At 42.7% G+C, this 230686-nt stretch carries 161 protein-coding genes and 1 riboswitch (1 of these 162 cut by a window edge); of the genes, 47 read left to right on the forward strand and 114 right to left on the reverse strand.

Annotation, left to right across the window (positions count from 1 at the left end; all coding sequences use genetic code 11):
* From H580_RS26495 to metA, 50 genes are all read right to left on the reverse strand, one after another.
* A partial coding sequence (locus tag H580_RS26495) for an HTH domain-containing protein (protein WP_028592978.1) occupies window positions 1–232 on the reverse strand: 232 nt, incomplete at its 3' end.
* Window positions 233–401: 169 nt separating this feature from the next.
* Window positions 402–788 (reverse strand): hypothetical protein, encoded by a 387-nt coding sequence (locus H580_RS0100010; RefSeq protein ID WP_028592979.1) that lies wholly within the window; start codon window positions 786–788, stop codon window positions 402–404.
* 14 nt (window positions 789–802) lie between these two features.
* Window positions 803–5932, reverse strand: a complete 5130-nt coding sequence (locus H580_RS0100015) for an RHS repeat-associated core domain-containing protein (RefSeq protein WP_028592980.1) — start codon at window positions 5930–5932, stop codon at window positions 803–805.
* Window positions 5933–5969: 37 nt separating this feature from the next.
* On the reverse strand, window positions 5970–6938 hold the full coding sequence (locus tag H580_RS0100020) for a hypothetical protein (protein WP_028592981.1): 969 nt from the start codon (window positions 6936–6938) through the stop codon (window positions 5970–5972).
* A gap of 19 nt (window positions 6939–6957) precedes the next feature.
* Complete coding sequence (locus H580_RS0100025) at window positions 6958–7215, reverse strand: hypothetical protein (RefSeq protein WP_028592982.1); 258 nt, start codon at window positions 7213–7215, stop codon at window positions 6958–6960.
* Window positions 7216–7299: 84 nt separating this feature from the next.
* The gene (locus H580_RS0100030) at window positions 7300–8880 is read right to left on the reverse strand and encodes a hypothetical protein (protein ID WP_028592983.1); all 1581 of its coding nucleotides are present in this window, start codon (window positions 8878–8880) and stop codon (window positions 7300–7302) included.
* 81 nt (window positions 8881–8961) lie between these two features.
* Window positions 8962–10521, reverse strand: a complete 1560-nt coding sequence (locus H580_RS0100035) for a hypothetical protein (protein WP_028592984.1) — start codon at window positions 10519–10521, stop codon at window positions 8962–8964.
* Between the two features lie 399 nt (window positions 10522–10920).
* Window positions 10921–12099 (reverse strand): RHS repeat domain-containing protein, encoded by a 1179-nt coding sequence (locus H580_RS0100040; protein WP_157282603.1) that lies wholly within the window; start codon window positions 12097–12099, stop codon window positions 10921–10923.
* A gap of 119 nt (window positions 12100–12218) precedes the next feature.
* The gene (locus tag H580_RS0100045) at window positions 12219–13022 is read right to left on the reverse strand and encodes a hypothetical protein (RefSeq protein ID WP_028592986.1); all 804 of its coding nucleotides are present in this window, start codon (window positions 13020–13022) and stop codon (window positions 12219–12221) included.
* 134 nt (window positions 13023–13156) lie between these two features.
* Entirely contained in the window at window positions 13157–13333 is a 177-nt protein-coding gene (locus H580_RS26060) for a hypothetical protein (RefSeq protein ID WP_157282605.1), read from the reverse strand.
* A gap of 358 nt (window positions 13334–13691) precedes the next feature.
* On the reverse strand, window positions 13692–14318 hold the full coding sequence (locus tag H580_RS0100055; RefSeq protein WP_028592987.1) for a hypothetical protein: 627 nt from the start codon (window positions 14316–14318) through the stop codon (window positions 13692–13694).
* Window positions 14319–14349: 31 nt separating this feature from the next.
* On the reverse strand, window positions 14350–19485 hold the full coding sequence (locus H580_RS0100060; RefSeq protein ID WP_028592988.1) for an RHS repeat-associated core domain-containing protein: 5136 nt from the start codon (window positions 19483–19485) through the stop codon (window positions 14350–14352).
* A gap of 48 nt (window positions 19486–19533) precedes the next feature.
* Window positions 19534–21198, reverse strand: coding sequence for a carbohydrate binding domain-containing protein (locus H580_RS0100065; RefSeq protein WP_028592989.1), 1665 nt, complete (start codon window positions 21196–21198; stop codon window positions 19534–19536).
* Between the two features lie 343 nt (window positions 21199–21541).
* Window positions 21542–22630 (reverse strand): GBS Bsp-like repeat-containing protein, encoded by a 1089-nt coding sequence (locus H580_RS22735; RefSeq protein WP_051217099.1) that lies wholly within the window; start codon window positions 22628–22630, stop codon window positions 21542–21544.
* 47 nt (window positions 22631–22677) lie between these two features.
* Complete coding sequence (locus tag H580_RS25255) at window positions 22678–23592, reverse strand: GBS Bsp-like repeat-containing protein (RefSeq protein WP_028592990.1); 915 nt, start codon at window positions 23590–23592, stop codon at window positions 22678–22680.
* 143 nt (window positions 23593–23735) lie between these two features.
* Window positions 23736–25400: an RHS repeat domain-containing protein gene (locus H580_RS0100080; RefSeq protein WP_169449336.1), complete on the reverse strand. Its 1665-nt coding sequence runs from the start codon at window positions 25398–25400 to the stop codon at window positions 23736–23738.
* Between the two features lie 194 nt (window positions 25401–25594).
* On the reverse strand, window positions 25595–26116 hold the full coding sequence (locus tag H580_RS0100085) for a hypothetical protein (protein ID WP_245583445.1): 522 nt from the start codon (window positions 26114–26116) through the stop codon (window positions 25595–25597).
* A gap of 5 nt (window positions 26117–26121) precedes the next feature.
* Entirely contained in the window at window positions 26122–31623 is a 5502-nt protein-coding gene (locus tag H580_RS0100090) for a polymorphic toxin-type HINT domain-containing protein (protein ID WP_028592993.1), read from the reverse strand.
* A gap of 135 nt (window positions 31624–31758) precedes the next feature.
* Window positions 31759–33747: a PA14 domain-containing protein gene (locus H580_RS25260; RefSeq protein ID WP_051217101.1), complete on the reverse strand. Its 1989-nt coding sequence runs from the start codon at window positions 33745–33747 to the stop codon at window positions 31759–31761.
* A 261-nt stretch (window positions 33748–34008) separates the two neighbouring features.
* On the reverse strand, window positions 34009–35733 hold the full coding sequence (locus tag H580_RS25265) for a GBS Bsp-like repeat-containing protein (protein ID WP_051217104.1): 1725 nt from the start codon (window positions 35731–35733) through the stop codon (window positions 34009–34011).
* On the reverse strand, window positions 35705–37348 hold the full coding sequence (locus H580_RS0100105; RefSeq protein ID WP_028592994.1) for a hypothetical protein: 1644 nt from the start codon (window positions 37346–37348) through the stop codon (window positions 35705–35707). The genes H580_RS25265 and H580_RS0100105 overlap by 29 nt, the downstream gene beginning before the upstream one ends.
* Before the next feature lie 229 nt (window positions 37349–37577).
* Complete coding sequence (gene fabD, locus H580_RS0100110) at window positions 37578–38843, reverse strand: ACP S-malonyltransferase (protein ID WP_028592995.1); 1266 nt, start codon at window positions 38841–38843, stop codon at window positions 37578–37580.
* Between the two features lie 346 nt (window positions 38844–39189).
* Window positions 39190–40476: an MFS transporter gene (locus H580_RS0100115; RefSeq protein ID WP_028592996.1), complete on the reverse strand. Its 1287-nt coding sequence runs from the start codon at window positions 40474–40476 to the stop codon at window positions 39190–39192.
* 85 nt (window positions 40477–40561) lie between these two features.
* Window positions 40562–51280 carry a non-ribosomal peptide synthetase gene (locus H580_RS22755; RefSeq protein ID WP_051217105.1) on the reverse strand — a complete coding sequence of 3573 codons (10719 nt, stop codon included), beginning with the start codon at window positions 51278–51280 and terminating at the stop codon, window positions 40562–40564.
* Between the two features lie 23 nt (window positions 51281–51303).
* On the reverse strand, window positions 51304–59043 hold the full coding sequence (locus H580_RS0100125; RefSeq protein ID WP_036604236.1) for a non-ribosomal peptide synthetase: 7740 nt from the start codon (window positions 59041–59043) through the stop codon (window positions 51304–51306).
* 60 nt (window positions 59044–59103) lie between these two features.
* On the reverse strand, window positions 59104–74973 hold the full coding sequence (locus H580_RS0100130) for a non-ribosomal peptide synthetase (RefSeq protein WP_028592998.1): 15870 nt from the start codon (window positions 74971–74973) through the stop codon (window positions 59104–59106).
* Window positions 74974–75728: 755 nt separating this feature from the next.
* Entirely contained in the window at window positions 75729–78128 is a 2400-nt protein-coding gene (locus H580_RS0100135) for an ABC transporter permease (protein WP_028592999.1), read from the reverse strand.
* Window positions 78129–78134: 6 nt separating this feature from the next.
* Window positions 78135–78917, reverse strand: a complete 783-nt coding sequence (locus H580_RS0100140) for an ABC transporter ATP-binding protein (protein ID WP_036604237.1) — start codon at window positions 78915–78917, stop codon at window positions 78135–78137.
* Between the two features lie 101 nt (window positions 78918–79018).
* Window positions 79019–79771, reverse strand: a complete 753-nt coding sequence (locus tag H580_RS0100145; protein ID WP_028593001.1) for a DUF4097 family beta strand repeat-containing protein — start codon at window positions 79769–79771, stop codon at window positions 79019–79021.
* Window positions 79768–80313 carry a DUF1700 domain-containing protein gene (locus H580_RS0100150; RefSeq protein ID WP_028593002.1) on the reverse strand — a complete coding sequence of 182 codons (546 nt, stop codon included), beginning with the start codon at window positions 80311–80313 and terminating at the stop codon, window positions 79768–79770. The genes H580_RS0100145 and H580_RS0100150 overlap by 4 nt, the downstream gene beginning before the upstream one ends.
* Window positions 80306–80629, reverse strand: a complete 324-nt coding sequence (locus H580_RS0100155) for a PadR family transcriptional regulator (RefSeq protein ID WP_028593003.1) — start codon at window positions 80627–80629, stop codon at window positions 80306–80308. The genes H580_RS0100150 and H580_RS0100155 overlap by 8 nt, the downstream gene beginning before the upstream one ends.
* 368 nt (window positions 80630–80997) lie before the next feature.
* Complete coding sequence (locus H580_RS0100160; RefSeq protein ID WP_028593004.1) at window positions 80998–83463, reverse strand: S-layer homology domain-containing protein; 2466 nt, start codon at window positions 83461–83463, stop codon at window positions 80998–81000.
* A 342-nt stretch (window positions 83464–83805) separates the two neighbouring features.
* Window positions 83806–84900: a 3-phosphoserine/phosphohydroxythreonine transaminase gene (gene serC, locus H580_RS0100165; protein ID WP_028593005.1), complete on the reverse strand. Its 1095-nt coding sequence runs from the start codon at window positions 84898–84900 to the stop codon at window positions 83806–83808.
* A gap of 330 nt (window positions 84901–85230) precedes the next feature.
* Window positions 85231–86655: a type I glutamate--ammonia ligase gene (gene glnA, locus H580_RS0100170; protein WP_028593006.1), complete on the reverse strand. Its 1425-nt coding sequence runs from the start codon at window positions 86653–86655 to the stop codon at window positions 85231–85233.
* Window positions 86656–86988: 333 nt separating this feature from the next.
* Window positions 86989–88038 (reverse strand): 3-deoxy-7-phosphoheptulonate synthase, encoded by a 1050-nt coding sequence (gene aroF, locus H580_RS0100175; RefSeq protein ID WP_028593007.1) that lies wholly within the window; start codon window positions 88036–88038, stop codon window positions 86989–86991.
* Window positions 88039–88249: 211 nt separating this feature from the next.
* Window positions 88250–89218 carry a 4-hydroxy-3-methylbut-2-enyl diphosphate reductase gene (locus H580_RS0100180; protein ID WP_028593008.1) on the reverse strand — a complete coding sequence of 323 codons (969 nt, stop codon included), beginning with the start codon at window positions 89216–89218 and terminating at the stop codon, window positions 88250–88252.
* A 69-nt stretch (window positions 89219–89287) separates the two neighbouring features.
* The gene (locus H580_RS0100185; RefSeq protein ID WP_028593009.1) at window positions 89288–90793 is read right to left on the reverse strand and encodes a sensor histidine kinase; all 1506 of its coding nucleotides are present in this window, start codon (window positions 90791–90793) and stop codon (window positions 89288–89290) included.
* Window positions 90794–90796: 3 nt separating this feature from the next.
* Window positions 90797–91480: a response regulator transcription factor gene (locus H580_RS0100190; protein ID WP_028593010.1), complete on the reverse strand. Its 684-nt coding sequence runs from the start codon at window positions 91478–91480 to the stop codon at window positions 90797–90799.
* Between the two features lie 235 nt (window positions 91481–91715).
* Window positions 91716–93341: a S1C family serine protease gene (locus tag H580_RS0100195; protein ID WP_028593011.1), complete on the reverse strand. Its 1626-nt coding sequence runs from the start codon at window positions 93339–93341 to the stop codon at window positions 91716–91718.
* A 247-nt stretch (window positions 93342–93588) separates the two neighbouring features.
* Entirely contained in the window at window positions 93589–94233 is a 645-nt protein-coding gene (locus H580_RS0100200) for a response regulator (protein ID WP_028593012.1), read from the reverse strand.
* A complete protein-coding gene (locus tag H580_RS22760) occupies window positions 94230–95282 on the reverse strand; it encodes a HAMP domain-containing sensor histidine kinase (protein ID WP_036604238.1) in 1053 nt (350 codons plus the stop codon). Before H580_RS22760 ends, H580_RS0100200 begins: the two co-directional genes overlap by 4 nt.
* A gap of 3 nt (window positions 95283–95285) precedes the next feature.
* A complete protein-coding gene (liaF, locus tag H580_RS0100210; RefSeq protein ID WP_028593013.1) occupies window positions 95286–96401 on the reverse strand; it encodes a cell wall-active antibiotics response protein LiaF in 1116 nt (371 codons plus the stop codon).
* A 232-nt stretch (window positions 96402–96633) separates the two neighbouring features.
* Window positions 96634–96804 (reverse strand): hypothetical protein, encoded by a 171-nt coding sequence (locus H580_RS26065; RefSeq protein ID WP_157282609.1) that lies wholly within the window; start codon window positions 96802–96804, stop codon window positions 96634–96636.
* Between the two features lie 137 nt (window positions 96805–96941).
* Complete coding sequence (locus H580_RS22765) at window positions 96942–97613, reverse strand: 3D domain-containing protein (RefSeq protein WP_425414100.1); 672 nt, start codon at window positions 97611–97613, stop codon at window positions 96942–96944.
* Window positions 97614–97906: 293 nt separating this feature from the next.
* The gene (gene thrS / locus H580_RS0100225) at window positions 97907–99871 is read right to left on the reverse strand and encodes a threonine--tRNA ligase (protein ID WP_028593014.1); all 1965 of its coding nucleotides are present in this window, start codon (window positions 99869–99871) and stop codon (window positions 97907–97909) included.
* A 453-nt stretch (window positions 99872–100324) separates the two neighbouring features.
* The gene (ytxC, locus tag H580_RS0100230; protein WP_028593015.1) at window positions 100325–101251 is read right to left on the reverse strand and encodes a putative sporulation protein YtxC; all 927 of its coding nucleotides are present in this window, start codon (window positions 101249–101251) and stop codon (window positions 100325–100327) included.
* Window positions 101252–101396: 145 nt separating this feature from the next.
* Window positions 101397–102539: a cyclic dehypoxanthinyl futalosine synthase gene (gene mqnC, locus H580_RS0100235; protein ID WP_036604239.1), complete on the reverse strand. Its 1143-nt coding sequence runs from the start codon at window positions 102537–102539 to the stop codon at window positions 101397–101399.
* Between the two features lie 257 nt (window positions 102540–102796).
* Window positions 102797–103954 carry a trans-sulfuration enzyme family protein gene (locus H580_RS0100240; RefSeq protein WP_028593017.1) on the reverse strand — a complete coding sequence of 386 codons (1158 nt, stop codon included), beginning with the start codon at window positions 103952–103954 and terminating at the stop codon, window positions 102797–102799.
* A gap of 2 nt (window positions 103955–103956) precedes the next feature.
* A complete protein-coding gene (locus H580_RS22770; RefSeq protein WP_051217107.1) occupies window positions 103957–105192 on the reverse strand; it encodes an aminotransferase class I/II-fold pyridoxal phosphate-dependent enzyme in 1236 nt (411 codons plus the stop codon).
* The gene (gene metA / locus H580_RS0100250; protein ID WP_028593018.1) at window positions 105189–106133 is read right to left on the reverse strand and encodes a homoserine O-acetyltransferase MetA; all 945 of its coding nucleotides are present in this window, start codon (window positions 106131–106133) and stop codon (window positions 105189–105191) included. The genes H580_RS22770 and metA overlap by 4 nt, the downstream gene beginning before the upstream one ends.
* A gap of 148 nt (window positions 106134–106281) precedes the next feature.
* Window positions 106282–106415, reverse strand: a riboswitch (SAM riboswitch).
* A gap of 557 nt (window positions 106416–106972) precedes the next feature.
* Between metA and corA the strand changes: the two genes are divergently transcribed.
* Complete coding sequence (gene corA / locus H580_RS0100255; protein WP_028593019.1) at window positions 106973–107908, forward strand: magnesium/cobalt transporter CorA; 936 nt, start codon at window positions 106973–106975, stop codon at window positions 107906–107908.
* A gap of 65 nt (window positions 107909–107973) precedes the next feature.
* Here the strand turns inward: corA and H580_RS22775 are convergent, their stop codons facing one another.
* Window positions 107974–109044 (reverse strand): HRDC domain-containing protein, encoded by a 1071-nt coding sequence (locus H580_RS22775; RefSeq protein WP_051217109.1) that lies wholly within the window; start codon window positions 109042–109044, stop codon window positions 107974–107976.
* A 255-nt stretch (window positions 109045–109299) separates the two neighbouring features.
* On the opposite strand from H580_RS22775, the gene H580_RS0100270 reads away from it, so the two are divergent.
* The gene (locus H580_RS0100270; RefSeq protein ID WP_028593020.1) at window positions 109300–109596 is read left to right on the forward strand and encodes a DUF3055 domain-containing protein; all 297 of its coding nucleotides are present in this window, start codon (window positions 109300–109302) and stop codon (window positions 109594–109596) included.
* Between the two features lie 126 nt (window positions 109597–109722).
* Here H580_RS0100270 and H580_RS22780 read toward each other — a convergent pair whose 3' ends face one another.
* From H580_RS22780 to H580_RS0100330, 12 genes are all read right to left on the reverse strand, one after another.
* Entirely contained in the window at window positions 109723–110916 is a 1194-nt protein-coding gene (locus H580_RS22780; protein ID WP_245583447.1) for a phosphodiester glycosidase family protein, read from the reverse strand.
* 86 nt (window positions 110917–111002) lie between these two features.
* Entirely contained in the window at window positions 111003–111899 is an 897-nt protein-coding gene (locus tag H580_RS0100280; protein ID WP_028593021.1) for a 5'-3' exonuclease, read from the reverse strand.
* Window positions 111900–112023: 124 nt separating this feature from the next.
* Window positions 112024–112380 carry an arsenate reductase family protein gene (locus H580_RS0100285; RefSeq protein WP_028593022.1) on the reverse strand — a complete coding sequence of 119 codons (357 nt, stop codon included), beginning with the start codon at window positions 112378–112380 and terminating at the stop codon, window positions 112024–112026.
* Between the two features lie 88 nt (window positions 112381–112468).
* Window positions 112469–113458 (reverse strand): RluA family pseudouridine synthase, encoded by a 990-nt coding sequence (locus H580_RS0100290; protein ID WP_028593023.1) that lies wholly within the window; start codon window positions 113456–113458, stop codon window positions 112469–112471.
* The gene (locus tag H580_RS0100295) at window positions 113451–114044 is read right to left on the reverse strand and encodes a cob(I)yrinic acid a,c-diamide adenosyltransferase (RefSeq protein WP_028593024.1); all 594 of its coding nucleotides are present in this window, start codon (window positions 114042–114044) and stop codon (window positions 113451–113453) included. Before H580_RS0100295 ends, H580_RS0100290 begins: the two co-directional genes overlap by 8 nt.
* Before the next feature lie 80 nt (window positions 114045–114124).
* Complete coding sequence (locus H580_RS0100300; protein ID WP_028593025.1) at window positions 114125–114691, reverse strand: bifunctional adenosylcobinamide kinase/adenosylcobinamide-phosphate guanylyltransferase; 567 nt, start codon at window positions 114689–114691, stop codon at window positions 114125–114127.
* Window positions 114692–114784: 93 nt separating this feature from the next.
* Window positions 114785–115345, reverse strand: a complete 561-nt coding sequence (locus tag H580_RS0100305) for a hypothetical protein (RefSeq protein ID WP_036604240.1) — start codon at window positions 115343–115345, stop codon at window positions 114785–114787.
* A gap of 96 nt (window positions 115346–115441) precedes the next feature.
* On the reverse strand, window positions 115442–115711 hold the full coding sequence (locus H580_RS26555) for an aspartyl-phosphate phosphatase Spo0E family protein (RefSeq protein ID WP_028593027.1): 270 nt from the start codon (window positions 115709–115711) through the stop codon (window positions 115442–115444).
* A gap of 142 nt (window positions 115712–115853) precedes the next feature.
* Complete coding sequence (locus H580_RS0100315; RefSeq protein ID WP_028593028.1) at window positions 115854–117062, reverse strand: aminotransferase class I/II-fold pyridoxal phosphate-dependent enzyme; 1209 nt, start codon at window positions 117060–117062, stop codon at window positions 115854–115856.
* 11 nt (window positions 117063–117073) lie between these two features.
* Window positions 117074–117574: an Lrp/AsnC family transcriptional regulator gene (locus H580_RS0100320; protein ID WP_028593029.1), complete on the reverse strand. Its 501-nt coding sequence runs from the start codon at window positions 117572–117574 to the stop codon at window positions 117074–117076.
* A 221-nt stretch (window positions 117575–117795) separates the two neighbouring features.
* The gene (locus H580_RS22785) at window positions 117796–118221 is read right to left on the reverse strand and encodes a spore coat protein (RefSeq protein WP_084508771.1); all 426 of its coding nucleotides are present in this window, start codon (window positions 118219–118221) and stop codon (window positions 117796–117798) included.
* A gap of 78 nt (window positions 118222–118299) precedes the next feature.
* Window positions 118300–118542, reverse strand: a complete 243-nt coding sequence (locus tag H580_RS0100330) for a hypothetical protein (protein WP_028593030.1) — start codon at window positions 118540–118542, stop codon at window positions 118300–118302.
* Between the two features lie 84 nt (window positions 118543–118626).
* Between H580_RS0100330 and H580_RS0100335 the strand changes: the two genes are divergently transcribed.
* Complete coding sequence (locus H580_RS0100335) at window positions 118627–119865, forward strand: NAD(P)/FAD-dependent oxidoreductase (protein WP_028593031.1); 1239 nt, start codon at window positions 118627–118629, stop codon at window positions 119863–119865.
* Between the two features lie 63 nt (window positions 119866–119928).
* On the opposite strand, the gene H580_RS0100340 is transcribed toward H580_RS0100335, so the two are convergent.
* The 4 genes from H580_RS0100340 to H580_RS0100360 form a co-directional block, all read right to left on the reverse strand.
* Window positions 119929–121125, reverse strand: coding sequence for an MFS transporter (locus tag H580_RS0100340; RefSeq protein ID WP_028593032.1), 1197 nt, complete (start codon window positions 121123–121125; stop codon window positions 119929–119931).
* A gap of 92 nt (window positions 121126–121217) precedes the next feature.
* Window positions 121218–121775, reverse strand: coding sequence for a hypothetical protein (locus H580_RS0100345; RefSeq protein ID WP_028593033.1), 558 nt, complete (start codon window positions 121773–121775; stop codon window positions 121218–121220).
* 207 nt (window positions 121776–121982) lie between these two features.
* On the reverse strand, window positions 121983–122405 hold the full coding sequence (locus H580_RS0100355) for a DUF350 domain-containing protein (RefSeq protein ID WP_028593034.1): 423 nt from the start codon (window positions 122403–122405) through the stop codon (window positions 121983–121985).
* A gap of 37 nt (window positions 122406–122442) precedes the next feature.
* A complete protein-coding gene (locus tag H580_RS0100360; RefSeq protein WP_028593035.1) occupies window positions 122443–124803 on the reverse strand; it encodes an endonuclease MutS2 in 2361 nt (786 codons plus the stop codon).
* A gap of 153 nt (window positions 124804–124956) precedes the next feature.
* Here H580_RS0100360 and H580_RS0100365 point away from each other — a divergent pair, with 153 nt between their 5' ends.
* Together H580_RS0100365 and H580_RS0100370 are read left to right on the forward strand one after the other, a co-directional pair.
* Entirely contained in the window at window positions 124957–125319 is a 363-nt protein-coding gene (locus H580_RS0100365; RefSeq protein ID WP_028593036.1) for a phage holin family protein, read from the forward strand.
* Between the two features lie 217 nt (window positions 125320–125536).
* Complete coding sequence (locus H580_RS0100370) at window positions 125537–125896, forward strand: cupredoxin domain-containing protein (RefSeq protein ID WP_028593037.1); 360 nt, start codon at window positions 125537–125539, stop codon at window positions 125894–125896.
* A gap of 102 nt (window positions 125897–125998) precedes the next feature.
* On the opposite strand, the gene H580_RS0100375 is transcribed toward H580_RS0100370, so the two are convergent.
* The 4 genes from H580_RS0100375 to pheS all read right to left on the reverse strand — a co-directional run bounded on the left by H580_RS0100375 (window position 125999) and on the right by pheS (window position 133751).
* Window positions 125999–126616: a CvpA family protein gene (locus tag H580_RS0100375; RefSeq protein WP_028593038.1), complete on the reverse strand. Its 618-nt coding sequence runs from the start codon at window positions 126614–126616 to the stop codon at window positions 125999–126001.
* A gap of 25 nt (window positions 126617–126641) precedes the next feature.
* Window positions 126642–129914 carry a cell division protein ZapA gene (zapA, locus tag H580_RS0100380; protein ID WP_157282611.1) on the reverse strand — a complete coding sequence of 1091 codons (3273 nt, stop codon included), beginning with the start codon at window positions 129912–129914 and terminating at the stop codon, window positions 126642–126644.
* A 334-nt stretch (window positions 129915–130248) separates the two neighbouring features.
* Window positions 130249–132687: a phenylalanine--tRNA ligase subunit beta gene (gene pheT, locus H580_RS0100385; RefSeq protein ID WP_028593040.1), complete on the reverse strand. Its 2439-nt coding sequence runs from the start codon at window positions 132685–132687 to the stop codon at window positions 130249–130251.
* 32 nt (window positions 132688–132719) lie between these two features.
* Entirely contained in the window at window positions 132720–133751 is a 1032-nt protein-coding gene (pheS, locus tag H580_RS0100390; RefSeq protein WP_028593041.1) for a phenylalanine--tRNA ligase subunit alpha, read from the reverse strand.
* A 672-nt stretch (window positions 133752–134423) separates the two neighbouring features.
* Here pheS and H580_RS0100395 point away from each other — a divergent pair.
* The 5 genes from H580_RS0100395 (at window position 134424) to H580_RS0100415 (ending at window position 141908) form a co-directional block, all read left to right on the forward strand.
* Entirely contained in the window at window positions 134424–135722 is a 1299-nt protein-coding gene (locus H580_RS0100395) for an NCS2 family permease (protein ID WP_028593042.1), read from the forward strand.
* Between the two features lie 189 nt (window positions 135723–135911).
* On the forward strand, window positions 135912–136961 hold the full coding sequence (locus H580_RS22790; RefSeq protein ID WP_051217113.1) for a mannose-1-phosphate guanylyltransferase: 1050 nt from the start codon (window positions 135912–135914) through the stop codon (window positions 136959–136961).
* The gene (locus tag H580_RS0100405; RefSeq protein ID WP_028593043.1) at window positions 136958–137908 is read left to right on the forward strand and encodes a GDP-mannose 4,6-dehydratase; all 951 of its coding nucleotides are present in this window, start codon (window positions 136958–136960) and stop codon (window positions 137906–137908) included. Before H580_RS22790 ends, H580_RS0100405 begins: the two co-directional genes overlap by 4 nt.
* Before the next feature lie 17 nt (window positions 137909–137925).
* Window positions 137926–140355 carry a glycosyltransferase gene (locus H580_RS22795; RefSeq protein WP_245583448.1) on the forward strand — a complete coding sequence of 810 codons (2430 nt, stop codon included), beginning with the start codon at window positions 137926–137928 and terminating at the stop codon, window positions 140353–140355.
* A 29-nt stretch (window positions 140356–140384) separates the two neighbouring features.
* A complete protein-coding gene (locus H580_RS0100415) occupies window positions 140385–141908 on the forward strand; it encodes a glycosyltransferase family 4 protein (protein ID WP_051217114.1) in 1524 nt (507 codons plus the stop codon).
* Window positions 141909–142008: 100 nt separating this feature from the next.
* Here the strand turns inward: H580_RS0100415 and H580_RS22800 are convergent, their stop codons facing one another.
* Window positions 142009–142785, reverse strand: coding sequence for an FkbM family methyltransferase (locus H580_RS22800; protein ID WP_051217115.1), 777 nt, complete (start codon window positions 142783–142785; stop codon window positions 142009–142011).
* Window positions 142786–143017: 232 nt separating this feature from the next.
* On the opposite strand from H580_RS22800, the gene H580_RS0100425 reads away from it, so the two are divergent.
* Entirely contained in the window at window positions 143018–143665 is a 648-nt protein-coding gene (locus tag H580_RS0100425) for a DUF1796 family putative cysteine peptidase (RefSeq protein WP_036604244.1), read from the forward strand.
* 5 nt (window positions 143666–143670) lie between these two features.
* On the opposite strand, the gene H580_RS0100430 is transcribed toward H580_RS0100425, so the two are convergent.
* The 5 genes from H580_RS0100430 to H580_RS0100450 form a co-directional block, all read right to left on the reverse strand.
* Window positions 143671–144060 carry a hypothetical protein gene (locus H580_RS0100430; RefSeq protein ID WP_028593046.1) on the reverse strand — a complete coding sequence of 130 codons (390 nt, stop codon included), beginning with the start codon at window positions 144058–144060 and terminating at the stop codon, window positions 143671–143673.
* Between the two features lie 181 nt (window positions 144061–144241).
* Window positions 144242–145243, reverse strand: coding sequence for a LacI family DNA-binding transcriptional regulator (locus H580_RS0100435; RefSeq protein WP_028593047.1), 1002 nt, complete (start codon window positions 145241–145243; stop codon window positions 144242–144244).
* Between the two features lie 311 nt (window positions 145244–145554).
* Window positions 145555–146505, reverse strand: coding sequence for an aldolase catalytic domain-containing protein (locus H580_RS0100440; protein ID WP_028593048.1), 951 nt, complete (start codon window positions 146503–146505; stop codon window positions 145555–145557).
* 112 nt (window positions 146506–146617) lie between these two features.
* The gene (locus H580_RS22805; protein WP_051217116.1) at window positions 146618–147715 is read right to left on the reverse strand and encodes a serine hydrolase domain-containing protein; all 1098 of its coding nucleotides are present in this window, start codon (window positions 147713–147715) and stop codon (window positions 146618–146620) included.
* Between the two features lie 38 nt (window positions 147716–147753).
* Window positions 147754–148650, reverse strand: coding sequence for a LysR family transcriptional regulator (locus tag H580_RS0100450; RefSeq protein WP_028593049.1), 897 nt, complete (start codon window positions 148648–148650; stop codon window positions 147754–147756).
* 155 nt (window positions 148651–148805) lie between these two features.
* Here H580_RS0100450 and H580_RS22810 point away from each other — a divergent pair, with 155 nt between their 5' ends.
* Window positions 148806–149795, forward strand: a complete 990-nt coding sequence (locus H580_RS22810; RefSeq protein WP_084508779.1) for a DMT family transporter — start codon at window positions 148806–148808, stop codon at window positions 149793–149795.
* A 69-nt stretch (window positions 149796–149864) separates the two neighbouring features.
* Here H580_RS22810 and H580_RS0100460 read toward each other — a convergent pair whose 3' ends face one another.
* From H580_RS0100460 to H580_RS0100470, 3 genes are all read right to left on the reverse strand, one after another.
* Complete coding sequence (locus tag H580_RS0100460; RefSeq protein ID WP_036604246.1) at window positions 149865–151385, reverse strand: leucyl aminopeptidase; 1521 nt, start codon at window positions 151383–151385, stop codon at window positions 149865–149867.
* A gap of 51 nt (window positions 151386–151436) precedes the next feature.
* Entirely contained in the window at window positions 151437–152897 is a 1461-nt protein-coding gene (locus H580_RS22815; RefSeq protein ID WP_051217117.1) for an ATP-binding protein, read from the reverse strand.
* 293 nt (window positions 152898–153190) lie between these two features.
* Window positions 153191–153601 carry a hypothetical protein gene (locus H580_RS0100470; RefSeq protein WP_028593052.1) on the reverse strand — a complete coding sequence of 137 codons (411 nt, stop codon included), beginning with the start codon at window positions 153599–153601 and terminating at the stop codon, window positions 153191–153193.
* A gap of 244 nt (window positions 153602–153845) precedes the next feature.
* On the opposite strand from H580_RS0100470, the gene H580_RS0100475 reads away from it, so the two are divergent.
* The 6 genes from H580_RS0100475 (at window position 153846) to katA (ending at window position 164269) form a co-directional block, all read left to right on the forward strand.
* Entirely contained in the window at window positions 153846–154061 is a 216-nt protein-coding gene (locus H580_RS0100475) for a hypothetical protein (RefSeq protein ID WP_028593053.1), read from the forward strand.
* 225 nt (window positions 154062–154286) lie between these two features.
* Complete coding sequence (locus H580_RS25690; RefSeq protein WP_084508781.1) at window positions 154287–154805, forward strand: DUF4912 domain-containing protein; 519 nt, start codon at window positions 154287–154289, stop codon at window positions 154803–154805.
* A 26-nt stretch (window positions 154806–154831) separates the two neighbouring features.
* Window positions 154832–157927 carry a 1,4-alpha-glucan branching protein domain-containing protein gene (locus H580_RS0100485; RefSeq protein ID WP_084508783.1) on the forward strand — a complete coding sequence of 1032 codons (3096 nt, stop codon included), beginning with the start codon at window positions 154832–154834 and terminating at the stop codon, window positions 157925–157927.
* Complete coding sequence (locus H580_RS0100490; protein ID WP_028593056.1) at window positions 157924–160353, forward strand: sugar phosphate nucleotidyltransferase; 2430 nt, start codon at window positions 157924–157926, stop codon at window positions 160351–160353. The genes H580_RS0100485 and H580_RS0100490 overlap by 4 nt, the downstream gene beginning before the upstream one ends.
* Before the next feature lie 4 nt (window positions 160354–160357).
* The gene (locus H580_RS0100495) at window positions 160358–162403 is read left to right on the forward strand and encodes a glycoside hydrolase family 15 protein (protein ID WP_028593057.1); all 2046 of its coding nucleotides are present in this window, start codon (window positions 160358–160360) and stop codon (window positions 162401–162403) included.
* A 405-nt stretch (window positions 162404–162808) separates the two neighbouring features.
* Window positions 162809–164269 carry a catalase KatA gene (katA, locus tag H580_RS0100500; protein WP_028593058.1) on the forward strand — a complete coding sequence of 487 codons (1461 nt, stop codon included), beginning with the start codon at window positions 162809–162811 and terminating at the stop codon, window positions 164267–164269.
* 192 nt (window positions 164270–164461) lie between these two features.
* On the opposite strand, the gene H580_RS25270 is transcribed toward katA, so the two are convergent.
* Both H580_RS25270 and leuB read right to left on the reverse strand, forming a co-directional pair.
* Entirely contained in the window at window positions 164462–165430 is a 969-nt protein-coding gene (locus H580_RS25270; protein ID WP_051217118.1) for a hypothetical protein, read from the reverse strand.
* Window positions 165431–165654: 224 nt separating this feature from the next.
* Window positions 165655–166749 (reverse strand): 3-isopropylmalate dehydrogenase, encoded by a 1095-nt coding sequence (gene leuB, locus H580_RS0100510; protein WP_028593059.1) that lies wholly within the window; start codon window positions 166747–166749, stop codon window positions 165655–165657.
* Window positions 166750–167092: 343 nt separating this feature from the next.
* Between leuB and H580_RS0100515 the strand changes: the two genes are divergently transcribed.
* The gene (locus H580_RS0100515) at window positions 167093–167626 is read left to right on the forward strand and encodes an RNA polymerase sigma factor (RefSeq protein ID WP_028593060.1); all 534 of its coding nucleotides are present in this window, start codon (window positions 167093–167095) and stop codon (window positions 167624–167626) included.
* On the forward strand, window positions 167613–168761 hold the full coding sequence (locus H580_RS0100520; protein WP_028593061.1) for a DUF4179 domain-containing protein: 1149 nt from the start codon (window positions 167613–167615) through the stop codon (window positions 168759–168761). Before H580_RS0100515 ends, H580_RS0100520 begins: the two co-directional genes overlap by 14 nt.
* Before the next feature lie 68 nt (window positions 168762–168829).
* On the opposite strand, the gene H580_RS0100525 is transcribed toward H580_RS0100520, so the two are convergent.
* From H580_RS0100525 to ilvB, 4 genes are all read right to left on the reverse strand, one after another.
* Entirely contained in the window at window positions 168830–170380 is a 1551-nt protein-coding gene (locus H580_RS0100525; protein ID WP_028593062.1) for a 2-isopropylmalate synthase, read from the reverse strand.
* A gap of 147 nt (window positions 170381–170527) precedes the next feature.
* Window positions 170528–171520 carry a ketol-acid reductoisomerase gene (ilvC, locus tag H580_RS0100530; protein WP_028593063.1) on the reverse strand — a complete coding sequence of 331 codons (993 nt, stop codon included), beginning with the start codon at window positions 171518–171520 and terminating at the stop codon, window positions 170528–170530.
* Between the two features lie 230 nt (window positions 171521–171750).
* The gene (ilvN, locus tag H580_RS0100535) at window positions 171751–172251 is read right to left on the reverse strand and encodes an acetolactate synthase small subunit (protein ID WP_028593064.1); all 501 of its coding nucleotides are present in this window, start codon (window positions 172249–172251) and stop codon (window positions 171751–171753) included.
* A gap of 11 nt (window positions 172252–172262) precedes the next feature.
* The gene (ilvB, locus tag H580_RS0100540; RefSeq protein ID WP_028593065.1) at window positions 172263–174008 is read right to left on the reverse strand and encodes a biosynthetic-type acetolactate synthase large subunit; all 1746 of its coding nucleotides are present in this window, start codon (window positions 174006–174008) and stop codon (window positions 172263–172265) included.
* Window positions 174009–174600: 592 nt separating this feature from the next.
* On the opposite strand from ilvB, the gene H580_RS0100545 reads away from it, so the two are divergent.
* Entirely contained in the window at window positions 174601–175062 is a 462-nt protein-coding gene (locus H580_RS0100545; protein WP_028593066.1) for a GNAT family N-acetyltransferase, read from the forward strand.
* A gap of 79 nt (window positions 175063–175141) precedes the next feature.
* Here the strand turns inward: H580_RS0100545 and H580_RS0100550 are convergent, their stop codons facing one another.
* Window positions 175142–175438 (reverse strand): hypothetical protein, encoded by a 297-nt coding sequence (locus tag H580_RS0100550; protein WP_028593067.1) that lies wholly within the window; start codon window positions 175436–175438, stop codon window positions 175142–175144.
* A 378-nt stretch (window positions 175439–175816) separates the two neighbouring features.
* On the opposite strand from H580_RS0100550, the gene H580_RS0100555 reads away from it, so the two are divergent.
* The 4 genes from H580_RS0100555 to H580_RS0100570 all read left to right on the forward strand — a co-directional run bounded on the left by H580_RS0100555 (window position 175817) and on the right by H580_RS0100570 (window position 178128).
* Window positions 175817–176593, forward strand: a complete 777-nt coding sequence (locus tag H580_RS0100555; RefSeq protein ID WP_028593068.1) for a Cof-type HAD-IIB family hydrolase — start codon at window positions 175817–175819, stop codon at window positions 176591–176593.
* Window positions 176594–176671: 78 nt separating this feature from the next.
* Entirely contained in the window at window positions 176672–176986 is a 315-nt protein-coding gene (locus H580_RS0100560) for a DUF3817 domain-containing protein (protein WP_028593069.1), read from the forward strand.
* A gap of 113 nt (window positions 176987–177099) precedes the next feature.
* The gene (locus H580_RS0100565) at window positions 177100–177414 is read left to right on the forward strand and encodes a metalloregulator ArsR/SmtB family transcription factor (RefSeq protein WP_028593070.1); all 315 of its coding nucleotides are present in this window, start codon (window positions 177100–177102) and stop codon (window positions 177412–177414) included.
* A gap of 3 nt (window positions 177415–177417) precedes the next feature.
* Window positions 177418–178128, forward strand: a complete 711-nt coding sequence (locus tag H580_RS0100570; protein WP_028593071.1) for an SRPBCC domain-containing protein — start codon at window positions 177418–177420, stop codon at window positions 178126–178128.
* Between the two features lie 103 nt (window positions 178129–178231).
* Here the strand turns inward: H580_RS0100570 and H580_RS22825 are convergent, their stop codons facing one another.
* Together H580_RS22825 and H580_RS0100580 are read right to left on the reverse strand one after the other, a co-directional pair.
* Window positions 178232–178768: a YfiT family bacillithiol transferase gene (locus tag H580_RS22825; protein ID WP_036604250.1), complete on the reverse strand. Its 537-nt coding sequence runs from the start codon at window positions 178766–178768 to the stop codon at window positions 178232–178234.
* Between the two features lie 81 nt (window positions 178769–178849).
* Window positions 178850–179437 (reverse strand): HD domain-containing protein, encoded by a 588-nt coding sequence (locus H580_RS0100580; protein WP_028593072.1) that lies wholly within the window; start codon window positions 179435–179437, stop codon window positions 178850–178852.
* Between the two features lie 336 nt (window positions 179438–179773).
* Between H580_RS0100580 and H580_RS22830 the strand changes: the two genes are divergently transcribed.
* From H580_RS22830 to H580_RS25275, 3 genes are all read left to right on the forward strand, one after another.
* Window positions 179774–182149: a S9 family peptidase gene (locus H580_RS22830; protein ID WP_051217120.1), complete on the forward strand. Its 2376-nt coding sequence runs from the start codon at window positions 179774–179776 to the stop codon at window positions 182147–182149.
* 39 nt (window positions 182150–182188) lie between these two features.
* Window positions 182189–183532 carry an alpha/beta hydrolase family protein gene (locus H580_RS0100590; protein ID WP_169449337.1) on the forward strand — a complete coding sequence of 448 codons (1344 nt, stop codon included), beginning with the start codon at window positions 182189–182191 and terminating at the stop codon, window positions 183530–183532.
* A gap of 205 nt (window positions 183533–183737) precedes the next feature.
* Complete coding sequence (locus H580_RS25275; RefSeq protein ID WP_051217121.1) at window positions 183738–185126, forward strand: alpha/beta hydrolase family protein; 1389 nt, start codon at window positions 183738–183740, stop codon at window positions 185124–185126.
* Window positions 185127–185477: 351 nt separating this feature from the next.
* On the opposite strand, the gene H580_RS0100600 is transcribed toward H580_RS25275, so the two are convergent.
* From H580_RS0100600 to H580_RS0100620, 5 genes are all read right to left on the reverse strand, one after another.
* Complete coding sequence (locus H580_RS0100600; protein ID WP_028593074.1) at window positions 185478–185936, reverse strand: hypothetical protein; 459 nt, start codon at window positions 185934–185936, stop codon at window positions 185478–185480.
* 129 nt (window positions 185937–186065) lie between these two features.
* Window positions 186066–186560 carry an 8-oxo-dGTP diphosphatase gene (locus H580_RS0100605; RefSeq protein ID WP_028593075.1) on the reverse strand — a complete coding sequence of 165 codons (495 nt, stop codon included), beginning with the start codon at window positions 186558–186560 and terminating at the stop codon, window positions 186066–186068.
* On the reverse strand, window positions 186557–186856 hold the full coding sequence (locus H580_RS22840) for an NUDIX hydrolase (protein ID WP_051217122.1): 300 nt from the start codon (window positions 186854–186856) through the stop codon (window positions 186557–186559). The genes H580_RS0100605 and H580_RS22840 overlap by 4 nt, the downstream gene beginning before the upstream one ends.
* Window positions 186857–187291: 435 nt before the next feature.
* Complete coding sequence (locus H580_RS0100615) at window positions 187292–187987, reverse strand: Type 1 glutamine amidotransferase-like domain-containing protein (protein WP_028593076.1); 696 nt, start codon at window positions 187985–187987, stop codon at window positions 187292–187294.
* A gap of 69 nt (window positions 187988–188056) precedes the next feature.
* A complete protein-coding gene (locus tag H580_RS0100620; RefSeq protein WP_028593077.1) occupies window positions 188057–188932 on the reverse strand; it encodes a phosphotransferase family protein in 876 nt (291 codons plus the stop codon).
* A gap of 304 nt (window positions 188933–189236) precedes the next feature.
* Between H580_RS0100620 and H580_RS0100625 the strand changes: the two genes are divergently transcribed.
* Entirely contained in the window at window positions 189237–190526 is a 1290-nt protein-coding gene (locus tag H580_RS0100625; RefSeq protein ID WP_028593078.1) for an amidohydrolase, read from the forward strand.
* Between the two features lie 165 nt (window positions 190527–190691).
* Window positions 190692–191189, forward strand: a complete 498-nt coding sequence (locus H580_RS0100630) for a VanZ family protein (protein ID WP_028593079.1) — start codon at window positions 190692–190694, stop codon at window positions 191187–191189.
* Between the two features lie 112 nt (window positions 191190–191301).
* On the opposite strand, the gene H580_RS0100635 is transcribed toward H580_RS0100630, so the two are convergent.
* On the reverse strand, window positions 191302–192531 hold the full coding sequence (locus H580_RS0100635; RefSeq protein ID WP_036604252.1) for an MFS transporter: 1230 nt from the start codon (window positions 192529–192531) through the stop codon (window positions 191302–191304).
* Window positions 192532–192721: 190 nt separating this feature from the next.
* Here H580_RS0100635 and H580_RS26930 point away from each other — a divergent pair, with 190 nt between their 5' ends.
* The 4 genes from H580_RS26930 to H580_RS0100655 all read left to right on the forward strand — a co-directional run bounded on the left by H580_RS26930 (window position 192722) and on the right by H580_RS0100655 (window position 195362).
* Complete coding sequence (locus H580_RS26930; protein ID WP_028593081.1) at window positions 192722–192970, forward strand: Hsp70 family protein; 249 nt, start codon at window positions 192722–192724, stop codon at window positions 192968–192970.
* Between the two features lie 216 nt (window positions 192971–193186).
* Window positions 193187–193933, forward strand: coding sequence for a hypothetical protein (locus H580_RS0100645; protein ID WP_157282613.1), 747 nt, complete (start codon window positions 193187–193189; stop codon window positions 193931–193933).
* Window positions 193934–194012: 79 nt separating this feature from the next.
* Window positions 194013–194381 carry a hypothetical protein gene (locus H580_RS0100650; RefSeq protein ID WP_028593083.1) on the forward strand — a complete coding sequence of 123 codons (369 nt, stop codon included), beginning with the start codon at window positions 194013–194015 and terminating at the stop codon, window positions 194379–194381.
* A gap of 111 nt (window positions 194382–194492) precedes the next feature.
* Window positions 194493–195362, forward strand: a complete 870-nt coding sequence (locus H580_RS0100655) for an AraC family transcriptional regulator (RefSeq protein WP_028593084.1) — start codon at window positions 194493–194495, stop codon at window positions 195360–195362.
* Between the two features lie 106 nt (window positions 195363–195468).
* Here H580_RS0100655 and H580_RS0100660 read toward each other — a convergent pair whose 3' ends face one another.
* From H580_RS0100660 to H580_RS22850, 10 genes are all read right to left on the reverse strand, one after another.
* Complete coding sequence (locus H580_RS0100660) at window positions 195469–198213, reverse strand: S-layer homology domain-containing protein (protein WP_028593085.1); 2745 nt, start codon at window positions 198211–198213, stop codon at window positions 195469–195471.
* Between the two features lie 342 nt (window positions 198214–198555).
* Window positions 198556–199758, reverse strand: a complete 1203-nt coding sequence (gene cntE / locus H580_RS0100665; RefSeq protein ID WP_028593086.1) for a staphylopine family metallophore export MFS transporter CntE — start codon at window positions 199756–199758, stop codon at window positions 198556–198558.
* The gene (locus tag H580_RS0100670; RefSeq protein ID WP_028593087.1) at window positions 199755–200858 is read right to left on the reverse strand and encodes a cysteine synthase family protein; all 1104 of its coding nucleotides are present in this window, start codon (window positions 200856–200858) and stop codon (window positions 199755–199757) included. The genes cntE and H580_RS0100670 overlap by 4 nt, the downstream gene beginning before the upstream one ends.
* Window positions 200859–201436: 578 nt before the next feature.
* The gene (locus H580_RS0100675) at window positions 201437–201889 is read right to left on the reverse strand and encodes a flavodoxin (protein ID WP_028593088.1); all 453 of its coding nucleotides are present in this window, start codon (window positions 201887–201889) and stop codon (window positions 201437–201439) included.
* Between the two features lie 239 nt (window positions 201890–202128).
* Entirely contained in the window at window positions 202129–202695 is a 567-nt protein-coding gene (locus H580_RS25280) for a histidine phosphatase family protein (protein ID WP_051217123.1), read from the reverse strand.
* 56 nt (window positions 202696–202751) lie between these two features.
* A complete protein-coding gene (locus H580_RS0100685) occupies window positions 202752–203189 on the reverse strand; it encodes an SRPBCC family protein (protein ID WP_028593089.1) in 438 nt (145 codons plus the stop codon).
* A gap of 123 nt (window positions 203190–203312) precedes the next feature.
* Window positions 203313–203765, reverse strand: coding sequence for an effector binding domain-containing protein (locus tag H580_RS0100690; RefSeq protein WP_028593090.1), 453 nt, complete (start codon window positions 203763–203765; stop codon window positions 203313–203315).
* A gap of 241 nt (window positions 203766–204006) precedes the next feature.
* The gene (locus tag H580_RS0100695; protein WP_028593091.1) at window positions 204007–205143 is read right to left on the reverse strand and encodes a Ger(x)C family spore germination protein; all 1137 of its coding nucleotides are present in this window, start codon (window positions 205141–205143) and stop codon (window positions 204007–204009) included.
* Window positions 205140–206267, reverse strand: coding sequence for a GerAB/ArcD/ProY family transporter (locus H580_RS0100700; RefSeq protein WP_036604255.1), 1128 nt, complete (start codon window positions 206265–206267; stop codon window positions 205140–205142). Before H580_RS0100700 ends, H580_RS0100695 begins: the two co-directional genes overlap by 4 nt.
* 55 nt (window positions 206268–206322) lie before the next feature.
* Window positions 206323–207819 (reverse strand): spore germination protein, encoded by a 1497-nt coding sequence (locus H580_RS22850; protein WP_051217124.1) that lies wholly within the window; start codon window positions 207817–207819, stop codon window positions 206323–206325.
* 188 nt (window positions 207820–208007) lie between these two features.
* Between H580_RS22850 and H580_RS0100710 the strand changes: the two genes are divergently transcribed.
* A complete protein-coding gene (locus H580_RS0100710) occupies window positions 208008–211316 on the forward strand; it encodes a DEAD/DEAH box helicase (RefSeq protein ID WP_028593093.1) in 3309 nt (1102 codons plus the stop codon).
* Window positions 211317–211844: 528 nt separating this feature from the next.
* Here the strand turns inward: H580_RS0100710 and H580_RS0100715 are convergent.
* Window positions 211845–212930 carry a nucleoid-associated protein gene (locus H580_RS0100715; protein WP_245583449.1) on the reverse strand — a complete coding sequence of 362 codons (1086 nt, stop codon included), beginning with the start codon at window positions 212928–212930 and terminating at the stop codon, window positions 211845–211847.
* A gap of 181 nt (window positions 212931–213111) precedes the next feature.
* Here H580_RS0100715 and H580_RS0100725 point away from each other — a divergent pair, with 181 nt between their 5' ends.
* The 4 genes from H580_RS0100725 to gerPC all read left to right on the forward strand — a co-directional run bounded on the left by H580_RS0100725 (window position 213112) and on the right by gerPC (window position 214693).
* Window positions 213112–213603, forward strand: coding sequence for a CS domain-containing protein (locus H580_RS0100725; protein WP_028593095.1), 492 nt, complete (start codon window positions 213112–213114; stop codon window positions 213601–213603).
* A 116-nt stretch (window positions 213604–213719) separates the two neighbouring features.
* Entirely contained in the window at window positions 213720–213935 is a 216-nt protein-coding gene (locus H580_RS0100730; protein WP_028593096.1) for a spore germination protein, read from the forward strand.
* 8 nt (window positions 213936–213943) lie between these two features.
* Window positions 213944–214204, forward strand: coding sequence for a hypothetical protein (locus H580_RS0100735; protein WP_157282617.1), 261 nt, complete (start codon window positions 213944–213946; stop codon window positions 214202–214204).
* A 96-nt stretch (window positions 214205–214300) separates the two neighbouring features.
* Entirely contained in the window at window positions 214301–214693 is a 393-nt protein-coding gene (gerPC, locus tag H580_RS0100740; RefSeq protein WP_169449338.1) for a spore germination protein GerPC, read from the forward strand.
* A gap of 37 nt (window positions 214694–214730) precedes the next feature.
* On the opposite strand, the gene rplT is transcribed toward gerPC, so the two are convergent.
* The 4 genes from rplT to H580_RS0100760 all read right to left on the reverse strand — a co-directional run bounded on the left by rplT (window position 214731) and on the right by H580_RS0100760 (window position 217503).
* Complete coding sequence (gene rplT / locus H580_RS0100745; protein ID WP_028593099.1) at window positions 214731–215090, reverse strand: 50S ribosomal protein L20; 360 nt, start codon at window positions 215088–215090, stop codon at window positions 214731–214733.
* A 76-nt stretch (window positions 215091–215166) separates the two neighbouring features.
* Window positions 215167–215367, reverse strand: coding sequence for a 50S ribosomal protein L35 (rpmI, locus tag H580_RS0100750; RefSeq protein ID WP_028593100.1), 201 nt, complete (start codon window positions 215365–215367; stop codon window positions 215167–215169).
* Window positions 215368–215430: 63 nt separating this feature from the next.
* Window positions 215431–215928, reverse strand: a complete 498-nt coding sequence (gene infC / locus H580_RS0100755; protein WP_028593101.1) for a translation initiation factor IF-3 — start codon at window positions 215926–215928, stop codon at window positions 215431–215433.
* Between the two features lie 336 nt (window positions 215929–216264).
* Window positions 216265–217503 (reverse strand): glycosyltransferase family 2 protein, encoded by a 1239-nt coding sequence (locus tag H580_RS0100760; RefSeq protein ID WP_028593102.1) that lies wholly within the window; start codon window positions 217501–217503, stop codon window positions 216265–216267.
* A 741-nt stretch (window positions 217504–218244) separates the two neighbouring features.
* Here H580_RS0100760 and H580_RS0100765 point away from each other — a divergent pair.
* Window positions 218245–218799, forward strand: a complete 555-nt coding sequence (locus tag H580_RS0100765; protein WP_028593103.1) for a phosphatase PAP2 family protein — start codon at window positions 218245–218247, stop codon at window positions 218797–218799.
* Between the two features lie 107 nt (window positions 218800–218906).
* A complete protein-coding gene (locus tag H580_RS0100770) occupies window positions 218907–220100 on the forward strand; it encodes an MGDG synthase family glycosyltransferase (RefSeq protein WP_028593104.1) in 1194 nt (397 codons plus the stop codon).
* 238 nt (window positions 220101–220338) lie between these two features.
* Here H580_RS0100770 and trmB read toward each other — a convergent pair whose 3' ends face one another.
* Together trmB and H580_RS26325 are read right to left on the reverse strand one after the other, a co-directional pair.
* Window positions 220339–221094, reverse strand: a complete 756-nt coding sequence (trmB, locus tag H580_RS0100775; protein ID WP_028593105.1) for a tRNA (guanosine(46)-N7)-methyltransferase TrmB — start codon at window positions 221092–221094, stop codon at window positions 220339–220341.
* A 308-nt stretch (window positions 221095–221402) separates the two neighbouring features.
* Complete coding sequence (locus tag H580_RS26325) at window positions 221403–221579, reverse strand: hypothetical protein (protein ID WP_169449339.1); 177 nt, start codon at window positions 221577–221579, stop codon at window positions 221403–221405.
* Window positions 221580–221811: 232 nt separating this feature from the next.
* On the opposite strand from H580_RS26325, the gene mnmL reads away from it, so the two are divergent.
* The 5 genes from mnmL (at window position 221812) to H580_RS0100805 (ending at window position 225990) form a co-directional block, all read left to right on the forward strand.
* Window positions 221812–222792, forward strand: coding sequence for a tRNA modification radical SAM protein MnmL/YtqA (gene mnmL / locus H580_RS0100785; protein WP_051217125.1), 981 nt, complete (start codon window positions 221812–221814; stop codon window positions 222790–222792).
* Window position 222793: 1 nt separating this feature from the next.
* The gene (mnmM, locus tag H580_RS0100790) at window positions 222794–223384 is read left to right on the forward strand and encodes a tRNA 5-(aminomethyl)-2-thiouridylate-methyltransferase MnmM (protein WP_028593107.1); all 591 of its coding nucleotides are present in this window, start codon (window positions 222794–222796) and stop codon (window positions 223382–223384) included.
* Window positions 223385–223564: 180 nt separating this feature from the next.
* Entirely contained in the window at window positions 223565–223954 is a 390-nt protein-coding gene (locus H580_RS0100795; protein WP_028593108.1) for a VOC family protein, read from the forward strand.
* A 28-nt stretch (window positions 223955–223982) separates the two neighbouring features.
* Window positions 223983–224951 carry a type I phosphomannose isomerase catalytic subunit gene (locus H580_RS0100800; RefSeq protein ID WP_028593109.1) on the forward strand — a complete coding sequence of 323 codons (969 nt, stop codon included), beginning with the start codon at window positions 223983–223985 and terminating at the stop codon, window positions 224949–224951.
* Between the two features lie 475 nt (window positions 224952–225426).
* Window positions 225427–225990, forward strand: a complete 564-nt coding sequence (locus tag H580_RS0100805) for a hypothetical protein (RefSeq protein WP_028593110.1) — start codon at window positions 225427–225429, stop codon at window positions 225988–225990.
* Window positions 225991–226204: 214 nt separating this feature from the next.
* Here H580_RS0100805 and H580_RS0100810 read toward each other — a convergent pair whose 3' ends face one another.
* Window positions 226205–228082 carry a B12-binding domain-containing radical SAM protein gene (locus H580_RS0100810; protein WP_028593111.1) on the reverse strand — a complete coding sequence of 626 codons (1878 nt, stop codon included), beginning with the start codon at window positions 228080–228082 and terminating at the stop codon, window positions 226205–226207.
* A gap of 235 nt (window positions 228083–228317) precedes the next feature.
* A complete protein-coding gene (gene recQ, locus H580_RS0100815; protein ID WP_028593112.1) occupies window positions 228318–230168 on the reverse strand; it encodes a DNA helicase RecQ in 1851 nt (616 codons plus the stop codon).
* 252 nt (window positions 230169–230420) lie between these two features.
* Between recQ and H580_RS22855 the strand changes: the two genes are divergently transcribed.
* Window positions 230421–230686: the 5' portion of an RluA family pseudouridine synthase gene (locus H580_RS22855; protein ID WP_084508795.1), read on the forward strand. Its footprint extends 802 nt past the window's final position; only the first 266 of its 1068 coding nucleotides appear in the window; its start codon is at window positions 230421–230423; its stop codon lies off the right edge, out of view.

Genomic DNA, 230686 nt, shown 5'->3' on the forward strand with positions numbered 1-230686 from the left:
TCCAACGATGCAAACATTTCTTCGGTGTGTTTCGTCCGATGATCTCTGTAGAAAATCCTGCATCTAAGAATATATCTAAAGGTGTTTTTCCTTGTTGATAGGCTTGGATACTAGCTACCTTAAACGTTGGTGAATAAGTGATGTTTTTTTCCGACACATGTAATACATTTGAATTTTTACTCAATAACTCTATCTCATGTTTAGTGAAGCTCTTTCTGATTCTTTTATTCATAATCCGCATCCTCATCTACTTCTCAATACTATGATTAAAACATAAAAAACCGTAAGAGGGCACTTTTTTTAAAAGTGTCCATCTTACGGGTTACAGTTCATATATAAAACTAAGTCCTCTTTATATCTACATATGATCATTAATAAAAACCAAAATATTAAACTCGGATTTATTCTTCCTCGTTACACTCTCTGAGCTCTTCATTCGACTTTTCAATTTCTTCAAGTAACTTATCGATATATTCGATATCCATTGAAGTTGCTCCTCCTCCTGTTATATATAACAACTTTAACCAAAATGCATTCTCTTCAGCGTAAGTTTCAACTGCATTATAAATATTTTCTTCCGTCAAACTTTTAACGATTATTTTAGGAAAAGATGCAGGAATATATTCAATTTCTTCTGCATCCATTTTCTCCATTATATTTAATGGTGTAGTAACTACTACACTGTAACTAATACCATCTTCTAACTTCACAAAAACGTCTATGTCATCATTAAAAATATCTTCAAGTTCACTCAATGGTACTGGATAACTTAAACTAACTATTTTCATCTCGTCCCCCTAAATCACTTGTAAAGTTTCGTTAAAATCTCAATAACTTTTTGCTCATTATGTTTATTTGATTTTGCTAGAATCACCATTTCTCCATTAACCATTCTAAAGAAAACCCTTGCTCCCGCATCACCTCGGAGATAGCTAATATCTTTAAACAAATTCTTTGTACCCGTTCTTTTTCCTGGATTTTTAATTCCAGCTACATATTTTTCTACAAGCTTATCTGCTTCTTTCCTTACTTTAGGGTCCTTGGCCATTTTTTCCGCTGCCTTCGTAAGAGCGGCATTTCCATTTATCACACTTCTTACACCCTTTATAGGACCGCCAACAGAACCCATCATATTAGGTAAATTTTCAAGAGAAGCATCCAATACAAACATCTTCTGTAATTGCTTTTCTGCCCACTGAGCATTACCTAAAGTATTTTCACTCTTTTTACTGTGTGTACCTGTCGCTAAACTAAAAAGATATTTAAATTGATTATTTTTGTCCATATAATTCGAAAGTAGACTATCAACTTCACCACCCAATATACTCCTTATTTTCCAATACACTTCGGAATTTTTCCCTTCTGACGTGGCTATTTGAAGATAAGTATTTAATTGAGCATTATCTATTGCATGACCAGTTGGATCAATGTATATTAACGGGTTATTATGTACATACGTATAAAGGTTTAAACTAAGTGGACTATTCAGTTCCCCTTCATATGTATCCTCACTAATAAAGCGTCCCATACTTGGGTCGTACCATCTTGCTCGAAGATATTGAAGCCCTGTCGTCTTATCCCAATACTCGCCGGAGTATTTCAAGATATTCGGAACTGTCTCTTTCTCTCCTAATGGCAATCCCCAAATGTCATAACGATATTCATTCAGCTTCTTACCCGCTTCATCAACAATGGCTACGACATCACCATGACCGTTAAGCTGGTAGTATTGCAATTGACTTGTTGCAGCATCTTGACGACCGATAAGCTTGCCATTTAGATCATACAAATAGACATATTTAATCTTGGCTTTGCCATCTGCTCCGACGACTGCTTCTGCTAGTAACAACTTGTTAGCATCGTAATAGTAGCGGTTCTTAACGTTATTCTCTATACGCTCATACAACAATCCTTCTCCTGTGTATGAATACGTTACTGGATTATGATCTCCTGTGACCTTCGTCAATCGATTCTTTTTATCGTACTCGTACTGTGCATCTTTATCTGGTAGTTCTCTAGAGCTATCCAAAGTCTCCCTATTATATCGCTCATCATACGAATACGTCTCGTTGAACTCACTTGAGGTTTGAATCTGATTCAATGGTGTGTATGAGAAATTCGTGATATAACTATTTTCATTGCGCTGCGTGATGTTTCCAACCAAGTCATAGCTGTATTGGAAAGTGTTCTGCGCTGCTCCATCTTTCGCATGGTTCAGCTTCTTCAGCTTCATGTCTTCGTATTGATAGTCCGTGACAAACGCATTGCCATACGCCTGCTTTGCCAATTGTCCATTTGCCAAGTGATCGTAGGAAATCGTCTTCGCTGGCTGATTGCCACCACTCATAATATTCAACTGCTTCAACTGATTAACATTATTGTAGGTACCATCTACCTTCACATTTACGCCTGGAGCCGCGAACTCATACCCCGTCTTCTTGTTTAAATCATAGTTATTTGTTAGCTTCACACCATCTGGATATTTAATGCTCGTTAAGAATCCAGAACGTGCCTGATACTCATAGCTCGTCGTTCCTCGATGATCCGTCATCGTGACCGGTCTACCTTCAGTATCATAGCTGTATTGAACCGTTTCATTGCCAAGCGTATTTTGAATTAGCTGATTCATCACATTATAAGAATTCTCAGTAATGTTTCCACTACGATCGATGTACTTCTCTAAGTTGCTATTCGCGTCATAGTAGTATTTTTGTACTTGACCTGTTCCATTAATCTTCTTCGTAACGCGACCAAGCTCATCATATTCCTTCTTCATTTTCTGCGAATTTGCATACGTTGTTTCGAGCAAATTGCCCAAGCGATCATATTGATAACTTGTCGTTTGCTTTTCAGCATCAGTAACCGCACTCAGCTGACCACCAGCATCATACTGATATGCTGTATGGTTACCCTTCGCATCCGTCGTAGAAGTAACTCCACCTGCAAAATTGTACTCTGTACGCTGTAGAGGAACATAATTCTGTTTGTTTTGGTACGACTCTACTAAAATTGTTCTACCTAACACATCGCTTGTTGATCTTGTACGATTCTGCTCTGCATCAATGGCTGTTACTGTTAGTTTTGCATCATCGTATTCAACCCGATCCGATGTACCATTTGCATACGTCGTCTGAAGTGGACGTCCAAATCCGTCATAGACATACGTTGTGCGATTGCCATACGGATCTTCTGTCCAAATCATTTGACTTGTACGTTCATCATAGCCGTATTTCACTTGGCCTAAGCCTTGTGTCTCTCTAATCTTACGACCCAATGGATCGAACCATGCTTCAGTCACTTCACCGAGCGTGTTCTTCAGTTGCACATGATTTTGAGTATCATTATATAGATAGCTAATCTGGCTTTGATTCGGCATCGTAACCAGTGTCATGCGTCCCAATGGATCATACGCATACGATGTCGTTTGCTGTTTACCATCTGTATAGGATAACAGTCGTCCCGTCGCCGGATCATACTTCGCTTTTTCAACAATTGTAGTGACTTGTCCATCTACATTCGTAACATCTACTTCTTGCTGTGTAAGGAATGCATGTTGATACTCAGCGCCATAGTGATATCGGAATACGGATGGCTTGCCTTTATCATTATGTGCCGTTACTTTGGTCGCATTTCCGAACCCATCATACTCATAATTGATGTGACTCAGAAGCTGACCGCCTTCTGCGTTGGCATACGTTTTAGATTCAATAACTGAACCCTTGTCATTTCGAATCAAACGAGTAAAAGTCAGCTGATTTGCATCCAGCTTAGATGCTATCGTCTCTGGTAGATTCCATTTTGCATCATAAGTAGTTGTTGAACTGGCTCCAAGATTATTTGTTTCACTCGTCACACTGCCATTCTCATTATATTGACGATTTACGATGAGAGATGGACTTTCTGCTCCGTTACTTCTCTTCTTCGACGTAATCTGTGTTGGATAAGGATTAAAGACGTTCGATGTATATGCTTGATTCGTAACTTGCTGTGTCTGACCTGCTTGTTGTACGGTTTCTACATTTCGGAATACGAAATCTTGCCCTGAATACACTTTATCGTAAATAAAAGTACTCGTTGCATCTCCGCTTTTAATAATCGTCTTATGTTGTAAGTTACTTCCAGAGGAAGCATACGGGTCAGACTCATATTGAATGTTCGATTTATTACTCTCGATTACTGAACCGTCCACATATTGTGCAACATCTTTACGCTCGATGACCCGATACTGTTCTTGCTTAGAATCATGACCTAAGTGACGAAGCACTTTGTCATACTTGTACTCGGTTCGAGCGCCTGTTGGATGGTGAACAGCTTTCAATAAGGAATAATCATTTCTCTGGTTAACAGGATCCGAAGTTACCGAGAACTTAGATTCCGCAGTTTCATAAACATATCTCGTTGTTCTTCCCATCGAATCCGTGACCGATTCTAAATACTCGGTATACGGACTATAGGAAGCATTGAATTGATATTTTATTGTTTCTTTGCCATTCGTAGCTGTAATCGCTCTATAAGTATAGGTAATTTGAATATAATTCCCTATAGAGTCAGTTACCTTCCCCAGCTTACCTCCATCATACTTAAAGTTCAAAAAGTTTGTGTAATTGTCCTCTATACGAATCAGATAACCTTCTTTTGAAAAATAATAAGATAGTCCCTGATCCATTTTTAGTACATATTCTGAAGATAATCCTTCCACCGTTCTGCTCGTATCTTTTAACAAAAGAGCATCTTGCCATGGATAGCGCTTCAAGTTAAGATTGCTATCTACTTGATATACTCCACCTGCCGGCATCCGGATATACGTCTCTTTATCTTCGAACTTCATATATGGAATATCCCATGACCAACCAATACCAACACCTAAACGTCCATCCATAGGATCAGTTTTTACATCATTATCAGGTAAATAACGCCAATGGGGGTAACTGCTTCTTATGGCATATTTTTCATTCCCCCTGATATGTATCTCGTAATCATTCCCTCCCCAACTAAAGGATTTGTAGACATAATAATTCTCCGGAGAGAAAAAATGTTTAGCTGTTGCATCTACACGTTCATATCTATTATAAATATGTTCGACTGGTAAATGAACCAAATCCCATCTAAAGGAACCATATGCAACTACGGGAGCTCCACTATCCCGATCCTCTCGTAATACTCTTTCTCCATTGGGGTAAACTTGATAAACTTTATAGTTCACATAAGGATAGATGGTAGAGGTCACAGTATACGTAGACCTCATACTTTTCTGATAAAACTCTGCATCGTTGCTGTTGTAGCTTCTACTCAATGTAAATGAAAGTCCGTTTCTACCTGGAATGGATAGGTCCGATGAAGATAAGCTCAAAGAGCCATCCATACTAGAAATCGTTTCATTCCCTGTACTAACCGCGTAAGGAGCTTGATCCAACTTCGTATTTTGCTTTACAAGACTCAAAGCATCATGGTTTATTTCCAATGGCCTCGATGATAAGCTTCTTTTCTTCCTCGATCCATACACGGACTCCGTTACATTTCCGTATGTAGCCCCTGTTACATCTCCCAGATTAGGAAATGGCACATCAAATCCTGGCAGCTGCAACCCATATGTCGCATCTGTTACTGCAGGAGGTTCATACTTCTTCCCTACGCCTGGAAATAGCTCCTCCAGTGTAGCTGGCAAAGCCGCAATATCTGAATTCTTTGCTAACGCATCATGAACATGCTTCAAAGAGTACCCTTCATTCAATCGCAAAAGAATGTCCGAAGGAGTTACATTGTATTTCTTAGCGATATAGTCAATTGTCAGCAACGCCTTATTGTCAGCAGTTTGAGTTGTCACTGACTTAGGCGCTGCCGCTGCTACTGCAACCTGGAAGAATAACGGTGCAGCTAATTCTAAAAACATAACTAATGCTAGTAATGCTGATAGCTTTCTCATTTTTTTCATTTGTTCACATTCCCCTGTTATGTATTTCGGATATGTACTACTTTTCAAGCTTAATCGTTATATCATCTATGGATTGCTCACCCCCTTTGTGGATTCCCCAGATTAGATAATATTTTGATGAAGATCCCGTTGTAAACGTTATCGTCTTGCTCCCTATTTCCCCTGACTTGCCTTTCCAAATCGTATGTCCTCTATCATTCTCCTTATAGCTTCCATCTGGCGTTCTGGCTATAAAGTAATAATAGCTCTCAGGACCAAGTTCTTGATTACCCTTATAGCTAAATGTAACCTTATACGTCGTATTAGGTTCAAATTGAATCTTACTTATATCCGTATGCAAAAATTCAAACCATTCTTGACCTCTTGCAGACTCTCCTACTACCGAATGGCTACCATTGATGACTTGTGATGGGTTATTTGTTATTTTTCCTTCGGTTGTATAATGTCCCTTCGTATACGATGGAAGTACATATCCTCCACTTTCAAACGACTCTATTTCTTTTGTAATTTGGATATCATCGATAGATAACGACCCACCTTTGTGGATTCCCCAAATTAGGTAATACTTCGCTGAAGATCCTGTTGTGAACGTTATCGTCTTACTTCCTACTTCCCCTGACTTTCCTTTCCACCATGTATCTCCCTTGTCATTTCCTACACCAGCGTCGGGCGTTCTAGCTAAGAAATAATAAGAGCTATTTGGCCCTGTTTCCTGATTTACTTTGTAACGAAAAGTAACTTTGTACGTGCTATTAGGTTCAAATTGAATCTTACTTATATCCGTATGCAAAAATTCGAACCACTCTTGACCACTGATGGATTCTCCTACTACCGAATAACTACCATTGATGACTTGTGATCGCTCATTCGTTAGTTTTCCTTTAGCTTCATAATATCCCTCTGTAAATCGAGTTTGAGCAAATGTACCTTGCTCAAATGTATCTTTATACCAATCGTATTCTTGTTTTACTACATTCCCGTTCAGGTCGTAGCGATAGTTTGTCATGAGCATCTTACCGAATCGGTTAAATGTAGTATGGGCCGTAATTCAAGAACCCTTCTTTGTCAACAGCTTGATCCGCATGCCATACAGCCCCTTTTTGACGGCCAGCCGTATGCCCAAGCCCAGGATCGTTCGCTTCCCATACAGCAGAGAAAGCAGTAGGCTGATTGTTGAACTCACTTGAAGTTGCCGTGTTGCTAGTACCTGCAGCAAACGCATTACTTGGAAGTTGTAAAAATAAAATTGTGATAAGAAGTAAAAATAGTAATCGAAATCTCATAGGTCACCTCAAGAAAATAGTAACATTTCAAGTCTCAATCTTCGTTCTTGTCATACGTAAAACTAGGCAATAGTTCACTGATTTTTATTTAGTTATTTTCGTTATCTGAATGTCATCAATTGAAATGGCTCCTCCATAATTCGTTCCCCAGTACAGTTGATAATCAACAGAAGGTCCCGTTGTAAAGGTCACGACTTTACTTCCTACACTCCCCACTTTATCTTTCCATTCGGTCCACCCCTTATCTTGCGCTGTATTTCCGGTGCTAGTTCTACTAAAGAAATAGTGACTTCCCTTCTCACTAGGAGACTTGATTACCTTATACTTGAATGATACCGAATAGCTGGTATTAGGCTCTAGCTGCACTTTTCTAGGATCTGTCGTTAGGAACGTGTTCCATTCCCAGGTGACATCACTTTCCCCATACACCGAATACGCACCTGTGACAACTTTTTCGGGAGCCTTTGTCACTTTGCCTGAGTATCCAGGATTGCCTGACATATAGTCCGTTGTCCCAAATCTCCCCTTTTCAAATGACTCTGATTGTTTCGTTACTTGAATGTCATCGATTGATATAGCTCCCCCATAATTCGTTCCCCAATTGAGTTGGTAATCCCCATAGGGACCAGTCGTAAAGGTTACTACTTTACTTCCGACACTTCCCGCCGGATCATTCCATTCGGTCCAACCCTTATCTTGTGCTGTATTTCCGATGCTTGTTCTACTAAAGAAATAGTGCTTCCCCTTCTCACTTGGGGACTTGATAACCTTGTACTTGAACGATACTGTGTAGCTTGTATTCGGCTCTAGTTGCAATTTTCTAGGATTGGATGCTAGGAAGGTGTTCCATTCCCAGGTAGCTTTGCTTTCCCCATAGACTGAGTACGAACCTGTCACTACCTTCTCAGCTTCATTGGTCACTACACCCGAATAGCCGGGGTTACCCGATATATAATGAGTCGACTCGAACTTTCCTCTTTCAAATGATTCCGATTGTTTCGTTACTTGAATGTCATCGATTGAAATAGCTCCTCCATGATTCGTTCCCCAATTGAGTTGATAATCCCCATAAGGACCAGATGTAAAGGTTACTATTTTACTGCCTTTACTTCCCGCTTTATCATTCCATGTCATCCAACCCTTATCTTGCGCTGTATTTCCGGTGCTACTTCTACTAAAGAAATAGTGGCTCCCCTTCTCACTAGGAGACTTTATCACTTTATATTTGAATGACACTGTGTAGCTTGTATTCGGCTCCAACTGTAATTTTCTTGAATCCGATGCTAGGAAGGTGTTCCATTCCCATGTGGTATCACTTGCTCCATAGACTGAATACGCTCCTGTTACTAACTTATCAGGGGTATTTGTAACTTCACCTGAGTATCCCGGATTGCCCGACATATAGTCTGTTGTTTCAAAATTTCCTCTTTCAAATGTCTCACGATATCTAGGAACTTTCTTCACCAGATTCCCATTATCGTCATAGAAGTAATCTAAATAAGTTCCATCTGAAAATTTAGAGAATAGCAACTGCCCATCACTTGAGTAAGAGTAAGTAACCCCACTATCCATCGCTCCTGCCGAAGATGAAATCGTGAAAGAGAATAGAATAGCCAAACTTACTACGAATATCCGACATCTTTGAATGATTTTATTATTAACCATAACTTCCCCCATCTTTCTATATGCCTGCTAAGTAAACAAACATTAAACTGTATACTCGTTACGATTCAAAGCATATAAAAACTACTTATAACTTAGCACAGCTGAATCCCAATATACCGTGCCTGCTCCTCCATCTACCTTGCTGATGATATACATCTGCATTACACCATATGCTGTTCCAACTGGCGTCTTTCCACTAGTATTCAAAGTCATATAACCGTTCGTCTTATTCGTAATATCGCTTGTTCCAATAGTAGATAAATACTTTCCTGATGCATCATGAAAATCTATCGTCATTAATACCCGTGCATCCTTCAAACTTTCTACTTCTGCTCGCACAGTTGCTTGGATCGATTTCTCTGGCTGCATTAATACCTTTTGGTATAACGATAACAAATTCCCCTTCGGGAGTTGGTTTGCGCTTACTTTCTGTGCGTATCGTCCAGAATCTACTGGATGCTGCACAAGTTGTGATGACGTTGGCAGTTCAGCACTATTTTTCCATGTCGCCCAACTGCTCGCAACTGACTGTTCATTCTCGACTTTCTCCATGCTGCTGTTACTTAATAGGTTCGGTTCACTATATCTTAGTGCTGCGGAATCCCAGTATACCGTGCCCGATCCTCCATCTACCTTGCTGATGATATACATCTGCATCACTCCATATGCTGTTCCAACAGGAGTCTTTCCACTAGCGTTCAAAGTCATATAGCCGTTCGTCTTATTCGTAATATCGCTTGTTCCAATAGTAGATAAATACTTTCCTGATGCATCATGAAAATCTATCGTCATTAATACTCGTGCATCCTTCAGACTCTCTACTTCTGCTTGCACAGTTGCTTGGATCGATTTCTCTGGCTGCATTAATACCTTTTGGTATAACGATAACAAATTCCCCTTCGGGAGTTGGTTTGCGCTTACTTTCTGTGCGTATCGTCCAGAATCTACTGGATGCTGCACAAGTTGTGATGAAGTTGGCAGTTCAGCACTATTTTTCCATGTCGCCCAACTGCTCGCAACTGACTGTTCATTCTCGACTTTCTCCATGCTGCTGTTACTTAATAGGTTCGGTTCACTATATCTTAGTGCTGCGGAATCCCAGTATACCGTGCCCGATCCTCCATCTACCTTGCTGATGATATACATCTGCATGACACCATATGCTGTTCCAACTGGCGTCTTTCCACTAGTATTCAAAGTCATATAACCGTTTGTCTTATACGCAACGTCAGTTGTTCCTATAGTAGATAAATACTTTCCTGCTGCATCATGAAAATCTATCGTCATTAATACTCGTGCATCCTTCAAACTTTCTACTTCTGCTCGCACAGTTGCTTGGATCGATTTCTCTGGTTGAAGTGATACCTTTTGGTATAGAGATAACAAATTTCCTTTCGGAAGTTGACTTGCGCTTACTTTCTGTGCATATCGTCCAGAATCTACTGGATGCTGCACAAGTTGTGATGACGTTGGTAATTCAGCACTGTTTTTCCATGTCGCCCAGTTGCTTGCAACTTCAGTAGTTTGATTTTTCAACACCTCAAAGCTAGAGTTAATAAGAAGATTTCGATCTTTCAAACGATCTATTACGTTGCCGTTTAAATCGTATCTATAATCGATAGTTCCATCACTCTGACTCATCTCAATCAACTTCCCATCTCGATCATACAAATAATGGTTTTTGTTTAGAGCAAATGAATGATTGGACAAGAAAACGACGGTGACCAGCAAAAATATTAGGAATGAGTTTATCATTTTGCAAAAAGGTTTAAAGGTGTTTTTAGTCATACTATAGCTCCATTCTCCATTGTTCTTTTACTACGATTAACACCAGCATTTGATTACTTCATACTTTTCTCTTAAATATAATGAACGATTGAACATATAATAGATTACCTGTAACCTCATCATCTGTCCTTGATATTATTGTCATTTCTTACACCAATGTTTTTCATACTTCGTTATTATGAGGTAATAATCACGTCGCAGCAGACTACGCAAAAAATAGACCCCAGAAATAATTCTTCTGAGGTCTTGAGACTAGCCTTTCCTTCTCTGAATCAAGTTACCATTTGTATCGTAATAATAATGGATGACTTGCCCAGATGGCAGCGTGATCGTTTCCAATCGATTTGAACCATCATAGGAGTAATCGGATATATTTGATGTGGTTGTATATTCGATCTGCGCATCCCAGAACGTACTATCACAATCAATATTTTCACCAGCATCCACGACGAAATACAACGCTTGTCCTTGCGAGACAGGTGTGGTCATATTATAAGCAATCCCTTTGTCATCATTAGCAGCTAGCTTAGTCCCCCATAATTTCGTCTTACCTTTATAAATCATGGCCTCCACACCATTTCCACAACTAATGTGACCTTTAACAGGATTTCCTGTCATTCGGACTTTTCCTGATTTGGGAGCAACCCATTTGCGTACTGCCGCTGATGGATCGGGATGATACATGTTAAAGGTAAGCGTAGAAAATTCACGAACACCCTTCCACTCTTGCTTTTTCGCATCAAAAGTCATGTCCACATAATCTTGACCAATCAATTCTTGGTAGTACCAATTGGACTGCCCTTGAGCAGAGCCAAAGTTAACTCTTGAAGAGTAGGACAGGGGCTGCTTCGGATCTAAATACGTGATCGTTGGATTAAAAGTCGTCCCATCGCAGGAATTTTCTCCATTTTGAGAAGTAACAAAACGTATCCGATCATCCGCACGCACGGACAAATCATGTTGAATGGTATAGCCTACTTTATCATCAAATAAGACAGGAGTTGTCCACACTACTTTATCGTTCTTATATATCTTCGCTATAACTCCATTACCACAAGCAACATTATCTTTTACAAGCGGTCCGCTAATTCGGACTACACCTGAGGTCGGCGCTAACCACGTACGAACAGAATTTCTTACTTCTGGATGCTGCCAATGATGTCCGATCATAGAGTACTCAGCATTCCCTCTCCATAGGGTTTCTGCCTTGATCCATGTCATTGGGTAGAACTTGTCCTTGTCCCGCTCTTCGTAATACCAGTTATTCTGACCTTGGATGGGACTATAGCCTTCCGAAGCTGTATACTTTATTGGATTAGCATCATAGGTAATCGTTGGATTGAAAATTGTTCCGTCACAGGAGTTTTCTCCGCTTTGAGAAATAACAAACCGTAAGCGATCGTCAGTACGAACCGTTATATGCTGTTTCATTTGAAAGCCTACTTTATCATCGAAAACTACGTGAGTTGACCAAATAGCGTTATCATTTTTATAAATGGTAGCTATAATGCCATCACCACAATTAATATTATCTTTGGCAAGCTTTCCTGTTATTTGCACAACACCTGAAGTCGGCCTGCCCAAGTGCGGATAGAGTCTCTTGCCTCCGGATGCTGCCAATCAGCTGTGATCATAGAGAACTCCGTACTTCCCCTCCATAGATTCTCTTTCTTTATCCATGTCATTGGGTAGAACTTGTCTTTGTCCTGTTCCTCGTAATACCAGTTATTCTGACCTTGGATAGAGCTAAATCCTTCTGAAGCTGTATACTTCAATAGCTTTTTATCATCATATGTAATGGTTGGGTCCCAGAAAGTGCCGTCGCAGCTGTTCTCTTGCTGCTGATTCACGATAAAATAAAGGGCCTCTCCCGTTGATACATTTGTCGTATAGTTCGCAGACACCCCAACAGTATCATCAAATCCGATAGTTGAAGACCAAACGAGATTATTATTTTTACGAATGATCGCTTTGACACCATCACCGCATGTCGGATTACTCTTCGCCACTTGTCCACTAATATGGACAATGCCCGGCTTCGGTGCAACCCATTTTCGTACGATATCGACCTTATCTGGATGATGAACATTAGCAGCGATCGTAGGGTGCTTGTTTTTACCTTGCCATAATTTTTTGGAGTTATCCCATTTTAAATTCGTATACGTAGAGCCATCCCATTCTTGGTAGTACCAATGGTTATCGCCTTGAATGGTGCTGTAATCTGTACTTGCACGGTATACATTTTTCTCTGCACTAGCGGCTGACCAAGTTACACGGTCTGTTACTATAGTTACCGATATCATTGCTATGAATAGTACAATTGCAAACAGATATTTTTTTACGTGTTTAGTCATTGTTTACCCCTTTTTGTAGTTTTGTGGATTCTCTTAGTTAGTATAAATAAAAACAGAGGAAAAAACTGCTTTTCCTCTGTTTTTATAATTTCTTATTCTCTTAAAGTATTACTCCTTAGGATAGGGTCGTGGTTTCATTTCAGATTCACTTTTATTCCACCATTGATCATTATTTCCATAGTAAATAATAAACGCCCAACTATTTTGCTTTCATAATTTAAAAAATCTTCATCTTTATCAATAGGGCCTCTTTCAGGATTATGCCATAGTTCATTCATTCGACCTACCGCTTCTTCTTCACTTGAACTCATTAATCATTTCTTCTACAATTAACTCACAAATCTCAATTGATTCTTCTCTTGAAATAAATTTAAATTTACCCATCTCGAGCTCCCGTCCACTACATATTAATGCGGCCCTTTTCCAAGCAGATCAAACATAAACTGCCCTCTCCCCAATTCGATATATTTCGAAAATTTAAAAGAAAAAAAATCAGTAAGTTATACACCCATTAAAATAACCCATATGGAGGTAACTCACGTATGGGTTTCATACTCTTCAATACTCTCTTACATTCACAGCCTTACGCCATGTTCAAATATCTCCTTATTACTTCGTCAAAACTCAAATAATTCTCAAAAGCTACATTCTCGCTTTCAATTATCGATACTATTCTATCCTTTTAGAAATTCCTTCAATAGTAAAGATTTCAAACTTTTCCTCTGGTATGCCGAGTTCTTTTGTTGTGGACAGGAAGTAACGAGTTGGTTTATCGGTCGGTTCTAACACTATCCAATGATTAACATCTCTCACCCCAAGTACTACAATCTCGCGTGTCTGAATGCTAACAGGGATATACTTTTCCTCACCCGAGCCTACATCCCTTAAATAAAGCCTGGAATTACTGTTTCTTTGAAATAAATTTATAAATTCAATTCGATATTCATATTTACCATCTACAGTGTTCTTTAGTGAATCACTTCGTATCACTTCTTTTGTCCAACCATGGGAGTTAACACTATAAATTAGGACGGCAGAGAGTAATATTGATATTACTAGCCTTACACATATTCCAATGTAATCCACTCCACTTGTCGGAGTCCATCTCTTAATGAGAAGTCTAGTAAGGAGTATAGCAAACAATAGCACTGGAATACCTACGAACAATAAATAAACGGATCCAATAATATCCATACCCCTTTGGAGATATGCTGTTGAACCTATCAGAAACCATAAAAATGATGAAGCACTAAATACTATTATTACTTTAATTGAAAGCCTTAACCACAATGGCATACTCGACCTCCTACTTGTATTATAGACGTCTTCACTTTTTCTTTTTCAAAATTGGCTCAATGTACTTCTTCCAGATGTTTATATTACTATGCATACTTGAATGTGAATCAATAGGTCCACCCTTTGGACTAAAAACACCTGGTTGTTCAGCATCCTTGGCTCTCACATTTTCAGCACCTTTAAATTTACGTGAAAGAGTAGCACCTAGAAGCCACACACTTCCTCCATTTGACTGTACCTGATCCGTATTATTATATAGATGAATATGTTGACCAACAGACGTATTTTTATCTAACGTATATTCCCTAACGGGGGTAGCAATTGTAATCAAAGTTTCGACTTCCAATCCTTTTTCAGCTAGAAGATTGGATAACATTATAGCTACATTCCCTCCATGACTATGACCAATCAATCTAATAGGATCATTCGGATGTTTTTTGTGCCAATCATAAATTTGTGTTACAAACCCCTCGGCAGCTTCTGAACGTGCATCTATATTATTATCACCACTCCAAATCAATTTTTCACTTTTCTCATTAAATAGTTTTTCAACATACTTTACAAAATTAGAAGTCCAAGTGTCTCCATCGGAAAATGTACCATGGATTAACCATGCTTTATGTCCGCTTGGATCAATAAACTTCAGTGGATTATTCTCCACATACGTATAAAGATTCAAACTAAGTGGACTATTCAATTCCCCTTCATACGTATCCTCACTAATAAACCGCCCCATGCTTGGGTCGTACCATCTTGCTCGAAGATATTGAAGCCCTGTTGTCTTATCCCAATACTCGCCGGAGTATTTCAGGATATTCGGAACAGTTTCTTTTTCCTCTAGCGGTAATCCCCAGATATCATATCGATATTCATTTAGCTTCTTACCCGCTTCATCGACGATGGCTACGACATCCCCATGACCGTTAAGTTGGTAATATTGCAATTGACTTGTTGCAACATCTTGGCGACCGATAAGCTTGCCGTTTAGATCATACAAGTACACATATTTGATCTTCGCTTTTCCATCTGCAACGACGACTGCCTCTGCTAATAAAAGCTTGTTCGCATCGTAGTAATAACGGCTCTTAACGTTATTCTCCACACGCTCATACAACAATCCTTCTCCTGTGTAAGAATATGTTACGGGATTATGATCACCAGTTACCTTCGTTAAGCGATTTTTCTTATCGTATTCGTACTGTGCTGATTTTATTGATCGTGTTCTAGTACTATCAAGCGTCTGCCTATTGTACCTTTCATCATACGAATACGTCTCATTGAACTCACTGGATGTTTGAATCTGATTCAACGGCGAGTAAGTAAAGTTGGTCGTGTAACTATTTTCATTACGATGCGTGATGTTTCCAACCAAATCATATCCATACTGGAAGATGTTCTGCACAGCTCCATCTTTTGTAGACTTAAGCTGCTTCAACCTTTTATCTTCATATTGATAGTCCGTTACAGATGCGTTGCCATATGTCTGCTTCGCCAATTGTCCATTTGCCAAGTGATCATATGAGATTGTCTTTGCAGGTTGATTGCCACCACTCAAAATGTTCAATTGCTTCAACTGATTAACGTTGTTGTAAGTTCCATCGACCCTTACATTAACGCCTGGTGCTGCAAACTCATACCCCGTCTTCTTGTTCAAATCATAGTTGTTTATCAGCCTCACACCATCTGGATATTGAATGCTCGTCAAGAAACCAGAACGTGCCTGATATTCATAGCTCGTTGTTCCTCTATGATCTGTCATCGTGATCGGTCTACCTTCAGTATCATAGCTGTATTGAACTGTTTCATCTCCAAGCGTATTCTGTAGAGGTCGGTTCATTGCATCATAACGATTTTCTGTAACTGTACCACTACGATCAATATATTTCTCTAAATTGCTATTTGCATCGTAGTAATACTTCTGAACTTGAGCTGTTCCGTTAATTTTTTTCGTAACGCGACCAAGTTCATCATATTCCTTCTTCATCTTCTGTTGATTCGCATAAATTGTCTCAAGAAGATTGCCCAAGCGATCATAGAGGTAGCTTGTCGTCTGCTTCTGAGCATCGATAACCGCAGTCAGTTGGCCCCCAGCATTATACTGGTACTCCGTTCGATTGCCATTTGCATCTATTGCAGAAGTGACCGCACCCGCAAGATTATACTCCGAACGCTGAACTGGCACGTAGTTCTGCTTGTTCTGGTACGACTCAACCAAAATCATTCTGCCTAGCACATCACTTGTCGTTCTTGAACGATTTTGCTCTGCATCTATAACAGTTACTGTCAGCTTCGCATCGTCGTATTCCATACGATCAGATGTATTATTCGCATACGTAGTCTGAAGCGGACGTCCAAATCCGTCATAGCTGTACGTTATACGATTACCATATGCATCCTCTGTCCACTGCAGCTGACTTGTGCGTTCATCGTAACCATATTTCACTTCACCTAAACCTTTTGTCTCTCTTACCTTTCGTCCAAGTGGATCGAACCATGCCTCCGTTACTTCTCCAAGCGTGTTTTTCAGCTGCACATGGTTTTGAGCATCGTTGTACACATAGTTAATCTGGCTATTGTTCGGCATTGTGATTAACGTTGTACGGCCCAACGGATCATACACATACGATGTTGTTTGCTGTTTTCCATCTGTGTAAGATAATACTTGTCCCGTTACAGGATTATAGGTGGCTTTCTCCACAAGGGTAGAGACTTGTCCATCTGCATTCGTGACATCTACTTCCTGCTGCGTAAGGTATCCATGCTGATATTCAGCACCATAATGATATCTAAATACAGTCGGTTTACCTCTATCATTATGAGCCGTTACTTTCGTAACATTACCGAATCCATCGTACTCATAATTGATATGACCAAGAAGTTGTCCGCCTTCTGAGTTGGCGTACGTTTTAGATTCAATTACAGAACCTTTATCGTTACGATACATTCTTGTAACAGACTGCTGATTCACATCCAACTTAGACGTAATCGTTTCTGGTAGCCCCCATTTTGCATCATACGTAGTCGTCGTACTGGCCCCAAGGCTGTTTGTTTCACTCGTTACATTCCCATTCTCATCATAATTCCGATTCACGATGAGAGATGGACTCTCAACCCCGTTACTTATTTTCTTCGACGTAATCTGTGCAGGATAAGGATTTAATATATTTGACGTGTATGATTGATTCGTCACATGCTGAACATGCCCTGCTTGTTGGATCGACTCTACATTTTGGAATACAGGGTCATCACCCGAGCGTACTTTATCATAAGTAGATGTGCTCGTGGCATCTCCACTCTTAAATATCGTTTTATGTCTACCATTCGAGGCAGAAGCATACGGATCTGATTCATATTGAATGCTCGTTTGATTACTATCGACTACTGCACCATTCACATACTGCGCTACATCTTTTCGCTCCACTACCCTGTACTGTTCTTGCTTGGAATCATGTCCAAAATGTCGGAGCACTTTGTCGTAACGGTATTCGGTACGTGATCCTGTTGGATGATGGACTGCTTTTAATAAGGCATAGTCATTTCGTTGATTAATTGTATCCGAGGTCATCGAAAATTTCGATTGGGCAGGATCGTATCCATAGTGAGTCGTTCGGCCCATCGTATTCGTAACAGACTCTAAATATGGTATGTCTGTTCCATTAAACTTTTTAAATGCATACTTAACCGATTCATTCGCATTAGTCGTAGCTGTTATAATGCTGTTGTGCCAGTCATAGCTGAATTGAATGTAATTTCCTAAGGAATCTGTCACTTTTCCTAATCCGTAACCTAAATGTTGAAAATCTATAAAGTTTGAGTAGTTATCTTCTACTCGTATCAGGTCACCTCTTGCATCAAAGTAATACGTTGTGCCTTGCTTCATTTTCAATGCGTATGCTGAAGTAACGTACCCTACCTTTCTGCTGCTGTCTTTCGTTAACACAGCATCTTTCCAAGGATAACTCTTAAGATTGAGATCCTTGTCTACCTGATAGACGCCTCCTGCCGGCATGCGAATAAAAGCCTCTTCATGTTCAAACTTCATATACGGGATATCCCATGACCAGCCTCTACCCAAAATCGAATCCTTACTATCACTCTCTACCTTATTATCAGGATATTTACCGGGATACAAATAGCTTTCATTTGGTACAACCTGATAATCTTCACCATCACTACATCTAATTTTTTCAAAATCAATATCATAATGCATCGATATCTGAATTGATTTATTTATTTCACTTGCTGGAAATTCAACTTCGGCAACCGGCCTCATTGTCTCCTTTTCTTTTCCATAAAAGTACTCTACTTTTCTTTGTTCAAATTGATAGCTATACCGCCCTTCTACACCGGAATAAACAAAATAACCCCTATCATCTGTCTTATTCTCAGCCCATACTACCCTTTGTCCTCCACCCAACTTCTTATAAGTAGTCCCTTTGACACACGGAGTAATAAGGGATGAGGAATAAAGCTCAGGCTCTACAGTTTTCTTATAAAATTCGGCATCATTGCTGTTATAAACTCTCCGAAGCGAGAATGACAGTCCATTTCTTCCTGGCAAAAAGAGATCCGTTGAGGACAAACTCAAGGAACCATCTACACTCGAAATGGTTTCGTTACCTGTTTGAACAGAGTATGGCGCTTGGTCTAGTTTTTTATGCTGATTTACAAGACTCAGCTTATCATGATTAATTCTAGGTATATCGTAAATACTTCGTTTCTTCCTTGAACCATAGACAGATTCTGTAACATTTCCATAAGTGGCCCCCGTTACATCTCCTAGACTAGGAAAGGGTAAGTTGAAACCTGGCATTTGCAATCCATAGGTCGCATCTGTTACCGCAGGAGGTTCATATTTCTTCCCTACACCGGGAAATAGCTCCTCAAGCGTAGCTGGCAACACCGTAATATCTGGATTTTTCGCTAAAACATTATGAACATGCTTCAAAGAGTATCCTTCATTCAATCGCAATAGAATATCAGAAGGCGTTACATTGTATTTCTTCGCGATAGAATCAATCGTCAACAATGCCTTATTGTCAGCAGTCTGAGTCGACACTGACTTAGGCGCTGCCACTGCTTCTGCAACTTGCATAAACAATGGTGCTGCTAATTCTAAAAACATGACCAAAGCAAGTACAGCGGATAACTTCCTCATTTTTTTCATTTGTTCACATTCCCCTGTTGTTTATATTAATGTAATGAAAAACCTCAACTAAGATATCGATAAATCATCGACATACACAGTACCTTGTCCATTATTACTAGAACTGCTTAAGTGAACATGTATTCTTACTTTATGCGTATTGGCTGGTGGCTTGAAGCTCTCGGAAATCGATAGCCAATCACCGTTCTTTGCATAAGATGCAACATTCCATGAACCGATGGCGTTATTGTTGCGATCATAGTAGTACATTATAAACTGCAAGTTAGCGTCTTTCATATTTTCCAACTTAAGAGCACCTGTTAACAGATAGCTTGCTTGGGGAGGGACTAAAAAGTCTTGCCATATGTTGATGCCATCCCCAGCTCTAGGCATACTGCTAGCTACTATTTTCTGAGCCCGTTTACCACTCTTAACGATATTTCTACTTATCTCATGTGAGCCCTTAATGCCTTCTCCTACATAACGGAACCAACCGTCTGCTGCGCCATCTGAGCCGCTCGCCGATTCAAAGTTACCATTGAATAGAAGCTTTTGCTTGTCTCCCGGCTGAATCGACATGGCATCCACATATACTGTTCCCTGCCCGTTTGCCTTCGTTGCGCTTACGTGAATATGCAATCTCGCTTTTATCGCCTGAGCAGGTGGGGTAAATCGTGCGGATACTGTAAGCCAATCGTTATTGTTCACTAACTCTAATGGGCTTTCTGAGCCAATTTGCTTATTGTTCTTGTCATAGTAATAGAGAATGAATCCGAGTTTGGAATCTTTCATCTGTTCCAACCGAACCCTTCCATGCATGACGTGAGGCTTCTGTTCACTAACAAAGAAGTCCTGCCAAATGTTAATACCGTCGAGTACATTCAGAATGTTATCGGCAGCTATTTTCTGCGCTCGCAAGCCCTCTGATGTGACCACTTGGCTAATTTCATGCTTTCCTTCAACTGCTCCTACATAACGACTCCAGCCATCCGCTGTTCCATCTGTACGAGAAACAATTTCAAAGTCGCCATTCGTAAGCAAGTTAATAGGCTTGTTTCTCTTTACGGAGAGCATATCTAAATGGACAGTTCCTTTGCCCCCAGCTACAGTAGAACTTAAATGCGCATGAATCCTTGCTCTCGTCGCATTAGCAGGCGTTACAAATTGCTTAGAGAATGTTACCCAATCTGTAGTACTGTCATAACCGAGTACCATTTCTCCGCCAAACTGATTGTTATCCTTATCATAGTAATAAATAAGATACTCCAGCTTGGTGTTCTGAACATTTGCCATTCTCATTTTTCCAGACAGCGTGTATGTAGTGTTGCCCGTTACGGAAAAGTCCTGCCATACATTCATACCATCATTGGTACGAGGAATGGACGTAGCTTCCAGCTTCATTGCACGTGTGCCTTCAAGCAAACTCGTATCGACTTCTTGCTTTCCCTGAATGCCCGCTCCCATATAATAATTCCAAGCCTTTAAAGTACCCTGTGAATTAACCAATTCAAATCCGCCATCTATCAGATGCTCATCGGTAAACTTACGATTTACGTTTCCATTCTGATCATACTGATATTTCGTTACTTGATTTTTGTACTTGGCATATCGCAGTTTACCGGCATCATCATAAAAATATTGTTTGGTGGCTGTCGCTGCTGCAAAGACTTCCATACTTGTACAAGAAACAAGCAGAACAACCGCTATTAACGATACAATGATCCTATTTTTCATATTAGGCTCCCCCTTTACTACTTTTTTAAATTAGGATTACATTACACTAGGTAGCATTAAAAGTTATCGATACCTTAATACGTAATACGATTGATCGGCCAAGCAGCTAAATTAAACTAATACAGTTTACTTACCTTCCAATTGTTAGACGCCTTACTCATCTTATAAATAAAGAAAATATATGTCTATATGAATATTTGTAAATTTATTTGATTTTAAAATTAAAATAGGACATATACGAAAAGACCTTGAAGGAATTGCCCCCAAGGTCTTTAACTCATAAATATCAATCAGTTTATACAATTCTATTGCAATGCCAAGTTGTATATTTTCAATGAAAATACTAACGATCTTCAACCTTCGTAACCGCGCCGCCAAAGTATTTTCCATCTACCCATACGTCGTTATAGTACACGCCTTTTTCCATGTTGTGTTTTGAAAGTAATACGGTCGCTTTCCAGATACCTGGCGCAACCTTCTCTCCCTCTACATATGGATGTGCTAAGTCGTCCTGTCCATTCAAATCCGTCCATGTTGGAAACTGAACACTTTTCGCCGTTGGGCTTACTCCGTAGGCAATTACTTCATAGGATCCACTGGAATAGCTCAATGTAGGTGGCGCTTTCACTTCAGATTTGACTTTTGTTTCTCCTCCATATAGCGGCATTTGATTCCCATGCTTATCATGAGCGTATATATGTGTGATGTAAGTCCCCGTTTCGTCATTGTGATCACTGAATTTTATTTTTGCTTTCCAAGTACCATCTTCTATTTTTTGCGCTTCAACATGTTTGATGTCATCTTGTTCATGCTGCGCTGTCCACACTGGCATAACTATTTTGGCTACGTCTTTACCAACGCCTGTGACCACAACTTCATATCCCCCTGCTGAATACCCAATCTCTTGCGGGAGGCTAACTCTAACATTATCTTCAACCTTCGTAACGGCCCCACCAAAAAACTTTCCATCTACCCATACGTCGTTATAGTACACGCCTTTTTCCATATTGTGTTTTGAAAGTAATACGGTCGCTTTCCAGATTCCTGGCGCAACTTTCTCTCCCTCTACATAAGGATGTACTAAGTCGTCCTGTCCGTTTAATTCCGTCCATGTTGGAAACTGGACACTTTTCGCCGTTGGGCTTACTCCATAGGCAATTACTTCATAGGAAACATCTGAGATGCTCACTTTTGAGGGAACTACTACGCTAGGTGTTTTGACTTTTTCGATTTTAACTATATTCCCGTTTTGATCATATTTATAAACAAACAATTGGTTAGATGATGGCAATTGAATATACTTTAATTTGGAATCTTCATATATATAACGACTGTTCTGATGAGCATATACAGACGTACATGTTAATCCCATAGTGAAGACGAAAAGAAACACAATAAAAATACTTTTTGAAACTGTGCTAGATCGATACAATACCATTCCTCCATTCCAAAACTTGTTTAGCGGCCTAGTAAAGACCTCTATCTTTTCACCTCTACTACATGCCCTTGGAAAAAGACATCGTCTATATAAATATGCGTCACATAACTTCCTGTCATGTTACGATAATCGCTAAGCTTCACTCTACCTCGCCATACACCATCACTAATCTTAACGCCTTCGATCCACTTTATATCATCTTGATCCTGGAATGCGGTCCATGTAGGCAATTGGACTTTTTTAGCCGCTCGATCAACACCATACACGTAAATGTCATACCATTGTTCATCCAGACGAACCGAATTCTTAAGCTTCACACTTTGCTCTGCAATTACTTCTGTAGAACTGATCATCTCCATATTTTCATTTTTGTCTACCGCGTACACATGCGTAATATACCGTCCCGCTTCATTACTATGATTCCTAAAATTAACCGTGTAGACCCAATCGCCATTACTCTCGTGTATACCCTTCTCCCAGTAGTTTGCAACAACCCACTGGCCCTGTTTATTATAAAAATCCACATACAACTGTACGTGTGCCCCTGCTAGTTTCTGTATATCTAATGAAGCATAGTAAACATAGGGCTGTTTCGGCTGCACAGAAATGGATTGACCTACACCACAGTAATAGTTCACTTTCATCTCAGAACATTGGATCGTGAGCCCTTTGTCTTCTCCTTGTCTAAAAGGCTGAATCTCTATTGCAGTGGCACCCCAATGATGTGGAGTCCATCCTTTTGAGTTTTTTAAGTACTGTTCAAAGTTCCCATCCACCAAACGATTGTTAGTCGGCACCACTGCATTTTGTTTTACTATTTGATTGACTAGACTTCCATTATCATTGCGCTTATACTCTACTTTTGTGTTGGACTTGTAATTATACTGGTAATCCAGCTGTCCATCTGCGTTGTATACGTACTCTGTAAGTGCACTTACGCTTGTAGCGGTAAACATAAGGTTATATATGTCTATATGAGCATTATTTATTTGAAGAAAGTAATAACTATTTATTCTGTATTTAATAATGTAGTAAAAGAAAAGCCTTAAGGAGTTAAATCTTCAAAGTAAACTATTTTTTAAAAATTTTAATTATACACTCACTTAACAGCAGCTCTTTGAAAAATAGCGGAGTCCACCGTTAACGTAACGTGACCACCAGCTTCAGTTGCATAAGTATTAAAGTGAATTCTAGCTCGAACAGCATCTGAAGGCGTTTTTACTTGACCATTTATGTTACGCCAATTTGTATTTTCACCATACTCAAATGGTATTTCGTAACCTAAATATCTATTATTTATGTCAAAGTAATGGATAGTGATCTGCATTTTCGCTTTTTGTAGATTTGCTATTGCTATTTGCCCACTTACGGTATACGTTGTACCTCCTATTACAGATACATCTTGAAAGACGTTATTTGAGCCGTTCTTAGGCATATTTGAAGCTGCAAGTTGTTGGGCTTTTTTAGACTCCGTTCTAGAAACAAGTTGATACTTCCCTACTACATCTGCTGAATGCCAATTTGCCCAGCTTTCTGCTACACCGTCTGATCTAGCTCCCTTTTCAAAATCTGCGTTAATCAAAAGGTTAGGTCGCGCTCCTTTTTTTAACGCTACCGAGTCTAGCGTTACTGTCACGTGCCCTCCATTTTCTGTTGCAAAGGTATTAAAATGGATTCTTGCTCTAACCGCACCTACAGGTGTTTTTATTTGACCATTTATGCTAAGCCAATCCGTATTTCCACCAAATTCAAATGGTATTTCATTACCTATAAATTGATTATTTATATCAAAGTAATGCACAGCGACCTGTATTTTGGCGTTTTTCAAATCTGCAATTGCTAGCTGGCCGCTTACGGTATAAGGTGCTTCGCCTTTTACAGCAACATCTTGATATACATTGTTTGTTCCATCTTTAGGCATATTAGAAGCTGCAAGTTGTTGGGCTTTTTTAGACTCAGTCCGGGCGACTACTTGATACAAACCTTTAACATCTCCTGAATGCCAATTCCTCCAACCTTCTGCTACACCATTTGTTTGGGAATCCGTTTCAAAATCTGCGTTAGTCAGCAAATTCGTATGTACTCCTTTTTGAAATACGACAGAATCTACCGTTATCGTCGCATGAGCTCCTGCTTCTGTAGCTAAAACATTAAAGTGAACTCTAGCCCAAACTGCTCCAGCTGGCGTTGTCGCTTGACCATTTATACTAAGCCAATCGGTATTTCCACCATATTCAAATGGCGTCTCACTCCCGATAATATTATCTTTTGCATCAAAATAATGGATGACAACCTGTACTTTGGCATTTCGCAGATCCGCTATTGCTAGTTGACCACTTACGGTATACGGCGTTTCTCCCGTTACAACAATATCTTGATAAATATTACTCGTTCCATCTTTGGGCAGATTGGAACTCGCAAATTGCTGCGCTTTTTTAGATTCAGTCCGAGGCACTACTTGGTACTGAGTTGTTACAGCTGCTGAATGCCAATTCCCCCATCCATCTGCTATACCATTCGTTCCTTTGTAAACCTCAAAATCTGCGTTAATGAATTTATTATGATTTGCTTTTCGAATTACATTCCCGTTCAAATCATACTGATATTCCAATACTTCTCCATTGGATAGCTTCGTATTTATTAATCTCCCCGACTCGTCGTACAAGTTGTACGATTTTATCGAAGCAGCATATCCAGTAGTTAAAGAAGAATAAAATAAGATACTACATAACAACAAAACACAGGCTGCTTTCATACTTTTCATAGATATCATGACCACTGCTCCCTCTAGAATGAATAATTATCTTCTTTAGATAATAAGAATAATTATGTTAAAACCAATCGATACACTGTTATAAATACTTAATCTCATCGTAGTCCCATTCATTCTTGCAATGGGTGGTAAAAAGAAGACCTTGAGAATGATCTCTCAAGGTCTAGACTGTGAACTCTATTTTACTATCCCACAAATGTTACCTTGAATTTCTTACTAATCTTATCCAAGCAATTATTTAAAAAGAAATCCTTGTTTGTAAATCCTAAATAGTATTCAAAGTCCTCTTCGTCAACAGTAGCATAATATTCTTGATGGAATAGAACATTTGAATAATCTTTAAACTCTCCCCCCCGCTTAACTACAACACACCTAAATAAGTTGTCAATTTCAATTGCTTTAATAATATCCTCATTTTGCATCGCAGAAAACCATATTATGTTCGGTGGTGTTCCATTGGGTTCATCCCAGTGCGGAATAGACTCCCCCCAAGGCAAAACCCACTCGGAGTTCACAAATTCGCATCTATCAGAAATGAACTTTTGTGTGCTCTCATCAAATAATCGCATATTTCTCTCATAGAAGGAGAATAGCAATATTGCATCCTCTTCAATTAATAAACTTAATAGTTCAGCAATATTTTCAGCTGACATGTTATGCTTGATTATACCGTATGATGTCTTAAAACTAATCTCCAAATTAATCACCTATTTTATTTAAAATAATAATGTTGTGACGTAGTTTTACCTGTCTTAGGGTCAATGAATTGAAAATGCGTTGGAACATATTTATCAGGGTCATTAAAGTCCTTTTGGAAATAATGAATCTCACCAATCTTTTTACCATTTCTATCAGATACATCAGTCTTCAAAATATCGGTTCGATATTGTTTTCCTTCTTTATATCCCTTTTCTTTTAACCAGTCTTTTTGTGACCCGACATTTGTCCATCTCTTATACTTACTAACATCAACGATCTCACAATCCGTATTATGCACCCAAATGCCCAAATCCGTCACATAATACGTATGGTAGTCAGCAACCGTAAAGTTATAAACTGTAACAGGTTCATCTAGCATAATAAACTCAAGCTTATTAATCGTTAGATTGCTTCCGTCAGACTTTTGAAGTTTATCGCCCACTTCTAGTTCATCTGCAAAGACCCAGCCTTTTCCTTCCACCCAGAATGGATGATTGTCCGTCGTCTCGATAACCTGATCATCAACATACAGTTTAATTATATCATCACGTTGGTTACGATAAAGATTCGTTACTTCCTTGTATGCTAATTCACCATCAGGGTTATTCTCATCTTTGGCGAGAACCATATCTCCGACCTTAATGTCTTCAATATTTTTCTCCCCTTCGTCTGTTAGAACTTTCGTCCCTGCAGTGAAACAGTTACAACCTTTTATTGTCGATTCTACAACTTTAGTATTACCTTTTTTATCGGCCCACTTAATAAGTGTTTTTCCGCCTTTTACAACTTTGCCCACTGGTATGAAACCGGCTCCAGCCATTACACGATCAAAGAATGAGGACTTAGGATCTATTAAGACTTTTAAATCATCCATGACAAAATAATCAAACGTCTTCTTAGCTCCTGTTTTGACCAACTTCCAACCGTTCTCAACCCACTTCCATACGTTTCCGCTTGGATCGATGTAGATTAATGGATTATTGGCTACATACGTATACAAATTCAAGCTAAGTGGATCTGTAATATCCCCTTCATACGTATCTTCACTGATAAACCGTCCCATACCCGGGTCATACCATCTTGCACGTAGATATTGAAGCCCTGTTGTCTTGTCCCAATACTCGCCGGAGTATTTTAAGATATTAGGAACCGTCTCTTTCTCTTCAAGTGGCATACCCCAAATATCGTAGCGGTATTCATTTAGCTTTTTACCCGTCTCATCAACAATGGCTACAACATCACCATGTCCATTCAACTGATAATACTGCACTTGACCGGATGCCGCATCTTGTCGTCCGATTAGTTGACCAGCTAGATCGTACAAGTACACATATTTAACTTTAGCTTTACCGTCCGCTCCTACTACGGCTTCAGCTATGATTTTTTTATCAGCGTCATAGTAGAAACGGTTCTTTACGTTGTTTTCTATCCGCTCATACAACAACCCTTCACCTGTATAGGAGTAGGTAACTGGGTTATGATCACCTACTACCTTTGTGAGTCGGTTCTTTTTATCGTACTCATATTGTGCAGACTTTAGCGGCAATTCTCTATTACTATCCAGCGTCTCACGATTGTAGCGCTCATCGTACGAGTATGTTTCATTAAACTCGCTCGATGTCTGAATTTGATTCAACGGCGTATACGTAAAGTTCGTAATATTGTTATTCTCAGTCCGTTGAACAATGTTACGATTCAGATCGTATCCATATTTAAACGTATTTTGTGCTACTCCATCTTTCTTATGGCTCAATTGCTGAAGCTTGATATCTTCATATTGATACTCACTTACAAAGGAGCTACCATAAGACTGCTTTGCAACCTGTCCATTTGCAATATAATCGTAAGTAATCGATTTCGCAGCTTGGTTACCACTTACTATGTCCAACTGTTTCAACTGATTTACATTGTTGTAAGAGCCGTTCACTTTTACATTTACACCAGGAGCCTCAAACACATAACCTGTTTTCTTATTTAGGTCATAGTTGTTTATCAATTTCACGCCGTCCGGGTATTGAATTTCGGTCAAGAAGCCAGAGCGCGCTTGATACTTGTAATTCGTCGTACCTCTATGATCCGTCATGCTCAGACGTTTGCCTTCGGTATCATAACCGAATTGCACCGTTTCATTTGCAACCGTATTTGTAATCAATCGATCTAGTACATCAAACTGATTATCCATAACAGTCCCGCTGCGATCGACAGACTTCACTACATTACCATTCGCATCATAGTAATACTTCTGAACCTGACCTGTCTCATTGATCTTTTTCGTAACACGACCAAGCTCATCATATTCTTTCTTCATCTTTTGCTGATTCGCATAGGTTGTTTCGGTTAGGTTTCCTAGGCGATCATACGAATAGCTAGTCGTCTGATTCTCAGCATCAGTGACAGCAGTCAGCTGACCTTCAGCATCGTATTGATAAGCCGTACGATTACCTTTAGCATCTGTTACAGATGTAACTGCATTAGCGAAGTTGTATTCCGTGCGTTTACTCGGCACATAGTTTTGCTTGTTCTGCAAAGTTTCAACTAATACTTCTCTTCCAAGCACATCTGTTGTTGTTCTCGTACGATTTTGCTCTGCATCTATTGTAGTTATCGTTTGCTTAGCATCATCATACTCTATTAGATCAGATGTATTGTTCGCATACGTAGTCTTAGTAGGACGTCCAAATCCGTCATAACTATAGGTCGTGCGATTGCCGTACGCGTCCTCTTGCCACTGTAATAGGCTTGTTCGCTCATCATAGCCGTATTTCGTTTCACCTAAGCCTTCTGTTTCTTTCACCTTACGACCAAGTGGATCAAACCACACATCAAATACTTCACCAAGCGTGTTCTTTACTTGAATGTGATTGGTAGCATCATTATAGATATAAGTCATCTTATTTTGATCTGGTTTTGTAATTAAGGTGACTCTTCCTAATGAATCATACGCATAAGACGTTGTTTGCTGCTTACCATCTGTATAAGACAAGACACGCCCCGTGATAGGATCATAGGTGGATTTTTCTACAATTGTAGATACTTGCCCATCTACATTCGTGACATCTACTTCTTGCTGTGTAAGGAATCCATGCTGATACTCCTGACCATAGTGGTATCTATATACAGTTGGTTTACCTTTATCATTATGAGCAGTTACTTTCGTCATGTTCCCGAAGCCATCGTACTCGTAATTAATATGGCCGAGAAGCTGCCCGCCTTCTGCGTTTGCATAAGTTTTGGAATCAATGATTGAACCTTTACCATTTCGAACAATACGAGTAAATGTTTGTTGATTCGCTTCTAACTTAGTCGTTATCGTTTCTGGTAATCCACGTCCAGATTCATAAGTAGTCTTAGTACTAGCTCCTAGGCTATTCGTTTCACTTGTTACATTACCATCTCGATTATATTCATAATTGACAGTAAAGGATGGACTTTCAGCTCCGCCACTACGACTCGTTGTAATGACTTGTTTCGGATACTTGTCAGAAACCGTATTGTAAATTTGTTGTGTTATATGTTGTACAGGACCTGATCCCTGAACTACCTCTATTTGCTGCGTATTGTTATCACTTTTTTTATAGGTAAAAGACGATGTTGAAACTCCATTAGATACATGGGATTTATACTGATGCTCGTATGCTGATGCATAGGGATCTGTATCAAAATGAATCGTTTGTTGGTTACTTTCAACGATGCCCCTATCCGCGTACTCAGTAACATCTTTACTATTTGTTATACGATACTGAATTTGTTTTCCCAAAGTACCCAATCGACGCTCAATTGGTATATACGTAAATACTGTCTTAGAACCTGTAGGATGATGAATACCATTTATTAGTGCATAGTCATTCCGTTTGAGTAATCTTCCACCCGTTAGCGTAAACTTTGACTCTGCAAATTGATAATTATAGTAGGTTGTTCTCCCTGCTACATCTGTTACAGATTGTAAATATTGATGAGAAGTATCTGGTACTGTAGCTTTTTGATATACGACTCTATCTTTACCATTTGAAGCAATGATTTGATTACCCACATACTCTAATTTAAGTATATTTCCTAATGGATCCGATACTTCAGTAAGTAAATGTCCACCTCCAATTCTCTGATATTTAAAGTTTAGAAAATTACCATACGCGTCTTCTTGTCGGATGAGATATCCTTCTTTTGCAAAATAGTAGGTCATCCCATTTTTATATTTCAGTATGTATCCTGTCTGAATGTTATTTATGACATCTACATTATGTTCACCAAATATAAGATCGTCATATGGATATCCACTAAGACTAGTGCTACCATTCGATGCATAAGTAGCCCCACCAGGTAAAGTCACATAATTAGGTGTGTAATACGTTCCAGGACGCACAGAAGGAATGTCCCATGTCCATCCTTTTCCTAGGCTAGTACGCTCTTCTAACTGATTATCTACTGTGAAATTCTGATAGCCGGAATAACTCGCAACTGTCGGCAAGAAATTTTCGAAATGAAAAAATGAACCATCTCCATGCGGATAAGCTTTTAGAATGAAATGCTGACGTTCATTGAATGGAACTACCTTTTCCCACATCAATTTATCAGCAGGATAATCAATAGCTATATCAGCAGCGAGCTCTTCATAATCAGGGCCCGCAGAATAATAAATATGTTCTTTAGAGAACACATTAAAAGTCTGCCCTAAAAAATGAACATTCCCATATTCATTTACATATGTACCATTTAAACGCTCATATACAAGATTTCCATTACTATCCTTTGTAACTTGTGTAACCTCCACATTCATTTGAGGCATTACATATAATCTATACGTATATCTCGATTTAACATCTTTCTCGTAGAACTCAGCAGAATTACTGTTGTAGTTTCTTGTTAATTGAAAGGACATTCCATTACGTCCAGGTAGACCTATATCCGTACTTGATATATTTAATGAACCATCCAGTGTCGAGATGTCGCCACTCCCATTACCAACTGAGTATGGCGCTTGATCGAGCTTAGTATGCTGTTTTTGCAACGCTAGTTTATCGAATTCATCTTTATAACTACTTCTCAAAGCTCTTCGTTGACGAGAATATACCGATTCCGTTACGGAAGTGGGCTCCAGTTGATTCCCTGTAAACGTGGACATCATATCTGGCCATAAGTAGGTTGCATCCGTAACAGATGGTAATTCCAAACCATATGTCGCATCCGTCACCGTAGCTGGGATATATTTCTTCCCTGCACCCGGAAAAAGCTGTTCAAGCGTAGCTGGCAAAGCCATTACATCTGCATTTTTCGCCATAGCATCATCAATATGCTTCAATGAATATCCTTCATTTAATCGCTCAAGAATATCGGAAGGAGATACATTGTATTTCTTCGCGATATAGTCAATCGTCAGCAATGCCTTACTATCAGCAGTTTGAGTGGAAACTGACTTAGGCGCTGCTACTGCTTCTGCAACTTGCATAAACAATGGTGCCGCTAATTCCAAAAACATTACCAAAGCAAGTAAAGCGGATAACTTCCTCATTTTTTTCATTTGTTCACATTCCCCTGTTGTTTATATTAATGTAATGAAAACCTCAACTAAGATATCGATAAATCAATTCTCAATACCATAAATGCGTATATGAATATATATTTATAATTTTGACATACTAAAACATTCCCCTCGTTACCTCTTCCTAGATATCAAGTTACCATTTGCATCATAGCTATAATGAATATCTTCGCCCGAAGGGAGAGTTACCGAAATAAGCTTCCCTTGCTCATCATAGGCATACCTACGCTTATTATCATTTGCGACAGAACCCGTGGCAGCCTTAATCGGATAGAGTTGTGATTGCTTAATAACCTCTTTAGCCAATTGAGGACTAGACCATTGCAAGATTGCGGTAGCATGTCCTACATTCTCAAAGTACTCTACGCGTATCTCATATCGTTGTCCGGCATATAAATAGATGGGTATACTATCAAATTCACCTGATTGGTCAGCCCACTTATCCAGAATCAATTGATTGTTCACCCATATCCTCACACCATCATCTGAATGGATATGGAAGGTATATGTCTCCTCTACAGGAGGCTCAATGTAACCACGCCAGCGAACAGAGAACTGATCCACGTTAATACCAGAAGCAGGTGATTCAGCAGCCCAAGCGTAATTGATCACAGGCTCAGTACGTGTCATCACGACATCCTTTAGTTCCATGTTATTAAAATACTCAGCCGTTAACCCTACTCCTCTAACTTCCTCTGGTGGATACAAGTTCATTTGTGGAACAATTTCCTTCGAAATTGTTGGTGTAGACCACAGCAGCTTAGAAGTTGCATGCCCTGCATTTTCATAGTATTCAATGCGAATTTCATATCTCTGTCCTTTCACTAAAGGCACGGAGGAACTAACGAACTCACCCGATTGATCTGCCCATCTATCTAGTACAAGCTGATTATTTATCCACACTCTTGCCCCATCATCTGCGAGCATGTAGAAATTATATAGCTCCGTAGATTTGGGCACTACGTAGCCCGTCCAACGGACAGAGAAGGCATCATTCGTGATCCCATCATTTGGAGAAGCAGCTTCCCAATAATAGTCGATTTTTGAATCTACCCTAGTCATCCTTAATTCTTCAAAGTTCTTACCACTATAATACTCGCCCTTTAAGCCAACACCGCTCGTTGAACTAGGCGGATACAATGCGGATTGAGGAACTACTTCTTTAGCTTGACTTGAACTAGACCATTGCAAAATAGCAGTAGAAGCTCCTCCATTTTCATAGTATTTAATCCTTATGTTATACGCGTATCCTGCTTTTAATGAGATGGGCTTACTGGAGAATTCTCCAGCTTGATTATGCCACTTATCTAACACTAATTGGTCATTAACCCACACTCTGACGCCATCATCTGAGATCATATCGAAGGTGTAACTTTCTGTGTATTTCGGTACAATTTGACCTGTCCATCTTATCGAGAACGTATCTACACCCATACTTGGTTCAGGCGCAGCCAAACCTATGCTATGATTTACGTTTTTATCTACACGCGTCATTTTCAGATTGGTAAGATCCATATTATTAAAATATTCACCGCGCAGGCCTGTTCCAGCTGCTGCTTCTGGTACAAATAAAGATTCGTTAGATACGATTGCCTTGGGCTGACTAGGGCTCGACCATTGCAAATCTGTCCTTGCATTGCCGTCATTTTCTAAGTACTCTACCCTAATCTTATGCTTTTTGCTGGCCTCTAATTGGATGGGCTTACTTACGAAATCTCCCGCTAGGTCCTTCCATTCATCAATGAGCAATTGATCGTTCACCCAAAGCCGTACACCATCATCCGATACCATATAAAAGGTATACGCTTCGCTAAATTTCGGTTGTATATACCCTGTCCAGCGTACAGAGAACGTATCACCGTTTATTTCAGGCGAGGGAGATCCCAAATCCCACTTGAAATCAATGTTCGCATCTGTGCGCAATAATTTAAGATTCGTTAGATTTTTGTTATCGTAATATTCTCCCTTTAATCCATTCACTGGTGTACCAGCAGCCTTAACCGTCTTCTTAGCTTGGTTAGCACTAACGTAATTAGGAAACAATCCTCCGATGAATGTAAATATCAATAGTACGCCTACCCAACCTAACATGCGTGAATTCATTCCACAGCCTCCCTACTAATCTATCAACGGCTAGTAGCCTTATTCATCTTATAACAACGAAAATATATGTCCATATGAATATTTGTAAATTTATTTGATTTAAAATATAAATTATCCTTTCTTATTCAAATTTGCGTAATGCTCAATCGGACAAAAAGCGTATTAAAAAAAACCTTGAAGGAATCTCTCTCCTTCAAGGTTTAAAGTCGCATACATTTTAGTGGTAATGCCCTGTTCATCCACCCCAGTGAATGGACGATATCACTTCACTTGAACATCATGAGCTTGGAACATGACTTGGTCAATGTAAATATGATTATGATAGATTCCTTTTTCATTGTTATGATCGCTGAGCTTCACTCTACCTCGCCATACGCCCTCGCTGATTTTCTCACCTTGAATCCACTTTATATCATCTTGTCCTTGAAAAGCGGTCCATGTTGGGAACTCCACTTTCTTAGCTGCACGATCTACCCCATATACATAAAGGTCATACCACTGCTCATCTAAACGGACTGTATTTTTAAATTTCACACTCGGCTCTGCATGTACTTCTGTTATACTTATTATTCTCGTATTTCCATACTTATCTTCGGAATAGCCATGAGTGTGATACTTACCAGATTCATAATTATGATTTCTGAAATCTACCGTGTAGACCCAGTCACCATTTTGCTCCCGGATTCCTTTCGCCCAAGGATGTATGAGATCGTCCTGTCCGTTTTTATCCGTCCATGTTGGAAAATATACATTTTTTATATCTTTAGATAAGCCGGATATTCTTACTTGATAGTTTCCGTCTTTAAGTTCTACCCTCTGAGGTGCTGTAACTTTGATATTCTCATCCACAGCTACTTTTACTGAACCATCAATCCCCTTCGAATCCCCATAAACATGTGTAACATAAGTCCCAATCTCATCTTTATGCTTTTTGTAAACAACGGTTCCCTTCCAAACTCCCGGCGCTACCTTCTCACCTTGAATCCATTCAATATCATCTTGTTCATTTTGTAACGTCCATGTTGGGAACTCTACCTGCTTAACATTGGGATCTACACCATATACATAGACATCATGAGAAAGATTCTGTAGCTTCGATTGTGCTGGATATTTCACACCACCAACCGCATCGTATTCCATTCCTGCAATAAATCTTGTATTACTGTTATTATCATGGGCATATATATGGGTCACGTATCTACCCAGTTCATAGTTATGACCTGAAAATGGAATAACAGCTTCCCATGTATCAACATCTGCTTTTTTCCCTTGTATCCATTTTAAATCATCTTGTCCATTCGCAATCGTCCACGTCGGGAACTCGACTTTTGATACTGTCTGCGAAACACCTGATACTCGAATTTCAATAACCTCATCGCTCAAAGAAACGACAGACTTATAATCAGCTGTTACTGTCTCTTTAACTTGAAATTCAACTTGTTTGACAGTAGATCCATTGATAATTACCGTAGATTCAAATTGTAGGTCACCAGCCGGCCATTTATCCAAAGGCATTACAGCCTTCCACACACCGTTCCCAACTTTTGTAGCTACTGTTTCAACACCGTCCGGACTTGTCTTATCTTTACGCGTATGTACTTTTACTTCATGAGTAGTTGTTGGGTTGGCCTTGATATAGAACGATATCGAAACATTACTTGTCGAAAATACAAGTTTATCAGCCTGAACATATCGCTTAATCAAATTCCCCTTAAGATCATATTGCTTAATAATCGTTTTGCCATTTTGAAACGTCGTATGGAGCTTCTGATCTCGGTCATAAATATACACGGAGCCTTTCGTGTTATCCGTGTTCACCATTATAGAGTTTGTTGCATCCACCTGTACAGCTGGCGCAGCAGCAGATACAGGATGCATGGATACTTGGAAAGTAATCGATATAATTAACAACATCGTACAGATGAACACTACACTTGTATTCTGACTGCGTTTATTTTTATTTATATGTAAATTGAACGTTTTCAACCGTTATCGCCCCTCCAGCATCGTTGTTGTTACCACGAATAAGAATATACACGGATGCATGTGTAGCTCCATCTGGAACTTCTCCACTTGCACTTACCTTTACACTCTGTGCTCCTGTAACAGCATTCAGCTCTTTCGCATTCGTTTGCATGTATTTTCCTTCTGCATTAAAGAAGTCAATATAGAGCTGAACTTTAGCATCCTTCAATTCATGAATCTTTAGATTTGCATCAGCTTCAAAATGACGCTGCGGGTTCACCTTAAATGTCTGAAGAATACCTACATATCCACCACTCTGAATACGATTGCCTTTCACAAACTGTGAAACTCCTCCCTTGCCATCGTTGACAAGCTGATACCGTTTATCTTGAGCTACCGATAAAGCAGATTTCCAGTGAGCAGCAATATGATCATCGATATAGTAAGCGTTGAAATCTCCGTTTACTGTGGTATCGTTCTCATCATAACTAAAGGTAATATTATCGACTTGTATCGTACCCGCACTATTGTCTTTATCCCCTCGAACCAAAGCATAGACTCTAGCCGATACCGCATTTGCAGGAACAGTACCATGATTCACAAGATTAATCCAATGACCAACCGTTGTTGAATGGTATGGGGTTACATTAGCACCGACAAATACTCCATTCTTATCAAGGAAATCTACGTACAATTGCACATGTGCGCCATTTAATTCACTGATCAGAAAGTTTCCTGCCACTTTAAACTTCTTATTTGGCTCTACCTCTATAAGCTGTGCAATACCTCCCATAGCGCCACCGCTAAGCTGACTAACTTTTATTTCTTGTATATCATTATGCTGATCTTTTTTTCTTTCATATACCGTATTTTGAGGCCCCCCTGTATGCCTAGTCCAAGCCTCTGACAGATTGTATCCATTACTAATTTGCAAATGACCATTATAAATAAGGTTATTATTCTTACCATATTGGAAGCTGGCACTAGTTACATCGAGGCTTCCCGATCCATTTGCAGAATCACTTCGGATCAGAAGGTATGCAGTTGCCTTTTCGGCAGCTACTGGAACAAGGCCAGAAGTACTGTAAGTCGTATACATAGGGATTCCATTATCTTCATGAATGTCTTTTATATGAGCTCCAACCCATTTCCCCTGCTTGTCATAGAAATCGACATACATTTGCGCATGCACTCCTACGAGCTGGTGGATATCCAATACAGCCTGATAGACAAACGGCTGGTTCGGCTGCACCGTGATCGTTTGACTAACACCACAGAAACTGTGCAGCGCTAGCTCTGAACATTGAATGGAAAGCCCACCGTCTTCCCATTTGGTAAATGGTTTTACATCTGCTTTGCTATTTTGAATAACCCAGCCTTTATTACCCTTTTGAAAATGTTCAAATTGTCCATCTACAAGCCTATTTTGGACAGGCACCACCGCATTATCCTTTACTACTTTATTGATTAGACTACCATTATCATTGCGCTTGTAGTCTACTTTTGTGTTGGACTTATAATTATACTGGTAGTCCAACTGCCCATCTGCATTGTACACATACTCTGTAAGAGCACTTACGCTTGTAGCCGTGAACATAAGGACACATGCCAGCATGACACTACAAATTCGTTTCATAGAAACCACCCTTTTAAGTTTGAACATTTGTTTTTAGTTAAGAAACATTCGTAACACGTGTATCCCAGTAAATTAGACACCTTAATTATCTTATAAATTAATACTATATATGTCTATATGAGCACTATTTATTTTAAATGTTATAACTATTTATTCTACGCTCACTTAACAGCAGCTCTTTGAAAAACTGCGGAGTCCACTGTTAACGTCATGTGACCACCAGCTTCATTTACTTTACAATTGATAGATGCCCATACTCAGGTAGCAATATGTCCGTATTGGATTTGTGTAGTAACATTCGTATTCGCTTATGACATTCCTCTTGAGAGACTCCTTTTGTCACTAAAATTCGTTGCAGCAACGTTAATGCCTTACTTATTTCTTCCTCGTTCGAATGACGTTGTTCTTTCATAATCAATTCATAGAGAATCTGGATATTTTTATATGGTTCTACAACGCCTTTTTGGTACGCTTCTTCATCCCAATTCGTATTACGCGTACTCACCGCAGCCCCTAAGCAAAGAGCTACTAAATCGGGTACTGTTTTGTCACTACGCACGGATAGCCTGAGTTCTTTTTTAATTGCTTCTCTATCAATCTCATTATCATAGGCGTAAACTAAAACATTCGATAATGTTTGTAAAGTAAGCTTCTTAAGAACATCCTTAGGCCCCATTTCGACCCAATGGGTCACCCCATTACTGTACAAATGAGTAAGAACCTTTGTCCAACGAACTGCTCCCGTCAGTTGAGCTGCCAACACAGATCGGATGTCATCATCTTTTGTATACAAACGTCCCTCATGACAATTCATAACGGGTATGTTCATGCCCCCTAGATTCATTTCTGATAAAGCTGTAATCATAGGATTTACAGCCCCCATCATATAAGGACTATGAAATGGACCACTAACGTTTAGAGGAATTACATTCGCTCCTAGTCTTCGAAGGTGCTCTTCTACGAAAGAGATTCCTTCCGTACTGCCTGAAAGTATCGTCTGAGTCGGAGTATTATAGTTTGCAATTTTAACATCGCAGCCTTTCTTTTCTAACTCTTTCAATACAATCTCGATCGTGGATGGTTCCATATTCGTGACTGCTATCATCCCACCCTTATTGTCATGTGAGCAAGAGGCCATAGCCTCTCCCCTAATTCGTGCTAGCCTCACTGCGTCAGTAAACGGAAATACTCCAGCTGCGGTTAATGCGGATAATTCACCAAGACTATGTCCAGCTAAATAAGAAGGCCGGAGACCTTCGTTTACAGCAACTTCAAACATAGCCACACTAAGTATTAAAATAGCTGGTTGTGTATTTTCGGTCTTTGTTAAAACCTCTGATGTACCATTAAAACATAAGTCAGATATATTAAACCCCAATACCTCAGACGCTTCTGAAAACCGTCGACGTACAGATTCATATCGTTCAAAAAATGTTTTTCCCATACGAACATATTGAGATCCTTGACCCGAGAACAAAAACGCCACTTTATTCATATCGTACGCCCCCTTCATTGACTGCTTACAACACAGTGCAGTACAGTGCACAAAAAGTCGCCAACCGGTCAATGATTGTAAGAATCAAACACAACCGATGTTGGCGACTCCAACATGTCCTATAAAAGTCTTTCGTACAAAATAACAGCTCCCTAATAATTGCTTATTCCATTTTGCAATTTAATTCTAGGAGGAAGCTACCTCCATTTGAGCTTGTTGAATCTCATTAAAAACATGGCCATTCAAGTAATAGCAAATCGACTCACGTATAATATCGCATCCCTTTCCCAACATATCCATTTCAATGGTTAGTGGGGCAATATTGATTTACATACTTGAATTACGACTACACCTCTTTACTAGAAGCAGCTTCTGAGGAAGCTAACTTACTCTCTTCATGAGTTGCCTTAAAGAAATCACGTAATGATTTATTACGATGAGCCATATAACCAACCACAAACAAAATAAGGCTGGAGCCAATCATAAAGTATGAGAAGTCTACTTGTTCTAACAGCAATCCATATATCCACATCCCGATTGGGACGGAGATCGTTGTAACGGTACTTACAACTCCGAAAATACTAGCTCTTATGTGATCTGGCACATACAGTTGAACATAGGAGACCATTGGAATATTCCCCATAGACATCAACATTCCAGTAGATGCAAGTATGATGATGTAACCGAACGTAATCCAACCGGTAGCTTGAATATCAACAAATGGTAACTTCGGAAAAGCCCATAGCACTAGTGCAACTGCCTGTAATTGAAATAATACAAATATTTTATTGGAGATAAATGTACTCAACTTCCTCAGCGATATTAATATCGCTCCGATAATCAGACCTGCCGAGGCTGCTGCTTCAATAAATGCTAGCTGATGAGCTGACATCTTTAATTCTTGGTAAATAATAAACGGCAGTACTAATCCCATAGCAGGTGCAATAATGAAGTTTGTGACGATAAATACACCTAACAAATATTTAATAGCAGAACGTTGATAGATATATTGATAAACTTCTTTTAGACTGTCCCAATACGGTTTCTTATGTTCTTCAGCTGCCTGACTCTTTTTAAATACTAAGAATATATTAACGATCCCAGATGCGATAAAAGCGATACCATTAACGAGAAGAATCGTACCTAAGTCCATGATACTGTAAGCGACAGCACCAACGATTGGCCCCGCTATGTTGAGAAGTGCATTGATGCTTTGGTTACTAGAGTTTACTGCAGAAACTCTATCAGCAGAGACCAGAAGGGGAACAGATGCACTCACTCCTAAGCTGAATAGAGCTTGCAACGTACTAAGAACAAGCGCATAGCCAATGAATAACCCTATATGTGTAGGATAAAATTGAAATGCGACCAGAAAGAGAAGGATGGCTACCCCGCTTAAAAGATCACACATGACAAGTACCTTTTTCTTGTCCGAACGGTCGATATACACACCCGCAAAAATATCCACAATCACACTAGGGATATACATACATGCTAAAACAATTGAGAACATGCTGGCCGAACCTGTTATATCTAAGATGTAAAGACTCAATGCAAACTTGAACATGGACGTCATTAATTCTGAAAGCAGCCTACTGATACTGAACAACACTATATTTCGAGTATTATTCATATCCCCCTACCTTTCTATCCATTAATTTGTAAACAATTCCTTTGCTTTTCATCGATACAACACAGCTAGTAACCCGTATAAGACATTACGTCAGAATGACTTCATGCGATTGCACTAAGCATTGAATCAGTCTATCTGCATTTTCTGTGAACGGGAGTGCTACATTCACATAGAGATGTCCTTTATCATGCCAACTTGTGAATAAAATGCGCTGTCTACCTTCTGTATTAACTTTATTTATCTCGGTATCTTTAAAATAATCGTGGGATGTATCCTGTTCACCCAAATAATTAAAATTAATAGGCATGCAAGCAAACGCCTCACGAATATGCTGTGCGGATCGACTCCACAATTCTGTGGCAGCAGGATTATACATCAAATTAGCCATATTAAGAGATGTATCATTCGCTAGCGCCACAAGTTTATGAATATTGTTGAACTGCTCAATAATATTTGACTCCGCATCAAGCACAACTGGGATGTAATCAATACACTCGCCAACTACATGATAATAATTCGATTTATTATATTGTCGCCCGTAATGCGTAAGCCACATAGGTATACGACGAAGTCCAAAGTTGACATTAAAGAAGGTAATAAACATTTCTAGTGCCTGTCTCCAGTTGCCTTCTACTCCTTCATAGACACACTCTGTCTTGAAGGTAATAGAAGTACTGTCTGTTGCAGCGAAACGATTGAATAGCTGCAAAGAATCGATTGCAGCAGAATGAAACTTTTCAAGGGAAAATCGTTGCAAAATCTCTTCGTCGTCCGTTTCTATTGGACCCAAACGAATTTGATTAACGAAATTCCGGTACGTGCTCCCTGTATCTGCAGGTAGATCCCAACCTTTTCCTAAACAATTGCAATATTCGATTAACGAGGATTTAATTACTTCACTGCTCATGTAGTCAAAAATAGCGTGCGAGCAAGGCAAAATGATAGTATGTCGATGACTATCCATCTTCAAAACTAGTAACCTGTACATCAACGTGTCCGATGCAGTGTACGAACGAAGGAACCAATCATGCAGCAATTTCTGCATAATCAAATCTTGAGATGAAAGGTCATAATTTGATAAGTCTACATATGGGATACGAAGTTGATCCGGCATTGTGAGTAGTTTCCAACCCTCATCATTGCGCTTATCAAGTACACTGCGCAGCACATCTTGTCTAGAAATAAGATGGGTGATAGCGTGCTCGAGTACACTGCGGTCTACAGGCTGTTCCAATGTAAATATTGTCCCCGATACATCATGAACATCTAGATGATAGAACTGTGTTGGAGAAATGGGATATACTTCCTCCACTTCGCCTGCAAGTAATTCAGATACAAACTCCTCCTGCATAACTTCAATGCTTGCCATTAAATCAGTCATTTCTTGACTGCTAATTGTACGGTATTCGATAGGCTCGAACCTCATATCCAACGAATATGAAGTTGAAGTTTCATTATGATTTGTCATCCATTCCGCCAATGACGCTGGTGTAGGGTTTGAAAATAATTGTTGAATCGAGAGATTCCACCCTTGCTTCGATAGTCTTGCAATAACTTCGATCGCGTTTAACGAATGTCCACCGATTGAAAAAAAGTTATTGTAAACACTGATCGGCTTAACGTTGAGTACATCCTGCCATAGTTCTACGATCTGTTTCTCGATATCATTGCGTGGCTTAATGATTTCCTCTGTAGGGCTTATTTTTTGTTCAGGAGCTGGAAGAGACTTACGATCCACTTTACCGTTTGTTGTTAATGGAAGTCGATCCAGTAGGACGATATAGGACGGAATCATATACTCTGGTAGATGCTCCTTCAAATATGCCCTAAGCTCCTCCTCACTCATCTCAGCTACCACATATGCACACAATGATTTGCTTTCATCATCCTCTGTTACGATCGTAACAACAACTTCACTCACTCCGTTGTGTTGGATGATTTGGCCTTCAATCTCTCCTGTTTCTACACGGAAGCCTCGTATTTTCACTTGGTAGTCGAGTCGACCCAGAAATTGTACGTTACCATCTGGCAGCCATTTCGCCCTATCTCCCGTCTTGTAAATCCGCTCGCCTTGCACCCATGGATTCGGCACAAACTTCTCTGCCGTCAAGTCGACATTATTCCAATAGCCTCTGCCTACTCCATCACCGCCAACCCACAACTCACCTGGTATACCAATCGGCAGGAGCTGCCCATATGCATCTACAATATAAACTGTTGAATTGCTAATTGGTTTCCCGATTGGAATATTGGTTTCGATGTTGTCTTCAATGACATACGTTAGAGAAAACGTTGTATTTTCTGTCGGCCCATATCCATTAATCATAACGAGATTCGGGCAACGATCACGTACTGCTTGTACTTGTTTAGTAGGCAATGCATCGCCACCAATTAGTAAATAGGTAAGCGGCTCAAACAGGTCCGTTCGTTCTTGGGCAAGCTGGCTGAACAACGCGGCTGTTAGCCACATCGTCGTAATGCTGTAGTTTTGAATCACCTCTCCCAGCTTGTGAGGATTTAGAATGGTATATTTGTCTACCACATATAATTCCAAACCATTCAGCAAAGCTCCCCATATTTCAAATGTTGTCGCATCAAACACAGGCGCTCCTGTTTGCAGAATACGCTCACCTTCTGCAAACGGCATATATTGATTGTTTTTTACTAATCGCACTATATTCCGGTGCTCGATCATCACTCCTTTTGGACGACCCGTCGAGCCTGATGTGTACATAACATAAGCCAGATCCGTAACCTTATCTTCTCTAGCTACCATTTCATTTGCTTGCTCCGTGCTCGCCTTACTCCAGCTTGTCTCGTCTTCCAGTACGAGTATGGCAACATCTCCTGGCACCTTATCAGCATACGCAGCTTGCACCAGTACAAGTTGGCATTGACTGTCATGAAGCACATACTCAATCCGATCCGGTGGATAATCGGGATCAATTGGTACATACGCGCTTCCTGCTTTTAGCACGGCAAGCATACCTACAATGATAGCGATCGATCGATCGCCGATTATTGCCACAGCTTGATCTCGTTTTACGCCTTGCGCTCGTAAAGCATGTGCCAAGCAATCTGCCCGCTCATTCAGCCCCTTATATGTAAGACGCTCTTGCTCAAATGTAAGCGCAATCCGATCCGGTGTACTTGCCACCTGCTCCTCGAATAGAGCGTGAATCGTCCTCTCACGTGGATACGCTGTCCATGTATCATTAAACGATTCTAAAATTTGTTTACGCTCCACTTTAGTTAATACGCTTATTTGAGAAAGTAAAATATTCGGCTGTTCCATTACGGTCTCTAAAATTTGGACAAAACGATTAGCCATTTGTTCGATCGTTGCGCGGTTGAATAAGGCTGTAGCATATTCAATATCTAATTCGATTCCCTGACTATTTTCAGTTATCGTGAAAGTCAGATCAAACTTCGCAATCGTTCGCGGCGTCGTATATGGCTCCAATATCAACCCTTCCGCTTGCAGCTCCCCAAGCGACATATTTTCCACTGCAAACATCGTGTCGAATAATGGATTCCGGCTAAAGTCTCGTTGGATATTCAGCTTATCTACCAACTGTTCATATGGATATTCTTGATGTTCGAATGCCTCCAGCACGCACTCCTTTGTAGCCTGCACATAGTCCAAAAATGTAAGCGTTCCTTTCGGACAATTGCGTACCGCGAGCGTGTTAACGAACATCCCTACCATTTGTTCAAGATCAGCATGCGGCCGACCAGCAGTCGGTGTTCCTACGACTATATCCTCCTGCCCACTGTATTTCGCTAACAAAACGGTATAGGCAGCCAGCATCACCATATACAAAGTAGTTCCTGTATCTGCAGCTAGCTTATGTATACGCTCGCGTAGATCCGTATCAAGATAGAGCACCAGGGTATCGCCTTCAAAACTTTGCATCTGAGGTCGCGGATGATCAAGCGGCAGCGTGAGCACTGGAAGCTCACCTCCGAACTGACTGAGCCAATACTGCTCCTGCTTATCTAACCGACCATTCTGTGCCTGCTCCTGCTGCCATACTGCATAATCTTGATACTGAATCCGAAGATCCGGTAACGTTTCTTCACCATACAATCGGCTAAACTCTTCGACCAGCACACCAATGGAAGTACCATCTGCAATGATATGATGCATATCCACGAGCATGAGATGCTCTTCATTTGAGATATGAAGTAGTCGCGCCCTGAATAGGGGACCATTATACAGATCAAATGGCTGCATAAAATCTTCCACTTCTTGTTCGAGCGTAGACTCTCCTCCTAGCAGTTCCTTTACATCTACAGCTTCTTGCCTAACTTGCCCCACCTGCTGCATCGGTTCTCCGTTCACCCAAGCAAAGGTGGTGCGCAGGGAATCATGCCGTTGAACTAAATCCAGAATGGTTTTTACCCAACGTTCCTTATCCAGATTTCCCCGCAAACGAACAATGACAGGCATATGATAAGCGTGTCCTACCCCTTCTAACTGTTCGATGATAAATATGCGCCGCTGTGCATATGATACCGGATAATACACTGCAGGTGATGCAGGATTAATTTCATAATAATTGCTATCATATCTACTTATCAGCTGTGCCATATCCGATAAGATCGGTGACTTGAATATTTCCTTTAACGGAAAATCAGCATGTAACTCCTTACTAATTCGAGCAAGAAGTATAGCCGCTTTTAGGGAATGTCCACCAAGCTGAAAGAAATGATCGTTGCGTCCTACCTCATCCACTTTTAATATGTCTTTCCATATGTTAGACAGTCTGATCTCAATATCAGTCAGCGGTGGTATGTACACGTTACCTCGACCTCGAATAGGCTGAGACTCTGGTTGCGGTAATGATCTACGATCTACTTTTCCATTTGGCGTTAATGGGAGCCGATCCATCATAATGATATAGGAAGGAATCATATACTCTGGTATATGTTCCTTTAAGTAGGCTCTAAGCTCCTCCGCGCCCATCTCCGTGACTACATAGGCGCACAATGACTTGCTCTCATCTTCTTCTATTACGACTGTGACCACTACTTCACTTACTGCTTTGTGCTGTGCAATTTGGGCCTCAATCTCACCCGTTTCTACACGGAAGCCTCGTATTTTCACTTGGTAATCTAATCGACCAAGAAATTGTACGTTACCATCCGGCAGCCACTTCGCCCTATCCCCTGTCTTATATATCCGTTCGCCTTGCACCCATGGACTCGGCACAAATTTCCCTGCCGTCAGATCATCATTGTTCCAATAACCCCTTCCTACACCATCACCGCCAACCCACAGCTCTCCTGGTACACCAATTGGCAGAAGCTCGCCGTATTTATCTACGATATAAGCAGTGGAATTGCTAATTGGTCTGCCTATTGGTATATTGCTTTCGACGTTGTTTTTAATAACGTACGTATGGGAGAACGTTGTATTTTCTGTCGGCCCATATCCATTGATGATGACGAGATTTGGACAACGATCACGTACAGCTTGAATTTGCTTCGCAGGCAATGCATCACCACCTACTAGTAAATAGGTAAGCGGCTCAAACAGGTCCGTGCGTTCCTGAGCAAGCTGTCCAAATAATGCTGCTGTTAGCCACATCGTCGTGATGTCATAGTTGCGAATCGCTTCTCCCAGCTTCTGTGGATTTAAAATGGTATATTTGTCTACCACATACAATTCCAGACCGTTCAGCAAAGCTCCCCATATTTCAAAAGTAGTTGCATCAAAGACAGGCGCTCCTGTTTGTAAAATGCGCTCACCTTCTGCAAATGACATATACTGATTGTTTTTTACCAATCGCACTACATTTCGGTGCTCGATCATCACTCCTTTTGGACGACCGGTAGACCCTGATGTGTACATAACATAAGCTAGATCCGTTGCATTAACTTCTCTAGCTACCATTTTGTTTATTTGCTCCGCGCTAGCCTTACTCCAGCTTGACTCATCTTCCAGTACGAGCATAGCAGCATCTCCTGGCACCCTATCAGCATAAGCTCCTTGCACCAGTACAAGCTGGCATTGACTGTCATGAAGCACATACTCAATCCGATCTAGTGGATAATCGGGATCAATTGGTACATATGCGCCACCAGCTTTCAGCACAGCCAACATACCGATAATAATGGCAAGTGAACGATCACCGATTATCGCCACTGCTTGATCTCGCATAATTCCTCTTGCCTGCAATGCATTTGCCAGTCGATCTGCACGCTCATTCAGTTCCCTATAAGTGAGCCGCTCGTCCTCAAATGTAATCGCAAACCGATCCGGCGTGCTTGCTACCTGCTCCTCGAATAGAGCGTGGATCGTCTTCTCACGCGGATACGCGGTCCATGTATCATTAAACAATTGTAGAATCTGTGTACGCTCTTCTTCGACTAGTAAGTTAACTTGTGAAAGCAAAGTACTTGGATGTTCCATCACGATCTCTAATACTCGGACATAATGCTTAGCCATTCGTTCAATCGTTGCACGGTTAAATAAGGCTGTAGCATATTCAATATCTAATTCGATTCCCTGACTATTTTCAGTTATCGTAAATGTCAGATCAAACTTCGCAATCGTACGTGGTGTCGTATATGGCTCCAACGTCAGCCCTTCCGCTTGCAGTTCCCCAAGCGACATATTCTCCACAGCGAACATCGTGTCAAACAATGGATTTCGGCTAAAATCACGTTGGATATTCAGTTTATCCACCAACTGCTCATACGGATATTCTTGATGCTCAAATGCTTCCAGAACACGTTGCTTGGTCGCTTGTATATAATCCAAAAATGTTAAAGTTCCTATTGGGTAGCTGCGTAACGCAAGCGTGTTGACAAACATCCCTACCATTTGTTCAAGATCAGCATGTGGACGACCTGCTGTCGGTGTTCCTACAACAATATCCTCCTGCCCACTGTATTTCGATAACAAAACGGTATAGGCAGCCAGCATCACCATATACAAAGTAGTTCCTGTATCTGCAGCCAGCTTATGTATACGCTCGCGCAATTCGGTATCAAGATAGAGTACTAGGATATCGCCTTCAAAACTTTGCATCTGAGGTCGCGGTTGATCAAGCGGCAACGTCAGTACTGGAATTTCTTTTTCGAACTGACTAAGCCAATACTGTTCCTGCTTGTCAAACTGACCATTCTGAGCTTGCTCTTGCTGCCACACTGCATAATCTTGATACTGAATCCGAAGGTTAGGTAACACTTCTTCCCGGTACAGCTGGCTGAACTCCTCGACCAACACACCAATGGAAGTGCCATCTGCAATGATATGATGCATATCCACAAGCATAAGATGCTCTTCAGCAGAGATATGAAGCAATCGAGCACGGAATAGCGGGCCATGGTACAAATCAAACGGCTGCATAAAGTCTTCCACCGCTGTCTCTAGATCTGCTTCACCTCCAAGCAGTTCCCTAACATCTACAGCTTCTTGCCTAACTTGCCCCACCTGCTGCATCGGTTCTCCGTTCACCCAAGCAAAGGTGGTGCGCAGGGAATCATGCCGTTGAACTAAATGCAGAATGGCTTTTCTCCAACGCTCCTTATCCAGATTTCCTCGTAAACGAACGATGACAGGCATATGATAGGCATACCCTACCCCTTCTAGTTGTTCGATAATAAATATACGTCGCTGTGCAGGTGATACCGGATAATACGCTGCAGGTGCTGCTGGTTCAATAGCGGCATACCGATTATCGGTTCCCGTTATCATTCGAGCCATGTCAGATAACAATGGCTGCTGGAAAATATCTTGTAACGGCAATCCAAATTGGAGCTCTTTTTTTATGGCTGAAACAAGCCTAATCGCACTTAGTGAATTTCCGCCCAAAGCAAAAAAATGACTATTAACTCCAACATGCTCTACACCCAATATATTTTTCCAAATGCTAATCATTTTTGCTTCTATCTCATTAGTAGGATTTGCATATTCCCCACTTTCGATATTAGCCTCTTTCGGATACGGAAGAGATTGGCGATCGATCTTTCCATTAGAGGTAAGCGGCATCTTATCTAGAAATATCAAATAAGTAGGAACCATATAATCTGGCAATATTTTAGCAAGGCGACGTTTCATTTCAGTACTGGTTACGGCTGCTTCTGCAACCATATAGCCTACTAGTATCTTCTCACCATTCACTCGCTCTAAAATGGTAACGGCTGCTTCTTTAATCTCAGGCTGTTGAAACAAATGCCATTCAATTTCTCCTAATTCAACCCGATAGCCTCTAATCTTGACTTGATTGTCTATTCGGCCTAGAAATTCGATATTGCCATCAGGCAGCCAACGGCACAAATCTCCCGTTCGGTACATCCTTTCTCCTGGCACATACGGATCTGGTATAAAGCTCGATTCTGTTAGATCCGGTCTATTCCAATATCCTCTAGCCAAGCCTGTACCAGCAACGTATAATTCTCCCGGCACTCCCACTGGTAGCAAGCATCCATCGTCATCAGCAATGTATACTCTTCCGTTGGAGATTGGCTTTCCAATCGGGATATTGTGTAAAAGGCTGCTTACCGGAAATACGGTTGAGGTAATGGTGTTTTCGGTTGGGCCATAATTATTGTAAATTTGGAAACTGCAACTTTCAAAATGTTTGAGCTTATCCCCACCGGTGATCAGTCTTGTTAAAGTACGATTGCCCAGTTTGATGAATTGCTCGGTTATGGCAGCAGGAAATGCAGCAATTGTAACACCTTTTTCTTCCATAAATTGATTGAGTGCATCAAGTTCCAATCGGATTTCTTCAGGTATGATAACGATAGAACTTCCTGCAAGGAGCGGTGGTACCATTTCACTAACGGAAGGGTCGAAGCCAAATCCTATGTATTTAGCACATTTATCATGCTTCGAGAATTTGTAATATTCGACATACCATAGTGCGAAGTTCAACAGTGATCGATGCTCAATCATGACTCCTTTGGGCTTTCCTGTAGAACCAGATGTATAGATAAGATAAGCTAAATCCGTCGGTTGGACATGATGATTGAGATTGGAATGTTCAAAAAGATCTAACTGAATATCCTCAATTGCAGCATACCTAACTCCCCATGCTGCCCATGGTCCTTTTCGCAAACAACTCTGATTCGACAATAACAAAGCAGCAGCACTATCTTCGAGCATATATTGAATACGCTCGATCGGATAACTATGATCAATGGGTAGAAATACGCCCCCCACTTTTGCAATAGCAAGCATACCAACGACCATTTCAGTGCAAGGATCTAGCATCAAACCAATCACTTGTTGATGAGTTATTCCCTGTTCCTTCAACCAATTTGCCAATTGATTGGCACGTTCATTTAATTGTTTATAGCTTAGTTCTTGATCACGATAGACTACTGCAATATCATCAGGACACTCTCGAACTTGAGCCTCGAATCTTTTTAGAAAGGTCCCATCTAAATCGTAAGACACCGTTGTTTCATTAAATTGTTCTAATAGGAGCGTGCGTTCGATGTCAGTTATAAGGCAGATAGCTCCGATACAAATTCCAGGCTGTTGACTAATCTGATGTAGGATATGTTTGAAGTGATGTTCTATGTTTTGCACCATGAATGCATCAAAACAAGCAGCATTATATTTAAAATTAACTTCCAGCCCTTCGCTAGCGCTCACAATAACGTTAAAATCATAATTGGACTGCTCAAAATCTTGTTCTTCTTCGATTGTAAATGTATACGGCTCAGGCTCATCTTGAGGATTATGTTTAAACGGATAATTTTGAAATCCATATAAATGGTGAAGCAGCGTTTGTTTCAACTCAGAGTTAGATTGTATATCTGCTAAAGGGTAATAATCATAGTTTTGCGCTTCTACGCCAGAACGTTGAACCTGTTGAAGCATTTCATCAAAGCGATCATGATTATCCCACTTTATTCGAACAGGAATGGTATTAATAAATAACCCTATCATTTCTTCCACACCGTCAACTGCCGCAGGCCTTCCTGATGTAACTGTGCCAATTACTACATCATCGGTACGATTGTATTTTCCTAACATGATGGCCCACGCAGATTGCAATACGGTGTTTAAGGTCACCTGCTGCTTCTTGGCAATGCTTTCTAGTCTGAATCTTACATCTTCGTCAATTCGAAAAAAATGATCGACTTGAACATATTCCTGTTTGTTCTCCCGCACATGTTCTCCCATAGATAAAGATGGCAGTATGGCTTGCGTTGAATAACCTTCAAGGTATTTCAACCAAAACTGCTTGGCTTCATCACGATCTTGTTGCTCCAACCAGCGAATATAATCTGCGTAAGGCCGTACTTTACTTATATGAAGTGGTTGGCTATTCAACAGTACGTTATAGTACTCAAGCCACTGCTGAAGCAGCAGCTTGAGACACCATCCATCCATTAAAATATGATGATAGCTCCATACAATTTTAAATCGATCCTCACCCACTCGGAATACAGCGAGACGAATCAACATATCTTTTGCTAGATCAAAACCGTTACGTTTATCTTCTACTGCATACTGTTCGATAAATGCCTCGGCTTCCGTTATATCCATCCCATTATTGGATAGATCCTCATACTTAATCGTAAGCTTTCGTTTCTCAAATACGATTTGCTTTGGACTTTTCAAGTTCAAATGCATAAAGTTAGTTCTTAAAATCTCGTATTTTTCTATTAAAATATTAAAACTTTGCTCCAATAAGCGCACATTAAGTTCACCAAGAAGCGTACACTGAAATTGTTCGAAATATGCCGGCGATGTTGGATTCAGTAAAGTGTGAAATAGCATTCCTTCTTGCATCGGCGATAAAGAGTAGACGCTTTTAACTTCCAATTTCTCCAACCAAATCCCTCCCCGCAGCAAATCTAATTACTATAGAACAGTAGAATTTCGTCTAATTCCTCTGAGGATAAATCCTCCGCACCAACATCTGATGCTGTCAACTCTTTTTCCTCTTTCGAGATACAATGTTCTAGAATTCTCAGGAGTGCCGACTGGAACGCATCAGCCAACTTGGCAATATGGCTATTGCTAAATTCATTTGCGTTATAATCGATCATGATCCTCAACTTGCCATTCTCAATTAGTCCGCCAATATTTAAAGCTACTTCTCTATCGCCGTCCATACTTTCATTTTGCCCACAATCTAGTGGAGAGACTTGGAATACACCTGAATTGATATCTGTATCGAACTGACCAAGATAATTAAATTTGATCTCGGGCTCTAGCTCAAACTGCATGCCTTGTTTATACTCCACCGCAGTCAGATATTTTAAGATCCCGTATCCGATTCCTTTATTCGGTACACGTCTAAGTGATTCTTTCACGTTTTTAATCGTGTACGAGAGATCGTTTGGAGCGCCCATATCGAGCCCGATTGGGAATACCGATGTAAACCATCCCACAGTTCGACTTATGTTGACTTTATCTAGTAACTCTTCTCTCCCATGACCTTCTAGAGAGATTGCCACTTGTTCATGTCCTGCCCATTGTTGAAGGGCAATACCAAGTGCTGATAAAAGCAAGTCATTAATTTCTGTACCGTACGCTACATGCGCAGGTCCAAGGAGCAATCCAGTCTCGTCCTGCTGAAGTTCAAAAGAGTACTTTCGGTTGTGTTTTACTCTTATATCATTACTATTACTCAAGCTTTCCTTAGGCAAAGGAGCCATGTTCATTGCATTTACTTGAGCCCAATAAGACATTTCCTTCGTTAACGTCTTACTATTTGCATATTTCAACAACTGTTCTGCCCAATATTTATAAGAATCCGTTTTTGATGGGAACACAATCTGCTCATTGCGTGTTAGCTGCATATACCCTGCTGCGAAATCCTCAAACAAAATGCGCCATGACACACCATCAACAACTAAATGATGGATTACAATAAACAAATGATCTCCATTCTCTGTGTGATACAATGCAAGCTTTACTAATGGGCCATCAGCTAAATGGATCGAAGATTGAACCGATTCAGCATGTTGTAGAATGGCTGATGAAGTATCTAAAAGATGGGAAACATCAACATATTCTAGCTGAGGTACTGAAGCACTTAACTCTTGATTAATTTGAATGACAGAACCCTTTTCATCTTTATACACCATTCGCAAAGCGTCATGATGCTTAACGATATCTCCCCATACCTGCTCCACTATTTTCGCATCATAACCTTCTGGGTTGTACAACATGACCGATTGATTCCAATGGTGGGCATTAACGAATGATTGTTGGAAGAACCAATGCTGAATAGGAGTAAATGGCACCTCCCCTTCAACTGCACTCTGGTCGATTTCTCTATTCTCTGAAGTTACCCAAGGGCTCAACTGAGCAATTTGCGGATACTGGAACAAATCTTTTATTTTCATACGGTAACCTAATGCGCTAAGTCTAGAAGAGATTTGAATCGCTTTAATCGAATCTCCACCAAGTTCGAAGAAATTATAATTGGTTCCAATTTGCTGGTGGCCAAGTACTTCTGCCCATATTTCTACCATATGTGACTCAAGTTTACTTGTAGGATCAACAGCGACTTTCGTTGTACCTACATTTAAATTTGGTTCAGGCAGCGCATTACGATTAATCTTTCCGTTATCCAATAACGGCATAGCTTCCAAATTTACAAAATACGTAGGAACCATATAATAGGGAAGTGCTATTGAAAGTTCAGACTTCAAACTCTCTAAATCTAGTTTTTCATTTGAATTTGAGGTCAGATAAGCACATAAATAAGGATCTTCCCCCTCATTCGTTAGCACTTTGACCACTGCTTCTTTTACAACAGATTGTTGAAGAAGCACTGCCTCAATTTCCTCTAGCTCAATGCGAAAGCCTCTTATTTTCACCTGAAAATCTTGACGACCGAAGTATTCGACTGTGCCGTCTGCTAGCCATCTGCCCATATCCCCTGTCCGATATATCGTTTGTCCCGGTACATCCGAAAACGGATCAAGTATAAAGGAGCCCTTCGTTCGTTCAGAATCTCTGATGTACCCTCTACCTACACCAAGTCCACCTATACATATTTCTCCAACAACTCCAAGAGGACATAATCGTATTGCTTCATCCACGACATATACATTTACGTTAGGTATAGGTATTCCAATAGGAATGAGCTGCATATCCTCAGGAGCTTGCTTCATTAGATATTGAATACTATCATCCGATGCCTCAGCAGGCCCGTACGCATTAACCATTGGAATATGAGAGCATAAACGGAACCAACGCTTCACTGTCTCTGGCTTGACAGCTTCACCCGTGATCATAAGCATGCGTAAATTTGATGGTACAAGATGACCTTTTTCAAGCACGTCCATCATGATAGATAAATAGGTCGGGACAACTTCCAATAAGGTTATGCCATCATCATCCATGCGGTTAAGAAACGTCTCCACATCTAGAATCAGGGCATTTGAGTAAATGACAGTAGTTCCACCAATAGCTAGCGGTCCAAAAAACTGCCACACCGAAATATCGAAACATACGTTGGCATTTTGGGCAAACACTAAGCTCTCATCTAAATGTAGTTCATCCGCTTCTGCTAGAATATGATTTAACATGCCAATATGCTCAATCATAACTCCCTTCGGCTTACCTGTTGATCCAGAAGTAAACAAAACATACGCCAAATCATGTATATCCGATTCGACCTTAGGATTTGATACAGACTCTGACAGCAATTGCTGTTCAATTTCATCAATAAACAGAATCGTTCCTTCAAATGCTACCTGTTGAACCGTTTCCTTGTACTCCGATAACGTAATCCACAATGACGCCCCAGAATCTTGTACAATATTTCGCTGACGTTCCATCCCATAAGCTGGATCAATAGGAACATAAGCCGCTCCTGCTTTCCATACTGCCAGAACACTCTTTATAAAATGCGGTGTCCGATCTAACATGACAGCCACAACTTCTTCACGAGCTATTTGCTGCCGTAACAAGTAATGTGCCAAGCGATTGGCATGCTCATTTAATTCACGATAGCTAATTCGTTCATGCTCATAAATAACTGCGACGTGATCTGGAGTGCTTATAGCATATTGCTCAAAACGCTGAGCTGCATTTTTACTAAAATCGTAATCCTTTTGTACTCCACTAAATTGTTGAATAAGATGTCTACTTTCCGTATCCGACAATACATTTATAACTCCAATAGCTACACTAGGATCAGACGCAACTTGGTCTAGAATATATAAGTAATGTGATGAGAGTTGCTTAGCTGTAGATTCCTTAAATAAATCAGTGCAGTATTGTAAATCAAAATAAATATTATCTGTCTCTGTAAGTGCATCTAACATGAGGTCAAATTTCGCTGATTGGTGATTTAATTCTTGTGGGGTAATATGCAAGTTGTCTAATTGGATTTCATGTTCTTCAGCATCAAAAAGATTAAACATGGTATCAAATAATGGATTGCGACTCGTATCTCGCTTCACATCAAGTTCGTCAAGCAATTGCTCGAATGGATATTCCTGATGCTCCATCGCTTCGAGTGACAATTCTTTAATCGTATCTACTATCTGTTCAAATGTTTGTTCAGGTTGCGACTTGATTCGTAATGCTAGCGTGTTAACAAACATCCCCAGCATATTGTGTAAATCCGGATGATTACGGCCTGCAACGGGCGTGCCGATTATAATATCATGCTGAGCGGAATACTTGTTCAACAGCAAATAATAAGCAGCAAGTAGAACATGATATAATGTTGCTCCATTCCGTGATGCAAACTGATTCAATTGTGCGGTTAGTTCAGCGCCTGCTGTAAATCTCAGCGTATTACCTGCAAAACTTTGTTGGACTGGCCTCCTGTAATCTAAAGGCAAATTCAGCAGCGGTAATGACCCACTAAACTGCTGCAACCAATAGCCTTTATGATCCACCATTCTTGAGTCAGACAAACGTTGCTGCTGCCATACTGCATAATCCTTATACTGTAGAGCTAGTTCAGGCAGCTGCTGTTGTGTATATAGAGCAATGGTTTCGTTAACAATGATCTGTCCTGATATGCCATCTGAAATAATGTGATGCATATCAACAAGTAAGATATGGTCCTGCTCGTTTATCTTCAACACTTCCATCCGAAGCAACGGAGCTTCTTCTAGATAGAACGGTCGAACAAATGCACGCATAGCAGAGTCAATTGTTACTTCTGACCCCTCACTTCGTTCAATAGCAAATGAAACATTCGTACATTCCCTTTGTACAATAACTCCATCAATCGTTTCAAATACCGTTCGTAATAGATCATGCCGTCTTATTAAAGCTTGCACAGCCTGTTCTAACCTTGCAACATCCAGCTCTCCTTGAATTCGATACGCACTTGGCATGTTGTAGGCTACGCTTCTCTTATCCTCCAACTCATGTAATACGTACATTCTTTGCTGCATGGAGCTAACTGGATAATAGTCACATTTTTCAGCTACAGGTATTTGCTCTATCCTTGCAGGAGTTAATGTATGAATGTAATCCGACATTTCGCAGATCGTAGGTAGACGGAACACATCTCTTACCGACACATTTACGTCCAAGCGATTATAAATTTTGGAGATCAATACAGTTGCCTTCAGAGAATGACCTCCACAGTTAAAGAAGTTGTGCTCTATTCCCCAATGATGTGGGCCTAATACTTCACTCCATATCTCACATAGCATTTCATCCGTTGTATTGCGTGGTGCAATATATTCATCGTTAACTCGATGCGATGGACGTGGCAGTTGTTGACGGTCTATTTTCCCACTTCCATTGAGAGGCATTTCCTCTAATCGCATAAAGCATGCAGGTACCATATAGGATGGCAAATAACGACTTAGATACGATTTTAATTCGTCATCATGTATAGCCTGATTACTCTTATAGTAGGCACAAATATAAGACTCTTCGCCTTCCTTCCATACTACAGAAGCCACTTCAATAATTAATGGATGGGAGGCAAGATGATTTTCAATCTCACCAAGTTCAATCCGAAATCCTCTGACTTTTACTTGATGATCGCGCCTTCCCACAAATTCGATCATTCCATCTTTACGCCATTTACCAAGGTCACCCGTTCTATACATCCGTACCCCTGGATCAGATGTAAATGGATCGGTTAGGAACACTCGCTGAGTTCGTTCCTCGTCATTAAGATACCCTCTACCAACTGCAATCCCACTCACGCAAATTTCACCGGTAACACCTTCTGGACACAACTGAAAATGTTGGTCAACGATATAAATATTAACGTTTGCTAATGGACTTCCAATAGGAATCTGTTCCATGCTTCCAGAAGGGTACTCATCAAATTTATACTGACATACATCATCCGAAGCCTCAGCAGGTCCATATGCATTTATCATTGGAATAGTAGGACATAACGAGAACCATCTCTTCACAATTGCTGGAGTAGCCGTTTCTCCGGTTATCATCAATAAAGACAAGTTAGAAAGAACAATAGAATCCTGTTCAATCAAATCCATCAGCACCGTTAAATAGGACGGCACAACCTCTAAAAGCGTAACAGCTTCTGTTTGAATTCGTTCTATACATTTTCGCGGGTCCATTACAATGTCATCAGGAATAATAACAGTTGTACCTCCAAGTGTGGGACCACATACGAACTGCCATACAGAAATGTCAAAACAGTGGCTAGCATTCTGTGCAAACACAAGTTCCTGAGATAAACCTAGAGCTTCTTGCTGAGCTAGAATATGGTTGAGCATACCTAAATGCTCGATCATAACCCCTTTAGGTTGTCCTGTTGATCCCGATGTAAATAGACAGTATGCTAAGTCATTCACGGATATTGGCAAATCAAGATTGATGCTTTCCTCCTGCTCAATAACCTTCATCTGCTCGTCTAGCTCGACCAATTTTGCACCAAGTCTTTGCTTCAACGTATCCGTTGCACAATTCGCTTCGCTAAGCAATATTCGTGCATCAGAGTCTATCATAATGGACATAATTCGCTCTTCTGGATGACTCATATCTAGCGGAATATAAGCTGCGCCTGCTTTCCATATGGCTAATATACTTTGCAGCATTAATGGAGAACGCTCCATCATAATTCCAACAAAGTCACCCGGCTGTAGACCAAGTCGAACTAACCTTCTAGCAATTTGATTGGCTCTATCATTTAACTGTCCATAGGTCATATGCTGTTCTCTATACTTCACAGCAATGGCATGAGGATTGTGCAATACCCGCTCTTCAAATAATTGATGAACCGTCTTAGTAAGAGCATGTTCAAAATTTGTTTTCTTTCCATTAAACAACTGAACAATCTGTGCATGTTCCTCTTCAGTAATGATGCTAAGATCACCTAACGTAATTTGCGAGTTATCTATCATTTGATTGACTAATTGCTTTAGGTGAAACTCCATTCTCTGTACAAACGATTCTTCGTAAGTATTTCCATTGTATGTGAAGCGAACCTCTATCTCATCACCAGGAAACACCGTTACATCAAAGTCATAATTCACTTGTTCTTCTACTACAACATCTGAAATGGATAGTTGATTGTTATTTCCATGATTACTATCGATCAGCTCTGACTCCAACGGATAGTTTTCAAAAACCATAATATGCTGGATTAAGTGCTGCTTTAATGTCGTTAAGGATTGAATGTCTGCTAAAGATACGTGCCCATGAGTGTTAGCCTCAGCCATAGCAACGTTTATGTTCTGCAGTAGATTAGGTAAAGTCATGTCGCAGCTGCCTGTTACTCGTATAGGAACAGTATTAATAAATAGACCAACCATCTCTTCGATACCGACAATCTCCGGCGGCCTGCCGGAGATTACCGTACCAAATACGACATCATCACTATGATTATATTTTTGCAGCAATATGCCCCACATAACATGGAACACAGTACTTATGGTAACTTTCTGTTCGGAAGCAAGCTTTAGCAAGTCGCGACTTGTTTCTTCGCTGAAGCGGAACGAATGACGACAATATTTAAATTCCGCTAATGGATTATAGCTATGTTGACTAGGAAGTAAAGTCTGATTTTCAAAGTCACGTAAATAATCAGACCAATACTGTAATGCGCTGCTGCTATCTTGAGCATTCAACCAAGTCAAATAATCACTAAATGGATATATCGTATGATTTGGCATCCATTTACCTTGCTGCAGCTCATGATAGACGCCGAATAAATGTTTAGCAATAATACCAAGGCACCAGCCATCCATAATAATATGATGGAAGCTAAATACCACCTTATATGTGGAAGACGTGGTTTGAAATAGAGACAATCGAATGAGCACATCTTGTTGCAAGTCAAAACCTTTTTCCTTTTCACGATTCTTAAACTCTTCTACATATTGCTGCTGCTCGAGTGGACTAAGATCTGTAAGGTCTACAAAAGGAATATTGGTCTCTACCTTCCGAAGCACAACCTGTAACGGTTGCTCTGATTCCTTGTAGATAAACACAGTTCTTAACACGTCAAAGCGTTCAATAATCTGATTAAAACTTTTCTCCAGCAGCGCTACCTCAATCTGACCGCTTAATGTAAATACAAACTGCTCAAAATAAGCGTTTGATTCAGGATCAAGCAAGGAATGAAATAACATACCTTCTTGAAGTGGAGTCAACGTGTATATATTTTCGATCTCATAATTCAATGCTCGACACTCCCAAATTTTATTGGAATTTCAATGAGCTGGTCCTCTTTAAAGAAGTGCTCATTTCTTCGAATGCACTTTGAAAAGATTTGATATTTTATCTAGCTGCTGCTGAGACAATTTATTAAAGTGAAAATCCGTTGGCGTATGTTCTACCATTTCTTTGCCCGTACAATGAGAAATAACTTCCTTCAAGTAATGCCGGTACGAAGTAGCCAATTTATCAATTGTTGCCGATTGATATTCATTACGATCATAATGAATATCTAAGCACAATTCGCCTCGAACAATCATCGCATTAAATTCTAATGCATACCGCTTCACCATCTCCGGTCCAATATCTGAACCAGTGCTTAATGTAGAAATTTGAAGGCGTTCACCCGGTAATAATTGATCAAATTGACCTAGATAATTAAATATAACTTCCGGCTTTAAGTTAAAAGTAAGAGGCAAGTCAGAACGATGGGTGGTCAACCATCTTAATATTTCATAGCCTATACCTTTGTTTGGAACACGTCGCAAGTTGTCCTTTACTGTTTTGATACTGCGGCTCATATCTGAAGTACTTATCAATTCAAGAGCAAACGGATAAACCGAAGTAAACCAACCAACCGTTCTTGAAATGTCGATGTCATCCATAATATCTTCTCGACCGTGACCTTCAAGATGTACAATAAATGATCCATTCCCACCTATCCACGTCTGCAATGTCATTACTAACGCAGACAGTAAAAGTTCATTTACTTCTGTACTGTAGGTACGATTCGCCTCATGCAAGAGTTGGTAGGTCTCGTCCTTTTCAAGCTTAATACTTGTTTTACGACTATTCCTTTCCATACGCTGCATAATGACATTTTCTTTTGGTAGGAGTCGTGTTTCAATTTGCTCCTGCTGCTGCCAATACATGACTTCTCCTCGAATATCCTTACTATCCGCATAGGAGAGCAGTTGCTTAGACCATCGTTGATACGCATCCGTTTTGGGTGGTAGCTTTACTTCTTGCTTGCTCTCTAATTGTGTGTATGCCGTTTCAAGATCTTCGATAAGGAAGCGCCAAGACACTCCATCTACGATTACATGATGAATAATTAACAGTAAGTAATCACCTTGTTGCGTCTTAAACAACCCAGCCTTCAAAAGCGGACCACTGTCAAGTCGCATAGATTGCTGAATACAATTAGCTTGCGTCTCCATTTCTTTCTCAGCATATTCTTGAGCAATATCCATATAGTCAAACAGTAATAACTCGTGATGGTTACCTTCTAGACCTTTGTTTGTCTGAAGAACCTGATTCGTTTCATAGCTATATCTCATTCGTAAAGCATCATGGTGTGTGGTTAGCAATGTAAACACCGTTCTTAGCAATGTTTCATCAAACCTGTCGGGCTTCAACAACATGACGGAATGATTATAATGTTGTACGGTTTCCCATCCTAGGTCGAATAATCGCCTTTGTATCGGCGTTAGTTCAGTCGGACCCAATACTAAGCCTTGATCAATTTGTGCTTTAATTGGTTGAACATATTTACTCAAACGTCTAATGACTGGGTGTTGGAAAAGATGCCGAACTTCCATTTTCAAACCATGGCGTTGCATTCGTGAAGAAACTTGCAGTGCTTTAATTGAATCGCCGCCTAGCTCAAAAAAATGAGCATCCGTCCCAATTGGGTGTAATCCAAGCACTTCTTCCCACACTGCAACTAATGCTGATTCCACTTCATTTGTAGGAAGTTCAACCGTGCTGCTCAAAGTATTCATCCATTGTGGCTGCGGCAGAACATGGACATTTACTTTTCCATTCTCATTTAGTGGAATTCGCTCCATATGAATGACATGTGTAGGAACCATATATTCTGGAAGCCCATCCGTTACCCACCGTTTAACCTCCACAGCATCGACCGTAATATCAGCTACAACATAAGCCACTAAGAAGGATTTTCCTTCTTCCTCCTTCAAAATGACAATTGCCTCACTAATGTGGGGATGCTCAATAAGGCGATGCTCGATCTCAGAACATTCAATGCGATATCCTCTTATTTTGACTTGATGATCGGCTCTCCCAAAAAACTGTATCGTTCCGTCCTCGCACCATCTTACGATATCTCCAGTCAGGTACATTCTGTTGTTTTCTGCATCGGAGAACGGATTAGTAACAAATTTCTCAGCAGTTAAACTCTCATTATTCAAATAACCTCGTGATAAACCAGCTCCAGCAATAGCAAGTTCACCTAAGACTCCAATTGGCTGAAGTTTTCCATATCGATTTATAACATATACTCGCGCATTGTCTATCGGCTTACCAAGTACAGGTGTGCTGTTAGATCGATGTAATTGGTCGAAATCGATTGGTGCGGCAATACAGCCAATTGTCGCCTCTGTTGGGCCGTAGTGGTTAACAATCGTTGTATTGGAATATTGTTTATGGTATTGGGCGATATCTAACGTATTTATTTTCTCTCCGCCAAGCACGATGAGACGCAAAGTTTCCAATGCTCCTTGTTGAATAGAAAAACCATCATTATTGATCAGAAGATGGAACATAGACGGTGTTGCCTTTACATAAGTAATGTGATGATCAGAAATATATTGAGTCACATATAAAGGATCTACATAATCGTGCTTATTCAATATATGCAATTCTGCACCTCTTATCAGTGCGGACAACATCGATGTATAGCCAAGATCAAAACTTGGTGAAGAGAGAAGAACGGTTCGATCTTTATCGTTAATACCAAATTCATTTACAAACCAATCTAGATAGTTCACTACATTACGATGCTCAACCATAACACCTTTTGGCTGTCCTGTTGTGCCTGACGTGTAGATAACATAAATGAGATCATTAGATTCAAGTGTATACGAAGTACATTTTTCGTCAGTTCCCACGTAATCCAACACACCATCGATCAAACATGTTGGAATCGTTGTATTCAAATCTCCCCTAGCTTGAGGAGATAGAAGTAGAGAAGCCCCGCTATTTTGCAGCATATACTCCATACGCAACGTAGGGAATTCAGGATCAATTGGCACATAAGCCGCTCCTACTTTTTGAATGGCTAACAGCCCAATCATTGTCTCAATTCTATACTCTGCTAAAATAGCGATAATCGGCTGAGTACATGAGCGATTATCCAATGCGGAGCTTAACTCAAATGCTAATTGATTTGCTTTTCTATTAAGTTCGGCATAAGTAAGTCGATCATTTCCGAAAACGACAGCAACATGATCTGGTGTACGGCGAACTTGTTGCTCAAACATTTGAATAAACGAGTGGGAGTCTAGTTCGCTTCGAAGCCTTCCATTAAAATCATGCAGCAGCTGCCTTTGTTCCTCGGAAGCTAACATATCGATAGCAGCAATATTTATGCTTGGATGTTCCATTACTGCATGCAGTATATTCAGAAAATGTTCGACCAAACGCTCTATTCGTTTTCTGCTGAACAACTGCTTAGCGTAAACAAAGTCCATACTAATGCTGTCACCATTCTCTTGAGCGGTTAATGCTAGATCGAACTTGGTCTTTCGAACGCGTAAAGGATAATCTTCCAAGTGCAGATCTTCCATCTGCATTCTATCAATTTCCACATTATTGTAAGTAAAAATGACATCAAATAGTGGATTGCGGCTAACATCTCTTGGTAGGCTTAATTGCTCAATTAACTGCTCTAATGGATAGTCCTGATGCTCAAGAGCATCTAGCACAAGCCCTTTCATCTCTAGTAAATAAATTGAAAAAGACTTGGTTCCCTCTGGCTTACTACGCAAAGCGATCGTGTTCACAAACATACCAACTATTTCTTGCAGCGAAGCATGTTGTCTTCCTGCTACAGGCGACCCTACTATAACATCTTCTTGTCCACTGTAACGAGACAACAGGATCTGATACACTGCCATCAAGATCATATACGGGGTCGTACCTGTTAGTAGAGCAAGTTGTCTTACCCGTTCGGTATCCTGTTCGCTCAGCACGAATTTGTACTGATCTCCATCAAAGCTTTGAACTTGTGGACGTGGATAATCTGCTGGAAAGTCCAGTATTGGAACTTCCCCTTTAAATTGAGTAAGCCAATATTCTTTTGCGGCAAGATTAATGTCAACCTGTGCATACATCCACTCGGAATAATCTTTGTACTGAATCTTTGCAGGTTCTACTTCTGTACCCTGATAAAATCTATTGAAATCATTAATAATGAGATGAATAGAAGTGCCATCCGAGATTAAATGATGCATATCCAGAATTAACAAATGAGTCAGTTCATCCATTTTGGAAAGTCCAATACGGAATAACGGCGCCTTACCTAAATCAAATGGCTGTATAAATCGGCATACATGTTCTTCAATATCCTCTTCTTGTATATGACCCAAATCGTCAATTTCAAATTCAATCGAATGATCTATTATTTGTACAGGCATATCTTCAATCAATTGAAAGGACGTTCGGAAAGCATCGTGCCTCGCTATCAATTGCTGGAATGTATGTTCCAGTCTTGTACGATTCAGATCGCCAATCAACTTTATCGCTGCCGTCATATGATAGGCTGTGCTTGCTGGATCAAGTTGTTGAACAATAAACAATCGTTTCTGTGCAGGCGATGCCTTATAGTAGATATTTTCCTCTGCCCGTGGAATTTCGGCCACTTCAGTTGACTGTGCTAGACCTATCCAGTTCGCCAATTGCCTAATTGTTGGATGATTGAACATTACACGAACAGGAATACTTAATTGAAGCTCCTGATTCATACGAGCGATAAGAAGCGTCGCACTAAGAGAATGGCCTCCTAGTTCAAAGAAATTATCGGTTGCTCCGATACTCGGAACATTTAATGCTTCCTGCCACATTACCGCAAGACGTAGTTCTACGTCCCCTTCGGGTGAAATGTATTGATGATCATCGAGGATGAATTCGGGCACTGGCAATGCCTTTCTGTCAATTTTCCCATTTGGTGTCATAGGCATCTTATCCATAAATGTATATGTCGAAGGTATCATATATTCTGGCAGTTGCTTGGAAAGTCCATTTCTCAACTCCCCTACACTGCTTTCTGAAATGAGCTGCACATAAGCACTTAAATACGGAATACCCGAGTCATTTTCTCGAGGTACTACTACTGCTTCTTGTACGCCCGCCACCTTCATCAGTGCTTTTTCGATTTCCTCTAGCTCAATACGATAACCTCTGATCTTCACTTGGAAGTCCAATCTACCTAAACATTCTATTGTTCCATCGGGCAGCCAACGAGCTAAGTCACCAGATCGATACATCAATTGGTTCTCACTAAACGGACAAGGTATAAATTTTTCATTCGTTAACTGTTCTCGGTGATAGTATCCATTCGCTAAACCATCCCCAGCGATACACACCTCACCAGGAATACCTATTGGCTGCAGCTGATTATAGGCATCTACGATATACACTTGCGTATTGGCAATCGGTTTACCAATCGTAATTACCTGCTCATTTGTAATATCAATGCCCGTTGAATAGACCGTTGTTTCGGTAGGACCATACATATTGTGAATGCTAACATTTCCTACATCCTGAAGTCGTCCTAGCAAGTATGCCGGTAATGGTTCGCCACCCAGTACTAGATCTTCTACAGGATCCAAAAATTCACATTTCTCATCACATGCAATCAACATTTTTAATCGCGAAGGTGTCATCTGCAATATGTTTATCTGTTTCTCAGTAATTAGCTTTTTAAGTTCAACCGCATTCGTTTGCTGTTCTTCATCCGCAAGTACAATTCTCATACCACGACATAGAGGCAATAGAGTTTCAAGAACAAATATATCGAATGAAATCGTAGTAAGCGCCAATATCGTCTTCTCTGGTTCAAAAGCAATTCGAGTGCACATTCCAGCCATAAAATTTTGAACGGCTCTATGTGATATCAACACACCTTTAGGCTTTCCAGTTGATCCCGAAGTGTAGATGATATAAGCAACATCCTCTGTCGATTGATTTTCTTGTAAGGGCTCCAAACTTTCATCTTTGATGGAGTTTTCAGAGATTGATATACGACGAGCAGTTGTTTGAATAGGATAGAAATCATCGGTAATTACTAAAGATGCTCCACTATCTGTTAACATATATTCGATTCGTTCAGCCGGATAATCAGGGTCAATCGGCACATATGCTCCTCCCGATTGAAGCACTGCAAGGATTGCGATCATCATTTCTGGTGAACGTCGAAGCATGATACCAATTGTACAGCCACGTACTGCTCCATGGCGTTGAAGGTAATGAGCTAAACGATTTGCTTCTTCGAAAAGATGGCGATAGGTAAGCTCCGTTTCCCCAAAGATTAAAGCTACCACGTCTGGATTATTCTCAACTTGTCTTCTGAACGATTCCTGAATGGTAAGTTGCTTATCATACTCCAAATACGTTTCATTAAATTGGTAGATGAGCTGACTCTCTTCCTCTGTTGTTAAGATTGGAATTTCCGAGAGTGCTAAATTTCGGTTCTTAGTTACCGCCCTTAGTAATTGTATATAGTGTCCAGCCATTCTACTAATCGTAGAATCTCTAAATAAAGAGGTACTGAAATCGATAAGAAGAATGAGCGTATTATTACGATCCTCAATATTAAATGTTAAATCAAATTGCGATACACCCGGATTGTACTCTGAAGGTGTCCAAGTCAAATCAGCATGTTGTACTTCGTGCAAATTCATATTCTGTAATACAAACATCGTATCAAACAACGGATTACGACCGGCATCCCGCTGAACTTGCAGCAATTGCACCAATTTTTCGAACGGATATTGTTGATGCTCGTAAGCCATCAACATTCTCTCCTTCACCTGCTCTACGAACTGCAAGAAGGTAGTGGAGGAACTAGGCATGGTACGAATTGCAACTGTATTAATAAACAAACCTATGATGTGCTCCGTGTCTGGATGATCGCGTCCTGACATTGGAGTTCCCACGATAAGATCCTCTTGACCTGTATAGCGGTAAAGAAGTGCTTTATACGCAGCAAGTAGTACAATAAACAATGTAGTACCCGTTTCTTGTGCTAAGGTATGAATACCCTGCTTAAGTGCATCATCCAACACAATGGAGAAACGATTCCCCTCATAATTCAATTGCTGAGGGCGATTATAATCAGTAGGCAGATTTAGTAATGGAGTATTCCCCGCAAATTGCTCTAACCAATACGCTTCTTCACGTTTCAACTCTCCATTGCCCAATCGTTCCATCTGCCACGCCGCAAAGTCTTGATATTGTACTCGCTCTGGTTTAATTGAACCCCGATCATAAATAGAGATGAGTTCTTGCATAAGGACTTCCATCGAATAGCCGTCCGAGATAATATGATGCATGTCCAGCAATAGCATATGATCGTCGGGAGCAGAACTTAATAACTGTACCCGAAACAACGGTGCAGAATCCAAAATAAAAGGTCGAACGAAACTTTTCATTTCTTCTTTCCAATACATTGGATCTACAGGCTTGATCGGAATCGTGAGATCGATATTATTAGTAATCTTCTGAATAAGTTGCCCTTCTTGCAGCTTAAAACTTGCCCGCATCATAGAATGTCGATCCGTTAATTGCTGAAATGCGGCGGTTAATCGGGTTATATCTAGCGGTCCTTGAATACGAATAGTACCCGAGATGTTTTGAACTAACCCACCCTCTTCAAGCTGCTCAAACATATATACTCTCTGCTGTGCAGGAGACATCACATATTCGTCCTGATTAGGGGCAAGCGGTATTGGAATATAGGTGTCTGGTTCTAATCCGTCCATATAACGTGCCAGTTCGTTTACTGTGCGAGAAGCAAGAAATTGACCGAGTGGTATTAACTTGCCAAATTGTTCATAAAGCCGCGAAAGCAGCGTAGTTGCTTTCAAGGAATTTCCGCCCAGACTAAAAAAGTCATCATAACGACCAACTGTAGATACTCCGAGTAATTCCCTCCATATGGCAATGATCCGCGCTTCCGTTGTGCTCATATCGTTATCATCAATATGTTCGGGATGTGAAAGTTTAATTAAATCCAATAACATAGATTCATCAATGCGTCCATCGGGATAAACAGGCATAACACTAACCGGGATGCAAAGTCGTGGTGTCAAGTAGTCAGGTAATTTCGAAAAGAGTTTGTTTCTAATATCTTTGCTGCTCGCATCCGTAACTACAAAAACGATGATTTCATCCACAGATGGAAGAGGTTCATTGGATAACTCGTTCAGCAGCTTCCTCGTAGTTACCACGCATCCAGCTCCATCTAGCAACGAAGAAAGCGTCATCTCCAGCTCATACAGATTCACAAGACGACCTTGAATGGAAACAACTCGTTTCTCATCATCTTTCCATACAAGTTTCCCGTCAACTGTGACAGATGCTTTAAATTCCGTCCGTATCCAACGGTCAGTGAACAGATGAATGTTGCCTACCGTACCAAAAACAGCTGGTTGATTATATTGGTCATGAACTCCGACCATAGAGACAGAACTCTGCTGTACCGAACCATTCACACTCATCAATCGATTCAAAATATCGCCCATGTTAGATAGGCATAACAGCTCAAGTCGCTCTTGTTGTTCATCCGTAACGATAGACAGCTCATGAACAACCCGATCCTCATTGTTAGCCACAACCTGCAGCAATTGAATAAAGCTGCTCATCCATTCTTGAATCGTTTTTTCATCTATTAAGTGCAGTCTATAATCTACATCGACCCGCAATTGTTGACCAATTTCCGTAACATTTAAAAATAAATCATAATGCGAATGTGCTGCTGGAATAGGTACAATCTGAGTCTGTAAATTAGAAAAATGCAGCTGCCTTATCGGTCTGTCCATATTAAATAGTACATTGATTATCGGAAGTGATAACCCCGTACCAGCTGAAAGATTTGCCAAAGAGATGTGCTGATGCTCTTCCCATTGCTGCATATTGTTCTTAAGATTAGCAACGAAATCTTTGATAGAAAAATGAGACTCGATTCTACTGCACAATGGTAATAAATTAACACAATTCCCCATCATGATATGTTGTTCCATGTGCAATTGTCCTGCAGTAGGGATACCAACCACTACATCTTCTTGGCCAGTGATTTTGTGCAATAATAGTTTAAATGCAGCCAACATCGTTACGAAAAGACTATTTTGAGCACGAATGCTGAATTCCCTTAACGCTCTTGTTACGTCATGATCAAGGTGGAATGAATACCTTTGACTATCTGTCTTGTTCTGATCCACTAAAGCTTTATTAGAAGGTATAGGCAAACTTAAATACTTAGATTCGAACTGCTCTCGCCAATAATGAATCGCCGTATTGGCCTGCTCCCCCTCCAATACCGCATTCTGCCATGAAGTAAATTCACTAAATTGAGCTACATGCAGCAATTGAATAGAGTTTCCGTCTACCAATGAAGAATATACTTTTTCTAGTTCCCCTATAAATAAAGCGATTGACCAACCATCTATTACAAGATGATGGAAGGTAAATAGTACATCATGTTCATTATCGGAGCGTCTGAATATTCGTGTTCGAAATAATGACGATCTAGTTCGAAGATCGAATGGCGTATTCATTTCTGCCCGAAGCCAACGTTCATATTGATGTTCGATTCCATCTTGGTGTAATAAATCTGCGACGGTCAATTGAATCTCTGCATGATATTCTTTAAGAATCTCAATATATTCTCCATCTGAATCTACGATGGAACGGAGTGCTTCATGACGATCCATCATGATACGAACAGCTTGACGCAGCTTCTCTATATTTAACTCACCCTGCATATGCAGTACGAAAGTCTGATGTAATGCCAATGATGAAGAGTCATCCGACAAAGAGGCGATCCACATTTGTCGCTGCTCTTGGGACAGCGGAAGCAATTCATGCGAACTATTCCGTGCTTGATCATAAGAAAAAGTCTCTAGTTCAGCTGTATATTTAGCTTCACGAGTTCCAGATCCGCCACCATCTGGATGGTTTCGATTTTCAGGAAGAAACCCACCTTTGCGCAAATCAGAAACCGTATCCTTAACAGCTTGTATAATCGCCTCAATATCTTCCATTGTATGGGCTGTAGACAGGAAGCAATTTCGTCCTTCCCAGATATAGATTCCTTTATGAATCAGGTGATAGAAAAACAACTCAATATCGCTGTATGACACAAAACGGAACAATGTTCCATATTGAACCATATGAATCGGTATTTGTTCATCCTTAAAATAACGATTTAATTCATCCGTTAAATATGTCGTTTTCCGATTAACGTCTTCATACAAGTCAGTGCCTTGTTCTTTTAAATAGTGTAATACCTTGAGAGAAACTCGCATTGTTAATGGATGGGTACAGAAAGTTCCACCTACAAATGTTTTTTGTGCAGCATGCGTAGGAACCGAAGCATCTCCAAACGACCACAGTCCTCCATCAACCGGAGCCATAAATGTTTCTTTTCCAGCAACAACGCCAATTGGCATGCCTCCACCTAACACTTTTCCATAAACAACAAGATCTGCCTTAACACCAAACCAGGCCTGTGCTCCACCAATTGCAATTCGAAACCCAGTAATCACTTCATCAAAGATTAAAGCTGTACCAGATGATGTCGTTATCTCCCGAAGTTCCTGTAAAAATGGTTGTGGTTGTATATCTGGTCGTCGACTTTGAACAGGTTCTACAAGAACAGCAGCAAGCTCATTAGCGTGCTCTCGAATGAACTGAAGCGACTTTGGATTGTTGTAGTTTAACATCACGATGTCCTGGATATAGCTTGAAGCAATCCCTGGAGCCATCGGTATTGCAGCTGCCTCATTTGAAGACGGATCGGCCACGCCAAGCACACCATCAAATGTACCGTGATAGGAGCCAGAGAAAATTACTACTTTACTGCGCCCAGTCACTGCTCTTGCAAGGCGAAGCGCAACCATTACAGCTTCCGTGCCAGAATTGTAAAATGCAACTCGCTCCACTCCGGTTAGCTCGGCGATCAATGCTGCAGCTTCCCCAGCAACATCCGACATGGGACCTAGCGGTGGTAAATCACACTCTATATGTTTACTCATTTCCTCCTTAAGCCAAGAAGGATTATGTCCGAATAAATTAACTCCAAAGCCCATCGTAAGATCAATATATTCATTACCGTCTATATCCCACATGCGAGAACCTAGTGAACGCGCTGCGATGATAGGATACACGATCTCCTTCCAGTACATACGAAATCCTGATGCGTTACGGTTATTCGCATGTAGCCTTCGGCTTGATTGTGTATACTGCTTTGAGTAAATCGTTCGCTGTTGAAAGTCCTCAATGAACGATTTTAAATACATTTCTTGGCGTTTATTAAATCCACTTTCTTGCTCTAGCACAAGAGGTTGATAAGGAACAAATGGCCTTTCTCCTTGCTGCTCCGTAGGTGTATTATTAATTTTTTGAGGAGTGAGCGATATCGGCTGTATAACTTGCAAGTCCTTAGAACTATTTTTAATCTGTGCCGTCCCATGTATTTCTTGTTGTACTGTAGCCGCAGCATAACCTTGCTGCTGCAACACTTCTAACTGTTTCGACATGATATGGCTGAACATATCGTTCTGCTCTTTTAACAGCGTAAGCTGCTGCGACAATATATGATTCAAATTGTCAGACTGCACATTCGAATGGTGAGGAGGAGTATACTCCGATGATGCCCGCACTTGCTCAACATGTACTCCTTCATTTCCGGTAGTTACATTATTTCTTTCAATTGTTACATCAGCTTGATTTGCAGAAATAGAGCTGCTTGCCGCAGCCACTTGTAATTGAGCCCCAGCAACCTGTGAAATATACTGTTCCAGTTGATATATGCTAGTAAAAGACTCGAAAAACTGTTTGATTGGAATATCAACTTGCAACTGTTCAGCAATATCTTTTCTAACCTGAACGAGCATAATAGAGTCCAAACCCATTTCAAGGAAATGGATATTCACTTCAGCCTGCGTTAAATCCAAACCAGAGGCGCTACTCACAATCTTCAAAAGAACATCAGTTATATGTTTTTGCATTGAACGATCACCACCAGAGCTAACTTTTATCCCATTATTCAGATGAATTTTATCAACTTTATTCACATCTATTGGTATGGAATTGGCTATTGAATGACTAGATTCCATATCAATCCAACACCGTTTTCGTTCGAATGGATACAATGGAAGCGACACTCGCTGCAAAAATTTCGTTGCATATATTTTACTCCAATCTAGCTTCACACCTTGTACATAAAGCTCACACAACCTAAATAGCTGCTCATCCATGTTCATGGAAATGATAAGTTCTTCACTTTCTTCTTGAAGTCGCTTCAATTGACTCTCCCTAATAGCTCCAGGTACCGCCTGGTATGAATAAGAGTCCGGAATTACAGAATAGTGGCCCGTATAGATCCCAGGCATATCCTTCTCTCCATTAGCAATCTTATTTAACATTGAAATTAACTCATTAAGGTTCGTACATACGAATGCGATTCTTCTTTCACAATGAGCTCGTCCAGTGTTTGCGGTATAGCATATACTTTCGATATCTGTATCTCTATACTTCAGCAATGATTGTTTGTAATCAATAACTAATTGCTTGAGCGCTGATTCTGTCTTGGCCGAACATGTAAATATATATTTTTTCTGCTGGGATGAATAGCTTTTATGTAGCGGTGGAGTATATTGTTCCAGCACTACATGCGCATTGGTCCCACTGAATCCAAAAGAACTGACACCACCACGAAGCGGCATGTCCTGTAATGGAAACGATGTCTTGTCAGTATTTACATAAAAAGGCGAACTCTCAAAAGATATGTTGGGATTCGGCACTTGAAAATGAACAAGCGGTGTGTTTTCCCTGTGTTTCAACATAAGAACCGCCTTTATCAATCCTGCTATACCCGCCGCTTCAAACAAATGACCAATATTGGTTTTTACAGATCCAATAGCACAGAACTGTTTTTTATTTGTGTACTTGCGAAATGCGCGTGTTAAACCATTAACCTCAATTGGATCACCAAGCTTAGTCCCAGTCCCGTGTGCTTCTATAAAATTCAACGACTCCGGGTTAATATTTGCATCTCTCCAAGCATCTTCAACAACTTCCGCTTGTGCAATCGGATTAGGAGCAGTAATACCCACTGTTGTTCCATCCTGATTGATTGCACTCCCTTTTATTACAGCATATATATGGTCCCCGTCCTCGATTGCACGCTGAAGAGGTTTAAGAAGTATTGATGCTACTCCTTCTCCAACTCCTGTACCATCAGATTCGGAATCAAATGTCTTAGCACGTGCATCTGAGGACTCCATATCAAGTCCTAGCGGGATTGGCAATAATACAGTACGGATGCCACCTGCAACAGCCATCTCACATTCACCTTGCTGTATTGCTTTACAAGCCATATGTACGGCAACAAGCGAAGATGAGCATGCAGTATCTAATGTGATCGCAGGACCTCTTAAATCTAGGTAGTAGGAAATACGACTCGCCAAAACAGAAGGTAAGTTCCCAACAATATATTGGGCTAGTGAATCTGGCTTACACGTAGATACAAGCCTTTCATAGTCATATCCTACCTTCGAAAAACCAGCATATACCCCTACTTTCCTTCCTCTTATTTGATCCCCTGCATAACCTGCATCTTCAAGTGTGTGCCAAACATTCTGTAAGAACAAGCGCTGGTTAGGATCCATAAGCTCTGCTTCTTTCGGACTTATTTTGAAGAAAGAATAGTCAAACCTATCAATTTCATCTAAATAACCACCTTCAACAAACTCGCTTTCTGACTTTGCCCACTGCAATGCGCTTAAAAATTGCTTAGCATCTCGCTTACGATCTTCAGAGATAGGGCGAATTAAGTCAGCACCATCGCTTAATCGCTGCCAGAACTGCTCTACTGTATATACCTCAGGTAGTCGAAGTGCCATTCCTATAATTGCTATTTCCTGGTTACTTGCGCACTCCGGTTCATCTACTATATTTTTCGTATCGCTACTAAGCTCCGCTGTTAGATACTTCGCCAAATGTGAAAGGGATGGATAGGCAAACAGTTCCGTAACTGCTAACCTAATGCCAAATTGCTGCTCAATACGTTCTGAAATCTGTACTAATTGCAGGGAATTGGCTCCTAAATCAAAGTAGCTTCCATGTATATCTATATGTTCTCTTCCAAGTACTTCCCCGCATATCCGCTTCAATTTATCTTCTACTTGACTATGAGAAATGAGCTCCGCTTGCTGCTCAGAACATACTGAAATATAACTTTTCAATTCATGAGACAAACTACTATAATCACCATTTAAAAATTGCTTTTTCAACTTGTATCTTTGCACTTTTCCACTTGTTGTTTTCGGCATTTGTCGAATAGGAACTATTTCATTAATGACCCAGCCACCTACTCGATATAAATACTGTTTTAATTCCATAGCTAGTGGTGCAAACTTTTCCAACTTCCTCTTGGTGACAACAAATAAGATAATCTCCTCTGTGTCTGTATCGATATTATGCACTCCACATGCAGCGACTCTACCCAGCTCAACTCCGTCAACTTCCTCAGCCACGCGCTCAATATCATGCGGATATACATTCTGACCATTTACAAAAATAATATCTTTGGCTCGACCTGTAACTACAAGTTCACCATCCCGAAAAAATCCAAGATCACCTGTTACCACCCATCCATCAGACAACATCACAGCTTCTGTTGCTTCTTTATTGTTGTAGTACCCTTGTGTTACATTTTCGCCCTTAATATGTATGTTACCAACTACATTATCAGGTACAACATGATGCTCATCATCACATACTCTTATATGACAGTATTTAATAGCTTGTCCTACTTTTACGAAGCTGACTGCGGTCTGATCAGCTGGATCGACATCAATAACACGTTCATTCACATTTAAATGATTACGGTTTAAATATAGTGTTTCAAACGCATTTCCCGGCACGGGAATTGCCGCACCAACAGAGGCTTCAGCCAATCCGTAAACAGTCAACATAACTGTTTTCTTCAACCCATAAATGGATAATGTATCTAGAAATTCATTGCATAATGCTGATGATATCGGTTCGGCACCATTGTAAATAACACGCACTGATGATAAATCCCAAGAGCCAATTTTATCTGGTGAAAAGAACGACAAAAAATACTTGTAGCCAAAGTTAGGAGATGACAATATCGTTATTCGATGATCATGCGTTTTTTGCATCCAAAGGATTGGTTTGCGAATAAATAGTTCTGTTGGCATTATGTATTGGGGAATTCCCATAACTAGAGGTGTAAGGTGGCAGGCAATTAAGCCCATATCATGTGTTAACGGCATCCAGGATAAGAAAGAATCCCGTTCATGAATTTCAGTATTATGAATAATACCGCAGGCATTATGTATAAGATTTCGATGTGTTAGCATAACACCTTTAGGATCTCCTGTTGAACCAGAAGAAAATTGAATAAATGCAATATCATCGGATTCCGCAGGATAAATCTTTGCTAGCTCAGGATCTCCTGTATGTGTATCCATCAGCATAATGTTATCGATTATATTTTTATCCGAGTGCTGCACTTTTTCTGTAAATTTGACAATATACTCGTATGCTTTAGCCGTAGCTATCATGCAGGGGGATTTTAACACTTTCCATATTTGGATTACTTTTTCTTTGTGTTCGTCATTCTTGCCTATACTAACAGGTACAGGAATCATTCCTCCAAGCAAACATGCCCAGAAAGCTACAACAAATTTCCGATTATCTTCGATCTGAAAAATAACCTCTTGTCGAGGTTGGACGCCTGATTGCTGAAGTTTGTGAAGAAATCCAAGTGCTTCCTGATATAACTCCTGATAAGTCACATAATCTTGCCGATGCTCTGCTTCAATGAATGTGATTCCCGCTTCTCTGATCGAACTACGATGTCGAATAGCATCCGTTAATGTCTTAAAGTTCAGTGTAAACATTATGGTCCCTCCTGCAATAGACAGTATTTAAAAGATGTTCTCTCTGAACAACAACAATTGGGAATGTGCTAATCTGTATGTAATTGTATTCTGCACTCTCATGCACAAAAGATATAGTTACCGCTAATACTAATTGAAATATTTCAATGCTATTGATATTTTAACAATAGCTAGCGTTAACATAACCAACAATCATTACTTAAAACTTCAAGCCATGAAAGAACATCTGCTTACTGTTCCTCCCATTCAACCACGATTCTGCGCAACATCTTCATTACATTTTGATATCGGTCGCATTCTATATGGCATAAAGATTAACACGAAGAAAATTATGTAAATCCAAAATGTGAATACCTGTTCTATTCTATTTTATTCATGGTATAGGTAGGAGATCAGAAACAGCAATTGAAGTTATATAGTACTTATGATCTACTAAACGATTAAGACAAACACAACTTTTCCTGATATAGGAAGAGGTTCCATTGATATCTTAATCTATATTTTTGTAAATGACAAGATGATTCTGTCGTAAATTGATCCTTACTATCAATTTTAACCATTCAATACAATAAAACCATGTTCAGGCCAATCATCACATCCCTTCATAAAAAAACAAACAGGCACTCCCCACACAGAAAACTGCGAGGTAGATACCTGTTCTATAGCATTATTCCCTTGTAAGTGTATATTTCATCAATGTGGATCGTACATGCATCAAGGCTTACACCTATGTGAACATTTTGTTGTATAACAACTCATGCCTCAGTCGTCAATATTCTCGGCGAAGTCCGTAATATTAAACGTGATGCAGCCCATGCTCCACACGCTGCCGCTACAGCACTAATAGGAACCATCAATCCAATTCCTGCTGCATTTATTACTAATGGAACCTCTACTATTCCATAATTGGATAGTACCATATTGAGCAATTGTGGCAGTGCGAATACTCCCACTAAAAGCCCTAGTAACCCGCCAATTAGAGAAAGCACAAATATTCCTGTAGTAATAGAGAGACGAATTTTTGCTGATGTCATCCCAATCGTTTTAAAAATGCCGTAGGTTCTGCTGTCTTTCTTAATATTAATACGACATACACTATAAATGATGATAAAAGTAACTGCAATAAATAGGAAGCCCATACCACCCAACGGAACGAGCAAAATGTTTATAGCTTCCGAGAATACTTCATCCACCAAAGTACTTTGAGTTGCGACCCATAAGGCAGTACCATACTTGGTTTGTAATTCACTTACAAACCCATCTATTGAAACACCTTCCTTCACATTCAAGAACATCGATTCCATGTTATTGTAGTCCGGCTGTATTTTTTGTATCGCTTCTACTTTAAGACGAGCCGAGTTGGACATATTAGCAATAGCCTGATATATACCTGTTATTTCCATATTTATAGGTTTTCCTTGAACAAAAATTTCTATGGAATCACCTACTTCCTTCTGCAGCTTTTTAGCTACATTCACTCCAATAGCAATCTCATCACCATTCATGGGATTACGTCCTTTAAGATTAACTACTCCTGTCTCGTTATAATCCCCTTCCAGCACAGTTAAATATACTCCCATAGAAGTCTCACTATCATTTTGAAGATCCTTATTCAGGGCAACAATGCCATTCATATCTCCAAAACGACTAAAATTAGCTACACGTTCATCTAAATTAAATTGAGACCGCAACTGTTCATAGGATAGTTCCGCTGGTTTATCGATTTTCATCGAAATATCAGAACCATCGTATCCCCAATGTGAAATCGTCTGCCCTATAGACATAATGCTATAAATGAACAGAAATCCGAATACGAGAACCGCAGATGTCATTCCAGAAATGAGAACCATTAGAGAAGAAGCGCGAACATTCTTGATAAGACCTCTCATTCCAATGACTAGCGAAGCTGGAAATTGTTCAAAGCGCAACCATGCCCGTGCTGGCGAAGCAGCCTTTCTAGCAACAACATGCTCAGCACCACCGTACCTAATAGCTTGCACTGGCTCGACTTTTCTTGCTTTACTCGCAAACAACCAAGACGAAGCGACGATGATAAAAATAATTAAAGCAGCCATCAGCCAAGACCAGTCTGCGGATGATACGCTCATATCTATGTTGGCAGTCTTCAGATGTGAAACCGAGCTATCCATAATACGATCTGAAAATGCATAACTCAGAAGAACTGCTGGAACAACGGATAAGCAAGCCAATAGTCCATACTGGATGACATATACACTAATGATTTTTCGAGATGTCAATCCAATCGAACTTAAAATACCTATTGTCTTATAGCTTGAAATAATTTCATCTGATATGGTGAAATAAATCGTATAGAGAGCGATAGCAATCATTACTACCGACAAAAAAATCATGACAAATGCAATGAGCTTATTTGTGACAAGATAGAAGGAAGACAAGCTATCAAATTCCGATTTTCCTTCTAAATATGGAGTACCAAGAGATTTTTCGAATGATTCCCAGTACGTTTGACTCTGACTATAATCACTATACCTCAAGCTGATCATCGTCTTATCTATTTCATCTAACTTACTTGATACCTCACGGTAATCATCTGGGCTCATCCAGATACGGGCTGTAGTTGTAAAAGGAGCACTATATGAAATATCTACAACGACGGCAGACACTTTGTAGTCAATTACACCATTTTTCGTTTTTACCCCAATGTTATCTCCAACCTGAATATCCTTTGATCTTGCCAAAGTAGTAGGAATCCATACCGTTCCTTCGTTCGGTATGGATGTTATTTGACCTTGGTCAAATAACAATTCATCTACATCAGAAGGTTTTGGTGGAGTGTTTATCATCATAGCAGCCACATTGGAGTAATCTTGCCCCTCATGCATAATTCCAGAGACATTGTGATATGGCATAATTTCCGAAACAGTTACCCCTTGCTGCTGCTTCCACCAATGCTGCACTTCTTCAGGATCATGAAGCCCGTTCTCAATTTTCAGTATTTGGTGTGCCCCTTGCAATCTCTCATGCATATTCAAGTAAGCACCACCAGAGTTACTAATAATAGCTACAGCTGTCATTAGTAACACCGCGGAGAGAAGAATAATAAGTGTGATGAAGAAATTCTGAATCTTCTTTTTTCGCAAACTTGATTTAGATAGTATCCAGACTGGTGACATATTCTGTTACTCCTTCCCAGCAATAAATGAAAAGATCTGCTGTTCGCGGGACTGAAGCTGTTCTGGCTTATATTTACCCAACTCCAATATCCCGCCAATCTGACCATCTTTGATGAGAATAATCCGATCTGCTCGACAGGCTGCTTTAATATCATGAGTTACCATGACAATGGTCTGTCCATCGCGATTAACTTCAGTTAATAAATCAAGAATAATCGTACCTTGCTCTTGATTCAAAGCTCCGGTCGGTTCATCCGCAAAAATAACTTCTGGGGAATTGATAAGTGCCCTTGCAATGGCAGCTCTTTGTTGTTGTCCTCCCGACACTTGTGAAGGTAGTCTATCCCGTTGCTCTTCAATATTCATAAGCTTAAGTAAATAGAGAGCTTTTGTACGAATATCTTTATTTGAACGTCCTGCTACATGACCTGGGAGAGCGATGTTTTCATATAAATTTAAATCTGGGACCAAATTAATCGACTGGTATACATAACCAATTTCTTCTGATCGCAATGCTGTTATTTGTGTTTCTGATAGTTGATCAATTCGCTGTTCTTTGAAATACACACTACCAGAACTTACACTATCCAAACCACTTAACATATAAAGCAACGTAGACTTTCCAGATCCCGAACTACCCATTATAACTGTAAATTCACCTTCATAAATATCTAAACTCATATCCTTGGCTGCGTGGAATTCCTCATTTCCGGTTTGATACGTTTTATAGAGATGCTCAGCTTTTAAAATCACCGTTTTCTTTTCATTAGGTTTTAGTTGAACCTTCATTTCAATCACTCCCTCATATGAATTAGCATTTTTTCAGTAAGGAATATCAGTTATAGTAGTGAAATCATGTAGTTAAAAGAAGATTAGTTATGGATAACGATTCATCTCTGCGTGAAAACGAGATTACCAGTATCTGAAACAAGTCGTACTCTAGGGGTATTATTACTGTTTGGAGTTATGCTTGGAGGAAGGTTAGATTCTATGCTGCCATCGACTGTTTTCAGTTCATGCTGTAGAGAGTTAGGAATTTCATATGCTGTTACGGAAACATTACCTGTATCTGTCTTGACGAAAATATCTGATGTGATTGTCTTCAAATTTAAAGAAACTTTACCCGTATCTGTAGACACATTAAACTTGCCGTCATTTACATTAGCGAGAAAATTACCTGTATTACTTGCTATTTGATATTCGATTGCGTGAACTTCTTCTATCGAAATATTTCCAGTATCGGTTTGTATCTGCAATTGTGCGAAGACTTGCTGAGGAATTTGAATGGTTAGTTTGACATTGGAGTAAAGAACAAAGAACTTTTCTTCAGTCTTTTCCTTCACAGAAATGACTAAGTTTTTTCCACTATGGTTAACTTGCAACTTATAATCATCTGCCCAACGAGTAGTAATCGTGCCAGTAAGCTTTGCTTCAATAGTTTCTCCTTTAGTCGGAGTCAATTCAATATTTTGAGTGTCAGATATGATTTGAATATTTTGAATTTCTTGTGCATGAGCACTCCATCTTTCACTAATTTCGGTTGTATTAAATGGTGATACGCCCAGTAAAAAGAGAGCAACGTTTCCAATTACCGCTACCACAATAAGTACGAAAGCCACTTTAACCTTTCTAGAGGCACTCATATATTTCTCCCCCATTTTCTTATGCTATAACGCAAATATCGAAGCACCTGGTTATAGTACCAAGTTATCATTTTATTCAATCCTATCACGAGCAGCAATCCGACACCTACTAATCCTAATATCCAAAAGAAATCAAACAAAAGGTTCCAACTTACTCCATTCTGGATAAGCATAATAAGTGGTGATGCAAGCAGCAGCCCTGCGATTACATACATACTTACAACAACTAACAAAGAAATTGCGAATGGTATCAGCACCGGCACTATATTGAATATGCCAATACCTGCGATGGCAAGAGTAGCCTTAGTTATTCGATTCAATGTAGGAGAGTGTGTCGCTTCTTGCAGTCTATACTGTGCTATTATTTCTTTCGCAACCAGTTTAGGGGTACCAAGACTTCTAACGATCTCCTCTTCATCTCTACTACAATATAGAGCATTAGCGAAATGTTCTTCATAATCACCCAACACCACCTCACGTTCTGATGGGGGAAGACATTTCAAGTAACTAGACAATTCACTTATATATTTTTGTTTATTCACCCCGTAGTCCCCCTTCGATTATTTCTTGAACACCTTCAGAAAATAATGTCCACTCCCCTAACAGCTGTTGAAGTGATTCCTTCCCCTTATCAGTCAGTTTATAATATTTTCGGGGCGGTCCTACATTTGATTGGATGTAATAAGTAGAAAACAAGCCGTCCACCGTGAGGCGCCGAAGCAACGGATAAATCGTTCCTTCTGAAATTTCAAACTTGCGTGAAATCACATCTACTAATTCGTAACCATAACGATCTTGCTTGGCAGTCAAAACCAGTACGCACAATTCCAATACACCTTTTTTAAACTGTACATTCAAATTAACCACCTACGCTTTTTCAGTACCTTTTAATCCGAGGTACCGGATTAAAAAACAATATCGCGTTCCAAATGCATTCCTTAGAGCTTACATGCTACTACCTTGCATTGCACAGTACCTAGTTATAAAAAAAACGATACTCAAATATAAACAATGACTCGTGAGATTTCTATTCCTATACATCCATTCCTGACTCATCGTATCCAGTTATACCCAAATTATACTTCCATTTTTTATGATTCACAAGCATTTTCTAAAAAAACTTGCATTTTGAATAATTATCAATTCCTTAAGGCATTCCAGATACGCTATTAAAAAAACCACCTCTCCATCTATTCAGACAGAGAGGCAGTCTCTTCAACTCAACCTTATTTATTCAATAAACGATACAAAATAACTGCGGACTCCGCACGATTCGTAGAATCGTTTGGTTTCAACTTGCCTTTGTCGCCCACGAGAATGCCTTTCTCAACCGCTAGTGCTACATCTGCTTTGAGAGAAGGATGGATCGACTTGTAATCTTTGAACTGCTTTAATACTTGGTCTGGGTTCGCAACATCTTGCCAGCCATTTTTCTGCTGCAACAAACGAACTGCGATAGCTGCGAATTCCGCACGGCTAATCTTCGCCTCTGGTCTGAACGTACCGTTCGGGTAACCGCTCAAGATACCTTGATCCGCAGCTGCACGAATGTACTTCGCATACCATTTCGAACTACTCACATCCGTAAATGTTTTAGAACCTTCTTTCTCCTTCAGATCAAAACCAAGTACGAACATTTTCGCCACTTCGCCACGTGTTGTATGAGCTTTAGGCGCAAAACGATTGTTTCCTACGCCTTCCATAATACCCAATGCAGAGATAAAGTCGATTTTCGGACCAGCCCATGCACGAACTTTGCTAATATCAATATAAGATACACTGCGTCCTGTAATCGCAAGCTCCTCACTGCCATTTTTAAGAGCATATTCATAATTTCCATTGACAGGTTTCACCGAACTACCACCTGCAGCAGCCACAACCAATGCACGGCTAGGCAGCTTGAACGACGAGCTTAATGGAAGTGTTGCTTTAATAGCTCCGCTAGGTAATGTCTTGCCATCTTTTAATACATATTCGTATTTGTATACATCGGAAGCAACAATCGGGCTGTTATTGAAGCGATTCTCTTGTCTCGAAGTCGTTTTCCATTCAACATCTTCTTGTAAGGACGCCACATTCAAAGTCGTGCGCAAGCTGTTCGTCAATACGGATACGTCTGCTGCTTGCTTGGACTTGAAGTGCTCTTGCAAGGCTTTGCTTAAAGATACATGGTACTTCTTCACATCATGTGTTCCTGCATCCAAAGTAAGTGCGAATGACGGAATCGTAATATCCGACTTCACATTTTTGAACAGTCCAGCCCACTTCTTGAACTGTGTTTCTACCTCATTTACATAGTTCTTCAGATCGCTGTCTGTCAGCTTCAATGTTGCCACGCCATCTTTCACTACGACAAAGCGCTTCACATTAAGCTTCGTTACTTCAGCAAATGACTTGTTCAACAGTGCGTTTAATTCGTCTAGTACACGATTTTTCTCTTCTGTGGAAACAGCGCTAGCAAGCCGGGACTTAAGTGCCGCCAATTGCTTCTCAAGCTCTTTGAAATAGTTGTTATAATCAATGAGGACGCCATCTGAGATGTTGCTGCCTCCTCCGCCTCCACCAGGGTAGAATCCACCACCGTTGTTACCACCATTGTTAGATCCAGGAGCAATGTAACGAACAGGTATTTGTACATTGCTGAACAGAATTTCGTCCCCGCGGAATGCAGTTCCAGCTTTTCTAATATAAGCCGTTACGTAGGCAACTCCATCTTTCTTGTCTGTCGTTTTTAGTGTACCGCCCTCTAATTTAACGCCAGCACTCTTTTTCTCGTCGAGCTTCAACTCGATATAGTCTTTGTAATCAGAATATGTGACAGTAGTTACACCGCCGTACACATCTGTATATACACTTCCCGTCACATTTCCGTATACAGCACCGTATACACTTAGCACAACATTTGTGCCTTCTTTAGCATCATTTCCGATTAGGTTCGAATGCGCCCGCACTGCTGCTACAGCCAACGATTCTACTGCTTCATTATAAGTGGACACTCTAGCTGCCAATTGCTTATCTGCTTCGCCTACAGTATTCCAGTCCAGCTTATACGTTTTTGCTATAGCATTGAATTTGTCAGACTCAGCAATCGCAGATACAACAACTTTCTGCAACTTCGCATTGAAATTCTTGCCGATATTCGCTGGATTACTCAACAACGCTGCGATTTCTTTACTTTGGAACTCTTTTAAGAAGTTGCCCTTAACTTTCGCTGCCAGATCCTCGTAATCTGCTTTGGTCAATCCAGCAGTAAGACCTGCGTCTTTGGCAGCTTGCTGCAGCACTTTGTCATATGTAGTACTCAAAGCACCCAAAGCCTGTTCATCACCAAGCGCAAACAACTTCAGTTGCTTGTAGATGCCGAAAACATTTTCTTTTGTAACAGCATCTTTCTTAAGCTCATTCGGAATAACTTCCCAGATCGGGTCAACAATGTCTCCATATGATGCATACGTAACAGAAGTTACAGTACTATTATAAGTCGCATCTACAACAGAGCGCTCTTCAGCGTTCAGTGCAGCATGAATTTGCTTATTTTTATTTTCCAGCCAAATAATCGATGACTTGGATTCCTGTGCAGCTTGAATCTTACTGAGCGCCTCCACTGTAGATAATGCATTAACAGGAATACCTGCGAGTGAACCAACCACTAAGCTCGCAGCTAAAGCTGTACTTACGATTTTCTTCTTCATGAATCCTTTTCCCTCCACGATTGTTATTTATGGATAACTTATTGCAAAAAATAAGTTTCCAACGATCCTATAAGTGAATCAGCCACAATCTAGATGTCAAAGTACTTAAAATGAAGGCTTCTCCACCATTCCAGAATATACCTCAAAATGTTTATATTCATCTTTTCATATAAAGTTTCTCTTATTATCCAAATTAGCGGAAACTTTTTATGTTCCTTACTAGATTCACATCCATTTTTTACACGTATTACAGGAAAACGAAACAAAAATAAAAAAGAAGAAATCCGACGTCTAACTATAAGACGCAGATTTCTTCCATTTAGTTGCAAGTTTGAGTAAAAATTATCCGTTATTAAGTCTAAAGTCTTCCATAAACTGTACTAAAGCCTCACAACTAGAGCGTGGAACCGCGTTATAAATAGAGGCCCGAAGCCCACCTACACTACGATGCCCTTTCAACCCTACGAAGCCCGCTTGCTCCGCTTGAGCAGCGAATGCCTTTTCCAACTCCTCCGTTGCAAGACGGAAGGTTACGTTCATAATGGAACGGCTGCTTTGCTCTGCACAACCACGATAGAAGCCGTCACTGTTGTCAATCGCGTTATAAATAAGCTGTGCTTTATATTCATTGGCCACTTGAACCGCACTCAAGCCACCTTGCTCTTTAAGCCATTCCAATACAAGCTTCACCATATAAATTGAGAAAGATGGAGGTGTATTGTACAACGAATTGTTTTTGTAAGCTGTGCTGTAACGCATCATAGTCGGTATTGTCTTTGGACTGTTAGCAATGAGCTCTTCCTTCGCAATGACAACGGTAACGCCAGATGGACCAAGATTTTTCTGTGCACCCGCATAAATCATCCCAAACTGAGATACATCGATTGGACGACACAATATATCACTGGACATATCTACGATGAGCGGCACATCACCTGTATTAGGGTAAGCTTGGAACTGAGTACCTTCAATCGTTTCGTTGGATGTGAGATGCAAATAAGCAGCTTGTTCTGGCAATTGTAGATCAGCTAATGATGGAATACTCATAAATTTATCCGCTTCAGATGACGCAACAACTTGTACTTCTCCCACTAACTGTGCTTCTTGGATCGCCTTCGTTGCCCAGCTTCCAGTGTTCACATACGTACCGACTTTGCCCGGGGAGAGTAAATTAAGCGGAATCATCGCAAATTGGGTACTTGCTCCACCTTGCATGAACAGCACATCATATCCCGCAGGAATGTTAAGCAGTTCCTTCATTAAAGACTTCGCTTCATTATGCACAGCTTCATATACACCGCCGCGATGTGACATTTCCATAATTGACATGCCTGTGCCTGCAAATTCGACGAATTCTGTCTGCGCACGCTCAAGCACTTCAAGCGGCAATGCTGCTGGTCCAGCATTGAAGTTATAAGCTCGTTGACGTTGTTCCATATGTCTCCCACCTTTTCCCCATTATAGCTTCCGAAATATTATTGTAATGATATCAGGTAATGACATCTCCTTCAACCACATATTTCACGAAAAATAGAATGAATACATATCTATATTGTTCGGTTATAAGCAAATATCGCGAATGATTTCTCTATAACCTCGTTCTGTACACTACTTATTTCCGAAATAAAAGAACCCCTCCTTGAGATTGTCGCTACGAACGGCATTTTCACTCAAAGAGGGGTATATTGTGTACATTTTGAAAACTTATTCGAATGATTCCAATTTCATAAAACGCTCGTCTCTGTACTAAGCCACACTACCTATTTATTAGCAATCGAAGTATAGGCTGTACTCTTGCGGATGAATACGAATCGCTACTGACTTCGCTTCACCGCGCTTGAAGTTGATATAGTTATCGATGAAGTCTTTGGAGAATACGCCGCCATCGAGCAAGAACTCGTGATCAGCTTCAAGTGCAGCAAGTGCTTCTTCCATCGTACCTGGCACGCTGCGAATCTCATGCTTCTCCGCATCAGACAATTCATAAATGTTTTTATCAAATGGACCATAGCCAAGAGCACGTGGATCAAGTTTACGTTTAATTCCATCCAAACCAGCCATCAACATAGCCGCGAATGCCAAGTATGGGTTAGCTGTGGAGTCAGGCGTACGGAACTCGATACGGCAGCCTTTCGGCGTTACCGCTGCAACTGGAATACGGATCGCAGCAGAACGGTTACCTTTAGAGAATACCAAGTTAACTGGTGCCTCATAACCAGGAACGAGACGCTTAAAGGAGTTCGTTGACGGATTCGTGATCGCAAGCAGTGCTGGTGCATGGTGCAAAATACCACCGATATAGTGCAGCGCCATTTCGCTCAAGTTTGCATAGCCGCCTTTTTCATAGAACATAGGTGTGTCACCATCAAAGATCGATTGGTGAACGTGCATTCCGCTACCGTTATCACCAAACAACGGTTTAGGCATAAATGTTGCTACTTTGCCAAATTGACGAGCAGTATTGTGAACGATGTATTTATATGTCAACAAGTTATCAGCTGTTTTTCTTAATGTATCGAAGCGGAAGTTAATCTCGCCTTGACCTGCTGTAGCCACCTCATGGTGATGGCGCTCAACACGAAGGCCAGCATCTTGAAGCAAACGGCAAATTTCACTGCGCAAGTCTTGTTGTGTATCAACAGGAGCTACAGGCACGTAACCGCCTTTTGTAGGAATTTTGAAGCCGAGGTTACCGCCCTCTTCCTTGCGGTTCGTGTTCCATGCAGCTTCTTCGGAATCAACAAAGAACGAAGAGCTGTTCATAGACGTTTCGTAACGCACATCATCGAAAATAAAGAACTCGGACTCAGGAGCGAAGTAAGCTGCAGTACCAACACCAGTTGTTTGCAAAAATTGCTCTGCTTTCTCTGCAATGCTGCGCGGGTCACGATCATAACGTTCGCCATCTGGTGTATGAATGTTACACATAATGATAAGCGTAGCATGAGAAGTAAATGGATCAACATAACAGCTATCTGTATCAGGCATCATAACCATATCGGATTCCTCGATACCGCGGAAGCCTGGAATCGAAGAACCATCAAAAGCTACACCATTTACGAACGTCTCAGCATCTACTTCAGTTGCAGGCAAGCTAATATGGTGTGCACGACCACTTAAGTCCACAAAACGGAAATCTACAAACTCAATAGCTTTTTCCTTCATCAATTCCAATACACGGTTGACTGACATCTTATTTCCTCCCCAATTCCGAACATTAATGTGGTTTATTAGTTGAATTGTTCATTTCGTTTTTGATATTGAAGTTATTATAGAGCCACACAATATCGCACGTCAATACTCATGTCAGGTATTTTTTTATTTTGTGTAAGGTTTCCTAACACCCTTATTTAGGAAGTATTTAACCACCGTATAATTCCACCTTGTAAACGCCTTATATCCTCCTCATTCCGTATCCTTATCAAACAAAAAAAACGACCCATTTACAGGTCGTTTTTTGTCATTTTTTAGTCATTAAATTACATGCCATACGCTTGAGCCAAACGATCACTCAAACCATTTAACCTACACGAAGTAAGCAGCTTCTTCCTTCTCTGTATTAAATGTACTTCCGCACAAAGGAGCAAGCTGCTCCAGCTCACGAAGCAAACGAGCAAATTGATCCGGGAACAAAGATTGAACGCCGTCTCCTGTCATCGAGTTGTCGGGATCTGTATGCATTTCGATAATAAGACCGTCTGCCCCAGCTGCCACAGACGCCTTCGTCATAGGCTCTACCAACTCACGGCGACCTGTTCCATGGCTCGGGTCAGAAATAATTGGCAAGTGAGTCAGCTGTTTCATAACCGGAATAGCAGTCAAATCCAATGTATTGCGCGTGTAGGATTCGAATGTACGTATCCCACGCTCACATAACATAACGTTCGGATTTCCTCCCGCCAAGATGTATTCCGCAGCATTCAACCACTCATCGTATGTTGCACTGAATCCTCGCTTCAATAGTACGGGTCGATTGCACTCTCCTAGTTTGCGCAGCAAATCGAAGTTCTGCATATTGCGTGTTCCGACTTGCAGTATATCCGCATATTGGGCGCATACATCAACATATTCAGGCGTCATCACTTCGGTAATGGTGAGCAAGCCATGTTTCTTGCCCGCTTCCGCCATCATCTCCAACCCTTCCACACCAATGCCTTGGAAGCTGTATGGACCTGTGCGTGGTTTAAATGCACCGCCGCGAAGCACTTGGCCTCCTGCCGCCTTTACAAGACGTGCAATCTCATCAATTTGTTCTGGAGACTCAACCGCGCACGGTCCACCCATTACGACAAGTTCTCCGCCTCCGATACGTACATCGCCAATTTCAATAACGGTATCTGCTGGATGGAAGTCTCTGCTTGCCATCTTGTATGACTTTGTAATCTTCACTACTTGCTCTACACCCTTCATCTGACGCAAGTGTTCTGCTGTCTTCGGATCTACTCCACCTACGAGCCCAATTACCGTTTGCTCTGTGCCTCGCGACAAATGAGCCTGCAGTCCTTTGCCTTCAATAAATTTGATAATCTCTTCTATTCGTTCATCTGAAATACGATTGGATACAACAACGATCATAGGGTTCACCTTCGATTCTACGTTATTTTCTTCCACACTTAAACGCTTGTTCGCGTTTACGCTTTTATCCATTAAAGATAGTCTATATTGAGATTCCATTTTCGTCAAGGGTAAAACCACCAATTCACATTGTTGTCATATTATTATCCAAATATAAAATAACCGCCTTAGAATAAATTCTAAGGCGATTATTATACGGTCGTTCTATTGTTTAATTCGTGGTTTCAGCTTTATTAATGGACTTCGTGCGCACCGGCGGAAGAAGCTTCTGCATATTTACTGTACGCTCAAGCGGCCATGTGGATTCATCATCTTTGTCGTACTGCTCCAAATAGGCCACAACTTCCTTCGTTATCGGAGTCGGGGTAGAAGCTCCAGACGTTATACCGACTATTTCTACACCTTCCAGCCATTCCTGCTTAAACTCAGACAAATCCGAAATCCGATATGCACGTGTACCAGCGATTTCTTCAGATACTTGCGCAAGACGGTTAGAGTTGTTACTACGCGGATCACCTACAACGATAACAAGATCACACTGTGATGCCTGCTCAGCTACAGCCTGCTGACGAACCTGTGTCGCCATACAGATTTCGTTATGAATTTCCGCATGTGGATAGCGCTGTATCAGCTTATTCATAATATGCTTAATATCCCATTGGCTCATCGTCGTCTGATTCGTAATGATGATGCGCTCCGCATTAACCGTCAGTTGATCAATTTCCACTTCATTTTCGATAAGATGAACGTGTTCAGGAGCGACACCGATAGCACCTTCTGGCTCAGGATGCCCTTTCTTACCGATATAAATGACTTCATAACCCTGTTCCGTCATTTCCTTAATCAGCGTATGCGTACGGGTTACATCCGGACAAGTAGCATCTACGGTCGTCAATCCTTTTTCACGCGCTCTACGGCGTACTTCCGGGGATACACCATGTGCCGTGAAAATAATCGTCCCAGACTCAACTTGATCTAGAATTTCCAAGCGATTCTCGCCATCCAACGTAATAATGCCCGCATCTTCGAACGCATCAGTAACATGACTATTATGAACAATCATGCCAAGTATATATATAGGACGGGGCAAATCCAAATTACGTGCTGTCTGCTGCGCGATAACCATCGCATCTACAACACCATAACAATATCCCCGCGGTGTAATCTTATGAACTTTCATTCTGTTCACCAGCTTTCTATGTGAATCCCCTCAAAGGAGCCTTTCACTCTATTATACCGGAAATATACGCTATTGTCCTTCATCGCTTTTGACATCGCCCACTTCAGTAGGCTCCATGATCCACTCATCTGGAATATGGACAAGAGGCAGCCACACGATAAATGTAGTACCTTCCCCAGGCTGCGTCATGACCTCAACAGAGCCTCCATGCTCATCAATAATCCATTTGGCAATCGATAAGCCTAGACCAGTTCCCGATGTGATGCCACGAGATACATCCGCACGATAGAAGCGCTCAAAAATATGCGGCACTTCATGCTCATCCATTCCGATACCACTATCCTTGATACGTAGTCCCAACTGGTCGTTCTGAACGACCACTATCAGCTCCACACTTCCGGAAGGCGTGTATTTGAACGCATTTTCAATAAAAATGAACAACATTTGCTGCAAATAATCTTTGTTGCCTCGAACAAACTTATTAGATAGCTCTGCATTTTCTTCGAAAATCCAATCCGATGTTCTTGGCAGGAACTGCGCCCTACGTACGACCTCTTCGATAAGCCCCTTTACTTCAACGACTTCTTTCTCCACCTTATAACCTGCATCTGCACGCGCTAAAGAGAGCATATCGTTTATAAGATGACTCATTCGTCGTGCTTCATCCCCAATATCGCGCAATGCCTCCTCAGACATTTGCTCGCGCTCATCTTCTGTCAACGGCAATTCATTCGTATTTTTCGTAGACCACATCTTCTCTAACAAATCGACATTGCCTCGAATCGTAGTAAGCGGTGTTCTTAGCTCATGCGAAGCATCCGATACGAATCGACGCTGCGCACGATAAGCATCATCCAACTCATTATAAAAGGTCTCCATCCGACCTAACATACTATTAATGGTTTCCGTCAGCTGGCCAATCTCATCTTCAGGAGGACCTTCGCGCGGAATACGGACACTAAGATCCGCCCCCTTCTGTACACGATTGGTCGCACGAATAATATTCTCGATTGGCCGTAGTGACTTCTGCGCTAGGAACAACCCTAACGAGAAGGCAATCACGACGGTCACCATCGATGCAAAAATAAGAATCGTGCGAAGCAATTTGAAGAAGGCAGCATGGTCACCCGTATAGGCACCTACTTGAATGACTCCAACGACCTCTCCACCAATATCTATTGGTTGGTGATAAACGTAGAACTCATTGCCACTCACATTTAAGCGCTTATACCCCTCCTGTACATCTTTAGGTGATGAAGGGAAAGGAAATTTCATTCGCAAATCCTGTAGATTTTCGGAAAACCTATATTCCTTGCTAGTATAGTTATAGGTTTGGATATATAACTCTTCAAAAGAGTTATCTGAGTTAGGAGGTACAAAAATATCAAACGAAATATCTCCGTTCCATTTTACCGTGCTTTGAACCGACATTTGTTGGGTTTGATGCTTAAGGCGATTTTTGATATCACTGTAAATATTGTAGTCAACAAACGCATAGATCGAAATGCCGAATACAAACAACGTAAACGCCAACAATGCTGAATACCATACTGTAAGCCTAAGGCGAATCGACATTCACTAGTCCCCTCTCAATACGTAACCAGTACCGCGAATCGTTTGAATAAGGCGCTTATCGCCATGCTCTTCCGTCTTTTGGCGCAGCATCGCAATGTACACCTCAAGCACATTGGATTCCCCGCTATAATCATAGCCCCAAATTTTCTCCATAATGACATCTCTCGGCAATACTCGCTTCGGATTCTGCATGAACAAATGGAGCAGTTCAAACTCTTTTGCTGTCAGCTCTACTGGCTTGCCATCCCGCTTCACTTCACGTGTATGTAGATCTAACAAAAGATCTTCAAACGTCAAGCGATGCCCGCCGCCTTCTTGCTCAGGACGACGACGGAGCAACGCCCTCACACGAGCTAACAATTCTTCCAACGCAAACGGCTTCACGAGATAATCATCCGCTCCCGTATCCAAGCCTTTCACTCGATCCTGAACTTCATCTTTCGCCGTCAGCATCAACACAGGTACACTGATTTCCGCTTCCCGCAGTCGTCGACATACTTCCCAACCATCCACTTCCGGCATCATGACATCAAGAATAACAAGATCTGGCTCTCGTATAATAACTTGGCGCAAGCCCTCCGCACCGTTTGGTGCCGTCTGTACCTCATAACCATCAAATACGAGTCCGCGCCTCAACATCGACGTTATTTTTTCATCATCATCTACAATTAAAATATAAGGCCTCATATGAAATATTCTTCCTTTCATCCCTAACGTTTATGAGAATAGCTTCAACGATGAGCTGATTGACTCATGCGTATTACAATGTCGTTTTACTTTTAGAACTTACTCTGTACCATAGCTCAGACTTACATTGTACCATGCACGCAGACAAGCGAAAAGAAAGCGAAGGATACACTTCATATCACCTCGCTTTCTTCTCCTAATCTATCCTTATAGCTAAATAACTAACGTTTACGATTTAAGGCTGAAGCTGTTGTTGTTCCGCTTGTTGGAATTTGTTCTTGTCGCCAATCTTTACGTCTACACTTGTTTTTTTGCCTTTACGAACAACCTCAAGTTTAACCGTATCGCCCACTTTTTTCGTTAAAATCTGTTCACTCAACTCTTCCTTCGTTGCTATCTCCTTGCCATCAATAGCTGCGATGACATCATAAGCGCGCAGCTCTGCATCATAAGCTGGAGAACCAAACACAACCGTATGCACTAGCGCGCCAGGTGTATTTTCGATACCAATACTTTTCGCAATTTCTTCCGTCATTGTAATCAAGTTCGTTCCGATAAATGGAACTGGCTCTTTTGGAATTTCTTTGTTCTGTTTCAGCGGTTCCACGACATTCAAGATAACATTTGCAGGAATGGCGAAGCCGATACCTTGCGCTTCCTTACTTACCGCTACGTTCATCCCGATAACTTCGCCCTTCATATTCAAGAGCGGGCCGCCAGAGTTACCTGGGTTAATAGATGCATCCGTTTGAAGCAAATGTTCATAGGTCCGAGGCTGACCATTATCATTCACGGTAATCGAACGCTCTCTAGCACTCAATACGCCCGTTGTTACCGTGTGATCGAATCCAGACGGATTGCCGATTGCAACCAACTGCTCTCCTACTTCCGTTGCATCGGAGTTACCAAGCTTGATTGTCGGGAAGTCAGAATCTCCTTCAATTTTCAATACAGCCAAATCAAGATCACGGCTCTTGCCTAATACTTGAGCTTTAAATGGCTTTGTATAGCCTTCTATATTAACTTGTACCACTTCGGCACCTTCGATAACGTGCTGGTTCGTTAAAATAAATCCATCTTTTTCAAAAATAAAGCCTGTACCCAGCCCTAGTGGCTGAAGAGATTTTTCGGATGGCGTGTCGCTGTGTTGGCTCTCAGGATTGCCTCCGAAGAACTGTCGGAAGAACGGATCATCCATCCATGAACCTCTTCCACCTGTACTACTAGGTGTACCGTATGTGTCAATCTTCACTACCGCTGGGCTTGCCATTTTCACGACATCAGATACAGCCGCTGTTCCTTCAGGGAATGGTGCAGGACGTTTATCTACTACTTGCTGAGCAGCTTCTTTACGTTCAGCTACACCCGACAGAAGTGCATCATCTCCTGTAAACCAGTTGTAGTAATCAGACGCTCCCATTAGGCCACCAATTGCAATGACCCCTGCCATAAAGGAAGCAACCACCGTACGGAACGAGGTACGACGACGTTCAGGCTTCTGTTGGAACTGCCATTGTTGGTTAGCTCGTTCACCGTCTTTATAGCCGCCGCCTCCATTAGATGAAGCTCCTCCTGCAAACGTAGGACCATTATGCGTTGCACTTGAGAATGGCATCGGCTTAATGGCTTGAGGCGGAGTTACCGGTACATCACTTGCTCTGCCAGATGAATCACGTGATACTGTAGAATCTTGCTCGCTTCGTGATGATTGATATGGACCGTAAGCATAATAGTAAGGCTGTTGCTTATTATCTTGTTCCTTGGAAGCTGCTTGCTCATGTCCTGCTTGATTGGCCTCAGATTGAGGTCCTGTATAAGAATCCTTGTCGGGATGAGAAAAAGAATTACGTTGATCGCTCATGTGATCTCCTCCATTACTGTTAATGTTGCTGTCTCCATGTTCCCTTCATCATCGGGAAGCTCAATACCTTATGTAGTTATAATGGACTAGTAACCTTAAGCACACCTTAAAAACTTTATAAAACGGAATAAAACCGATATTCGTTTTCTTTTTTAACTATTTATATAACAATAGCCCATTCGACAGTATCCGAATAGGCGATTAACTCCGATATGTTTGACTTACTTGTTCACATGCCGTTCTATCACTATGCCCAGCCTTTGCGATGCGCAAACACAGCTAACTGCGTTCGATCCTGCAGCTCACATTTCATTAATAGATTTGAGACATGTGTTTTTACCGTCTTTATACTAATGTGGAGCTCATCCGCAATGTCTTTGTTTGTTCTGCCGTCTGCAATAAGCAGCAGCACTTCTTTTTCCCGCTCAGTCAAGCCATCATGCTCAGGCTCTGCAGCCCGCTTACGCAATCCACGAGTCAGCGCTTGAGAAACTTCTCCGCTCATGACAGGCATACCTCGATAAGCACCGCGAATTGCATAGCACAGCTCTTCGGCAGATATAGTCTTTAACACGTAGCTAACCGCACCCGCTTGAATGGCAGAAACAACTTGCTCATCTTCCATAAAGCTCGTTAACATGACAATCCGGAGCTGCGGATAACGCGCAATCAATCTGCTCGTCGTTTCCACTCCATCCATGTCAGGCATCATCAAGTCCATTAATACGACATCAGGGAGATTGTCTTCCATCGCTTCGAGCTTATTCAGAGCATCATGCCCTCCACTCGCCTCTCCCAACACATCGATTTCCGAATCAAGCATCAAGTACGTCTTCAAACCTAGTCGAACCATTTCATGATCATCTACAAGAAAGACTTTCATCTTGCTCATCCTGATTCCATCCCCTCAGCTTCAAACAGTGGAATATATACTCGAATTGTCGTACCCGCACCTGGTTGGCTAATCAACTCCATATGTCCCCCAAGCTTATCAGCACGTTCCTGCATCGTTGTTAAACCATAACTGCCAGCAAAAGAACTCTTATTATTACGATCGAACCCCACGCCATCATCCGCAATTGACAGCAACATGCGATTCGCAGATTCCTGCATACTAAGTGTAACCTGATCGGCCTTAGCATGCTTAACAATATTCGCCATTGCTTCTTGTATCATTAAGAAGCATTGATGTTCTTTTGCTTCAGATAAATCATTTTCAACATGGATATCGATCTTGCCCTGCAAACCGTTTTGACGGCAATAGTCAGGAAACCAAACCCCCAGCGCTTCTTGCAGGGATCGCCCATCCAACTCAATCGGACGGAGCTGCGAAATTAAGGCTCGCATTTGACGCTGAGCATTATGCGACATTTCAATTAATTGTGTGACAACGAGCTTGGCGCGCTCTTCATCCAGTTCCATTACTTTTGGCAATGAAGCGGAAGACATATGAATCGCGAACAACTGTTGACTAACCGAATCATGAAGGTCACGCGCCAATCGCTTTCTTTCCTCCTGAACAATTTGTTCATTGAAAATTTCACGCTCAATGACTTGCTGTTCGGTCAACTTTTGCAGCAGCTTCAACTTCTGTTCTGTTGTCTGCATCATCGTATTAAAATGCTCATACAACGAATCAAACGATGTATGCTCACTTTCTTGAATTCGAACCGACCAGTTCCCCTTGGCCACCTGCATCATACTTTCATTAAGCGTGTCGAGCTTGCGTTGGATTCTCAACCCTGTAACGTAACCCGTTATTAATGAGACGATAAGAACCGTCAAAATACCAAACAGCCACTGAACCCAACCCGTAAACCATCCATCCCCAAAGCTAAAGGCAAGCCATAAGCTAGCAACGATAATACTTCCTGAAATGATAAATGAGCATAACAATTCCCATTTCAGATTATTGGCACGCCACAAGCGTATATATCCCATGCATTAGCCCACCCTTATCACTTTTACATCACCAATAAAACTGTTAACCTCGATCAGAACCTTTTTACTGGACTCGTGGAAAAATGGTGTTTTGGCTTCGAGATCACGCATAAAACCGGAGTACTTCTGATCAAACACTTTCATATCTCCCAAGAAAGAATGCGAAGATACGAATACACCTAGTTCCATATCGTTTGGCACGTACACTTTGACATCACCGATAAAACTACTTACATTTATACTCGTTTTTCCATAAGGCACTTGCGCCTTCGTTAGATCGATAATTGTATCCCCAATAAAATTCGATACATTTGCCGGACGCAGCTCCCAATAATCATGTCCTAAATGAATATCCCCGATAAAGCAGGATTTTTCAATCTTCCCTTTTTTCTTCTTCATTTTTTTAGCAGCATGCTTTAGTTTCTTCTTATATGTTTTGTAATCGTAATCGTCTTGGTCACTGTAATCATCATCATAGTCGTAGTCATAATCGTCAACATCCAAATCAAAATCAAGATCTAACTCATCGTCAAAGTCTTTCTTTTTATTATACGTCGTATAATGTGGTGGCTTAGGTGGTTTGGGAGGCTTCGGTATGTTCATCTTAAGGTGATCTACTCCCCCATCCTCTTTATGTCCTTCTACGTCATTAGAAATTGGATGAATTGGATGCTGTTCAGCGTTTAAGTTTTTGACATAATCGGCAAATGGATCTTCGTATTCAGGCTTCTTCCATTCTGTTGATGTCGTCGAAGATGGATTCCATTCCGGTTCTTTATGTTTGGACGATTTGAATTTGCCCTTAACACCAAAGAGCACAATAAGACCAAGCGCTATAATAATCAGTGGAAATGCTCTTCGAATGGCTTCCCCGAGAGACATATGGATAATTTCTAAATTCGATAGTAGAAAGAAACCGCCAATGCCTAACACAATCAAACCCGCCCAAGTACCACTTGCGAGCATACTGACTCCAACAAACAATAAGATGAGCGGCCAAAATATAGATACGAGATCTCCGATATTAAAATGCAAGAATCCCCATTGCTGCAGCATAAACAGTACACCCACAGTAACAAGTATTGATCCGCCAATCCAGCGTCCTTTGTTGCCTGTCATCTCTATCCCTCATTTCTTATTGCAGACCATTTTCTGCGATTGAACTTGTTCAATAATGGTATTGTATAGCAGTTCCAATACTAGTAACAGATCCGAGAGATTGAACTTTATCTCGGTCTAGAGACTGAGATGCTCTTCTTCACATCTATTTCAATTCACAAAAAAAGAAGACAATCTGCTGTTTCCAGCATGATTGCCTTCTTTTGCCGCTTTTTAACGGTTTCACGCGATGTTACTGTTGTGCCTTTTGGGATTGGCCTTTCGCTGCTTTACCAGCAGCACCAGCTGTTCCAGCCACACCAGTACCTGCTTCCGCTGCAAACTCAGCATCAAAATTGTTTTGTTGCTGTTGATTCTGAGAAGAAGATGCACCAAACTTGTTCTTTTGGTTATGGTTGCTCATCGCATTTCACCTCCTGCGGCTCGCCCTTCATCCCTGATGAAGATTGCGAAGTATATGAAGGAAACATCTCGTTTCCACATCAAATATTATGCGATCAACAGCACCGCATTATGCACCACAAAAATGTCTAACATATATTACATATTCAGCTTTGTTAATCTTTTATTTTTTTTAACAGTCGCATTTAAATCATCAATCATACGCTCTGTTACTTTCCCGCTTCCTTTACGAATCACTTGGATCTCTACGTTCTTCTTGCCCCACTGCTTATATACCTGTTTTGTTGTGTCAAAATAAAGATCAATATGTGAACCTTTAATTTTACCACCTATATCTGCTACAATGCCGTATCCATACCCAGGGATATACAAGATGGATCCCAATGGAAATACACCTAGATCGGCTGCTATTGTTGATACATAGCCACGACGTACTTTTACCCCAGAATAGGTTATGCCATACGACGGATGACCTGGCAGCTTACCCGTAGATTCAATGCCAGCCGTATAACCAGTCGCTGTAACGGTCATTGCACTAATTACTTGTTCTTGCTGCGGAGCTAGCAGCTTGTCTGCAAATAAGACAGCCGTTGTCGTTGCTACCTTACTGTTTTTCTCGTCATTCACTCGTTTCCGATCGACACCTTCTGCCGATACCATCTTAGCTCTGTCCTCTACAGAAGGTTTTAGGTTACCTGCAATGGATTGAAGTTTCATTTGTATCGAGCTTAAACGAGGTTCTGCCATCGTCTTAATAAATGGTGTATTCCAACTATTCCAGCTCCAATCGCTGTACACCCCTATTGGCATCGTACCTAACTGAGCTTCTACTTGTCCTTCCCAGCTAAATGTTATTGCTACCATAATCGTCGCCATTACTGCGACCCAGCATAACCATTTCTTCATCTTCACGCTGCTGTCACTCCGTCTTGTTGATATGGATTAAAGAATCAAAACTATTGTAAAATTCAGCACATAACTCTAGTTGTAAACAAATGGTTATACACTTCTTTAATCGGAAGGATTTCCTGCAACGTGAAAATTTATGCATCGAAAAATATAAAATAAAAACCCGCCCTATGATAACACAGGACGGGTATAGATTACTTCTCTTCTGTTGGAATAGTTGGAAGGACGCGACGACGAATCTCGTCTTGAAGCTTCTCAACCGCTGCTTGAACGGACATAACACCAAGGTCGCCTTCACCGCGCTTACGTACGGATACAGCTCCTTCATTCTTCTCATTTTCGCCAACAACAAGCATGTACGTTACCTTTTCAAGCTGTGCTTCACGGATCTTGTAGCCAAGCTTCTCATTGCGCAGATCTGCATCTACACGAATACCAGCTTCACGCATTTGCTCTGCAACTTCTTTTGCATAAGCTTCATACGTTGGCGATACTGGAATCACTTTCGCTTGAACCGGAGCAAGCCAGAGCGGCAAGGAGCCCGCGAAGTTCTCAAGCAAGAACGCAGTCATACGCTCCATCGTACTAATGATACCACGGTGGATAACGACTGGACGATGCTTGTTGCCATCTTCCCCTACATACTCAAGCTCGAAGCGCTCAGGAAGCAAGAAATCAAGCTGAGCTGTAGACAGTGTCTCTTCCTTGCCAAGCGCAGTCTTGATCTGTACGTCAAGCTTCGGACCGTAGAATGCCGCTTCGCCTTCTGCTTCATAGAACGGCAAGCCAAGCTCTTCTACTACTTCACGCAGCATGCGTTGGGACATCTCCCACATCGCATCATCTTGGAAGTACTTCTCTGTATCTTGCGGATCACGGTAAGACAGACGGAAGCGGTAGTCCTCGATACCGAAATCTTTGTAAACGCGTTGAATCAATTGAACAACACGAGCGAATTCTTCTTTGATTTGATCCGGGCGGCAGAAAATATGTGCATCATTCAATGTCATTGCACGTACACGGTGCAAACCAGTCAATGCCCCCGACATTTCATAGCGGTGCATGGTGCCCAACTCCGCTACACGGATTGGCAATTCACGATAGCTATGCGGCTCGCTCTTGTACACCATCATATGATGAGGACAGTTCATTGGACGAAGTACAAGCTCCTCATTGTCCATCGTCATTTTAGGGAACATATCTTCACTGTAGTGCTCCCAGTGACCAGAGATTTTGTACAATTCAACGTTCGCCAATACCGGCGTGTACACATGGCTGTAGCCCAAACGCTCTTCCATATCTACAATATAGCGCTCCATCGTACGGCGCAGTGTAGCACCATTTGGCAGCCAGATCGGAAGGCCTTGTCCAACTTCACGAGAGAACGTAAAGATTTTCAGTTCTTTACCAAGTTTACGATGGTCGCGTTTCTTCGCTTCTTCAAGAAGACGCAAGTACTCATCCAATTGAGCTTTCTTCGGGAAAGCAGTACCGTAAATGCGCTGAAGCATTTTGTTCTTGGAATCTCCACGCCAGTATGCACCAGCAAGGTTCAACAACTTGAACACTTTCAACTTGCTTGTAGATGGTACATGAGATCCACGGCACAAGTCGAAGAACTCGCCTTGATCATAAATCGTAATTTCAGAGTCTGCTGGCAAATCATTAATCAACTCAAGCTTCAAGTTGTCACCTAGCTCCTCATAAATACGAAGTGCTTCTTCGCGTGAAACAACGCGGCGGCGAACTGGCAAGTTCTCCGAAACGATGCGGTCCATTTCTTTTTCGATCTTCGGCAAATCTTCAGGCGTCAACGAAATATCCATATCGATATCGTAGTAGAAACCATCTTCAATAACAGGACCGATACCAAGTTTCACATTTGCATCTTTGTACAAACGCTTGATCGCTTGAGCCATCAAGTGCGCCGTACTGTGGCGGATTACTTCTAGCCCTTCTGCGGATTCAGGCATAATAATTTCTACTGCTGCATCTGCTTCGATTGCAGTGTACAAATCAACAACTTTGCCGTCCAATTTACCAGCGACTGCATTTTTCTTCAACCCGCTGCTAATGGAAGCAGCGACATCTTCAATTGTGCTTCCTTGTGCGTATTCACGCACAGAACCATCAGGAAGCGTTACTTTTACGATAGACATCTTTATATCCCCCTTATTGATGAGTTGCAAAACAGCATAATGAACGACACTGCTCTACAACATGAACTCCTTGACTACTGTACACACTAACCTTCATTAAACACACAAAAAACACCCATCCCTTAAAAAGGGACGAGTGTTGTTAATATACCCGTGGTTCCACCCTCATTCAACAGCAATACGTACTCTGTACGAAACATGATACCATGTAGACCAATTGCTGTCCTTGAGTCATTTGATATCGGAAATGAACCGTCGAACGTTACTACTGATACATAACTGAAGATGTGAAAATGCTCAGTTCATCAGGTTCCCGCTCAAAGCTCAGAAGTGGTAAATGTAGATGTGCGCCGAAAGGATTTGCAGCCTTGATCCTTCTCTCTGTACGGTTCCATTCCGCATTCATGTCTTCGTCAACGCTATAACGTATTAATATCCGATATTATATGTGATTCAATCAGCTAGGTCAAGTGTTAAGCCTTTACCTGCAACAAAGAACGATTGGCATGAACTGCAATATTCGCATACATCAACTCTTGCTTCAAATATTTGCTGAATCGTTTTAATGACTTGGGACTCAGCATCTCTCGTATGGATGACAATCCTTCCTGGGGATACGTTAATGAGCGTGCTCACGATCATATCCTCCATCTCCATATCACCATCAAGCATTTCCACAATCATACCCTCAACGACATGCATAGGCTCAAGCGGTTCCCATTTCTCGTTCATCAGCTCAAATTCATGCCCACCTTTATGCACAAGATGAGCGAGCGGAATTTTCGTATCTTGGATATACACAAAATATTTCAATAAACTGATAAATTCTTGATATTGCCGCTCCAAAATAAATTCGTCTACTGCATACTCCACTACTTCTCGAAGTTCAGATAGGTAGCTCTCCATCCGAAACCGAATAAACCCGTCCAAATGCAGTGTCGTGTATTCAGATAAGTAAGCATGAATCAGTCGAACAAGCTTTGCTTTGCGACGATGCCTAGATTCACGTCCACCGATATCTTCAGCACCATTTAACAAATGCATGCAGTATTCTTGAATTTTATCGTATTCTGATTCGTCAAGCTGCTTTACTTTGCTAATGATGGAACGAACGAGCGGTTCCTCTTTTACAGTCAATACATATTCCGCTAATGCTTGTGCTGCACGCTGCCATACTTGCTCACCTTGTTTAGACAACTGAAATCCTGGAAGCACTCCTCTGCACGCAATCCAATCTATGGGAGAAGACTGCCCTCCCTCTTCGATCAATACGCCTTGTGGATGTGTATGTAAATCGCCCAGTTCCTGTTGTAGTAAACCTTTTAATTGCTGCGGCTCATGATTATCAGCACGGGGAATAATGATGGTGAACAGTTCCATGAACTCACTCCTTTCTGTTCCTTATCAGTATATGGGGGGGAACAGAGAGATATACGAAGTGGGTTTTGGCAGTATAACCAAATTAAAAAGGCCTTCCAGAAATCAATCCGGAAGACCCTACACTATATACTCTAATACCTCTAAATTAGTTCTGCATGACGAAATCGCGCTCAACATTCGTTACGTCTTCTTCAAAGACGCGCAATATATCATACTTCGTATTACGCTGCGCTGGCGTTTTGCCTGCTTCACGAATAAGACGAAGAATACTCTCGATATTTACCTTGTGAGTAGCTCCTGCTGCAGATACTACATTTTCTTCAATCATCGTACTGCCAAAGTCATTACAGCCAAAGCTCAACGTCTTCTTGCCAATCTCAGGCCCCATTGTGACCCAGGAAGATTGGAAGTTTGGAATGTTATCCAAGAACAAGCGACTGATCGCCAATGTTTTCAAATATTCTTCCGGGCTAACACGCTCCGCCTTCATATTCGTATTGTCTGGCTGGAATGTCCAAGGAATGAACGCCAGGAATCCTTTGGAAGGATATTTCTGTTCCAAGCATTCATCTTGTGCAATGCGTACCCGCTCCAAGTGAAGCGCTCGTTCTTCCATCGCTTCACCGAACCCGATAACCATCGTAGCGGTTGTGTTCATGCCGTCACGATGCGCAGTCTGCATAACATCCATCCAATCACGCCATGACCCTTTTAGCCGGCTAATCTTGCGGCGCGTACGGTCATCAAGAATTTCAGCACCGCCACCTGGCAAGGAATCAAGACCTGCTGCATGAATTTGACCCACGACTTCCTCCAAAGACAAGCCATTGGATACTTCCTTCATCTTCATAATCTCAGCAGGAGAGAAGGAATGCATCGTAATGTTCGGGAAGCGAGCTTTGATCTCTTTAAGCAAATCCGTATAATACGAGAACGGCAAATTCGGGTTCGTTCCACCCTGCATTAATATCTCGGTACCGCCAACGTCAATTGTTTCTTGAATCTTTTGGAAAATAACTTCATCAGGCAGGACATATCCTTCTCCCGACTTCGGTGAGCGATAGAACGCACAGAAGCGACAGAACACATCACACACGTTCGTGTAATTAATATTCCGTCCAATAACAAAGGTTGTAATTGGATCTGGATGCCACTTCTCCATCATTTTATTGGCAGCGTAGCCCATTTTCTCTATTTGGTCGGATTCAAACAGCGTGACACACTCATCCGTATCTATGCGTTCGCCGCGCAAAGCCTTGTCTAAAATGCGGTCAATCGATGAACTCATCGTTACCGTCACTTCCTCTCATGTTAGGGTGTACGGAGACGACAGAAACAATCTGCCGAACATGAATGTTAATGTGCAGGTTGGTATATGACCCTGATGTCGCGGGTCTATTTCGATTCCATAAACCAAGCCTGCCTTTCCTTCATCCTATCATAGATTTCTTTATAAAAATACCCCTCCCATCCCTTTCAAAACGTCATTTTGGTGTCAACTTTTCCATATATAAAAGGGGCGGAGGGGCTGTATTCAGTTGTTTATTATTTAGACAAGGACAAAGCTTGATCCAAATCTGCAATCAAATCATCAATATGTTCCAAGCCTACAGAGAAGCGAAGTACTCCATCTGTAATTCCCCGCTCTGCTCTGACATGTGGGGGCATAGCGGCATGTGACATCATAGCCGGATATGACAAAATACTTTCCACAGCTCCAAGACTAACCGCTACAAGCGGAAGCTGTGCCGCATTAAGCACCTGCTTCGCACGCTCACCTGAACCAACATCAAACGATACAACTGCACCATATCCTAGTGATTGACGTTCATGTATTTCTCTGCCTGGATGATTTGGTAAACCTGGATAAAAGACTTGCGTAATATCGTTCCGTTCACTCAGCCATTGTGCTAGCTTGCCCGCGCTTGTCTCGCTGTGACGCATACGAGCTTCAAGTGTTTTCATACCGCGCATAAGCAGCCAGCTGTCTTGAACGCCCAAGACGGTGCCAAGACCATTTTGCAGCATTTTCACACGATTCCCTAGCTCTTCATCGTTCGTTACAGCTAAGCCTGCTAGCACATCACTATGCCCACCAAGGAATTTGGTCGCGCTATGAAGCACGATATCAACACCCTGCTCAATTGGACGTTGATGATATGGTGTCATAAAGGTGTTATCGAGCAAAGTTAACAAACCTTTAGACTTCGCCCATGCGGTAACAGCAGCAATATCCGTAATTTTCAAAGTAGGGTTGGATGGCGTTTCCATATAAATCGCTTTTGTATTTGCACGATAGGCAGCTTCTACTTGATTCAGATCCGTCATATCCACAAAAGTCGTCTCGATTTGCATCCGATCAAGAATAGAAGTTAGTAAACGATAGGTACCGCCATATACATCTTCTGTCACGATCACATGATCTCCAGCCGACAACAGCAGCAGCGTGGAAGAAATGGCCGCCATACCAGATGCAAATGCGAATCCACGTGTACCGCCTTCTAACAAGGCGATATATCCTTCCAACGCTTCACGTGTCGGATTGCCTGAACGTGAATAATCATGAGCAGGAGGATTAAATATATCTTCATGATGGAATGTGCTCGCTTGATAAATCGGCACACTTGATGCACCTGTATGCTCGCAAACTTCTTTGCCAAAGTGAATGAGCTTCGTAGAAAATTGATTGTGATCGCGGCTCATACCTACACCCCTTTTCCTTCGGCAGCAGGTTCTTTTGCATCAACTGAAGCAGAATCAAGCTCGGCTATTTCTGCCTTCGCTTTAATCAAGGCTTGGTCCAAATCAGCAATAAGGTCATCAATATGCTCGATACCAACAGAGAAACGCAGCAAACGATCATCTACTCCAATAGCTTCGCGAATTTCCTGTGGGATGTCAGCATGTGTCTGCACAGCTGGGTATGTCATCAAAGATTCCACCCCACCCAGGCTCTCCGCGAAAGCAATTAGTCGAATATGGCGCAAAATAGGCTCTACATAGCGAGCATCTTTTAGACGGAATGAAAAGATCCCCGTATTACCCGACGATTGACGCTGCTGAATCTCATATCCAGGATGATCTTCTAGTGCAGGATAGTACACCGCATCGACAGATTCATGATCACGAAGCCATACAGCCAATCTTGTCGCGTTGTATTCATGGCGCTCCATACGAATCGCAAGCGTCTTCATACCACGCATTAATTGATAGGCATCCGTTGGGCTTAACGTAGCTCCGATGGAATTATGCAAAAATGCGATCTCCTCAGACAGTTCCTTACCTTTTGTTACAATTAATCCTGCTAGTACATCATTATGGCCGCCCAAATATTTTGTCGCGCTATGTACGACAATATCAGCCCCCTGCTCTATAGGACGCTGGAAAAATGGAGTAAGCAAGGTGTTGTCTACGATTGTGAGCAAGTTGTGAGACTTTGCCCACTTTGCTACAGCTTCTACATCCGTAATCATCATCAATGGGTTTGTAGGTGTCTCGATTACAACTGCCTTTGTAGCTGGCGTACGCACAGCCTCCATTGCTTCGATATCATTGGTATCTACATAGGAAGCATCTACACCAAAGCGCTTCATAATGCGCTCTAGCAAGCGATACGTACCTCCGTATAAATCTAAGGAAACGATCAAATGATCGCCTTGGCTGAAAAGGGCAAAGACGGTCTGAAGCGCCGCCATGCCCGAACTACAGGCAAAGCCTGCATCTCCACGCTCTAACAATGCTGCTGCATCCTCAAGCACAGAACGAGTCGGATTTTTCGTACGCGTATAGTCGAATCCCGTACTTTGACCAAGTCGCGGGTGACGGTAAGCTGTCGAATGATAGATCGGAAAGTTCACCGCACCTGTCTTTGGCTCTGCAATCGAGCCGATTTGCGCTAACTGACTTTCAATTTTATATCCATTTTCATCACGTTCAATCATTTTGCTCCCGCTCCTTCCATTCGATCGGCTGCCGTACCAAGTTGAAATGGCGTCTCTTGGTAGACATAGTAATTCAACCAATTGGAGAACAACAAATTCGCATGCGCTCTCCATGTAGAGTAAGGACGCTTTGTCGGATCGTCATTCGGATAATAATTTACCGGAATATCCATTTGCATGCCTTTTTGAATATCACGGTCGTATTCCCATTTCAACGTCTCTGCGTCATATTCGGAGTGACCTGTAACAAATACTTGCTTGCCATCTTTACTTGCCGCCAAATACACACCGGCTTCTTCGGACGTGGATATGATCTCTAAGCCCGGCGCTTTCTCCATATCTTCTACGCGAACTTCCGTATGACGAGATTGAGGTACGAGGAACTGTTCGTCGAAGCCTCGAGTTAAGCGGACATTTTGAGTACAGAGTGTATGGTTAAATACACCGAAACATTTCTTCTCCAACGGATGTTTAGGAACACCAAAGTGGTAATACAAACCTGCTTGAGAAGCCCAACAGATATGCAGCGTCGAAGTTACATGATGTTTAGACCACTCCATGATCTTGCAAAGCTCCTGCCAATAGGTCACTTCATGGAATTCCAACTGTTCTACTGGAGCTCCCGTAATAACTAAACCATCGAACAGCTCATCCTGTATATCTTCAAATGTCTTGTAAAACGATGTTAGATGCTCAGCGGACGTATTTTTAGAAGTGTGTGTTGCAGGATGCAGCAGTGTAACATCGACTTGCAATGGGGTGTTTCCAATTAATCTTAACAACTGCGTTTCCGTCGTTTCTTTGGTTGGCATCAAGTTCAAAATGATAATCTTCAGAGGTCGAATATCTTGTTGATAAGCACGCGTCTCATCCATCACAAAAATATTCTCTTGGGACAAAACTTCTTTAGCCGGCAAATGATCAGGAACTTTAATAGGCATAACAAAAACCTCCTAAATCGATATGTCGTCCCTCATCTTGGACACCATGTTTTGCACAATCTGTTTAGAGGAGAAGTCACGGTGGTAAATGAAACAAAAAAGACCTTTCTCTAGTAAGAAAGGTCGCTACTTATACATACTTGCGCCTCTCTCATCTCTCAGAACGACCAAATGTCTATGACATCGGTATTCTGCAAGAATTAGCACCGCTGCGTTTCGCAATTGCTAACGCCGGTTGCCGGGTATCATCGGGCTTGTCCCTCCACCTACTCTTGATAAGATTGCATATGTTATGGAATTGTCTTCATGTGGACTTGGTAATAATTTAAAGCATGGGAAATGATTCCGTCAAGGGGGAAGAACCAAAAATCGTAAAAAATCATACAGTACTACTGTATACTTACGAATTTTCCAAGCACATCTGTAACGGAATATACGTAGTTGGCATTTGTTTAGTTCTTGAAACTAGGCAATCAAGGCGTATATACTAGACAAGTGCCAGGTGACTATCCAGTTGCACAAATATGAGGAAAGACACTAATAGCAGAGGTGAGTTCGCATGGAAGGCGACCCGAGGATAAGCAGTCGCGATTACGGACAACCGAATATGACGATTCGACGAGGACGTGCTGCATTTGCACACGGTTGTCGTCCAATGTTCGTGGGCACATTATGTTTGTGTCACCTTTAGCTTAGTCTGATTGCTCATGCATGACTACATGTATTTTTTCTGTATTTAAGCGCAGGCAAGACGAACGGACCGACATCACTCCGGATGAATCGTCAAGTACAAGACGACACAAGCTACCCATGTAAGGTGGCAAGAAGGAGTGATTATGATGAAGATTCGTCTCGTCAACGAAGGTATATTTACACCCATTGATGATATTAATACTACATTAACCGCACCAGAAGAAGGCTTTTATTGGATTGATGCGGATTTGGATGACCTTGTCATACTCCAGCCATTATTTCAAATGCACGACTTGGCTGTAGAGGACTGTTTGAATGATGAAGAACAGCGCCCAAAAATGGAAATATATGAAGGCCATTATTTTATCGTTATCAACAGTATTCGATTTGACGATGAAGAAATTTTTCTTCGCGCCTTGAACATATTTTTAGGCAAACATTATATCATCACCATTACCAAACAAAAAATTAATGAGCTCCGTACAGTTAAGCCTCTCTTGTGGGAACAAGAAGTAAGCTCCGCTGATCGGATGTTATATCTTGTTATAGATACAGTAGTTGACAGCTACTTCAAAGTTGCCGATCGAATTGAAGCTAAGATTGAAAATTTAGAAGAAGAAGTGCTCGTCAATGCTAAAAAATCACATTTGAACGAAATCATCAGTCTGCGCAGTGAAATATTGTGGGTGAAGAAAGAACTAGCACCTCAGAAAGAGCTGCTGCTTGTCCTTTACCGCAAAGATTTGCGGTTAATTGATGACAACTTGCAGAAATATTTCAGAGATATTTATGAAGATGCCGTTAAAGTTGCCGAGACATTCGATACATTCCGCGACTTAATGGCGAACTTACGAGAATCTTATCAATCCAGCATTGCCAACCGCGCGAATGAAATTATGCGTGTATTTACAGCAATGACAACGATATTCATGCCACTGACGTTCATTACCGGTATATACGGAATGAACTTTGATAATATTCCATTTATTCATTATAAGTATGGAGCCGTGTTCCTGATCGGATTTATGTTCATGCTTGGAACCATTATGCTCATCTGGTTCAAAAAGAAAGACTGGCTCTAATCTTACAGCAACTATAGCCCGCGATTAACGCGGGCTTTTTCAATATCTGAATCATCCATTAAGCATTATACAGCTTTGGCTTCAACATCCACTCGCGACCTCGTTGAACTAGGTCGTGCGGATCCCTGCTCTGTTCGGCTGCTATTACGTATCTGCATACGAACGAGCCGTATGTATTCATAGCGTCGTTGAATAATGGCAGAGGCATCCTTCAACGCTTCTTGGCCAAATGTTTGAATATAGATTGGCTTCAAATAATCCATACCTAGCTGCTGCAGCGAATCCCCAATCCGGGTGCGCATCTCCGTATCAATCTCACTCAGTACATGCTCCGCATAAGACATCATGTCATATCCTTCTTCAGACAATGCTTCAATACGAACAAGCAATTCGCGACGATCAACGTTCAAACGCTCCATAATCACTTCTGGCCCCAATTGCTGCTGGACAGCTTCGATTAAGGTTCGTTTATCAACAAGACGATTGAACTCACCGGACATCTTCTGCTCCTCCTGCTGATATACCCATTGCAAAAATGCCGCAGGACCTACCGCTGCACTCACCCAGTCCAATGGAAATGTCGTCCTACGCGGAACCGGTGCTGTGATCGCCATAATGGCTTCACCATAGGTATGAACCTTAGCCTCTCCAAAGCCAGGAAGCTGCTTCAACTCTTCCAGCGTTTGTGGGACGAACGCACTTACAAGCCGAAGCATACGATTCGTCGTAATCCAATAAGGTGCGCGGCGAATGGAAGAAGCGACTTCTTTGCGCCACTGCACCAACTTCTGATACAGCTCCTCATCAACATGTAAGTCGCCAAAACAATGAATCCATTCGTTGCGCTCCTTCATCCGACGTTCATGCTGCTGCGTATCCGGTGTAAATCCAAGTGTTGGCTCATAGCCTTTGCGCATCAAGCTTGCAACACCTCGTCTAAGCGCCGCACACATTTCCGCCCATATATCTCCCTCATACCAAGTCGAATTGGCATCCTCTGTCTGGTGATCCCAATCACCATCTTGTTCCCATAAAACAAGCCACTTCCCTTCCTCTTCACCCACTGTAACTAATCCACTCCGTACTTGTCCGGACACCTCTGCCCTTTCTAATCGCGACATCCATACAATAATCATGCTCATTCTCCTTTTTATCCATAATAATGTGTCATTCGTAACGCATCACAACGAAGGAATGATGCATAAAAAAAGAAGCACCTCTCCTATGTCATCAGACATAAAAGAGGTGCTTCCTCATTCCGGTTATGAATTTATTTCCATTATAGGCAATCACATCATTGCTGTCAACGTTCTATCTAATCTGCGACATTCCCAATTCAACTCTGCTTATGCTATGATGGAACGTATTGAGAATGAGGAGGTACCAACCTTATGAGCGCTGAGCCATTGGATTTCTTATCAGACTTTACCGAACAAACATCCACCCGCTTTGTCACGTTCATCGGTGAAAGTATGCATCGTTTCGATCTAGCTGTCACAACAACAAGCCGCTTCTACGGCAAGAAGCTTGTAACTGATCTCCAATCAGGATTGACAGCTATTCTTGGACAAGACGACCTTGAAGAGGAAGGATATTTGGAATCATTTTATCGCCTTGAGGAAGATGCAGCAGAAGATTTGCGACGTTTCCTAGCTCTCGTCGTCGGAGAAGCACACTTCACAGATTAATAGACGTGATAGGGCACAGCATGAAAGTGAATATCACATGAACATAATAAGAGCCTAATCGCATTGGTGTTGCAGCAATTGTAGCTGCATCTTTTCTAGCGCGACTAGGCTCTTCGCCTATTTTATTTATGATTTCGGTTGTTTAAACATAAGCACGTTACTAAGCAATCTTCCTGGTGAAGTAATCACTTTATTGTTTGCATACAAACCAGTTGAAGCACCGCCGTCCAAGTTCATTGCCTGCTTAGCACCAAGCTGCTTCCATACTTCTGCCCACTGTTTCATCGTAGCGCTGCCTGTTGTCGCAAGCATAATCGAACCGTCTGGCATGATGCCAATTCCGCTTCGAGTAGCAGACAAGGTAAGTATTTTGTCTTGCTGGAAACCTTCTGCCTTTGGTTGAAGTGCAACACGGCCATCTTTCACTAAGCGAGGCCCTGCTCCTACCGCAGTTTGAACATCTTGCCAGTCGATGGCTTGTCCATCTTTATTCGTATATTCGAAGACTTGCGTTACTTTGTCGCCTTTCTTGAAACGCTCCGCCATTTTCTTCTCTTTACCTGTATAAACGAGTACATAACCATCTTTAGGAATCGGAACATTTTGACCGCTAGTTACCGAGGTTACTTGGCCATTGCGAACGGTAACTGCATTGCCGTATGCAAATCCGAGATGAGAACCGCGCATAGGCGTGAACATGATGGCCGAAGAGCTATTTTTAGCTGGCGTCCGATTGACGAAATAAGCATACCAGCCTTGCTCACGCGCCGTCTTCTCATTTGTCACGGTTCCACGCAATTTAACCCGAAGCGTGTCCATCAAGGCAGAACCGTCTTGTCGGAATCCAATCGTAGTTCCGTGGTTGCCCACATGCTCGATACGACCGTTAATAATAACTGTGCCCCATGGCTCAGGTGCGCCATTGTACGCTTCAAAGAAAGTCGCATTAATTCCAGCAGTTGCTCGATGGTTGCGCATCATTTCATTTAAACTGGCAGCTGCCCCATATTTTCCTTTACCAAATGCCGCAGCAGGCACGTAGCCTTTAGGAACATGGACGGTTTGCACCGCGATCGAACGGCTGCCCACCTTTATAGACTTTGAGGAAACACGCGGCGCAGCCAGTTTGGGTTTGCTTGCGAGGGCAGTAGGCACTTCAAATTTCCCACCAACATTGCTTGATGCTGTAGGTACTGCATACGCATTAGTCGGCACGAGCAACATCGACAGTGCTGCTACCATGGTTAACGATTTGAATACGCGATTTACTCGATTTCTACGATCAGACGTTTCCTTGTACATTTCATCTCTACCTTCCAAGTATATACTCATATGTACATATAGTATAAACAAAAAGACAGCACATGTCTTCCAAAATGTGCTGTCTCTATAAAGTAATTCATGGATTAAGATGTCATACCCAAGTACGAAATCATACTTTTCATTTCCAAGCGCTCGAACATCGTTCCAACTAGATCTCGATCAGGCTCGAAAAGACAGGATTCAATTTCACATTGCAGTGGGACGTCGCATTCAATACGAGCTAAGGAACGAGACAGATGCATCATCTCAAGGTCAGACTCAATCTTCGTTCGAACCCCTTTAGCCAACTCAGGCATATTGTCTAGTATGCCTTCAATGCTACCATACTGCTGGATAAGCTTCATAGCTGTCTTCTCACCGATGCCTCGTACGCCCGGATAGTTATCAGATGGATCACCCATAAGTGCCTTTACATCAATAACTTGCTCGGCTGTCAACTGACGCTCCTCCATTAAGAAATCAGGACTATACACGGCATAATTGCCTTGTCCCTTTTTCATAATGATAACTTTTGTATATTCATGAACCAACTGCAGCATATCCTGATCACCGGTCAGCACCATCACGTTGAATTGTTCACGATACTGACGAGCCAATGTACCAATACAATCGTCAGCCTCATAACCTTCACAAGAAATATTAGGAATATGGAAGGAATCCATCACATCTCGAATAAGTTGGAACTGCGGTACAAGATCTTCAGGACATTGTGGACGGTTCGCTTTATAATCTGTAAATTGCTCTGAACGGAATGTCTTGCTGCTCAAATCCCAACAACATGCAATGTGCGTTGGTTCAAAACGTTGTACAGCGTCCCAAAAATAACGCATAAAGCCAAAAACAGCATTTGTAGGCGTTCCGTCCTGCATACGACGGATTGATCCGCCATAGGCTGTTGCATAGTAAGCTCTAAATAATAAAGCCATCCCGTCGACTAGAAGCAGGGAAGGTCTTTGTTCATTCATTTCATTTGTATTCATCGTTGTAGGCGGCTCCTCTCTACTATCGTTGCATTAGTATAACATAGGCACTACGCTTGATCCGATAGAGGATGTTGCCAAAAGCGATACCATTACCCATATACTTGCTATTGTTATTTAACTGCTATGACCATGCATCCGCATATTGATCTTCTTTAAAGCCAATCGTCGTCTTATTTCCATCCGTTACAATCGGGCGCTTAAGCAGTTTCCCATTTTCAGATAACAACTTAAACTGCTCTTCCACCGACATCCCCGGTAGCTTGTCCTTCAATTGCAGCGCTTTGTATACCTCACCAGACGTATTAAACCATTTCTTAAGCTCCAAACCACTGCTTGCAACAAGTTTTTCCAACTCCTGAACAGTAGGAGGTTCCTCTACAATTGGGATTTGCTTGACGTTATGACCTTGATCCTTAAGCCATTTTACGGCTTTGCGGCATGTACTGCATTTCGAGTATTCATAAATAGTTAGATCCATCGTACATTCTCCTCTCGAATGTGCCACTGCATGCGGCTCTGTATTGCTAGCGGTCGTACGCTTATCATAAGCTTACTATTCCTGTCATTTACGCTTTTTGTTCTAGCTCCTGCTCCAATTGAATCAAGTCCGCTGGCAGCGGTGCCGTAAAACAAACCCGTTCCCCTGTCATCGGATGATTGAAATGAAGCTCCGCTGCATGTAAGGCATGTCGCTTCATCGATGTATGCATCTTCGCGTCTGGGTTATAAAATTTATCGCCAATGAGCGGACAGCCAATATGCTTCATATGAACACGGATTTGGTGTGTTCGTCCGGTCTCTAATACACATTTTATCTTTGCCGCCTTACCATGATAACTAGTAATCGTCTCGTAATGTGTAGTAGAAGGATACCCTTCCGGTGTAACAATTCGTAAATGACGCTCCTCAGGATCACGATCAATCGGTGCATGGACAGTCCCTTGAGCTGGCTGTGGATCACCTTCTACATAAGCAACATAACGCTTAAATACATCGCCACGCTGCAATTGTTCAGACAATTGCTGATGTGCATAGGCATGCTTGGCAATAAGCAATACACCCGATGTCTCCTGATCCAATCGATGCACAGGTCGAAAACGTGTTTGCTCACCACGACTGCGCCAGTAATGGACAATACCATTGGCTAACGTGCCGTTTGGGAAACCGTACGTAGGATGTACAACTAGATCTGGCGGCTTATGAACAACAAGAATATCTTGATCTTCATAAATAACCTCAATCGGTATGGGCTCAGGCTGTATACTTTCCACTTGAGGTTCTGCAATACGGACACGAACTATATCTCCTGCCTGCAGCGGCTTATGACCATAAGTAGAGCTTCCGTTTACCGTGAGCCCTCCTTCGACACGCTTCAAGCGCGTGATAAGTCGTCTTGACATGTTCAAGCGTGAAAGAAGCACTGTACGAAGCATAATACCTGCTTCATCCTCAGAGATGCAGTAGGTTAGCTCGGCAGCATCCCATGTCTCTGGTTGCGCATCGGTAATTTCCGCTGAGCGATTATCATCGTGCTGATCATTGAACGGATTACTCATGCTGCCCCTTCTTCACTCCGCTGCGAAATACATGAGCACTCCTTTCATATTCCACGTCTTCCACAGCCGTCAAACCATTTACACGTCGAGCCGCTGTAAAGAAATAATCAGACAAGCGATTCACATACTTCAGCACTTCTTGGTGGATAGACTCTTGATGAGACAATGTGACAATGCTGCGTTCTGCACGTCTGCAGACCGTCCTACACACATGAAGTGCTGCTGCTGCCGGATGACCTCCTGGCAAAATAAAGCGCGTTAGAGGGGCATTGTCTGCCTCGTGCTGATCAATCCACTTCTCTAGATTCGTCACCATATCTGGCGTAACTTTGAACACAGCTTTCCCTTGAGATTCATCAGCAAAGGCAAGATCCGATCCACAGTCAAACAATTCATGCTGAATTTGTAACAGTTGTTCACGAAGCCCTTGCAATCGATCATCATCACAAGCTGCATGTGCAACTGCAGTGAATGCATTTAGTTCATCTAACTCCCCATATGTATGTACACGGATATGATCCTTGGCCACGCGTCCACCCTTCAAAGCCGTTAATCCTTCGTCACCCGTTCGTGTATAAATATTCATCCGATCCATCTCCTTACTCTCCTTGGTTGTCTCAGTAACTTGTAAACGAATGGTTCGCTACCGTACGCTGTGCATATCCACTATCCGCGGAACTTGTTCGCGCGAACTTCATGGGCGAGCCCTGCACTCATACGAAACCATTGATGGGATTGTTCTGCAAGCATGCGATTAAACTTGGCAAGCTGCATATGATAGCAGCGTTCTCGTTTCGTCATAAAAGGGGTTATAGTCCCTGGTTCACCTGTTACAACGAATAATTTCCCCTGATACGAAGAAATCGCATATTGCAATAAGTGACGCTTTTCATTCATGAACTGCTCATATTGCTCATCTGATAAATCTTCCTGCTCTGACAGTTGCTCATGAACGGCCGTAAAATATCGATCAGCTCCGTCAACAACAACGACTCGCCGATCCGCTCTGAACACGTTCGATTCACGGTTAATAACATCCATAACTTGCGGCAATAACATATCCGCCTTCACTGTCTTCCAGCGGAAACCACGCTCCCCTTCGAATGCCTCTTGCTCAGATGACGAGGAACTGCCAACCACAACAAAAAGGCCTTCTCTGCCAAAGGACGCCGCATAACGGAGTATAAAAGACGTCTTGCCGCTAGCGACATGGCCCGTAACCCCGATTATCATATGTCATCCCTCCGTCCAGCCTTATCATAACCATAATCAAATTCAATCGCCATTTTTCATATGTATCGTCTCAAGCTGCACGTTCTCTCTTCATTAATGACTTTCCAATACCTTCATTACTTCCATGGATTGTTCAGCATTCGGTGTATGTACGGGCACTACTAGTGACAGTCCATCTGCAGGAAGTCCTAACTTCTTCAACCCTGCCAACGCATCAGCAGGCAAGGCATATAAATGAGATTCTACAATATTCGTCTTAGAATCTCCCTCTTCCTTCACAACAATACCATCCATGACACCTGTTGGGTATTGGCTGCTATCAAAATGTCCATCAAGCGGCAGTGTTCCTCCATTCTTGACATAACCTTGTATATCTTCAGAAGGAGCTAAAATAAGACTGTTTTCACCTACCATAAACTCTACCATCAGCTTCTGATGGCTATACGTTGGAGCTACAACTACGTCCACGGTAAACTTGTTTTTGAAATGATCATTCAAGCTGGTTTCGACGGAATCTACAACCTCGGCTGGAAGTGTAGTATGATTCATAATAAACATTATTACATCCGCCTTGTCCTTGCCACAACCACTTAACATCGCTACAAACAGAAGCATCAGCATCACACTAATGATTCCCCTCTTCTGTCTACACATGATGGCGTCTCCTCTCTCCAATACGAATCACCATAATTCCTTTCATCATACCATACAATTTACATGCAAAAAAAGAAGACCCCTTAAAGGGGTCTTTTATGGATATGTTTTGTACGCATTAGATTTCATATATTCATTGATCTTGATATCAAGCATACTGCTGATTTCAATTACATTATGTGCCGTAAACGATTGTTCTTCTTGAAACATTTGTTCCATCTGCTTGCGAAGTAGACGGATTTCTTGCTCAAGCATAAGCAGCTTTGACGAAACGTCCCTTGTTCTGCCCGACCATTTCGGATGATCGTTCTCGTCTCGAAATATGGAATGTGTATAACGGTTTAACGTAAAGTCCGAACAAAACAAGCCTTTTCCCCCCTTCGCTGCTAAGCATGTAACGGGATCTTTTCATTTATTTCATAGCTAAGAAAAATGTAAAGATCCATGTTATATTATAGCAGACTAAGACAAGAGAAACCAGTTTTTTCTATCCTATCCATCATCGTTTTCACATTTCATGTTTAATTTTCGCCACAATTTTCCCCATACGTTCAATCGCTTCTGTCAATTGCGCAACAGATGTCGCATAAGAGCAGCGGATGAATCCTTCGCCACCTTTACCGAACACATTTCCTGGTACCGCAGCTACTTTACCTTCGAACAACAAACGTTCGGCAAAAGCTTCAGATGATAATCCTGTCGATTGAATCGACGGGAACGCGTAAAATGCCCCCTGAGGTTCATGGCATTCCAAGCCAATTTCTCTAAATCCTTTAACGACAAGCCTTCTGCGCATGTTATAGGACTCTACCATTCGGTCTTTTTCTTCCTTACCATTTCTTAAAGCTTCAAGCGCAGCGATTTGTCCCATAACAGGAGCACACATAACCGTATATTGATGAATCTTCAGCATAGCCTCAATAAGATCACGATGTCCACAAGCATAGCCCATACGCCAACCAGTCATGGCAAACGCTTTTGAGAAACCACTTACTAGAATCGTACGTTCTTTCATACCAGGCAATGATGCAAAGCTTACATGCTTTTGTTCATAAGTTAATTCTGCATAAATTTCATCCGAGATAACGATAAGATCATTTTCTTCAACAATTTTAGCGATAGGCAAATAATCCTCATAAGTCATCGTTCCCCCTGTAGGATTGCTCGGGAAACAGAGAATAAGCACTTTTGACTTTGGAGTAATTGCCGCTTGCAGCGCTTCAGCCGTCAGCTTGAACTCATCTTTAGCCACAGTCTCAATACCTACGGGAACACCGCCACCAATAGATATAATTGGTGAATAGGATATGTAACTAGGCTCGGGAATCAGGATTTCGTCCCCAGCATTCACAAGGGTGCGCAATGCCAAATCAATCGCTTCTGAACCACCCACCGTAACCATAATTTCATTAGCAGGGTTATATTCAACATGGAACGAGTCGCTCAAATACTGGCCGATCTCTTCACGCAGTTCAGGAATACCCGCGTTGGACGTATACTTTGTCATACCACGCTCTAGCGAATATACGCATGCCTCACGAACATGCCAAGGTGTGCAGAAATCAGGCTCACCAACACCCAGTGTAATAATATCTTTACTGCCGCTCACCAAATCAAAAAATTTGCGAATACCAGACGGCGGAATTGATCGAACTAACGGGTTAATATAATGCTGCATACCGGTAGGATTCTCCGCTTTCACTGATTGGTTTACCATTGTCATTCACCTCACGGAGAAATAGCAAGACGGTGATCTTCCTCGTGCTCTTCGAAGATAATTCCATCCTGCTTGTATTTTTTGAGAATAAAATGTGTCTTGGTTGAAAGAACAGCCTCAATCGGTGATAACTTATCAGATACAAAAGAAGCAACTTCTCTTAAGTGCCTACCCTCAACCTCAACAAGCAGGTCATAAGCGCCAGACATTAAATAAACAGACTTCACTTGCGGGAACAAATAGATGCGTTCGGCAATGCTATCAAAGCCACGCCCACGTTCAGGCGTAATTTGAACTTCTATAAGTGCAGTAACCTTTTCCTCTTCAACCTTACTCCAGTTCACTACAGTGGCGTATTTCACGATAACATGATCATCTTCCAATTCCTTGATCGCCGCGCGAACTTCTTCTTCTTGCACACCTAACAAAGTTGCGATCAGGTCAGAAGAACGACGCGCATCTTCCTTCAACAGTTGTAAAATGTTTACCTTTAATTCGCTTAGCTCTTTCATCTCTTGATCCTCCCGCGATGCTGCGGCGCTTTAACTTAGTAAACGGACCGTGCATCGTTAGTCGTGATATGAAATTATGATACACCCAATACAACTTATTGCCAACAGCGATCCGAGAGATATACATACTTTTATATAAAAAATACCCCCATCTTGTAATTAAGCCACATTTTGTAACTTAAATCACATGATTGGGAGTATTTCAATCGTAATCGTGCCGCTTATTGCTGCGTATAGTACGGGTTATGCACATGCGCACCATACGGAGCATAGTAAGCCCCGTGATGGCCATGAGAAGCTTGCGGCTGTTGTCCATGCTGCTGCGTATGCGCAGGTTGTGCAAACTTCTGTTTGACAAGCTGACTCGTCTGCTGCAGCATTTTTTGACTAGATTGCAACTGCTTCTGGACTTCTTTTTGCTGCACTGGAGAAGCTGTTTCGTACATATTGTGTTGAGACATGAAATAATACAAATTACCTTGCAGCGTCAAAGTTCGATTCGTTAAATCTGTAAACAATTGACGCACAGCTACACAATTCGCTTCTGTTGCTGCCGTTGTGTACTCTCTTACGGTTCGTTTGAGATCTGCCAGTATCGTATAGAGCAAATCTTTATCCGGCAAGAATTGTTGAGATGCATGTGGCATATAACCAAATCCTTTTCCGCAATAGTAGTTAGTCTAATACAGGTCGTTCATAACCATAAACGTAAACGTTGAGAAATACTATCCTTGAGGCTGTGCTGGAGCCAGCTGGACATGCTGTTGTAGCGATTCATGGAGCATATGATAATGCTGCTGGTGCGCATTAGCTTCTTGCGTCAGAAATTGATACACAGCCTGATTCGATGTTTGTGAAGCGGCAGCAGCACATTGTTTCAACAGCAAATCTTCATTCGTTAAGCAATCCACTACATATTCCAATTCTTTACTCGTTAAAGGCTGCATCTGGCCTCCGAAATGAGTCATCTTTATTTCTCCTTTCTCATCATTCTTTTGTGTATTATGAGCGATTTAACAGGGAAATATGTAGAGCGAAAGGAGAGAATGAGAATGGATCTAAAGGCCGGTTCGTTAGCTTGGCCTGTGACGTTGGAGCAAATAAGCGCATATCCCCCTATAAGCCAGGATGAGCAGTGTGACATCGTCGTAATTGGAGGAGGAATGAGCGGAGCACTTACCGCCTACGAATTAAGTCGCCAAGGATACCGAACAATTGTTGTTGACAAACGGCGTATAGGAACGGGTAGTACTTGCGCGAATACAGGGCTGCTTCAATTTTGCAATGATAAGATGCTGACCGCATGCATACATACTTTCGGCCAAGAAAGCGGCGTGCGATTTTATACCTTGTGCAAGCAAGCTGTGCAGCGTTTATTTGATATTAGACAAGATTTAATCACGGATCCTGAGCTTTACGAGCGAAGCAGTTTGTACTATGCCAGTACAGAAGATGATGTGCCTATACTGGAACAAGAGTTTAACACTTTGTCTCATTACGGATTTCCTGTTGAATGGTGGGTTAAAGAAAAAATACAGCACCATTTTGGATTTACAAAGCCTGCTGCTTTAGTTACACATGGCGATGCAGAAGTAAATCCATTTCGAATGGTACATGCCTTATTGGAAACTTCCGTTGCGAAATACAACCTTCGCATATTTGAGCACACACGTATTCTGCGACATCAATCTGAGAAACCAAATGAAATTATGTTATACACAGACCAAGGCCATCATATTAAGGCGCGACATGCTGTGTTTGCCACGGGCTATGAAACACAGGAGATGAAGCGTGATCGAAATGCTGTGATGGAAAGCACCTATGCAATCGTTACGAAACCAATTCCAGATCTTGAGCAGTTATGGCATAAACGCATGTTCATATGGGAAACAGCAAGACCTTATTTGTATATGCGGACAACACCAGATAATCGCATCGTAGCAGGTGGCTTAGATGAAAACACCACCATTATTGAAGAGCGAAATCGAATGCTTCCGAACAAATCGAAACAGCTAGTCCAAGAAATTGAACAGCTGTTTCCAGCCAGCGCTCCTATTGAGGCTGAGTATGCATGGACTGCTTTGTTTGGCTCCACCCACGACGGGTACCCAATGATCGGACCACATCCCAAATATCCCAATTGCACCTTTGTTGAAGTGTATGGGGGCAATGGAACGGTATACAGCTCAATTGCTGCAAGCATGATCATTGATCTAGTCGAAAATGGAACACACCCTGATGCAGATTTGTTCACGTTCCAACGCTCCAACCACCCTTCTCCTCCTCATTGAACGCAACGTAATAAAAATGGCTCCTTCGACAAAGGAGCCATTAGCCATTCTGTATAATTAAAACTATGATTTTATTACGATAAGTGGCCTCATTAACAATGAACTAACCAAAGGCATACATCCGATAACAGCTAAATACAAAATAATAACCCAAGATTGTTGCGACCACCATACGACACCTATGAACATCGTAATACTTAGTATTCGCCCTAAGCAAAGTCCACATTCCCGCAGGATCGTCAGCTCAACCCGGTTTCTTGCCGCTTCATCATCTCTACCCATCAAATCAAAGACAGAAGAAGTCATAGGAACGATAAATAAAGGTGAAAAAGAGGACATAATCAATCCATAAAGTAACAAGCTAATATAATTCACACCGAACAGCAAAGGAACTACGGCAGCACCCATGCAAATGGTTCCAATTATCATCGTTCTAGCGCGCCACACGCCTGACAACCATTTTCCAACGACGTAGAATACGACTAATGAAGCAAAGGAAGTAAGCATCGTATAGGTGCCCAGCTTCAATTCATTACTGGTCGCTATATACACTAGCAATCCAATGAGAAACATGTACACGCCGTCCCTTAAACCCTGAGCCATCATCGCGAAAAATACGGTTCTCCATGAACTATGCTTGTCACGTAACGAATGAAGTGGAATGTTCCAATCGAATGCAGCACCCGGTGGTCTTTTCGACAGCTTGAAACTTAACAAGATGCCGCAGGCAAAAATAAATAACGATATACTGAACATGATTGTATAACCTGTTGATCCATACGCAGTGATGATTAACCCTGACAGCCAAGGCGCAATCATCGTACAAGAAGAAGCTACAATCCCAGCTCCACCATTATACGAGTCGCGTGTAGTCGCATTAGTTACTTCAAAATAAATGACGTTATAGGACAACCAAAAGCAGCCTAACGAAGCTCCAAGTACGATACCAAGCAATTCAACACAATGTATCGTATATTCACCCAACACAAGTACCAGCGTGTAAAATGCACCCGACAGGACCATACCTGCCCGCAACCAAATCATTTTATTTTTTTCCTTAACCCATTTGCCCCCTAATAAGAAGACCGCGCCCAGAGATAGCTGCTGAATAAGAGCAAACCATCCAATGAGCGCGTAATCAGGCTTCATTTTCCATAAGTAGATATTTACATATGTGCCGGAGCATGCGTTAGCCAACGCAAACAAACTATATACAGCAAACAGCAGTTTGGTCTGGTTGTCCCACTGTGTTGTTGGCATGAGTTACTTCCCCCTTCACAGCTGCTAAGTAGTACGTTACTTATAACATACCCTGAAGGAGGAACGCCCATGAACTACAAACTTAAGGTAGTTTACACCTTTTCGTTGTTTGCTTCTAAGTCGCTCATTGCTTGCAATTTCACAGTCATTGCTTCACGCCCTGTATGATTCAGCATGCGCTGTACATGGAAGCATGACGTACAAACATACACATCTAGTTTAAATGGAGCCATTAACAACGGCTGACTCATTCCTTCGTGCACATGCGGCTCAAAGGAGCTGCCCGCTACCGTTTCTTGCCCTGTCAGCAGCATATATTCGCGACAATGCGAACATTCAGGCACATCAACTTGATGGTGAATCAATTTATCCGCGCTTTCTTGAAGCTTCAGTTTATCAGGACTTCCCCATTGCATATTGTCTTCATCCCAACCAAAATTAGACCAGCCCTTGTCATCCTCGCTAGCTGTTCCATTTTCCTCAGCTTCCATTCTACGAAGCCTCTTGTCATCCTCATCAATTTCTAAATCCACAGAAAGAGAACGATAAGCATTCAGCTCATTCATACAATGCGGGCATTCCTCTTCTGGTCCTAGCACTTCATCCCAAACAATTTCTGTGTCACACCACGGACATACTTGTGTTGACATATTTCTTTACCTGCCTCTCTTGCTTGAGCACTGCAAATAAAAGCTTATAGCAGTCCTTCAACAACCTGTTTATGTTAAGCATATTCAATCCAATAGTAAATACCAATTGCCAAAAAGAGCGCCGCAAGAGCGAATAATGTTCCCCATAAATATTTCATCTTGGCAACCTCCGTTTCGTTCACCATCTTGCTACTCAGATCCAAATCATTAAGTTTCCAAGCTTGCCCCTATAATGTAAGAGAGAGAAATGGATATAACCATCGCAAGAAATCCTACTGCACGGTTATCTCGTTCAATTTCTTCATCAAGCTTAAAAAACGGCATCAAAAATCCAAACAAAAAGTAAGCCGACAGCAATAAAACATATCCTAATACAGCCCACTGTAGTGACGTATACAGCGAATCATAGGATTGGATGCCAAAACGAAAAATGTTACATATCCCAAATATTTTCCCGCCCGTTGCCATAGCCACGCTCACATTACCACGTTTGATCTCATCCCAGCATTTATAGCGTGTGACCGCTTCAAACAATACGAGCAAAACAATAAGCGCCAAGCAAGCTACCGAGAAATAGGCGAGCATTTTAAAGTACGGGTTTAACAACCACTCTCCAACTAGCGTTTCCATGTTCATCACCCTCTGTACCGTTACTCTTTACTTTCCTCTATTTCAGTTCTGCTACCGTAACGCCTGCTCCACCTTCGCCATATTGACCTAACCGGAAGCTTTTTACATGTCTATGCCTGCGTAGGAACTCTTGCACTCCGGTGCGAAGTACACCTGTACCCATGCCGTGAATAATATACACCTGTCCAAGATTACTGAGCAAAGCTTCATCCAAGAAGCGATCCACTTCAATAATAGCTTCCTCGACATTTTCTCCACGTAAATCGAGTTCAGAACGAACATGCTCATCTCGGGAACGCTTCACTTTCGAGCCTGATTTCTGCTTCTCATACTCCATCGGCTTGGCGGCTGCAATTAGTTCAAGATCGTCTTTACGAACTTTCATTTTCATAATGCCAAGTTGAACAATTGCTTCAGTAGCTCCAGCCATTTCTACCACATGACCTTTTTGGTTTAGGCTGTATACTCTAACTTCATCACCAGGTCCAATTTCACGCGGTGCCTTGGCTTGCTTGTTCTGGACGCCAAGCTTCTTAGCAGGAGCTGCTTCATCCAGTTTCTTGCGAGCTTCCGTCATTCGATGATCTTGCAGCTTAGCACCTTCCTGCGCCAACTTGCGCAGTTCCTCAATCGCTTCCTCTGCTTCTTTTCTTGCTTTGTCCACAATCGCACGAGCTTCATCTTCTGCACGTTCGATTCGTTTCTCACGTTCTGCTTCATACTTCGCTCGTTCCGCTTCAAGTTCTCCTCGTAAAGCTTCATTGTTGCGACGAAGCTGCTCAGCTGAATGTCGCTCTTCTTCTGCACGCAAACGGTTCTGCTCCAAAGAAGCAATCATCGTTTCAATCCTCAAATCTTCTTCCGTAACTTCACCCTTCGCATGCTCAATAATGGAAGAAGGTAGGCCCAGACGTTCCGCAATAGCAAACGCATTACTACGTCCAGGCACCCCAATTAGCAGTCGATACGTCGGTCGAAGCGTCTGCACATCAAATTCCATACTAGCATTAATAATGCCTTTACGTTCATATGCATACGCCTTTAACTCCGAGTAATGCGTTGTTGCTACGATACGGCAGCCCATACGATGCATATGCTCTAATAAAGCAATTGCCAATGCTGATCCCTCAGCAGGGTCAGTACCTGCACCTAATTCATCCATCAGCACGAGACTTTTCGGTGTCATTTGCTTCAAAATGCGGATGATATTCGTAAGATGGCTTGAGAAAGTACTCAGGCTTTGCTCAATGCTCTGCTCATCACCGATATCAGCATAAATCGCATCGAATACACACATCTGACTACCTTCATTAGCAGGTATGAATAGACCGGACATTGCCATCAAGCTCAACAGCCCAACTGTTTTCAAGCTTACGGTCTTACCGCCTGTGTTGGGACCTGTTACGATAATGGTTGTGTAGTCATTGCCCAATTCGATATCCGTCGGCACAACGATCTCTCGTGGAATAAGCGGATGTCTGCCTCGCTTCAACTTAATATAGCCACGATCATTCATAATCGGCAAAACCGACTTGGATTCATGAGCATAACGTGCTTTGGCGAAAATAAAGTCTAACAACGCAATCGTGTCCGTATCATACATAAGCAGATCAACTTGTTCCCCAACTCGATCTGTTAATCGGGACAATATGCGTTCCACTTCACGTTCTTCTTGCATCTTCGTTTCTCTAAGCTTGTTGTTCATGGTCACAATAGCTTCTGGTTCGATAAATAAAGTAGCTCCTGAACTAGACTGATCATGAACGATGCCGCCAAAATGACCACGATATTCTTGCTTAACCGGAATGACATAACGGTCATTACGAATTGTAACGAGTTGGTCTTGGAGCATTTTGGCTGTACTTTGGGAGCGAATCATCGATTCCAGCTTCTCACGAATACGCGTCTCTCCAATACGAAGCTCACGTCTAATCGTTGCAAGCTCAGCACTTGCCTGATCCAGGACATCTCCTTGATTATCAACGCATTGACGAATATCGTCTTCTAGCGCTTTCTGATCACTGATCGAATCGACAAGCTGATTCAACAAAGGTACTGGATGATCTTCGTGCACACTATTCACATATCGATTCATGCGACGTCCCGCATTCGTTAACGCAGATATTTCCCATAGTTCCAGTGCATTCAGGATCGCACCGATTCGAGCTCTCTGCAGGGCAGGGCGAATATTTTTCACACCTGATAAAGGTGCGCCACCCTTAAGGCGATCTACGGTATAAGCCTCATCTGTAGCTTGTAGGCTGCGCTTTACTTCTTCTAGGTCCGAACTTGGCTGCAAATTAAGCGCCAATTCTTCTCCAAGATCTGTAGCAGCATATTGCGACAAGCTTTGCGTAATTTTCGTATATTCTAAAGTTTTAAATATTTTTGTATCCAATCGAAGTCACGACTCCTCTCGGTTTCTCATTATAGCCTATCTCATGGATGAAGGCGATGCTGTCAAATGTTGTCATCATGAAGATGACAGATGTGGTTACACTAATTGTTGCACAATCTGTACCCTTTATAAACGAAAAAGGAGGATTCCCACATGAGTATTTTAGGTCACATCGTTCGATTTATCGTTGCTGCCTTTGTTATTATGGTTACGGCGTGGCTCGTACCAGCCTTCTCCGTTGGCGGTTTCTGGAGCGCCTTATTCTTGGCCCTTGCTATTGCCATACTGGGATGGGTTGCAGAGGCTATTTTTGGCGGCCGCGTTACTCCATTTGGCAGAGGCATAGTCGGCTTCCTAGTCAGTGCGCTAATTATCTACGTCGCCCAGTTCTTTGTCGGCGGTGTATCCGTGTCAATATTTGGCGCATTAATAGCAGCACTTGTGATTGGATTGATCGACCTGTTCATTCCAGTTGCTACACCGTACGAAGCTGGACGCAGCAAAGAAACCAAATAACGCAATATGCGATGCAATACTAAATGCAAGAAATGCAAGTAGGACATGCACACTTTGTTCACATAACGTTCACAACAGGCAACAAATCATGACAAAATATCCCTTCCTCACAACGTATACTTATGAAAATATAAGTATGCCACCAATCCAACAGTACGAAGCATCTAAGTAGCAACAAGTAACCACTGTTGGAGCCATTGAGGAAGGGAGTCCTTTTATGTTAAGAAAAACAGCACTCATTTGTGCTTCCGCTATCATAGTAGTATTTATCTTGTCAGCTTGTGGTCAGGAAAAAGCAAATCAAGAGCAGCAAACTGCTGATGTCAAACTAATCATAAAAGCATCAAATTATAAGTTTGACCAAACTGAATATCGTGTAAAAGGAAATCAGCCTGTACAATTTAGTCTCGAATCAATCGGCAATCACGGCATTACTGTTGATAAATTGGATTTATCGCTAGATCCAACAAATCCAACTCAAGTCATCACTCCTACAGCTGGCACTTATACGTTTGAGTGCAGCATTGCATGCGGCTCAGGACACAAAGAGATGAAAGCAACTTTAATTGTGGAATAGAAGAATAATCGAGTACATACACACCAAGCAGCCGCCATGCTCCGATTTTTTTTCGGCACGGCGGCTATATCCATAATACGCAGCTTTTTTCAATCTAAACTTCTATAACCATTGTGCCCAACGTATGGACTCAGCAATAACAGTAGGTAGCCATTCACTCGTTTTTATTGCCCATTGAGAATGCTCAATGGCTTGACGGACGGAAGGCTGCGGCCAGCTTTTTAAGAGCACATACCCGATTCCCCATACGATAAAAAACTGCATAACGCCGATAAATGCTCCACCTAAACGATCTAATACACGGACGGATCGAACATGTGACATGCGAGCAACACAATACTTTAGCAGCAACAATCCAATCCAAGTAAAGCCAAACATAATCCCAAACGAAAGCCCAGCGTGCAGCATCTGTTCACCATATTGCTGAGTAAATTGCAGCCCATCTATCCCAACTGCCCTTTCATCGATAGCTGAAGTACGTACTCCAAATAGTTGTTTGCGTACCCATGGTATTAAGTATTCATACGTACGTGAAGCCACGATAAATGCAATAAGCCAGCCTAAGAACGATAGTGCTTTGGCTTTGAATCCTCGAACGGCACCAATAAGACCGAACGCAACAACAATGATAGTCAAAAGGATGTCCAAACTATTCCATGAACCCACCTTCAGCATCAGAGCACCGACAGCGTTAGAAGTCTGTAACCAGTCTGTCCCCATACTTGAAGTACCTTTCTGTCAGACGTTACATCATTTCCAACCATTCGTTGAATTCACTCTTCAGTTTTCCATATTCCTCCTGCAGAGAATCCAACTCTTCCTGTACTTGGCGAGCTTTGTTCTGTTCCATTTCACGCTCGATCTGGGCAAGACGGAATTGATGGGATAATAGCTCAAACTGTTCCTGCATCATAGCGGTCTCCTCATCACGAAGCGTAGATACATTGGTCGCTGCGCTGTCCGCCGCTTCTTTCAATGCCTCTACAGCGGCTGCAGCCTCAGCTGCTGCTTCTCGCTGCTCTTGCAGTTGAGCTATTAATTCGGCTTTCTCTTGTTCCCAAGTTTGCTGTATAGCCGCTTGTTCACGCAGTTGCTCCAATTCCGCGTTGAGCTTGCCTTGTTCTAGTTTCCACGCATGTTCTTGATCCAGCCACTGCTGGTTCAATGCTTGCTGCTGCACCCGAGTTTGCTCTGTTATACGTTCAACAGACGCTCGAAGTTCGATCATCTGCTGCTCATTTTCTGCTTGTAGTTTCGATTGACGTTCCTCTGTCTCCGCTCGATATTCAGCCAACTGTTGAGCTGCCAGCTCCACCTCTTGAGCGTGACCCTCAGACTGTGCTCGCAGCAGGTCTAGTTGTTTCTCCTGCTGAGTAAGCTGTTCTGTAGCCTGCTTATATTGTCGCTTAAGGTCAGATAGGTTGGTTGACAATGCATTTCGTTCAGCAATAACAGAGCGGAGGTTGCCTGACATTTTCTCCTCCAGTTCACGCGCACTCTTACGCAGTCTAGAATCAAGCTGCTGTCGAAGGCGCTCGTACTTTTCATTCGTCTCACGCTCTGCCTCCATACGTACAGCTCGCTCTTCTGCCAGTGCTTCCACTGCTGCTGCCGCCTCTTTCCGAACCGATTCTACCTCTTCTAACAGCTTCACCTCAGATTGACTCAGCTGGTGTAATTGCTCTTCTAAAACTTGACGAAGCTCTTGCCCTTCTTCATCAACTCGTTTAAGTTCCTTCACCTGTATATTGAGTTGTTCAACTTGCTCAACCGAAGCTTCGTACTGCTGCTCCAATTGGGTACGCTGCTCACGCACTTGCCCCAGTTCAGACTCTAGAGCATCTTTATGCTGAGCGTTCTCTGCAAGCAATTGTCTCTGCTGGAGCAATTCACCCTCAACCTGTTCTAGCGCCCCTTTCACATCAGCAACATCTTGCTGAGCCTCGTCTCTTGTACGAATAAGACGTTCCATTTCAACTTGTCGCGCACGGTCAAGCTCTTCTGCCCGCTTCAAATGACCTTCGAGTTGTCGAGTTCGTGCCTCGCTTTGCGTTTTCTCAGCTTGCAGCTGCTCGAATTGCTCGATAAGAGACTCTTGCTCGGCAAGATGCGATTGTTTGCACTGTGCAACCTCTTGCTCGTAGTGAGCTTGCTGAGCTTGCAATTCGGATTGCATCTCTGCCTGCTCTTGCTGAAGCTTCTGCTCCCACTCTGCTCGTTCTGCATGCAACTGCTCTTCCCATTCAGATCGCGCGCTGGATAGCTGTTCAGCCCGTTCCGTCCGTTCACTCGACAATTGCTGCTCCCAACCCGCTCGCTCATTCGACAATCGCGCTTCCCACTCTGAACGCTCATCCGACAATTTCTGTTCCCATTGAGAACGCTGATCCGTCAATTGCTGTGCCGACTGGGATTGCTCATGATGAAGCTTCTGTTGCCATTCCGCACGCTCCGACTCCAATTGATGCTCCAAGCTCGAAACAACCGTTATATGCTCATCTAGAGCTTCCTCAAGCTTCATTTCCAACTGCTTGCGAATATCAGCTATACTTTGCTCATGTCGACCACTCAGCTGTTCCAACTCACCTTCATGTTGAAGCAGCAATTGTTGAAGCTCATCATCATGTTTCAAGCGTGCTAATTCAGCTGCCACTGTGTGCTCATCACGTAGAGCTGCAATCTCAGCTTGATGTTCGTCAGACATAGCTGACTGCTTGCCTTCCAGCTCTTCACGAAGCCGCTTCAATGCTGCTTCATGCTGCTGAATCAAGGCAGCTTCTGCCGTTTGACGCTTTTCTTCAGCAGCCGCGATCACATCCTGATGCTCCAGCTGCATAAGCTCTATCAGCTCTTGCTGTTCTTCCTTGGACTGCGCTAACTCCTGCTGAAGCTTCGTACGAGCTTCCTCTAAAGAAGAACAGCGCTGCTCCCATTTATCTGTTAATTCCTGCTTCTCTTGATCATGCTTCACTTTAAGCTTGGATAATTCTTGTTCATGATCTTGCTGAAGAATCGTTAGCAGCTGTTCATGCTCTTGTTTAAGCGTTGTCTCTACAAATTCATGCTCCTCTTTCAATAGAGAAAGCTGCTCATCTCGTTCTGTTGTAACTGCATGAACACGCGCTTCAATTTCTTCCGCATGCTGTTGACGCAGTTGCTCCGCCGCCTCTGCCGCTGCGCTTACTTGCTGTTCCGCAGTTTCAAGACGACGCTTCATCTCTTGCTCGCCATTAAGTGCAACTTGAAGCTTGCCCTCAACTTCCTTAAGCTGCCCTTGCAGCTTGATAACTTTGCTATCAACAAGTTTGCGTTCTTCTCTGAGCTGTCTTACAGATTGATTCGTCATTTCTACTTGCTTGCGCAGCTCAGCAACTTCCTTGGCATGGCTTTCTTTATCGAGCTGCTGCTGTTTCATATGCTTATTAAGCTTGTCACGCTCCGTTTGGAGCTGCGCTGCATAATTATTCTTCTCCACTTGCAACTGCTTTGCAGATTTGTCTTGCTCCGCTTGCAGAAGCTTAGCATGCTTATCCTGTTCATCCCTGAGCAACTTAGTATGCTTGTCCTGCTCATCCTTCGTTCGCTTTGCAGCATTTTCCCGCTCTACTTGCAATTGCTTTGCATACTTCTCCTGTTCAACTTGCATCAGCTTAGAAGCTGCACTCTTCTCATCTGCAACTTTTTTCTCCAACAGTTCCAACTGCTGTTTCAATTCTGTTTCGGTGCGCTTTAAAGACTGCTCAAGTCGTTGCTTCTCCGCATCCGTCACTTCGATTGCATCAACAAGCTGCTGCTGCTGATCTTTAATACGTTGAATTTCTTCCGCTATATGCACAGCAGACAATACCGCAATTCTCGGGATGTCCAATCTTGGGTTACCTTCCGCGATGGTCCGCATCCGCTCATCCACATAGTCGGCAATATTACGCATATATTCTTTACTTGTTGTACCTGCTAATTTATACTGTGTTCCATATATTTCAACGGTTACCCGGTGCTTATCATTTGACGTCATCATAACGTCCTCCTTCAATTCCATTCCGCTAACTGCAGCATGATTGCGATTGCGCTTGGCATCTAACATCCTAACAAATATTGTAGGAACTGCTGCGAATATGTAAAATTTGCTTCACCCAAGCACAGAAATGCACGCTGTAAAATAGCGTTTGCAACTATTTCGATATAGACACACCTATCTCCTGCTGCAAAAGGGCTTTCCGTGAAGTTTAGCACCTTTCGAAGTTAATGGTCAAATTCAAAAAGAACCTATTCATCATACCGAAATTCTCCGGATGACAAATAGGTTCTTTATTATTTACAAATTATTCAATTAATAGGGTTTGATGGTTGTATTATTTACGAAGCTCAGCGCCTTCAGCCTCAATCGCAGCAATGACACGACCATGAATTTCTGTAATTTCCTCATCTGTAAACGTACGCTCAGGATGACGGTAGACGAGAGATATCGCAACACTCTTCTTGTCGCTAGCAATACGGTCACCCGTGTACACATCGAACACGCGAATAGACTCTAGCCAAGATTCAGCAGCAGCCGCTGCTTGATCCAAGATACGCCCCATTTCAGCTTGACGATCCATCACGATGGCTAGATCGCGCTCTACGGATGGGAAGCGCGGCAGCGTTTTGTATTCGATCGTGAAGTCTGCTTGAGCAACCAATGCTTCGATCTCCAACTCAGCCACGAACGTATCCGCGAGATCCTTGCTGCGCTGCAAATCAGGATGAATTTGACCAAGCGTTCCAAGCAACTGCTCTCCATCGTTCGTCTTCAAGTACAACGATGCGGAGCGACCTGGGTGGTAACCAACAGGACGGTTAGCTTCATAACGTACGCGACCGCTAAGGCCTAGGTAGCTAACCACACTGTCTACGATACCTTTTAGATCGAAGAAATCAACCGCTTCCGGCTTCACGTTCCATTGAGCTTGCTGACGGTTACCCGTAAGAAGAACAGCCAATACTAGCTTCTCTTCTGGCTGCTTCGTCAACTCAGACTCTTCCGTCAAGTACAAGCTGCTCATTTCGAATAAATGAACATCTTCTTGCTTGCGGTTGCGGTTATGCGTAGCTACATCAAGCAAGCTTGGAATTAAGCTTGTGCGAAGCACACTGCGATCTTCGCTCATCGGCATCGCGAGTGCAACTGGCTTCGCATTTCCTGCCAATGCAGGGAACAGCTTCGTCTCTTCTGGATGCGTGAAGGAATACGTCAAAGCCTCATGCAGGCCTCCATCCGTCAGCAAGCGGCGAATCGCACGACGAACGCGCTGAGACTTTGTCAAGCTGCCTGGTGTTGTTGCACCTTCGATTGGTGTTGTCGGGATGTTATCATAACCGAATAGACGAGCTACTTCTTCGATTAAATCCACATCCAGCGTAATATCGCCACGACGAGAAGGTACCGTTACTTCGAACACACCTTCTTCGACTGTCTTAACGTCAAACACAAGACGCTCCAAGATAGACTGAACATCAGCCGCAGTCAAGGATGTACCAAGCATGCGATTCGTTTTTTCCAAAGATAGACGAACCACCTTGCGCTCGTGTGCGCCTACTTGCTGCTGTACGACACCGTTCGCAACCGCTCCGCCCGCAATTGTGCGGATAAGTTCTGCTGCACGGTCAATCGCTGGCACAACATGCTCAAGGTTGACGCTCTTCTCGAAACGAAGCGACGCTTCCGAGCGAAGACCCAATTGTCTGGACGTCTTGCGCACGATACCGCCATCGAATTTCGCGGATTCAAGTACGATATCAACTGTAGCTTCCGTCACTTCGGAGTTCTCTCCACCCATTACGCCTGCAAGTGCAATCGCCTTCTCCGCATCTGCAATAACAAGCATATGCGGCTCCAACTTGCGCTCTTGGCCATCAAGCGTAACTAGCGTTTCGCCTTCACGAGCCATACGAACGTCGATGCTGCTGCCAGCAATTTGAGCTGCATCAAATGCATGTAATGGCTGACCGTATTCAAGCATAACGAAATTGGTTACGTCAACGATATTATTGATTGGTCTTACGCCTGCAGCAAGCAAACGATTTTGCAGCCACAGTGGAGATTGACCCACTTTAACACCCTTCACATAACGAGCCGTATACAGGCTGCAAGCATGATCAGCGCTAATATTTACGCGAATCTTCTCGGAAGCTGCTTCACCTATTTCTTCAACAGAAATCGTCGGTAATGTAACAGGACGATTCAAGATTGCGCCCACTTCATAAGCAGCACCGATCATACTCAAGCAGTCCGAACGATTCGGCGTCAGGTCAAATTCCATTACATGATCATTTAAATCCAACACATCTGCAATTGAAGTACCAATTGTCAAATCCGAAGGCAATACAAGAATACCCTCTTGCATATGCTTCGGCAGCAATTTGTCATTCAAGCCAAGCTCTTTAGCGGAACAGATCATCCCTTGGGATTCTACACCACGCAGCTTCGCACGTTTGATCTTCATACCACCTGGCATAACAGCACCAATTTGAGCTACAGGAACATGCTGTCCTGCGTCCACGTTCGCTGCGCCGCATACGATTTGTAGATGTTCTTCTGCACCTACGTCTACTTTACATACATTCAGCTTATCTGCATCTGGATGTTTCTCACGAGATACAACATAGCCGACTACAATATGATCCAAACCTTGATTACGGTTCTGTACAACATCAATTTCGATACCAGCACGCGTAATGCGTTCTGCTAATTCATCGGCGCTGACGCCGGATACATCTATATATTGAGATAACCATTGATAGGATACGTTCATCGTTGGTCCCCTTCCTTCTTCATTACCGTCGCTTACATGCGGTCGAACTGCTGTAAGAATCGGACATCATTCGTATAGAAATGGCGAATATCATCAATGCCGTACTTCAAGAGCGCGATACGCTCGATACCCATACCGAAAGCAAAGCCAGAGTACTGTTCAGGGTCATAGCCACCCATTTCCAACACTTTTGGATGAACCATGCCGCAGCCGAGAATTTCCAACCAGCCTGTTTGCTTACACATTCTGCAACCGTTGCCTTTGCACTGTACGCAAGTTACGTCAACTTCTACGCTCGGTTCTGTGAACGGGAAGAAGCTTGGACGCAGGCGAATTTGCATATGAGAACCGAACATTTCTTTTACAAATTGAAGCAATGTGCCTTTCAAGTCACTCATACGGATATTACGATCGATGACTAATCCTTCGATCTGATGGAACATGAAGGAATGTGTTGCATCGTCATCATCACGACGATAAACGCGTCCTGGGCACACCACTTTAACCGGCTTGCCGTTCATCAATTCCATTGTGCGCACTTGAACAGGTGATGTTTGCGTACGCATCAGCAGTTCTTCTGTAATATAGAAGGAATCCTGCATATCGCGAGCTGGGTGATCTTTTGGCAAGTTCAGCGCTTCGAAGTTATAGTAATCCTGCTCCACTTCTGGACCTTCCGCCACTTGATACCCCATGCCGATGAAAATATCTTCTAGCTCTTGTGTTACTTTACTCAATGGATGAACACTTCCGCGTGCCATCGGACGTCCTGGCAAGGTAACATCAATCGTTTCCGCTTGCAGCTTGCGTTCTGTTTCTTCACGAATAAATGCTTCCTGCAGCTCTTGCAAACGAGCCTCGATCGAATCGCGAACGACATTTGCCACTTGACCGATTACTGGACGCTCTTCTGCACTAAGACTCCCCATCCCGCGCAGTATTTCTGTAAGCGCACCTTTTTTTCCTAGATACTTAACGCGAAGATCGTTCAATTGCTGCACATCCTGCACTTGCTCCAGCATTGCCAAAGCTTCTGTGCGCAGCGCCTCCAAACGCTCTTTCATGGTACAACCTCCTTCAATCTTTCAGCTGTAATCAACCCGGTAACACAAAAAGGCCTTCCATCCCGAAGGGACGAAAGACCGTGGTACCACCCTTATTAGAAATACCGTCAACGCTCCATTGTCAACCGCTCTTCAGCAGTAGGAAAATGAATCAAACAGGCATTCTCACTCTAAACGGCTGTAACGGACCGCATCCGGGACACCCTACTGACAAGACACACAACGATTATGATCGTCATCTTCTTGTGTTCAAGCTCCTGCTCCAGAGTGAATTTCGAAAGCCCATGCTTCAGATACGCTCTCAATCTATGGCGCATCCTCCCTGGCAAGCGGTACTGACTACTTATCTCTTTCAAGGCAGTTGAATATCGACTATTTACATTTCAAATATTATATAGAATAGCATTTACTTTTGCAACAATTGTATGCCCCATTATGTATCTCATTATATATGATTAAGCGCTTCCAGTATTTCGTCATTGAGCCTATGCGAAATATTTGATTACAAATGATCACATTATGCTATAATAACCGATGGCGTCGATTCGATTTTTATAATAATTCGGCGTCATCTTTCATATTTTATTAATATGCAAAGGGTAGGGTGAGGGGCTACGATGGAAAGCAGGTATGAGATTGGTCCAACAACAACAAAAGAAGCAAGACGACAAACTGGGCCAAGCTACGACCGCCCAAGTTAAACATACACTAAGTGTTGATGACTGGAAGCGCGAGAGCTTAGCCGGTATTGTCTCCTTCTTCGCAATCGTGTATATCGTTATCGTCAACGCATCGATATTGGCAGACGCAGGTATTCCTCAGCAAGCAGGCATAATTGCAACCGTTTTAGCATCCGCTGTCGGCTGCTTCTTGATGGGATTCTGGGCTAAGGTTCCGATTATCTTAGTACCAGGTATGGGTATCAACGCCATGTTTACCTATACCTTGGTGCAAGGCATGGGAATGACTTGGCAGCAAGCACTAACAATCGTTGTGCTTTCAGGCTTATGCTTCATTGCGATCAGCTTTACAACGCTAGCAGGCAAGATTCGTAACGCAATTCCTACTTCGCTGCAAGAAGCGATCACCGTCGGTATCGGCTTAATGCTCGTTCTGATTGGTCTTCACAAAGGCGGCGTCATCGTTGCTAACGAAGCTACCATTATTAGCTTCCGCAGCTTCGCTGAACCAGAAGCGTTAGTTACGTTAATCACGTTAGCGATTACGTGCATTTTGTTTATTCGCAACGTCCCTGGTCATTTGCTCATCGCAATGATTACGGGTACAGTGCTCGCCTACTTGCTCGGCGCCGTTTCAACGGATACTGCAGCAACGACGGAAGGCTTCTCATGGGCAAGCTATGCCGATGTATTCGGCCAGTTCACGTTCCAAGACTTGCCTCTAACGGCACTTGCGGTTGGTGTGTTCTCCTTGACGCTCGTTATCGTGTTCGAAAACGTAGGACTTATTAACGCACATTTGAACATGATCAACAAGCCAGAACAATTCAATCGCGCGATGCAGGCAAATGCAATCTCTGTTTTGACTTGCGGACTACTGGGCACGAGCCCAACGGTTTCAACAGTCGAAACGGCAGCAGGAATCTCCGCTGGAGGCCGCACTGGTGTAACTTCAATCGTTACAGGTGCGCTATTCCTAGTTACTTTGGTTGCGCTGCCTGTTCTTACACTTGTACCAGATCCAGCGGTAGCGCCGATCTTGATCTTTATCGGTGGACTGATGATGCCAAGTGTGAAGCACATTAAGTTCGAGCCATTCTCTGTAGGACTTCCGGCATTTTTCATTATTGCGTTTATTCCGTTGCTGCACAGCATCGTGGATGGTATCGCAATCGGCTTTATCAGCTATGCGATCTTCCAGATTGCAGCCGGCAAAGCTCGCGAAGTGAAGCCGTTGTTCTATGTCATTGCATTGCTGTTTGTTGCACATTTCGTGCTTCAAGCCTTGTAATTTCTAGTTAAACAACCCTAAGACAGCCCTTAAACTGGGCTGTCTTTATTTATTTTCATCTGCTCGTCATACGGTACGAACGCCGTTACAATTATTTGCCTAGTAATCATAATATAGGGTACATGACAAGACTAGGTTATCGTTTAGAAAAAAAAACGACTTTGTGCATCACGACGGAGGTGACAACCATTGAACATCGTTATCATGGCAGGTGGAAAGGGCATGAGATTCTGGCCTCAAAGCACCGAGCATAAACCTAAGCAGTTCCTCCCTCTTTTATCCTCCCGCACGCTGCTGCAAGAAACATACGCCAGATATCGACAGTGGCTCCCTGCATCACGTATATACGTAGCCACTACCCATGCCTATAGCGAACTTGTTATGGAACAACTGCCTGAATGCGAGCCAGGTCAGCTTATAATCGAGCCATGCGCACGAGATACCGCTCCTTGTATCGCGTTAACAGCACTATTCTTTCTTCATCGCAATCAAGATGAGCCGCTTGCGATCGTCCCTTCCGATCAGCATGTGCCTCAAGTCCATAAACTACGAGATGCCCTTTACATCGCCACAAAGGAAGCCGCCCACCATCATAATGTCGTCATGCTTGGTCTCGTCCCAACCAGACCAGAGACAGGTTTCGGATACATTAAAGCAAATGAGGAGCTCTCCAACAACGGACTATTCCCTGTAGCTTCCTTTATTGAAAAACCGGATCTCCCCACTGCTCAGCAGCTCATTCATACACCTAGAACCTATTGGAACAGCGGTATTTTTGTATGGCGCCCTTCCACAATCGCCTATTTAATGAAGCAGCATTGCCCATCAATATGGGAGCCACTAACTGAAACATATCCTTCAACCGATGAAATTTATGCCCACCTCCCCAAGCTATCCGTGGATTATGCCATCATGGAGCATGCTTCTCAACTGTTCGTATTGCCCGTCAATATGGAATGGGATGATGTAGGAACCTGGAATGCCGTAAAACGCTATTATGATGAAGATGAAGCTGGAAATGTCGCACAAGGCAATATTCGCTCTCTTGATGCACACAACAATATTATTTTTTCGGATAAAGAAGCCGTCGTCATCGGAGCTAGCGATCTAATTATTATTTCTACAGAAAATGGACTCCTCGTCTGCCATCAATCTGAAGAGCAGCGCATTAAGGAAGTTATGAAAGATAAGGACGTTTGGAAACACCATTCTATAAAAGAGGTGAAACCTTCTCCATGAAAGCATTAATTACAGGAATTACAGGCTTCGCAGGCAGCCATTTGGCTGAATATTTACTTAGTCTTCAAGTTGAGGTTATCGGAACCGTTCGGAACCGCAGCCGCATGAATCATATTTCACACATCGAGGATAAAGTCCGCTTGCTTGAATGTGAGCTGCGCGATCCATTTTCTGTAGAAACTTTGCTAACTCAAGAAAAACCAGATTATATTTTTCATTTAGCAGCTCAAAGCTTTGTACCAACATCGTGGAACTCTCCGGCTGATACGATCTATAACAATGTCGCTGGACAGTTAAATATTTTCGAAACCGTTCGTCGATATCAATTGCCCACACGAATCCAAATCGCCTGCTCCAGCGAAGAATACGGGCATGTTGAAGCGCATGAAACACCAATAACTGAAGATAACCCGCTTCGCCCTCTCAGTCCATATGCGGTAAGTAAAGCGGCTCAAGATTATTTAGCCTATCAATATTTCAAGAGCTATGACATTCACACGGTTCGCACACGGACTTTTAACCATACTGGCCCAAGACGTGGAGAACAATTTGTCACCTCCAACTTCGCAAAGCAGATTGCCGAGATTGAGAAGGGGTTGCGTCCACCCACCGTGCATGTGGGGAACTTGCAAGCCAAGCGAGACTTCACAGATGTCCGTGATGTTGTAAAAGCATATTGGCTCGCCTTAGAAAAAGGTGAAGCTGGAGAATGTTACAACATCGCTTCAGGTTCCTGCATTACGATTGAACACATGCTTCACATGCTGCTTGATATGAGCGATGTAACGATTGATATTGTTCCCGACCCCGCCCGCATGCGGCCTTCTGATGTCGAGATTCTGCTTGGCGATACATCCCGCTTCGAGAAACAAACCGGATGGAAACCACAAATTCCATTAGAGCAAACCTTGCATGATCTTCTTCAATATTGGCGTGAACGCGTCTGAAAGGAGGCGGAGTCGCTTTGAGCACGGTTCGCAAACGATCCAAATCACGTATTAAAAAGAAATCGTCCAAGCGAAAAAAATCATTACAGAAAAAACAATTACGAAAGAAATCTACCCGTAAATATCGCAGCAAAAAGTCAACTTCTACTGGCTTCCACTCCAACAAAAGAAAAAAGCAAAATCGACGACTGCGCAAATCTAGAAATGTGAAGAAGCAATTGTCATCACAACCAACAACTCCTCCAGAAACCGAATCCCGTCTTCAATCTGCACCCGAGAATGTATCGCCAACAGCCATTACACAAACCTTTTCTACAACGGATGAAATACATTCAACTGCCACTAACTCATCCACTGCGTCAAACGTAAATGCATCTGAACCTGGAACTACTGCTACCGTTGGAACCGCCCCCCAATTAGCGCTGTCAACTGATTCTCAGCCTGTACTCCAAACCACTCATACTGGACAATTGCAAGCTTCCCGTGCTGCCACTGCGTCCCAGCAGCCATTACAAGCAGACATTCGATATACAACCTTTACTCTTCAATCTCAATCTGATGATGCAATGACGGATCTCTTCCCTCTTTCCTCTAAACATCTTGTCCGCCGCATCACCGTTATCATTTTGGCGTGGAATGCGCTAGACTACACTCGTTCCTGCCTAGATGCTATTCGCAGCAGCTGTGAGAACAATGCAATGATAGATGTTATCGTCCTCGACAATGGCAGTACAGATGGAACAACTGACTACTTAAAGTCACAATCATGGATAAAACCTATATTTTTAGACTATAATTCAGGATTTGTTGCAGGCAACAACATTGCAATCAACCATGCCGATCCAAACAGTGATATCGTCCTATTAAATAATGACATTAGAAACAGCCGCCCTGATTGGTTAAAGCTGCTGCAAGAAACAGCTCTAAGCGCCGCTGATATCGGTATTGTTGGCTGCCGTTTGCGCGGCAGCGATGGCTCCCTCCATCATGCAGGCACCTACATTATGCCTGATAATTTAATGGGTCAGCAGATTGGCGGATTGGAAACAGATGTAAGACAGTATGTGGATATTCGCGATGTGCAAGGAATCGTATTCGCGTGCGCCTATATTAAACGTGAGTTATTAAATAAAATTGGTCCTCTAGACAGTGATTATTTCTCCTACTTCGATGACACAGATTACTGCTATAAATCTTGGTACGCTGGGTATCGTGTTGTCTATGATGGCAGATTAACGATGCTGCACCACCACAATACTTCCACGCGTGTTAATGGAGTTGACTTCTGGGAAATGTACGAGAAATCCCAGGGTGTGTTCCGCTCAAAATGGCAAGAGAAGCTATTTGCCAAATACAAAACAGGCATCACATGGCGATCCGTTGTTAATTTGCCTCTGTTCGGCTATGCAGAATCCTCCCGCAACTTTATGAATGCCTTAGAGCAGCAAAATGTTATGCTTTCATATCGATACGTATATGGACCTGGCTCACCAATAGAGCTGGAGGAGCCAGCTGAATCGACAGATATGCGAATTCAAATCTATCAGCAGCGTCAAGAAAGTTTGTCTAATCCGGGCATCGTATACGGGCAAGGAGATGCCTTCTTACGAAATCCGAATAAATACAAGATTGGATTTACGATGCTGGAAGTAGATGGCTTGCCAAATGAATGGATACGCCAAAGCAACGCAATGAACGAAGTCTGGGTACCTTCTTCGTTTAACATGTATGCTTTTCGAGAAAGTGGTGTACACGTTCCTATTCACGTAATGCCATTAGGTGTAGATACACAATATTTCCACCCACATGTCAACTTCAATCGCTTCTCACCTTCCTATACGTTTTTAAGTGTATTCGAATGGGGGGAACGCAAGGCACCAGAACTTCTATTCCGAGCTTTCCGCGATGCCTTCCAGCCGCATGACGATGTTCATCTCGTATGTAAAATAACGAACAACGATACTAGCATCGATATCGCGAGTGAAATTCGCAAACTTAACCTAGGCGCGATAGCTGAGAAAATAACATTTATTTATAATCAACGCATTCCTTCCCATCAAATGGGGAGTCTATATCGTTCCACCGATTGCTTCGTGCTTCCGACACGTGGAGAAGGTTGGGGGATGCCCATTATGGAAGCGATGGCTTGCGGTTTACCCGTTATTACGACGGATTGGAGTGCACCAACAAGCTTCATGAACGAAAATAATGCTTTCCCCATACCTGTTCGTCGCCTTATTCCTGCAGAAGCACGCTGTGTTTACTATGAAGGTCTGAATTGGGCTGATCCAGACTACGATCATCTCGTCTATGTGATGCGCTATGTATACAATAACCGTGCAGCAGCTCAAGAAATAGGCGCTAAAGCTGCGAAGCAAATTGCAGAGCGATGGACATGGCATCACGCCGCTGCTCGAATAAAATCACGCCTGGAACAGTTAAGCTAATACTCCCACGGAAAGGAGATTGCTTCCCTATGAAAACGGACACTCAACATACAACTCGACCCACTAAATCTCGTAAATCGACAGGAGCAACCCAACGCCGTAAGCGTAAATTAAAAGGCAAGTTTGCCTCAACTCAGTCTCGCTCTCGATCGTCATCCAAGTTAACCGCTCGACGCAAACAAGCGCGAAGAGCAAAGAAAGCTCGACACACAAAGAAATCCAAACATCGTACACGTGTCAAACGATATGTGAGCAGTACATTTAATGAACTACGCGCCGTCAAAGCGCTGGATAGAGAAAAGAAAAGTAAGCTCCACGCGTTACAAACGGAAGCTCCACCACTCCCTTCACCTTCAACTGTAGAAGGTGCACCTATACTGAGCACGAACGACACCTTCTTACACGATCCTGTTCTATTACCAGAACAAGAACCACCGCAATCAACCAAGCAGACATTAGGTGTGAATCTATTCGGATTTTGCTATGCCGAGATGGGTATAGGTCAGGCGTTGAGGCTTGGAGCAATGGCATGCTCTGAGGCAGGCGTGCCGACTACCCTCCACAACTATCCTTTATTAAAGACAACGAGACAACAAGATTATTCACTGCTAGGGAAACTAGCCGAAGCGCCTAAGTATGGAGTCAATCTTGTTTATTTTAATCCTGATATTCTGGAGCAAGTGATCTCCTATTTCTCTCAAGATACGTTTAGGTCAAAATACACGATAGGCTATTGGCACTGGGAGCTGCCTGTTGCACCTCCTGAATTCGATGTCGCTTTTAAACATGTCAATGAAATATGGGTTCCTTCTGAGTTCGTACGTGCAGCCATCGCTGAGCGCTCTCCTGTACCTGTATATACGATGCCGCATGGAATTACTACAGAGCCTTTATCTCCTTACAACAGAAGCAGCTTCGGCATCCCTGAAGATCACACGGTCTTCTTGACCATGTTCGATACGTACAGTATTACAGAACGTAAAAATCCAGCTGCAGTTATCCACGCCTTTAACAGCGCATTCCAATACGACGAGAAAGTACATCTTGTTATTAAAGGACTGTGTCCAGAGAACGGAAATGAGAGCTATCAACAGCTAGAACAGATTGTAAAAGGCCATCCGCAAATGACGCTGCTTACAGAGCCTTTATCTAGACAGGAAACGTTGTCGCTCATCGCATGCAGCGATGCTTATGTATCCCTTCATCGAGCTGAAGGGTTCGGTCTATGCTGCGCAGAGGCCATGATGCTGGGTAAACCGGTCATCGCGACGAACTGGTCAGGCAATACAGAATATATGACAGCAGACAACAGTTACCTCGTTCCTTTTTCATTAACTGCTATTACAAACAACTACGGGCCATATACGGCTGGTCAAATGTGGGCAGAACCTTCCGTCGTTGAAGCTGCGCGCTATATGCGTACGATTCATGATCTTCCTAATAACGCCCGAGCGATAGGCGCCAAGGCTCAAACCGATATGCAGCAGCATTACAGCTTGTCTGCAGCAGGCACTAGAATGCGGCAGCGTTTAGAGCAAATTATTCAATCCTAGTCATGTTGAAATTATAACAAGAGAAGAGGCTATCCCCACCATTAGTGCGAAGGGATAGCCTCTTCTCTTGCCTTTACGTATTTGGTTACAGCCATACCTATTAAACAATTCCCCACAAATCACACAGCTGGCGACCATCTGCAAACATTCGTTGCAAATCCGCATACTGATGAATAGGAACGATCGAACCATCGAAGTTGATTACACTCAATCGCGGACACAACTGTTTTAACGCGTTATACAGCTGCTCCGGGTCTTCTCCAAAAATATTGCGCTGCGCATCAGGATTGAATTCAATTAACACATGAGGACGAAGCTGACGAAGCAAGTTCTCCGCTCCTCTTAACACTCTCGTCTCGGCGCCTTCAACATCTATTTTAATACAGTCAAGTCGGTGTAAATTAGCTTGCTTCATCCAATCATCAAGCTTTACACAAGGTACAACTTCTTGAATACCATGACGAGAATGAGGGGTTGTAATATGTGACCACCCTCCCCCGAAGTCAACATAGGAGAAGGTAAGCTCTATATTTTCGTCATAAGCGCCAGCCTGTATCGGTACAATATTGTGCAATTGATTATGATGCACATTAAAGGATAAATAACGATAATTATGCGCAGAAGGTTCAAAGGCATACACCTTACCCTGCTTCGCTTGATGTGCCATCGCAATCGAGATGGCTCCCAAATTCGCTCCTACATCCATACAAACCGCATCCACTGCAATATGCTTCCGGATCCATCTCATAAGATGGGGCTCGTAATAACCGTTAGCCTGTTCAACCCCTTGTAAGATGGCATCAGCCTGATTTGAAGTAAGTACATATGTTTTGTCTTCATCAGGTATACGAAGCAACGTTGTCTTTACATGCTGCATAGCACAGCTCCTTTCAATCTTGTTCAAGAAAACGCTTATCTTTGTCAGCTTGCTTATAGATTCAGGCATTTCTCTGGCATTTCTCTGGCATTTCCTATTGTATGCACAGCAACTCCAAGAAGGCCCTGGCAGATTCATTCTCCACAGTTGTCCCGCCTGTCCACACCAACCAAGCTCAGCATGCATACATAATGGATAAGAGAGATGTTAGTAGCTAGAAAGGAGGCTGCTTATGCATGCAGAACGATATTCTGGATCCTATAACGCGGTGATCAGTCTTGGTTCCAACTGCCTTCCTGCCATTCAGCTAGAAAGAAATGGCCTGCGGCGCTTTACAGGGCCAATTGATTGGATGGATTCCAAACATACACCTGCCATCATAGAACTTATCCGTAATCACTTTGATCATTTTTTGTATAAACCTCATTTGCAATCACTTGGTATATTAAACGATTTTGTGCTGATCCAAGACAATCGTTATCAAGTCATCGTCGTACATGATTTCCCTGTAGCAAATAATGATGAACACCATTGGAACAGCTATCCTGAGGTAATTGACAAAGTTACTCGTCGTATCCAGCGATTATATCAATACATGGAACGCAGTGAACGGTTGCTCTTCATACGTACTGATACGACAATGAACGATGCGCTGGCATTAGAACAAGAACTTCGGAGCCACGTTAAAAATGAGTTTCACTTGCTTATTGTCAATCATGAAAATGTGGGCACCCTCTCCGCATTACATTGGCCTCTCGTATACGGAACAGCCTTTGCTCTTCCAAAAAATAATGATATTTGGAATGATAATGATGCCCACTGGAAGACATTGCTGCAAGGGGTAAAAATCGTTCCCTCTAGAAAATTCACAAACGAATAACTTCGTTAAGATTGATCGATGTACCCCCTAATTAAGATAGGTCCATGTACGACAGCACTATTCGTACGGGAAACAAATGAAAAAAAGTAAGTAGTATCGCCAGCTTGTTCTGCCTGAATCTCATAATCTACAAACAAGGTCCCCTTCTCATGGCAAGTTTCTGTTGCCTGATAAACAAGAGGACCTTGCGCATGATGAATCCGAATAAGCAGTTCAAGCTCGCCTAGATCCGCTTCTTTAACTTTTGCCCAGTCAATCTCCATCTGGATGCCCGTCCATTCCCCTAACTCAGCGCCGTGAAGACACATCCAGCCAAAGTTGTGTTCTTTGATGCTAGGTATAATAGGTTGAAAAGAGCCATATGGCAGATGGCGTGTATCTAGAAATTTAAGCACATCCTATCCCTCACTCACCATGTTCGAGTTATGAAATAGCGTATGCATCTTGTCATGGATAAGCATGGGATACTTGCTGATTTTCAGCTATACTTAGGGTCTTTTATGGTCCATTCACGACTTGCACAACAAAAAAAAGGCCAGCTAGACATTTCTAGCTGACCTACTCTACTAACCTTATCTAGTAACTTCCTACAGGAGCCGTTGTCTCTCTAATAAGCAGCTCTGGCTCAAAGCGAACGGTAATGTTGCGTTTGTTCGTGCCGTTAATTTGACGCATCAGCACATCAACTGCATGACGAGCCAACTGTTCAGCAGGCTGCTTCATCGTCGTTAAATGCGGACGCAGCTCAGCGAACATCAATTGATCGTCATAGCCGACCACGGACATGTCGCGGGGAACTTGATATCCTTTTTCAGTCAATGCGTTGATGACTCCAATCGCAGTGAAGTCATCTGCGGCAAATACCGCTGTAGGCAGACTGCCTTCTTGCAGCCACTTCTGAACGGCATCGTAGCCAGAAGTAATCGTAAACTGGCCGAATTCTACAGCGAATGGTTTGAGTCCTGCTTCACTTAGTGCGTAACGGAAACCTCTTTCCCGCTCGATTGCACTTAAGAAATAATCGGAGCCTTTGATATGAGCAATGGAAGTATGTCCTAGGTCAATAAGGTGTTTCGTTGCTTCATACCCACCTTGAAAGTTATCAACAAGAACAGAGGAAAAGGAGGGTTGGATATTTTGACAATCAATGAGTACAAATGGTATCTTTCGCCTACGCAATTCATTCACGTAGTCTTCTTCATGGACAGCCGCCAATACGAGCAAACCATCTACACGGTCTTCTTGAATAAGCTCCTTACCAGCACCAACCTCTGTTGGATAATTAGCTACTGAGATGGCTAAGTAATAACTGTATTGTTTCAAATGACTTGAAATATGCTGTACTACTGTATCTAAAAATGAATCTTGAAGGGTCGTAACGATGACGCCAATTACACCCGTTTTTCCTTTTGCCAAGCTGCGTGCCGCTGCGTTAGGATGATAATTCAGTTCTTTCATCGCTTGAAGAACCTTCTGCCTATTTTTCTCGCGCACCGTCTTAGCATTGTTTAACACACGAGAAACGGTTACAACGGACAAGCCAGCTTTTTTAGCTACGTCAAAAATACTGACTTTCATGCTTCTACTCTCCTCGTCTGTAATCTATGGATTTGAAGTTTGTCCTCCTAATCATATACAATGTCAACCAAAATTCCAACAAAATGAAGCAAATATCCGTTGAAAAAAAGGAGGTTTTATACATTTTTATCGAATAATAAGTAAAAATACCTAGTTGGCTGTGCGCTTGAACTATATTTTTGTCAACTAATATGACATTTTTTGCGTATGTGTAACAAAGAAAAAGCACCATCTCGACTCTGCATTTGCAAAGATAGAAATAGTGCCACGATATAATAACTTGAACCAAGGTGATTTACATCATTTTATGATCAAAAACTGCCTTCTGGTGTCATCATTCGATCATAAAATTCTTCATATTTGTCTCGATCTGGGGAAGCCAGCAAGGCCATTGCCGAACGAGGATGCTCGTCCAATGTGCCTGTAACTAAGTAAGGAATTAAATATCCCCACTCCCACTTCTCACGCATCGTAATCATATGTTTTTGAATGAATCCTAGTGAAGGACGAAGATGGTATTTTGTGTTTTTCAAATGCGTCAACAACAGCTCCGTTGGACAGTTACCCGCTCCACGGCCCATTCCATAAACAGAAGCATCGAGCAGTTCAACGCCAAGCTCAGCGGCAACTAGCGTATTGGAAAATGCCAATTGCATATTATTATGTGTATGTACACCTAAACGCTTATTCGGCAAATGTTCTTGGAACTTCTGTACGAGGAACTTAAAATCATTGTGGTCAAGGCTTCCATAGGAGTCGACAATATACACGACATCAACAGGGCTTTCTTTGATCATTTGGAATGCCTCTACCAAGTCATTATCCATGACATTGGACAAAGCCATAATATTAATTGTCGTTTCATAACCAAGGTCGTGGAACTTTTGCACGAGGTCGAGCCCTTTATCTACGTCCTTGATATAACAAGCGACACGAATGAGGTCCAACAAGCTTTCGGAACGAGGTAAAATATCATTCTCATCTACACGGCCAATATCAACAAGTGCAGAGAGCTTCGTATCACCTTTGTTCGGGATCACTTTGTTCAAGAAATCCTCATTCAAGAAACGCCAAGGACCAGCGGCCTCTGAACCTTTCATCAACTTAGGAGAATTTTTGTATCCAATCTCCATGTAGTCGACGCCAGCTGCATTAAGTGAAGCATACAGATCTTGCACAAATTCGACACTGAAATCCCAATTATTGACGAGACCTCCGTCACGAACGGTACAGTCAACAATTTTGCAATGATTTGTTTTCATCTCGCTGTCCCCTTTGTTTTTTAATTTTCTTCATTTTAAAGGATAGCAACCTAGAAAGCAAAGCAAAAGATCAGTTTGTAACAAAGTCATCACTCACTACAAAAAATCTCATTTAATAAGCAGCTTCGACAATTTCTTCTGCATAAGGAATCAATGCGCTAGAATCCTCCAAATTACTCGTAAATACTAAGACTAGCTTCTTCTCTGGGACTACAAATATATATTGTCCTGCGTGCCCCATTGCAAAATAAGCCTGAAAACCCGCAATCGAGCGAACCCACCAATGATATCCGTAGTTTCCGAACCATGTAGATCCTTTCGATTGCTTCGATGTGGAGTGAGTAACCCAGATCTTCGGAACGATCTGATGCCCTTCCCACTCTCCGCCGTTCAAATACAATTGACCGAACTTGGCCATATCCCGCGGAATCATTTCCATTCCAAGTCCACCAGCACTCATTTGATTAGGTCCTGTCAACCAAAACACATCACGTATACCCAAGGGCTCAAATAGTTTGCGGTTAGCATACGTCTGAAGACTTTCTCCATATTGCTTGTGAATAATGGCAGATAAGAGCTGGGAAGCACCTGTATTATAGTTAAATTTTTTACCTGGAATTTCCGCCATAGGCCGATTCAGAACAAAGGATACCCAATCACTGCTATAGAGCATCGGTTCTACACCATAATCCCATTCGCTCCACTCAGGCCAATCTAACCCCGTACTCATCGTCAGCAAATGCCTAATCGTCATTTTATCATTACGCGGTTCGGAATCTTGTTTCCAGCGTGGGAAATAGTCTGCTACAAGATCGTCAGCACCTTCAATAAGCTTCTCTTGCAAGGCAATCCCCACTAATGCGGAGGTAATGCTCTTCGTAACAGAATTTATCGGGAATCGAGTATTCGCATCGTAACCTTCCCTATAATATTCGTCCACGATAGATCCATCTTTTACGACTACCATCGCATAAATCGGCATGCTCTCCACACGAAGCTTGATCGTATCCAATGCCTCCATATTAAACCCGGCCTCATCGGGGGAGATGAATTTCCACGAGCTCCCCTCTGCTTTATCATTCGCTTCACCATGATGAATAGACTTTGTAATCGTTGGTTTCAGCCTAGTGGTACCGCTGTCCCCCATCGTACAGCTAGCTAGCAATGCGATTACATTAATAGATATCAAACTCGTAATCATTCGACGCATCGCGAATCACACTCCACTTTTACATTCCCCGACTTGCTTTACTCATACATGGCAGCAAGACGCTTTGCTCTCACTTCTGTTATCGTCTCAAGAAAGCGACGTTCAACTTCTCCCATATAAGCATCAGAGCGACGTATATAAACAACAGATACTTGGCGAAATAATTCAGGAATGGAGAACAACGTAACCAATCCTTCACGTTCCAACTTATGCACAGCCGCACGAGGCACTAATGTGATGCCCAAGCCAGCCACAACTGTACCAATGATCGTCTCTAACGTACCGAACTCCATCACTTTAATCGGTGTGACCCCTTCGCTTTGCATCCATTTCTCCAATTTGGCACGGTAACCGCAGCCACGACGAAACACGAGCAATGGCAGATGCAGCAATTCCTCTAATTTCGTATGCGTATTTAACTCCTCTCGACTGTGACTGCATACGAGTACAAGCTCCTCTTCAAAAACAACGTGCTGATCGATATTAGGCACATCTACAGGACCAGATACAAATGCTCCATCCAGCTTAAGCTGCTGCACCTCTTCCGTCAGAGATTCCGTAACACCTGTAACTAGCGAAATATCTACGTTCGTATATCTGCGGTAAAATAGATTCAATATGTCAGGCAATCCAACAACCGTCTCGACAGAACCAATTTTCAGCATGCCCGCCGGATCTTCCGGATTTTGAAAGGCTTTATGCATTTCATTCATCAGCATCGTCATTTTTTCCGCATAAACGAGTAGCTTTCGACCTTCTGGATTCAATGTCATACCACGACGATGGCGTTGAAACAGCGGTCGGCCCATTTCTTTTTCCAGAGAGCGTATACGAGCTGTTACATTCGATTGTACATATCCAAGCTGCTCTGCAGCCTTACTTACACTGCCTTGTTTTGCTACTTCCATAAAGATTTGCATATCGCTAATTTCCATAATGCACCTCTCCGATGACACTTTGATATCATTAATAATGATACTTTAAATCACTTATAATTATTTTACAAGATAGTTGAAGCCACTTATGATGTTATTGAAAATAGTAGAAGTCGTATAAATACAAAGTGTATATGCTAGGAGTGAATGTAAAAATGTCGGCGTCACGTCTATGGAAAGGTGCTCTATGCTGCTTCATTGCAGCTGTAGCATGGGGAGCGATGTTCCCTGTTGCAGAAAGCGCCTTGCATCATTTGGATCCATTTTGGTTCTCAACCATTCGTTATGTAACTGTATCCGTATTACTAATCTTTTTGCTTCTTTGGAAAGAAGGTCGACAAGCATTTCGTGCGGAAGGTCGATTCTTCTTACTCTGGATGTCCGGTACGTTTGCCTTTACCGTTTATAATTTCGGTATATTTTGGGGACAGAAGGAACTAGGAAAGTCAGGAGTATTATTAGCCTCCATTATGGAGTCATTTATGCCTATGCTCGCGGTTCTCATCGTCTGGGCAGTAACTCGCAAGAGGCCGCGCATGATTACACTAGGATGTGTAATAGCAGCATTTATCGGTGTTCTCTTCGTCGTTACGAAAGGCGACTTGGGGATGTTTAGCAGTGGCGAATTCAAACCAATTCCACTATTAGCTATCTTTGTAGCTGTTGTCGGATGGGTGATTTACACCATATCATGCGGACAATTTAAAGGTTGGTCTGCACTCCGAATTTCGACATTAACTTGCGTATATGGGTCAGCGACTTCCCTCGTTGTTGTTCTTATCTTATCTGCATTTGATCAGATTCAAGCACCTGCCATTCATGAATTAACTGGGGTTTGGCCTGAAATGTCATTTATGATTTTCATTGCAGGATTGTTAGCACTGCTGTGCTGGCTTAAAGGCATTGAACTGCTGTCACCTGTTAACGGCATGCTCTTCATCAACTTTGTCCCTGCTACAACGTTTATCATTTCCATTATTCAGGGCTATCAAGTATCTGCAGCAGAAATTTTGGGAACAGTCATCATTACTTGTGCACTCATTGTAGATAACGTAGCAAGTCGCAGAGCAGAATCTAACTCTCAAGCGACGATGCAGGAGAAAAGAAGCAAGACTCGCAGATCGAATGTAGCTCAACAAACCTAATCACAGAATGGGATGAAGGAGAGGTCATGAAGATGGCCTCTCCTTCTTGCTTGCAACTCGCTTTTGCTGTTACACGTAAGGATATATTGTCTCCGCAAGTGTACGTACCATAACGCCTGTTCCGCCTTTCGGATTAACGCCCCGCGACTTCTTCAAGTATGAAGTTCCCGCAATGTCAAGATGAACCCAAGGCAAGCCGTCAGCGAATGTTCCAATAAACAATCCACCCGTTATTGTTCCGCCTCCGCGTCCACAGCTATTGCGAACATCCGCCACATCACTCTTTAATAAATCCCAGTACTCCTTATGAGATGGAAGCGCCCATACGTGCTCGCCTGCTCGCATAGATGCTGCAAGCACCTCATTCAATAAAGGCTCATCATTCGTAATCGCAGCTGTCGTCACATCACCAAATGCCACGATCGCAGCCCCTGTCAATGTAGCTACATCGATAAGCTTCGATGCGCCGAGTTCCTTCGCATAGGTCATCGCATCAGACAGAACAACTCGGCCTTCAGCATCCGTATTGATGACCTCAATGGTGCGCCCACTGTAGGTCTTTACGATATCCCCCGGTTTCAAAGCATTGCCGCCTGGCATGTTCTCTGCAGATGCAATGACACAAATGACGTTCTTGTTCGGACGCAAACGACCGATCGTTGCCATCGTACCTAGAACAGCCGCTGAGCCCCCCATATCACTAATCATTTCTTCCATACCATCTGCCCGTTTTAAGGAAATACCACCCGTGTCAAACGTAATGCCTTTGCCCACAAGCCCAAGTACATCTGACCATTCCTCTTTGCCTTGGTACTTAAGGACGATTAGGCGCGGTGGGTTTACACTTGCTTTGCCTACACCGATAATGCCGCCCATACCTTTAGCCTCAAGCTGGGTTTCATCAAGTATTTCTATTTCTAACTGATACGTATCTGCTATACGAGCTGCTACGTCAGCTAATGTAGAAGGATAAAGTTCATTGCCTGGCAAATTGGTCAAGTCTCTTGCAATCGTCGTACCAATCGCATAAGCATGGCCACGTTCTGCGCCCACTTTCCATTGTTCATGATCCAGAACAGCTCCGAACAGCTCTAGCGTTTGCAAATGATGTGGAGCCTCTGCTTCTTTCTTATACGTATCACGTTGATAAGCTCCTAACAAGTATCCTTCTACCACAGCTTGAGCTACAAGAGCCGTACGCTTCTCAGGCGTAATTACAGCAAACTCATGCGTTACAAATATAGCAGGATGAGCTGCCTTCAATCTAACCGCTTCTCTTGCTGCTTTTGCAAACGCACAGCGCAATTCTTCCGTTGTCCATCCATGTTCGGAACGAACGATCGCTATTAAGAAACGCACCTGGCCTTCACCTGCTGGAAATACATGAACACTTCCCGCTTGTGCTTTAATGACGCCTGTCTGTATCGACTGCTTACAAATGGCTGCACCGGGAACATTCATCATCCCATTTAACCATTCTGATTTTGTTGCTATTGCAATAATCGCATCCGCTTCTACGGATTGTTCTAGTGAAGAGCTAACTTGGATTGTTACGTGTTGAAGTGCTTCTGCATTCGTGAGTTTAACCATCCTGACCACCCTTTATCTTCTTATGATGTCATCTATTATATCATATCAAACTTACCATTCTCCAAGGGAAGAAGAAGGGCGAGGATGTTCACCATTCGAAATCGGCAAGCGAATAACAAATTGGGTCCATTCCTCTTGCTGACTGTCTACCTCGATCACTCCGCCATGATTACGAATAATGCGATAGCTGACAGACAAGCCTAAGCCTGTCCCTTCATTTTTCGTTGTAAAGAAAGGATCAAACAGCCGTTCAAGGGTTCGTTCATCCATCCCTTTTCCGTTGTCACGTATCGTTACGGCTACATACTTGCCTTCTTTAACGGCGTGAATTTGAATGGTACCTTTGCGGAGGTGAGCCACCTCAACAATCGCATCGATTGCATTGCGTATCATATTTAGAAACACTTGCTTAATCTGCTTCACGTCTATAGATACAGTAAGAGGCTGTTCAGGCGCATGTTCCATCCACTCTATTTCACAGTCCTTCATTAACGCCTCGCTCTCGGTCAATAGCACCACTTCCCGCAGCAAAGACGAAATCGGAACTTCTGTCGTAAGGGGAGCTGTCGGTTTAGAAGAGTTAAGAAACTCAAAAATGATATCGTTGGCTCGATCGATTTCAGCCAGTATGATGCGTGCATATTCTTCCTTGCCTAAGTTCATCAAATGAGGTCTCAGCAATTGAATAAATCCGCGAATAGATGTTAATGGGTTGCGTATTTCATGCGCAATTGCTGCCGCAATTTTACCTAGTATCGCCAGCTTATCATTCTGTACAGCTGTCTGTTCAATACGCTTATAGTCCGACACATCCTTAATGCTGAATAAGAAATCTCCGTCCATTTGCTCACCGTGGGTGAACGTCACGAGAAAAGTTCTTCCTTGACGATCCGTTATTTCATGATAGCGCTTTCTCCTTTGGATAGTCTCTCGGAATACTCGAATCATCAATTTCCGTTTATCCCGTTGAATTAACGGATGACGCATAAGTTCAATCAGCGTGCAGCCGACTAATTGTTTGCGCGGAACTTGAAGTAACGTGGCGGTTGCAACATTGACAAATGAAAGAGTACCGTCTTCATCGAACAATACGATAGCACAGTCCATCTGCTGCAGTACGTTTTCGTACTTGTTCTGGTTGAAGTCCCCGGCAAATAGAGCACGACTAGGTTGCATCCAAGGTTCCCGAATAGGGTTGATAGCCAAAAACTCCCCCTCCTTGCTCCCTTGTTCCATCTGAATGACGGACAAGCATTCCACAAAATAGACATAAGATCGATGCAGCATCTTTGCAGCTTCATTCCATTCCACATGTGACATCATCATAGTCATCGTATCTTCATGAAGGGTTAATACGTCATAGGGCTTCACTTGTTGGCTTGTCCTAGCAATTGTTCTGGCCGTCTCCAAGTCTTTCTCGCTGCCGTTCAACATAAACTGGCGCAAACTCTTTGTATACTGCGACTTCCAATTCACTATGTCCAACACCGTATCTTCGGAAGGACTTATCATCGTGATCACCTCACTGCCCACTACTTTTGACTGGACAAGATGTGCTCTGGTTACCAATAGTTACATGATAGTTATAATGACATCACTTTATCAACCCTAGAAAATGTCGAATAATCGTATAAAAAGATGAATCGGCTAAAAGTAACCTAAATGGAACGTTGTGCATGATGAAACTCAAAGAAAGCGATCCATGTCGTATGTGAACAGACTTAGAAGAGATAGTCCGTGCGACAAACAACATGAATCGCCTATGTTGATAAAGGAAACTTCTGCTTGTTGTTGTAACAACTGATTCACGAACGCTGCTTCATCAACTGGGCTTTACGCCTGCTCATGAGCGCCAATCGACGCTTCAATTGCAACTCCCAGGGCTTGTCATCCCACTGCTTCGCCAGCGCCAATAAGTCTAATGACACATCAATCTGGCTGCGGACGATATCTAGAGGATCTTCATCCTCATGATTGACACAGTTCTCAAATATACGGCTTTCATCCTGCACGACATACTCTTGAAAGTCAACTTCCTCCGCCCCATCTGTCTGCGCATAATCAGCAACGATTTCATACTCATTTTCAACCAAATAATGTACCTCGATGCGCTGACATACCGGGCACAGCAACAGGGGAACATTATGAATCCTTGTTCGATAATGCTGTAATGACCCCTGTGTTCCTATCATACTTGCTCCACAACAGAAGCTCATGTTCTCCCTCCTCAGCATAACGTCAGAGTAAATGAGAAGCGTTGCACTTATAAGTAGTGTACCCAAGTTGTATCGCGGAACATAGTTATAGAAGCATATTCGCTTCGTTACCACGAAATTCCTTTTTATGATGAAAAATGGTGACTAAAGTCTTGCTCGTGACTCGATTGTCCTACACGCATAAGCAATTTAGCAAGCGCATATAGATGATAAAACCTAACCAATGGAACGGAGGAATGAAAAGATGTCTTCTCACGTATTGTTCCTGTCATCCAAGCAAATCAGTTACTTAACTTACAACGAAAGAAACCACGAATTAGTTGCTAGCTATGCAACAGGCGAATGTAGATCTTTTTCATCCATATCTATAAATACGTTCGAGCAGCTGCTGCATTCTGAAAATCGGTATGATGACTTCGTTCGTCTCACGCAAGCAAAGTTTGGTGTGCCCACTTCATAAGGATACAGTACGGATAAAATCCGCCAGCTTCTCTTTTCTTCACGATGATCTACTAAGATAATACCTCATTTTATAGATTCACAATCAACAAGATTTTAAGTTTTACTGGGTTATCTTTACCAAAAACTTAGACATACATCTTTGTACGCACGGATAAGATGATCAGGAAACTAGTTTGTGCGGTCTTCAGCACATGCGCAATAAAGAGAACGGAAGGAGGCAGCTATGGTTCAGCCATCCATTAATAATCGCCATTATACTGCGAATCAGAGCAATATTATTCACCTGATGGTTCAACAGCCGACGGTTCTGTTTGGCTATTGGGAAGTAAGCAAACGTCTAAAGTCTCTTATCGAACGGCACTACCGGAGCTCTTGGCATGAACTGCGCAGAGTTGCCCGCCTGTATCAATATTCTTACTCGGAACCAGACACCTCGCCCTTGACCTACTATGATACCGAGGTTGGCAATAGTGAGAGCTGGTACTTCCGTCACGTGGCGCCTCGCCATCGATATGCGCTTGATTATGGATTTATTAATCACAATCACCAATTCGTCTCTCTTCTACGCTCAACTCAAGTCGGAACCCCGCGTAATGACCCGGATTGGATAGTAGAAGTCAGGCATGAATCAGCAACTATTCACGGATGCTCGCAATCTGACTCCCAACACCAACAATACGGACAATCCAATTACTCGCCGTTTCAACAATTCTCAACATACACGCTTTATAGCGACAATTAATCATGTTAAAGGGGTTAGACGATACGATGAGCCAATTGCTTGAAACAAACTCGACGATTTCTCTAAATAGGGTGCATAAAGCGGGCGATGGCTGTGTAGCTTTAGTGCTGCATGCCCATCTTCCCTATGTACGACATAACGAGCAGGCAGAGAGATTAGAGGAACGTTGGTTCTATGAAGCCATGACAGAGACGTACCTCCCTCTCCTGGATATGTTCGATCGTCTGGAACGTGATCGGGTTCCTTACCGGCTGACGATGACATTAACGCCAACTCTGCTAGCTATGATGGATGATCCACTCATGCAAGTACGCTATGAACGTTATTTGTCGCGCTCTGTTGAGTTGGCACAATCGGAAATAGCACGAACAGCAGCGCAACCAGAGCTGCAAGCTGTAGCAAACATGTATGCCCAGCATTGGTCCTACCTTCTTCAGCGGTTTCGCGAATGGGATCGTTCCATTATCCCTCAATTTAAGCGTCATTATGAAGCAGGACATCTAGAGCTAATGACATGTGCATTAACCCATGCATTCCTCCCATTCCTTAAGCATGCTGCACTTGCACAAGCTCAAATTGAATACGGAATCATGGAGCATGAGCGCCACTTCGGTGTTCGGCCAGATGGCATCTGGCTTCCTGAATGTGCTTACGCCCCTCATTTATCAAAACTATTGCAGCAAAGCGGTATTCGCTACTTTATAGTTGACCAGCATGCACTACAGCATGCTGAGCCAATGCCAGTCAACGATACGTTCGTACCGATCGCGACGGAGGACGGCGTGTATGCTTTCCCAAGAGATGCAATGTCTTCCCATCAAGTATGGAGCAGTCACGAAGGCTACCCGGGTGATCCGGATTATCGGGAATATTACCGTGATATCGGATTCGATCTTGGCTGGTATGACGAGGACGAATGGAACTATATTAAGCCTCATTTATTAGCCGATGGATCCCGAATTAATACGGGCTTGAAATATTATCGCATTACCGGCAGCAATGGGGAGAAGCAGCCCTATTGCCCAGAATGGGCCCGTGCACGCACGGTCGATCACGCACGACATTTTATACATAGTCGGATACAACAACTAAGGCATGCCAAAGACAATGTAACGGGCATTCCCATTGTTCTATGTCCATATGATGCTGAGTTATTCGGACATTGGTGGTATGAGGGACCGCAATGGATCGAGGCCGTATTCAGAGAATGGCATGAGATGCAGAAGCAAGGCAATCAAACAGTAAGTTTCGTCTCCCCGCTCGACTATGTGAACGCTGTACCAAATGTGCAGCAAGCTGAGATGTCGATGAGCAGTTGGGGACGCGGCGGTTACGCTGAAGTTTGGCTCCAAGAAAAAAACGACTGGATCTATAAGCAGCTTCACAAAGCAGAGGAAGAACTCCTCACCGTGCTGCAAAGACACGCGAATGATTGGGGCTATTCTACCATTCGAGAACGACTTGCCAATCAATCGATTCGTGAACTTATGCTGGCAGCGGCAAGTGATTGGGCGTTCATTCTTGATGCAGATACCGTACCAAGTTATGCAATCGAACGCACAAATCATCATCTTGAGCGTTGTCAGACACTTCTTCATATGTTGGAGCACGGCATTTACAATTTGGCGGAATTGGAGAAATTCGAGGCTGACACCCCTTGTTTCCCTAACCTGCATTATCGCGTTCTGCTGGATGCCATAACAAATGAACAGACGAGAGCACTTAACAGCCATCGTAATAGCTCTACTAGTGCGGCACCGTCATCATCTGACCATCAGCTTATGCTCTCATCCTTATTTGCTTATATTCGTCAGCAGCTACCCGCTTCTCCTTCTCAGCAAGATGCAAATGATAGAAACAGTCTTACAAAAAACTCAGCTTGGCATAAAAAACGCATCCTCATGCTGGCTTGGGAATTCCCGCCATTAGTGATAGGAGGCTTGTCACGAGCTGTTTATGATTTGTCACGCTATCTCGTTAAAAGAGATTGTGAGATTCATATTGTCACTAGAGAAGTATCTGGAACACCACTCTATGAAAAAATGGATGGAATTCATGTACATCGAGTTCCTCTCGCCCCATCCATGACCGAGATTGGGTTTATGGATTGGATTTTTCAGATGAATGCATCCTTTACGATTTGTACCGACGCCCTCATTACAGAAGGCATTCATTTTGATTTCATTCATGCCCATGATTGGCTTGTTTATCTAGCAGCTCAAGATTTAAAGGAAGCCTACCAGCTCCCGCTTGTAGTTACGATTCACGCAACAGAGCATGGGCGCAATCACGGGGCTATTCATACTGACATGCAGCAACGCATTCACGAAATGGAGTACGAACTTACGCAAAAAGCGGAGCATGTTATCGTCTGTTCACAAGCAATGAAGCGTGAAGTCGAGCGAATTTTTGATTTGCCGCCTATGAAAGTAAGTGTCATTCCCAATGGGGTCGAAATTGTTAGTACGATCTCTTCTTCTGCACACAATCACTCTCCCGATCACATTTCATTGCCGATTCGCAGCACAAATACGGATACGGTCCGAGCTTTTCGCTCAACAATTGCTAAGCCAGAAGACAAAATCATTTTTTTCATTGGTCGGCTCGTTTATGAAAAAGGCGTACAAGTGCTATTGTCATCGCTAAATCTTGTCCAAGAACGCGTTCCTAACGTAAAACTTGTTATCGCTGGAGCAGGCCCTATGGCATCCGAACTTAAGCGCCTTACTGCTGAACTTGGCTTGTCCCATTGTGTGCATTTTACAGGATTCGTCAACGATGAAGAACGCGATCTGCTCTTTGATATTACAGATGTATCCGTATTTCCTAGCTTGTACGAACCTTTCGGTATCGTTGCACTGGAAGCGATGGGCCGTGGGGTACCTATCGTCGTCTCGGATACAGGAGGGTTGGCGGAAATTATCGACCATAATCATGATGGCTATAAAGCGCTGTGTGGACATACCGAGTCTCTCGCATGGCACATTACCGAATTGCTGCTCCATCCTGACAAAGCCGAGCAGTTCGCTAAGCAAGCCTATCGAAAAGTGACAACTCTTTATGATTGGGATGCCATTTCCCTTTCTACCAGACAAGTTTATGAAGGAGTGATAGCTCAATGAAAGCAGTTATTATGGCTGGAGGAAAAGGTACACGCCTGCGTCCTCTAACGTTAAACACGCCGAAACCGATGGTACCGCTGCTTAATCGTCCTTGCATGGCGTACATTATCGACTTGTTGAAGCGTCACGACATTCATCAAATTGCTGTCACCCTTCAATACTTGCCAGATTCCGTTCGTGAGCATTTTGGAGATGGCTCTGAGTATGGCGTACAGCTCGTTTATTTCGAAGAAGATTCACCTTTAGGGACAGCTGGTAGCGTGAAAAATGCGGAAGCATTCCTTGATGAGACTTTTATTGTCGTGAGCGGTGATGCACTAACCGATTTCAACTTAAGGCAGGCAATTGAATATCATAGATCGAAGCAAGCGCTGGCAACGATGGTTCTTACTCAAGTGGACTCCCCTCTAGAGTATGGAGTTGTGATGACAGAATCAGATGGCCGTGTCACGCGCTTTCTGGAGAAGCCTAGCTGGAGCGAGGTATTCAGCGATACAGTCAATACTGGCATTTACGTGTTAGAACCATCCATCTTCAATTGGATACCAGATAACTCACCTTACGACTTCAGCCTAGACCTCTTCCCAACCCTGCTGCAAAAAAAGGAACGGCTATACGGTTATACCGCTTCAGGATATTGGTCAGACATTGGCAACTTGACCCAGTATCGTCAATCTCAGTTCGATATGCTAGATCGAAAAGTATCGGTAAACTTGGCTGCCACAGAAGTGATGCCAGGCATATACTTGGAGTCCGACGTGAAACTACCTTCCCGCATCCATCTTAACGGACCTGCTTATATCGCATCAGGATGCAAATTGCATCCCGCTAGTTCGATAGGGCCGTATACCATACTCGGCGAAGGCAACACCATTCACTCTTCCTCCAAGCTGGAGCGTACGATTATGTGGAACGGAAATTATGTTGGCGAGCATAGCGAAATGCAAGACAGTCTCATGATGAATCGCATCATCATCGGTTCTGGTGCACAGCTAGATGAAGGATGCGTCATTGGATCAGGATGCACGATTGGATCCAAAGCAACGATTAGAAGCAATGTACGATTATGGCCTAACAAAACTGTGCCAACGAACACATCCGTTCATGAATCTTTAATTTGGAGCAACGAGGCTTCCAAGCCCCTGTTCACAAGTCGGGGCATTGTTGGGATCCCGAATGTGGATATCCACCCTGACCGAGCTGGAAAGCTAGGGGCGGCATATGGCTATACGCTGCCAAATGAAGCTACCGTAATTGTAGCAAACTGCAGCCATGCTTATTCTTCCTTGTTGCGAGACAGCTTTGTATCAGGCCTTCGGTCTGTAGGCGTCCATGTTGTAGACATCGGAATATGCGCGGACGAAGTAACTCGCCATGCCGTACGCAATCGTTCTGCACATGGTGCTGTTCACATAAAAGTCCAATTGGATCATCAACTTGTGCCTCAAGTGGTACTGTCATGGATGGATGGCCACGGTTGGCCAATTGCCAAGTCAGCAGAACGAAAGATCGAGAACGCCTATTTTCAAGAAGACTACGTACGCTGCCATGCCGAAGCAGTAGGCAGTTGGAGGCAGGATGCATATGCTGTTGATCAATACTTGTCGGCACTTGCGAAAGAACTAGACTTCTCTGCTGCCCACACTTCCTCTCTCGCTTATGTGCTTCAACTCGCTCCTTCTGTTGACATCGATCTTGTCCAACGCTTTTCAGCCGCAATTGGAGGCAGAAGACTCATTATTCAAGACTATGCCTTTGATACAGAATCACTAGCAGCACTAATACAACAGACACATTCAGATGTGGGCATTTATGTAGGGGATGATCTTCAGCTTCAAGTGGTCACACGCTCAGGCTCTCTACTCTCAGATGATGGGCTTATGCACTTAATTGCTTATGCACTTGAACGTACTGGCGTCCCCGCTGTGCTAGGCGTCCCTGCTTCGTTCAGCATAGGTATCGATGAAGAAAAGATGGGACGTACGCTGCGATTAGTTCGCACGAAGGAATCGTTACGTTCGGTTATGGAAGCGACAGCAGGAGTTCCATTCTGCCCCCTCGGCCATCGCCTTTATGCCATCGGCCTACTATTGCAATTGTTCGCAGAAGAGAATAGCGCAGTAGAAAGTCTGCTGCATAATCTTCCAGAATCGCACACCGCTAAAGAAATTGTTCAGTGCGGCTGGCATGAAAAAGGCATCTTAATGCGAAAAGTGATGGAATGGGTTCGGTCTGATGGACAGCAAGTAGAACTGCTGGATGGCATTCGTATTTCAGGCGATGATGGAACTGTGCTCATTATGCCCGATGCGGATGAACCACTGTTTCAAATATACGCACATGCTAACAATTCCATGGACGCAGAACGTCTAGCTCATGATTACGCTTCCCGCTTGTTTCAATCACATCAAACGTTAAGGAAGTGATATCATGCCACGTTATCTTGTTGTAGGCAACGGCAAAATGCTCGTGAACCTCGACCAACATGCCTACATTCGTGACATTTACTATCCTTATGTCGGCCAGCTCAATCATGTCGGCGGTCACAAATGTCGACTAGGGGTCTGGGTAGACCATCAATTTAGTTGGCTCGATGAACCAGAATGGTCTATTTCAATGGGGTATCGAAGTGAATCCCTTGTCACTAAAGTAGAGGCGCATCATCCTGCTTTACAGCTTTCTTTAACGATTGAAGATGCCGTTCACCAACGTGACCCTATATTTTTGCGCAAAGTTCGCATCAAAAATCATACGTCGATAGAACGTGAAGTTCGCCTCTTTTTCCACCAAGATCTAGTCATCAATGAAACCGAGGTCGGCGATACAGCTGCCTATTATCCAGATCAACGCACGGTTTTCCATTATAAAAAAGACCATTACTTCATGTTTAACGCCTGTGCCGAATCAGCCACAAAACCTAACTCGAACAATGATCAGAACTTGGAGCGTGTAACGGGGCGTGAACCGCCCCCTGCTCTCGATAGCATTTACGAGTTTACAACGGGAATAAAGCGATTTCATCAAGCTGAAGGCACATGGAGAGATGCGGAAGACGGTCGCTTAATGGGCAATGCCATCGCGCAAGGTTCAGTAGATAGTACGATAAGCTCTAGATCTTATCTTTCACCAAATGGTTTGTCGACTCACTTTTACTGGTTTGCTGCCGGGACACATTTGGACGATGTGAAAAAGCTTAATCAGTACGTCCGTGAGAGCGGTCCAGGAAGGCTCATCGATCGAGTGAATACGTATTGGCGCCGTTGGGTGAACAAAAATAATCCAGATTTCGCGAATTTGGATGAAGCGCTTATCCAGAGCTATAAGCAAAGTCTGCTTATCGTGCGGACGCAGACCGATGCAGAAGGCGCTATTATTGCAGCCAATGACACCGATATTATGCAGTTCAACCGCGATCACTACAGTTATATGTGGCCCCGAGATGGCGCACTCGTCGCTAAAGCGATGTCTTCAGCTGGCTACCATGGCATGATTGAGCCATTCTTTCGCTTCTGTACACGGGCACTCAGCAGTGAAGGCTATTTGTACCATAAATACAATCCAGACGGCACAGTCGGCTCCAGTTGGCATCCCTATGTGCATGACGGGCGCAGCCAGCTGCCGATTCAAGAAGATGAGACCGCTCTCGTACTGCATGCGCTATGGCATGATTATAGTGAGCATGGCGATATTGAGCGTCCACAATCGCTTTATCAGTCTCTTATCCGTCAAGCTGCGGGATTTCTGCTCCGTTATACGGATACTCAATTGAACTTGCCACAGCCAAGCTACGATTTATGGGAAGAACGATATGGCATATTTACGTTTACAGCCTCAGCTGTGTATGGCGGTCTTACCGCAGCCTCTCAATTCGCTCAGCTATTCGGTGATGATGAACGTGCGGAGCGATATTTGAAAGGCGCCGAACGTATTAAAAGCGGCATTGTTACTCATTTGTGGAATGAAGAAGAAAAACGCTTTGCTCGCAGTCTATATCGAAAAGATGGACGTTGGGTACAAGATATGACGCCAGAAAGCAGTATATTTGGCATTTATGAGTTTGGCGTGCTGCCGCCCAAAGATCCAAAAGTACGCTCAACGATGAGTAAGCTGCAAAATAGCTTAACGATCCGTACTTCTGTCGGTGGAATCGCTCGCTATTGGCAAGATTATTATTTCCAACGATGTTCGGACATGAATATCGCCCCAGGGAATCCTTGGATTATTTGCACACTTTGGTTTGCTGCCTATGAGATAGCAATAGCTGAAAACTTAGCCGATTTGCAGCAACCATTGGAAACGCTTCGCTGGACGGTTCGTCATGCATTACCAAGCGGTATGCTGCCTGAGCAGCTCGATCCCTTTACAGGCGCTCCGCTCTCGGTAGCTCCACTTACTTGGTCACACGCCACGTATGTGGATACCGTGCTTAAATATGTAAAGAGGTATAAGGAACTTGATTCAGCTCCGTCTATGTAACATACGCAGCCCTGCAGTTAGCACTTCGTTCCTATAGTGCTTGCTGCGGGGCATATTTGTTGGTTTCCTTATGTATCCATTCATGAGAGATAATGATGAACACCGCCTCTCCCCTTCACACCTAATCGGTGATTAAATAAGCCAACAAAGTGGTAAAGAAAAAGAAAGCAAACAAGTAACCGTTAGCAGAGGCAGTCATTTTAACCCGCTACCTTTTCAAGTGTACTAGATGGGCGAATTCCTACATACGTTATATCGTTGCATCTTTTTTTGTTATGCAGCTTGATTATTGTTTTTATTTAATTATAATAATTATTATTAAGTATTTATTTCTATATTATATTAGATATCATATAACTTATAAATGAATCACTAATAAACCATGGCCTTTAGGGGGAATCGATTATGACTACGAACAAGCGAACATTGACAACAAGTTGGGGAGCTCCCGTTGGTGATAACCAGAACTCAATGACTGCCGGACATCGTGGACCGACCTTAATTCAAGATGTTCATTTGCTGGAGAAACTAGCCCATTTTAATCGCGAGCGCGTACCAGAACGTGTCGTTCATGCAAAAGGTGCCGGCGCACATGGTTATTTTGAAGTAACAAATGACTTATCTACTTATACAAAAGCAAGCTTCCTGTCTGAGATCGGCAAGCGAACGCCAATGTTTATTCGTTTCTCTACTGTAGCTGGTGAGTCTGGGTCTGCTGATACGGTACGTGACCCACGTGGATTTGCTGTGAAATTTTATACCGAAGAAGGCAATTACGATTTAGTCGGCAATAATACACCCGTCTTCTTTATTCGCGATGCGATTAAATTTCCTGATTTCATCCATACACAGAAGCGCCATCCGCAGACCCATTTGAAAAACCCGAACGCGGTATGGGACTTCTGGTCACTATCGCCTGAATCGCTGCACCAAGTCACAATTTTGATGTCGGATCGTGGTATTCCTGCGACTTTGCGGCATATGCATGGCTTCGGCAGTCACACCTTTAAATGGGTGAACAATGAAGGTCAAGCAGTATGGGTCAAATACCATTTCAAGACAGAACAAGGAATCAAAAACTTGGATGTCGAGCTAGCCGCTAAGCTTGCTGGTGAAAATCCCGACTACCATACAGAAGATTTGTTCAACGCCATCGATAAGGGCGACTTCCCTGCTTGGACCTTGTATGTGCAGATTATGCCGGAGCAAGATGCGAATACGTATCGCTTCGATCCATTTGATGTTACTAAAGTATGGTCACAAAAAGACTATCCATTAATTGAAGTTGGACGTATGGTGCTTGATCGCAATCCAGAAAACTATTTTGCAGAAGTAGAGCAAGTGACTTTCTCACCAGGTTCTTTCGTTCCAGGTATAGAAGCTTCACCAGATAAAATGCTGCAAGGGCGCCTATTTGCTTATTCCGATGCACATCGATATCGAGTAGGCGCTAATCATAATACATTGCCGATTAACTGTCCGCATGCCAAAGTCCACAATTATCAACGCGATGGACAAATGCGAGCTGACTCCAACGGAGGCGCTTCTGTCTACTACGAGCCGAATAGCTTCGGTGGACCAACGGAAAGCCCGTCTCATGCAACAGCTCCATATACGGTACATGGCGAAGCACAAAGTGTTGCCTATGATCATCATGATCACTATACACAGGCTGGTGATTTGTATCGTTTGCTGTCAGAAGAAGAACGCAGCCGACTTGTCGACACTATCGTTGCTGCGATGAAGCCTGTTGAGAAGGATGAGATTAAGCTGCGTCAAATTCAGCATTTCTACAAAGCTGATCCTGAATACGGCAAGCGCGTCGCAGAAGGTCTTGGCATGTATGTTCCGGAAGAAAGCAAGTAAGAATCGCTGTTGTAAAGTTGAATGCTTCGTTCAGCTTGATGACCTTTGAAATCATTTCATTCATTTTACGAATACGAATGAATGTACACTTTCCCTCTCAACATACAAACGGCTAAACCTACAATTCTAGGTTTAGCCGTCTTTTTTATAAAGCAAGTGAGATTACAAACATTTACTTATTTGTTTATTTGTTTATTTATTTGCATCCTCATCAGAAGAAGACCATTCCAGATAAAGATAAGTGGAAAGAGTATCCGTGACAGGCTTATATTGCTCATCTGGATAAGTCAGCCGAAAGTTCTTTGCTTCTGTTTCATATCCCCATAATACTAGCTGCTCAATCATCCACTCTCTCCAATCTGTACAATGAAACATATAATAGTGCTGTGCATCACGAACAAATCCAATTCTCGATTCCAAGGAAGCTCCCTCCACAAATTTCTGTGCTTCAACCAATTCAATTGAAGCTGAATTTCCTCCGTCGCTCTGCCAATTTAAGCGTGAATGTGATATCTCTCCCACTCCCTCGTCTTGTTTACCAATTGGAAGCACGCCCAGCCCATTTACCGTTTCAAGAACCATTTTCGAACGCCTATCTGCGCGGATCGACTCTAGCTCGTTCCATAGTAGCGATCTTTCCATTTTTCTTACTTGGAAATCCTCTCGAAATCGCTCCATTTTATTTTTGGTCTCCTGTAATTGTTCAGCCGTCAATCTAAATTCTTCTTCATCCGCTTCTCTCCGCTCTTCTTCCTCTCTTTGTTGAACATAACGCCTATAGTCCTCTTCGCCCGCAAAATGATTAATGAGTAAAGCCTCATCTGCACAATAAATTTCCAAAAATTGAGCCAAGGTATTTCCTGCATAACGTATCTCTAAACCAACATCCATAGGTGAAACACAAATAATAGGTGCTTTATTTAAATCTTCTACCGCTCCGAATTCTGTCAAAAACGCATAATGAATACCGTCCACACCAATCGTTGCAAATGGTATAGAGTCAATCGGTGTACTCAAATAACGACGATCATCATCTTTAAGTATATAGAGTCCTATATCTTCACTATCCGAACATCGCTCCTGACGCTCTAGCATTTTTATAATCGAATCAGGAATTTCATATTTACCGTACAAATCACGCATAGAGTTAGGAATGTTCATCCCATTTCTCCTCTCAAAGTAAAATGATGTCTAATAAAAAAGAGCTTACTTTCTCACCAACGAAATGGGATCAGTCCCTCTGCGCTGATGGAAAATAAGCTCAATTACATTCTGTTTCTTCCTTTATATATACCGTAACATACAGCACCTATTTGCGTACGATCGATAAGTCTTCTAGCATATCTCTAATATAGGCGTTAACACACTTTCCGTTACTGTCAAGATTAAGCTTGAACAGCTGCTCCCTCTAATGCATTAGCAATAAGGTCGCCCATCTCAGTTGTGCTTAGTGCCTGAGCACGATCCGCAGCAATATCGCCTGTGCGATGTCCAGCATCCAGCACCTGCTTCACAGCGCTCTCAATCGCGTCCGCAGCTTCACTATAGCCGAATGTTAAACGATACATAAGTGCCACCGAAAGGATAGTCGCGATTGGATTCGCAACGCCTTGTCCTGCAATGTCTGGTGCTGAACCATGTACAGGCTCATACAAACCGAAGCTGCCTTCGCCAAGCGATGCAGAAGAAAGCATGCCGATCGAGCCGGTAAGCATTGCTGCTTCATCACTCAAAATATCGCCGAACATATTTTCCGTTACGATAACATCAAAGCTGGATGGACGGCGCAGCAGCTGCATCGCACAGTTATCAACGAGTACATGTTCCACTTCAACATCTGGATAATCTGGTGCAATACGATTCACCGTCTCACGCCATAGACGGGATGTCTCCAACACATTCGCTTTATCGACAGAAGCAAGCTTCTTGCGACGTTTCTGCGCTACTTCGAATGCTTGGCGTACAATACGTTCAACTTCTGTTACGTTGTAAACACATGTATCAACTGCTTCTTCACCATGAGCACCTTCACGGCGGAACTTCTCACCGAAGTAAATGCCGCCTGTCAATTCACGTACAACGATAAGATCTGTGCCTTCCAACACTTCTGGCTTAAGTGTGGAAGCGTCTTTCAAGCAATCAAATACGACTGCCGGGCGCAAGTTCGAGAACAATCCCAGCTCTTTACGAATACCGAGCAAGCCTGTCTCTGGACGAAGTTCTTTCGAGTTGTTGTCCCATTTCGGTCCACCAACTGCACCTAAAAGCACTGCATCCGCACGTTTACAAATTTCGAGTGTTTCTTGCGGAAGCGGTGTTCCCTTTTCATCGATTGCAATACCGCCGAACAAACCGTGCTCAAATGCAAATTTTAAACCAAACAATTCCTCCGTACGTTTCATAACCTTAATCGCCTCAGCTACTACTTCTGGACCAATGCCGTCACCTGCAATAACTGCAATCTTTTTAACCTCTGTCATATCCGCTCGCTCCTTCTCTCCGTATGTATGTAAGAAAACACTCCTGATCCAGTAATCCCATACCTTATTATTCCTTACATTTTATCGTACACCACCTCAGATGACTAAGATATAAAATCTATTATCTTAATAGGCTGTATCTATAAAGCTGAGATTATAGTCTATTTTCAATGAGTATATGTAAAAAGTGATATTATTTTAGAGCAAGAATGAACCGTTTCGGCTTTTACGGCCTCTAAGTATACATAGAGTTATTCATTTTAAAAATAAGTCTGCACCTTTTGTTTATGTAAACATTAACATTCCATCCTTTTAACCAAAGCTGCCAAGGAGGTTCACCAATGTGTCTACACCACTAGATGTTCAGCAAGCACAGCAAGGAGACCGTGAAGCTTTTGTCCGACTAATACGAGCCTATGAAGCTAACATGTATGCCTTCTCACGTACGATGCTGCCATCAGACGAAGATTGCGCGGATGCGATTCAAGAGACGATTCTCCTTGCCTATCGATCCATAGCAACATTGAGAGAAGCTGCTTATTTCAAAACATGGCTGTTCCGCATTTTAATTCACGAATGCAGTCGTATTCGCAAAAATAAAGCTAAACATCAATTGCTCGCCACCGATATAAACAATCAGCCAGAACAAACGTTGGCGTATGAAGCCATCGATATACAAGATGCCGTTCAACGACTAGAACCATCTATTCGCATGGTTATTCAACTGCATTATTTTGAAGATTTAACTGTTAAGCAAATTGCCGAAATGATAGATATTCGTGAGGGAACCGTTAAATCTCGACTACATCGAGCACGTAACCTATTAGGGCAGTACTTAACCGATTCAGAAAAGGAGGCAGAATATGAAACGTGTTAATCAGGACAAGCTGGATCAACAGCTTAAAGAAGAGCTGCATCGGACACAGCAAGCAATTCCAGCAGTTGTGCAGCAGCGCATTGACGATACATTAAGTAAGCTGCTCGAGGATACACATGAACATGCACCCGCCCAATCTATACCACTGCCACTGCCAATAGCAGCGCCAACATCTACCCGCTCCACTCGTAGAGCCAATAAAATATGGTTGTGGACAGCACCTGCTGCTGCGATATTACTCGGTGCCGCTATCATTTCTACTGCCTATTACTCACCAGTTATAGACTCGCCCGTTACAAAAGGAGCGCTTAAACAAATTCCTGGAATACTAGTTTCTGAAACGAAGTCCTTGTTCAAAATGTCCAACGATCTTGGCTTGCAAATAGCCGCTGAACAGAAAGTCGTTGAACAATTAGAAGATAATACGGTAATTTATGATTCAATTCGTATGCAAGTAAAGGAAATATTGTACGACGGTAATCGTCTCTCAATCGGTGCTACCTTGCAATATGACGAGCCTGTCACTCGAGAGATGTTAGATGAAATCCAAGAGGAGCTACTTATCAACGGGGAATTTACACACCCAGGACACTCGAAAGAATTCAAAAAAATAGACGAATATACGTATGCTATTATTCTCAATTACAGGCTTCCTGATCTAGCTAACATCTTTGAAGCTCAAATTGTTTTCATGCATCCTGCTTATCCAGATCATAGATGGTCATTCACATTTCCTGTAACAAGTACGAATGATAAGCAGGTATATCCTTTGAGCTTCTCGGCTGTGCAGCAAGGAATGGAATTTAAAGCACGAGAACTGATCGTAACTCCTTATTCCTCCGCACTAGAATTTATATATAAACAAGATGTGAAAAATACAGAAACCCTTTCCTTGCGTATTCAAATTGAAGATGAGCAAGGGCAAGTTCTTCATTGGGTGGGCGGAGGCGGTAGTATAGACAGAACAAAAAATGGTGTTAAGGAAAAACGTATACGCTATGCATTTAACCCCATTGCAAAAAATTCAACTAAACATCTTGTCATCAAGCCTTACATTCAGCCTGTGATTAATAAAAGAGAGAGTAAGAAGCAATTCATTAAAGAGTTCGAATTCACCATTCCACTCACGAATTAAATTCGATTCGCTCTTGAAACGTCAAAACCCGCTATCCAGTAACGATAGCGGGTCTTCATTTGTTCTAATTAAACCAAACCAATCTTATCGCGACGACTGCCATTGTTCAACTGGCGCTTCTCTATCAGACGGTTCAATGCATCTACATATGCACGCGCACTCGCTTCAAGAATATCTGTACTTACGCCACGACCTGATACAATTATTTCGTCTTGATTCATGACAACATGAACTTCACCTTGTGCATCTTTACCATGCGTAACAGACTTAATCGAGTAGTCGGACAATACAACCTCTTCTCCAGTTGCCTTATCAATCGCATTGTAAATCGCATCAACCGAGCCATTACCTTCTGCTTCTTGCTCCAACACGTCACCATCATGCGTGACGATGCGGACTTTAGCAGTTGGAGTCGCTTCATTGCCATAAGCAACATAGATCGTTTGCAGGGAGAAGACTTCTGTTGTATCCACGATTTTCTCCTCAATAAAGGCGCGAATGTCCTCGTCAGAAACTTCTTTCTTCTTGTCTGCCAAATCTTTAAACTTCGAAAATGCAATATTTAGCTGCTCATCATCTAACTCATAGCCAAGATCGATCAACTTCTCTCGGAATGCATGGCGTCCAGAGTGCTTGCCGAGCACAAGCTTGCTCTCCTTAAGGCCAATTGTCTCCGGAGACATAATCTCGTACGTCGTCTTCTCCTTCAGCATACCATCTTGATGAATACCAGATTCATGAGCAAACGCATTCGCACCAACGATTGCTTTGTTACCCGGCACAACCATACCTGTCAACTTGCTGACTAGGCGGCTCGAACGAGCAATCTCCGACAACACCATCGTGGACTTCGCTTGGAAGAAATCTTGGCGTGTTTCCAGCGCCATCGCTACTTCCTCCAATGCCGTATTACCTGCACGCTCACCAATACCATTAATGGTTCCCTCGACTTGATCTGCACCATTCAATACGGCCGCCAATGCATTCGCAGTCGCCATCCCTAAGTCATCATGGCAATGGGCACTAAGCTGGATCTTTTCGATACCTGGTACTTGCTCTTTAAGTGTCTTGAAGATATTTCCGAATTCTGCCGGATATAAATATCCTACGGTATCTGGAATATTAACGACCGTAGCACCCGCCTTGATCGCCATTTCCGTTACTTGGCACAAGAAGTCCAGCTCTGTCCGACCAGCATCCTCAGGGGAAAACTGAATTTTGGTGAAATATTTGCCTGCATACTTAATCGCCGCTTCTGCTGCTTCGAGCATTTGCTCCTTCGTCATGCGCAGCTTATGCTGACGATGAATCGGAGAAGAAGCTAGGAATAGATGGAGACAAGGGTCTTGTGCATCTTTCAACGCTTCATAAGCCGCATCAATATCTTGAACACGAGAACGAGCTAATCCCACAACAGTCGCATTTTTCACCGCTTTGGCAACTGCGTTTACAGCCGCCAAGTCACCAGGCGATGCTGCTGGGAATCCAGCTTCCATACGGTCAATGCCAAGGCGCTCTAGCTGATGCGCGATTTCAAGTTTCTCTTTCGTATTCAAATTGACACCCGGAGATTGCTCACCGTCACGCAAAGTTGTATCAAACAAATATATTTTCCGCATCAATCCGCACCTCCTCATTGCTACTAAAAACGCCCACCCGCCTAATGACGGGCGGACGCATTGCGTAATCGCCTTACTTATTTACCTGCATATAGGTTACATGCACCGCTGTTGCTCAAATGAATATATTAAATATAATGCCGTTGCTTATTTCTTAATCCAGTGCATCATTTCACGCAATTGACCACCAACAACTTCGATCGGATGGTTCGCTTCATTGCGGCGAGTTGCTGTCAAGAATGCACGGTTGGCTTGGTTCTCCAAGATGAAGTCGCGAGCGAACTTACCTTGTTGAATATCAGCCAATACTTCTTTCATTGCTTTCTTCGTTTCTTCTGTAACGATACGAGGACCTGTTACATAGTCGCCGTACTCCGCTGTGTTACTGATGGAGTCGCGCATAGTAGCCAATCCGCCTTCGTATACAAGGTCAACGATAAGCTTCAGCTCATGGAGACACTCGAAGTAAGCCATTTCCGGAGAGTATCCAGCTTCTGTCAATGTTTCGAAACCAGCTTTGATAAGCGCGCTTACACCGCCACACAATACTGCTTGCTCACCGAACAAGTCTGTTTCTGTTTCTTCCTTGAAGGATGTTTCGATAACGCCAGCACGAGTACAGCCGATACCTTTTGCATATGCCAATCCGATTGCTTTCGCATTGCCTGTCGCGTCTTGCTCGATTGCAATAAGTCCAGGAACACCGAATCCTTCTGTATATGTACGACGAACCAGGTGACCTGGAGATTTCGGCGCAACGAGAAGAACATCATTGTCTTTAGGTGCTACGATTTGACCGTAGTGCACGTTGAAGCCGTGAGAGAACATAAGAGCAGCGCCCTTTTTGAGGTTAGGAGCGATGTCATTGTGATAAACGCTTGCTTGCGTTTCATCCGGCATCAAAATTTGTACAACATCAGCACGGCTAGTAGCATCAGCAACAGACAATACTTCGAATCCGTCTTGACGAGCTTTGTCAGCTGATTTACCTTCACGAAGACCGATTACAACATCCAAACCGCTGTCACGCAAGTTTTGTGCTTGAGCATGACCTTGCGAGCCGTAACCGATTACAGCGATTGTCTTACCATTCAGTACTGCGAAATCTGCGTCTTTTTCATAATACATCGTAACTGCCATTGTTATGATTCCTCCTCAAATTTGTTCCCATTTTGTATATATACGTAAGGTATATATGATGTTTAGCCCTCGGATGATAAAGGGTATTTCAAAGGACAATTCCATCTTATCTTCTGAAATACCCCCTCATCCGAAGGGTCTTACAGCTTACAACGTACAACATGCATGTTCGTATAAAATGAAATCCGAATTCCGATTCACTGCCTTACGTTGAGCTAACTCAGTTCAACTTAGCGGCTTACACCATCTGTAATCGATCCGCGAATCATCGCCGTTACGCCTGTACGGCTAATCTCACGAATGCCGTATGGTTCCATCAATTCAATCATCGCTTCTATTTTAGAAGATTCCCCCAACACTTGCACAACAACTGTGCTCGGGCCAATATCAATAATAGAAGCGCGGAATGTCTCGACAACGCCAAGTATTTCTGGTCGCATGTTCGGCTCAGCCTTTACCTTAATTAGGGCAAGTTCACGTGCAACCATCTGTTGAGAGCTAAGGTTGATAACTTTGATAACATCAATAATCTTGTATAGTTGCTTTTCCACTTGCTCTAGCATTTGTTCATCCGCTGTCGTGACGATAACCATTCTTGATAATCCAGGTTCTTCGGAAGCGCCTACCGTAATACTCTCGATATTGAAGCCGCGACGTCCGAACAATCCTGAGACGCGTTGCAGCACGCCTGGTTGATCGTTTACGATGACAGCTATCGTGTGTCTAGTCATTGTAATCGTGCTCATTCGCCATCCCCCATTATCATTTGATCAATCGTAGATCCTTGTGTAACCATCGGATATACATTTTCGTGTTTACGAACAACGAACTCAACTACAGCAGGTCCCGGTGTATTCAAAGCTTGCTCCCAAGCTAACTTCGCCTCTTCCTTATTCGTCGCACGGAAGCCGCGAACGCCATATGCTTCTGCCAATTTTACAAAGTCCGGGCTGCCCGCTAAGTCAATATGGCTGTATCGCTCATCATAAATGATCTCTTGCCATTGGCGAACCATACCGAGCACTTGGTTATTGATGATAACAACCTTAACCGGAATATTGTTAATCGCACAGATTGCAAGCTCCTGCGCACACATTTGCATGCCGCCATCGCCATTAATGGAAACGACTGTCCGATCCGGATGAGCCATTTGCGCACCGATTGCTGAAGGGAAACCGAAGCCCATCGTTCCAAGACCGCCAGATGTAATCCAAGAGCGCGGTTGGTTAAAACGATAATATTGCGCCGCCCACATCTGATGCTGACCTACGTCAGTTGTTACGATCGCCTCGCCCTTTGTCGTGTCATGGATCATTTGGATAACCCATTGCGGTTTTAATTCCACATCACTGTCTTCATATCGCAACGGCTGATCGATCTTCCAACCTAGCAACTGTGCTCGCCATGCATCCGCTTTGTCCGCTCGTTTCACCGATTCATTCGCCTGTGTCAACGCTGTTTTAATGTCAGCAACAATCGGTATATCCGTTGGAACATTTTTGCCAATCTCAGCCGGGTCGATATCGATGTGGACAATTTTCGCATGCGGTGCGAAGCCATCCAACTTCATCGTTACTCGGTCATCGAACCTTGCACCGATATTTATAAGCAAATCCGCCTGTTGAATTGCGTTATTGGCCGTGAATGTACCATGCATACCTGGCATTCCTAGCCATAAGTCATGTCCGCTTGGGAATCCACCAAGTCCGAGCAATGTCGTCGTCACTGGAATTTGCGCGGTCGTAAGGAATTGATACAGCTCTTCATGCGCACCAGAGTGGATAACCCCTGCTCCCGCCAAAACGATCGGGCGCTCTGCTTCTTCAATCGCCTTAAGCATTTTATCAACCTGATACTTATTCGGCTTCACCGTCGGATGATAGCCACGAATATCTATCGTTGTTGCTGGTTGAAATAGGGTCTTCGCAGCCGATACATCCTTAGGAACATCTATCAATACTGGACCTTTACGCCCTGTATTTGCGATGTGGAATGCTTCATGAATAATACGCGGCAAGTCTTCTACATCACGAACGAGATAGCTATGCTTCGTAATTGGCATCGTAATTCCTGTAATATCCGCTTCTTGGAACGCATCTGTTCCGATCAGCGTCGTCGCAACGTTACCTGTAATGACTACAAGTGGAACGGAGTCCATATACGCAGTCGCAATACCCGTTACTAGATTCGTTGCTCCAGGACCCGAAGTCGCGATACACACACCAACGTTGCCGCTAGCTCGTGCATATCCATCCGCTGCATGAATGGCGCCCTGCTCATGCCTTGTCAGCAAATGCTTGAAATCATCAAAGCCATGCATCGCATCGTAAATATACAATACGGCTCCCCCCGGATAGCCGAAGACGCATTCCGCACCTTCCAACAACAAGCTTCGAAGTAAAATTTCTGAACCTGTAATTACTTCGGGCTTCATCCATTTCTGACGTAATTCTTCTTTAGACCGCATGGTTGCTTGCTGAGCGCTCATTCGCCATCCCCCTCACCTAATCTGTAATTGAAATCAATCACTTAGACTTGAATATAACAAAAAAACCTTCCGCCCCAGGACACAGTTCTTGTATCCATAGGGACGAAAGGTTAGCTTCCGTGGTACCACCCAGATTTGCTATATGTCTCGCAACATAGAGCCTCCATAAGTTTGCAGCATATAGCTGCATACTGTAACAGCGCCTAACGCGCGCCCGACGATTCTACCTAGTAGTTAACGGATATTTCTTGGCCTTACTTGTGTTCTTGCATCCGTCTTCGTTCAGCAGAACAGCTCCGAGGTGAGCATCGATCATAAGGGGTTAAGGCCGCGGTTTCAGCATAGTCCGCATGCTCTCTGGTCATAAGAGCCCTTCGTCTTTAGTCCTCATCATAGCCATTGGTATGTTATGTCAAAATGTGTTCCAAATGTTTAGAAACATTATATGCCTACGATTTGAGCGAGTCAATAGGATGATTAAAAAAAATACCAAAATGTTCTGGTGTCCATTCAAACGATCAAAAGCAGGCATAGAATAAACGAAAACGTGCTGCCATACAGCTGCTATCAAGCTTGAACTGGAGGAATGCACATGCTTCGAGTACGTACACCTGAGCAAGATGACGAAATCATATGGTCTTTGGTAGAAAACGAATTAATCCCCAAATCCAATCTCAGTTGGGACATTCCTCAGCTTAAAAAGGAGATGCCAACACGCCTGTCCAAAGGCTTCACGTATGTCAAAGCAGATCTTGTCAATCGGCCTGTCGGGTTTATCCATGCGATCGTAATTGATCGCATTTTATTCATCGATATGTTGGCCGTCCATTCCCATCTGCAGCGGAAAGGCATAGGACAAATGCTGCTTCAATCTGCTGAAAAACAAGCCATACAACAATCTTGCAGCTCAGCCAAGCTCGCTGTAGATGCAGGCAATAAACCGGCACAGCGCTTCTATGAACGAGCTGGCTACAAAAGCACACAGTATCTAGCAAGTCTCCAGTGCTGGGAAATGTGTAAAATAATACAGCCCGGAAACCATTCCGGACCGTAGCCGATACGTCACACGCATCCCTCATGCGCTGCTATCGATACTTGCTATCTCTTGCCTACCGCCACCGCTAGTCTTGGAGTTAGTAGAACGGCCTCGGTCCGAAGCAGCCACCACAGCCACCGCCGCCGAACGGTCCACCAAATGGACCAAAGCCAAATCCTCCTCCACACCCTAACGTCCCAATGGCAAGCAAATCAAACAAGATGAGAGGCAGCAGAAAACATCTCGCTCTAGCTTTACCGTCTGCTGGTGCCAGGACAAGCTCGTTACCGGAAATTCGAACAAGTTTGCCCGAAACTACTTTTCCGTCTTGACGAACAGCATAAATATGCTGCCCTATCAATTTCTCGGCCTGAGATTTGGTAACATGCTGCAAGGAAATCCCTCCTTCAGTCAACTTACTCTACAGCATATGAGAGCTTTACAAACCTGCTTGTATCGTTACCCTACTGACTTGCAAATTGTACGATTTCCTCATAGATTGCGAGACTTTCACCTACCGGCTAAACATAATTTATAAATCTTCTAAAAATAAAAAGACCGGAAATAGCTGCAGCCTAGTCAAGCCTACTCCCAATCCATCAGGTGGTCGCTATACCGATTGGTTCTTCCAAGAGTTCAAGAAGCCCGGCTTCACACCTGAAGTGAGCAGAGGTGTCAAAAAGCTGCTTACGACCATCTTGCACCTTCAGTTGATCCAATGATATAGTAACCCGCATATAGGGGCAATTGAACAAGACGGGGGATTCGAATCATGAGTTATAAAATTGTGTTTTTTGACATTGATGGAACACTCGTAAATGATGAAAAAGAGATTCCACAGGACGCAATTGCGGCAATCGCAGAGCTGCAAAATAAAGGTGTGGAGGCGGTCATAGCAACGGGACGAGCACCGTATTTCATAGAGTCCTTGGCCAAGCAGCTAAACATTGACTCCTTCGTCTGTTTAAATGGCGGGTATGTTGTCTATCAGGGAAAAACGATATTTAGACGATCGATTCCTCGTGAAGATGTGGAAACGCTAGTGAATCATGCAGCTCTGCATCAGCATGCACTCGTATTTGAAGGAGAATTTGCTTTCTATTCTAGCATTGTGGATCATCCCTTTATGTTAGATGCTGTCCAATCGTTAAAAGTCGACCTGCCTGGCCATAATCCAGAATACTGGCACGACGAACAAATTTATCAAATGTTTTTACATTGCACGGCGGAAGACGAGCCTCTATATAACGAGATTGTACCGGGTTTACGTTATATTCGATGGCACCCAACAGCGATGGATGTGCTGCCGCATGATTCATCGAAGGCGGAAGGGATACAAGCTATGCTTCGACTACTACATATTTCTCCTGAGGAAGCGATTGCCTTTGGTGATGGGCTCAATGATAAAGAAATGCTGAGCGTAGTTGGCCTTGGAATTGCTATGGGCAATTCACATGAAGAATTGTTGCCATATGCTGATTACGTTACTACTCATGTGAATGAAGGCGGCATCCGCCATGGATTGCAGTATGCTGGATTAATCGATTAATATAGCATGAATGGATAAATGTGTTAATATGGAGTTCCAGCTTGTCTTCATATCCTAGAAGAAGGGAGGATGAATTACGTGCTTCAAACCCCAATCAGCCGATTACGAACGTTCGGAATCGTGGAAGGTATTTCCTATATTTTATTACTATTTGTAGCTATGCCCCTACGTACATTTATGGATATGCCTGAAGCGGTTTCCATTTCCGGCATGGCCCATGGAATATTGTTTTTACTATATATCCTTGCTGTTGGCCATGTTTGGCTTGTTCATCGTTGGCCCCTCACGCGCGTCATTATCGCAGTCCTTGTTTCCTTTATTCCTTTTGGTAATTTTGTATTTGACCAATCGTTGAAAAAAGAAGAGCAAGACAACCCAACAAAAGCCGCCTAGGATCTTTCCGAAGCGGTTTTATTTTTTTACTAGCATATTGACTATTGACACTTCCGTTTTTTTCTATTAATTTATATATAACCAAACGGTTATATGAAATTGGAGGTACGGCTATGACGGACATTTATCGAGCCATCGCAGATCCTATTCGCCGCAAAATACTGCGTATGGTGTCGCAGAAAGAATGTACACAGTCGGATATCGTAGCTTCCTTTTCGATCTCACAGCCAGCTATTAAGAAGCATCTTGCGATTCTACTGGAAGAACAACTGCTGCTTGAGCGCAGGATGGGAAAGTTCTGCTATTACCGATTAAACACTCCTGTCTTTCAACAAGAATATTTACAGCTGCAGAGTGAATTGGGTCTTGTCTTGGAGAACAAACTGGCAGGACTGAAACATTACTTAGAGAACCTAGAGGAGGAATAGTACATGTTTGATTCACCGATTACAAGCGTAAAGAGAGAGACGTTTATCCGTACAACACCTGAGCGAGTTTGGAAAGCATTAACCAATCCAGCAGAACGGAATCGTTGGGAAACAAGGCAAGCCAACATTGATCTTCGTATTGACGGGAAGATCGAGCTTGATTACGGCTGGGGTGTTGATTATGTCGGAACAATTGTTGAAATGGAAGAAAACGCTAGACTCGTTATAAAAGATGAGAGTGATGATTTAACAATCTGGACACTGCAAGCAGTTGAAGAAGGAACCGTTGTTGTGTTGGAGTATACAGGTCTGTGGGCTGGAGCGTTTGGCTTTATGACAGCGGAAGATATGGGCTTTGGAACCGAACAACTGCTACGAAATATGGTAACTGTGTTAGAGGAAGAGCAAGACAACCGCGATACGTACTGGACGAGTTGGATCGGCGTTAATCACCACACCCTGCTTAACAGCACGCAAAAGGGCTCTGTTATTATTAAAGTGATTCCAGGTACACCTGCGGAAGGAATTCTTCTGGAAGGAGACATTCTACTTCGTGTAAATGATCGTATCGTTGAAACTTTCAGCGATTTCGAGCGGGTCGTTACCATGACAGTACCTGGTCAAACCTTAACTGTCAGCATTCTTCGTGATGGTGAACAACAGCAATTTACCCTAGATGCTGTCCCATTCGGAGAAAAGAAAATCGCCTCCTAAGCGATCATACGCTTCTCAATAGATACACATGAAAAGGCCGCTACCGGACGCTTACCGAAGCGGCCTTTCTACTGCTTGGCAAATCATACGAAACCTCGATATACTAGCTACCTCCTACCAGATGGTTGTTTGCAACTGCTAAATGAATGTGAGCTATATGATGTCGGTCATGCCAAATCAGTCTTTGAAGAGCAATGTCTAGGGTGAGGGAATCTAACGTTTGTGTACGCAATTTTTTATGAAAATCATCAGGTTGAAGACTGTTACAGAGGATGAAAAATCTTCGGTGAAGCGTTTCAATAAGCAGTATGGAATCTTCAATAGGCAGATGATTATACTCATCAAGAGCAGCCCACGCATCTTGATCGTACGAGCTAGCCGTAGGTTCTTCTTCGGTTAATGCGCGCTTAAATCGCAAATAAGCATTTACGTTATTATCCGCTACATGATGCACAATTTGCTGAATCGTCCAGCCCCCAGGGCGGTAGGAGTAATGAAATTGCTCAGGGGTTAAATGATATATTGCATTTCGCAGCTCTATACTTATTTCTGGAATCTGGCTAATAAAATAGTTTCGCTCTATCATGGTGGGATTCAGTATCGGTTTAAATGGATTACTAATGAATTTATTAGTCTCCACAGCCTCAGTACCCCTTTCAAGGAATTTTCAAATGGAGCCAGCTGCCTATTTTCACAGCTAATTTTTCGTCAGAACGTCAACTTACTCTTGTACATACCCACGCGCAATTGAATTATGGACTAGCTGTTGGGTATAGGCCCACAACGTTGTGGAACCATCGCCAATTTCACTATTCCGCTTCAAAATTTGCTCGCTTGTAATCTGGTAGGTTCGCCACGTGTCACCTTCATTGTAATAGTTATGTAAGATAGGATGCAAGCGGTCTAACGAGGCAGCAAACCGCGCTTCGTTACTTTCTTTCCGCTCAAATTCAAGCCACAGGTTCATTATTTCCTCCCCCTGTTCTCTTGGTAAGAGACCAAAAATTCGCTGTGCCGCTTGCATCTCTCGTTCATGTTTGTCTTCATTAGCAGCTGTATCGTACACAAATGTGTCACCCGCATCAATCTCGACTAGATCATGAATAAGCAGCATTTTTACTACTTTGAATACATCAACTTCTTCATTTGCATGACCACTTAAGATGAGCGCCATTACAGCTAGATGCCAGGAATGCTCCGCATCATTTTCTAGCCTTGTATCGCTAACAATTTTCGTTTTTCTTTGAATCGTCTTGAGCTTGTCAATCTCTATCAAAAACTGGAGTTGTTTCTGCAAAATATGTTCCATGTGCTTGTCCCCTCATTTTATTATATAACCAATTACTTCCTATCCCTTATGATGTTCATCGTATTATTTCGCTAAAAAAATGACTAGGACATATGTCTTCAAGCTAAATAGGCATAGACTGCCCCTTACCTGCCCCCTATGCCTTTCAAGTCTCCTACTTTCCGAATAATATTTCATCCACTTAAATAAGCAAGGTTTCATGTACATAAAAAATACACAGCACTCCTCAATAATGGTATTCAAAGGGCTGCACAATCAATACCTTTCTAACAGCGCTGAACCCTTACTAAGATTGCCTGCAAGGTAATCTAAAATACTGGATAGGAGTGAAGATTTATGAAACAAGCAGTAACCGCTGAACAGTATGCAAAAGCAAAAGAATGGAGCCAAGATTGGCACGATGATGTGGACAATGCACAAGTCGCACCACATTGGATTGGCCCATCGTCAACGTTCTGGTATCAACGCGATATTCGAGTGGGCGCACAAAAAGGAAGTGAATATGTGATCGTGGATCCCGTTTCCAACTCGGCAGAACCTGCCTTTGACCATGCGCGTTTGGCAACAGCCTTACGAGCCTTATTACAGGAAGAAGTTGATCCGCATCAGCTCCCCATTGATAAGCTAACGATTAACGATCATCCTTCTATTATTTATTTTGTTGCAAAAGAAAAATACTGGGCTTATGATCAGACACAGAACGAATGCTATGAAGTAGAACCCGCACAAGCTAAGCCAAATGAATTATTGTCTCCAGATGGACAATGGGCAGCCTATGTAGAAAATTATAATCTCTATGTTCGTCATCTAAAAACAGAAGAAGTGCGGCAGCTAACCTACGATGGAGAACAATACTATGGATACGGTTCCGAAGAATCAGCCATGAATGAGACGTCCCAGCAAATCTCCGGTGATGTCCCCCCACCAAGTGTGCTATGGTCACCTGATTCGAAGAAACTGATCACACTTCGTTTGGACGAGAAAAATGTAAAAGAACTGCATGTCGTCCAAAACGTCCCGCTAGACCATAAGGAAGTTCGACCTACCCTGTACACGTCACGTTACGCGATGGTCGGGGATAAACATGTTCCGATGATGGAAGTGTATATTGCAAATATCGATCATCAACAATCAATACGAGTAGAAGCCGAGCCTATTGCGGCTACTAGTCCCTCTGCTTTTCACCCTATAACACCGCTAGCTGGTTGGTCTGAGGACAGTCAACAGGTCTACTATAAACAAGTAGCCAGAGACTTTAAATCAGCGCAGCTCATCCTCGTCCAAGCTGATACGGGTGAAGCCAGAGTCATTGCGGAAGAAACAAACGAAACGTTCATTTTCACTCATTTGTATCATAATGGAAACATCTCCTATTATAGCTATTTTAATATTATGACATCGTTGAAGCCTAACTTCCAACTGCTGCAGGATAATTCTCTCATCTGGCTGTCTGAACGAGATGGCTACGGTCATCTGTATGTCATTGATTCTTGTACAGGTCAGACGCTAAGGGCATTGACAGCCGGCAATTGGAACGTGCGGCGTCTCATCGCCATTGATGAAGAACAAGGCTGGGTCTATTTCACAGCAAGCGGTCGGGAAACGGGACGTGATCCGTATTATCAGCACCTTTACCGTGTCCAGTTAGATGGCTCATGTCTCTCCTTACTCACGCCAGAAGACGCTAATCATAATGTGATTCTCTCTCCTGACTTCGCTTATTTTGTAAACACGCATTCTCGCGTCGATTCCCCACCTACCTCTGTACTGCGCAGTGTAAACGGAGATTGCATCCGCGAGCTGGAGCGTGCCAACATCCAGCCTTTGTTAGAGAGAGGCTATCAACTGCCAGAGCGCTTTACGGTTAAGGCGGCAGATGGGATTACCGATTTATACGGCATTATTATTAAGCCAGCTCATCTCGATCTAGCACAGACTTACCCTGTTATCGATCATTACTATGCTGGACCTCAGGTCATTCAAACACCAAAGTCATTCACATTAAAGGCATTAAATACTGGCGGAGCACAAGCACTCGCTCAACTAGGCTTTGCCACTATCCTTATGGATGGCAAAGGGACTCCTTTCCGCTCACGTGAATTTATCGATGTAGTAGCAGGAAATATGGGCGATGGTTCTGGACTCGAAGACCATGTGGCGTCCCTGCCTCAATTGGCACAAATGTATCCATTCCTAGATATCGAACGTGTAGGAATTTGGGGCAGTTCTGGCGGCGGCTATGGCGCAGCACGTGCTATTTTGAAATACCCTGATACGTACACAGCTGCGGTTGCTTCTGCAGGCAATCACGATCAATTGATGTACATTAATATGTGGGGCGAACATTACCAAGGGATGCTTGATCCACAATATCCGGATCGCTATGCGAATCAAGCAAATGCGGATTTGGCTGCCCATTTGAAAGGCAAGCTGCTGCTCGCACATGGCGATATCGACGATAATGTCCATATCGGCCAGACGTTACGATTAGCTGCTGCCCTGATTAAGGCAGATAAAGATTTCGATCTGCTTATTATGCCTAATGTCGAGCATAACGTTCCTGCAGAAGCTTATTTTATCCGTAGAAAATGGGACTTCTTTATTAGACACTTATTGGGAGTAGAACCACCTAAACTTCCCATACATGCACCTGACAATGAAGGGCAATCTGCTTCCATAGAGTCTAATTCCATGAAAGCAAGTATAAGTTAGCCTATTCACACAATCCTATTTGATGAAATGGAGAGTTGCATGATGGATGTCAAGCTTATTGGGAAAAGCAAATTGTTAATTACGGTTATGTTGTGTTCCCTGTTTGTCGGTAGTAGCGTCATGAACGCGCTTGGAAGCACCCCTTTCCAACAAGGGCAGCAAGCAGCTGTTGCCTCTACTCAAACGAAAACCACTACAACTTCGTCCAAACAGGCAACGGTTACATTTCCAGCACTTCAAGGACCTTACAAAGTAGGGACTGAACGTTTTCACTGGGTTGATAAATCCCGTCCTGAAACGTTCACTGCAAACAAGATGGATCATCGTGAGTTGATGATTCAAGTATGGTATCCGACTACCGCAACAAGCGCTTCTCATAAACTTGAACCTTATGCAACCAATCCAGCAGCACTGTCGAAATTTTATGAAGGCTATATGAAAATACCTGCTGCACAATTTTTGCCTTTACTGACTACTACCACTCAATCCTTGATCAAGGCACCTATCGCTGAAGCAAAGCAAAAACATCCTGTGCTTATTTTATCGCATGGCTTCGGCATGCTGAACGATACGTATCGATTTATTGCCGAGCCTTTGGCAAGCCAAGGCTATATCGTCGTTAGTGTGCAGCATACGTATAATGCATTAATAACCACATTTCCTAATGGTAAAGTTGCAACTTTCAACGATTCCAATGGCGACAGCACCGCTCACATGGACCGATTGATAACGAAAGTGTGGGTAAAGGACATTCAATTTGTATTGGATCGTTTAGAACAGCTTTCAGAGAAAAAGAACTATCCTATTTGGAAACAAGCCGATCTAAATAAAGTTGGGATGCTCGGTCATTCTTTTGGCGGTGCTACAGCTGCACAAGTGATGCTGCAGGATAGTCGTGTAAGGGCAGGCATCAACATGGACGGCGGCTTCTTTGGCAAAGTGATTCCTGAAACGGGTATTCCAGGCCCATTCATGCTGTTGAGTGCTGGCTATGACGGATTAAAAAATTTAGAGAGTATCGATCCAAAGCAAGCCGCCGAAACACAAGGGGTAGATGAAAAGAAATTCACAGAAATGTTGAAACATGTGATCGCACGCTATAAGCAGGCCGTACGCTTTAGCTATTCCGTATCATTCCGTCATGCAAACCATGGAACATTTTCGGATACTCCGTTAATTACCCCGCCATCTGCATCAAATGATACTTCCAGCTTACAGACGGTGTATCGCACTCACAGCAGTATTAATGCCTATACATTGGATTTCTTCGACCATTTCCTAAAAGGAAAGCCAACGAAACTGCTGGACGGAAAGAACAAGATTGAAGATGTTAAGGTGAATATCGGAGAACATGTGAAAACGAAAATAGCAGCGGCTAAGTAAAATTCATTCAAGTTGGAGCCTTCTCGGTACATAACGGGGAAGGTTCTTTTTATGTTCATCAAAAGTACACAGCGCTGCGCGATAATAAAAAGCAAGGGGTTAACCATCGAAGCATATAGGCATCCATTAGCATCAGCCTCTTCACATCTAGAGCAGTTAACATGCATTCAATTTTACATTTTATTATCTAAAGGAGGAATTCAATATGAAGTCCAAGATAACGACGGGAAGAAAAAACAGATTGCTGCTATTCACCCTTCTTTGTTCCTTGTTTGTCTTTAGCAGTGCAAGCCAAGCACTTGGTACTGATGGATCGCAGCAATCGATAGCAATAGCTGAGTCCTCAGCATCCTATACTGCCGCAACAACAGTTGACACAACGACAACAACGTCCAAACCTGCATCCCATTCGACAGATAAGGCTACAAATGTTCAGTTCCCTTCGCTTGCAGGACCATATCAAGTGGGTACCGAAACATTCCATTGGATCGATAAATCTCGTCCAGAAAGATTTACAGCTAGTAAACACGACCATCGCGAACTCATGATCCAAGTCTGGTACCCAACGAAAGCAACTAGTGCCAGTTACAAACGGCAACCATTCTCAGACAATCCAACAGCACATGCTAAAGCGTTCGAAAGCTATGCCCAAGTTCCAGCAAGCAAATCTATGCCCTTGTTTCTGTCAACTACTCATTCTCTGATTAAAGCCCCTATAGCAAAAAACAAACAAAAATACCCGGTGCTTATTTTTTCACACGGATTCGGCGCTCGCAATGATTCCTATCGATTTCTCACTGAGCAGCTCGCAAGCCAAGGCTATATCATCGTAAGTGTGCAGCATACGTATAATTCATTCCTTACTCAATTCCCAACTGGAAAGGTTGCACCATACGTAGGACATCATATAGAAAACTACGCTTACATGGACCGATTAATTACGAACGTATGGGTCAAAGATATTCAATTCGTCCTTGATCGTCTGGAGCAGCTTGCCCAAAAGAACAAGGATCCGATTTGGAAACAGCTCGATCTTAAACGAATAGGGATGCTTGGTCATTCATTCGGCGGTGCAGCTTCTGCTCAAGTAATGCTGGCAGACAAACGAGTCAAAGCAGGAGTTAACATGGACGGAAGCTTTTACGGAAAATTGGTTCCAGATACGGGTATACCAGGCCCCTTCTTGTATATGGGGGCAAACGATGCAGATGGGTTGCAAAATATGGAGAACATGGACCCTAAAGAGCTTGCAGTAGAACATGAAATACGCGTTGAAGAAGTGAAAGAACTGCTGAACGATACGAGCAAAAGATACAAACAAGCGCTTCGTCATAGTTATTCCTTATCTTTCAAACATGCGAATCATGAAACATTTTGTGATTTTCCAATTCTAATGGAGCAGTTCGGGCAAATAAAAGCCTCCAGCTTAAATTCCGTAACACGCCACCATCGCATTATTAATGAATATGCATTGGACTTCTTTGATCATGCTCTCAAAGGCAAACGTACCACGCTGCTGAGCGAAAATAAGAATAAGTATGAGGGTGTCACATTAACAATCGGGGAGGGGTTGAAAGAAAAAATTAGAAACTAGCCGGACATTATCTTCATCCATTAATCACTTCAGGCGAATCGTACGTTAAGCTGGTATCCAATCCACCACGCCGTATCCTATACGATCGAGCGAACGAATACTGTACTCTGCCATCCCAAGAAAACCACTCCCTTCTTTACTCCCAAACTAATTGTACGAAATACACATAACCCATCATTCAACATGGCATTGATGCGTTCATATATGTATCGCTATTATCTATAAATATAAATAAGCCGCTGCTTAAAATGGTTCATAGTGAATCATTGGACAGCGGCTTCTCTATTTAACATGTATACCTTATCAAGAAACAGAATAACCAGCTCATAAAGCTAACCTGTAGAGATACTGTTAGAACGGCCCCGCTCCCACTGCTGCAATTCCGTTAAAAGTAACCGGCCCTGTAAGTATATCTCCTGATACAGTAGCAGAAGAAATGAACAGCGTATATCGAATTTGATTCGTATTCACATCGGTCGCAGGCGGGAAATCTGCTGCTGTAACACTAATAGCTGTACTTGAAGTTAAAGTTGGATTAACCGATTCTGTATAGATGAGTGTGCCCGACCCAAATGTGTCTGTACCATTGCGCTCAATCTGAAGTATGAGATCTGGAGGCTCGGCACTCGTAGCCACAACTACCGTCCCTGATAACCACACTCGGACATCTCCCGCCTGACTCGTACCTGCGGCCGCTGTTGTAATCAATCCAACATCTCCGATTAGTATAGGTGTATCACCAATTATGGCTGTTCCCGTATTCGTATTGCTTAACTGTGAAAGACGTACGTCTAACACTTCAAAAGCCATAACATCTCCTCCTTTATTATAATTTATCCTATTAACAAAGGAGCGTGGATGTGATAGATTGATATCTTACTAAATCGTACATTTTGAGAATTCCAAATTCAGCTCGCTTCAACCAAATTCTATGTAAGCTCAATATTTTACGGCTGCTCGTTCCACATAGTGCTTTTCGATACTGCTAATCGCTGCTTGATGCTCTTTATCCCAAACCAAGCTTATTTCAAAAGTACCCGGTTGAAAAAACAAGGGAAACCGACTTCGAAACCAATCCTGCATCGGCAGCTCAAGTGCCTTATCCTTTTCAATCCAGAGCAGCTCTCCTTCTGGCGGATGCGCTAATAATTCCCCTTCAAATGCAGTAGCTAAATAGTTAAATACCATCGAACGCAATCCTGTCTGCGGCTCACAGTATTCTGCCAATCCTTTGTAGATAATGTCCGTTACAAGGAGTCCCGTCTCTTCTCTTACTTCTCGTATTGCACCATCGACGATACTCTCTGGATAATCGACCTTGCCCCCAGGAGCTATATACCCTGGAAACCCACGTTTCGTTGGTCGGTTTAGTAATAGCACTTTATCGTCGTTCTCAATCATACACATCGTGTATAATTCATGATTAATCTTCATCTAACAATCATCCCTTTTAAAATAACTTGAAGGATCGCGTAGGTTAGCTCAGAATCCTGAATTTGATTGTCTCGTATTTGATTCAGACATTCCTCTACCTTTATCTTCACTACTTGAATCCGTTCATGCGCTTCAAGGCTTTGCTCGGTATAGCTTAAGATTTCGTCCGTGTAAAATACATGTGCAACCTCATTGCATCTCCAAGACGCAGGAAATAGTTGGCCAAGGTAATGCATATGCCCACATTCATAGCCTGTCTCTTCCAGCAGTTCTCTTCTTCCAGTATACTTTCCCATGTTCATCTTGTAGTATCGAGAGCCCGTTGTTGTCTATTAACGTAATTATTTGGTTCATAACAGCCCACTCCCCTAACGTTCGCCACAGCGTCTATTCTGTGTATATGGATGTATTTCAAAATGTAACGAACGTCAGTGAGCTTATTTGTCAAATAGAGCGCTTATTTTCACCATTTTGGCTAATATAAGCTCTCCTACAACCGTTACAATTCTACGATGGGCAAATTCAGCAAAATAACGTCAATGACGTTCGTTAGAGCCAAGTATACGGCTTCTTATGACATGTCATACAATCCAATCTGAATGACAATTAGCCATCCTCCTAAACCTGACACTATACTTATGCCGCAGCGAAACTTCCTCGCTGTTATCGGCAGCCTTTATTTCCACGGTCTAGTTACTCCCTTTTTTTCTCTTGTAGCTCTATTAAGATCATTATCCCAAATAATCTGGCACAATCTCCGTCTCAACGATCTGTCCATTACGTACATTTACCTCATACGCCCTCGCAGCAGGACGCGAGCTTACAACGCGATACAATTCATCACCACGATAATGAAGAGCAACCCCATCATCAGCCGCCCTACCTCCGCCCAGTAGACCCGCTAAAATAAGCTTCTGGTAAGAAGGTCTACGGTCTGCTTCGCCATCATAGTGTGGGCAGTTGCTGCCTTGCAGCCACCCTAAACCATTCAGCTTCGTTAACTGACCAGGTATCGAATCAGTCACAGCTTCTTCAAACCAGCATAACGAGCCAGCACTAAGCCCAGACAGCACAGTCCCATTTTCCCAAGCCCGCTTCAAATATAGATCGAGCTTCCACTCTTTCCATAACACAAGCAGGTTGCGAGTATTGCCCCCACCGACATAAATAATGTCTTTGTCCAGTACATAGTCTTCCAAATCTCCCGTTGGCGCGTTAAATAAAGATAAATGAGAAGGGATGCAATCATATCGATTAAATGCCTTATAAAATCGCTGTATATATCCATCCGCGTCTCCACTTGCTGTCCCTACAAAGCAAATTTTAGGCTGTTTCGATTGAGCTTGCTGCAGCACGTATGTATCTAATAACGGGTTGTCTGGCTCCATCGAGAATCCTCCGCCGCCCATTGCGATAATTTGCCTCATCTTAATCCTCTCCCAGTCGATATAAAATGTCGTCTTCTTGCTGTTTACTCTAATTTGTTGTCTATTAAGTTACCGATAGTCTTTCATCCCACATTCAAATGCTTCTGGATCATTGTTAACAACCCCGTGCAATGCCTCTTGCAGAGCAAACGTGCTGCGATAAAACCGGACCCGTTCCGAAATAGCCTCGCCCCCAGGATAAAGCCTAATGCATTCCTCGTAGAAATCTTCCCCATAACCAGCAAGAATGCCAGCCAAGTCATAGGCAGGATCGCCTAAGCCAGAACCGCCAAAGTCAATAACTCCCGATATTGCGCACGCCTGCGCATCCCATAAAATATTTCCCGTACCGAAATCGCCGTGGATTAGCGTTTGCTGCACATTATGATTTTTCTCATTTTCCAGGAAAGTTTGGAAGTTGTGGATGACACACTCTCTAGCATCGCTTCTCATGTACGAAAATAATTTCTCCTCCATATTTGCATATAGTAGCTTGGTCATCTCCAGTATTGATTTTCTTTCTTGCTTAAAAATAGGTTCAAGAAGCTCACCTTTAGTCCCATGCAACTCTGTAAGAAAGGTTACGAGCTGAGAGGCAAGCCGATGCCGTGCTTCTTTATCCTTTACTCGGTCTAATTCTTCTTTCCAGAACGGCGCTCCAGCAATGAGCTTATATCCCGTAAATACTTGACCAGGCACCATCGCTTCAAAAGATACATACTTCGGTACAGGGATCGGTAGCGTCGTCTGATGTTGAATAGCCTCTAGCAGCTCCGTCTCTCTTTTCAGCTGCCGAATCCCTTCCACATATTTAGGAAAGCGGAATACGAGCGAGTTGTTAATAATGACAACATCGTTGTTCTGCCCGATCGTGTTCGGCTCAATATGTTCAATAGCTAACTCGGGATACTTCTGTTCAATTAACTTCTTATATGAGGCAATCATCGGCGTACTCCTTTGTCCAATATGTATTTTTTCGCTACTGTAAAACAATTTTTAACCCTTATACTACCACAAACAAAGGCTTTATATGGTAAATATTAAAATGAAATAATATTTAAAATTAGCAGGGTATCGTTTAGAACGAATTAGTGATTGAGAAAATCACATCGCGACAGTACTTACGTACATGCTTCAACACAACATTAACGTTACGAAAAAGACAAACATCAGCCCAACCATTAGAGGTATAATGGATAAAGCTGTTAATTACACCCAGTACAGGCATCCATATTTGGGAGGGAATCATATGAAACTGCTAATTAAAGACGTTACAATCGTCACCATGCTGGAAGAGGATCAGCCATTTAGAGGAGATATTTTAATCGAAGGCGATAAAATTAAGGAAATAAGCAGTCAAGTGCAAGAACAGGCAGATAAAGTCATTCAAGGGAATGGAAAAGTTGCCATGCCTGGTCTTATTAACGCGCATCAACATACGCCTATGAGTCTATTAAAAGGCTTTTCCGATGATTTAAAATTAATGGATTGGTTGGACAAAAAGATGCTCCCCGCCGAAAATAACATGACGCCAGAAGATATATACTGGGGTTGTAAACTATCCATGGCTGAAATGATCAAATCAGGCACAACAGCGTTCGCAGATATGTACGTACATATGAATGAGATTGCACAAGCTATTGACGAAGTCGGCATGCGAGCATCACTGACGAGAGGTTTAGTCTTCTTTCAAGATGATAAAGGTAGAAGACTCCGTGAAGCTATGGAGCTTATCGAGCAATGGCACGGTGCTGCGGAAGGAAGAATTACCACGATGTTTGGCCCGCATGCTCCATATACTTGCCCTCCTGAGCCTTTAAAAGAAGTCATCCGTCTAGCAGAAGAAAAGAATCTACCCATTCATATCCACTTGGCCGAAACTAAGGAGGAAATTGTTAAAATAAGAGATAAATACAATCAAACTCCTACAGAGTACTTATATAACCTTGGATTGTTCGAAAAATCCCATGTTTTACTGGCTCATGCTGTCCATTTGACTCGTAAAGATATTAGTTACTTGGTTGGCATGCGCGGTGGTGTTGCTCATAATCCTGTGAGCAATCTGAAATTAGGATGCGGCATTGCTCCTATCGTCGAAATGCTGAATCGTGGAATACATGTAGGACTAGGTACGGATGGAGCAGGAAGTGCTACAACGCTCGATATGTTCCAGGAAATCAAGACTGCTACTTGGCTGCAAAAATTAGACTATGGCGATCCGACACAAATTCCTGCTAAAAAAGCGATTCAACTCGCTACGATTAATAGTGCAGCGCTGCTTAATATCGATAAAGAAGTCGGTACTCTCGAAGTTGGTAAAAAGGCAGATCTTATTTTGATCGATATAAATAAACCTCATTTAATGCCACATCACAACATAGAATCTCTAATCGCTTATAGCGTTAATGGTGGTGACGTAGATACAACGATCGTAAACGGAAAAGTACTTATGGAAAACCGCCAGCTTCTGACGATGAATGAAGAGGAACTTCTTCAAGAAGCAGCAGTACGTGCCAAGCGAATTGTAGAAGGAATTTAATAGATATGCACGCCTAAGGTAAGTTAAGCTGCCTCCTGTACTTTATGACTGGAGCAGCTTATTTTTTTATTTTTCAAAAAACAAGGAGTCCAGTTGCTCACAGCGGTAACAAGTGGTAGGCTATTAGCTAGCATTGAATTGCCAACTTAATAAGGGAGTTCACACATGACGATTACACACAAACGGAAGTTTATCATCTGGCTAGTACTTACGGTGGTATGGATGGGGGTTATTTTTTATAAGTCCTCAGAGCCTTATACAGAGCAGGATTTGCGTCCAGCCTTCGCATCCTTAATCGAGGCGAAGACGCTGCAGAAGTATATACCTGAGCTTTCCTTTTATTACGACAATCAACTTATCACTTGGGAAAAGCCTTACGACTTCGTTGAGTTTTTTATTCGCAAAGCTGCACATGTCTTCTCCTTTGCGCTACTATGCTTCTTCGCCATTAAGACGCTCTACGCTACAAAGATGAAAGATTGGGCATCCATCGGTCTAGGTGGATTATTTTCATTCCTCTACGCTTGTTCAGACGAATGGCATCAATCGTTTGTCGTCGGACGGACGGGGCATATCGAGGATGTCATGGTCGACTCTATCGGAATTGTCCTTATCGTACTTATCATGAGCGTTCGTGCTTGGCGGCGCTGGTCCCATAGCTGATTCGTTCATGCAGAATCATTCGTACGACAATGAAAGCTATCCACATTCCGGTATGTCATACCGGTGCGGATAGCTTTCGGCGCATCATCTTCTCCTTTTAACTGCCGATCTTCTAAATTGACATCTGCCCCTCTTCATAATGAGCTCGCTTTGACTTATCAAAGATGTGGAAGCTTAGTACAATCGCAATTACAATCGATACAACCGAGAAAATAATCGTAACGAGCTGCAAATCAAACCACTCCGCCAATGTCCCCAATGCAAACGTAGCCATAATTTGCACGATGCTTTGGAACATCCCCTCCATGCTGCCGAATCGCCCCATAATGGAGGTCGGTACATTGTTCTGATAAAAAGTCGCGTAACCGGTATTGGAGAAAGACATAAAGAATCCAAGCAAGATAAAGCTTATCGTCGCAAACCAAAACCCTGAAGCACTGTAGAACATCGTATAGCCAATCGTTGTAAACAGTAGACCTACCGCTATGTACGTTTGAAGGGAGAATTGCTTCACCCAAATGGCCGATGCTGAAGCTCCAAGCAGAGCACCTATACCAGCCACGCTGACAATGACACCGTACAGTTGATCGTTCAAATGGAGATTTTGCTTAATGAACGTAACTTCTTGCGAATCGAGCGCAAAGAAGATCATAATTGCAATTTGATATAGCAGATATATTTTGACAAAATAACGAGAACGCAGCATAAATTGCTGGACGAGCTTCCAATCTTCTATAATCATTTTCAAACGAATCGGCTCTCGCTTCGCTGCATTCTCATCGCTAACATCAGGCAGCATACCAATAAGAAATGCACAGATCAGAAAACTAACCGCGTTGATGATGACGCACCAACCTGTACCTATCAAAATAATCAACACACCAGCAATCGCAGGACCGAGTAAAAAGGAGCCCGAGTTCATCATGCTCATAATGGAATTAAATCTCCTGCGCTCTTCTATTGCAACGAATTTGGTAATATAGAAGGTTGAGCTAGGTCCAAAAAAAGCAGAGGCTAGGCTGCACACAAACACGATCGCATATACAGCCCATATCGATGACATCAATGGAATGAGGAAAATAAGCACTCCTCGAATAACATCCGCAGCAATCATAATTTTTCTCTTATTCATTCGATCAATGACTGACCCTGCCCATAAATTCGTAAACAGCTTCGCAATCGGGCCAATCATATATAAGCCCGCTACAGCGGCGGCTGAATTCGTCATGTTTAACACGAGAATGTTTAACGCAATCAAATAAATCCAGTTACCAAAGTACGAAACCCCTATTCCCCCCAGAAGCAGCGAATACTGCCTCCACCTGCCTAATCCCTCACCCACAAAATCTCCCCCTATCTAAGTTACCGATCCCACTTCTATTATCGTGCTAGAAAGACGAAGGGAAATCGACAGATTATGTCGATTTAAAAATGAATAAATGATACTATTTTCATATAACAATGGAACTACTTTCATGCATGGCATTCATTATAGATGTAATTGAAATGTATATGGAAAGGAAGGTACAACAATGATTATCGGTATCGATCTCGGAATGACTTTCTCGGCTGTCGCTTATGTGGATAAAGATGGAATTCCAGTCATTATACCAAACCATGAAGGTGAGCGAACATCCCCGTCCGTTATTTTATTTGAACAATCTGTGCCAAATACATATCCCTATTTTCATAAAAGCCCCCCTATTGTTTCTTATGAAGAAGGAATAGATAAAGCGCTGTGCAAGATGATAGAATTACCCTTAAAGACTGATACACACTGAGAAGAGGGTGATGTTATCCATACTCATTTGCTTAGTAGAAAAAGTCATTTCAATTGCTTCAAAATTGAACTTGCTCATGTTTTACTTACTTACGAGTATGAGACAGCTCATCTATTTTATAATGCTTATGAAAGTACAAATGCGATCAATCAAGAGCTCCTGATAGAAAGAAAGGGCTTCTGGCTCCTCGACATGGACTGTCTAAACGATAGCGATTTGGCCCAAGTCGGTGTCCATTTTACAGATTTCGAAGGCTCTTCTACTAAGGAGGCAGCCCAATATATTGAGACTAATTTGCAGGCCGGAAATATCGTGTTCTCTGGTGCCAAACCTAAGTATTTCCCCGAATTGCATTTCATGGATGGGGAATCCACGCATTACCTTATCATCGAACAATTTACAAATAAGCAGCACGCCATAATCAGTGATATCAAAAACATTGTTAGCAAAACGTATGAAGCAGACTTTGTACTGCAAGTCACAGCTGATTCCGATTATCCTCTGTTCTCACTTCATAGAAAAGATATTCAAATTACTCCAGAAATAAAACATGCATTCCATAATAGAGCAAGACAGTGTATTTTACATAATGAAGACGATTCAAGACTATTCGATCATGCGCTTGAAATCGTTAAAATGTTGCCCTATTCTCCGCTGGAAATAGCTACACAGCTCACCTATTCTCTCGGTCAAGTATTTATCATACTCAGCGGATCAAGGTATGTGTTCTCCTGCTATATGGAGCTCCAGCCCGTTCCCGCTTACGTCGTCGATTTGTTAAGGCACTGTTCCGATCAAGCTGAAACTATCAAAAACATAATCATAAAAAAAGAAATTGAAATGAAAAACACAAACAACCACCGCCCTCTCCAAATCGCCCAACTGATAGAGAAATTAGAAATGCTGCGTGATTATGAACGGTTAACATTGTTAGCCTTGAAAAAAGAACTAGCCAATGAATAGGAAATACTCAATCTGCATGCAGCTTTCATAAAATGTCTATCCATTCGGTGAAGTCCATTTCCCTAAAAGGATGGTTGTGATGGTGAATCCAGTTGAATTTTTAACAGAGCTAAGAAATTCGGACAAGTTTATTACCGATATTTACACGAAAGGAAGCTGCTATAAATTATTCAGAATTCTGAAATTATTATATCCTCACTCCATCCCTTACAAATGTGGAAATGACAATGATTATTATCACGTCATCACATCGATCGACAACGTGTTCTATGACATCAATGGAGTCGTTAATCCCCTTCAGTTTGATTCCATTGTTCCTATGCTGATCGAGGACCAAGAAGAGTTTGAATGGTATTCCTATAGTCGAATGTGGTATATTCCTGACTGCGAGGAATGTCCTGTTATGACCGCAGTTGCTGCGTATCAAACGGATCTAGAAGAAGGCTAACGATGTACTTTGTATAAATTAAGGCCACAAGCATCCTACAATATGGTGCACGGATTGTAGGATCGATGCTCTCCATTCCTGCTAATCTATAACCAAGAAGGAGGTGGGAGTATGGATAGTCTAGAAAGGTTTAATCTTGCCTTACAGTACATCGAAAAACATCTCGATGCTGAGATCGACTACGCGGAAATAGCAAGGATTGCAGTTTGCTCGGAGTATCATTTTACAAGAATGTTTTCATTCCTAGCAGGCGTTACACTCTCGGAGTACATCAGGCGCAGGCGCCTTTCGCTCGCAGCATTCGACCTCACTATTAGCCATGTACGAGTTATAGATGTAGCGATTAAATACGGTTACAGCTCGGCAGATTCTTTCACTAGGGCGTTCCACAGCTTGCATGGTATAACACCGTCTGAAGCAAGACAGAACGGACAATTCCTAAAAGCATACCCGCCAATGACCTTCCAACTATCGATTCAAGGAGGAAGTGAAATGAATTATCGGGTGGTTGAAAAAGAAGCGTTCCACATTGTAGGAATTAGCAAGCGAGTACCTTTAATTTACAACGGTGTCAACCCAGAAATTGCAGGAATGTGGCAAAGCCTTAATGAAGAGTTGATTGACACGCTCAAGCAGCTGTCTAATGTAGAACCGTCAGGATTGATCAGCGCATCAACTAACTTTTCTGAAGGACGACAAGAGCATGGCGAGCTGGATCACTATATTGGAGCAGCTACAACGAAGAATTGTCCTGAACATTTGACTCAGTTGGATGTACCTGCTTCTACTTGGGCGGTATTTACCGCAGTTGGGCCATTTCCTGATACGCTGCAAAATGTGTGGGGACGTATTTATTCAGAGTGGTTCCCTAGCTCCAACTACCAACTCGCTGAAGGACCTGAAATGCTCTGGAATGAAAGTAAAGAGGTAACTTCACCAACGTTCAAGAGTGAGATATGGATTCCGGTCATGAAAAAATAAGTTTGGGTTAACGAAAAACGCATGTCTAGTCATTTAATGACCAAGCATGCGTTTTTTTACTATTAGAAGATTTATAATCTCATTTACAGCTCCAACCCGTTTGTAATTAAAGCAATAAATAAAGTCGGTACAGCATTCTCGTCGCCTCCCCACGAGTAACAGCCTCGCGAGCTTTAATCTGCTTATTAGCAGGAACATCAATCAAGCGCTGTTTTACTGCCAACGCCATCGTTCGCTTTGCCCAATTAGATATCGTTTTCTTGTCTTCGAATTGATTCAAGTAGACATCTGGATTTGATGGGTAAAAATAATTTTTCTTCTCATGCAAATATCGTGCGCCTATCGCAATCATTTCTTCACGAGCTATCGTCTTGTCTGGCTTAAATGTGCCATCAGGATAGCCTTTGACGATATCCTTTTTCTCAGACGAAGCGATATAGGGATGATGCCACTGCGGAGACTGGACATCTGAAAAGCTCTCCGTCGCCGTTTTATCCAACGCGTAAAAAGCTTTAACTAACATCGATGTGAACTCTGCACGGGTTATCAATGTATCTGGTTCAAACTTGCCACCGGCTTTCCCTTTCACAATTCCTTTAGAGGCCAGAAATTGAACGGCTTGCTGGAGCTCTGGATCTCGACCCTCCATATCAGGGAAAGAGGTAGCATTATCACCCAAATAATACGTGCCAGGACGGTTAATTTCAGCTTCCACTCCATTTTTGTACGGATTGAACTTTCCACCGATCGGATCCGTCGTAGTCCCATCCGAATAAAACACACTGTTATTGGTTGCATCCGACTGACTCGCGGGCAAAATAAGCCCGATGTTGCTTGCTACACTCGCAAGCTCTCTTCCTTGTTCATCTAAAAATTGTACGCGATATCCACCGTTCGTTTCTTTGACCACATGAATAACGATAACAGGATACGAATGGAACAGACGATCTGCAGTCGCAACATGAATCATTAACTTCGCATCTCCTGCATGTACGGTAATATAATCGATATCTTTACGACCGATTAAGCTATCTTTATGCAGCATGAACGTATAACCATTTTGACCAGGTGAAGACAAAACTTCCCCATTAACAACTAACTCTCTAGCAAGAACAATTCCGCTTTCTGATAGCGATTGCTCCACCTCGGATTTAGCCTTTAGCGCACTACCAGCTATACGGTTCATCAACTCAGCGTTAATGACTACTTGTCCATTTACAGGAACCGGCTGCTCGCTGCTTGCAGCTGTAATAACGAGCTCTCCGGCTTGTATCAGCCCCTCCACAATATACGGCTTCTGTTTGTCAGCGGCAGGTACCGTGCGCACAGCAGTGTAATACGTATCGCTCAGCCTATTACTGTCAGCCACATATAGCATAAAATAGGCGAATACGTCCGGATAACCCGTTCTAGTTCCGGTTGCCCGCACAATTGTCTGCCCCGGTTTATTGGCTACTACGACTGGTGTACCATTCACATACGATATGCTCCCTATACTCGGATCATCTATCGTGTAAGTTACCTTGGTCCCAGGTAGCAGATTGTTAACCGCAATAGACTGATTTCCACCAGGCGGGAGCATTGTGACATATGGATACAGGCTAATATCCGGAGCTGTTCGCACCCTTGGTTCGCTTGTTGTTGTCGTTGTCTTAGGTTTATCGCCTGTTTGTTTATCAGATCGTTTATCTGTATGGCTATCTGTTGGGGTGCCCGTTTGGCCTGCTTGGTTACCTACTGTTCCAGATTCACCACGCTGCTCCATTCTTTTCGTGAACACAACAAGCTTAGGATAATCAGAAGCACTTTCCCACGCCCACAATGTCTGATCTTCTTTTAATACATGATATCTTTTTGGGCCACTTGGTTCCCTTTGATGTACAGAAACGATATTCTTCAGTTCGGGAAAGACCTTTTCACTTTCCAAAGACCAGAGCTGGCCATCCTTTCGGAATGCATACATTTTGTCGAGATTGGGATCTCTAAGAAAATCCAATTGAACAATCGTTCGCACGTCTGCTGCTGTATGTACTTGAACAGGAGCATTGTCGTCTCGATATGTTCGCCAGGACCAAACCGTTCCATCCTGCTTATAGGCATAACTTGTAATAGAACCTAAATCTATGTTGACAATATCACTAAGCCCCGTAATTTGTTCAACCGTTTTGCTGCTAGATCGGTTATGCGGAAAATACGAGCTTGATCTCCATTTCCACACCGAACCGTCCTTTTTAATCGCAAATACATGGCCTCCAATTGATTGTAAGGATGCAACATCATCTAGCAGCTTCATTTGTTCCAGTGAGGATTTCGCATTTTTAGAGTTGCCTGTTCTCCTTCCCCACGTCCATACAGAGCCGTCAGATTTTAATACGAACAAAACTTTGTAATTACCATCGAATTTAGCAACGAATGAAGTCACGTTACTCAACTCTTTAATAAGTAGCGGATCACTCGTAGGATATGGTAGATTATCTGTACGCTTGGCATCCCAATACCAGACGGTTCCGTCTTTTTTTAGCGCAACATATCCACGAATATCCTTACTACTTCCACTTCCTCTAACATCGATCTGCTTTACATCTTTCAATCCTGGAATTTGTACCATATGAGCTTTGTAGACCGTGTCCGACGTGTAATGAGATAATCCATTGTTGATATACCATATCCAAGCTGTTCCATCCTTCTTCGAAGATAGCACTTGCTCGTCAAGAATGTCATAATCCTCGCCCACACGTGTATAGTGCTGCTCGCTGACGACCTTCTTATCGCTTTGAATGGCTTGAACCGTTCCTGAATGAGCCGTCAAAATTAACATCAAGCTTATTAGTGCTGCCATGTACCGTTTCATTGTTGACCTCCACCATTTCTCCTTCAGTTCTCAACATTCAATCTTCATAGCCTACGGTAAGCAGATTGCTTGTCCTACTCTCCCATTCGCCTACTTACTACTATTTCTCTATTTAATTATCGGGAAAAGTAGATTGGAAAGTTAATATTTCCTAAACAATTAATAATATTGTAACTTTTTATAGTTATTGATTTTTTAAAATATTTTTTCGAATTATAAATTTAACCAGAAACATTTTGTATCATCCAAAAGAATGAAATTAACTTTATACCTTAGAAAAACGTTATTGAAACTACAAGAGAAATAAAAGAAGGGCGGATATCCGCCCCCCTCTTTCATTGATTACGAAAATGAAGATTCCTGACTCCCTCTTACATCCTCACTCCGATACAAAGGAAGCAGCAGGCAAGCCACAAAGCACAATACCGCACACGTCATAAACATGATGTGAAACGATAACAAATCAGCGAGCAACCCCATCACTAAAGCCCCCAAGGCAAAGCCAAGATCAGCTGCACCGATAAACAATCCAAGTAAAAATCCTCTTGCCTGTTCAGGCACAGAAAACGATACAAACGTGAGCAGCGCAGGATACAGCATCGCAAATGCAATTCCGTTCAAGACTGCCGCGAGCAGCAAAATCGGCCCATATATAAACGAACTCAGCAGCAAGCTACCCACACTTGCCAACAAACTCATTATGAGCACGAGTCGTATCGGTGTTTCTCCATTAGACGGTATACGGCTTCGCCCTATAAATCGGCATAACACGAGCACAACGGTCTGCGTCAAAAAATAGAGACTTCCCCAAGTAGATTGTTGATTTTCCAGATGTATGGGAAGGAAGGTGAAGATAGCTCCATTCGCAATGGAAGCGAACAGCATAATCGTTGAGGATACGAGCAGCTTGCGATTTTTCCACAGCCCCGACGGCTGTACATCGACTACTTCAGGGGCGAGTGTGTGCAATTGGTTCGTCTTAGACCGCGCTACGATAAGGGCAAATACTACATTCACCATACCTAGCACGACAAATCCAACAAAGATTTCAGTCATAGATGCGATATCCTTCAAATAAAGAGCCGCGGCTGGTCCAAAGGTTGACGGTATCATCGTAGCAAGTGAATATAGGGATAGTCCCTGCCCCCTCACTTTGTCAGAAAGAAGGTCAATCGTAATAATCTCCATTGCAGTGGAAAAAAAGGCGGCCACGATCCCTTGAATAATACGGACAGCTCCGATGATCCATAGTTCAGGGACGAAATAACCAAGCAAAGATACCGCAAACACGATTAGCACGATAACAAAAATACGGCTAGCCCCATGACGATCAATGAGCTTACCTGCAATAGGTCTTGCAAACATGGATGTTAGCATTGTTGCGCCCATAAGGAGCCCGATATCGGTTTTGGTAGCATTCAGCGACAATGCATAGAACGGAACTATCATCAGAACCATATAGACAATGGCGTAAAATACAATCGTAATCGCATAAATTTTCAAGGCCTGTGGTGAAAATGGATTGTCTCGCTCCCTACTAATCATCCAGCTGCCTCATCCGCAATATACTGCCGGCTTGGCGAGTCCAATAAATATTCAAGCTCAGGCTTGTAGTTGGCTGTCTCGATCGGATTGATACTATAAGGTGCAAGACGTGAAACTCTCTCTAGCAAATGAGTCGGATTCAGCGTCGTATCCAAGTTGCGCTCCCGCATCCATTCATCATTGTATATCGTGGACAAATAGCGCTCACCATTGTCTGAAGCAATGCATACGATTCGTTGTTTCTTGCTGCTCTCTCCTTGTAATGCAAGCTTCAAAGCTACTATCATTCCCGCTCCTGTCGAGCCCCCGCACATAATACCTTCATACTTTGCCATCATCCTGCACATCATAAACGAATCTTCATCGGCTGCTTTGTACACTGCATCAATACGATTCAGATCATCGATATTGGTCGGGGTCCAACTGAGGCCCATGCCTGGCAACAAATATGAATGAGCTTGTCCTCCGAAAATCGTCGAACCTACAGCATCAACCGCCACCACCTTCACATGCGGTGCATGTTCTCGGAAATAGCGGGAAAAGCCGCCAACCTGCCCACCTGTGCTCACTGTTAATACGACAGCATCAAGCTCTCCCCCGCATTGCTCGAACAGCTCTTGTGCCGTTCCTTTGTAGTGCGCTTCTCCATTAAGCGGGCTAAAGCATTGGTCAGGTCTAAAAGAGTTGGAAATCTCTCGATGCAGCTTGTTCGCAAGCGCAATTCTCGTCTTATGGTAAGATCCACTGTCATCCTGTTCCGTCACCACAATAACCTCGGCTCCATACGCCTTAAGCAGCGCCAAGTTCGTTGGCGTCGTTTTCGGATCAACCAGTATAATGACGCGATAACCACGCGCCGCCCCAATCATCGCCAATGAAATTCCGAAGTTACCCGATGAAGATTCGATAATCGTTCCTCCAGGTCGCAGCCAGCCTCGACGCTCCGCTTCCTTTACGATATACAGCGCTGGGCGGTCTTTAATGCTGCCTCCGGGATTCGTTCGCTCTAGCTTCAATCGAATATCATATCGATCACTATCTACTAAATTACGCAGTTGTACCAATGGCGAATAGCCAACAGTATCCAATATCGTTATCATCAATTCCCTCCTTTTTTGAGAAGTCGGGTTAATAGACTCCACCTTGAAACAAATCCTATTTATCTTCCCTTTTTTTTCGGAATTTGGATTTATCTAGACTCCCGCATCGAATCGCTTGGCCGCTAGAATAGTTCCTCAGATATAAATGGAAGCTGATAGTGTCAGCATGGACTCGGCTCTTGATTGGATACTATAACCATACCTCTGTAATAGATTTAATGTATCACGTGGGTTCATTTCTGAAAATGACTCTTTCGAGTTATATGGAGGGTTTAAAAGTTGGGTTGGTGTGATGTCAATAAGTGTGGAGTGCATCTTGCTACCAACTACAATATTTTGCGGCTTCAAACCTGTGAATAAATACCTTGCTGATGTATAACTGAAATCGCAGCTAGTAGAGGAAGCATTGTATGTATGAGCAGCTCTCTAGAAGCTGTTGGCGTAAGATCTGAAGATTGAAAAAGTTAATCCAACAGCTTCATAATACTAGGGTGTTGAAACTTAGACAGGATTGCTACTTCCTGCATAAATGCTTGTTTATATTCCAACAACGAAGCAAGAGGCTTACCTTTCATCTCTTATGCGTTCGACAAAGCACGTACCGCATTGCGTCCGAATTCACGGCAGATCTCTCTCTCATCCTGAGATGGGGAAAGCTCCACTTTAAGCCCTTCATGCACAAGTGTACAACCAAGATCACGCAGCTTGTTCGATAAAATATCTACAGCAGCACCGTACTGAGCATAGCTCGAATCACATGAACCGAAGACAGCAGCACGCCTACCTTCCAACTTCAAACCTTCCATTTCATCATAGAAATCAAGGAACTCATCTGGAAGCTCGCCATCGCCCCACGTGTAGGCACCAAGCAATATCACATCATAACCTTCCAAGTCAGAGCCTTGTGCATCCATAACTTCCTTAACGGTTACATCCGCCCCCAACTCACGGATCCCCTCTGCAACAGCATCCTTCATTTCTTCTGTGTTACCTGTCATACTTGCATAAACCAAAATAATCGAATCACTCATTCCTCAATTCCTCCAATCCAAATATACAACTAACTAGCTGTCAGTCATTCCTTATGAGAAAGATTATCATTATCATCAATAAAAGTCCACTACAACATTTTCGTCAGCAATAACTTCCAGCTGCTATCGTTCTTCCTAATTTAAACTATGCAGCTTATCCTAGATTTTTTCCTGATTATTTTACGTGCTCCGCACTTTTTCGTCCTGCACACCTACTTATGGTGAACATAAAAAAAGAGCTACGTAGGAAGCAGCTCTCGCGATTGACCACAGCTCCATACTCGCTCTACAGAAAGTTGTTCGGCCTTACATCGAATTACGAATATATCCATGTACGAAGTACCTTCCCCACGGGCATCCTCCTCAATATCAAAATAATTAAGAAGGGTGGATACTTCATGACGACTTGTCATAACGGCAACATTGTTAGCTTGTTTATTCAGTGCATTACTAAGAACAGATAACCCGCTAAAAGACGTTGTTTGCTCGGTTGACGCTTCTTTACTCTTGAACGCGGCATGCCCAAATAGTTGGACGAACTTCTTCATTCCCTCTTTCGAATGACAAATGGCAAGCAGCCGCTCTTCCATTCGTTCATCAATCACAATTGGCTTGCGCAATTGGATTGCAGTTGGCTGTAAACTATGTATCGATCGTAAAGATGGGCTTGAAATTAAAACATCAATATTCAATCCATTCATGAAGGATGCAAGCTGTTTAGCTTGCTCATTTTCTTCCGCTGTCAGTGGGGTTGACGGTTCTTTACCCGCTCCATAACAGTGCCTTATTATAAATAGGTTGTTCATCCAGGATCCCCTTTACCTGCTCGTCGTTCTAGACACTAGTATGGCAGCACTTCCACCTATGCCCTTGCGACCATCTCCGCCAGCTCCACGATAACCTGCTCCCAGTGCAGCTTCATCTCCTCGCGACGATGTACATCTTCCAGCTTCTCCTGATGGAAGCTAATGGTTGTTGTTCCATTCTTATTCGATATCAACCGAATCTGAAGGGTAGAAGGTGTATGCCATGCATGAGGCTGCCAAGTCAGCCTTAGCTGTTGAAGAGGCTTGACAACACGAAGTTCGCCCTTTGTTCCATTTTCGCAATGATACTGCTCGCCTGCTTCCGCAACCAATGACTCAATAGGACCCAACCAAACATTCAACCCTTGCTTCGAAAGCAATACATTCCACATTTGCTCAGGCTGAACAGAAAATGTCCTTCGAATACCTACTTGATATCCAGATGAAGCCGTAAGACCGATTGGCTTATCGTTGCTGCGCTGTGACTGCACCATGACACATCCTCCTCATGAATTGAGCTGTATAGTAATAAAGCGCCATAACTTCCTTCATTGAAGTTATGGCGCTTCTCACGAACGTGCATTCCTGACGTCGAAATCCACCATGTATGATGACGCTTACTTTTTTACAGGTATCCAAAGTTCAACTTTCTCTTGCTGATTACCTTCCTCCACATGGAATAACTCGACACAACTAGCTCCCCATTCCCGATCCAAATGCTTTTGGCGAATCCAACGATATACCGCTTTGTACGCATCGGAAATGGATTCTCTCTTGCCTTCTACAACCGCATAAAGCTGAGACGGCAAGTGCAATCCCACCATTCCATCGGGTACATCTTCAAGACTCTCTACTTGCAAGCAGCCCCAGTAAGTCATGAATTGATCGTTTCCATAATAAGGACTAAATATCAATTCCGTATGTGCGACAGAAGTAATCTCATCTCTTCGCTTCCAGAACCGCTCATGCAGCCTAATGGACTCATCTGGAAAGCATTCCTTCACAGGCCCAGAATAACTGATCCCAACCAGCTTCAACTCATCTTTTTGCATCAATTGACATTCATACATAAACATCGTCCTCCATTCGTGAAGTTCACAAAACTGGTAGTCATGTTCTTGCCATGCGATGTCACTTGGCTCAGCCCTTTTTTCTTAATAAAACAGGCTACTTATGCTTCAAAAAAGAACATCAAGATCGTTATCCTGATGTTCTACTGAGATGGCGTCGGATTTGGTTTTGTTTAACATTATACACAGGTTGCCTAGAATCGGAAAGGTATTTTTGCACTCTTTTTCCAACACTAAGCCGTTATTCTATCGTTCCAGTACGGATGAGATTCACGTGAACTGCAGTATTGAACGTCGCTTTCTGGAACATATCTTGCCACTTATCTTTCGTTAATGCAGAATTTCTCACCGAACTGCGGTATACTTCACCAAAGCCTACTGCATCAGAGTTAAGTCGCTTTAATTGGTTAAGCATCTTCACCAGATCTTTACTCATCTGTTTACTCAACTCTGTTTCTAGCTGCTGCACAGCTCCTTGTTCAGCAAAGTCATAATCTTCAGATACTTCTTGCAGCTCTACATTCAGTTGGATGCGTACATCAAAGGTCAAGTCGTCCTTCGAAATAAGCTTAATAGACGAATGGCTTCCGATATTTCCAAGCGCCGTCTTAATATAGTTAAAGGAATGGCCCACTTTTCTTACATACTTCGCCATCCCATCCTTTGGCATTTTAACTTCGATTGTTTCAGGTTGATCCCGATCAAGCAGCAGCTTTAAATAAACGGCTTCTTTCGGCTGCATTTTTCCTATCATTACATCTTTTTTGAATAGGGCCAGCGCAGTTACGTTGACCTCTTTGTCGGTTCTTTCGACGAGTGGAAGTACAGCTTCTTTGCCTGCACTGTAGTAGTCATTGCGAAAATCATGCAACGTACATGAGGGCACCCAACTGTTCTGAATATTATGTGCAATTAATCTCGACATGTAGGTTCCTACATTTGAAATATTCGGATATTTATAAGCAAATAGATCGCGGATTGGCTTCTCCGTAACAGACAAATACATCATTTCCCCATAAGAAGGATCTCGACTAAGCGTATCCACGATACTTATAATTCCTTCTTCGGCTAATTCACTTTCGTAAGCAATAAATCGAATCTGCCCGCTGACTACTTTGAAAGCCAGCTTATGATTCAGATTTTGGCGAGCCCCCTTACTCGTTTCACCTACTACTGAAATAACATGTGAGCTTTCCTTGCCTTCTTTACTAGTTGGGCCGTACAATACCGAACTTGTTTGAATTTTCCCTTCTCCCATTTTATCATAACCAAGTGCTACACTTATCGAGGTTCGTTCCAACACAGACGAGTGGAAACAGCCCGTCAGAAATACCAGCATAAGAACAACAGCTATTTGCGTGATTTTGAACTTGATCATGCTAGCTCATCTTCTCCCTTCTTTTGTTTATGCTGACGCCACCACCATACAACGGCCACCGTAACATAAAGAAAAAGGGGATACACAAAGCTGATGAGAAGCGATACTTTACTAATCAGGCTATTTAACAAATCAATTTGTTCCCGATTATGAAATACAAGCGAAACCACATATATAAAAATACTGAAAACAATCAGTACCTTTTTATGTGGAAAATTAAACAATCGTCGCAAGCCTCTGCTTATTACCCACGTCAAAATAATAATTCCTGGCACAACTGCGAACATCCATACCCCCATAGCAAGCACTTCTATACGCTCCAAAAATGGATATTTGACGATTTTGAGCATGTTGAGTGAACTCCACACCGTTCGCAGCAGTTGATCTTGGCTGAAAAAAATCGTCGTCACAATGATAATGAATAAATAAAGGATATTGGTCAGCAGCAAGCTTATTTGCATGTACTTTTGCGACTTATCTTTATCATTGAGGTACGGGTACAAATAAGTAACAATCTCAAAGCCCGACAAAGTAAATCCCATTGCAACTGCTCCATTAAGCAGTTGATACGGCGTTGCCTCTCCGATCGGAAGCAGCCTGTTCCATTGAGCGAACTGAATCGGATTGTAGTATAGTGTTGAGAAAGCAAACATAACACAAAAACCTATGAAGCAGACCCCCACAATGACGCGCAAGCCGCTTATCCCTGCATACCATGACAAAAATAGTAGAACCAAGGCAAGCAGCCATGTAGGAAACTCGGGGAAAATCCATGACTGTACCGCCTCAATGTAAGTACGCAATATAGTCACAGTAACGATCACGTAATAAAGCATCATCAGTATACTTAATCCCCCGCCTACCCAACGGCCGAACAAATCTTGGTGAATCCCGTATAAGTCCGCAGAATTATAGCGACGCAGCACTCTTATTAGCATCCACCCAGATAGGTGAGAGAGTATACCTGCCAGCAGTACAGCAATCCAAGCATCATGACCTGCCTCACGTGCTATATATCTTTGAAATCCAAATACGCCGATCCCGATCTGAACATTGCAGATGATAAACAACAGTCCAAACGATTGAATCATCTTATTCGGTCTCGGTTTAATTCTAACATCCATGCGCTTCCCTCGTTCTTCCGTAAATTCACTTCATTTTCACCAATAAAGCCTTTCACTAGTTACTATCAGACTGCGGGTCTTTTGATGAAGAACGATTGCTTGCATTATCATTCTCACTACTGTTAAGGCTGCTCTGTGCGGGCGATCCCCTATAGCTGTAGTGCGACTGAGGTGTTAACAGCATATCGACTGTCAAATCTTTGCGACGAAATGGAAAGAGCGGGAATAAATAAGGTCTCCCCAAACTTGTTTGTCTCAGCAAATGTATAAATATAAGCATAGCTACAAATACGATGCCAAGAATCCCCCATAAACCTGCCATTATGATCATGGGGTAACGAATTAATCGGATACTTCCGCTCATTAAATAGTTTGGAGTGGTAAAAGATCCAAGTGCAGCCAAGGCAACCAGCATAATTAAAATATTGCTTGTAAATCCAGCCTGTACAGCAGCTTGACCAATAACGATACCACCAACAATCCCAATTGTTTGACCTACTTTCGTCGGTAAGCGAACACCAGCTTCTCGCAAAAACTCCATCGTCATCTCTAGCATTAGTGTCTCTAATAAAGGTGGAAATGGAACTTTGGAACGTGTTTCAATAAGTGATACAATTAAGGCTGGCGGAATCATTTGATAATGAAACGTTAGCGCAGCGACATAAATGGGTGTCAAAAATACGGACATCATTAGCCCTACAAATCGCAGCATGCGAATAAAAAGGCCTGTCCCCCAACTCATATATCGATCTTCTACCGATAAGAAAAAATCAATAAACGAGCTTGGGCCGATAATAACATGCGAGTCTCCCTCCATAAAAATAACAATTTTACCTTCCATTAGAGCCTGTATCGTACGATCAGGACGCTCTGTCAAGGTCATTAACGGAAAGAGGGCATAAGGATGATTTTGCAGCTTTTGCATAAGCAAAGCATTGCCGAGTAATCCATCCGTCTTGATTTGTTCTAGTTTGGACTTCACATATTTGATATACTGCTCGTCTACATATTCCGACATGTAGGTAAGCTGAATACGAGTTTCCATTTTTTCGCCTATTATATGAGGCTCTACTACTAAGCCTGGGCTTTTGATGTAAGAGCGTAGAACGGCAATATTTTCACCAAGCGATTCGTTAAATGCTAATACAGGGCCAAAAATGACCGTTTCATTTTCCGAAGCTGCAATTGCTCTAGTGGGGAAATGCGCTATATTGCATAAAAGGCCTTCATATTCGTCCAATACACCAATATATACATGCCCTTGCAGCAGCTTCAATGCGACTTGTTCCAGATTGCCTTCCCGCTCGATTTCACAGATCGTTATCGTTTGCCTAATTAGCTCCGTGTTTACTTCATCTTCATCCATCACCGTAATCACTCCGAGGATCGAAGAACTTAACACCTTCGAGTCAATTAATCCAGATATGTAGCATACAGCTACAGAAGAATTAATCCCATGAATCACCAAGTCTGAGCAATTGGGCAGCAGCTTCTTCAGCTCTACTTTTAAATAGACAGCCATATCAGAAATCTTCATATTTGAAACTGTCATTCCACTGCTCCTCCTTCCAGTTGGCATTACCGGAAATTATCCCCCATTCGTTACAAAACCATGCAGATTATTGTGTTTGTAATGAACTTCGTCAAAAAGAGCAGTATACTAAGAGCAGCAATTAACATCGAACGCTCATACATACAATTGCCAATCTATATAGATATAAAGAGTTACGGAGGAACAACATGTTTAACCAACTGGAATCTTACAGTGATGTGGAAGATATATGCGGCAGAACTTCCTATAGCAGAGGACTTAAGTATTACTTGACTCGGCGCATCATTGAATTTAAACAAGTAACCGAGCACTTATACGCAGCTCTCGTACGCGGCAGCGAGGATTACAGTGTCCAAGTCAGGCTGCCAACGGTAAAAGAAGTAGAAGCAAGCTGTACTTGTCCTGCTTCCAATACTTATTTTGCTTATTGCAAACATATCGCTGCCGTCATGCTAGCTATTTGCGACAGCAGATTTGACAAAAAAACGGCTGATCAATATTTACCGAGTGCTCTCCAGAATAGGTATCCAGCCGCGATTAGTTCCAAAGATACGGCGTTAACTCGCAATATGATTTCTATTTTCGGCAGCCAAGCATACCAATCAGCGTCACAAGACGACTATGACGCCTACGAAGACGATGATTATGCGCGAGAAACGCTTCAAGTAGAGTGGATCTGCCATGCCGTATCCCATGCGCGCAGAAGTTACTTCGCGCTTGAATTTCGAGTTGGGCCGCAGCGACTGTATATCGTACCTAAAGTAAGGGAGTTTTTGACGGCATTTGCCCAAGCTCAACCGTTTGCATTTTCTAAAAAGTTCACCTACAGCCCTGATCAATATCGGTTCTCGGAACAGGATGAAGCGATTATCCGCAAGCTTATCGACATCGTACGGATCGAAGAAAGTTATTATGACCTTATGTATGGCTTAAACAGCAGCGGTAGGCTTGGCACAGAACGGACCATTGTGATTCCGCCTCATATGTGGGAGGAAACGATCCCCTTACTGCTGCAAGTTCCAATTCGAATCGAACAAGATACGAAGCAATACGATCTTAGACTCGGAGAACAAGGCAAAGTGCCCCTCTCCTTTCGGATCAAGCAGGAAGAAACGGATATTTACGAACTTGCTATTGAAGGCTTACAAACCGCACTGCCTATGGAACAGTACGGCTACATATGTGCAGAGGGCATGCTCTGCCCTGTAAGCGACCTTCAGTTGGACCAATTTACAGCACTAAAGAAGCTGTTCTATATGTCTCGAAGCAACGAGGTTCGTATTGCAGCTACTGAGCTTCCTGCTTTTATTGAACGGGCACTCCCAGGAATTAAGGCACTTGGTCATGTTTCGATTGGACCTGAGATTGCCGATAAGATTGTAAGTCCAAGTCTCATAACAAAGATCTATATTGATAGATTAGATAACAACTTATCGGTCTTGGTCGAATTTATTTATGATGATAAAGTCATCTACCCGTTTCAACCTGAGCAGGTATCGATGGAGCAGGACGTAGAACGCTATGTATTGCGCAGCTACGAGCAGGAAAATGAGATTGTTCGAATTCTGGAACAATCTGGCCTTCGCAACAATGGCAAGCAGTTGTACACCAATGATGAAGAAGCGATATACAGCTTCCTGTATCACTTGCTGCCCAAGTTGGAGCCGATCGCGCAGATCTACTCCACGGAAACGGTCAAATCTCTGATGTTCCAAGCTCCACAGCAGCCTAGGGCAATGTTGGACGTAGATGCAGCTACAGATTGGCTGGAGGTCAAATTCGACATGGCAGGCATTGAGCAAAGCGATATTCACGATATCCTCTTCTCTATTTTGGAGAAGAAAAAGTATTATCGCTTGCCAAGCGGTGCTTTCCTTTCTTTGGAGCAAGAAAGTTATCGCCAATTCGGCGATCTTATGCATGAGGTAGGCATGAGCCGTACAGAAGTACAGCAGGATCGGATCTTCCTACCGATAACGAGAGGTCTTAGTCTTATTGAGACAGGAGACGACTATCGTGCGCGCGGGATGAAGTTTGGCAAGCAACTACGTCAGATGTTGGATCATATGAAAAGGCCCGAAGACTTGGAGTTTGAGGTTCCTGCTCCATTGGTGAATGTACTTCGGGATTATCAAACCTATGGCTTCCACTGGCTCAAGACGTTGTCCTACTATCGCTTCGGCGGCATTTTAGCTGATGATATGGGGCTTGGTAAAACACTGCAAAGTATCTCCTATATCGTTTCGGAACGTGAAGCAATTAACAAGGAGCAGATGGAAACCAACAAGCCTGTACTCGTCGTAGCGCCTGCATCATTGGTCTACAACTGGCGCAATGAGCTTCACAAGTTCGCTCCTCAGTTGAGGGTAGAACTTGCAGCTGGCTTGAAGGATGAGCGCAGCCAAGTCATTGAGTCCTTAGAGGAAGTAGACGTGCTGATTACTTCTTATCCTTCATTACGTAGAGACATTCACCTGTATGAAAATATTACGTTCAGCATCTTGCTGTTAGACGAAGCACAAACGATTAAAAATGAAGCAACACAGGCTTCTAGAGCAGTCAGACAAATTACAGCAAGCCGCAGATTTGCTCTTACTGGTACGCCAATCGAAAATTCCGTTGAAGAAGTATGGGCGATTTTTGAAGCCGTATTCCCTGGTTTATTTACGAGCAAAAAGTCATTTCAAGCCCTTACTAGAGAAGAACTGGCACGCAAAGTAAGACCATTTATATTGCGGCGTCTCAAGCAAGATGTATTGAAAGAACTACCAGACAAAATTGAAACCTTGCATATGACGGAGCTATCCCTTGATCAGAAAAAGCTTTACTTGGCTTATTTGAGCAGACTTCAAGAGGAAACGCTCGAAGTATTGGCAGCGGAAGGCTTCCAAAAAGGACGAATGAAAATACTCGCAGGCATCACTCGCTTGCGGCAGCTCTGCTGTCATCCAGCCTTGTTCGTACAAGAGTATGAAGGAACTTCAGGCAAGCTCGAACAGCTGCTAGAGCTTGTGGAGGAATGCATGAGCAGCGGCAAGCGAATGCTTATCTTCTCACAGTTCACGAGCATGCTGGAGCTTATTCGCAGCGAACTCGAGCTGTGCGGCAGATCGGCCTTCTATCTAGATGGCAAGACACCTCCTAAAGAGCGGGTGGAGCTGTGCCAGCGATTTAACGAAGGAGAACGCGATATTTTCCTTATCTCCCTCCGTGCAGGTGGAACTGGGCTTAATCTAACTGGGGCAGATACTGTCGTCCTGTATGACCTATGGTGGAACCCTGCTGTTGAGCAGCAGGCTGCCGACCGTGCTCATCGTATCGGGCAAAAAAATGTGGTACAGGTCATTCGCCTTGTCACGCATGGTACGATCGAAGAGAAGATTTATGAACTGCAGCAGCGCAAAAAAGATTTGATACACGAGGTAATCCAACCAGGTGAAGAAACACTGTCTGCCATTACAGAACAGGAAATTCGTGAAATATTAAGCATCAATTGATATCTGCATCATTGCTCATTCACTTGTTTGTGAAATCGTATGGAGCAGTATCCTTTTCAAGTTTTCAAGAAATAAACATGCAGCAAGCATTTTTCGATATGCCATGCCATAAGTAAAAGAGAGGGTCTGTCCGCACATTACTCTGCTGACAAGACCCTCTTTATATTTCATCTTAGAATATGGCTGCTGCATCCTAGAATCTTATGGTGCAGTGTTTAGCTAACGGATACCATTGACGTTATTTCGACGAAATTGTCTGTTTTCAAATTTTAACTGGCGCGAGAGCGCTTATTTTAGCAATATTCATGCATTCATTCGCTCCATAGAGTAAATAAACTCTACAGCATCCGTTACCTATTAATATCAGCAAAAATAGGCTATATAGCCTCTCTGGCAACCGTTAAACTCGTTCATCCAATAGGTCTACCGAAAAATGTACTTCAATAGTGTTTCTAGACATATTCATTTTCTTCCACATACCATTCCAATTTCATATCCAGAAGTTTTTTCCAAATCGCCAACGTTTCTCTATTCTTCTTGTGAGAAATACACTTTGTAATAATGAAGCTTGCGCTCTTCGTCATAGCCCCGTTCCACATAGGGGAAGCTTTCACTCTTTAGCTTCAACTCGACCCCGGTGTCAGTCTTAATCACGTTGCGCAGCGTTTTCTTCGCTTTCTTCAAAGCTGTTTGTGAAATCGGCATCGCATCGAATGGAGGTAGCTCATTCATTTCGGTATACGATTCTTTGTATACTTTGAACATCTCACCTTGATTATGATCCTGAAGTACGTTATGAATGAACTCCTCTTCCTCAAACTTATCTGTGCGAGAGAAATACTCCATCGTGCTATTAATGAATTCCAGCTTCTCCTTCTTCTCTGGCTGCTCTGAGGCCGGAGCAATTACATTGTCATAAAACTCATTCACCATTTGAATCGCATGGTCTGTATAGTAGTTCTCGTCCTCCATAAACGTAACGTTTAGGAAGTCTTCCATCCAATACATCGCCGCATCTTGTGTCTTTCCAGCTGTCGCATCAACTACGCCTACTACGAAGCCGCCGACCGCCTTTACATTCAAGATCAGGCAGCCCTTATCCAGCTTACGAACGTTGACGCCCTCTTCGATTAGCAAGCCCAGATCATCCATGTTCGGTTCATCTAGCTTCAAATACACATCTTTGTTCTCCGACTTAAATAGCCCTATTGCATCAATGCTGAAGTCGTTATATAAAATGTTGTTCAAATGCACGACATAAAGCTCACCTGACTTTATTTGTGGATGCGATGACTGCTCGTACAAATGATTTAAAATATGCACGGACTGCTCATGAAATGTATTAGGCTGGTCGAACATACGACTTGCGTACGTGTACACTTCATTCATCGACAGATCCGTCTCATGATGGAACCGGTAAAACATATCGAACTTGAAGCTTGTCAAAAAATATTTTAACAACGTATCGCGTACTTCCTCACTCGGTACTTCATATCGAGTTTGCGAAATACGTACGCCCTCATCTCTAGATTTATTCCCTACTTTGTGAACGACCATCTGGTGAATATCTACCTTGGACAGATCAATCATCCTGCTCACTCTCTCTTTCTCCAAACGTCACATCTCCCCATTGTACCCTGATTGCCACTCAAAGAAAATAGCTAACAGCATTAACCTGCATTTTGCTATTTGGCATACTGCTATTTGGAACAGTCGGGGCAAGCCAAGCCCGCCCTGCATACGTTGTTAGCATGCCAATAATCAACATAATCGAATGCGGAAAGGAGTTCCCCCTATGGCAAACATGTCTTCCTTTTTCCCCTGGCAGAAATTTCAGGAGCAATTCGGAATTACGATGCCAATAAACCCCTCACAGCTGTTAACGCAAACGGCCATCCAAAAATATGTCGAGGAAGAAATCAAACGCTCCTTTTCCAAAGCATTTGACCAAGCCGAGTACACTTCCGATACAACCGATCCCCCTCCCTCAACTTCTCCAGCGACTAGTGGAAAGCCAGGATGGTCTTCCAGAGAAACGGATCATGAAATTACGATTGAAGTGAAAATGTCTAAAAAAACAAAGCCGCAAGATGTACGCCTACAAATGAACCCCTCACAGCTCCTGATCCAAAATACAAGTACATCTCGTAAACAGCTTATCCCCTTATCTGCCCCAGTATTTCCAAAGAGTACACGCGCCACTATTCAAGACAACAAGCTCCGTATTGTCATGCGTAAACAAGTTGCAGGCAATATGCAAAATATTGATATTCAAATTATTGATTAGATTGTCAGCAAGCTATATTCGATCACTTTTTAATATTCACCATAGGCCAAGTTCCTTCTTCTGGGCGTATGACATAGAATACGGTTAGACGGATTACAGTCAAAGGATGGATGGATATGCCTAACGTATTTAACATTTTCAATATTCGTGTCAATGCCATATCCAGCAACGGGTCCGTTAATCTAGGGAACACGATTATTAAAGGTAATACAACAGAGACAAAAAGCGTAGGTGGCAATTCTGTCGTTGGTGATTGTACCTCTTCTATTAACAACGAGACCAATCTGGTCAATAACCCTGATTTTACAGCAAATCCAAGTGTGGTCATATAGAGGTGTGTATGATGAATATCTGTATTAATCAAATAAAAGTTAACATCATAAGTAATCTGGCTTCCATCAATATTGGAACGACATTTCTAGGAAACAACCAAAATGCAACAAGTCAAGTGTCAACTCCCGAAGGCGAAACCTCACCGACTATGAACTCTGGTTATACACAGCCATCAGAGCCGATTGCCGTCCCTGAAGCGGAGCTAATGCAAGAGCCTGTTATTCTCCCTCTACTTGGAATGCCACCAATTGAAAGGCCGCTTGAATGAATAAAATATAAGTATGGAGGCGATTCGATGCAGCCTTACTCATCCTCACCTTCTACCTTTTATGTGTGGCAGACCTTAGAGGAACGGATACGCTCCATGGAAGCTCGCATTTCACAATTAGAAACCCAAGTCCAACAGCAAAAATCAGAGAATCAATCCCTGCAAGAAAAAATAAAAGAAACCCAACCCATTCAAATTGGTACGATCAACTATAAAATTCAAGAATTGCACGTTAGTGATTTATCAGGGACGCTCAATGTCGGTTTAACAGCGCTTACGGATGAAAAAGAGATGCAGAAGTTGATTGGATCACTCAAGGAGCAAGGAGAAAAGCAAATGGAGAACATGGATACAACGTATTCGAACGAGACTAATGTCTATGATATGTCAAAGCTAGATGAGGAAAAGCAGGGAGAAAACAATCAACAACATAGTAAAAATCAAAATAATGATACTAGCAAACAACAAAAGAGCACCGCATTCGAATAGTTCGAGTGCAGTGCTCTTAATCGTATAACGCAAGCTACTATGCGTTGATTTTTTGTTTAGCTACTGTTGCCAAAGAGTTGAACGCGTTGATATCGTTCACTGCAAGATCAGCAAGCATTTTACGGTTGATGTTTACTTCAGCAAGCTTCAAGCCGTGCATGAATTTGCTGTAGGACAAGCCGTTCATACGAGCAGCTGCGTTGATACGAGCGATCCACAATTTGCGGAAATCGCGCTTCTTAACGCGACGATCGCGGTATGCATAAAGCAAGGATTTCATTACTTGCTCGTTAGCTGTCTTAAATAGACGGTGCTTGGAACCAAAGTAACCTTTAGCTAGTTTTAGTACTTTTTTATGACGACGACGTGTAGTAAATCCGCCTTTAACTCGTGCCATTCTAGTAACCTCCCAATCGAATCATGTATCCGAATTATTGCTTGAGCCGTTTGTGCGACTGCAAGTTCTTACGTTATTACTTCAAGTTAGCCAATTGCTGTTTCAAACGGTTCACGTCACCAGGAGCCATTACTGGGTTTCCAGCGAGAACGCGCTTTTGACGTCCGGACTTATGGGACAACAGGTGGTTTCTGTAAGCTTTGTAACGGCGAACTTTACCAGTACCTGTAATTTTGAAGCGGCCTTTAAGGCTGCTGTGCGTTTTCATTTTAGGCATAATCATTTCCTCCTCAATAATCAAATCCAATCCGCCACCTTCTCCGCGTGGCGGGTGGGTCCGTTAGTTGCTCTTTGGCGCTAGAATCATAATCATGCTGCGACCTTCAAGCTTAGGTTGACGCTCGATTGTGCAAAGCTCTTCAACCTCTTTCTTAACGCGCTCCAACACGCGTTGACCGATTGATGCATGTGTAATCTCACGACCACGGAAACGAACGGAGCATTTAACTTTGTCCCCATCTTTGAGGAACTTAACAACGTTGCGAAGCTTCGTTTGGTAGTCATGTTCCTCGATGTTTGCACGGAACCAAACTTCCTTCATGTCAACAATCTTCTGGTTCTTACGAGCTTCTTTCTCTTTCTTCTGCTGCTCATAACGGAACTTTCCGTAGTCCATAATGCGGCATACTGGCGGCTTCGCTTGTGGTGCTACATTAACCAAGTCCAACTCTGCATCAATAGCCATCTGAAGCGCTTCACGGAAAGGCTTAATACCTAACTGTTCACTATCTGGTCCGACAAGACGAACTTCCTTAGCTCGAATTTCTTCGTTAATCATATGTTCCTTGCTAATGACCTTCCACCTCCATCATTTATATCCCCAAATTCATCAAAAAAGGGATGCACGCTCATAAAAGAGCCCACATCCCTCACTTATCATCACACGTGAGTATCGCACTAAAAGCGATAAGTTTCATAGACCAGCCAACTCTGAGTCGGTCAGGTGAGAAGCGGGCGCTCCTGCTTTCGTATTAGTCGTACTCAAGTAATATATCATATGCAGTATACAGAGTCAAGTGTACCAGAACGTAAATTTTTACATTGTCTATTTAGCTGAACTATGAAAAAGATGGGGAGCCTATAGACTCCCCATCGAACATGTAACGTCTGTATATTAGGCTTGCTTGCCCTGTACATCTTCCAATCTTACAACACGTGTATGCTCTGTATGGCTCCATACTTTGTTGTTCTGCGTGAAGAACGCATAGAACGTAATCGGCCACCAAGAAAGCAAGAAGATTGGGAATGTAATCAAGGATGCATAGATACGCGGCGATCTAACACCTTCAAGTACTAGTGCCAGAATGAATGCTGCACATGTCATCACGATTGAGCCAACAAACAGCCATGGCGGCAATATTTCGGTTAGCGTCGGGAAGTTCGGACCATTGAAGAACGCTGCATCCACCCAAATATAAGCAGTAAGCAAGAACGTAATCAATACGGTATATACCGTCATGCTGTACAATGCTGTATCAAACTTCGCCAAGTTGCGCTCCTTAATACTTTGCCACATCAATGGGAAGAAATAACGACGTGCTACTGTAAAGTGACCTTGCATCCAGCGTAAGCGCTGGCGTGCAGAAGCTTTGAACGTAAGCGGCTTCTCATCAAATACGCGAGCCTTATAGTTAAATACGGGATTAACACCATTCTTAACACAACGAACCGTAAACTCCAAGTCTTCTACCAAGCTTGTAGCTCCCCAGCCCATTTCTTGAAGCAATTTACTCTCAAAGCACATACCCGTTCCACCCAAGAAGTTAGCCATCTTGAGGTTCGTCCGGGACAACTGCCACAAGCGGTTGCAGTACCAGTAAGTTACACCGTATGCTGCTGTGATCCAAGAATCATGAGGATTCTTCGTATCAATGTAACCTTGAATAACGCGTGCTCCAGAGCATAGGTCATTGTTCATTTCAGTTAGGAAGTCAGTGCTGACCAAGTTATCCGCATCAATCATGACAACGGCATCGAACTGGCGCTCCATTTCCCACAAATTCTTCAACATCCACTCAATGGCAAAGCCTTTACCGCGCTGCTGAGGATTGTGACGCTCGCAAGCTGTCCAACCGTGCGCACGAACGATATCTGCTGTATTGTCAGTACAGTTGTCACAGATAACAAAAACATCATACATATCTTTCGGATAATCGAGCGTCTTCAGGTTCTCCATCAACGCATCAATAACCGTTGCTTCGTTATGTGCAGCTACGAGCACAGCGAATGTCTTCTTCGGCTCGTGTTGTATATGTTTCTTCTTACGATAAATTCCAAACAAAGAAAGTGTAAATTGATAAACCCCGATAGCTGCCAGCAAAAACTGCATAACAACTAACCAATTATCCACCATGCTAGGTGTCCCCCTTTAATCAAATACCCCTAATACATATCCTAATCTCTCTCTACAGGCTTACATATTACGTTTGCTCACTAACGAGCTGCATTCCAATTTCTCTCTTCTGAATGTCATACGAATGTCATCCAAACGTAATAAAACGGTCGATCATGATTGTCTAATGTTTGCACCCTTTTGTCAAAACCTTTTATTGGCTTTCATTTGCTTCTGACTGCGTTATAAGCGGTTGGCGTGCAATTTATATGCAGCTGACGTCTATTCATGCTACTTTATACTCATTTTCAACCAAATCCAACGTTTTTGCAGCTAAAGTCCCTCTTTCTCTTGGTGTTATACCCTTTTTAAGGACTACAAAGATGCATGGACAAGCAAACGACAGAATGAATGAAGCATAACGAAATGACCGACTCATTCGTTATGACGGGTTTGAACGATAAAAAGTTGCACAAACAATAACTTTTTATATGATGTTAAACCATACACAGCAAAATGAATCAAACATGAAAGCTCAACTATTCATGTGTCAATCATTGTAGCAAATCAATCAACCAAATTCTACTTCAGTATACCCAAACGATGGTTACTTGAATCTAAAGGACGTACAATGTTGTACACGCTACCTTTACATATTCATCATGAAAAATTCACAAAATGATTATCTTCTGTTAATGTTACCTTGATAAGATGTGTTCAAACTTCAGTCCAACCATAACTTGCTACTACGGAGGGGATATTATGACCCGTCTGCTCTCATGGTTATTGCAACGCGAACGACAGCTGTTTTTCTGGATTAATCATCGGATGCATCATCGCATCACGAGCTTTGTCCTATATTCATTTACCCACTTAGGTGGAGCAACATTTACAATAGCATGTTCATCGCTTATTGCACTGTTTAGCCCTGCACCTTGGAGTATGGCAGGCTGGCAAGCTCTACTTGCACTAGGCATTAGCCATATACCTGTTGTACTTATTAAAAAGGTATACCCGCGGCTTCGTCCGCATGTAGCTATGCCTGACATACGTACATTTAGGAAGCCGCTCGTCGATCATTCATTTCCTTCTGGACATTCAACAGCGGCATTTTCGATCATTGTACCCTTTATCGCGTTGGTGCCGCAGCTAGCCTGGATTCTTGTTCCTGCAGCCAGCATTGTGGCATTGTCTCGCATGTATCTTGGTTTGCATTATCCGTCGGACTGCTTGGCAGGTGCTATACTCGGCGCAGGAACAGCAGCGCTAACCGTGTCACTATGGCCAAGCAACTTATTCGATTACTCATTCGTTTAATGTGGTAAGAGAAGTTGAAGGGATAACCTACTTGCAATCCGTCAGATTCAAAGTGTTTAAAATTCAATCGAGGAAAGGTGACAGGTATGGAACAACAAGCCTTGTCCATGTTCAACGATACAGAAGCACAATGGTTCGGCAGCATAACGGGTGAAAAGAAACGCATTTTGCTTTTATCCGAACGCTTCGGAGCAGGCCATACACAAGCTGCACATGCTTTATCGGTTAGCTTGCGTAGAACTTCTCCTCATGTCCAAACACGTGTTATGGAGCTTGGAAAGTTCTTGAACCCAATAATGGCACCGCTCATCATCGAAGCTTATCGCCATACCGTAACGATACAGCCAAAGCTTGTCGGCTACATGTACAAGAAACAATATCGTCGTTCTTTAAATCGTCTTACGACCCTTGCCCTGCATCGTCTATTTTACACGCATGCAATGTCCGTATTTCGACAATTAAAGCCAGATATGATCGTATGCACGCATCCGATCCCGAACGCCGTCGTCTCTCGACTTCGCCGTCAAGGTCTGAACGTGCCCTTATATACATTAATTACCGATTACGATGCACATGCTGCATGGGTATCACCTATGGTCGATCGCTATTTGGTATCCACGCATGAAGTGAAAATGAAACTAGTAGAACACGGTGTCCATCCTGACCGCATTGAAATTACCGGCATACCTGTACATCCAAAATTCTGCGAACAGCATGACCGTAATATGAAAGCGGACATTCGCAAGCAATTAGGACTTAAGGAAATGCCAACGGTTATGGTCATGGGCGGCGGTTGGGGACTTATGGATCCCAATGATACGAACGAGCTGCTGACACGTTGGACCAACCATATTCAATTCGTATTTTGCGTTGGCAACAATGACAAGCTGCGTGAGAAGCTGCTTAAAAACCCACGCTTTCAGCATGAAAATGTCCATATGATTGGCTATACGAATGAAGTGGATAAGCTGATGGATGTATCGGACCTGCTCGTAACGAAGCCCGGCGGCATGACATGCACAGAAGCACTAGCTAAGGGCATTCCTATGCTGTTCTACAGTCCACTTCCTGGGCAAGAGGAAGAGAACTGCCAATATTTCACAGCAAAAGGATACGGTGAGCCTATTGACTGCCCGAAAGCGGTGGCTAAATGGATGAGCAAGCTAGCGTATGAGTACGAAGAAGTGTCTGCGAGAAGGATGGCCTATGTAGAAAATGCATCACGCTATCACCCGCAAGCATGTGCGGAATCATTACTGCATGATTTATTAGGCGAAAAGCAAATGCTTAGTCGCTTGTAAAATAGTCTATCCGTTATCGACAACATTCGGCAATTGCGAAATAAAAAAACGTGTCGTAGTACATTGGGATAGATAAGAAATTCGTATGATGCAAATGTTGAACTTTATCGAAATTTATGTCATATAACAAAAAATCCCCTTCGTATCCGAATCGAATTACGGATCTGAAGGGGATTTTTTGTTGTAACTAGTTGGCAAATGTCTCTCAAATCGCCGTATTCAATAGAACCTAATCCGTCTAGTTCTCTTCTTGTTCATCCTTGTCTTCCACAACAGCACGGCGCTTCTCCTGCTGTTTCTCTTCTCGATATTTGCGAATCGCCTCTTCACCTACAACAACTTCAATCCGATGAATGTTCATTCCTTTGCCCATGAACTTTTGCTCATATTCAGTCATCACATGCTCTTCATTAATTCCGTCACGATGCAGATTTAATGAAATACGACGTGTAATAAGCTCCATATCTGCAAAGCTGTTCAGGGAAGATTCGAATAAAGTCTCTGAATCTGTCTTGAAGTGAATCTCTCCTAACTCGTTCATAATATGAATATATTTCTCAACGAAGCGGTAATGTGTCAAACGGCGGCGAGCGTGACGCTTCTTCGGCCAAGGATCACTGAAATTCAAGTACACGCGCTCCAGCTCATTTTCCGCAAATACATTTTCGATAAATTCAACGTTCGTGCGAACGAGCTTTAAGTTGGCTGGATGAGGCAGCTCCGTCTCAAGGCCTTCCACTGCTTTCATCGCCTTTTCGCTTGCACGTGCAAGCAACTCGTCATACATATCGATACCGATAAAGTTAACATGCGGATATTTCAAACTCATTTGTGTAATGAACTGACCTTTCCCCATACCGAACTCTACCCAGATCGGGTTATCGTTTCCAAATAAGCTACTCCATTTCCCTTTATGGGCTTCTGGCTCCAAAACAACAAGTGAAGTCATTTGCTCCAGTTGTGAGAGAGCACCTTTTTTACCACGCAAACGCATAAATGTAAGCCTCCATATCATGTTGGTCGTTTTTTAAATAAATCAAAAATAAATGGAAAAACCGCAGCAGCAACGCTCCGCATAAAAGGAGCAGAATACGCATGTTGTGAAGTGGTTCCAATATATGAATTTCTAATGTACAGTAATCCTCACATTATACAAAACGATGACGTGATAACAAGACAACTGTTCCGATTGTTAATTGTGCCAAAAAGACTATCCCCCTGTAAAGCACGAAAAAAAGGAATGCCGCTAAAAGCATCCCTTTTCCATCACTATCTTTTCGTAACTATCATCATAATCGCGCATTAATTACTAACAATCTCGTATTGACGCTCTACAGCTTGACGAACCTTCTGCTGAGCTGCTGCCTTTACTTCAGACCCATATGGGAATTGCTGCCCCATTAATGCCATCGCTTCCTTAATCGTCAACTCCACTGCAATCTTCTTTTCCCCTTGCGGAATCACAAATAGATCGCCCATCGTTGTTCACCTCACCTTATTTCGATGTCCTTACATTTGTAAGCATCGTCTGGATCAGTCCGACTTATTCTATACTATTCTACTAGTAAGCGCTTTCTTCCTCCTCAAAAATGTAACATTTTGTGTAAGTTTTATTGAAGCTCAACTTCGCATTTGTACCCTGTTTCTGTTACAATAAGTAGTGCATCTTCATGATGCTTATGGACGATTGGAAAGGGTTTAACATATACCTATGACACATACAGAACAACTTATTACTGAAGTTGAGTTCAGCGATGAACAACCTATGCTATGGGCAGACAAACGGTTTCATACATGGAATTATGAGATGCGCGAACAGTTCGGGGAAAAAGTATTCAAAGTGATGCTTGATGCTGGCTTTACTTGTCCGAACCGAGACGGAAATATTGCAATTGGCGGCTGCACCTTCTGCAGTGCGCGTGGTTCCGGCGACTTTGCAGGACGTCGTCGTGACGATCTCGTCTCTCAGTTCAATACAATTCGTGATCGCCAGCATACGAAGTGGCCAAATGCCAAATATATCGGCTACTTCCAAGCTTATACGAACACCTACGCACCAGTAGAAACGCTGCGAGAGTATTTCGAGGTTATCCTTGAACAGCCCGGGGTTGTAGGGTTATCGATTGCCACACGTCCAGACTGCCTGCCTGATGACGTCGTCGAGTATTTGGCTGAACTGAATCAGCGGACGTATTTGTGGATTGAAATGGGATTGCAAACCGTGCATGAATCCACATCCAACTTAATTAATCGTGCACATGACACTGCCTGCTATGTAGAAGCGGTTGAAAAGCTGCGCAAGCACGGCATTCGTGTGTGTACCCATATTATTTATGGATTGCCGCAAGAGACGCATGAAATGATGATGGAGACGCTGCGCCAAGTTTCCCGTATGGATGTGCAGGGCATTAAGCTGCACCTGCTTCACCTAATGCGTAAGACACCTATGGTCAAGCAATACGAGGCAGGCTTGCTTCGCTTCTTGGAGCAGGATGAATATATTAAGCTCATTGTAGACTCCTTAGAGCAATTGCCGCCAGACATGATCGTGCATCGCGTTACAGGCGATGCGCCGCGCGATCTTCTTATTGGCCCGATGTGGAGCCAGAAGAAGTGGGAAGTGTTGAACGGCATCGACAAGGAGCTGCGACTCCGCCATACATGGCAGGGCAAGTATTGGAGGGAGAAGTAAGATGGGATTCCTTTCTGTGCTGAGCTTTGCCCAGCAAGTAGTGAAAGAGCGCGTCCAACTAGGCGATCGCGTAGTAGACGCAACGATGGGTACGGGCGTAGATACGTTGTTCCTTGCCCGGCTTGTTGGGGAACGCGGACATGTAGCCGCGTTCGACATTCAGGCGCAAGCGCTTGAGCTGACGCGTAAGCGCCTCCACAGCGGCCTTGGCCTGGACACAGCAGCGCATGTAGACTTGCGGCTTGCAAGCCACGCCGACCTTGTCGGTGCGCTGCCCCCGGAGTGGCACGGGCAGACGGCTGCCGTCATGTTCAACCTTGGCTTTCTACCAACGGCAGAAGCAGACAAGGCTGTCATGACGGAGCCGTCCACGACGCTGGCTGCGCTGGAGGGAGCGTTGGCTCTGCTGCGCCCTGGCGGCGTGCTCAGCGTCGTGCTTTACCCGGGCCACGATGGAGGCGACCGCGAAGCGGACGCCGTCCAGGCTTGGGCCGCTGGCCTGCCCCAAGTAGTTGGGCAGGCATTGATCTACCGCATGCTGCAGCGCCCGCATGCGCCTTACGCGATCGCCATCGAGAGGCGGCGGAGCTAGGCTAGCTTCTAACTTCATGAGCGAGCATCCGTTCTTTTCTTTACAAACATACGGAAACTGCACGACTCACCCGAATCAGGTGTATCCTTCCTATAGCCCGCCTACTAGGCAGTGGAAGCTACATATAGATCAAGTCCAGATCGAACAAGACAAGACTACAGCTAAAAGGAGACGAAGAAGATGGCCGTACGCAAGCTCGAACATACCGGGATTATGGTGCGCGATTTGGAGCAATCCATTGCCTTTTATACCAATATTATCGGCATGACGTTGAAAAATAAGCTTCTTCATACGAATGGCATTATTCACCTAGCTTTTTTGGGCTTTCCGGGTCAGGACAGCATTGAGCTCGAACTGATCCAAGGCTACAATGATAACTTGCCTGCTGAAGGAAAAGTGCATCATCTTGCCTTTACCGTCGATGACATCGAGTCTGAATTTGAACGTATTCAACAACTTCAAGTTGAACTTATCGATCAGGAAATCGTAACATTGCCCAACGGCAGCCGCTATTTCTTCTTCAAAGGACCAGACGGCGAACATCTTGAGCTGTTCCAATCAACTAGATAAACCTTAACTTACATTGGAGTGAAGAGACATGACAATACCATATCCACTGAAATTCCAACCCGAATTCAAAGAACGTGTCTGGGGCGGACGTGCCTTGGAGCAATTCGGGCTTGAACTGCCGGAAGGTCATATTGGAGAAGGTTGGATGATCGGTGACCATCCGAATGGCATTACACAAGTTGTGAATGGTGAACTTGCTGGAAAAGGACTGGATGAAGTTCGTGAACAATTTGGGCGCGAATGGTTCGGCACGAAAGGCTTCTCAGAAAAAAACGGACGCTTCCCGCTGCTTATTAAGCTGCTCGATTGCAACGATGACTTGTCCATTCAAGTTCATCCCACAGATGAATACGAAGGCTTACCTACAGGCGAGCTTGGAAAAACAGAAATGTGGTATGTACTCGATGCCAAGCCAGGTGCTAAGATCATTTACGGCCTAAAAGAAAACGTCGATCGCGCTGCTCTAGCACAAGCCATGGAAGAAGGACGTATTTTGGATGCACTTCAAGAAGTTCCTGTTCAAGCCGGAGACTCCTTCTACATTCCAGCAGGCACGGTGCATGCTCTATGTGCTGGGGTTGTGGTGGCTGAAGTGCAGCAAAATTCCGATACCACTTATCGCCTGTATGATTACAACCGCCCTGGCCTTGATGGCCAGCCACGTGAGCTGCATATCGAGGATTCCTTGAATGTAATTGCTTACGAGGGCGCTGGAGCAACTCGCATGAAGACAGATGATGCGAAGCCTAATGAGTGGCTGCAGCTTGCACAATCACCGTACTTTATTGTGGAAAAAGGAATCGTAAGTGAGTCTTGGGCGTTGTCAACGACTGCCGAGAGCTTTGTTATTCTCGTTATTTGTGATGGTACAGGTACGCTTAGCTGGCAACAAGGTTCTATCGAGTTCCGCTCTGGCGAATGCTTCCTCTTGCCAGCTAACCTAGGCAGTTATTCACTTGAGGGCAGTTGCACAGTACTTCGTTCTGTTGCACCTTAATATTTCTGAATGATCGTTGGCAAGTATTTTAAGATGAACGTATGATTAACATTCATTTGTGCTCTCATTTTGATATAAACAAATAGCTGCAACTTATTAGTTAAGGTTAAGAGATCCGTTTCATTTAAGCGGATCTCTTTTTTCTTTATATTGATTTTTAAGCATCGATATTATCTTCATACGTTGTTAATTCCGATACCTTTCGTAAGCTTCGATACGTCCCTCACGGAACTCAGCGCTTATCAATTCTTATTCATATACAGTAAAAATCACAAATTGTTCATGGACTCGGATAATATTGTGACTAATTTCACATGAATGAATGTTCAAACTATTTACGATGTAAGTAAGACCATTACATACCACTCTATACACGGCTAGATTCAATTGCACACTGCACAGAGTGAGAAAAAGATTTTTGAACTGCATCACGATACGAGAATTGCAGCTCAACTATAAAGAAAGGATGATCGTAATGAAACGAACAACACTCGTCTTTATAGCCATTTTACTAACGATTGGCGTAGCATGGACGGCATATGGAGAAGAAGCACTTCCTCCACCAAAACGATTGACGACGAAACATATGATGGCTGATCTCAAACATGCGTACACGATGCTGCTTCAACACCATCCGCATTTCAAAGAGATGGATATTAATATGAAATCGGACTGGATTGATAGCTACAATAATTATTTGCAACTCATTAAACAGGCCGAGGACGAAGAACAATTCAAACAAGTTATGCAAATCATGCTAAACGACCTCCGAGATGAAGATACACGATTGTTAGCCAAGGAAGAGTATGATGAATATTATGATCACTGTCAGAGCGTACAGCAATCCACTTTTAAGGATGAGCTAGAAAAAATGGCAGCGAAACGTCGATATGCCCACCAGCCAATGGACGAATCGACTCATCACCATATGCAGCGCAATCATCATCAAGAAAGCGATATGCACAGTGAAGAGAACGACTTGCAAATGTTCACACTGCCGAATAGCGGTTACGTTTTACGTGTCCCGAATTCGATGTAAGATACATGACAGACTACCAAATATCAATTTGTATATGTGGGCTCTGTATCGAGCCTGATTTTCAAAGAAACAGGACCTCAACTCCCACATAAAGTGGAGAGCGAGGTCCTGTTTTTATTGTCATCATGGACGTTTCTATCGTGTACACGTAATTGAAGCATCTCAATTCTGACAACCATGAAGCGACTTCATGGATTTGTATATCGGCCTACAGCTAAGCCATCAACAACTTCTCCGATACGACGAATACGAGCGGACGTCCATTTTCCTGCTGTTGGTATACAACGATCACAATAGATGACTCTATATCCGCTGAAGGTGCAGCGGCAATTGTCTGAACCGATGTAGTCTCTTCCATAGAAGCAGTCTGTACCTCAGGATTAGAAGGGGCGTTGGCGTTTCCATCGTCCACCGATTCTTGCCCCGCTGTCTGACCTACAACCATCCAATAGGCAACATCGAACGGCATTCGCTCAACAACGGCATGCTTATGCAGCTCACGCTCATTCAACCCGAGCGCCGCAAAGTCACTGCCCAATCGCTCAGGATGTTCCGCTGCTGCGCGTAGAATTCGCCCTACCTCATCTTTATCAAGTACGTCTTTCCACCATATTTTACGAGGCTTGTACTTGTGGTTCATAAAGTAGTCCAACCTCATTAGCCCTTGTGCAACCTCTGGATGCTTCAGTTCGCGCTCTTCCAAGAAGCTGCTAAGGCGGACAAATAGATCTTCCAACTGATGGCCAATCTTCTGCCATCCCTGGCCTTCCCAATAGTCACCGAACGCTTGGAAGAAATCAAATGGGGAGCCAAACTCACGCTCCATCAGATGCTCCATCGTCGTATCCAGACGATGCGAGTTCCAATATTTCTCCAACACATCTTCCAGACGCTTGAGACGGACAACATCGTCAAATGGCAGCATATCATTGCTGAGCATCTCATACGGAGCGTGATCCATATACACATATCCGTACTTCGCGGCATCAATACGCAAGCCTGTTCCACGCAGCAGCTTCAAGAAACCAAGCTGGATTTCTTCTGGACGCAGCGCAAACACATCATTAAACGTCGTACGGAATGTCGCATAATCTTCTAGCGGCAAGCCAGCAATCAAATCAAGATGCTGATCAATCTTCCCACTATTTTTAACCTTCGTTACTGTACGCGTCAATTTCTTAAAGTTCTGGCGACGCTTCACCAGTTCATTCGTTGGGTCATTCGTCGACTGTACACCAATTTCAAAACGGAATATACCTGGAGGTGCATGCTCTGCTAAGAAATCAAGCACTTCCGGACGCATAATATCTGCCGTAATTTCGAATTGGAACACACATCCGTTATGATTATCAATGAGGAACTGGAAGATTTCCATCGCGTAATCTCGCTTAATGTTGAAGGTTCGATCGACAAATTTAATCAATTTCGCGCCATTGTTAATGAGATATAACAAATCAGACTTCGTTCGCTCCATATCGAAATAACGCACGCCAACCTCAATACTGGAAAGACAAAATTGACAGCTGAACGGACAGCCACGGCTCGTCTCGAAATACACAACACGACGCCCCAAATCAGGCACATCCTCCGCAAATCGATACGGAGTCGGAATTTGATTCAGATCCAGCTTCGGACGCGGCGGGTTAATAACAACCTCATTCGTTTTATTACGATATCCAAGCCCAAACACAAAGTGATACTTTTGATCCGTACTTATTTCTCGCAGCAAGTGAAGCAGCGTCTCTTCCCCTTCACCTACAATAATGAAATCAACATCAGGAAGACGCTCCATCCAATACGTCGTATCATAAGATACTTCAGGACCACCTAGCACTACTTTGACTTCCGGCAATACTTTTCGCAGCATGCTAATGACTTTTATCGTCTCTTCAATATTCCAAATATAACAAGAGAATCCAATTACATCAGGTTTACGCTGATATAAATCAGATACGATGTTCATCACAGGGTCTTTAATTGTAAATTCTGCCAACTCTATCGGGAATTCCGGTTCACAATGCGCTTTTAGGCATCGGATGGCGAGTGATGTGTGAATATACTTTGCATTTAACGTTGCTAGTACGACTTTCATAGTAGCTCCTTTCAACGGCTAACCAGCCAATCCTCTCATTATAACGATTTTTCGCCCATTATTCGAGATTCTATACGATATCTATTAAAATAAAAGAAAGGACCAACATTGGTAAGGAGCACTCCTCTGCAATGTGTAGCCCTCTAACATTTATCCTGTTAAAATGCACAAAAGCTCTTTACAAAAAAGAGACTTTTGTAACATTCTCTTTCTGTCCTGCTCACTTCGTCAGCGCTTAATACCCTTCATCCTCATGCCAGCCAGACGGCTCATCCTGCGCAGCTTCCTGCTGCTCCAAATTGCGGAACAATTCAAGGAATGGCTGTCCGAACTTCTGCACCTTCGCCTCACCCACACCTTTAACTTTCAGGAATGCATCCACTGTCGTTGGTCGCTTCTCCGTCATTTCGCGAAGTGTACTATCGTTGAATACGATATACGGCGGTACATTCGCTTTGTTAGCTATGTCACGACGCAATAAACGAAGCTGCTCGAACAATGTCTCATCAACTGCCGCTTCCACCTTCGGCTTCAGCTCGTTCGCAACTTTCTGGAATACTTGCTGCTTGCCCTTCAACACGTCTGCCGCTGTAGGCAGCAAACGAACAACAGGATATTGCCCTTCACTCAAGCTTAAGTATCCGTCAGCAATAAGAACGTAGATAAGATCGGAGATTGCCTTCTCTGTCAGATGACGCATCATGCCATGAGTTGGCAGTATATCAAAACCATTTTGCACAACCTTTTTGTTTCGAGAACCTTTCAATACCGAGGCAACCATCGAAACACCCCAGCGCTCTCTCATCCGATAAATACAGGAAAAGATTTTTTGCGCATCCAACGTAATGTCGACTTGCTCGCGCTCATCCTTACAATTGCCGCACATGCCGCAAGGTTGTTGGTCAATTTCGCCAAAATAACGCTGCATATACGTAACAAGGCACTCCGGCGTATAGCAGAAGTCGATCATTGACTGTAGTTTCTTATATTCATGGGCTTTGCGCTCTGGCAATGCTTCACTCTGCTCAATAAAGAACTTTTGCGTCAAAATATCCTGCGGGTGGAATAGCAGCACACATTCACTCGCTTCTCCATCTCGTCCCGCACGACCTGCCTCCTGCACATACGCTTCCATATGCTTCGGCATGTTGTAATGCAGTACATATCTGACGTTAGACTTATCAATTCCCATACCAAATGCATTCGTCGCCACAATAACCCGGATGTCATCGTATAGAAATGCTTCCTGCATATGTGCGCGCTCATCATCCGACAATCCAGCATGATAGCGCCCTGCTGGAATGCCTGCCTTCACTAACATGCTATGCAAATCTTCGACATCTTTACGAGTAGAAGCATAAATAATGCCGACCATATTCGTGCGCTGGCGAACATAGTTCAACGCAAAGTCTTTGCGATTTTCACCGCGCAGCACCGTAAACGCAAGATTATCGCGCTTGAATCCAGTCACGATCAATTCGGGGTCTTGCAGCTCCAGCAATCGGATCATGTCCTCTGTTACTTCCGGTGTTGCCGTTGCCGTAAATGCTGCAAGCAGCGGGCGCTCACCATAGTTATGCGCGGCCAATTCACGTACAAATGGTGCAATCGCCCGATAGCTCGTGCGGAAGTCATGTCCCCACTGCGACACACAGTGCGCTTCATCCACAGCAATAAAGGCAATGCGCAGCTGCTTGGCACGCTCACGGAACCATTCGCTTTCCAATCGTTCTGGTGCAACATATAGGAGCTTCAACTGTCCGCGCTCTGCTTCGTACAAAATACGCCCTGCTTCAGAAGCATCCTGTGTACTATTTATATAGCCTGCTCTTACCCCTAAACTGTGAAGCGCATCAACTTGGTCTTTCATTAAAGAAATTAGTGGTGAAATAACTAGCGTCAAGCCATGCTGAAGAAGTGCTGGCACTTGATAGCAAATCGATTTTCCTCCGCCAGTTGGCATAATACCAACGGTATCTTTTCTTTGCAGCAAATGGTTAATAATTCGAGATTGCCCTTCTCGAAAATCATCATAACCATACACTTTTTGAAGCGTTGAACGCGCTTCGCTCATCGTCAATGTCATGCGATCAGATGCTCCTTACGTTGATTAATAAATGACTCAGCTGCAAGGTCTATTCGAAATTACCTTGTGATTCCATCCGTCCATATGCGGAAACGCCTTAACATTAATTATAGCATGACTATTCCCCTTCGTGCTTTCGATAGCGTGAGATAGCTCTTTTTGATATGATGGGAGTATTCAATCCGTAATGATGAACGGAATTCATGATCGGCTTGCACTTACGCTGCATGAAGAAACAGAAAGAGGTCAACGATGAAGAAAAGAAACAGCTACGCATCACCTACTGGAAAACCAACTCAACAAAGAAGCAGTGGCTCCAATAGAAACCATAATAAAAATAGAAATCACGGTTTGGAACATGCTACATCAAAACCACCCAAACCATCTAAGCATACAAGTGCGAAAACGTCACAACATACGCCAGTAAAAGCACCGCCAAAGCCGCAAGCTAAATCCTATACGGTTGAACAATCGTCTGAGTTGCTGAGCTTCTTGATTGCACATGTAAACATGGGTCG

This window comes from Paenibacillus assamensis DSM 18201 (genome assembly GCF_000422445.1).
GTDB classification, from domain to species: Bacteria; Bacillota; Bacilli; order Paenibacillales; family Paenibacillaceae; genus Paenibacillus_B; species Paenibacillus_B assamensis.

What these genes read in the sequence shown, in the direction of transcription:
- H580_RS0100010 (WP_028592979.1), bottom strand. Translation starts at nt 788, where the DNA reads ATGAAAATAGTTAGTTTAAGTTATCCAGTACCATTGAGTGAACTTGAA.
- H580_RS0100015 (WP_028592980.1), bottom strand. Translation starts at nt 5,932, where the DNA reads ATGAAAAAAATGAGAAAGCTATCAGCATTACTAGCATTAGTTATGTTT.
- H580_RS0100020 (WP_028592981.1), bottom strand. Translation starts at nt 6,938, where the DNA reads ATGACAAACTATCGCTACGACCTGAACGGGAATGTAGTAAAACAAGAA.
- H580_RS0100025 (WP_028592982.1), bottom strand. Translation starts at nt 7,215, where the DNA reads ATGAGATTTCGATTACTATTTTTACTTCTTATCACAATTTTATTTTTA.
- H580_RS0100030 (WP_028592983.1), bottom strand. Translation starts at nt 8,880, where the DNA reads ATGGTTAATAATAAAATCATTCAAAGATGTCGGATATTCGTAGTAAGT.
- H580_RS0100035 (WP_028592984.1), bottom strand. Translation starts at nt 10,521, where the DNA reads ATGAGTCAGAGTGATGGAACTATCGATTATAGATACGATTTAAACGGC.
- H580_RS0100040 (WP_157282603.1), bottom strand. Translation starts at nt 12,099, where the DNA reads ATGAAACAGCATATAACGGTTCGTACTGACGATCGCTTACGGTTTGTT.
- H580_RS0100045 (WP_028592986.1), bottom strand. Translation starts at nt 13,022, where the DNA reads ATGACTAAACACGTAAAAAAATATCTGTTTGCAATTGTACTATTCATA.
- H580_RS26060 (WP_157282605.1), bottom strand. Translation starts at nt 13,333, where the DNA reads ATGAGTTCAAGTGAAGAAGAAGCGGTAGGTCGAATGAATGAACTATGG.
- H580_RS0100055 (WP_028592987.1), bottom strand. Translation starts at nt 14,318, where the DNA reads ATGCCATTGTGGTTAAGGCTTTCAATTAAAGTAATAATAGTATTTAGT.
- H580_RS0100060 (WP_028592988.1), bottom strand. Translation starts at nt 19,485, where the DNA reads ATGAAAAAAATGAGGAAGTTATCCGCTGTACTTGCTTTGGTCATGTTT.
- H580_RS0100065 (WP_028592989.1), bottom strand. Translation starts at nt 21,198, where the DNA reads ATGAAAAATAGGATCATTGTATCGTTAATAGCGGTTGTTCTGCTTGTT.
- H580_RS25255 (WP_028592990.1), bottom strand. Translation starts at nt 23,592, where the DNA reads ATGTTTACCGCTACAAGCGTAAGTGCACTTACAGAGTACGTATACAAC.
- H580_RS0100080 (WP_169449336.1), bottom strand. Translation starts at nt 25,400, where the DNA reads ATGAAAAGTATGAAAGCAGCCTGTGTTTTGTTGTTATGTAGTATCTTA.
- H580_RS0100090 (WP_028592993.1), bottom strand. Translation starts at nt 31,623, where the DNA reads ATGAAAAAAATGAGGAAGTTATCCGCTTTACTTGCTTTGGTAATGTTT.
- H580_RS25260 (WP_051217101.1), bottom strand. Translation starts at nt 33,747, where the DNA reads ATGAATTCACGCATGTTAGGTTGGGTAGGCGTACTATTGATATTTACA.
- H580_RS0100105 (WP_028592994.1), bottom strand. Translation starts at nt 37,348, where the DNA reads ATGAAACGAATTTGTAGTGTCATGCTGGCATGTGTCCTTATGTTCACG.
- fabD (WP_028592995.1), bottom strand. Translation starts at nt 38,843, where the DNA reads ATGAATAAAGTGGCGTTTTTGTTCTCGGGTCAAGGATCTCAATATGTT.
- H580_RS0100115 (WP_028592996.1), bottom strand. Translation starts at nt 40,476, where the DNA reads ATGAATAATACTCGAAATATAGTGTTGTTCAGTATCAGTAGGCTGCTT.
- H580_RS0100130 (WP_028592998.1), bottom strand. Translation starts at nt 74,973, where the DNA reads ATGTTTACACTGAACTTTAAGACATTAACGGATGCTATTCGACATCGT.
- H580_RS0100135 (WP_028592999.1), bottom strand. Translation starts at nt 78,128, where the DNA reads ATGTCACCAGTCTGGATACTATCTAAATCAAGTTTGCGAAAAAAGAAG.
- H580_RS0100140 (WP_036604237.1), bottom strand. Translation starts at nt 78,917, where the DNA reads ATGAAGGTTCAACTAAAACCTAATGAAAAGAAAACGGTGATTTTAAAA.
- H580_RS0100145 (WP_028593001.1), bottom strand. Translation starts at nt 79,771, where the DNA reads ATGAGTGCCTCTAGAAAGGTTAAAGTGGCTTTCGTACTTATTGTGGTA.
- H580_RS0100160 (WP_028593004.1), bottom strand. Translation starts at nt 83,463, where the DNA reads ATGAAGAAGAAAATCGTAAGTACAGCTTTAGCTGCGAGCTTAGTGGTT.
- serC (WP_028593005.1), bottom strand. Translation starts at nt 84,900, where the DNA reads ATGGAACAACGTCAACGAGCTTATAACTTCAATGCTGGACCAGCAGCA.
- glnA (WP_028593006.1), bottom strand. Translation starts at nt 86,655, where the DNA reads ATGTCAGTCAACCGTGTATTGGAATTGATGAAGGAAAAAGCTATTGAG.
- aroF (WP_028593007.1), bottom strand. Translation starts at nt 88,038, where the DNA reads ATGATCGTTGTTGTATCCAATCGTATTTCAGATGAACGAATAGAAGAG.
- H580_RS0100180 (WP_028593008.1), bottom strand. Translation starts at nt 89,218, where the DNA reads ATGAAAGTTCATAAGATTACACCGCGGGGATATTGTTATGGTGTTGTA.
- H580_RS0100185 (WP_028593009.1), bottom strand. Translation starts at nt 90,793, where the DNA reads ATGTCGATTCGCCTTAGGCTTACAGTATGGTATTCAGCATTGTTGGCG.
- H580_RS0100190 (WP_028593010.1), bottom strand. Translation starts at nt 91,480, where the DNA reads ATGAGGCCTTATATTTTAATTGTAGATGATGATGAAAAAATAACGTCG.
- H580_RS0100195 (WP_028593011.1), bottom strand. Translation starts at nt 93,341, where the DNA reads ATGAGCGATCAACGTAATTCTTTTTCTCATCCCGACAAGGATTCTTAT.
- H580_RS0100200 (WP_028593012.1), bottom strand. Translation starts at nt 94,233, where the DNA reads ATGAGCAAGATGAAAGTCTTTCTTGTAGATGATCATGAAATGGTTCGA.
- H580_RS22760 (WP_036604238.1), bottom strand. Translation starts at nt 95,282, where the DNA reads ATGGGATATATACGCTTGTGGCGTGCCAATAATCTGAAATGGGAATTG.
- liaF (WP_028593013.1), bottom strand. Translation starts at nt 96,401, where the DNA reads ATGACAGGCAACAAAGGACGCTGGATTGGCGGATCAATACTTGTTACT.
- H580_RS26065 (WP_157282609.1), bottom strand. Translation starts at nt 96,804, where the DNA reads ATGAGCAACCATAACCAAAAGAACAAGTTTGGTGCATCTTCTTCTCAG.
- H580_RS22765 (WP_425414100.1), bottom strand. Translation starts at nt 97,613, where the DNA reads ATGCCAATAGGGGTGTACAGCGATTGGAGCTGGAATAGTTGGAATACA.
- thrS (WP_028593014.1), bottom strand. Translation starts at nt 99,871, where the DNA reads ATGTCTATCGTAAAAGTAACGCTTCCTGATGGTTCTGTGCGTGAATAC.
- ytxC (WP_028593015.1), bottom strand. Translation starts at nt 101,251, where the DNA reads ATGGAACTGTTCACCATCATTATTCCCCGTGCTGATAATCATGAGCCG.
- mqnC (WP_036604239.1), bottom strand. Translation starts at nt 102,539, where the DNA reads ATGAGTTCATCGATTGACCGCATTTTAGACAAGGCTTTGCGCGGCGAA.
- H580_RS0100240 (WP_028593017.1), bottom strand. Translation starts at nt 103,954, where the DNA reads ATGAGCCGCGATCACAATCAATTTTCTACGAAGCTCATTCACTTTGGC.
- H580_RS22770 (WP_051217107.1), bottom strand. Translation starts at nt 105,192, where the DNA reads ATGATTGAACGTGATGAAAATGGATATAAAATTGAAAGTCAGTTAGCG.
- metA (WP_028593018.1), bottom strand. Translation starts at nt 106,133, where the DNA reads ATGCCTATTAAAGTTCCTGATCATTTGCCGGCTAAAGAAGTTTTGTCC.
- corA (WP_028593019.1), top strand. Translation starts at nt 106,973, where the DNA reads ATGAAGATTCGTCTCGTCAACGAAGGTATATTTACACCCATTGATGAT.
- H580_RS22775 (WP_051217109.1), bottom strand. Translation starts at nt 109,044, where the DNA reads ATGATTATTGTATGGATGTCGCGATTAGAAAGGGCAGAGGTGTCCGGA.
- H580_RS0100270 (WP_028593020.1), top strand. Translation starts at nt 109,300, where the DNA reads ATGAGCGCTGAGCCATTGGATTTCTTATCAGACTTTACCGAACAAACA.
- H580_RS0100280 (WP_028593021.1), bottom strand. Translation starts at nt 111,899, where the DNA reads ATGAATACAAATGAAATGAATGAACAAAGACCTTCCCTGCTTCTAGTC.
- H580_RS0100285 (WP_028593022.1), bottom strand. Translation starts at nt 112,380, where the DNA reads ATGGATCTAACTATTTATGAATACTCGAAATGCAGTACATGCCGCAAA.
- H580_RS0100290 (WP_028593023.1), bottom strand. Translation starts at nt 113,458, where the DNA reads ATGAGTAATCCGTTCAATGATCAGCACGATGATAATCGCTCAGCGGAA.
- H580_RS0100295 (WP_028593024.1), bottom strand. Translation starts at nt 114,044, where the DNA reads ATGAATATTTATACACGAACGGGTGACGAAGGATTAACGGCTTTGAAG.
- H580_RS0100300 (WP_028593025.1), bottom strand. Translation starts at nt 114,691, where the DNA reads ATGATAATCGGGGTTACGGGCCATGTCGCTAGCGGCAAGACGTCTTTT.
- H580_RS0100305 (WP_036604240.1), bottom strand. Translation starts at nt 115,345, where the DNA reads ATGTGTAGACAGAAGAGGGGAATCATTAGTGTGATGCTGATGCTTCTG.
- H580_RS0100315 (WP_028593028.1), bottom strand. Translation starts at nt 117,062, where the DNA reads ATGGTAAACCAATCAGTGAAAGCGGAGAATCCTACCGGTATGCAGCAT.
- H580_RS0100320 (WP_028593029.1), bottom strand. Translation starts at nt 117,574, where the DNA reads ATGAAAGAGCTAAGCGAATTAAAGGTAAACATTTTACAACTGTTGAAG.
- H580_RS22785 (WP_084508771.1), bottom strand. Translation starts at nt 118,221, where the DNA reads ATGCCACATGCATCTCAACAATTCTTGCCGGATAAAGATTTGCTCTAT.
- H580_RS0100330 (WP_028593030.1), bottom strand. Translation starts at nt 118,542, where the DNA reads ATGACTCATTTCGGAGGCCAGATGCAGCCTTTAACGAGTAAAGAATTG.
- H580_RS0100335 (WP_028593031.1), top strand. Translation starts at nt 118,627, where the DNA reads ATGGATCTAAAGGCCGGTTCGTTAGCTTGGCCTGTGACGTTGGAGCAA.
- H580_RS0100340 (WP_028593032.1), bottom strand. Translation starts at nt 121,125, where the DNA reads ATGCCAACAACACAGTGGGACAACCAGACCAAACTGCTGTTTGCTGTA.
- H580_RS0100345 (WP_028593033.1), bottom strand. Translation starts at nt 121,775, where the DNA reads ATGTCAACACAAGTATGTCCGTGGTGTGACACAGAAATTGTTTGGGAT.
- H580_RS0100355 (WP_028593034.1), bottom strand. Translation starts at nt 122,405, where the DNA reads ATGGAAACGCTAGTTGGAGAGTGGTTGTTAAACCCGTACTTTAAAATG.
- H580_RS0100365 (WP_028593036.1), top strand. Translation starts at nt 124,957, where the DNA reads ATGAGTATTTTAGGTCACATCGTTCGATTTATCGTTGCTGCCTTTGTT.
- H580_RS0100370 (WP_028593037.1), top strand. Translation starts at nt 125,537, where the DNA reads ATGTTAAGAAAAACAGCACTCATTTGTGCTTCCGCTATCATAGTAGTA.
- H580_RS0100375 (WP_028593038.1), bottom strand. Translation starts at nt 126,616, where the DNA reads ATGGGGACAGACTGGTTACAGACTTCTAACGCTGTCGGTGCTCTGATG.
- zapA (WP_157282611.1), bottom strand. Translation starts at nt 129,914, where the DNA reads ATGATGACGTCAAATGATAAGCACCGGGTAACCGTTGAAATATATGGA.
- pheT (WP_028593040.1), bottom strand. Translation starts at nt 132,687, where the DNA reads ATGAACGTATCCTATCAATGGTTATCTCAATATATAGATGTATCCGGC.
- pheS (WP_028593041.1), bottom strand. Translation starts at nt 133,751, where the DNA reads ATGAAAGAGCGTTTGGAGGCGCTGCGCACAGAAGCTTTGGCAATGCTG.
- H580_RS0100405 (WP_028593043.1), top strand. Translation starts at nt 136,958, where the DNA reads ATGAAAGCATTAATTACAGGAATTACAGGCTTCGCAGGCAGCCATTTG.
- H580_RS0100415 (WP_051217114.1), top strand. Translation starts at nt 140,385, where the DNA reads ATGAAAACGGACACTCAACATACAACTCGACCCACTAAATCTCGTAAA.
- H580_RS22800 (WP_051217115.1), bottom strand. Translation starts at nt 142,785, where the DNA reads ATGCAGCATGTAAAGACAACGTTGCTTCGTATACCTGATGAAGACAAA.
- H580_RS0100425 (WP_036604244.1), top strand. Translation starts at nt 143,018, where the DNA reads ATGCATGCAGAACGATATTCTGGATCCTATAACGCGGTGATCAGTCTT.
- H580_RS0100435 (WP_028593047.1), bottom strand. Translation starts at nt 145,243, where the DNA reads ATGAAAGTCAGTATTTTTGACGTAGCTAAAAAAGCTGGCTTGTCCGTT.
- H580_RS0100440 (WP_028593048.1), bottom strand. Translation starts at nt 146,505, where the DNA reads ATGAAAACAAATCATTGCAAAATTGTTGACTGTACCGTTCGTGACGGA.
- H580_RS22805 (WP_051217116.1), bottom strand. Translation starts at nt 147,715, where the DNA reads ATGCGTCGAATGATTACGAGTTTGATATCTATTAATGTAATCGCATTG.
- H580_RS0100450 (WP_028593049.1), bottom strand. Translation starts at nt 148,650, where the DNA reads ATGGAAATTAGCGATATGCAAATCTTTATGGAAGTAGCAAAACAAGGC.
- H580_RS22810 (WP_084508779.1), top strand. Translation starts at nt 148,806, where the DNA reads ATGTCGGCGTCACGTCTATGGAAAGGTGCTCTATGCTGCTTCATTGCA.
- H580_RS0100460 (WP_036604246.1), bottom strand. Translation starts at nt 151,385, where the DNA reads ATGGTTAAACTCACGAATGCAGAAGCACTTCAACACGTAACAATCCAA.
- H580_RS22815 (WP_051217117.1), bottom strand. Translation starts at nt 152,897, where the DNA reads ATGATAAGTCCTTCCGAAGATACGGTGTTGGACATAGTGAATTGGAAG.
- H580_RS0100470 (WP_028593052.1), bottom strand. Translation starts at nt 153,601, where the DNA reads ATGAGCTTCTGTTGTGGAGCAAGTATGATAGGAACACAGGGGTCATTA.
- H580_RS0100475 (WP_028593053.1), top strand. Translation starts at nt 153,846, where the DNA reads ATGTCTTCTCACGTATTGTTCCTGTCATCCAAGCAAATCAGTTACTTA.
- H580_RS25690 (WP_084508781.1), top strand. Translation starts at nt 154,287, where the DNA reads ATGGTTCAGCCATCCATTAATAATCGCCATTATACTGCGAATCAGAGC.
- H580_RS0100485 (WP_084508783.1), top strand. Translation starts at nt 154,832, where the DNA reads ATGAGCCAATTGCTTGAAACAAACTCGACGATTTCTCTAAATAGGGTG.
- H580_RS0100490 (WP_028593056.1), top strand. Translation starts at nt 157,924, where the DNA reads ATGAAAGCAGTTATTATGGCTGGAGGAAAAGGTACACGCCTGCGTCCT.
- H580_RS0100495 (WP_028593057.1), top strand. Translation starts at nt 160,358, where the DNA reads ATGCCACGTTATCTTGTTGTAGGCAACGGCAAAATGCTCGTGAACCTC.
- katA (WP_028593058.1), top strand. Translation starts at nt 162,809, where the DNA reads ATGACTACGAACAAGCGAACATTGACAACAAGTTGGGGAGCTCCCGTT.
- H580_RS25270 (WP_051217118.1), bottom strand. Translation starts at nt 165,430, where the DNA reads ATGAACATTCCTAACTCTATGCGTGATTTGTACGGTAAATATGAAATT.
- leuB (WP_028593059.1), bottom strand. Translation starts at nt 166,749, where the DNA reads ATGACAGAGGTTAAAAAGATTGCAGTTATTGCAGGTGACGGCATTGGT.
- H580_RS0100520 (WP_028593061.1), top strand. Translation starts at nt 167,613, where the DNA reads ATGAAACGTGTTAATCAGGACAAGCTGGATCAACAGCTTAAAGAAGAG.
- H580_RS0100525 (WP_028593062.1), bottom strand. Translation starts at nt 170,380, where the DNA reads ATGCGGAAAATATATTTGTTTGATACAACTTTGCGTGACGGTGAGCAA.
- ilvC (WP_028593063.1), bottom strand. Translation starts at nt 171,520, where the DNA reads ATGGCAGTTACGATGTATTATGAAAAAGACGCAGATTTCGCAGTACTG.
- ilvN (WP_028593064.1), bottom strand. Translation starts at nt 172,251, where the DNA reads ATGACTAGACACACGATAGCTGTCATCGTAAACGATCAACCAGGCGTG.
- ilvB (WP_028593065.1), bottom strand. Translation starts at nt 174,008, where the DNA reads ATGAGCGCTCAGCAAGCAACCATGCGGTCTAAAGAAGAATTACGTCAG.
- H580_RS0100545 (WP_028593066.1), top strand. Translation starts at nt 174,601, where the DNA reads ATGCTTCGAGTACGTACACCTGAGCAAGATGACGAAATCATATGGTCT.
- H580_RS0100555 (WP_028593068.1), top strand. Translation starts at nt 175,817, where the DNA reads ATGAGTTATAAAATTGTGTTTTTTGACATTGATGGAACACTCGTAAAT.
- H580_RS0100565 (WP_028593070.1), top strand. Translation starts at nt 177,100, where the DNA reads ATGACGGACATTTATCGAGCCATCGCAGATCCTATTCGCCGCAAAATA.
- H580_RS0100570 (WP_028593071.1), top strand. Translation starts at nt 177,418, where the DNA reads ATGTTTGATTCACCGATTACAAGCGTAAAGAGAGAGACGTTTATCCGT.
- H580_RS0100580 (WP_028593072.1), bottom strand. Translation starts at nt 179,437, where the DNA reads ATGGAACATATTTTGCAGAAACAACTCCAGTTTTTGATAGAGATTGAC.
- H580_RS22830 (WP_051217120.1), top strand. Translation starts at nt 179,774, where the DNA reads ATGAAACAAGCAGTAACCGCTGAACAGTATGCAAAAGCAAAAGAATGG.
- H580_RS0100590 (WP_169449337.1), top strand. Translation starts at nt 182,189, where the DNA reads ATGATGGATGTCAAGCTTATTGGGAAAAGCAAATTGTTAATTACGGTT.
- H580_RS25275 (WP_051217121.1), top strand. Translation starts at nt 183,738, where the DNA reads ATGAAGTCCAAGATAACGACGGGAAGAAAAAACAGATTGCTGCTATTC.
- H580_RS0100600 (WP_028593074.1), bottom strand. Translation starts at nt 185,936, where the DNA reads ATGGCTTTTGAAGTGTTAGACGTACGTCTTTCACAGTTAAGCAATACG.
- H580_RS0100605 (WP_028593075.1), bottom strand. Translation starts at nt 186,560, where the DNA reads ATGAAGATTAATCATGAATTATACACGATGTGTATGATTGAGAACGAC.
- H580_RS22840 (WP_051217122.1), bottom strand. Translation starts at nt 186,856, where the DNA reads ATGGGAAAGTATACTGGAAGAAGAGAACTGCTGGAAGAGACAGGCTAT.
- H580_RS0100615 (WP_028593076.1), bottom strand. Translation starts at nt 187,987, where the DNA reads ATGAGGCAAATTATCGCAATGGGCGGCGGAGGATTCTCGATGGAGCCA.
- H580_RS0100620 (WP_028593077.1), bottom strand. Translation starts at nt 188,932, where the DNA reads ATGATTGCCTCATATAAGAAGTTAATTGAACAGAAGTATCCCGAGTTA.
- H580_RS0100625 (WP_028593078.1), top strand. Translation starts at nt 189,237, where the DNA reads ATGAAACTGCTAATTAAAGACGTTACAATCGTCACCATGCTGGAAGAG.
- H580_RS0100630 (WP_028593079.1), top strand. Translation starts at nt 190,692, where the DNA reads ATGACGATTACACACAAACGGAAGTTTATCATCTGGCTAGTACTTACG.
- H580_RS26930 (WP_028593081.1), top strand. Translation starts at nt 192,722, where the DNA reads ATGATTATCGGTATCGATCTCGGAATGACTTTCTCGGCTGTCGCTTAT.
- H580_RS0100650 (WP_028593083.1), top strand. Translation starts at nt 194,013, where the DNA reads ATGGTGAATCCAGTTGAATTTTTAACAGAGCTAAGAAATTCGGACAAG.
- H580_RS0100655 (WP_028593084.1), top strand. Translation starts at nt 194,493, where the DNA reads ATGGATAGTCTAGAAAGGTTTAATCTTGCCTTACAGTACATCGAAAAA.
- H580_RS0100660 (WP_028593085.1), bottom strand. Translation starts at nt 198,213, where the DNA reads ATGAAACGGTACATGGCAGCACTAATAAGCTTGATGTTAATTTTGACG.
- cntE (WP_028593086.1), bottom strand. Translation starts at nt 199,758, where the DNA reads ATGATTAGTAGGGAGCGAGACAATCCATTTTCACCACAGGCCTTGAAA.
- H580_RS0100670 (WP_028593087.1), bottom strand. Translation starts at nt 200,858, where the DNA reads ATGATAACGATATTGGATACTGTTGGCTATTCGCCATTGGTACAACTG.
- H580_RS0100675 (WP_028593088.1), bottom strand. Translation starts at nt 201,889, where the DNA reads ATGAGTGATTCGATTATTTTGGTTTATGCAAGTATGACAGGTAACACA.
- H580_RS25280 (WP_051217123.1), bottom strand. Translation starts at nt 202,695, where the DNA reads ATGAACAACCTATTTATAATAAGGCACTGTTATGGAGCGGGTAAAGAA.
- H580_RS0100685 (WP_028593089.1), bottom strand. Translation starts at nt 203,189, where the DNA reads ATGGTGCAGTCACAGCGCAGCAACGATAAGCCAATCGGTCTTACGGCT.
- H580_RS0100690 (WP_028593090.1), bottom strand. Translation starts at nt 203,765, where the DNA reads ATGTATGAATGTCAATTGATGCAAAAAGATGAGTTGAAGCTGGTTGGG.
- H580_RS0100695 (WP_028593091.1), bottom strand. Translation starts at nt 205,143, where the DNA reads ATGATCAAGTTCAAAATCACGCAAATAGCTGTTGTTCTTATGCTGGTA.
- H580_RS0100700 (WP_036604255.1), bottom strand. Translation starts at nt 206,267, where the DNA reads ATGGATGTTAGAATTAAACCGAGACCGAATAAGATGATTCAATCGTTT.
- H580_RS22850 (WP_051217124.1), bottom strand. Translation starts at nt 207,819, where the DNA reads ATGACAGTTTCAAATATGAAGATTTCTGATATGGCTGTCTATTTAAAA.
- H580_RS0100710 (WP_028593093.1), top strand. Translation starts at nt 208,008, where the DNA reads ATGTTTAACCAACTGGAATCTTACAGTGATGTGGAAGATATATGCGGC.
- H580_RS0100725 (WP_028593095.1), top strand. Translation starts at nt 213,112, where the DNA reads ATGGCAAACATGTCTTCCTTTTTCCCCTGGCAGAAATTTCAGGAGCAA.
- H580_RS0100730 (WP_028593096.1), top strand. Translation starts at nt 213,720, where the DNA reads ATGCCTAACGTATTTAACATTTTCAATATTCGTGTCAATGCCATATCC.
- H580_RS0100735 (WP_157282617.1), top strand. Translation starts at nt 213,944, where the DNA reads ATGATGAATATCTGTATTAATCAAATAAAAGTTAACATCATAAGTAAT.
- gerPC (WP_169449338.1), top strand. Translation starts at nt 214,301, where the DNA reads ATGGAAGCTCGCATTTCACAATTAGAAACCCAAGTCCAACAGCAAAAA.
- rplT (WP_028593099.1), bottom strand. Translation starts at nt 215,090, where the DNA reads ATGGCACGAGTTAAAGGCGGATTTACTACACGTCGTCGTCATAAAAAA.
- rpmI (WP_028593100.1), bottom strand. Translation starts at nt 215,367, where the DNA reads ATGCCTAAAATGAAAACGCACAGCAGCCTTAAAGGCCGCTTCAAAATT.
- infC (WP_028593101.1), bottom strand. Translation starts at nt 215,928, where the DNA reads ATGATTAACGAAGAAATTCGAGCTAAGGAAGTTCGTCTTGTCGGACCA.
- H580_RS0100760 (WP_028593102.1), bottom strand. Translation starts at nt 217,503, where the DNA reads ATGGTGGATAATTGGTTAGTTGTTATGCAGTTTTTGCTGGCAGCTATC.
- H580_RS0100765 (WP_028593103.1), top strand. Translation starts at nt 218,245, where the DNA reads ATGACCCGTCTGCTCTCATGGTTATTGCAACGCGAACGACAGCTGTTT.
- H580_RS0100770 (WP_028593104.1), top strand. Translation starts at nt 218,907, where the DNA reads ATGTTCAACGATACAGAAGCACAATGGTTCGGCAGCATAACGGGTGAA.
- trmB (WP_028593105.1), bottom strand. Translation starts at nt 221,094, where the DNA reads ATGCGTTTGCGTGGTAAAAAAGGTGCTCTCTCACAACTGGAGCAAATG.
- H580_RS26325 (WP_169449339.1), bottom strand. Translation starts at nt 221,579, where the DNA reads ATGGGCGATCTATTTGTGATTCCGCAAGGGGAAAAGAAGATTGCAGTG.
- mnmL (WP_051217125.1), top strand. Translation starts at nt 221,812, where the DNA reads ATGACACATACAGAACAACTTATTACTGAAGTTGAGTTCAGCGATGAA.
- mnmM (WP_028593107.1), top strand. Translation starts at nt 222,794, where the DNA reads ATGGGATTCCTTTCTGTGCTGAGCTTTGCCCAGCAAGTAGTGAAAGAG.
- H580_RS0100795 (WP_028593108.1), top strand. Translation starts at nt 223,565, where the DNA reads ATGGCCGTACGCAAGCTCGAACATACCGGGATTATGGTGCGCGATTTG.
- H580_RS0100800 (WP_028593109.1), top strand. Translation starts at nt 223,983, where the DNA reads ATGACAATACCATATCCACTGAAATTCCAACCCGAATTCAAAGAACGT.
- H580_RS0100805 (WP_028593110.1), top strand. Translation starts at nt 225,427, where the DNA reads ATGAAACGAACAACACTCGTCTTTATAGCCATTTTACTAACGATTGGC.
- H580_RS0100810 (WP_028593111.1), bottom strand. Translation starts at nt 228,082, where the DNA reads ATGAAAGTCGTACTAGCAACGTTAAATGCAAAGTATATTCACACATCA.
- recQ (WP_028593112.1), bottom strand. Translation starts at nt 230,168, where the DNA reads ATGACATTGACGATGAGCGAAGCGCGTTCAACGCTTCAAAAAGTGTAT.